Origin of the sequence: Peribacillus simplex, from assembly GCF_900156045.1 — a bacterium.
In the GTDB taxonomy this organism is placed as follows: Bacteria; Bacillota; Bacilli; order Bacillales; family DSM-1321; genus Peribacillus; species Peribacillus simplex_D.
Window position 1 is genome coordinate 173,015 of sequence record NZ_FTMX01000005.1, and the last position, 230,686, is coordinate 403,700.

Consider the following 230,686-nt stretch of genomic DNA (forward strand, 5'->3'; position numbering starts at 1 on the left):
AATCTAGTCCACGTAATGTTTTTTATAATCTGGATGGATAGAAAATTTTTTACGTAAATTGGCGAGGTTTACACCAAAGCTTTCTTCCAATAGTTCTCTATGTTTCCCCATGATTTCCATGAGATATAAATCATGGATCATGACTTCTGTAATGGGCATTACCAAACCTACATGCATGGTCCAAGCTGCACGGCTATCTTTACCAAGTGAGACAATACCTGCTACTACTTCTGAATCATCTCCACTAATAACAAGCCATCGCCCACCATACTCTTCTGTAATTTCATGACCCATATAATGGAGGTAAACATTAGCAAAATCACAGACGATTTCCCCATAGGCAATAATTGTTACATTGACGCCTTTATTTGCAGCCTGTCTTAGTTCAGACTCTAATTCTTCGAATTCGTCTTCCCAAATCTCTAAGAGTATTCTTTTTTTTGCAGATAATATACAAGCTTTTACCTTATCGAGTATTTCATTGCGTCCCATGATATTCCAGATGTTTTCGCGATCATTTGCAGAACGTTCAAACTCCGCTAATGATTTTTCTGCCAGTTCAAAATTTTCTTCTGCTTTCATGCGGCGGTTTTTTATTAGCTCCCTTGCAGGAACGGGAGTATACTGTGGTGTGTTTCCAGGACTAACCAGAATATCTCCTCGCATTGCGAGACTGTCCAGAATTTCATAAATTCTTGAACGTGGTACACCGGAGTTTTTTGCAACTGCATAGCCAGTTAATGGTGATTCTTCCAATAAGGCAAGATATGCTTTCGCTTCATATTCGGTAAAATTTAGATTTTTTAATGTTTCTAAAATGTTTTCTTTCATAAACCCTCCACACAACCATAGTCGCTACCTTTGTAACTAATATTTTAGCAAAATCTGTTGACGATTTCCATTTTCATCTAATATACTTACACAAGTAGTTACTTTAGTAGCCACTATTGAAGGAAAGGGGAAATAGTATGGATAGCTTACTTACATATATATCAATAGTTGCAATGATGGTTATTATACCCGGAGCTGATACAATGCTCTTAGTGAAAAACACGCTAAGCTTTGGTCCTAAAGCTGGACGCTATACCGTTCTCGGAATGGCAACGGGACTTTCTTTTTGGACGCTTATTGCTATTCTTGGACTATCTGTTGTCATTGCAAAGTCCGTGATTCTGTTCAGTACAATCAAATATTTGGGAGCCGCCTACTTAATTTATCTAGGGATAAAAAGTTTTTTTGCTAAAAGCGTTTTTTCCTTAAAAGAAATTCAAGCACAAGCAAATACACCTACAAAGTATTCAAGCCGGCATAATAAAGATTCCTTTATGCAAGCATTACTTAATAATATTCTTAATCCAAAGACCGTTTTAGTTTATATAACAATCATGCCTCAATTTATCAATTTGAACGGAAATGTAAACAAGCAATTGATTATATTAGCCTTCATCTTAACCTTACTCGCTGTATTGTGGTTTCTTTTTCTGGTTTTTCTCATTGATTACGCAAAAAAATGGATGAACAACTCCAAATTCCAGAAAGCATTCCAAAAATCAACTGGCTTAATTTTAATAGGTTTTGGCATAAAAACAGGAATATAAGTTCCTTTACTAACTCATCAATTTTGATTCGTCCGTTCAGAAAATTGAACGGTTTTTTTTCATATGTTTTAACTTACAATTAACATACTGTCCTTGGCATAAACGCCTGTGGGGTCTCACCCTGTCCAGCTGCTCCCGCAGGAGTCTCGAACTTGCGCTCCAATCAACCTTAAATCGTTTCGTTTTAAAAACAACAATCTTTACGAAAAGAGCCAAAATAAAAAACCCGTCAGTATCTTCACATAAATGCGAAAATGCTGACGGGTAATGCTTTATGGAGTTTCAATATCCTTTTTATCAATCCAAGCCGCAAGCCTTGGCAAGTATTTCAACAAGGTGCATACTTTTCATTTCGTTTGCCGCTCCCTCCCTTTGGATGCCAATGCTCATTTGCATTTGGCATCCAGGGTTAACCGTAACTATTGTTGTTGCTTTCGTTTCTTTAAGGTTCTTCATTTTCCCTTCAAGAATTTTCATGGATTCATCAAAGTGGAGAAGATTGTAAATGCCTCCAGATGCGCAACAGCGGTCAAACCCTTCCATTTCAACATATGAAATACCTGGTATGGATTGCAATAATAAACGAGGTTCCATTTGGACCTTTTGAACATTGCGTAAATGACATGAATCTTGATAGGAAACGATGCCTTGCCATTCTTCAGTAAAGGGGAGTGGCCCCAATTGATGAAGAATTTGACTGATATCTTTTGATTTTTCCGAGAAAGCCCTTGCCGCCCCAGCCCATTCGTGATCATCTGCCAATAAATGTCCATATTCAAGAAGCGAAGCGCCGCAGCCTCCTGCGTTATTTACAATTACATCAGCATCTGATTGCATGAAGGCTTGGATATTCCTCTTTGCCAATTCTTTTGCTTGTTTTGTTTCACCTTGATGGGAATGCAGTGCACCGCAGCAATTCTGATTTTCAGGGAGAATGACCTCACAACCTGCTAAGGTGAGCAGCTCAATGGTAAGACGATTTATTCGTGACATCATGGAATCCATGATACACCCAGCAAAAAACGCCACTTTTAATTTCGTTTCCCCTTTTGCCGGCATTATCGTACCTGTCCGGATTCGTTTCGAGGACGACTCGATGGCTGGAAGTGCTTGTTCTAAATGTGCAAGGGCCGGGGAAACCTTTTGCAGTACATTCGATGAACGGATAAGCTTGGACAATCCTGTTTTTTGATAGAATTGCACTGCTCTTCCAATCCTGTTCATCCGTTTTGGATATGGAAAAAGATGAACCAATGCCAGTTTTTTGATCTTGTTCATTTTATTTTTTTGGTTGGATGACGGGGAGTTTTCAATGGCTTCTTTTGCCGCTTCCAGTATATGTCCGTATGGCACACCGACAGGACATGCGGTTTCACAAGCACGGCAGCCTAAACATAGGTCGATCGGTTCAGCTAAATCTTTTTGGAAATCTATTTTCCCTTCGGCTGCCATTTTCACTAGATTGATTCGACCGCGTGGAGAGGCGGATTCCACGCCCAATGATTCATATGTAGGGCATGCTGGTAAACAGTAACCGCATTTTACGCATTGGTTTGTCCAATCATAGGCATCGGAATATAAATTATGGGCCATTGCATTTGTCTCGTTCGGTTTGAGGGGTAGATTCATGTCACCAACACGACCCTAGTCTGGCCTTTATCAGGAAAAATCTTTCCTGGATTCAGGATATTATTGGGGTCCCATGCTTCTTTAATTTTTTTCATCATATTCACCCCTGTTATTCCTAATTCCATTTCCATATATGGTGACTTTAAAGTACCGATACCATGTTCCCCAGAAAGTGTTCCGCCTAGTTCGATTGCGGCTTCAAAAATTTCACTGACTGCAAGCTCCACTTTTTTCATTTCCGTAATATTTCGTTTATCGGTAATGATGTTCGGATGTAAATTGCCATCCCCTGCATGGCCGAATACAACCAAGTTCAACTCGTATTTCTCCCGGATATTGTTTAATCTCTCCATCATCGCCGGTATTTGACTGCGTGGAACGGTCGCGTCTTCAGAAATTTTTGTAGGACCCATTTGTGTAATGGCCGGGGAAACAGATTTACGCGCACTCCAAATAGTTTGGCGTTCTTCCTCGGTCTCCGCTATCTTGACGTAGGAAGCCCCCTCCGCCTTGCATATATCGGCGCATTTATTGATTTCTTCCTCAATCGCCAATGGGTGACCATCTATTTCTATGATCAGAATGGCTTCTGCCTGTAGAGGCAATCCTGAAGGCCGATAGCTTTCGACAGCACGGATACACGCGTTATCCATCAGTTCCAGGGCAGATGGTAGAATCCCTGACGATAAAATACTGGTAATGGCATGGCCAGAATCTATCAAATGATTGAAGTGGGCGACAAAAGTTTGTTTAGATTGAGGTTTTGGTATTAAGCGGATGATTGCCTCAGTAACGATGCCCAGGGTACCTTCCGATCCTACGATCAATCGGGTCAAATCATACCCTGTTACATTTTTTACGGTCTTTCCGCCAGTACGAATGATTTCTCCCGTCGGGGTGACCACCTCCAGGCCTATCACATATTCTTTTGTCGTTCCGTATTTCAATCCCTTTGGGCCGCTGGAGTTTTCTAATAGATTCCCGCCTATAGTGGCAACATTGGAACTGCTTGGATCCGGCGGATAAAACAAGCCGGCTTCTTCAGCCTTTTTATGGATATTTGCCGTAATCACACCTGGAGAGACAATGGCAAGCATATTTTCCCGATCAATGATCAATTTATCCCGTAAAAGGGTCATATCAATAACCATCCCTCCTTTAACAGGTAATGGGCCTCCACTTAGCGAAGTTCCAGATCCCCTTGGGTAAACTGGTATTTTGTGAGTATTGGCCAATTTAATCACTTCACTGATTTCCTCTGCATTTTTTGGCTGTATAACGATTTCAGGTAAATATTCCCCAAAAGAAGCGTCATAGCTATAACAATACCTTTCTGCCAAATCAAGGAACATTCTGTCATCTGGAATTATCTGCCTAAGATCGTCCAGGGCTTCTTTCTCCATGCTTCTCACTTCCTTTCTTAATACTAAATTGGAAAAGAACTATTTGTATGTAATATAATGGTTGTATGTAATATAATGGCATTTTATGATTCTGCTAGATATTGATGAAAGAAAAAGGAGGATTTTTTTGAAAATCGCACTGATTCACGCAACCACAACTGCTCTACAACCAATTGAAGTGGCCTTTCAGACTGTTGCTCCAAATATTGAACTCCTTCATTTCATGGACACAGGTCTTCTCGCCTTGATGGAAAAGAGCGGCAAGTTGACTCCGGAAATCATCCGCCGCTTTTCTGCATTAGTGAATATAGCCTATGATTCTGATGTTTCATGCATCCAACTTACTTGCTCAGCTTTTAATGACATCACTTCAATCCTACAACCTCTATACCCTGTAAAGTTATTTCGTTCAGATGAAGCGATGCTTGATGAAGCGCTTCGCTATGCTAGCATCGGCCTGGTTTCAACCGTAAAAGAAACGCCGATCGCCCTTCAAAATTACTTATTAAATAAGAATCCTGACTGTATGATCGAATCATTGGTGGATCCCGGGATCATCCATTTATTATCAAAAGGAAAAAGAAAGGAACATGACGATCGGGTAAAAAAGATGGTGGAACAATTGGATGGAAAGACAGAAGTGATTTTGCTTTCACAATATAGTATGGAACATATTGCAAAGCAGGTTAACCCCTCTGTCCCTGTCCTGACGGCTCCACTATTGGCTGCTAAAAGGTGTTTGGCTCATTTGAATGAAACGTTTGGATGAGTTTTCTTCGTAAAATCAGAACTTAGCCAGCATGATCGTGTTTAACCGTTAGTATGATGGGAACCACCAAAAACTTTCCCGACACCTTGAATTTTTTCAAGTATAACGATAAGAAGGACTGATATGAATATAACCACGCTTGATACGGATGCGACGATTGGATTGTAGGCATCCTGCATTTGCGAGAATATTTCGATCGGCAGCGTTCGCATTTCCGGTGATACCATAAAGAGAGAGACCGTTACATTATCAAATGATGTCAAAAATGCGAATAATCCCCCTGAGATGGCCGCGGATCCAATTAGCGGCAGTGTCACTTTCATGAATACTGTTAGCGGATTCGCTCCAAGAATGGCCGCGGCCCGTTCGAGATTATAATCAAATCCACTTAAACCGGTTAATACGAGCCGCATAACATATGGTATGCAAATGACGATATGGGCAATTAAAAATCCTGTAGACGTACCGGCAAGCATCATTGGTGTAAAGTACATTAAAAGTGCAATCCCCAAGACTAATTGCGGAACACTTAGTGGTGAAGTTAAAAGGGCCGTAATATACGATTTTCCAGGTATATCATACTTTGCGATGCCAAGGGCACCCAAAGTTCCGAATATGACGGAGAAAAGGGCAGCTAATGCTGCGAACTTCGCACTGTTCAAAAAGGCTTCCAAAAATTCAGGACGCTCCAAGATCTTGGAATACCATTGCAGTGAAAAGCCTTCAGCCGGAAAACTTGGATAATTGGCACTTGTAAAAGAAGCGGGTATAACGACAATGAGCGGTATCAAGATATAGATAATTGCCAACACGGCTACGGCAATCCGAAGGCCGCCAAACGTTTTCATCATCTGAATACCTCCTTGAATTTCCCTTTTTCAAACACCCTGGTAAAGACGGCCACTGATATGACAGTGGTTGCTAATAGAATATAAGAAAGAGCAGATCCGAATGTCCAATGCAGCAAGTTATTAATTTGATCATAGATGACAACAGGCATCACCGGCACATTGGCTCCCCCCATTAGTGCAGGCGTAACATAAGCGCTCATCGATAAACTGAATACAAGAATGCAGCCAGATACGATACCAGGGATACTTAACGGCAATGTAATCGAAAAGAACCTTCTGAATGGGCTTGCCCCAAGTATTGCTCCTGCCTTATCCAGAGAAGGATCAATATTATATAAACTGGCAACGATGGATAAGATCATGAAAGGAAGATATGCATTGGATAGCCCAATCACAACCCCGATTTCCGAAAACAATAGTTTCAATGGTGCATCTATTATGCCAAGGGCCATCAAGGTTTGATTAATCGTTCCGTTAGGCAATAGCAAAAGGTACCAGCCAAAATTACGGACAACTATACTTACCAAGAGCGGTGACACGATCAAGAGAGTGATATACCCTCTAATCCGTGCTGAACTTTTGGCCATCGTCAAAGCTACCGGATATCCAAGAACTAAAGCAACCAAGACCGAATATAAACTGATTTTCACTGTCAGCCATAAAGAAGATAAGTAATAGCTATCGGTAAATAATTGTGTATAGTTTTTTAGGCTATAAACTGCTTCCGCTCCTCCAAGATTATCTGTTGATATGAAGCTTAAATATAAAATGTATAACATCGGTATGACAAAGAAACCAAATATGAAAAGCAGAATCGGCGTTAAAAGGAGTAATCCCGGAACCCAGACTTTCCTCTTCTTGATTTTAGGTTCCTTTTGCGGTTCAATAGGATTCGTCTTCTGTTCTATTTCTTGACTAGCATAACTTCTGATGGGCTCCATCCAATCAACACCTCACTTCCATTTTGCCATGATGCATCGAAGGCGGAAGTCAATACTTGAATACTTTTCCCATGTAATAGAACATTGATTTCCCAAGAGGTACCAAGATAGTTTATTTGGCTGATCTTAGCATGTTGGTAATCCAATGGAGAGGTGGATTTTTCATCAAGTGAAACAATTTGCAGTTTTTCCGGTCTAATATAAAGCTTCACCTCATCACCGGTTTTCAAATCACTATCATTTCCCATGATGTTGTTTGCATCGACATGAGTGATATCAGGCCCTATCTTGACTGAAACTTTCCGCTTATCCACAGCGGACACAGTCCCTTCAAAACAATTCGATTTTCCGATGAATTGAAACACGAATTCAGTCTTGGGATGATTGTAAATCTCAGTCGGAGTACTGATTTGTTCAATTTTCCCTGCATTCATGACCACGACTCGATCAGACATGGAAAGAGCCTCTTCTTGATCATGGGTCACAAAAATGGTCGTTACGCCAATTTCCTTTTGTAAGCGCTTTATCTCGGCCCTGAGTTCATGGCGCAACTTTGCATCTAGGTTTGAAAGAGGTTCGTCAAGCAAAAGGAGCTCCGGTTCAACTACAAGTGCTCTGGAAATCGCAACACGCTGACGCTGACCTCCTGATAATTCCCTTGGGTAACGATTCTCCAATCCTGACATTTTCACTAATTCAAGCGCTTTACTTATCTTCTTTTTTTGCTCAGCTTTACTAACTTTGCGCAGTTTCAAGCCAAAACTGAGATTTTCATAGACTGTCATATGAGGAAAAAGCGAATAAGTTTGAAAAACCATTCCTAAATCTCGTTTATAAGGCGGAACCTTCGTAACATTATTGCCTTTAATATGGACCTCACCCCGGTCAGCATCGAGGAACCCTGCAATTAGGTTCAAGGTTGTGGACTTTCCGCACCCTGAAGGCCCAAGAAGAGTAAGTAACTCTCCTTGTTTCACCTCCAGATCAATGCCATTCAGGACAACATTCGTTCCAAATTGTTTAAACGCGCCTTTTATCTCTACATCATTTTTGTTTGACCCAAACCCCTGAACTGCCTCCAGGTGTTGCCTATTCATTTCCACATCTTTTTTTAATAATTCCATGTGATCAACACGCTCCTTTTTATTTGAGTTTTTTCCCTAATTCAGGAGTAACCTCTTTCGCCCATCTGTCTGACACCTCTGCGCGGATTTCGGCAAACTTGGCGAAATCAGGTTTGAATGTTTTATCACTTGCTTTAAGGCCGATTGACTCTTCATATTTCTCTGGAATTTTCATTCCTTCTACAGTTGGATAAAATCCTTTTTCGGAAATTAAAGCTTGCGCTTCTTCACTGATTACATAGTTGATGAATTCAAGGGCTTCTTTGCTATTTGGCGTATTTTTCACGAGACCAGCACTAAAAGCTTGAAGCGGTACACCTTCTTTAGGTACTGCCATCTTAATGGGAATACCTGAAACGGCTAGTTCACCAATGGAGTAACTTCCCATGACCGTTACGTCAGCAGCTCCTTGTTGGACAGCTGGCATCATTTGCGTTGAGTTTTTATAAAAGGTATTGGAATAAGCTGCAAGATCTTTCGCTTTTTCAAGACCTGGTTCCATATCTTCCGTACTGCCGCCGTTTGAAATCGCCAGACCATTAAGGGTATTGAAACCCCAGTCATTCGTAATATCTGAAAATGCCGTTTTACCTTCGTAATCAGGTGATACAAGATCATTCCAAGATTCAATTGGTTTTAACCCATTCTTTTTAAAGGTTTCCGTATTATAGGCTGGTGCAATGACTAAACCGAATGCTGGCGCGGCAGCCTTTTCAACCGGAATGAAACGTGGATCCACCGATTTCATATTGGGAACATTGGACTCATCAATTGGTACGATCAGTTCCTTCTCCTTAGCGCGAATTACATCAACCGGTACAAAAAGGGCAACATCTATTTGCGGAGCGTTCTTCTGTAATTCCACTTTGGATAGAATTTCACCTGATAAACCGGAAATATAATTAACAGTGATTCCCGTTTCTTCTTTGAACTTTGGTGCGATTACATCCCTGATGGCACTTTCAATGACACCGCCATTACCGGCAATAGTTATTTTTTTCTCTCCTTTTTCACCCGCACTCGTTTGGACGGATTCCCCCGGTTTTTGCGGAGTGGGATTACCACATCCCGCAAGAGCGATCAATACTATTATTGATAAAAGACTCAGCAGTTTTTTCATAGTCATTACCTCCCGTTTTTCAATGATCTCCAATAATTCCTTGTTCGTTAAAATAATTCATGGCCCCTGGATGAAAATCAAGGGGAACTTGTTTAGTTGCTTCATTTATTGAAATATCAGAAGCAGCTGGATGTGTATGCTGTAGTTCAGGCAGATGTTCATATAATGTTTTCACAAGGTTGTATGCATGAGGATCAGACATTTCCTTGTAGGTCACCAGGACATTTTTAATTGAAATCGTTTGGACATTTTTTTTCATTCCCCCGTATGTATCTCTGGGAATTTCATCATGAGTATAAACTCCATATTGTTTTTGAAGACCTTCAATGATGTCTCCCGGAATTGGAATAAAAGATAGTTCGGTCTGCTTGGATATGAAAGCGATTTCATTATTCGGAATTCCCGAAGAAAAGAAAGCTGCATCAATGGTACCATTTCGTAATGCTTCTGCAGATTGAGAAAAAGAAAGATAGGATAAATTCAATTGATCAGTCGGTAAATCAGATTCTAACAGTATCCGCTCTGCAATAAGCCTTGTACCGCTTCCTGCCGTTCCCACACTAATGCGTTTACCAACTAAATCTTCCAAGGAATCAATATCATTTTGTTTAGTAGTAACAATTTGTACATAATTGGAATATAGGGCCGTTAAAGCTCTTAACTTGGATTTATCCGTTTCAGGCAAATCCAGTACATCCACTGTGGTAAAACCAATTTCTGCACGATGGCGGCTAACCAATTCAGTATTTTCGATGGAAGCATGTGTTACCTGGGTACCTGACACAGTCCCATTATATTTTTCATACATATTTGATAATCTTTGTCCTAATGAAAAATAAACACCTGTCATATCTCCAGTTCCAATGATTAGCATCCTATTATTTAAATCCTGTCCTTCAGAAGTTAGTTGACTCTGAATCAAGGTAGTAGCAGGTTTAGATATTTCCTGCTGCTCATTCATAAAAGAACATCCTGTCATGAAACAAAATAACAAAGCGACTTTTATAAAGAGTGCTCCATTCTTCATCGTGGCCCTCCTTTCTTAATGTATTTAGATGCAAATACCATGCCAAGTCGATTTTCTGCTTTAAAACGCAAATCCTGCCGATTTATTGAATGATATAACAGTATAAATCGGCAATTTTTGCCGGTTATCCAGAAAAAAATGCCGATTAACACGATGAGCCTTTTATTCTCCTTTTGAAATGAGCTTGATTTTATCACGAAGGCTTCTTTCAGAAATTTTTAAGATTTGAGCTGTTTTTTGCCGATGGTTTTTACAGTATTGAAGTGTGGCCGTTATGACTTTTTCTTCTATCTCTTTCATGGATATGCCAATAGGGATTTTGAAACTATTAAGATCCTCGTCATTGCCATCCGGCTGGAGAATGAACTTCTGTTCTTGAACATATTGCGGCAAGTCGGTATCCTCCATTTTTTTCGAGTTTGATAGGGCGACAGCATATTCTATGATGTTACCAAGCTCACGGACATTCCCAGGGTAATGATAATCCAGTAATATCCGGCGTGCGGCTGCCGAGAACACCTTATCTTCACGATTCATATCCTTAGCGTGCTTTTTTATAAAATAATCCATAAGGATCGGTAAATCTTCTTTTCTATCTCTTAAAGGCGGCATCGAGATGGGAATGACATTTAGCCTGAAATACAAATCCTCCCTAAAATCCCCTTCCATCACCATTTGTTCCAGGTTTTTATTGGCTGCACTTATAATACGGACATCCAAGGAGATTTTTGCATTGGACCCCAGAGGCGTCACTTCCCGTTCCTGCAACACTCGTAATAATTTGGCCTGAAGAGGAAGGGGCATTTCACTAATCTCATCGAGAAAAAGGATGCCTCCATTAGCAGCAACGAATTTCCCTTCCTTCCTCTGTGTTGCACCGGAAAATGCCCCCTTCTCATAACCGAACAACTCAGATTCCAGTAGCATCTCAGGAATTGCAGCACAATTGACAATCTGCATTGGATTGTTTTTCCTTCTTCCTAGCGTATGGATGTTTCGGGCTACAAGCTCCTTGCCAGTACCACTTTCACCCGTGATAAGAACACTGGAATCAATATCTTTCACTCTTTCGATCATTGAGAAAATACGCTGCATCGCCTTGCTGTTACCAAGGAAGTTACCAAACCCCTTTTGAATCTCCAATTCTTCGTGTAATGTCTCCAATTGATTGGACATCTGTTTGAATTCGGCTGCCCTCATCAAGAGCAAAGAAAGTTCCTCAATATTAATTGGCTTTTCAATATAGTAGTAGGCCCCCTTTTTTATGGCCTCGATGGAAGTTTCAATAGATGAATAGGCAGTCATCATGATGACTGTTACGTTAGGTGCTATTTGTTTGATTTTCTGCAGGACATCAAGTCCACTTTTATTTCCTATTCTCAAATCAAGTAATACAATATCAAAAGGCTGATTGTCGATCTTCCGGAGCCCCTCATCCGGGTCAGTGGTTGTCACGACCTGATAAGAATCTTCCAACGCAAAGCTAAGAGCAGTGCAAATAGCAGGTTCATCATCAATTACCAATACACGCATTTTCATATTACTCCTCCTCTTTCCAGGCTTCTATTCGATATATAATGGTAGTGAAATGGTGAATTTCGTACCTGAATTAGGATAACTTTTCACATGGATATCTCCGTTATTTTCTTTAATTAACCTATACGATAACGTTAGTCCCAAACCGACGCCCTTTTCTTTATTTGTGAAAAAGGGCTCGAAAATATGGTTCAGTTCCCCCTGTTTCATCCCTTTTCCCGTATCGGATATGGTAATCCGCCCTGTCTTTTCGTTCTCTTTATCAATGGTGATTTTAATGGTCTTTTCATTTGTGTCTTCAACGGCATGAATTGAATTCAACACCAAGTTAAGAAGTACTTGCTGAATTTGTTGTAAATCTATATAAAAAATAAGGTCCTCCTCAATCGTCTGCTCGAAATTTATTTGTTTTTTTTCCATTGTCACCTTATGAAAAGCAAGTAATGATATAAGTTCATGAGCGTGGCAATTTGTAATATTTGGCGGACGCGGACGTGCATATTCAATTAAATCGGTAACAATCGCATTCAAACGGTTAACTTCAGTAGGCAAGTGTTCCATTAGAACTTGTCGGAATTGAGGATTATCATATTTACTCGGAAGTAAATCAATGAATGTTTTAATCGCTGTCAAAGGATTCCTTATTTCATGTGCGACACCTGCAACCAGTTGACCAAGAGCGTGCAGCTTCTCTTGTGTGACCAATTTTTTCTCCAATGTTTTCTTTTCCGTCTCATCATTCAGGGAAAGTAGGTATCCAGTTTGTATATTTTCAGAATTGAACATCTTATGCATCGAATATGAAATCACCTTCTGTTCATTTTCATCATCAAATACCAGGATCCGAAAAGAGCCCGTACGATTATTCTCATTTCGTTCTTGATTAAAAGCCCCGAAATTCCTCATTAATTGCGAATGATTCATAAAATTCAGAATCATTTCCTTGGAAATGTTAAGAATGTCTGATGCCTTTGCATTGCAGCTGGTAATCATGAAATCGAGATCGAATGTAATGATTCCATTATTGGTATTGTTTAAGATTTGATCTTTGAACGCTTCAGCATTAACAATGTTTTGCCTTTGTTCCTCTAAATCCTTATTTAATAAATGTAATTTCAACGTCTGGTTATGAACGGATTTTTTTAGCTTTTGATTCCATATGTAAATGATTAGAAGGACAAGGGCCACGGCAGTTAGGATTATGATCAACCAGAATATGAATTGCTCCAGCCTGGCAATTTTTTGATTGGATTGTGGCATGACCCATTTATCGATTATCCCATTGATATTTCGGTTGGCTTTAAGTTCTGTGAGTGTATTATCCATCATGAAAAGAAGCGATTGATTCCCTTTTTTCACTGCAATCGTATAATCCGCTGGCTCAATGACTTCATCGAGAATGATATAATTCTTTTCTTGGCGGAACTTTTTCAAATAGAAATCTGCAGTCCATTTGTTTCCGATGAATACATCTGCACGGTTGTTCAATAATGTTAAAATACCCGAGTATTGATTCGAAACGGTCGTTAAATTTGTATTCCTCATATTTAGAAATGTGCTGATTACTTGAGTGGTTTGGTCAAGGACAACATGTGAATCACGTAGATCCGTTAACGTATGAATATCCTGTTTCCTTTTACTTGGAATGATTATGGATTGGGACATTGTAAAATAGGATTGAGTGAAATCAAGTTGGTTATCTTTTTCGGTATTATAGGTACTTCCAACAATAGCATCAATTGTTCCATTACTTAAAGCTTTTTCGGCTTCTTCCATCCTCATCGGAATATATTTGAAATCCACGCCATTATATTTTGCTATTTCCTCCATTAAATCAATATTGATGCCTGTCAGTTCACCAGCTTCATTTTCAAATGAAAATGGAGGAAGAGCACTTTCCCCAGCAATTATAAATGTTTTTTGTTCAGCAAAAACAGCGGGAGACCAAAACGTTTGAACAACGACTATCAAGCAAAATATACTTATTAAAAACAGCTGCTTTTTAATTAAGAGCCCTCCTTCTGTGTCAAAATCCTTGCAGTCAGTGTTTCTCGGCTAAAAACACCATGATAATATATTTCTCCAGTCAGGACTTGAACCCTTTAAAATGTAAAGAATTCTTATTATAATCTGACACAATCTAACAATAACCTACAAAAAGTGTGTGTGTTTCTGAAAGCATAACCTGTCCTAACCTAGTTAAGGTGCAGGAGCAAAATTAAAGTAGAAGAAGAGCCAATTGATTTCAGAAATCCAATAAGGATTACAGTAAAAAACATGAAGGATAATCTAGTCTTGTTTTTTAGACAAATTCGAAAAAATCGCGTTTGCCTGCAGTTTTTTTCTTAAAAAAGATCCAGTTGATTTCAGAAATCCGCTCCCTTTCCGCCGACTGTCTGCCGAGCCTCCTCGACGCAAGCGTCTGTAGGGTCTCGGCTAGCCAGTTATTCGGCAGGAGTGTCGCAAATTTCTTCAATCCAATAAGGATCACAGTAAAAAAAACATGAAGGATAATTTAGTCTTGTTTTTAGACAAATTCGAAGAAATCGCGTTTGCCTGCAGTTTTTTTCTTAAAAAAGATCCAGTTGATTTCAGAAATCCGCTCCCTTTCCGCCGACTGTCTGCCGAGCCTCCTCGACGCAAGCGTCTGTTGGGTCTCGGCTAGCCAGTTATTCGGCAGGAGTGTCGCAAATTTCTTCAATCCAATAAGGATCACAGTAAAAAAACATGAAGGATAATTTAGTCTTGTTTTTTAGACAAATTCGAAGAAATCGCGTTTGCCTGCAGTTTTTTTCTTAAAAAAATTCCATTTGATTGGAACGGGTACTCGAGAACCCTGCGGGAAAGGCGTGCCCAAGGGGGACAAAAAGGTGCATAGATCGCCCACGGAAAGCAAGTGCCTGGAGAGGAAATCATTTTAAAAATCCTCAATCTGTTTAATTATTTTTCTTTTCAAGGCTTTTTAACATTTGCCGTAACTCTTCATTTTCCTGAATCGAAATTCAAAAAAGCCCAATTTCTCAGTATTAAAATTGAGAAATTGGGCTTTTTGCTGCTCCATAAAAGCGCCCTATTATGAAATAACACATTATTTGTTGAAATCATTACTTAAACCTTTTTCAAGATAAGCACTCGTTAGTTCAAGAAAAGCGTACACTTTGTTGTGCAGTATTTTCTTTTGTTAGCTGCAACGAGTATGCCTGTTACACGGTTGTTTGCTTACACCCTGCGGATCTTTTTTTGTTTTTATTCATTTTTGGTTGAGTAGTTACTTGCAATCCATAAAAGAGGTCGATGAACATAAAGTGAGGTAATATCTTAAATTTGATTAATTTATTTTCTCAACGATATATTAATCTTTTAATCCCTTTCCATTGAGAATTTTCTGCATGCATTTTTCAACTCTTGACTCTCGAGTTTTGGATTGTTTGGGTTGAGAAAAATGAAGAATGTATGCTCTTTGCCGTCCCGGGGTCAATGCTTCGAAAGCAGTTTTCAAGGCAGGGATTTCATCGAATTTGTTATGAAGTTCTTCAGGAATTATGAATTCATCGTTCTTTTTAAAATTGACTTCCAAACCGGCTTTTTCAACTTCAATCGCTTCATGAATATAGGCTTTCAGAATGGCTTCCGTTGCAACAATCTCCTGAACATTGGTGAACCGAATTTGGCGCGCTCCCTGTACATTCTCCGTTTGTTGGATTAGAATCCCGTGGGCATCCTGTAACAAGGCACCTTTGTGAAACAGAAGCGCACAATATTCTTTAAATCCATGTATTAAAACTATGTTTTTTTTCTCAAACGTGTAACAAGGATGCATCCATTTAAATTCTTCGGTAAGGTCACAGTCAAGGACGATATTTCTCAACGTCTCATACTCTTCCTGCCACTTTTTAGCTTTACTTAAAAATTCATCAACCTTAGGATTCATTCTACTATTTGTCATCACGGAACACTCCTCTTTCCGAGCAGTTTGCTTTTTCTTATACATTAGCTAAATACTAAAAAACAGGGTCAGAGGTTTGGTCTTACAATTCCTCTAACAATTTATTAAGTTCATCGCCCATTTTCGGCCAACCATATTTCGCACCATTGAATGCTTGATCTTCTTTTTCAAATCCTGTTTGTTCGAGATTTAAGTAGGTTGTTCCATCCTCGTGCTTTAATGTCCATGTGACTGTAGTGTTTATCCCGCCACCTACCCAAGTGTAAGATAACTTATAAGGCTCCTCCACTTCAAGAACTTCGGAATCAATAATTAAATTCCACTGTTCATTCCGAAACTGAAATTTATGTCCGACGACAGGTTTAATATCATTAGCCATTACCCATCTCGCAAGAGTATTTGCATCCGTTAAGGCAAGCCATACCTTCTCGATCGGGCTCTTAAAATTAAAATCTTGTGATACTGTTAAATTCATTTATTGTTCCTCCTCTAATATTTGGTTTAAAAGTAACATTCTTTCACTCCAGAATCTCCTGTAAAACGATACCCAATCCTCAATTTCTCTCAACGGGGCAGCATTTAGCCGATAACGCGTTTCCCTGCCGACCTTTCTGCTGATTACGAGACCAGCCTCTTTAAGGATTGCCAAATGCTTTGAAACCGCAGTACGGCCCATTTCAAAATGTACGGTCAACTCATTGAGTGGCAATTCTTCCACGTCCGCCAACAAACGTAGCAATTTACGTCTTGTTGGGTCAGCGATGGCTACATAAATATCACGATCTTGACTTTTCTCGTTCAAAATCACCCCCCCCTTTTAATTGGACACCATTTAGTGTCTTTTATTATATGACACCAAATGGTGTCCTGTCAATTTTATTATTGACACACGGTATTTGTTTTATTCTCTTATCATCAAGTATTATGGTTCCTTCAAATTTGTTCACTAGATTATACTTCAAACTTTTTAAATCCCTTTACAACTGAACTGCCCCGTTAGTTAATGCATTTCTTCATAATGGTAGCATTCGATATTGGAAGTACATTACTCAAGCAGATATTGTGGTACTTGCTTTTTTATAGTAGGAAATCCAGAGGAATGGATGTTATTGAAAAATTATTGGAGGACCAAACTCTGCTTTCATATGTGGGTGAGTAAGAACGTAAAAAAAATAAGCAAACGACAGGCTGAAGGAATTGAAGTGGCAAAGAATAACGGCGTGAGATTCGGAAGACGTAAGTATGAATGAATTATGACTTCATTCAAGTATATGTAAATGGAAGTAATCGATAAGTTTTTACAAACCCTCCAAAAAAAGTTCCTGCTTGTTTTCAGAAATCAGCTTCATTTCGCAGACTGTCCCAAGCCTCTTCGTCGTAAACACCTGTAGGGGTCTCGGCTAGCCAGTTATTCGACAGCAGTGTCGCAAATATCTTCAATTCCTAGAAGGATTACAGGATAAGTTATTGAGGGTAACCTGGACTTGTTTTAAAATCATGCTTCGGGATGAGACCATTCCTACCCCCTATTGTCGACTAAAAGGTTTCTATCTAAATTTTTTAAACAAAGTTGATTGAATCGGGTGTACGAGACTCCTGCGGGAAAAGCGTGGCCAAGGGGGAATCTAAGGCGCAAAGAGTTCCGCGGGCGGGCTGCCCGCGGCATATCCTTATGTTAATCTATTTTTGAAATTTCAAGGTTTTTTAACATTTGCCGTAACGCTCCAAGGTGATAAGCCGAGTGGGCAATGGTCGCATTTACATTTGTCAGCCATTTTCCTAAATCGATTGTATCGATTTCTTCGAAAAGAGATTCATATTCATTATGTAATCCCTCCCTGATTTCCCCCCATTTCACCTCATCAACAGTAGCAATGGTCCAGCTTGCGTCCCAATCTTTTTCAAAGTCTGCACCACTGATCATTGTTCGGATCACCCATAAATAATACCGAATGTGGTCTGAGTGAGCAGCAATGGTTGATCCATTTATGGAACGTGAAGCATCTTCAGCGGTTAAACCATCAAGTGTCCCAAAAATCCCTGTATTCGGTCTTGATTCAGTATAATAGCTCCCATCATTTCCCGGTCCTTCAAACGTTTCTTTCAAAAGCGTTTTTATCGAACTTGTCAACGTCTCGCTCATCTCAATTCCCCCATGTGTTTTTATCGACTTCATTACTTAATAATACACTAAGACAAATTAATAATCGTTTATTATTTGTTAAATTAATCCAAAAATATCTCAGGTTTAATGAATTACCCGCTCAACTGGCATAAGATAATGGTTTCTATTACTTTCGAGTACAGTTAACAACCTTATATGGTATTGACGATGCTCTTAACGTGATGAAATAAATAAAAATACATTAAAAAGGCCATTCCTTAAATAAAAATGAATGGCCTTAATTATTTATCTGTCTGAAAATGCGAAGTCTAAAGTTTTAGTAGCTTTTCAAACGATCTTCCAGGGACACAATTCTAAACTTTAACTCTTGATTCGAGTCTAAGCCCCCTATTACAATTTGATTATCTTCCGTAATGGTGACACATCTGAAGGTTTCTTCTCCGTGGATCTTGATTTTTGTCTCCAATGTCGTTTCCATTTTTGCAAAAACTTGATCTGTGTATGTAAGCGGAAGAAGATCATCTAAACCTTCTTCGGGGCTGCCGAGCCACTTAAACATGAAATCTTTCAATGAATATTGTTCAATCATCGATAAATGATCTTTAAAAATTAATTTGTCTACTGTTATCTCTTTCAACTTAACCACTCCTCAATAGTATCTAAAGTTTATACGGATAAACTCCTAACATCAAGGGCATTCCAATGACAAACGATTACAGTTTGATTACTTGCTGACTAAATAAACCCTTTTCTTCCCGAAAATGGAGTTCTTTTACCTAGAAAACGTATTGTAGGATGATTTTTTCTAAAGAATACGGCTTGGATTAACAGATAGAGGTTTTATTTTCTGGGGTTTATAGATGATTATCCATGATACAAGGAATCATTTCAGTCGAAAACAGCCTCCCTTTGCTTAGAAAATGAAGGCTGTTATTCTTATATGGATGTAATACAGCTTTCTGTTAAATGATAGTCCCTTAACTAAAATATTATAAGTCTTGTTTTCCTTTAACCCCATTTATCGAATAGCTGATTTTAATGTTGGCATTTAATGAATGATATACTGAACAATACGTATTTTTGGATAATTGAATTGCACGGACCACTTTATCTTCAGGCAGATCACCCTCCAATAAATAGTGGATATGAAAATCGGTAAACCGCTTAGGGTGATTTTCTGATCGTGCCCCTTCTATTTCTATTTGAAAGGCCTTTGTTTCAAATCGCATTTTTTTTAAAATCATTACAATATCAATGCCTGTGCACCCGGCAAGAGAATGCAAAAGTAACTCAGTGGGTCTTGCTCCGCTATTTTTTCCTCCTACATCTTCGGCAGCATCCATCTTTATTTCATGTCCCGACGGAGTTGTGCCAGAAAAGGCCATTTCCCCTGTCCATGTAATCAATGTCTTCATTTATTTCAATTCCTCCCTATCTTGTTGTTTAGTTCAAAAATAGTCCACTTGTTTATTTAATGTAAGTACAGATCATTTAAGTCTTAAAATAATATTCCACCAAATATTGCGGTCATTACGCAAATCAACAGAAACTTGGTTTCAGGATTTGTAATATGATCCTAACTTGTGATGACTTTCCATTCCTTATATTCTTCCCACAAGTCCTACTTAGTTAGTCATGCTGTAAAATTTGAACTTTGATTACCTCTTCAGGCTTTAAAACCCTCGAAAAAACATTCCAAATGATTTCAGAAATCCGCTCCCATTCCACCGAGTGTCTGCCAATCCTCATCAAAGCAAACGTCTGTGGGGTCTCGGCTAGCCAGTTATTCGGCAGGAGTGTCTCAAATTTCTTAAATAGATTCAGGAATTCATGCATTTAAAGTAATAAAAAAACAGAAGGATATTAAGTTTACTTTTAGAATCATGGTTGTGAGAGCATTCCGAACATCCTATTATCGACAAAAGGGTTCCTATCTTAATTTTAATAAAAAATTGATTGGTACAAGTGTTGAGACACATGAGGGAAAAGAGCGTCCAAGGAGGACCCCGCCAGGCCGAAACGCCGAGGGCGGAAAGCAAGTTTTTGAACGATAATTTACTCATCGCCCTATATATCCATTTACCATGAAGTTTTATAGTTTCCTTCTCCATTTAAAGGAGTTTTATAACTATTATTTTCCCCATCTTGCCAAGTAATATTGCCATTTTCATCTTTCAGGACGAACTTGAATTCATAGAATCGATCTGCGGCTAAACGGAATGTTCCACTCCAGTTGCCTTCTGTGCTTTGAGTGAGTTTATATTCGTAATCTTCAGGATTCCATCTGCCGATTTCGCCTCTATCCCCAATTAAGTAAACTCCATGTGTGGGAGGTACATTTTCAACTGTGAATGTAACTGGAATCGACAAGCCTTCCAATTTATCAGCCATCATCCGGAACTCCTTTGTTGGATTTCCTTCATCGTCGAATAAATAGGACATCCTTAGCAAGGTAAATCCATCAAAATCATGGTTAAAAACCATTTCTGCTATATTGTCAAAGCCCCCTTCACTGTTGATCAGCGGCAGTGCGTTTTCCCCGTTTAATGAAATTCCTTTTTCATTAGCCAATGAGGCAATATGGGTAACCAACGTTTTAGGTGCGCTATAGGATGGTGCAGTATGTGCGTCTTGATCTCCCATTTCCAAACAGGTGAACGTGAGAGCCATATTCGATTTCTTAAACTGATTCAATAATTGGGAGTAGTTATAGTACCCTGCACTGTACTCTGCTGAATGCGGCAGTACTGGATCATTCATTTTCCAATGGACTCCTGAGATTTTAGCTCCAATTGGCACGCCAAATACTTCATCAAAATGTTTATGGGCGAATTTAGAGATTTTTGCAAGATGCTTTTCGAGTGCTCCTTGGTACCACTGCATAAAGTCGTATCCAAATTGTGTATCGATTGCTCCGCCCCTTGTGAAGAATTCATCCCCGTTTGCTGGAGGCTGTATCTCATTCCAGTTTTTATACGCTTTGCCCCAAGCAGCATTTAATTTTTTTATCGTTGAATATTTTTCTCTCATGGTAAGCCTGAAATCCCGTTTTGCTCCTTCTGTATAAGCTTGAAGCTGTCCCCTTTCGGGATAAGCCCAGCCATCAGCATTCTGGTATGAGGGATATCTAAGTTCCCCGGCAGGTCCTGCACTTAAATATATTTTAGCTATTAGCTCCTTTTGATCAGCAAAGTTATCTGCAAATGATTTGTACAATTCGTTGTATTGATCAGCCGTACCTTCCCACCAAGGAGCAAGTACTTCCTTATTCCAGAAACCACTTTCACTCTTGAATGCCATGTTCTCTAGAGTGTCTTTATTCCAGAGCCAACTCGGGATGGAATAGTTACAATCATCCCCCACATTACCGCCGCATTGATGTGTAGACAAAATGGGCACCCATTTTAAACCGGAAGCTTTCACTGTTTCCGCATATTTTTTATAATAGGACCAATCAAACTGATTATCTTTTTTACTCTCGACTAATCCCCACCAAATATCTGTCGTTATTGCATATACTCCATTTTCCTTCAACTGGGTCAGCTCTGCTTCAAATGCCTCCCAATCTGTTATTTCGCCCAATGGGGCCATCACATAAAGCTTGTAATCTGGTTTTACTTCTGCTATACCAGGTGAAGTACTCGATAAAGGAACAAAATACAGCATAAAAGTAAAAACGCCAACAGATAATTTGTTCATAAGAACGCCAACCTTTCCCCAATAACTTTATTCATTTGTTTATCATTGAAGTCGCTTTCATTCTTGTCGTTTTATAAAGGCACACCTTTACTGGAAATTATATTTGCTTTGGAAAAATTTATCAATTATTTCGTCATGGTAATTTAGTTCATATCTCCTAAAAGAAAAAATGGATAGTCCCATAAGAGACTATCCAGAGCAGCGTTTTATCTACATTTCATAAAACAATATAAACATTGCCATCTTCTATTTCGACATTGAATGTCTTTACGCAACCGTTATCAGGTTTTTGGACTTCGCCATTCATGACACTGATTTTCCAGTCATGCATCGGGCAAAAGACGTGATCACCACTCACAATGCCTTCCACCAGAACTCCACCTTTATGCGGGCACCGATTTTCAATAGCTCGGAATTCACCATTCGCTAAATGAAAAAGAGCAATTTCATGAGAGCCTATGGTTACTGTTTTCCCTAGGTTTTTTGGCATCTCATTTACTTTTGAAACCTTTATCTTTTGAAGAGTTTTCCCCATGTTGGCTACCCCCATATTCATTTATTTGATATAGCTGGAATTTTCACTTTTTGAAATAAACCGGTTTGAATCGCATTGCTCTCAATGATTTCTTTCCAAGGTTCTTGCAATACCGATAAGGCCTCATCTAAACGTTGATTAAGCTCAATCCGTTTTTGCTTATCGCCAATAATCGTCTTAATGGTATCGAATCCTACACGCTCAACCCAGACAGACGTTCTTTCTAAGTAATTGGCAGTCTCCCGATAATGTTGAATGTATGCACCTGTAATTTCAATTACCTCATCACTTGTTTTCACTTTGCATAATAATTCAGCAGCTCTTAAATGGGTTCCACCGTTGCCGCCAATATAAATTTCCCATGCACCGTCAACACCGACAACACCAAGATCTTTGATGCCGGATTCTGCACAATTACGAGGACATGCCGACACGGCCATCTTAACCTTATGCGGCGTGCCTACACGTTCAAACTTCTTCTCCAGGGCAATGCCCAGCCCGATTGAATCTTGGGTGCCAAAGCGGCAGAAGTTTTCCCCTACGCATGTTTTCACAGTTCGAAGGGTTTTTCCATAAGCATATCCGGAAGGCATATCCAGGTCGGCCCATACACCTGGAAGGTCTTCTTTTTCAACGCCGAACATATCTATTCTTTGCCCGCCTGTAACCTTAAGTAACTTAACATTATACTTATCGGCAACATTTGCTATTTTCCGTAATTGTTCAGGATTGGTGACGCCCCCATACATTCTTGGCACAACGGAAAATGTACCATCCTTTTGAATATTTGCATGTAGTCTTTCATTGACATAGCGGGATTCTTTTTCGTCCTCATATTCAACAGGATGGATCATGCCTAAGTAATAGTTCAGTGCCGGTTTACACTTCGAGCATCCATCACTTGTATTCCAGCCGAGAACATTCATGACTTCTCGAGTGTGAGTCAGATTTTTTTCACGTATTTCAGCAACAACCTCATCTCTTGATAAAGTGGTGCACGTGCATATGGATTCCTTCTGATTTGACTTACTGAAATCAGCACCCAATGTCAGCTCGAGAATATCACCGACTAACGGCTTACACCCCCCGCATGATCTCGAAGCACTTGTGCAGCCTTTTACTTCCTCAATACTTGTTAACCCTTTAGATTCGATAGCCGTCACAATATCGCCCTTCGTTACACCATTACAACCACAGACGATTTCTTCATGTGACATCGAAGTGACAAGATTGACACTGGGTTCTCCACTGGTTCCAACTTTTAGATATTCGGAAACGTCGGCATTTTTATTGATCATGCTCAATAGGTTATTGCTTTCCTTTGTATCCCCGAATAATACCGCACCAGAAATTTTCCCATTTCGGACCATTACCTTTTTGTAAGTACCATTCCATTCATTAAATTCCTTGATTGATTTAGCTTTTTCATCCTCGAAAATTTCCCCAGCCGAAAATACATCAACACCAGATACTTTTAACTTAGTAGACAGCACTGAACCCTCGTATGCTTTGCTTTCCTGCCCGCAAATCCTTTTGGCTAATACTTTGCCCTGTTCATAAAGGGGAGCGACCAAACCATACACCATCTCTCGGTGCTCCGCACATTCACCAACCGAATAAATATTCGGGATTCCCGTCTCCATATAATCGTCCACGATAATTCCGCGATTTACAGGGATGCCGCAATTTTTGGCCAATTGAACATTTGGCTTAATCCCAACTGCCATGACCACTAAATCGGCGCTGATTTCCTCGCCATCACTAAAGCGTAATCCTTTAACATCAATTTCACCTAAAACCTCCTGAGTCTGTTTCCCAAGATAAAAATTCATTCCCTGGCTTTCAAGTTCCCTTTGCAGCATTTTTCCTGCTGTTGGATCTAATTGCCTATCCATCAAATATTCAGAAAGGTGAATAACATCTACCTGCATACCTAAATTTAAAAGACCCCTTGCCGCTTCAAGACCAAGTAATCCTCCACCAATGACTGCAGCTTTTTTATTATTTTTTGAATATTCAATCATCTTTTCGCAATCTTCAATATTTCGAAAGGCTGTCACTCCTTTTTTATCAGCACCCTTTATCGGTAGAATGAAAGGGATTGACCCGGTAGCTAAAATTAATTGATCATATTCTACTTCACGATTTGTGTCTGAGTATATGATTTGCTTTACGGTGTCGATGTTCGTGACCGTTTCACCGGAAAAAAGTGTAATATTATTCTCTTTGTACCAGTTCCAATCATTTATTGTAATATCATCTATCGTCGTAGCCCCTTGCAATACATTCGATAGTTGGATTCGGTCATAATTCGGATGTGGCTCACTTCCGAAGACAGTCACCTCAAACCTATCTGGTTGAATTTTTAAAATTTCTTCTATACATCTTACTCCAGCCATACCATTTCCGATTAGCGCCAATTTCTGCTTAGCCATGTTTTGTCCTCCAATAAGATTTTTTTGAAAGGATTATGTGTTTGATTATAGGTGAGGTCACTATTTATAACAACAAGTGTGTTATATAATCTTACATGATTTTTGAAAATTAATAATTAATGTTAGTTTTTATTACAAATATTCAGAAAATTAGGATATAATATCCTTATTGATCTTGCATAAATCAAAAATGAGGTGATTTTCATCGTCCAGCAAAAAGAATCTTATATAGACAGAAAAGTAATTTCCATAGGAGTGGTCAGAGAATTAACCGGACTATCCGATAGACAAATTCGGTATTATGAAGAAAGAAAACTCGTCTTCCCCGAAAGGTCTAAGGGGGGTAACCGTAAATACTCATTTTCCGACGTCAAGGCATTGGTGGAAATCGCCGATAAAATAGAGGATGGAGTGCAAACCAATGAAATCAGACAGGAAAAATTAAAAGAGAACAGAAAAATTGAACAGGAAAAAATGCGAAAAAAAATGCTGCAAGGCCAATTAAATGCACATTTTGGCTTACGTAATTGATTTTCGCCAAGCAAACGGAAATATTAACCGATTCAACAAGTACTATAATTTCCATATTTCAGACTTCGATAAAACAGGTCACAATTTCACCTTGCACCTTTAAAAATAGTTATTAACATTGTTAAACTGGACATGATGACTAACATGTCCAGTTTTCCATTTTCGCTACAGTAAAAGTTTTCTAACTTTCATTCCTTTTCTAAGCGAATTCCTTTTCATTTGTCTTCTCTGAAAACCATGATAATTTTGCGGATAAATTCACCACTTCTCCTATTACAATCATGGCAGGATTGGCAACCTGCTCTCTTGTAACAATCGCTACTATTGAATCGATGGTTCCTGTAAAAGTTCGTTGAAAACCTGTCGTTCCTTGTTCGATGACAGCAACAGCAGTTTCAGCTTTCTTCCCGCAGGAACGTAGTTGTTTGCAGATATATGGAAGGTTTTTAATACCCATATAAATAGCAATGGTATCAACACCATGTGCCAAATGATGCCAGTTGATGTTTTCAGGCTTGCCGGTCACGCCGTGTCCTGTGACAATTGCGAAGGAACTCCCCCATTCCCTATGAGTCACGGGAATTCCCGCATAAGCTGGCGCAGCGATTCCGGATGTGATTCCAGGAATTATTTCAAATTGAATTCCGTGCTTTACTAGCACTTCTGCTTCTTCACCCCCTCGTCCAAAGATGAAAGGATCTCCCCCTTTTAGACGAACAATCGTTTTTCCTTCTATTGATTTACTAATTAACATTTGATGAATGTCCTCTTGATGTACACAATGCTTACCAGGCGCTTTACCGCAATAAATGTATTCAGCTTCAGGTTTACCGTATAAAAGCAATTCACGATTTACCAATCGATCATACAAGATGACATCCGCTTCCGCGAGGCATTTGGTTGCCTTAACAGTAATTAAATCTGGATCACCTGGTCCAGCACCAACAATATAGACCTTTCCTTTTTTCATTCTCTTTCCCCTTTTGTTGTTAGTCATGTAAATTCCATTTGATATGGAATGCTGTGTGGTTGGGCTTACCCTTATTGAACCCAAAAAAAGTTATGATGAAAGGGAAGAAAACTTCCCTTTAATTGGACGTTAGCTCTACTAAAGGATGTACTTTTACAGCACTGACTTTAAAGCCAGGCATTTTGCATGCGGGATCTAAATCCTGTGAAACGAGGCGATTGACATTTTGTGAGTCTGCCCAATGGAAAGGAACGAATATAGTATCGTTGCGTATGGTTGCTGACCATTTGCTTCTTACAACAATACTTCCACGCCTTGATTCAATTTTCACCAAAGTATTGTCTGGAATATGAAATTTCTTGGCTGTCTCCGGATGAATTTCCATATATGATTCAAAATTCCTTGCGGATAATGATGAGCTTTTTCTCGTTTGTACTCCTGTTAAATAATGTGACATGATTCTTCCTGTTGTTAAATAAAGTGGGAAATCCGTACATGGCTGTTCTTTTGGAACAAAAGGTACATTATTAACCACAACCATGGCCGCCTTTCCATCCGGGTGGGCAAAAGACGTTTCGAATAACCTTTTTGTCCCTTTATGGTCAATGGTTGGACATGGCCACAAAATGCCTCCTTCTTTTCTTAATCGATCATACGTTATACCATAATAGTCAGCGGTTCCCCCGCGGCTTGCCACTCTCAATTCTTCGAAAATCTCATTTGCAGATTGAAAAGGAAAAAACTCCCCTTTTCCCAGAGCTTTTGCTATATCACAAATGATTTGCCAATCATGCTTCACTTCCCCAGGTGACGAAAAACTTGCTTCCCGCAATGTTACCCGTCCTTCTAAATTTGTCATCGTTCCTTCATCCTCTAAATAAGACGAAGTAGGTAAAATCAAATCAGCTATTCTAGCAGTTTCAGAAACGAACATATCCACTGCGACAAGAAACTTTAATTTTCCTAAAGCCTTTTTGACAAAGTTAGCATTGGGATTTGAAACAATTGGATTGGAACACATTAAAAACATGCCGGTAATTTCACCTTCATTTATCTTCTCTATCATTTCGTATGCTGAGACACCTTTTCGTGGTAAATCGGCCTCATCGATTCCCCATATTCTTGCAATATGTAATCTGTGTTCCTCATTTTCAATCATGCGATAGCCTGGGAGCTGGTCTGCCTTTTGACCATGCTCTCTTGCTCCCTGCCCATTCCCCTGTCCTGTAATAGCTCCATAGCCCGAATTCAACTTTCCGATTTTCCCTGTAATAATAAGAATATTAAGAAAATTACGAACGGCGGCAGAACCATCAGTTTGCTGCTCAACGCCCCTTGCTGTAAAAATCATTCCTGATTCTTCTTTCCCGAACATTACAGCCGCTTTTTGAATTTGGTCGCTAGGAACACCTGTCATTTCTGCAATTTCCTCCAATTGTAATGATGTAACATACTCCTTAACTTCGTTATAGCCATTTGCACGTTCCCGGATAAATGCTTCATCAATAAAATCCTCTTCAATGATCACTTTCAATAATCCGTTTGCCAACGCGGCATCCATCCCTGGTTTTACTTTTAGATGTAAGTCGGCCATTTTCGTTGTAGTTGTTTCTCGTGGATCTATAGCAATAATATATGCACCATTTTGTTTCGCTTTCTCAAAGTACGGCATGATTGTCGGCTGACATTCCGCAATATTCGTGCCTGCCAAGATAATGCACTTTGTGAATGGAACCTCTGATAAGCTGTTGGTTATACCTCTGTCCATACCAAACGTTTGGCTTGCTGCCGAAGCAGCTGCGGACATGCACAAACGGCCATTATAATCTATATACTTTGTTTTCAATGCTACTCTTGCAAATTTCCCAAGCAAATAAGCTTCTTCATTTGTAATGGATGCACTTCCATAAACAGATAATGCATTTACACCATCTTCTGCTTGAATCTTAGTGAAATTCTCCTTAATGTGGTTTAATGCTTCCTCCCATGATATTCGAACAAATTCACCATTTTTTTTAAATAATGGGTATTTAATTCGATCTTTGTGCAAAGCATGTTGGTGTGCATTCATTCCTTTAATGCATAAGCGTCCCTCTGAGGTTGGATTATCTTTTCCAATCGTCATATACTTTTTTCTTGTAACAATTGTTTGTTCCAACAGCTGCATCTTACATTGCATGCTGCAAAATGGACATTGTGTATCATAGCGTTTCTCTGATTGGACCTCTTGTTGCTTCGTGCGGAAATACTTTAATAATAATTCGGTCAAGGCTCCTCACCCTTTACTCATGGATTTCTATAGATAACATTTACCCGATAGTTTAAGACGTGCATCAAAATATACTTTCCATTCCTTCCATTATCTGACGTACGCCATTTCCAATCGTTGAGATAGTTGCTGACTAAGATCATTATCGAACAAAACTTCTCTAACATGAATTAAACCCACTCGTTCAATCCATTCCCAAGTCCGTTCTAAGTAATTGGCTGTTTCCCGATAATATTGAATAAAGCTGATGATGATTTCAATCGCTTCTTCATTTGTCCCAGCTACACATAACAGTTCACCGGCACGTACATTACGCCCGCTGCTTCCGCCCACATATATTTCCCAGCCCCTGTCAATGCCCATAACACCTATATCTTTCGTTGTTGATCCTGCACCGTTATGCATACAAGCAGATATGCCCATCTTTAGACGGTAAGGTGTTGATACATGCTCCAATCTTTTTTCCAAGTCAACAGCAAGTAAAAGGGATTGCTTTTTATCACAAGAACAAACATGTTCACCGATACATGTTTTGACGTTTTGAACGGTGTTACCATATTTCGAACTTAACGGCATGTCTAAATCAGCCCACACACCTGGGAGATCTTCTTTTTTCACACCCATTAAATGAATCCTTTGTTCACTTGTTACCGCCACCTGGGATATATCATATTTATCTGCAACATTTGCAATTTTCCGCAAGTCTTTCGCATTCGTCATCCCGCCGTACATTTGCGGGATAACGGAGTATCGGTCATCACTTTGAACTGTTGCATTCTTTTGTTCGTTTATGAAAAGAGTTTGCTGTCTGATCTCGTACTCCGGATGAATCATCCCTAAATAATAGCTCAGGGCTGGCCGGCACGTTGAACAACCTCCTGTATTTTCCCATCCAAGAACATCCATCACTTCTTGGACGGATGTTAAATCTTGGAGCTGCATTTTATACACGACTTCATCTTCCGTTAATGTTGTACATGAACACAATACAGTTTGTTCATTAGCCTGATCGGAAAGATTACCTAGAATATATGCTAAAAGCTCGGTCACTGCAGGCTTACATCCACCGCAAGAGCCTGAAGCCTTTGTGCATTGTTTAACTTGTTCCACGGTTGTTAATCCCTTATTTCGAACCGCTCCAATGATTGCCCCCTTTGAAACAGCATTACAATTACAAATGATTTCATGATTTGCCATAGAAGCGATTAATCCCTCAGCCGTACTTGGTGATTGGAACAGTACATGCTTTTCCTCTGACGATACAACTTGCCGCTTTAAAATCATATCAAGTAATCGGGAACTGACCTTTGTATCTCCATACAGAACAGCACCTATGATTTTTCTTCCTTGAAAAACCACCTTTTTATAAACACCATCTAATTCATCAAAAGTTGTGATTGATTTCGTTGTTTCATCACCAAGGAAATCTCCAACAGAAAATAACTCAACTCCTGATATTTTTAACTGGGTCGAAAGGACCGAACCTTGGTATCCGTTGCATTTCATCTCACAAATATGCTTTGCCAGCACTTCACCCTGTTCATATAGGGGTTTTACCAGTCCATAAACAATTCCGTGATGCTCAACACATTCACCTACCGCAAAAATATTTGGGATGCTGGTTTCTAAATAGTCGTTTACAATAATGGCACGATTTGTATCAATTCCGCTTTCTTTGGCCAACTGAATATTCGGTCTGACTCCGGCAGCCATAACGACTAAATCTGCTTCCAGCTCCGTTCCATCTTTAAAACGGACGCGCTCTACACGATCGTTACCGATTATCTCCTGAGTTTCCTTTTTTAAAAGAAAGTTCATACCCTGGTTTTCCAACTCTTTTTGCAGCAAAAGTGATGCCGTTGAATCAAGCTGCCTTTCCATTAAATGGTCAGCAATATGAACGACATTCACTTCCATGCCAAGGTTTAAAAGCCCTCTCGCTGCTTCTAAACCTAATAAACCGCCTCCGATGACGACTGCTTTTTTATACTTGCGCGAAGTATCAATCATCTTTTGGCAATCTTCAATCGTCCGAAATGCAATGACTCCTTCTTTATCAACACCGGTAACAGGGAGAATAAATGGGCTGGAACCTGTGGCAATTATCAGTTTATCGTAGTGAACTTCCCGTTCTTTGTCTGTTATTATCTTCTGAGTCTCTTTATCGATTTTTACAACCGTTTCCCCTGTGAACAATTGGATATTATTCTTTGTATACCAGTCCCTGTCATTTATCGCAATATCCTCAAACGAAGTGTTGCCTTGAAGCACAGTCGACAATAAGATTCTGTTATAGTTAACGTGTGGTTCACTACCGAAAATAGTAATCTCAAATGCAGTCGGATCCATACTAATTATTGACTCAACACAGCGTAAACCCGCCATTCCGTTCCCTATTAAAACCAGTTTTTGTTTATACATTTTCTCCCCCCAAACAAGTACTGTAACAAGCAAATATAACCAGTAAACAAAGATCTAGATCTTAACTGAATTTTTTCCGAGTACCCACGTTTTTTTCCACGAAAGCTGAGCAAGGCCCAGGATAAGCAACGCCACGATTCCTACTGCGGAAAATACTAAAAATCCCGTAGCATATGTCCCAGTAATCTGTTTTAACGTACCTAGTATGTTTGGAACCAGGAATCCGCCAACACCTCCGGCAGCTCCTACAATTCCTGTGATAAAACCAATTTCTTTAGAAAATCGCTGTGGAACTAATTGAAAGACAGCTCCATTGCCCATACCGAGAAATAGCATCCCGATGAACAGCAGGATCGTAACCACAGTTAGAGAATAAAGAAAACTAATCCCAAACATACATATTGTGAGTCCGACGAATAAAAACATAAGCAGTTTAACTCCACCTATTTTATCGGCAATAAATCCTCCGACAGGACGAAAGAAACTTCCGGCGATGACACATAATGTAACAAATTCCCCTGCCCTAATCCGTGTTAACCCATACTCATCAACAAAAAAGATGCTTAAAAAGCTAGTAAATCCGACAAAGCCCCCAAATGTCACACTGTAAAGAATACAGAAATACCAAGTGTCCGTTATTTTAAATACGTTGAAATATTCCTTGAGCGGTTTTGCAGGCGGTTGAGATGGTGCGTCTTTTGCGATTAAAATATAAATGACGAACACGATGGTTAAAGGAATCAAAGCTAATCCCATAACATTATGCCAGCCCAGTGATTCTGCAATACGCGGTCCAAACAATGTAGCAAAAAGAGTTCCGCTGTTACCTGCTCCAGCAATGCCCATCGCAAGACCCTGCAAATGCGGGGGATACCAGCGACTAGCCATAGGAAGTGCTGCAGCAAAACTTGCGCCAGCCACTCCGAGTAAAATCCCAATTAAATAGAGCTCGGCTAAACTTCCTCCGAATAACCATCCCCAAAAAAGCGGAATCATCGTAACAAGCATTCCGCCGATTGCTGTTTTCCGCGGACCGATGCGATCAGTCAAATAACCAAGGACGATTCGAAAAAACGAGCCTCCCAAAATCGGAATAGCTACAATCAAGCCTTTTTCGGCCGGGGAAAGTCCGAAATCCTTTGTAATATAGACACCGAGTGCACCTAATAGTACCCAAATCATAAAACTGATATCAAAATAAAGGAATGAGGCTAATAATGACGGAGCATGACCGCTTTTTTTCAATTCAGATATTTTCATTTTTCATCTCTCCAATACTTTATTAATTGAATATTCGTTTATTTTACTCTTATAAAAGGAAGATTTCTTTGTTTATGTAAGAAAACATCACACACTTTTTTTAAAAGGTTATTAAATTTGAATACTTTAAAGGAGTTATTGGTCTAAATTTAATAATTTCATTTCCTTTTTCTTATATTAATTGAATGATATTGTGGTTTACTTAGGTGATGTAAGGTTTAACTTTTCAGTTATGGAAGGGGATATGCCAAAGCAAATAAGCTTTTTCGTAATATTCTCCATACAAAAAAAAGAGAAACCTGATGAAATAGCTTCTCTTCGCTACAAACTCCACATTTTTAAATTTATGGCTTATATAACATGTATACTAGGAATCAATAGGGCACCGAAAATAATTCTTTTATTAATGATGACTGCACCTTCTTTAGCGGGTTCTTCCCACGGCACAAAACAAGGACCCCCTTCATATGATGTGTTATGAGCGGCAAGAGATATTTAATAATCTGATTATATCCGGGGAAAGGTTGGGTGCAATAATATGAAGCAATATCCATTTCAGAACATCCCATTTCAAAATCTTCAGAAAAAAGACATGTCATTTGAAGAGGTATTTGTTCATATTGTTGAGTTCATGGAATTAAATCCTTCCGGTAACTATCAATTAATGGTCGGGACAGATTCGCAAGTACATAAAAAGCATACCGTTTTCATTACAGGCATCGTGATACGGCAGGTCGGAAATGGTGTATGGGGTTGTATAAGAAAAGTGATGATCCCTAGAAGGATGCTGCATTTACATGAGCGCATTTCCCAAGAGTTGTCGTTAACAGAGGAAATCGTATCCATGTTTACGGAAGAAAGAAAAAATCAGTTAATCGATATTGTCCTGCCTGCTGTATATCAAGGGGCAACGTTCACAATGGAAGGGCACATTGATATCGGGATTGGAAAACGGAACAAAACCAGTGAGTTTGTCAAAGAAATGGTGGCCAGGATGGAATCCATGGGCGTGGAACCAAAAATCAAACCCAATGCTTTCGTCGCTTCAAGTTATGCCAACCGGTATACAAAAAAAGAGTGAATGTCTCCAAAACATGTAATTATCAAATGGTTTCAACACTGGATCCTGTTAAGCTGACAGAACAATATGGTTAGGAAATTTCCAGACTGCAATAAGGTACATACATTTTGAAAAACAGCAAAAAACCGGCCTCAGAAAGAGACCGGCTTGAACATTTAAAGATATAAGCCGCCATTGCCGTATTCAGTAAGAAAGTTTTAAACCACCACTCCTCAAAGTGGGTGTTTGCAGAAAAAATCCTGTTGTCCAAGTCAGTGACGAGGCATAACATTCCTGTTTCAATATAAAACTCCCTATTACAGCTTAAAGGTTAAAACTTTATTATCATTACGAACAGTGCAGCTTGTATTGATATAATACCTGAATTCCTCATAAGTTACAATGTTAATAATCACCATATGAATAGCCTATGGCTGTAGAAGGAAAAGACTCCTAAAAGGCATTCGTTAGACTAAAGCTATGGCTGTTTTCGCCTACTTTGTTGCTATTTACCAAGTAAAGCGGTGTGGTTGATTTCCCCTCCAGATGCTCGCTTTCCGCGGGAGTCTCGCACTTGCGCTCCAATCAACCTTAAATCGTTTAGTACTAAAAACAATCTTTACGAAAAGAGCCAAAGCTATTGATCAAAATAACCGATAAAATCCCCTTGGTCTTTATTTTGCAGATATAGTACCGTTTCTTTGTCAGAAATGGTAGGCAGTCCGAAATTTTTCTCATACCTCTCAATTCCTTTTCCTGTAATGATAATCCAATCCCCTTCCTTTCCTGCTTGTAACGCCTCCTGTATAGCAAGTGTCCGATCTGGAATAACCTTCCCATTTCCAGCAAAGTAATCGTTTTGGAGTTTATTTAGGGCCGATTCCATCTCCTCTAATCCCTCCGAATTCAGATCATCCATCGTCAAAATCGAAACATCACTATGTTCCGATGATACTTTAACCATTTCAGCCCTTTTGGTTGTATCTCGTCCACCTCGGAAACCAAAGATATGATAAATTTTTTTGGCCCCGCATTCTTTGGCAGTTTGAAGCATATGTTGAATGGCATCTGCAGTGTGTGCATAATCGATGACTATTGTCGGTCCAAATTCTTTCTTATACATTTCAAATCTTCCTGGCACACCGGAAAATCGTTTCAGTGAAGTGAGGATTTCCTCTTTTGAAATTGGAAACATCTTCGCTACGGAATACGCAGCTGTTGCGTTATATAAATTATGAAGTCCAGGTAAAGGTAACTCAATTTTCACAAAATCATGATTCTCATTCAATAAAATAAAGGGGTTTATGGCAGCATTATAATTGGTGATGGTTAAATCGCAGCGATTGGATTTTCCAAATACAAAGGCACTGACACTCTTCTCACGTAAGTATTCTTGTAGTCTTTCTCCCCAGAAATCATCCCCATTGATAATCGCAAGACCATTTGGTTTCAATTTTTCAAAAAGCAGTAATTTTGCAAGGAAATAATCCTCCATGGTACCGTGGAAGTCGAGATGGTCATGATACAAATTCGTGAAGACACAGAAATCAAATTCAATTCCTTCTAATCGGTATTGGGCTAATCCATGAGAAGACACTTCCATTATGACAACCATGTCCTGACTGGCTGCCAGCAAGGAATTCAGTTCCATGGTACCTGGAGTCGTATTATGGGAATCGACTTTGATTCCGTTGATAATATGCTGTATCGTACCAATGACGGAACAGGTAACCCCATTCTCTTCTAATATTTGCTGAAGCATATAGCTCGTTGTGGTTTTTCCATTTGTGCCCGTAATTCCTATCATTATTTTTTGATTGCTGGGATCTCCATAAAACCTTTTGGCGATTAGCCCTAATGCTTTTCGACTGTTCTCCACTCGTAAATAGGGAACATCCAATCCCTTAATATCGCGATTGCCAATCACAGCCGATGCCCCTAAACGAATTGCATCTTTAATGTAATTATGGCCATCGGACGTATAACCGGTTACGGCAACAAAAAGGAATCCCTTTTTAATTTCTTTAGAATTATCGGTTACACCTGTGATGGATATATGTTCAACGTCCTTCGGCAAATTCCCGTTTATTGCTTCTTTCAATATATCTTTAAGGATCATTAACTTTTCTCCTTTTTCATGTAAGCTATTCACCTGACTTATGAAAATAAAATTCATAAGTAACAATAAGCCCATTTTTAGTATTTACCAGTACTCTAAAAATAATTGTTAATCCAAATTTTGTTAGTTGTAATAAAGGTCAGAAGGAAAAAAGAAAGAAAAGCAGCCAAAATTGGCTGCTTTTCTTATGGATATAGCTGTATTTAGGTGTTGGCACACTGCAAGATAATTACGATTGAATTTCCAGGGGTTTGGTTTCGGCCTTTTGATTGTACAATGGCAAAATGAAAAACATCCCTAGAATAAAAAAGAAAGCGGCTGTTTCAAATATGGCGACGAGTGAAAATTGCTCTTTCAGTACACCTGCTGCACTCATGGTCAACACCATCGATCCAGTGAATAGCGGGCTTAAAATTCCATTGACCCTTCCGATGAACTCGCCTTCGGTCCTCTGTAATATCAATGTATTGATCCCGATTTGAATACAAGGCAGCATTAGCCCATTAAAGAACTCGGCTGTAAGTGTAATCCAAAGATTTGTTGAAAGCCCCATTACCGCTAATCCAATGGCATTCACAAGCATTCCGAAAGCTAATAATCTTTGAGGTGCCACTTTTTTAGCAAAAATCATCACACCGGCACCACCTAAAATCATGCCAAACCCATTCACCATAAATAACCATTGCAGATTTTCCTTAGGCAGTTCCAGTTGTTCCGTAACAAGGAATATAGAGAGCGGCTGAATGAAACCCAGTCCGAGCCCGGCTGCCAGAAAACATAAACCAAGTAAGCTTAGTTCCTTTTTTCGCAACACATACCTCACTCCGCTTTTCATTTCCTGCCATATCGTTGTTTTTGCGGTCTCTTCATTCAGTTTACGATCTTTTGGAAGAAAGGCGAGTGCACCAGCTGAAAGTAAAAACGCCAGGCCAGTAATCGCAATCGATATGTTTATCCCGAATGATTGGAAGGCGAATGTACCGAGAATCGGACCTAAAACCATAAATACTGCAAAGACGGTCTGATAAACAGACATCCCTGTCTGAATTTGGCTTTCTGGCAAATGCATCTTAAAAAGCTTCATGCCTGATGGCTGAGAAAACTGAGAAAGTATCGCCGAAATCAAAGTTGCGAAGAATACCATTTTCCAACTGCCGAAGATAAGCGAGATGAGCACAGCAAATACGGATAGTGCACTTAATATATCACACCAAACCATCGTTTTTTTCGGACTCCAGCGGTCAGCAAACGTCCCTCCAATAAATGAAAAAATAAAAATGGGTGCGAATTCCGCTACTGATATCATGGAAATGGCAAAGGCATCTCCATTTGTCTTTTCCATGACGAATAACAAAACGGCAAAATTCCGTACCCATATCCCTATTTGCAAAAACAAGCCTGATAAGATAATGGCCCGGAATACTCGATTTGTAAAAATGTTAGGTTCCTTATTAATTAACGTTTCAGATGTGTTATTCGCCAATATAAAAACCTCCTGTGAAATATCTGGACAGGAGGCAGTACAATACAAATTCAACAAGGAAAAATATCCCTAATCTAAGGAACACAATGATCTTTGTTTGTATTTTAATGTACAGACTAATCCTATCCAGAAAAAAAGTTCGTTTTAAGCACGCATTTTTTCTTAAAAAATAGGATTAAATGATCATTGTTTAAAGGTCACCCTTCCATTTTATGTTATTTTCATAATAATTTATTTAATCTGATAAATCAAGGGCAAATTAATAAAACTTTTTTTTGATGGGTTTGTTCTATTTTCTTGTATAAAAAAAGGACTTCCTTTAAAAGAAAGTCCTTTAATATCCTTAAGCTTCAAAGGACTTTCACTAGTAAAGCTTCTGCCCTTTGTTACCTTATCCATCATTTTTTCATGACCTTTTCCTGGATTATCTCAAGCTAATGTGTTTCTTCTTTTCAGTTCTCCAATAAACGTTCTTGATTAGGATTGCCCTGAACAAACAAATGGGAAGATGGCATTAGAATTTGATTCTCATGTAAAGCAGTCATCATTTCAAACCTCACGCTTCTCGATGTTTCAAAGTAATCATCAGGTTTCACAAGTCCCACTATACATAGTTCATATCCAACATATTTAAGATTCGGATTTAAATCCGTAATGCCAATGTACCTAAAATCCTCTTCAGGTGTATCATCTTCTAGTCTTAGAAGGCTTTCACCATACTTCTCATTACAGATAATACATATATTCTCCAACAGCCGTTTTACCCTTTCGGGATTTTCTTGATAACTTACTGTGATGCGTTCAATGATTCGCATTCTTCCTTTATTAAAATTTTGAATCGTCCTGATTTCACTGTGTGGGATGGTCAGCAATTTTCCTGACCATTCCCTGATCTGCATGAACCGGATACCGATTTCCTCAATCGTCCCGGAACTTGTCCCATTAAAGGTCACAAAATTCCCTACCCGGAATTCGTTATCTGAAAGCCTTACGAATCCCAATAAGATATCCTTAAGCATTTGCTGAGCCGCAAATCCGATCACGACCCCTACAATCCCAGCTCCAGCCATGATTCCTTTTATGTCTATAAACTGGCCAATCAGATAAATGAGGAAAAGTCCTGCAAGGCCGTACCTTAGAGCAGAACGAGTAACCCCCTGTATCGTTCTTTCGACTTCTTCCACAAAAAAATCAGATCTCTTAAAGAACCATTCAACCATTTTATTCAAAATATAATAAACGGCCAATAACAGTAAAGCTAATATAAAAAGCCTCAATACTAAAAATTCTTCCAAATAATCCATAGCCTGTTCTGTAAATTTCAAGACATTCATGTTTCCACCTCCATTTCCACTTTATTCAGAATCGATTAAAATCCAGTCATCATCCTTGCCTATTATCCCTTTATCAAGGATAAGTCTCGTTTTAAGGCGATAGGAAACCCCCCGCTTATAAGGCTCCTTTAATATAGGCAGACAAAAGTTAAAAGGAATTTCATTGCTTTCCCCTGAATTAATCTCTCTTGAAGACAAAATGGTGCTCGTTTTAAGGATTTCTTCCATTCCCGTAGAATGAGTATCCATGATCAAATCACATTCAATCCTTCTTATTCTTTGCGCAAGGGTACCACCCTTAATCAAGAAATATCCATTTATGCATTCACCAGATTTATACGTATTTTTCGGAAGGATTAAATCTATTTGTGCAGAACCTATCCCTAAAAGTAACAAAGATTTTCTAAGTATCAAAGAATACACTCCATTTATATTTATTTGTTTTTCTATTAAACCCACATGTTTATACATTTCCTTAAGGGCTGCATGATCCGGACTACAAAAAAACCTTTACCATTTTGGTAAAGGTTTTCTAAAAATAAATAGACCTTTACCAATAGGTAAGGTCTGGCTAACAACAATATGCTGCCAACAACACCGAGAGCAAAGAGCTCCGTAATGACGACATTGTTGTAAAAGCTACTCCCCTTTGGAGAATGTATTAAAGTATATAATTTATAATACGGTAGGATTAGAAAGTTTGTCAAACCTTTATATTTTATTATTTTCAAGCTCTTCCCGGAAAATTCGGGTTCTTTGTACATATCTTGATATTAATGAAAAATATAATGAATTAACTTGTCCCTTTATTGCAAAAGTATTAAATGCTGGGTTTTAAATAGACCAGTTGGTGGAATAAGTATGTAACAGCCAAGTCCTTACAAATGGATGAACGCTCCTTTCAAAAAGAATAAAGTGAACAAACTATGTATATATAAAATTTTATTTAAAAATTATCAAAATTTCTCTTTTACTTACGCCAATCATGTTGTAATATAAATGTAACAATTGTAATATTAATTAAACTTTCGTTACATAAGTATCCTATTAGGGATTGGGGAGATAAAATATGAAAAAATTTTCAAGTATGCTATTATCCATTATCATTTTATTTTTCACATTAAGCGGTCAGGTTACCGCAAAAACGACATCACAGAATTTGTCTGACGCAAATGCATTAAAGATAGCCGATAATGCCAGCAAACATTTTTGGAATGCTTTACATGGGTACAAAACCCGTTCATGTTCACAAAAAACTTTCAATTATAAAGGGACAGCGTATTCATACCTTTGCCAAGAGTTTAATACAAAAGATAAATTGACTTCCTACTTAGCAGAGACATTTACTAATAATGCTGTTGAAAAAGGGCTGAACAAATATAGTTACATTACCCATAAAGGGAAATTAGCCCGTCCAATCGGAGACGGCGACAGCATGTTAGAGTGGAGAAAAGCAAAAATTAAACTGGTCTATCAAAAAACTAACGTTAGATCCTACAATTTAACTGTACCTACTGTCGACGGTGACTCAGTAAAAAGAACAGTTACCTTTTATAAGTCCGGATCCACTTGGAAAGTTAATCAGTTCGATGCAGTTCAATAATAAAATGGTTTAAATGTAACGCCTCATGTGCTGTATAGTTAGTTAAAAACTATATTTCATATGAGGTGTTTTTCTGTTTTCCGTTGAAATTCGAGAAATAATCTTACAGACTTGTAACAGCTCACTTTTCACTTCAGGGAACTTTTAATCAAAAAAAACACAGCTAGATGCTGTGCCTTAACGGATTTTTGCCTTACGGAAGCCTTGATAGGAATCGTAGGCGGCAAAAAAGATGGAGATGAGTATGAGCCCCCAGTAAATCGAGGTTTTCCATTCATCGATTGAAAATAGTGTTTTTTGGTAGGCAATGAATTCAGGGTTCAATAAATCAGGATTACTGATGATGATGATGAAAGTCAGAGTGGATAACAGCTGGTATATGGCATGAATTAAGGCTAGTTTCAGGGTCCATCGTCTTAAAAATAATTTATAAATCGCCAAGAGCACCCCGATGATGACGACGCATGATACCAGCAGCCAATAGGAATTCAATACTTCTTGATTGAAAGAAGGTGTCACGAAAATGAGACTGCCATTTCTTTTTTCATAGACTCCTAAGAGGTTTGCTGCATTGAAATAAAGGGCCGCGAAGACAGAAAGACCTAACAAACTCGCAAAAATTTCGATCATAGGAACCGCTTTTTTCTTTGAAATGTTCGGAATATCTTTTAGGTTTTCCGGTGTCCATGGTTTCAAGTCTTTTGTTAAAGGCGACTGGTCTTTTGAAGTATCCACGCGTTCTAAAATGGCAAATGAAATCGTTAACCAGAAAAACACTTGGATACCTGTACTGATCATACCCGAAATCCCTTTCCCGATTATTATCAAAATTGCGTCAACAACCGTATTACCCATATCCCGAAAAGGATTATCCCCTACTAATCCGATTAGTGAAATGACTGCAGCGATTGGTAAAATCATTTTCAACAGACAGATATAAACATCAAAATAACGCGGTCCAATCAGATGCATCGGCCGATCGCGATAACGACTTGCAAGTGTAACCGGATCTCCTAATTTTAAAAGGACGGCTTTCACGTCTTGCTCCGTATGATCCACCGGAAGCATATCTTCGATTGTAGATTGAAGTTCAAGCGCAATATCCTCCCGGCTTTTTTCTGGCAGCCTGCGGGTCACTTCCTGAATATAAAGTTCAATCAGCTCCATCTTCTCCCTCTCCTTTTAATAATATATAAAGCTCTTGAGAAGTTTTTTCCCATTCTTCCTTTAACTGAGTGAATATTTCTCCCCCATAATCGCTTAAAGCATAGTACTTGCGCGGTCTACTTTCAGAAGTATCCCAGCTGCTGGTGACCAATTCTTGTTTTTCCAGGCGGCGAAGCAAAGGATATAAAGTACTTTGATCAATGGTAATTCCCGACTTCTCTAAACGCTGGACAAGCGAGTACCCATACTGAGGGGTTTTGAGCTGACTTAGAACAGCTAACGTCAAAGTGCCTCTGCGCAGCTCAGTGGTTAATGAATTCAGTAAATTGCTCATCCAATCACCTCTTCTCTATACTATGTGACGTACACCATACCTTATACTATGCATCATACACTATTTAAGTTCTTACAACACCATGAAAATGAAAATATATTTTATTTAAAGCATAAAAAAGAGAAGCGTTTCACGCCTCTCCGTTTTGCTTTATTAATATCACACAAGAATGACACATAATATCATCGTCCAGATAATTGGACCACTCCTTGTATTAAGGTTGCCATCTTTTGAGTTTTCTGGGCATCCGTCACTTTCAAATTCTGAAAAACTTACTGAACCTCATTACATAATTGACCGATGTTCTCGACTTCAACTACGACCTCATCCCCCGACTTGATCGGGCAGCTGCCAGATGGTGAACCCGTGGCCAAAATGTCACCGGGCTCCAGTGTCATTACCTGTGAAAGCCAGCTGATTAGAAACGGAATGCTCAGAGACATTTCATTGGTATTTCCGTCTTGGACAACGCGGCCGTTTAAAGTGGTCACAATCCGCAAATTAGTCGGATCTACCCCGGTAACGATGCAAGGTCCCAAAGGTCCGAATGTATCAAATCCTTTGCCCCGCGTAAACTGTGGATCTTTTTTTGTAAGATCTCTTGCTGTGACGTCATTAAATATCGTGCAACCGAACACATAATCAAGCGCATCTTCTTCTTTGATGTTTTTTCCGCGCTTTCCGATCACCAAGGCTACTTCCCCTTCAAGTTCCACTTGGTTGGATAGCTCGTTTGGAGGAAGGATAATTTTCTCCTTGTCTGCAATAAGCGAAGATAATGGCTTTAAGAAAAGAAATGGTTCTACAAGGTTCGCCTCTCCCCCTGTTTCCTTTGCATGACCTGCATATGTCCAGCCGAAATTAACAACTTTCGAAGGTTTTACAGGTTCCAGAATTTTCACGTCACTATATTTCAGCTCTACCCCGTCATACTTTATTTCCTTGTTGACAAGTTCAGCAAAACTGCTGGACAGTTGTAATATCATCTCATCCTCAACAATACCGTAATGTATCTTGCCCTGTTGATTCTGATAGCGAACTATTTTTTGTGTTTTTTGTAGCACATGCATGATGAATAAACTCCTTTGATAAGTAAGGTATACTGACCTTAGAAAATTTAAAAGCCGGGTCTCCACCGAAGTTTCCAACTCTATAACAGATAGCTCAACAATGTGCTCAGAAAGTGCAGCCGTGGTGGTAGATTATTTTATTCGATTTCATAGAAAAGTTCAATAATGAGCAATGAAATGTAGTTGAAGCACTGACACTTACTTTAAAACAATAAGTCAGACGAAACGTATGCAGTGGATCGTTCATATGTCTAAAAATTTTTTTATATGTTTATATGGTCTTTTTTTTAATAAAAGGGACAGTATCTTGAGAGTGTTCCCAACATTCAAGATTTTCAAGCCCTTTAATGCTGTCTTTATAAAAAACAGGATCTTGACCAGCTTTTTTCTGTTTCATATAATCACTTAATGCTGCAAAAGCTACTTTTGATAATAAGAAAACAGCAATTAAGTTTACGATAACCATCAAGCCCATAAATAAATCTGCTAAATCCCATACAAGCTCTACCTTTGCAATCGAACCGAATACAATCATTGCGAACGCGCCTATTCGATAAAGAATCAACCATACTTTACTTGAGTGTAAAAATCGAATATTTGTTTCCCCATAATAATAGTTACCAATTAGCGAACCGAATGCAAATAGGAAAACAAAGATCGCAAGACAACCTGATGCCCAGGAACCGATGTGTTCACTTAATGAAGTTTGTGTAAGTGCAATGCCAGTTAGCCCTGGTTGTTTATAAGCATCCGAAAGTAAAATAATAAATGCTGTGCTTGTACAGATAATCAGTGTATCCGTCAATACGCCAAATGCCTGAATCAGTCCTTGTTTCACCGGATGACTTGTTTTTGCAGTTGCGGCAACGTTTGGCGCACTCCCCATACCAGCCTCATTCGAGAATAAACCACGTTTAACCCCATTCATGAACGCAGCGCCGATTGAACCGCCTGCAAGTTGTTCAAAGCCAAACGCGTTATTAATAATAAGAGAAAGAATTTCCGGCATTTTGGTAATGTTCATTGCTACGACAAATAATGCCATTCCAAGGTATAACACACCAAGAATCATAACCTTATATTCAGAAATTTTTGCAATACGCTTTACACCGCCAAAGATAATCGCAGCGAAAGCAAGTGTCATAAGAATCCCTACAGTTAAACGATCTGCACCAAATGAGTTCTCAAAAGCAATTGTAACGGTATTTGATTGTACAGAATTGAATACAAGACCGAAAGAAAGCGTAATTAAAATGGAGAATAATACTCCCATCCAACGTTTGTTCAATCCTTTTTCCATATAATAGGATGGACCACCTCGGAAACCAGTTTTATCTTTTACTTTATATACTTGTGCTAACGTACTTTCAATAAAGCTGGTTGCCGAGCTAATAATTGCAATAATCCACATCCAGAAAATAGCTCCAGGACCGCCTAATGCAATCGCAATCGCAATTCCTGTGATATTGCCTGTTCCAACTCGAGCGGCCATACCGATACAGAACGCTTGAAAGGGAGAAACGCTGTCTTTAGAACCCTTTCTTCCTTCCATTAATACACGGACCATTTCCTTTAACATTCTAACCTGTACAAATTTCATTTTATATGTGAAATAAATCCCACAAGAAACAAGCATAATAATTAATAATTTTGACCAAAGGAAATCATTCGTTACGCCAACTACATCATGTAATAATTGTTGCATTTAAACACCTCTTATTAAAATTTACTAACTTAGAAGATACATATGGCTTTTTCTCTGTAAAAAAAGATCAACTTCATCAACTGATGAAGTTTGTCCAAAATCAGGAGTTTATAGCCCCCAAATATTTGTGTTAATAGACTAATTAGCATTATTTCAAAAATATAAGGAAATATCTGCTGCAATCGTTGTTTCCATCATTTCTTTTACCTTTTTAGGATCTGTTGTTTTTCCTAGCACCCACATCAATTTCGGCACGATTGCTTCTGTGTTCATATTTTTAGAACGTACTACACGATCATGGTCAATTTTCCGACCAACTTCATATATACCCATGTCTTCTCCTTCTTCTAGACATTGAGTCGTAATGACAACCGATACACCGTGATCTGTCAATTCAATTAATTTAGCTAAAATGTTGCGCACTTGAAAAGGTACACCGCCACTTCCATAGCTCTCCACAACCACTCCTTTATACAAACCTTTTAGGCAGTCAAAAAATTCTGGTTTTATCCCAGGATGTAATTTCACAACCGCCACATCTGTACAAAGTGATGTATCTAATTGAATGTGTTTCCTTTTTTTGAATTGAATGGATTTATTATATTCAATATGGTCATCATGTATCGATGCAACATACGGATAATTAATACTTTCAAAGGCATCATAGCTTTTCGTTCTAAGCTTAATCGCTCTTGTCCCTTGAATGACTTTGCCGTCAAATACAATATATACCCCACCTATTTCTTCACAAGCAAAACGAATGGCATCTGAAATGTTTCGTTTTGCATCTGTTTTACTATACGAAATAGGAATTTGCGAACCTGTAATTACAATCGGTTTTGATGCATCTTGTAACATATAAGAAATTGCAGCTGATGTGTAAGCCATTGTATCGGTACCATGCGTAATAATGAAGCCATCGTACTGATCGTAATGTTCGTAAATAGCATTCGCCAAGTCTATCCAAAACTCTGGTTGCATGTTGGTGCTATCAATGTTCATTAACTCCTTCGTATCAATACGGCAACGTACATTTAATTCAGGTATGTAACTTAATAAATCATCGGCGTGCAGTTCAGGTGCCAGTCCGTTTTCTCCTTCAAGTGAGGCTACTGTTCCACCAGTCGTAATCAACATTAATTTTTTCAATGATAATGTCTCCCCTACTACAATATGTTTTCAAAAAAGTATTCAATTCGCATGCATTTATTCAATTCGCGTACATTCCATGTAATTATATTAACATAAACATAATAATTCAAGATAAAAATTTTCAATTTTTGTACACTACTTTTTTTTGAATCCACAGAATGATTTTTACTTCCTGAATAATCTGAGCTGAGTTCTATTACTATACGTGAACCATTTCGTGAAATGACGTACAATAATATTCTTCTGCACGCAAAAAAAGCGATCCATCATCTAAGAATCGCATTTGTTCTATTTAACTATTTCTGATTCAACTAAACTGCCTTAAAGACAGTTCTGATTTCATGATATCAAAAAAATTTCCCATAACAGCGTTATCGTAACAGAGACATACTCTGTGTAATGCCATGCTCCCAAAGGATTATGGTTTTAAAACGACTTTTATACAATCATCCTCACGATTATTAAAAATTTGATAACCATGACTTGCGTCTTCAAGGGACATTTTGTGTGTGATAATTTCCCTTGGGTCAAATTTTCTTAGTTGTTTAGGATATAAACCCAGAACAATTATAGGTGTAGAAGCAGGATGAGATTAGTCATTTGGACAAATCTTCTCTTCCTCTAAATGACCTGAACGTTTTATCTTTGTCTGGAGATAATTCTCATTAAACTCCGAAATATCTCCCCATAAAGGCTTTCTACCTGCAACCTCCAAACCGGCGTTTTTCAAAGCTTCCAACTTTTTGGGGTTATTGGTCATAAGTGTAACCGGCTTGGATCTTAGTGTTTTCAATACTAATATCGCGTCATTATAGTTTCTGGAATCATCAACAAAACCCAGTTTTTTATTAGCATCAACTGTATCATAGCCATTTTCCTGAAGGATATAAGCCAGTGCCTTACTAAAGAGGCCAATTCCTCTTCCTTCATGATTGGCTAGATAAAACAACGCACCCACACCATGTTCCACTATCATTTTCATGGATTTTTTCAATTGATAACCGCAGTCGCATCGCTTACTGCCAAATATGTCACCTGTATGACAAATGGAATGCATTCTGATAATGGCATCATCACCATTTGAAAAGTCACCATATACTAACACACTTGATTGCTGCAATTCAGCTAAATTAACAGAAGATAATTTCTCAATAATTCTCTCATAGTTTTCTGTTACTTCGTCACAATTTAGCCAACAATACCATTTAAACACTACCGTCTCCCCATATAAGTTAACTGGTAGTCGAATGGGACCAACTAAATAAATTGCCTTTTTATCTATTTTAATTAACCGAATTTTATCTTCTATAACTGAAAGAACTTTCGAATCAAACTTTGTTTGGGTCATGAGTTTCACTCCTTTTTTGAGTTAGTTTAAGCATCGATGCAAAATTTATCCCATTAGAATTTTTCTCAGCTTCTATGAACTATTTTACTTTTCATTCTTCCTTTAACTCTCCATTTATTCTTATGGATACTTCAAGAAAATGATATGGACAGAATAATTGATTATCCCAAATGACTTTAAACGCTGAGATGTTATCATCAACATTCCCACTTGTTTCTTTCTGTCTTCTTTCAAGCTTGTCAATTTGAATAATTAATATACTTGTTCCTTATTTTCATTATGTATACCTATGCTATTGGGGATTGTATGTTTTGTTCGTCAGTAATTAAATAAATTAGGATAAGTACCTGTCTTAAAACAACTACAATGAATTTTGATAAATGGTGTTAAAGATAGGAATTCAAGGAACATTTGATAAGTAAATCGAGTTAATTTACTATACTCATTCACCTTCACCACTTTTCAATTCTTTGAACCAATCTGCCCCGATAGTTGCATAAAGAAAAAGCTGCCTTAAAGACAGCTCCAAATTACAGAATTTTATAAAATGCCCACCGTTAACTAAATAGGAATTCTCATAAACCTTGAGGACTAATCTCTTAGGCTAATCATTTATTTCGAACCCCTTCAAAAAGTATCCAATCGTTTCAAGTCCTTCTTCTATTTAGTTCCCTTTCTTTAATCTTTAAGCTCTTTTAGAAAGGCTGTTTTCGCATACTTTATTGCTATTTACCAAGTAAAGCGGTGTGGTTGATTTCCCCTCCAGATGCTCGCTTTCCGCGGGGCGGGCGGTGAGCCTCCTCGCCGTAAACGCCTGTGGGGTCTCACCTGTCCCGCTGCTCCCGCAGGAGTCTCGCACTTGCGCTCCAATCAACCTTAAATCGTTTCGTTTTAAAAACAACAATCTTTACGAAAAGAGCCTTTAGAAAACAATTAATTACCTCTATTTTTAATCGCTCCCAAAAAAGTCCGCATTACTTGTTCGGCTGAAGCTTCCAACAATTCAGCTCCTCTTTCCATAGCTTCCTTTAACGGCATAGGGGCGCTCACTAAACTATGAACACTAGTTACTCCATGTTGATATAAAACTTCAATACCGGTTCCGATCGATCCAGCTAAAACAAATACTGGAATACCGTGCTTTTTGGCTTCTTGTGCAACTCCCATTGGTGTTTTGCCCGAAGCTGTCTGGTAATCGATTTGGCCCTCACCGGTAAAGACACAATCAGCATCGGGCAATCTTTCACCCATTTTCGTATGCTCCAATACAATATCGATCCCCCTTTTTGTTTCTGCTGGGAAAAAGGCTTGAAATGCACCTCCCATTCCACCTGCAGCACCCGCACCCGCTTTATCATGCAAGTGTATGCCTGTCTTCATTTCCACTAAATCCGCCCATGATGATAATGCTTTATCAAGCAATTCAGCCATGGCAGGAGTGGCACCTTTTTGAGGTCCGAAAACACTTGATGCCCCATTTGGACCGACTAACGGATTCTGGACATCCGAGGCAATCATAAACTCGGAATCTGCAATTCTGGAATCAAGATCTTCGGTATTAATTTCTGATATCCGTGATAATTCGGCACCCCCGAATCCCAGCGGTTTACCATCTTCATCAAACACCCGCATCCCCAAAGCCTGGAGCATCCCAACACCCGCATCATTGGTAGCGCTTCCGCCCACCGCTAAAATGAACTTTCGACAGCCATCATTCAATGCCTTTTGAATAAGCTCCCCTGTTCCGTATGTAGTAGTGATCAATGGGTTCAACTTATCTGGATCGACTAGGCACAGTCCGGATGCACTGGCCATTTCAATCACGCATGTTTCCTGATCACCCAAGATTCCATATGCTGCCTGAACGTCTTCAAGTAAAGGTCCTTTAACAGTCACTTCAACTTTTCGACCATTCGTAGCTGCCACAAGGCTATCCATCGTACCTTCCCCGCCATCCGCTACAGGAACCAATTCTGTCCTCGCATCCGGCAGTGCCTTCCTGATCCCTCGCTCGATTGCTTTGGAAGCTTCTAATGCTGACAGACTTCCCTTATAGGAATCTGGCGCAATAACAATTTTCATGCTCATGCCCCCTTTGAAAATATTTTTAATAATCTTCGGAAATATTTTAATCACCGTTCATTCTATACGAAAATTAGTATGGAGTGCTGTTTGTTTTTTGGGGGCTATTATATAGAAAAATGATCTAAAGTCAGTATTCTGTTTATTTTCCCACCTCCTTAAGTAAAAGAGTGCAAAAGGCTTAAACTATAGACCATCCCCTATTTCATTATAAGTCATCGCTTGTTTGCATGGGGGTGATGGAAATCAAATTAAATACGTTAAATAAAAGTGAGCTGGTCAACACACCCTTGTTGGGTTCCTGATCGGGTTTCATTCTCACTACTGCACTTGCTGAAAATGATATCGACCAAAGACTGGATACAGTCATCAAACAATTAGGCTATTTTCGTAAAGATTGTTGTTTTTAAAACGAAACGATTTAAGGTTGATTGGAGCGCAAGTGCGAGACTCCTGCGGGAGCAGCGGGACAGGTGAGACCCCACAGGCGTTTACGCCGAGAAGGCTCACCGCCCGCCCCGCGGAAAGCGAGCATCTGGAGGGGAAATCAACCACACCGCATTACTTGTTAAATCGCAACAAAGTATGTGAAAACAGCCAACAATTAAAAGCAAAAAGCTTTGTTATTCGAATCGGTTTGGGCTCAATTGTGGAAAAGGTATCATACAAATGCCACTTTTTCCGGGAAGCTGAATCAGCACTTTTACTAGATGAAGCCAATCAAGCTTTAATATACTGATGTGGAAACAAAAGCACTCTTGTAAAGGATAGATGAGCGGGCGAAACGGCAAATTCAGGAAAGAATACTAGGCTGCTTATCTGAAAAGTTGATCAAGACACTGCAACAATTTTTCCTTAGTAACTTAAAGGGTTTATGCAAAAAGAATATATATCCATCGTAATGCCCTTATATACCGATTAAATAAAATCAAGGTAATTACCGGGTAAAATCCACAAGAGCTGCATGATGACATAACTTTGCAGTTAGCCAGTCGGGTAAGACAATCGAAAAGGAGAAATTGAAGATATTTTTAAAACAAGACGGTCTATTTAAATTAACTCATTCTATCCCTATTAAATCCTTGCTTTGGAAATCTGTATAATTGATCGAATTACCGAGTAGATTAACAATACATGATTTTTTTTGCATATCAGGAGGGATTTTGAATGAGTGGCATCGCAAATATTTTAATTATCCTTGGATTTACCGTTATTTTCATCGTTATCATCGTCTTGGTTTTCCTATTACTTTATATGGTTTTCTTTGACCGCACGCAGAAGCACCATGCAATTTTAAGAAATTACCCCGTGCTCGGGAGAATACGTTACTTTCTGGAAAAAATCGGGCCTGAAATGAGGCAATATTGGTTTAACAGTGATAACGAAGGAAAACCCTTTTCCCGGGATGACTATGAACATATGGTGAAAAGTTCAAAATATTTACGGGATGTAATAGGTTTTGGTTCAAAACGGGATTTTGATGAAGAAGGCTTCTTTGTTAAGAATAGCATGTTCCCCAAATTGGCCGAAGAAGAAAAGTACGATCGAGAAACAAAAGTGACGACTAAAAGATACATTCTAGTGAAAGACCCGCTTTTCTCACAACGAGAAGAAAAATGGGGTGATGAAGTGTCCTCTGCATTCTTATTGGATGATGAAGATGCCGTGATCATCGGCCCAAACACTAAGCATCCCTTTCGAGTAAAAGGTCTTATCGGCATGTCAGCCATGAGTTATGGTTCTTTGGGGAAGAACGCAATCACTGCCCTTTCTGAGGGATTGGCTGCAGCAAAAGGCACATGGATGAATACAGGGGAAGGCGGACTTTCTCCTTATCATTTAACCGGCGGTGTCGATATAATCATGCAAATCGGGCCGGCCATGTTTGGGGTTCGTGATAGCAAGGGCGAAATGGATTGGGATGAATTAAAAAGAAAAAGTGAAATACCAGAAATCAAAGCATTTGAAGTCAAATTGGCTCAAGGTGCCAAAACTCGCGGAGGGCATATCGATGCTGAAAAAGTGAATCCGGAAATTGCTGAAATCCGTAAGGTCGTTCCGTACAAAGCGATCGATAGTCCAAATCGGTTTCATCAATTCAATGACGTAAAATCCATGTGCGATTTTATTGAAAGAATCAGGGAACAAACAGGCATCCCGGTCGGCATCAAAATGGTGATCGGCGGCAATGACAGTGTCGAAGAGCTTGCTAGCTATATGAAAGAAACCGGGAAAGGTCCGGATTTCATTTCATTGGATGGCGGTGAAGGCGGCACGGGTGCTTCTTATCAGGAATTGATCGATAGCGTAGGATTGCCGCTAAAATCCGCGTTGCCGATCTTAGTATCGACACTGGAAAAATACGGCGTCCGAGATCGGGTTAAAATCATCGCCTCCGGTAAATTGTTCACGCCTGATAGAATCGCCATTGCCCTAGCCATGGGGGCCGACCTTGTTAACATAGCGCGTGGTTTCATGATTGCGATAGGATGTATCCAGACGATGAAATGTCAATCCAACGCTTGTCCTGTCGGGGTAGCAACCACTGATCCGGAACTGCAAAAGGCACTTGTCATCGATGAAAAGAAATTCCGTGTGGTCAATTTTCTTGTTACCCTTAGAAAAGGATTATACCGAATCTCAGCCGCTGCTGGTTTGGATTCACCTATCCATTTTCAACCTAAGCACATTAGCTATAAGGATGATAAAGGAATTGTCATATCCCTTGAAGATATCATGAAAGAAGTAAAGGGACATATAGGTGCCAGACAATGAAAAACCACCGCCCTCGTTTATGGGCGGTGGTTTTCACTTTATCAATAAGTGAAGTCATTTTAGGCTGCTCCAAAATGTATCAGGCATGTAAACGAATATCCCCTGTCTGCTCTTTTCCTTTACCCATCAGCTTTCCATAGCGATAATAAACATAAACTGCAGCTATAAATCCAGTTACAGACAGGAATGCATCAAATATGAAGATGATTGATATATTCCCGCTTTTCGACATCCAACCCGTTACAAGCGGCATGACTATAGAAGCCAATCCAGCAGCTGTTGCTACGATCCCTGTCACTGTTCCTTTTTTTCTCCAGAAAAATTCCGTCATTATCGTAATGGCTAATTGAAAGATACCCGCAGTGGAAAGTCCGATGAAAAATGCGGTAATGGAAACGATGATCGGTACCTTAACCAAAAGGATCGTAAGGATTGAAATTAAAGTTATGATCGGATAAACCATGATAACCGTTATTGGCCGGACGATCTTTTTTAATAAAATGGATAAAACCAATACAGAAATAAGCGCCCCTAAACTATAATAACTCAGTAATTTGATGGAACTGGCCATCGTCATACCCACAGCTTGCTGCCCATAAGTCGGAAGCCATATCTGTGAAACGGTGAATAATCCTGTTGATGTGAAACCGATTATCACGAGGGCAAGTCCCTCTTTACGTAATACCGGTTCTGAAATGAATTTCATTCTACCGGTACGATCGTCCATATGTTTTTCCTTATACATATTCGTACCAGGAAAAGAAACGGTAAATAAAAAAATCAAATTCAATAGATAAATGGCAGCAGGAATAAAAAAGGCATATCCATAAAACATCTCATGATTCGAGAAAAACAATATCATGAACGGAAGAAGAAATGCTCCAGCAGACATGAATGCTTTCACCAGTACACTTGCAGAACCGGCGGCTCTTGGGAAAAGCTCTGTTAAACCTGGATAAGATCCTGCATCCATTGACGAATTAGCGACACCTGCAAGGATAGCAAAAACAAAAGCCATATGATAATTTGGTGATAATGGAATACCGATCAAGAAAATACCCATTCCCAATGATGAAGCAATAATTAATGGTTTTCGCCCGATTTTATCTGATAAATATCCTGTAAATGCATATGTAAGTAATTTCCCCACCCCTATAGCTGCGATGATATAACTTACCCCGGCATTATCTGTATCCCATTGCTCCGTTAAATACGACATATTCGATGCGAGCATGATATTGACCATACCTAACAGGAAATAATTAATATATACTCCTGATGCTGTTTTCATATACGTGTTCTTCATCTCAAAACTCCCAACCTGTCTTCAGTAAACGTTCTCCGCCGATTCAATATTCATAAGAATCTAAAAATAATCATAACATTTTTTCCTTTTAAGTAAACAAAGCCGTTAAACTTATTCATTAACTAGTATATTTAAGACAGTGTGACTTGCGTTTTGAATGTAAAAAAAGCTCATATACATGAGCTAGAATCAATGTTCAATATATCAATGGATTGATAATACCATTTGCCATCACGTTTAAACTTTCTGCATTGGTCGTTCAAAAGAAGGTATTCAAGGTGAGCCAATGTTTCACCAACAGCAAACCTGGTTTCGTGAATGGGCAGATTTCCAAATAAGATATGGCAAGCCCTTTTTACAGAAATCGGCTCTTTCATGTTTTCATGAATCACATGCAGCCTGTCCTGATGGTGGTCCAACAATTCAACAATTCTTTTATTGGCATTTTGAAACGGTTTCCCATGTGAAGGGATGACATATTCAACGTCCAGCTTTTGTATTTTTTTCAAAGAAGTAAAAAACTCTTCCAATGGGTTGCAGAAACCTTTAAACCAATACGAAATATTTGGAGATACCCTGGGCAATATATGATCTGTAGAGAAAAGGACACTTTTTTCCTTATTGTATAATGATATCAGGCCATCAGAGTGCCCCGGCGTGAAAATTACTTCATACTCATATTTGCCAAAATGCAGATTCATACCTTCTTCAAGATGATGGTTTACGGTAGGATAGGGTTTTACTTGGGGCATGAATCCACTTTCGTCACTGGATAAGGCGACGGCTACCTCGTTTTCCATACCACATGCCTTATAATTTTCTTTAAGCAGGTTCAGCGAATCCGTTTCCCAATACGTAGTTCCCGCATGTTCATCCACTTGTGTCATCCAAACATCCGCCCCGGTTAATTGTTGTAATGCCCCGGCATATCCGAAATGGTCTGGGTGATAATGGGTGATGATAATATCGGTAATATCGTGTTTTTCGATAATTGGGTTCCATAGATCCTTTGTCGTTTTGTTATTTAATCCCGTATCAATGATTGTCCACCCTTTTTTACCTTCTGCTAGGAAACAATGGACATGATCCAACCTAAAAGGCATTGGAATGGTAACTTGAGTAACTTTCAATTCATTCAGCAACTATAACTTCCCCTTCCGATGTAACTTTAATTACATGAACAAAAAACAAAACATTTAAGTTTATTAAATAAAGGTTATCATTAATCAATTCGACGAAATCTTTCAAGTTCCTTTAATCGATATCAAGAGCCATTCGGTTAAAATAGAGAACCCATGGCCTAGGGCATTGTTAACTCAAGAAATAAAAAACTGCCATTAAAATTAATGGCAGTTTTTTTGTGGGTGTAAAAATATGACCGTTTATTTACACTACAGGCACTCGCTTTCCGAGTGAGTCTGCCCGTTCCAATCAACTTCGTTTTAACAATAGGCTGTTTTCGCATACTTTGTTGCTATTTACCAAGTAAAGCGGTGTGGTTGATTTCCCCTCCAGATGCTCGCTTTCCGCGGGGCGGGCGGTGAGCATCTGGAGTCTCGCACTTCAGCTCCAATCAACCTTAAATCGTTTCGTTTTAAAAACAACAATCTTTACGAAAAGAGCCTAACAATAAGAAAGAACGCAAAAAATTTTTAATAATTGTATCTAAATGTATAGGCACAAATAAACTCGACTTGAAAGGATTACTATAGATCAACCGGTGCCATCGAACCATTTGGTTGTAAACTGGAGACGGCCTTTGTTTTATCTTACATGTATGACTTGGTGGAAGATATGTATTCAGAGGTAGGACACCCAGGTATGATCCATTTATATTCTCTATTACTGCTTCAAATCCCAAAAAAACCAAAAGGGTTTCGGAATAAGAGCATTCCGAAACCCTTTTGTCCACAAACTGACGTCATTAAAATTAATGGCGGCACCTCGTTTTACATATCTTCCTCGATTGTTTGAACAAGGATAAAAAGAAAATGATAGATTAAATTAAAAGCTTCTTGTAATGACATGTCTTCTCTAAACCCTTTTAAGTTATCTAAGGCAAAATTCACGTCCCATAGCCCGTCGCCCTGATTAAACATCAAACTGAACGAGCCAATTCCTCCTTGAAGTTCCTTAGTTAAATACGTTTTTAAAACTTCACCCATTTTTTTCTGGAATTTCAATCCGAACATCGCGTTATATGTACCGAAAACATCATCTACTTCTAACGAAAGTGCCTCAACGCCGATTAATTCGAACCATTGTGATTCAAAGTAAAGGAATTCATCTTTGTTTTTTTTCAAATACTCGATAGGTTGTGCTAAAAATGCAGAGTTCTCTTCAGAGATTAATTCTTCGCTCTCTTTGTTACTGCGCTCCATATAAGCATCTGTAAAACGGGATGCATTTTCTTTTTCCACTATTATCATATCGTCGGCAATTAATTTATGCTTTTCTACATAATCCTTTTCTTCTTTAAACAACTCAACCTTTTTTTCGATTACGGATTTTGATATGTATGATTCCATTTGTTTTTTTAACATGAGATGTCCTCCTAGTATCTTTTCAAGCGCTCGCAATTTCAATCATAGCATATTCCCTATAGATAAAATAATTTTGTGAAAGAAATTACAATGTCGATTGTAGCAATCAATTCGTGTCTTCGATATAGTAGTGGTAAGTGTTTATACATATGAGAGAAATGAGATGTTGAATATGCAAAAAATCATTGTAGTTGGTGCAGGAATTTTGGGAGCTTCAACTGCCTATCAGTTGGCTAAAAATGGGGCTGAAGTGATCATTATTGACCGTCAAGATGTCGGTCAGGCAACATCTGCAGCTGCAGGAATCGTTTGCCCGTGGATATCACAAAGGCGCAACCAAGCTTGGTATCTCCTTGCCAAAAATGGTGCGGCTTTTTATCCGGGTTTAATTGAAGAACTTGAACGGGACGGCGAAACAGAGACTGGTTATGCCCAAGTAGGGGCCATAAGTTTACATACAGATGAAGCTAAATTGAATGCCATGAAGAACCGGGCGGCAAAACGGAAAGAAGATGCACCGGAGATTGGGGCGATCACATTACTTTCCGCAGAAGAGACTCGTGCCTTATTCCCGCCTCTTTCCAGTGAATATGCAGCCGTTCACGTGAGTGGTGCCGCGCGGGTCGATGGACGCGCACTTCGTGATTCCTTATTGCGGGCATCACAAAAAAACGGTGCAAAACTTTTGTATGGTGAGGCCATACTTTCACATAACGGTGCACAAGTGACAGGTGTAACACTTGGAAATGAATTCATACCTGCCGATAAAGTGATTGTTTGTGCTGGAGCTTGGGCACCGGAATTACTGAAGCCACTGGGCGTGAATTTTCAAGTCACCTTCCAAAAGGCTCAAATCATTCACCTGGAAACGCCAAATGAAAATACGAATAACTGGCCTGTAGTCATGCCTCCGAGTGATCAATATCTTTTGGCTTTCGATAATAACAAAATCGTTGCTGGGGCGACTCATGAAAATACGGTAGTTTTCGATAACCGAATGACCGCAGGAGGGCTGCAGGAAGTTTTCAACAAAGCCTTGCAAACCGCTCCCGGTTTAACAGATAGTACGTTTGTTGAAGCAAGGGTCGGATTTCGTCCCTTCACGCCGGGATTCCTTCCGGTCATGGGTCCTTTACCTGACTGGGAAGGCATAATCGTAGCAAATGGTCTTGGAGCTTCCGGTTTAACAATGGGCCCATATTTAGGCTCCCTATTGGCAAACCTCGCACTTGATAGAAAAATCGAAATCGATATAGAAAATTATGATGTAAGAGGTGCACTTTTCACATAACTTCCAAATCATTCATTTGATTTGAAAATTCACCACCAGTTTTTTTCAAATGGTCCATATCATAAAAAATCAAGGACCTTTAATGTGTCCTTGATTTTTATTCTTTAATTTTTCCAACAGGACATTTTTGTTGAAATATGACAAATTTAAATATCTATGTACCATGAACAATATTTACATAATCATCAAATAACGCTGTTATCAGTTTTTCTCTAAAGGAAATTGTTGAAGCCACAAATAACCATCATCAACAATACATACCTTTTTTGTCCCATACTTGACTGTTGATGGTTAAGTTCCTTAAATCGTATTCAATAAAGTAATGAATCCATTTACTATTCTGTTCTTTTAAATGAAAAAAAATTTATTGATTAATATCAGGTCCACTCACTTCTTCATAGATAACTTTTAACTCTTCAATGGTAAGTGATTTTAAAAATTCCTCTAGTTCATCCATGTTAATGCCTCCTATAATAAAGAACATTTGTTCTTATTATAATCTCCAAAATATCACTAGTAAATAGTTAATTTTACTTTTAACACTATTAGATGAATTAAAGACCTAATCAAATGTTTACCATCGTTTCAGTGAGCATACAGCCCTCGTCTTTAACCAACGGTCATTTCCTTTGAAAAATAGTGCTGTAACATTATTTTCATTTGCTCTTTATTTGCTGCAAATTGCTTATGACGATGACCATTTCCTCCAGATGGATGAGGAAATCCTAAAAGTATGTTGTTAGCATCCAAATAATCTTGACTCGCTAAATAGTTTAAGACCTTGGAAACATTAACGCCTAAAGGAATAATAAGCGGGCGTTCAATGGTACCTATTTCGGTAGCAAAGCCTTCCATAATATTTTTTTTAAGCAACTCGGTCTTTAGCATATTCGGAGTCGTTCCACTGTAGTTTTTCCCTTTATAAAAGACTGGATAGGTTAAAACAGAGGTAGTATGAACGAGGTGACTAGCTTTGTTAAAAAGATCCAGTGTGGACGATATATTAAAGTATGTGTTTAATCCAAGCTCATCTAACATTTGAACCAAATTTTTTCTCATCGTTCCTTCAAAACTGGAATTCTTTTTTACTTCGTGCAGGATCTCTTCATCGCTATGTAAGTGCCCTCTTGCATTAATTACGGTAGAATACGATTTTTTCATTTGATGTAAACCAGGAGTGATTCCGACAATCACCACTTTGGCCCGTTCATTTACATATTCAAAAGGAGCGTAATAGATTTCAAGCTTTTTCTTTTCATCTCTTTCAAGCAAAAATTGTTCGCTCTGTATCATTTCATCTGTATAGGCAACAGGTAAAGCATTAATTAAGTCCTTAAATTTCGTAAAACTAGAAAAATTAGCGATCCCCATAAAATACTATCCCCTCTTTCTAACTTCCATTTATTTTGGCCATATCAGTATATCAGAAATTCAGATTCCCAACCGAATATAGGCTACATTATGAATCTTTTTGAATCCGTATGTTCATTAACGGAAATTGAGAAAATACTAGTTTTCTTTATAGTGCTGTATTAACTCTCCATAATAATAAAAACGTAATGAAGTATGCTTTATGGTACCTATACAAAAAGGGAAAAAAACGCATATTTACAAGTCAAAATAATTAAAGGGGAAAAAATGAGTTATCTAGGAAAGTACATGAAAATGCCGCCGACATTTGAAAAGCTTCAGAAATTGGAAAAGGTTATTGAAAAAGAAGGATACTCATTAGCTGATTTAAGTCTTTACTTACAAGTAAACTTCCCGCATTATGAAATCACTCCCTGCGATGTCATTCCGTTTGCAAATATAGGTTGTGACGGCATTCATTATGGCTTCCTATCTGATTTTGGAATGGTATCTGACTTGGAGAATGCGTTTATTGTTTGTATCAGTCCAATGGATGATTTTGATGAACACATAAAGATTGTAGCAAGGAATATTAGGGAGTTTGTTAACTTGGTTTGTAAGATGAAAGATGCCACTACAATTTCTAACATAAATTTAATTAAAGAAGAGGAACAGTATATTAGTTTGCTCAAAGAACTGAAAAAAGAAGAAATTGAGGAATATGAAGAACAAGCAAACTATATAGTAGAAAAAATAATATCGACATTTGGATGCGAAATAATAGAGGATGTATATCAATATGTGGAAAAAGATGTAATGACAGCAAGAGAGCAACAAACAATGTTACCAACTCTGGATGGTATTGGTATAGTATCTTTTGACAGTATTAATAGCAACCATAACATATATAAGCTTGAAAAAATTATGGAGATTGACTTGGACGACGTGAAATCCTTTTTCAATTCAGCAAATACAGAAAGTAAACTGGCTTTCATAAGTGGTGCACAATTTACTTACTTAATTTCAGACGAGATAGAGTTAAAAGAATTGGTCATTAATGAATTGATCAAATTAGGTTTAAATGATGAAGCAGGAAGATTAAAAAGAATATAAAATAGAATAATTTTTGCACACTGGTAGGCTAGATCAAGATATCAGGTGCGGACCCAATGTTTAAGGTCCTCCTTTTTCATACCATTAACAACTTTAAACTGAACCCTTTCAAAAAAAAGATAAATTGCTTTCCACCCCTTGGGATGAAAAGAATTTATCTTAAAATGGTATTTGGGGATGAAAAAAATTTGGGTTTACAAAATGAAACTATTGATTGAATCTTCCGCGCTGGCGAAGTAATTCACGGTTCAGGTTCGGATCTTTTTCAAAAGCAGCTCGTCCGTGAAGCCAGAATATATTATTTACGACAACTAAATCTCCAACAGGCAGTTCAAGTTCAAGGACACTTTCATCGCTTTCTAATGAATCGGATAATTCGCGTAAGTATTTGGCTTGTTCGATTGATTCAGGATAAACGAATTGATCGATATAACATATACCAGGTTTGTTATTATGATTGAAGAATGTCAATCTTTCAATCTCCTGATCAATGTTCTTGCTTTTTGGAGCCTTATACGTGAATTTGTGGCTGGATAATGGATGATTCACATACATATCAAGCTCTTTCCAATCATCTAAGTGCAATAAACGTGATTCGCCACCGCGTGCATTTTGTTCGATCATCTTCATCATTAGTAACCAATCCGTCGGTTCGTCTACAAAGGTGCCGTCCGTATGAAGGGTAAATAAACGATAAGCCTGACGCAAATACGAATCACTGCTATCCGTGTCTTGAACACTAAAACGGGCATAATATTTTCCTGACATTGCATCATGGTTTGGAGTTCCCAGCAAGTATGAAATGGCCGTTGCAAAAATGACGTATTCATCCGTATTTTCCGTAACACCCTCCAAGCCTAGGGTGAAGCCGCCGGATTCCCGATCATGAACAATGTTCCGAAGAACTTCACCAAAATCTTCACCCACTTGATCCAATAGATATGAAGCAATGATAAGTCGTGCATATGGTGTATATTCCAGATGCTGAACAGACTGATTATCCTTCGATACGGTTTCTAAAAAAGCGGCAATTGCCTCTTTAGAAATTTCTATATGATATAAACGGCTGGATTGAGGGTGAACTTTCACCTCATATTTTTCTGTTTTCCTTTCGAACTTAGCTCTCTTTTTTTCTGCAATGCTCATGAATAATTCCTCCTGTTATTTGTAATATAGGTGACAAAGTTAACGGGAAATATAAAAAGCCAGTCGCACATGATCCCCAAATAAAATAGGAATCTAACTGTACAACTGGCTTATATTCACTTCACTGCTCTATGCGAATAGAGTCACAGCGAATATGCAGTTTATGTAAGATTTATTTTTCCTGTTTCCAATCATTATGATCTTTACACGATTCTGAAAAGGTATTTTCCAAAAGGTGTTAATGTCATAATATTGGCTTAATTCCATTAAAACGTTTTTTCGTAAAATTGTCAACACTTTTAACATATTATTCTGATAAATCACTTTCCTAACTTGATAGTTTCGATTTATCTCCTGCTTTAATTTGCTGAAAATGGAGATCCAGGTCCTTCAAGGCAGCAATCAATGCATTAGCCGCCTTTCCCCGATAATAAGATTGAATGGATTCTATTGCGTCATCAACACCATCATTTAAACTGATCCCTTTTAATAAACGCCCAATAAATTCCCTGCCATGCTCTGTTGCCAGTGTACAGGAAGCTTCCAGGACAACCCCATATTTAGCATCGACTTCTGCCGTGATGGTCAGTGTTTCAAAGACACTTTTCGCTGCCATCCCTTGAGGTAAACGCGCATGACCTGCAATAAAAATTGTTTTACCATTGAACATAAGGCTTCTTCCTCTCTCTTTAACGAATTTTATTTTGTCAATACTGCTTCCAATAAGTGTGATTGTTCCGGAATGCGGTTAACAACCTCTTTACCAATTTCAATTGAGGCCGTTGCAGCAGGTGACGGTGCATTACATACATGGATGGTCCGTTTCCCCATTATAATATGAAAATCATCCACCATATTACCATCATCCTGTAATGCCTGGGCACGTACTCCAGCAGGTGCAGGGATTAAATCATCTTCTTGAATTTCCGGAATTAACTCCTGCAGGCTTTTTGTAAATTGCTTTTTACTAAAAGAACGGACATATTCATCCATTCCTTCCTTCATGAATTTACTAGCCAGCTTCCAAAAACCTTTATAGCTTAAAACTTCAGTTAAATCTTTCGCATTGAAGTCCGTTTTCTTATAACCTTCCCGTTTGAAACTTAGTACAGCGTTTGGACCGGCATCCACTTCACCGCTAATCATCCGCGTAAAATGGACTCCCAAAAATGGAAACTTCGGGTTCGGTACCGGATAAATTAAATGATTGACAAGGAAGCGCTTTTCGGGCTTCAGTTTAAAATACTCACCGCGAAACGGAACAATTTTCATATCAGTCTTATACCCAGCTGCTGCTGCGATACGGTCACTGTGCAACCCTGCGCAATTAATGACCATTTTTGCCTTAATGGTACCGTTGTTCGTATCGATGATGACATCATCAAAATTCTCGTCAATCTTCTCGACCTTTGTTTTCAGCTTAATTTCACCGCCGTTGCCCCGGATGATATCCGCCATCTTTTCACTTACCTGACGATAATTGACGATGCCGGCTTGCGGGACGCGAATCGCACCAAGCCCATTAACATGTGGTTCGATTTCCTTTAACTCATCCACGCCGATTCTTTGTATAGCCAGTTCATTTTGCAAACCGCGAGAATATAAATCATCTAATAGGGGCAACTCTTCAGGCTTTGTTGCAACAATGACCTTTCCGCAAATATCATGTTCAATTCCATGCATCTGGCAAAATTCCGTCATTGATTTGCTTCCTTGACGGGCAAACCGTGCCTTGAAACTGCCCGGTTTATAATAAATGCCTGAATGAATGACGCCGCTGTTATGTCCCGTTTGATGATCTGCAACAACAGCCTCTTTTTCAATGACTACCACTTTAGCATTAGGAAAACGCTGGTAAAGTGCCATTCCCGTCGATAATCCTACAATTCCTCCACCAACAATTGCGAAATCATACACAATTAACACTCCTTTTATTGATGATTTTTAGTATTCAGCAACTCCATATACGTAATTAAATTGTTCTTAGTCCGTAAGATGTGAAATTCTACTGCTGCCCTTAGTTCTGCAGGATCTCCTCTTAGTGCCGCTTCATATATCATCCGGTGTTCCCGTTGCGTTTCTGGGTAATAATCAATCAGCAAATTCGGCGCAATGGGTGAGATCCCCAGCGTTTCTACCATTTTTTGAACCCTTGGCCATGGGCACCCTTTTCGGAGGGTTTCATGAAAAGCCGCATTCAAAAGGATATAATGCTCATTGGTTTCGTCAGATAACTGAATTCCTTCCATTTCAATCAATATTCCCTTTAGTTTTTCTTTGTCCTCCTTTGTTAAGTAAGGAAGTGATTTTTCTACTGCAAGTCCTTCAAGCAGAGACCTGGTATGATAAATTTCTTCAATATCATCCCGGGTGATCGGTGTGACGATTGCTCCTTTATGGGGAACCATTTCCACCAACCCTTCCAGTTGAAGTTGTGTAAGGGCCTCACGAATGGGCATCCTGCTAACTTCCAGGCGATCGGCCCACTCCTCTTGGATGAGTCGCTCCCCCTTTTTCAACGTCCCATTCAAAATCGCTTGCCTAAGACTTTTCGTTACATTTTTAACGATTGTAGATTTATCTCTTTTAGAATTAGCATTATCCAATTCAGCGTCCACCTTTCGATATTGGATACAATTTAAACTATATCAACTTAATAAAGCGATTACAATACTGAAAATTAAATAAATTGTATCCAATTTAAAAAACACCGGATACAATACATAAGGTAAACATCTCTACTCATATACAAATAATTTATTGCATTCGTTTATAAATAACTAAGGTTATACTTTAGCTATAGCCGCCGAAACCCCTGTCTCGAATGAAAAGTTTATCATACAAATCAAGAATACGCTGTGTTTGAATGTTTACAAGATGAACATTCAATAGGTGAAGCTTGGAAAAAGATATGGCAGCTGGAAGAAGAACAGAAATTGAACAGAAAATATAGTGTGGATTTTGAAATGTACTATCCTGATGGAAAAGTGGAAATACATATGCGGAAAAATAATTAATAATAAGAACCTATTATGTTAAGTGATCCATAAAGGTAGGCTATGCTGGCCATAAGGGCAAGAACCGGTCACCCACCGGGGACTCATTCCTTTTTACTTTGCCTGTGTTCATTAGAGATGTGAAAAATCCCTCCTTTTGCAATATGACTTATCCCGTTCAGTTCATTTTGTAGTAGTTTCTTTGAGATGAACTTATTTTTATTCATTATTTTTTGGTGTCAGGATACATTAATATTTTATCTGAAAGCTACAACCGTGATAAAATCAAACAAATATAGTTATGAAAATTCATCTATAAAATATGAAATTTGGCAAAAAAATCATTAGAATAAAGGGGAAAATTGCATGGCGGTATTAATCGATTGGAAAAATAGTGCTCACGGGCATAAATTCATAGCATCTTTTAGCGGAGGAAAGGATAGTGTCTTAGCCTTATATAAAGCAATGAAGGATGGGGAAGCTGTAGGACTGATTGTCATGCTGGAGGAGGAAGGAAAACGTTCCAGATCCCATGGAATGCCTCCGGAACTTATAAAAGCCCAAGCTGAATCAATAGGTTTGCCTGTATATACAGCAGCTGCCAGTTGGTCTGATTATGAAAAAGTATTTATGCGCCTTTTAGAAAATGCTAAAAATCAAGGAGCAGAAGTGTTGGTAACTGGAGACTTGGATATGCCCGCTCATGGCTGTTGGCATGATAAGGTTACGAAGAATGCCGGGTTGAAACTTGGAATGCCTTTATGGGAAATGAACCATCGTGAAGCTGTCGAAGAGTTCATGAATCTAGGATTCGTAACGATCATTGTAACCGTTAATTTATCATTGGGAATGCGAGAAGATGATTTAGGGCGAACGTTAACCCATGAATACATGAAGGAACTTGAAGCTCGCGGCATTGACCCCTGCGGAGAAGGTGGAGAGTTTCATACAACAGTATTAGATGGGCCTATTTTTAAACAGCCAATACCCGTTCGTAAATGTGAGATTATTAAGGATGGGGAGTATGCTTTTTTACCTTTGGAGTTAGATCATATAACGAATAAGAGTACCTTATAACCGAACTAATAACCCAAATCCCTTGCAAGCATTCTCTACTTCACCCCGATTATTACATGTTCTCTAACAATTGGGGTGAAGTTCATTTGGTGGAATCCTTTTTTGGACAGGAGGATAAACCGCCAATTTTAGTTACCATAATATTATTATAGTAACAACATTGTTTGGCCCCCTTTCATTCTTGATAACTTTTGTAACATTACTTTTTCAAAAAAGTAGAATAACAGATTTTCAGAAGTCTAAATGTTTCTAATATATTGTTTGAAAACAAATTGGAATTTTTTACAGAATCGCTACTGGATGATATCAACAAAAAAAGACTATATTCTAGTCTTTTTTTGTTGATCATTCGATTGTGTTTAGGCCCTGTCCAATTACCAGTAATACCAGTTACCTCTAGCATACAGATATATTTTAATAATGTCCGGATTGGAATAATTATTCATTACAAAACTGTAATATCAATAATTAAATAATGAGTAATACAGGAGTTGTCTTCGTTCTTTCTGTTAATAATAGAAATCCATTAATGTTTCGTCCATTAAATCCTGTGTGAGCCCTATGTAAATCATCGTATCTTTGGGATTGGAATGATTAAGGATTTGTTGCAATAAAGCGATATCCTTGAATTTTTGGTAATGCAAATAGCCGAAAGTTTTTCGAAGGGTATGTGTACCGACATCCGGAATGTCTGCCATTTCAGCCGCCTTGTTCAAGACCCGATAGGCCTGTACCCTAGTGATTGGACCATTGCCTTTTCGACTTGGAAATAAATACTGTTCATTTTTCAGGTTCAATTTTCGGACATACTTCCTAACTTCCTTACGAAGTTGAGGATTGACAAGGAACCGCTTAATTTTCTCTGTTTTTTGCTCCACAATAACTATATGCGTACCCTCAAGAATGTCTTTCACTCGTAATTGTAAAAGATCCCCTATACGTAACCCGATGTTTATCCCGATTGAAAACATCATATAATCCCTGTAGCTGCAATATTTTAATAATGATTTCTTCATCTTTTCTATGTGATCCAACCGGCGTATCGGCTGGACATTCTTTATTTTTTGAGAGGCTGCTTGCATGAATGGCTCATTCCCCTTTCCTCTTCTTTCATTGTACGTGAACAGGTGAAAAGAAGGCAAGTTTTATAAATTTCGATACCCTTATAAACCTTGATTTAATGCGTTTTCGAATGTATCAATAGAGGTCCTTTGTTACATTCGGAATATTCTTATAAAAATGACTGAGAATCATGATAAATCTAGTATTCTTCATTAACGGTATTTACAGCCTCATAGCGCGTTTTTATATCATTCTTGATGAATGACTCTAATGATTTCAAAGAATGCCTTTAAAAGTTAAATATGGAGCTCGTTTTTTATCTTTTCTATATTTTTGTACGAAAAGTATCATATTAAAATTCACTTTTTTAAACATTTTCTAAAATTGTCTATTACCCATTTATATAGAGGCCATACAAACAAAACGCGGAAAACATACGTTAAGGGAATTTATGTTTAAAAAAGCCGGTTTTCCCTGTACTAAGAAATCATCGGCCTTTAATATTATTGAATGTAACTCTAGTACCTTGATCCAACCAATTACACTTTGACCAATCCAAAAAAATTCCAGAACCTGAGCTATAAGTACGCCCATTAACAGACCATTACCGATAAGGGGACGAATATATATATAGGAATCATAGCGAACACTTCCGTAGGAATGTTAATAATAAAGATACAAAAAGTGTCGGAGTAGCAAATCAGTATATCGTTTTAGAATTAAATTGAATATTATGCAGCGGTACCGAATAATTGTATATAGGCCATAAATAAAGCAGCACTTTCTTTCCTAACAGGAATTGTCGAAAATAAGGCTCTTAACGCAGGCACAAATCCAAGTAAAGTGAAAATCGCTCCTCTGATAATTAATGCTACTCGAACTAATATTTTTGTATTTTCTAAAAAACAATAGTCGTAGAATACGATCCATACGGGATTAAACCATGTGCAGCACCTATAATTGAAAACATCCTGTTAGGAGAAGCGTACTTTTATACATCTTGGAAGTTGTGTTTTGATAGAGCTTCTCTTGAGCTAACAGCTGCAATCGTATTGGTCATATTGATCAGGCCATCTAGAAAAACAATGATGGTATTTCCTATTTCCAAGTTAGGTGTCTCCAAGGGAACAATGAAAGAGATGAATCCTCTTTCTTTTTGCACAGTGAATAGGAAGCTATATGCGATCAGGGTAGGGGACGGGCGGACAGTTTAGTTCACTGGATCATGTCCCATGAACCCATACGACCTATCCTGGCTTTTGACATCACAATCAATTCAGCCGTTTCAGATAGTTACGACAGTTATAATAACTGCAATCGCATTAAACACAGCACTTCCTGAATTATGTAAAATATTAGGATGGAATAGGGAAATTGCTATTGATGGTTCGAAAAAAATAAATTATGAAGTTCGTTTATTTGCTAAAGAATGAATTGTTCATTCATAAACTTTCAGGGATAGAGGTTTAATAAAAATGGAGAGTATAATTACGAATAAGTGGACAGTGAAAGGCAAGTACGTCGTGATTACCGGGGCAACTAGCGGCATTGGGCTGGCCACAGCAAAAGAGCTCGCAATTCGAGGCGCAAACCTGGGACTCGTCGCACGTAATCAGACCAAAGCGACTGAAGTAGTGAATCGAATTAATACATTAACTGGAAATAGCACCACAGTGGATGTGTTCCTAGCAGACATGGCTTCTCAGCAGTCCATACGTCAGGTTGCTGCCGAAATTCTGGCTAGGTGCCCGAAAGTGGATGTCTTAATCAACAATGCCGGCGCCTTGTTCGAAACTCGACAGCTAACTGTCGACGGATTGGAGATGACCTGGGCGGTAAACCATCTAGCACCCTACCTGCTTACGACACTGCTCCTTGATCGGTTAAAGGAAAGTGAGCAATCACGAGTAATCACAACCGCATCCCACGGTCACAAGATGGCTAAGAAGGGGATTGATTTTGACGATCTCAGCGCCGAGCATCTCTATAGCTTTCCCAAAAAGTTCTTTGGCGGCCCTACATTTCGCTATGCGGAAACAAAGCTCGCAAACATCTTATTCACCGCTGAATTGGCGGGGCGACTGGAGGGAACCGGAGTCACAGCTCATTGCTTCGATCCTGGGCTAGTTTCCACGAACTTTAACCAGAACAACGGACTATTGGCCCGGTTGACCATGTCCGTGATGAAGATATTCTCCCGAAGCCCTGAGAAAGGCGCCGAAACTTTGATATGGTTGGCAGACTCAGACGAAATTACCATTCACAATGGCAGTTATTACACCGACATGCAAATTACGATCCCATCTGTACCCGCTCAAAACATGGAAGCGGCAAAGCGTTTGTGGGAAGTAAGCAAGGAACAGATCCAGTACTCGGACACAATTAATAAAGAGTAGTCCTATATTACCTGAAAATTGGAGAGTGAACAATCGTTGACGCAATTAGATGAAACTCTACATAATAACATTCATGATGAATGCAGAGAACAGATTAACATTGCAGGCTTAAAGTATTTACACACCGAGGATTCGCAGGAACAAAAATGAGTATGATTGCTGCTGAGGCTGGTATTAGCAAGGTCTATCCTCCTTTTTTGAAATTCACTTGATAAAGCAGAATGTTTTAAAAAAAGCAAATAACGCTTGTATAGATAGTAAATGGCTACTCATCATTACCGTATAGGTCTCATCTCTTAAGAATCAATCAAAAGAGGAGCGACAATAATAGTCGTACTATAATTATTAATTCTCAGAAAGGATATCTTCTGTAATGGACCATTGGGTAACGTAATCGTAATCGCGCAGGATTACCTTAATCTTTATTTCAAGATCCTGCTCCAATAATTCCTTTAAAGATCTAAGACATGCGAAAGTCAACTTCTCGTTTTAGTGAAGGAAGCTCACTTTCTAAAGCAAGAGATTGTGCTGTCCGTCTATGTTTCCGTACGAAAAGTAATAAACCGTTCATTAATCTCTATTTTTAAAAAAGTAGTACCAGCCCCAAACAGACCTTTGCATACCTCTTTGTATAAGTTGGTTAGCTTCTTCTTGCTCTCATTCGTATCAGTAAGGTCAGTAAGGTACATGCTATCACCCAAAAAGAGTATTTTTGTTATAAGCGTTTCACTTGGAACATTATGCCTACAACATGTACTTTTTTGCAATAACTTTTCACGACTTTTTTACCCCTGTTCTTTTTAAACAATTTCTCAATGATAACGAAAAGCCCATTCTGGATAGCGACCAAGCAGCAATTGGGCTTTATTTTATTTAAGGATTTCTAATGTATGCCCCAGAATTACTTTTACTCGTTTACTGTAGGAATCATCCATATTAACAATAATCGCGTTATGTAAACTAATGATATTGGATAGTGAGAATCTTATTTACTTCCCTATGTCAAATATAACCCCAAACAATTAATGAATATAAAAATTGGCATCATCGATGATCTCTATTTCTTTGTATGCTTTCAGCTGATCCATCAATTGGAAAAGTGCTCCATCCTTTTGTTTTGCTTCAATCATGCAATCCAGCTGTGGTAAACTCCCTTTTATTTGTTGCAAAAATTCCATGAACATTCCTGTATCCACAAAGTCAGCGTGTGCTCGAAATTCTTTATCTGACCTTGGACTCGATATATGCATTTTAGGAGGTAGCTTCGAATTACTCCAGGTATTTAATATTCGATCCCAATGATCTTTCCAATCTTCACTTGGTAACTGATGTGCGAGGTAATGATGATAATCAAAAACCATTGGAATCCCTAATTTCTCACATAAATAAAGGGTTTCAGACAAGGTATAAGTAGTATCATCATTCTCAAGAATGACCATTCTTTGAATCGATTCAGGAATCAAACCCCAATTATGGATGAACTGCTCTAATGCCTGTACATGCTCTCCATAACCGCCACCAACATGCAGAACACAGCGATGCTCTGGATCCAATCCCATTTTTTTCAATAACGTATGATGCATCCTTAATGTTTTTAATGATGTCTTCAGAATATCGATATTTGTACTATTCAAGATGACGAAATGATCTGGGTGAAAATCTATCCTTATTTTTGGGTGGTTCGTTATGAATGTTTTTAATTTAGCCAGTTCTTCTGAAATAGGATCAATGTAATCCCATTCTGGAATTTCAGGATGATTGGCTAAAGGGATAAGTTTTGAAGAAAGCCTGAAGAACTGAATATTATTAGCTTCGTTATGAATCAGTAAACGCCAGCAATTATGAAGATTGGATATTGCAATGCGTTCAAGCTTCCTTATCGCTGCAGCCCTTTCCTTAATTTTCGAAAACTGAGCAAAAGTCATCGTTTGGGATGGTGAACAGTTTGGAACATGATTACTCATGGCTACATAACCAAGGCGGATTAATGTCAATGGGATAGCTCCTTTACGGTTTTATGGTTATTGGAAGTATTCCCCTTTGCAATCAATATTATATATGTAAGTAACCATCCCTTCAAAAAATTAAAAAATGGCCTTTTTCCGAATGAATATCGGGCAAAAGCCATTTTTCCAAATATCATTTTCTCGCTAGAATTTCATTCTTTTTCCCTTACACTTCAGGGGTTGGGGTCGGTTTGGCATATCCACTTTTATATTTTTCATCGACTTTATTCCGAATCTCTTTGATGCTCATACCATCATTTAAGTCCAATATGGATTGTGCAGCTATTTCTAAACAAACTCCACATCTCGTCCCGTGGTCATCCCAAACCACTTCACCATTTTTTTTATTCTCATGGATAAAGCAATCATAATTATTTTTATGATTAGCTGATTCCCCGCAACCGCAGTAACAAGGTATTTTTTCTAGTAAATCCTTGTTTTGAGCAACAGCTAAATAGATTGTCTTCATATCCTCAGGTTTATCTGCTAAGAAATCCGGTGCTATTTCCTTGCTGCTGGTCTCCTCCTGAAGATCTCCGGATACCGTATGCTCTGAATGTCCTTCATGACTGCTTTCTTTTTGTACAACACTTTCCTCTTCACTTGAACAACCTGAAAGCATTAAAGAAGTACAGATTCCCAAAGAGATGGTCATTAATTTTAGCTTCATTTATACACTCCTTGATCAATTTGATACTCCCATTTTATGGCACGCAAGGTATTTCCACAAGCATTAGGTTCCATAATTAGTAGGGTTAGAAATGCCAAGTATCCATCCCACGAATAACAAAATCCTTCCTGGTAAAGATTTTGTGCATATATTTAAAGTATTATCCACACTTTAAGAAAAAAAGAATGAGGTGATATTGTCGTGAGAGCGCTACAATCATTGTTAATTTTGTTAGGTACGTATTTACTTATTATCCTCATCGATTACCTACAGGGCTTAAATATATGGCATTCCTTCTATAGCATCAAACAATATTTCACAGTGGCTCGCGGAGAAGATTACTTTCTGCTCATTTCATTCATGTTAATCTTTCTATATTTGATCATATTCTCAGCAATCAAAAACCGACAGCCTCCCTCATCATGAAACTGCTGGTTTTAATTTTTGTTTTATATAGGCGGTAAGCAATAATAGAAAGGGAATGCCTATGAGCAACGGTAGGTGCAAAAGGTAAGGGACGACTTTTAGTCCTTCATCTACATGAGCCTGATAGCTAGGTGCAATCATAAGCGAAGAGAAAAAAATAACACCGCCAATCAGATAAATGAATACAGGGGGAGATTTCATTTGAAATAAGTCCGCTGAGCCAATAATGGCACAAAAGTAAAAGATCGAAATCTTTATGAAGCCTAAAATGATCATTAGAACTAGTATGAACGAGTCCAGTCTTTCAATAAAATCAGCGATATTAATATAACTGACAGCTGTAAGAGCAGGGAAATTAGACCTTAATAATGCCTCTGGTCCCAATACAGACAAAAGAATGATCGAATTAAGTGTTAAAGAAACTCCACCTATTATTATCGCCAAGAGGCCAACCTTCACAGGAGAAGTCTTTTTATTCAAATACGGAAGAATCATCGTAAACGTAATCAATTCTCCAAAAGGCACGGTGATACCAGTAGGAACCAACTCTTTCCATACCTTTCCCCATCCATTGCCTAAGACTGGTTGAAGGTTTTCCAATCTTGTATATCCTCCTAATACAAACATAAGATTCAAGATCAGAAGGCTAATGATAATAATTGCGAAGCATAAACATGTAACACGTGCAAATGCTTCCACCCCTAGGTGAACTCCATAAATCAAAACAAGTATCATGCATATCCCAAGCGTTATAATCGAAGTGTATCTATATGTGGAGCTAATTAATAATTCTTCAAAATCCCGTAACACTCTTGAAGCCAGATAAACAAAATAGATGATATAGCAAAAACTGATTAAACTGCCGAAATATTTACCCCAAATTTTTCGGACATAACCGGTCATCGGTAAGTCAGGGTATTTTTTATATAATGAAATATACACGAAATACAGTACACAACCAAAAATAGTTGATAAGAGATTCACAATCCAAACATCCTGCTTGGCCCCTTTTCCTATATCAAGCAGTAAATTGCTGCCAAACATAAAAATGATCATCATACAAAATAACTGAAATCCATCAATTTTTATTTTAGGCAATGTCTCCTCACCTCCTCCTACATTAATTCGATTTATATGGTTCTATTCGCATTCCGGAATTAATAATGTCAACGTTTACCTTCATAGATATCTCCGCATCTGAAAATAGGTTATCCCAGTTTTTTTTATGCAGACGCCAATAGTCCGGATTTGTTCGGGACAAGGCATCACCAAACCCAAAAATGTCCGACTTTTCTTTTTGAGCGATGCTAATCGTCCTTTTAATTTGCTTTTTTAGTTCATTTTCCATTTTTCTTTCGAACTCTTTTAACAACCTCGGATTGCTCATATCCAGGTCACAAGATGTTTCCATAATTTCTCCCATCACATTCAAACTAGTTTGAATAACAGGTTTTTCATGATGAATTTTGGTTTTCATTTTGCTTTTTACTCTGATTGCCGTGATCGTTACAATTCCCTTCACACTGCAAGGTATCACAACATCTGTCCTATTTATATCCGATGTGACAAACTGAGCAGCTCTGGCCGTTTCTCCATCAAGCCATCTCACCATTTTCCCTTTTCTGAATAGGGCTATTCCTTTTGCCTCTATATATGCTGGGGAAGTCGTCTCAAAATTGCTTATTTGCTTTGCCTTCTTTGAATCATTCCTTATACTGATTCCAGGAAGTAATACATCCTTCCCTTCACTCATAAGTGCTGAAATGGTATCATATACATACACTTCATTTGTGGATCCATAGTCGCTTTGCTCACTTTTAGTTGTGCTAATGATATTTTTACCTGGAGTCATTTCAAGTGGTTCAATTATACCAAGCAAATACTCAGCAGTATTTCCTCGAGCAATATAGACAGGGACACTCACCCTTTGATTTTTGCCTCTTTCGATAGCATCAAATAATAAATCAAGACCATTTCGTGCTAACTCTTCCCCGATAATAATGACTGAAAGGTGTGAAATATTGTTTTCTCTGGGAATAATGGCTGATGCCTTTGCATAAGCGTCAACTAGCGTTTTTGCTGATACGGTATAGTTGATGACGGCAAGACCTTTACCTCCGGAAGTGCTGGTTTGAGCTAACCCGCTTGGATTAATGACTTGATAGGTTACTTTATATGGGTTGTCTGGATCGTCGTTATGGTCGATTCCCATCCCTATAATGACCCCAAGCTCGTTTAATTCCCGATAATTTGAACATCCTGAAATCAATAAGCAAATGGCTGCTATCCTTAAAAGCGAAATACTTATTTTCATTTTTCGTCCCCCGTATTTAGCCGAGTTTTATTTTCTTGATGGTTTTTTCAAAAGTGATGGTAGTGGGAAACGAAAAAAACCATCTTTTTGCTCCTTGAAACGAAATGGAGCAAATGGTGCAAAATATGGTACCCCAAAAGACCTTAGGCTGCTCATATGAAGCCAGATACATAAGGTGAAAAGCAATATGCCATATAAGCCTATAAACGCTGAAATAAAAATCAGCATAAATCGAATTCCACGGGTTACATTGACTAGACTGGTATTCGGAAGTGTAAAACTGCTTATTGCAGAAATGGCCACAATGATGACCACTGCCGCCCCCACAAATCCCGCTTCAACAGCTGCCTGTCCTAAAATGAGTGCTCCTACAATTGATACTGCCGGCCCAATCGCTCTTGGCATCCGAATTCCTGCCTCACGCAAAATCTCAAAGGCCATTTCCATTACCAGTATTTCGACAATTGCTGGAAAAGGAACATTTTCCCTTTGGGCCATTAGACTAACGATTAAAGTTGTAGGGATAAGCCCCTGGTGATGAGTAATCAGTGCCAAATATATAGAGGATGCATACATCGAAAGAAAAAAGGCTCCAAATCTTAACATCCTTAAAAAGGAGCCGATATATTGATTTTGATAATAGTCCTCCGGAGATTGGAAAAATTGAGAAAACACCGCCGGGACGATTAAAACAAAAGGAGTTCCTTGAATAATGATGACGACTCGACCTTCCAATAAATTCCCAACTACTGCATCAGGACGTTCTGTATTCATAAGAAGAGGGAAAATCGTCGCTGAATCATCTCCGATTAATTCCTCAATGTAATTCGACTCAAGCACACCATCAATATCAATGCACTTTACTCGTTCTTTGACTTCCTTCACAATACTCTCATCCGCAATTCCCTTAATGTACATGATTCCAATATCCGTTTGAGTGACGCTTCCGACTTTCAAGCTCTCTAAGCGTACGTCAGGATTTTGAATCCTAGCACGAATTAATGACGTATTGGTTCTTAAATTCTCAGTAAAACTATCTTTTGGTCCTCTAATGACTGTTTGACTTGTCGGCTCGGTTATCGCGCGGGATGGCTGACATTTCGTACTCGCGATGACTGCTTTTGCACTCCCATTCATCAATACAACCGTATCACCTGTCAAAACCGCTGATATGAATTCCTGCCAACTTTCTTTAACGGTTAACTGAGATACCGTTAAAATATGGCTAGCTCGTTTTTCTATCTCTGTTATTATCTGATTATTTTCTTTAAACCACTCTAATAATGGGTCCACTATGTTTTCATTAATAATGTTAGCATCAGCCAAACCGTCAAGGTGGATTACAGCTGCCTGTACCGATTTTTGGTGTGGAGATTCGATCATTCGAATAGATAAATCTGAACTGTGCCCGAGCTCGTTCATTAATCTCTCTACATTTTCATTCACATCGCCCGATAAGATGCTATTGGAAGTAGGTTTTTCTTTAGCTCTTTTAGAAGAACGTCCTATTCTCACTTTTCCGCCCCTTTTTGATTAACAGTGTGTATATGTTCGTTTCACTAATAATTAACTTTATTATTTGTATCCAAAATAAATATATGTAATAAAAGGCTGGTGAGAAAAAATTTGATAGTAATTTTACCGCAGTCCGCAATCGGAAAAAGCCGATGATTCCATACAAGGGAATCATCGGCTTTAATATGTTGGTGAAATTGGTCACCCCTATTCAAGAGAAAGTCAATATTGTTCATCCTAGCGTTTGCAATCAAAATTACGAAAACGATCGAGCTAGGGACTTTACTTCTTACTTTTCGATAAAGTTAGCGGAATAGTTATTAGCGAAACTCCTGCAGCGATCCAAAACCAGCTGGCATTTCGTTTTTTTCCTCTTCCGCCTTCACTGGGTATACTTGATCCGTATGATTTTCTGGTGGTCGGCCGTTCTATGTCTGCTGTTTCATTCGCTTTATGCAATTGCTGATTCTCTGGTAGTTGGGTTGTTCTTTCTAAATCGCTTGTATCTTCTCCCATTCCTTTCAGGAAAGTCATCAGAAAAGTCATGGCTTGTTTTACTTCTTGGTCATTCAAGGAACGCAGCAACGTTAGATAGCTTGGCTTTTCAGGCGTTTTATCAGCTTCGGCCACACGGGCAATCCCTGAATTGACTTTGAGGATAAGCGGTTCAAGCTGCTGAACATTAAGTGTTCCTAAAGTGCCGAGTATGAGAAGGAGATTTTTTAGCGTATTTGCCGTTTCAGGGGTGTCTGCTGTCTTGACCAAAATGTTCAGCACTTTGTCCCCTTCCTTCAATAAACTGTTAACCATTGATAATATCCCACGATCCTGCATGCCTTTCATAACTTCAAACGTTTCTTTAATCACTTCTTTATTTTCCAAAAGGGTACGTTCTATATCCTCGAGTTCAATTCTTTTTCTTTCTTCATCGCTTAAGTTGATTCGATTGATCAATTTTGTCGCTTTAGCCACGGTTCCTCTCCTCCTTTTTGATTTTCAAGAGGTCACCAGGGAATATATAATCTTCACGGGCCCATTTTTTTTGTACTTGAACACCTATCTGTGGTTGTGGATTACCATTACGATGGTTGATGCTCGGCAATGGATTATCTCCTTTGACCCTGAGCACTTCCATTTTTGCCTGAACTTCCTTATAGGCAGGGGTATCAGTATCTTTATCAGAATGACTGCTTGTCAATTGGTTGATTGCCCCGTCACCTGAATCGTTCATTGGCAGATAAACCTCTTTACCTTTTACACGATCTGTAACCAGGCATTGCACTTTTGCATTTCCATATGGTGAAGTAAGCCGAACAAGCGTGCCATCCTCAAGCCCTCTATCTTTTGCCAATTCCCGGGATACCTCAAGGAAAACTTTTGGAGTTTTGGAAGTGATGCCTTTTGATTTATAAGTCATGTTTCCTTCGTGGAAATGCTCCAACAGTCGGCCATTATTCACATGGATATCAAACTCATCCCCAAAGTCAATCGGTTTGGTCCATTCGACTGGAAATAACCTTGCTTTTCCATCAGGGAAAGGAAAAGCTTCCATGAATAAAAGCGGCGTATCTTTACCATCTGGTGCCACTGGCCATTGAAGACTTTTATAACCTTCCAAGCGTTCATAACTTACTCCAGCATATAATGGTGATAGTTTAGCTGCTTCGTCCATGATTTCACTTGGGTGCTCATAATTCCAACCTGCTCCTAACGAATTAGCTACATTCATAATGATTTGCCAATCAGGTTTAGAGTCACCCAATGGTTCAAAGACTTGATAAAGACGTTGAATACGGCGTTCGGTATTCGTGAAAGTACCTTCTTTTTCAAAGCTTGGGCTTGCAGGGAGGACGACATCCGCGAATTCTGCCGTTCTAGATAAGAAGATATCTTGTACCACAAAGAACTCCAGTTTTTCAAATGCTTCATGAACATGATTAATATTGGAATCGACCAGCCCCATATCTTCACCTTTTAAGTACATTGCTTTGATTGTACCTGCATGAATCCCTTCGACCATTTCATGATTATTAAGGCCAGGGTTTTCAGGTATTTTGGCACCCCAGATGTTTTCATATTTTGTGCGTACGTTTTTGTCCGTTACTTTTTCGTAGCCTGGCAAGCGATCCGGCATACTGCCAAAGTCGCTGGCTCCTTGGACATTGTTATGTCCGCGTAAAGGATAAGTACCTGTTCCATGTTTACCGTAGTTGCCTGTTATGAGCAATAAATTGGAAATTGCAGTACTCGTATCGCTTCCTCCGCCATGCTGGGTAATGCCCATGGCCCAAAGAGTTGCGACGCTCCCCGCTTCATGAATGGCCTCTGCAAGCGTAATTAAATCTTCTTTAGCTATCCCTGTTACTTTTTCTGCATATTCCATTGTGTAAGGTTCTAAAGTCTTGATGTATTCCTCCATCCCATTTACACGTTTTTTGATGAAGCCTTTATCTGTCCAACCTTTGTCGACGATATATTTAGTCACGGCCGACAGCCATATGATATCCGTTCCCGGAGCAGGTTGGATGAAGAGGTCGGAACGTTCAGCCATTTCATGCTTTCTGATGTCGGCCACAATCAGCTTCTGTTTCCCCAGTTTTTGGGAACGTTTGATCCTGGTAGCCAAAACCGGGTGGGATTCGGATGTATTCGAGCCTATGATCAATACAAGTTCGGACTTTTCGATATCCTTTATGCCCCCTGTATCCCCGCCATATCCAACCGTTCTGAATAGTCCCAAAGTCGCCGGTGTCTGACAATACCGGGAACAGTTATCCACATTATTGGTGCCAATGATTCCCCTTGCCAGCTTTTGCATTAAATAGGACTCTTCATTGGTGCATTTGGAAGACGTTATGAAAGCCATCGAATCCGGTCCGTGATACTCTTTGATTTCGGTGAATTTACGGGAAATCAATTCAAGGGCTTCATCCCATTCAGCTTCCCTGAACGCATCTCCTTCTCTAATTAAAGGTTTTGTGAGTCTTTCTTCACTATTCACGAAATCCCATCCGAATTTCCCTTTTACACAAGTCGAAATTCCATTTGCAGGTGCCTCCACTTGCGGTTCGATTTTTAGGATTTTACGATCTTTGGTCCAAACGTCAAAGCTGCATCCTACCCCACAGTATGTACAAACCGTTTTCGTCTTCTTGATCCTTGCATCCCTCATGGCTGATTCCATATCTGAAATCGCTAAAATCGAACCATATCCCGTTTCAACATTTTTCGTGATTTCTATCATGGGTCGAAGAGTTTGTTTAGCAATGCCTGTTAAAAATCCAGCTTCCCCTTCCATTCCTTTTTCCATCATTGCATTACACGGACAAACTGTGGAACAGTGTCCACATGACACACATGATGATTCGTTGATTGGAACATTATTATCCCAAATGACACGTGGGCGTTTAGCTTCCCAATCAATTGTCAATGTTTCAGTGACCTGTACATCTTGACAAGCTTCAACACAACGGCCGCAAAGGATGCATTGATCCGGATCATATCGATAAAATGGATTCGACCGATCCACTTCATATGGTTTTTGATCAAAAGGAACACTTTGATGGTTTACCTTCATTTCCTTAACAGTATTGTGTATTTCACAAGTGCCGTTATTATAATCGCATACCGTACAATAAAGCTCATGGTTATACAATATTTTGTCCATCGCTATGACCTGTACTTCTTTTACATCTGGTGCAACTGTATCGATTACATCCCCATCCTTGACTTTGGTGGAACAAGACCTTACAAGTTCTCCATTAACGCTCACTAAACATGTATCACATGTTTCGATAGGACCTAGGCTAGGATGGTAACAAACATTCGGAACTTCAATCGAGCTATCCGTCAGCATTTGTAAAATTGTTTGATTACCTTCCAGGCTGGCCTCGGCACCATTGATTTTTATCTGTACTTTCTCTGGCAAAATAATCGCTCCCCTCTAAAAAAACGATAAAATTCATCATTAAGTATTTTCTACCCCCGCACATTTTTTCTCAAACTTGCGAAAGAAAATAATGGAAGACTTCATTTGAGCAATAATTTCATATCAGAAAATGAAATAAAGTCAAAGTGAGACATAGTTTTCACTCACTTCGACTTTATTATCATTGGTTTGAGTATGTTTTCAGTACAAACGAACTTAAAGGGGCAACGGTAATCTGACTCCCTTTAACCCTTTCTATTTCTTCCAGGCCCGCCCGCTGACCATCCACTAAAACGGACCAATCACCTTCGTGGGGAAGAGAAATGGTTATCCCGTCCCAATTTGCATTATGAATCACGGCAATTTTGTAATCCTTATGTTTTAAAGTAAATGCAACCACATTTGGCGGAGCATCAATGAATTGTAAATGCTCCTCAATTTCTTCGGGTGTGCTTAACCTAAAAACAGAATGATTTTTCCTGAGCGAAATTAGTCCTTTCATATACTCCACTTCCCGATCAAACTCCGCTCTCCTTTTCCAATCCAGCCGGTTAATCCAATCGGAAGATTGATAGCTATTTTCATCCCCATCCTTCGTGCGCATGAACTCTTGTCCAGCATGTATCATTGGAATTCCCTGTGACAGTAAGACGACGGCCGAGGCTAATTTATGCATCTGCTTCCGTACTTGTTTCGTCGCATCTGGATTAGTGATAAGAAGCTTATCCCATAAAGTATAATTATCATGTGCTTCAACATAATTTATCACTTGATCTGGTCTTTGATATGTTGCTATATCTTCATCATATTTCAAACCACCAGCGATGCCCTTTTTTATAATATCTTCCATTCCCGGTTTGCCATTCACGAATCCTTTATCATGTTCATTCATTACAAACCCTTTTAAACCATCACGAATCGCATCGTTAAAGTGAGCGATTCCAGGCATTTTAAAAGCATTCTTTTGATTTGCTTTCAGCTCTTGGGCCAGTGGGGTATCCATATCCCAGCCTTCTCCCAAAACAATGAGGGTCGGATCAATTTCTGCCAGTACCTTTTTCACCTCATTCATCGTTTCCACATCATGAATTCCCATTAAATCGAAACGAAAACCGTCAAGGTTAAATTCCTTCGCCCAATAGGTTACGGATTCAACGATGAATTTTCGCATCATTTTACGTTCAGACGCGGTATCATTTCCTACACCAGTTCCATTAGATAAGGAGCCGTCAGCGTTATAGCGAAAAAAGTAAGTGGGAACGAGTTTATGGAAGTTTGAGTCCTCCACTGTATAAACGTGATTATATACAACATCCATGATTACTCGTAGACCGTGATCGTGTAAACCTTGAATCATTTCCTTTAACTCCCGGATCCTGACTTTTGGTTGATACGGATCAGTCGAATAAGAGCCCTCGGGAGCGTTATAATTCTGTGGATCATATCCCCAGTTATATTGTGGTTCATTCAATTTCGTTTCATTGACTGTAGCAAAATCGAATATCGGGATAAACTGAACATGGGTAACACCTAGATCTTTAATATGATCAAGACCCGTTTTCACTCCTTCTGGACCTTTGGTGCCGGCTTCAATTACTCCTAAGAATTTACCTTTAAGATGGATTCCGCTTTCAGGATGAATCGACAAATCCCGTGTATGCAATTCATAAATGACTATGTCCTCAGCTTTTTCGAGTGGTGGTTTATTCCGAGTCCACCTTTCAGGATCCGTATCATTTAAATCTATCACGACTCCTTTATTACCATTAACGGTAACTGCACGAACATAGGGATCGACGGCTTCACTCCAGGTTTCTCCCACTCTCACTTTATATGTATAAATCAAACCATCCTGATCTCCGTTCAGCTCAATGGTCCAGGTCCCCTTCTCCGAACGAAGCATCGGAATCTCCATTCCATCTGTATCATCCCAATGTTTAAAAGTGACTAGCTTAGCTTCAGATGCAAGTGGTGCCCATAATCGGAATGCTGTTTTATCTTTTAGATAGGAATTTCCTAAATCTTTTCCTTCATAGAAATATAGTTCATCCAATTCCGCCGGGTTTACTGGATTAATATTTGCAATCGGCAGAGATTCCAACTGATTTTCCGCTTCATTATCCATTGGTTTTCGATTATTTTTATTTTCCTCTTCAAAATAAGAAAGTGAATCTTTAATAGGTCATTCCTCCATTGAAATTCCCATTTTAGAACAGGAATTATTAATATTTATAATCATGAGCGAATCTTCCCTCATGTTATGATTCCACAGGCGTTTCCCATCAAAACATTCGATCGGCAAATTATGTCGAAAATTCAGAAATCTATATTTAATAATCGAAAGCTATAGGTCAATTAGCTGAACCTTACCTATCATGTTATAAAAATAAAAGGCTGTTTTCGCATACTTTGTTGCTATTTACCAAGTAAAGCCGTGTGGTTGATTTCCCCTCCAGATGCTCGCTTTCCACGGGGCGGGCGGTGAGCCTCCTCGGCGTGAACGCCTGTGGGGTCTCACCTGTCCCGCTGCTCCCGCAGGAGTCTCGCACTTCCGCTCCAATCAACCTTAAATCGTTTCGTTTTAAAAACAACAATCTTTACGAAAAGAGCCAAATAAAAAAATGCCTCCATAACAGTTTTACGGTCTTGGAGGCATTTCTAGTACTCTTTATGGTGTTTTAATAATTTTCACAGAGGTATCCTCAACAATTGCAGTGAAGTTCTTAACTTCAGGCTGCTCAAAGATAAAGTCAGTGATGCCATCTTCGAGCTGTTCTTGAATAACACGGCGGAGCGGTCTCGCACCGAAAGCTGGGTGATACCCGAGTTCAATTAGCCTTTGTTTCGCTTCATTAGTTACATGTAAAGATAAACCATTGGCAGCAAGTGTTTCGTCTAGCTCGTGAATCATGATATCAACGATTTGCAGAAGGTCTTCCTTCTTCAATGCCGAGAATTCAATGATGCTATCGAATCGGTTCAAGAATTCCGGTTTGAAGAAACTGCCTAAAGATTGTAGGATTGAAGCCTCTTCCACAGCTGAACTTGTACCGAATCCCATTACTTTTTGTTTCTCACCTACACCAGCGTTACTCGTCATGATGATTACGGTATCTTTAAAAGTAACAGTCCGCCCTTGACTATCGGTTAAGCGGCCATCTTCCATGATTTGCAGGAACATATGCAATACATCCGGATGTGCCTTTTCGATTTCATCCAATAAGATGATACTGTAAGGCTTGCGGCGAACTTTTTCCGTCAATTGTCCAGCTTCCTCATGCCCTACATACCCAGGAGGAGAACCGATTAATTTAGAAACACTGTGTTTCTCCATGAATTCACTCATGTCAAGACGAATCATCGCTTCCTTGTCACCGAACAATTCCTCAGCAAGAGTTTTCGCTAATTCGGTTTTACCTACTCCTGTCGGACCAACGAAAAGGAAAGAACCAGTAGGACGATTTTTGGATTTTAACCCGGCACGACTTCTTCGAACGGCCTTGGAAACCTTTTTGACAGCCTCTTCCTGCCCGATTACTTTTTTCATCAGTTCCTCTTGGAGATGAACCATTCTTTCTTGCTCATCTTCTTGGAGCTTACCTACAGGTATACCCGTCTTTTGTTCGATGATATTTTGAATGTCTTCAACGGTAACGGTTGGCTTAATTGCATCTTCCCCATCCTGCAAGGAATTTTCCAGTTTTTCTTCTTCATCACGAAGAAGGGCAGCTTTTTCATATGCTTCTTCTTTTAAGGCCATTTCCTTTTCTTTATAAATTTGTGACAGACGCTCTTTGATGTTTTCCACCTGTACGTCTTCGATGGTCAAATTCAATTTGGAACCAGCTTCATCCATTAAGTCTATTGCCTTATCAGGCAGGAATCGGTCTTGAATGTAGCGGTTCGAGAGTTCAACAGCCGCTTTTAGGGCTTCCTCACTATATGTTACACCATGATAAGATTCATAACTATCTTTTAAACCATGTAAGATGACCAATGCCTCAGCTGTTGTCGGCTCATTAACGTGTACAGGCTGGAAGCGTCTTTCAAGGGCACCGTCTTTTTCAATTTTCCTATATTCGGATAAAGTTGTTGCTCCGACAAGCTGAAGCTCGCCGCGTGCAAGTGCAGGCTTCAAGATATTTCCTGCATCCATTGATCCTTCGGCTGAACCCGCTCCCACAAGTTGATGAATTTCATCGATGAATAAAATGACATTTTTTCTTTCCTGCAATTCGCTGATCAATGACTTCATTCGTTCTTCGAATTGCCCTCTAATTCCAGTATTCGAAACTAGGGACGCTACATCAAGCATATATACAAGCTTATTACGTAATTTAACAGGCACTGAACCTTCAACAATCGCTAAAGCAAGTCCTTCGGCAATAGCTGTTTTACCGACACCAGGTTCACCGATTAAAACGGGATTATTTTTATTGCGTCTATTTAGAACTTCAATGACGCGTTTGATTTCTTCATTTCTTCCGATAACCGGATCGATAAGTCCTGCTTTAGCAGCATCGGTCAAATTGCGGCCATACTCCTCAAGCAATCCTCCGTCCTCGCCATGTTCAGCCGAATCCGGTTTTGGTACATCATTATAATTAAATGGATTGAATGAATTTGGAAATCCATTATATTGGAATTTCCCTGTATCCATTCCTCCCATTGCTGCTCCAAGTTTGTTTCGCTCTTCTTTATAACAAGTGGAGCACAGTTTCACATCATGCTCCTGACCATTCATATTTAGGTGAACTTGAATATTCGCTTGGTTTACATGGCATTTTTCACAAAGCATGTAGTACTCCTCCTTTTAAAAAATGAATTTACAATAAATCTTTGACCTTCTTTGACTTTCTGACTTTATTATACATTGACCTTCTTTGACTTTCAATAAATTTGTCTAGGAATTTTTTTGCAATAAAAAAGAGATTCCTTCGATTTGGTTTGCTAAGCATATTAAACTATCCTTTTTCAGTCAAATAAAAAGATTCTATGTATGCCAAATTGGTACATTCAGATATTATTGATTACCCACTTCAGGATAACCATAACCTAATCTATTAACAAAACATCAACTCTGCCTTTTTCAGGTCTAATCATAGTCTTGTCCATATTCCTCATCCACTCTTATTTTCAAAAATAAGGCTATGTTAAATCCTGATGTGATTTTTACGATAAGAAAACCGCCTCGTTGAAGAGGCGGCTTATTGAGCTATCGTACCCGTTAGTTGAGTCCCTTTAATTTGGTTTTGCATTGATTTCCGTTAAAGTTCATGCATCACGAAGTCCCACCGAGTTAAGGCAGCTTGCTGCCGGCCGCGATGTGGTTAGTCGGTGCGGATGTGTCCCGGCAATTACTTCCTCGTTCCTTGTTTCCGGGACCGAGGGTCGCCTAGACCCGGAGCGTGAATGCGATGTTTATATGATGCACCCAACTTCTTCGAGATACTTTCACACCGCTTTTCTGTTTCTATTTTTACTCTAGTAATGTATATTTCAGTTAAGTCTTCTTTTAAACGTCACTTATTTATTACCGAGTTGTTCCGCCAAACCGATTAGAAGTCCTTCATTTCCACGAATGTAGCAGAGCCGATATGAGTTCTCGTACTGAACCACTTCGCCAACGAGCTGAGCACCATACTTAGTGAGTCTGGATACCATTTCGTCAATGTCTTCAACGGTGAACATGATGCGTAGATAACCGAGGGCATTTACAGGAGCAGTTCGGTGATCTGATATAGTAGGTGGGGTGAGAAATCGCGAAAGTTCAAGTCGGCTGTGGCCATCTGGGGTAACCATCATAGCAATCTCTACACACTGTGAACCCAGCCCGGTTACGCGACCAGCCCATTCACCTTCGACGGTAGCTCGCCCTTCGAGCTTCAAGCCAATCTCCTCGAAAAAAGAGATTGCGTCATCAAGGGATTCTACAACGATGCCAACATTGTCCATTCTAAGTAATTTGTTTTTTGCCATAGTTTTATCTCCTTATGTGTACAAATTTATTACCTGATCATCTTCATATTTATTCTATCAAGAATTACTAATTCCTTCCAAACGATAAACATCTTGTCACAGTTCATGATAACAAAGAATACCTGCTTTAATTACATATAAAATCAAAAAGGTTTCGGAATGAAACCATTCCGAAACCTTTTTGTCTGCAAACTGAAAGAGACTTCATTAAGTCTCTTGGTTTTTTATATTATGGTTGATTTTCTTCTATTATATACGTTTCGCACCAATATACTTTGGTTTCCAATAACTATTATTGGTTTTAGCGTATGAAACTCCTTTAGATGATGATGAGTGTATGAACTCATTATTTCCTATGTATATGGCCACATGTGTAGGTTTTTTCGCTTTATTTGGTGCAAAAAACATTAAGTCACCTTTTTGCAGGCTTTTAACTTTCTTTCCTTTTTTATATATGTCAGCAGCGGTTCTTGGTAAATTCTTACCAGCCTTTTGATATGAATACTTCACTAAACCGGAGCAATCAAAACCTGAAGAAGACATGCCACCCATTTTATATTTTGTACCTAATTCACTTTTAGCCACCTTAATCGCTTTTGTATGATATGAAGCAGCTTCCGCTTGGTCCCCAGCAAAGGATGCGGTAACAAGCATGATAGCCAATGACAATCCGACGACAATTTTCTTAAACAAATTATTTTACCCCCTGATGTGATTTGCTAAACTTAATATACTAGAAAAGGCATATCACTTGCATCACAGGATCTTTACAAATATGTTACTTTTAGTAGATTTAGGAAGAATGACCATATAAAACATAAAAAAAAGTCGAATCGGGTGTCCCTTCTATTTAAAGTTATTTTACCTCATAGAAAAAACAGCGGTAAGAAAACCACTGTCAAAATTCTTTAGAGAAAAATGGAAGGAATAACTTTACCCCACGTTTATTAAAAGGTAAACATTTCAAATCTGCAATTAAATGACTTATGTATCCTAATAAACAAGTAGTGAAAATTCCGTCAATCCCCATAAAGGCTTCGAATTGATGGGCAATGATGCCAAAGAAAGCGATACCTGCAATCGAATGTGTATAACTTCTATGTGGTGTAAAGGATGCTAGGATAATATAAACGCCTAACAGCCACAGCCAGCTTTCCTGCAAAGATAAACCGCCGCCTAAAACCGCTAATCCAGTCAAGGTCAGCATATGCCTTTGTCTGATGAAAGATGAAATGATGATGATTCCGATTCCTGCCCCTACACCGATCCATTTTTCCGTTTCAGAGCTTACCAAAAGACTATAAATGATCATTAGTATTCCAATCGTTTGTGCTATCGTTCGAATAAACTTATGTGAAAAAGTAATCCTATTACTTAACTTCCCATCAATATCCATATCGGGCATAAGGCCTGAAACTCCCCCAATGCCAACCAAGAATAAAGTGGTGGTTGGATCTGTTTGAAGTGTGTTTGCCGTCAAGAATCCAACTGCTGCCCCTAATGCCATGTGTGCTGTACCGTTCACTGTCTCTCTCCTGTCCCACTAAGAAGTAATCTCTGTTCCCAAGAAACGAATGTTTGTTCGAATCCCTGTATTCTAACTATACAATATTTTTGGGGGAATTTCTTTATTTTTTATAAAAAAGCCATAGTAATCAATAATTTGTGCTTATAAATCCCTCATTCTAAATTAAAATCAATTCTTCTAGAAAGTCTTTAATTGCTTTTTTTAGGTAATTTTCACCGCAAAATATTTTTCTGTAAATTGTAGTTTTTCATGAAATTTTATCCAAAATATGAATATACTAATCTATAAGGGGAGTGATTCAGATAGCTTTTTTAAACGCCTTCAATAATTTTAAAAACGGGAAAAAGTCCAAGAAAATAAAAAACATGGATTTTCGGGAACAACACGTAAAGAAATCGTCTGAGCTCATTGGTAATAATGTAATTGTCCAAAATATAATAAACAATCACCTTTCCAAAAAAAATAACCACTTGTAGGGTGGTTTTTTTAATTATTATGGGAAAACGTTTCATTCTTTTCCAGCTTCTCACTTGCATCGTATATATAGTGATACTGTAAATAGTAATCGTATATGACGTTTTGCAGGATCTTAAGCAGTGATTTATCGAATGTATCGAATTCAGTTTGGTAACTATTTAAGACAGTGACAAATTTCCCTTCCATGTTTTCGAAATAATGGATAAGAAAGTTCTTGTAATATTCACTATCACTATTGCTTTTATTCGTAATGCATGGATCGCCGGTTTGAATGGATTTATCAAGCATCGCTTTGATGGATTTAGGCAGCTTTGCTTTTTTGAACTGGTTCAGGGTATAGATATCATAGGTAAATGAAAGTCCTAATTGATCGGAATAAAAATCTACGGCACAATCCAATGTATAGATTAAGGGGGTTTTAAAGTCCTTGCTATTGGCAATTTCCTCTGATATCTCCAATTGATATTCCTCAGATGTTAAATACGCAGCAAATTTCATTTTTGAACTGCTCATGCTGAATACCTCATAAACGGCTGCATCTTGTTTTTCAATTTCAATTTCGATATTAAAAAATTTAAAGTGTTTTAAACGGTAAAAAGCAATCGGTGCTAATAGGAAAAGCAATATCCAAACAAGGTAAAGAAATAAAGTGTTAAAGATGATTTGATAAAATTCAGACGTAACGATCGGTTCGATGATTAACGATATCAATGTATGTTCAAAGCCCTGAGAAATAGGGGAATTTGTGGCAGGATCAATGGCCTCCTCAGGCTTTTTCAAAGTTTGGATACCTAAATGAGCCATTGCAACTAGTGTATAAACAAAAATTAAAATTGTCCCAATCACATAAAATTTTGGCATGAATCCTATAATCCTGTCGAAAACAGAAATTCGCTTATCTTTCTGCTCCTCTATAGCCAATGTGGTTGCTCCTTTTAAGATTATTAATATCAGGAAAAGTCTACAGGGATTAGAACTTCCTGGAGACTGCCTATTTAATTTATATGTTTGCAATTATGTGAAAATACGTAAAATTCGCATAATGATTGACATATTCCAAAATACTTTCGACGTTTTCATTAAAATTAAAAATATTTCGTCGTTAAAAATGCCCAACCTCTTCATTGAAAATGAAAGGATGAGCAAAAGTTTTGGTGATATATTTAGGACGGCCCCTTTATCGCAAATTCTTCGACCTTCCTTAAAAACAACTCCATGGCTTTCGAGGCTTCGAGGTCCAATTTTTTCACGATCGAAAAAGGTCTTATAATGGGTTCATTTTTCAAATGAAAGGTTTTCAATTCATTGGACTTCAGTTCTTTTTGTACAGTCAATCGTGATAACAGGGCAATGCCAAGCCCAGCCATCACCGCTTCTTTCACTCCTTGGATACTTGTGAAAATAAAGGTTTTCTTTATATTTAACTCCAGGCTGCTCAGCAGTTTATCGGAATATGTACGGGTTCCCGATCCTTGCTCCCTAAGCACCCATGTTTGGTTTTGGAGCAATGTGCCCTCGATGAGATCCATCTGTGAAAGTGGATGAACCGGGGGGACGACGACAATCATCTCATCATTCATGAATGGTCTGACATCAATATCTTTATAATCCGTTTCACCTTCAATCAAGCCTATATCAAGCTTATTCGAACGTATTCCTTGTATGACTTCATTAGAATTCGAGATGATGATTTGTATGTCCACCATCGGGTATTGAGCCGCAAATTCCGCTAAAACTTTTGGAAGGTAGTATTCCCCTATCGTGAAGCTTGCACCTATTTTCATCGATCCGCTAACCACGTTATTAAATTCATTAATTTCTCTTATTGCTGTCTCATAATGATCAAGCATTTGCTTAGCATGTCTATACAAAATTTTTCCTGGCTCTGTTATTTGTACTTGTTTGGGAGAACGATAAATTAATTTCGTTCCTAACTCATTTTCCAGATTTCTTATGTGAAGACTGACTCCTGGCTGCGACAAGTTCAGAATGTCCCCTGCTCTTGAAAAGTTTTTCTGTTCGATTACGGTGACGAATACTTTTAACGGATCCATGGTTACCTCCCTTATTTACCTATGTGTTTCATTTTATCATAAGTAAAAGTAATCTTTGAAATAGCAAAAATATATTTCACTTATTTTTAATTTAGATTTAAAGTTAAGGCATCAACAAAGATGGAGTGATCACACTGGAACAAACAAACGTCGAAACTAAAAAACTTGGATTTACAAAAGGAATAGCATTGACTTTGCTAATTGCCATTGCTGCAAAATACTTAGCAGAGCTTCCATTCCTTCATATAATGGGACAGTTAGTCATTGCGATACTGATTGGTGTTGTTTGGAAAGCGATCATTGGCGTCCCAGCTTACACCGTTGCAGGGACAAATTATTCAAGTAAAGTCCTTTTGAGGATGGGCATTATCTTATTGGGAATGCGCCTGAACCTAAAGGATATATTTAATGCCGGTCCGAAAACATTTGCAGTGGGTGCCATTTGTCTTGTATTTGCTATATTGGTAGTTTATGGATTTACCCGTCTTTTTAAAGTTGAGAAAAAGCTAGGCATATTGACAGCTTGCGGAACGGGAATTTGTGGAGCTGCTGCCATCCTGGCAATTTCCTCCCAAATAAAAGCAAAAGAAAAAGATACAGCAATAGCCGTAGCGACGGTTGCTGTTTTGGGTACAACCTTCACTTTCGGTTATACAATCCTATATCCATTATTGGAGTTATCCGATCATGGATATGGTATATTCTCGGGAGCGACACTCCATGAAATCGCTCACGTGATCGCTGCAGCGGCGCCAGGGGGAAATGAGGCAGTCGACTTGGCAGTCGTGGTCAAATTGACCAGGGTGGCCCTGCTCATTCCCGTTGCCATTTTAATCGGTTTCATCATGAATTGGAAAGATCGATCAAGAGATAACGGAAAGAAATTTACCTGGAAGTCCATTCAAATACCTTGGTTTATTTTTGGATTTTTGTTAATGAGTGCCCTCTATTCTACTGGTGCAGTTCCTGAACCCATAGCCGATAAAATTGTTATGCTTTCCTATATCCTCATGGCTATGTCCATGGCAGGACTAGGATTGAATATTGACCTCGTAACCTTTAGAAAATATGGCGGTAAACCTTTTATAGCTGGACTGATCGGCTCTATATTATTGACTTGTCTCGGGTATGTATTAGTTCAGGTTTTCCATTTAAATTAACTTTTCAATTAAAACAAGCATCCCTTAATCGGCATGCTTGTTTTTTTCTATCGGATGTGGAACATTGGCACCGTAAAAAATTTCATCCATCTCCGTTCGAAGCCTTTCTATAATTTCTTGCCTTTCCTCTTTATTCAGCTTTTCCTCTGTATAGCCGAATAGGTAATTATTAATTTCGAATCTTTTCAGCTTACATTTTGTATGGAATATATTTTCCTGGTATACATTCACATCTATCATGTCATATAAACCCTTCACTTCATCAGGAATATAGTTTTGAATGGAATTAATATCGTGATCAATGAACAATTTCCGCCCATCTTTATCTCTTGTAAAGCCTCTTACTCGGTAATCGATCGTGATAATGTCGGTATCGAAGGAATGAATGAGATAATTAAGGGCTTTAAGAGGTGATATTTCCCCACAAGTAGAGACGTCGATATCGGCCCTGAATGTGCTAATGCCTTCATTTGGATGGAATTCAGGGTATGTATGTACGGTAATATGGCTTTTATCGAGTTGCATGACCACATTATCAGGTAAAGGTCCTGGTGATTCTTCATAAGTTCCCGTAGGTACTTCTACGACAGGACCTTCCGAAACAAGAATGGTTACACTTGCGCCTTGAGGGACATAATCCTGTTTGGCCGTATTTAAAACATGTGCTCCAATTAAATCAGAAACATTGTGCAAGATCTTCGAAAGCCGCTCTGCATTATATTGTTCATCGATATAATCCAGGTAGGCCTCTCTCTCTTCCCTCGTTTTTGTGTAACAAATATCATACATATTAAAGCTTAAAGATTTCGTAAGATTATTAAAGCCATGAAGTTCAATACGCTGCTCCGGTGTAAGTTTCATGATTGATTCCCCTTATATTTTTTTACGACTACCCTTATAGTTACCCTTTTTCTGAAATAAAAAACTAAGTCTGCCAGTCTGGGCTTCCGACTTCTCATCGGTAATTGTCATTTCTGGCCATGGAAAAGCCATTGCATTAACATGCAATGGCTTTTTTGGTTTAGGCAGTATGAATTTTTTTCTTTTTTATCGGTGAAAGAATTCGTTCCAGCCAGCCGAGTATAAGATCTGAGAGAATGGCCATCAATGCCGTCGGAATAGCTCCTGCAAGTATGATTGCCGTCCCATTTGAAGCATTCGTTCCCCTGACAATGATATCCCCCAGTCCGCCTGCGCCTACGAATGTACCGACCGCGGTTACTCCAATGGCAACGACAAGCGCTGTACGTAAGCCAGCCATGATGACAGACAGAGATAATGGCAGTTCGACCATTCTTAGTAACTGGAGCTTAGTCATCCCCATTGCCTTGCCAGATTCTAAATAAGCATGATCTATACTTGTAATTCCGACATAAGTGTTCCTCAAGATTGGCAGTAAGGAATATAAAAACAATGATAAGATAACCGTATTTGTTCCTAACCCCATTACTAGCATCAGGAGAGCGAGCATAGCCAATGCTGGTGTGGTTTGTATGACATTCGTTATCGAAAAAACCCAATTGCTCAATTTCTTTTGTTTCGCGATGAAAATGCCTATCGGGATGGCTACAATTGCTGCAAATAAAACTCCATAGGCGGACATTAAAAAGTGACGATAAAATTCAGTTAGTACATACATCCAATTTTGGGAATAATAAGTTCCCAGCTGTTGCAAGGTTTCCATTAGTGTGCACCTCCCATTTATTCAAAGTAATTATGTGCTTTAAGGAATTCAGTTGCTACGACCGATGGCTCCTTCAAGTTCCCATCAACTTCATAGTTCAGTTCCTGCATGGTTTCAGTAGTGATTTCACCAATTAACTTGTTAAGCTCATCTTCAATTTCAGGATAACGTTTCAATAATTCTTCGGTAACGACCGGTGAACAGTCATATGGAGGGAAATATTGTTTATCATCTTCCAAAAGCTTCAAATCATTAACCTTAATCCGTCCATCTGAGGAGTATGCAAGGACAATATCCATCTGACCATTTTTGACTGCATCGTAAACCAAGCCAATCTGCATCGGATAAGTTTCCCCAAATTCCAATCCATATGTATCGACGAACCCTTTATAACCATCCCCTTTTCTTTTCAGCCAAGCACTGTCTACACCTAACCTTAAATTATCTGCATCCTTTTCCAGATCCGATATTTTCTGATACCCCTTTTCCTCTGCCAATTCATTTGAAATCGTAAAAGCATAAGTGTTATCGAATCCGTAAGAATCAAAAAATTTGAACCCATATTGTTCTTTGAATTCCCTTTGAACAAATTTCATCGCCTTTACTGGATCCTTTTCAATTTCCTGTCCCAGGACACTCGTTAAATCAGTCCCTGTATATCGAGTTGCGGCTATGTCTATGTCACCGGTCTCCATCGCCTTTTGCTGAACGAAATTGGAACCTAGATTTTTAATGATTTTCGTATCAACTTCCGTATTCCTTTCAAGGAGTTGAGCGATCATGTTCGCCAAGATTTCAGATTCGGTCATGCTTTGGGCACCGATCTTTACAGTAGTTTCAGAAGATGACCCTAAACCAGGCAAGGAGCAGCCGGTAATCACTAATGAACAAACTAAAAGGGTCATGAAGATTGTACGTCTCATTTTTTTATACATGGTAATCCTCCTCAAGCAACTTCCTTCATACCTTTCAATCCTTTTGGTACGACTTTTCGTTCAATGATCGAGAATACATAATCCACCAGGATAGCCATGATGATTACCGGAACTGCACCTGCGATGATATATTCTGTCTGATATAAATTCAAACCGATAAAAATGTAATCTCCAAGTCCCCCGCCTCCAATAAAGGAAGCTAAGGTGGCCCATCCAATTAAATAGACGGAAGCCGTACGGATGCCAGCCATAATGACGGAAAGTGCAAGCGGGAATTCAACGAGACGAATTCTCTCCCAGCTTGTCATCCCGATTCCGCGTCCAGATTCCAGAAGATTTTCATTTACACCTTTAATGCCTGTGTATGTATTTCTGAGAATGGGTAAAACGGAATAGAAAAATAACGCAATGATTGCGGGTGTTTTCCCAACTCCGAGGAAAGGAATGAAAAAGGCTAGTACCGCTAAGCTCGGCAATGTCTGCATAATGTTTGCCATTCCGATTATTATCGAAGCGCTCCTTTTCATTCGCGTCAATATGATTCCTAGTGGTACGGCAACTATTATTCCAAGGAAAACAGCTATCAAGGATATATATAAGTGCTCCCATGCCTTATAAATCAATTCTTGCCAGTTCGTTTGTAAAAAATCGAGCAAAGTTTCCATCTCATTCACCTCCTAAATCATTTCTGCCATTTCTTCCATTTGATCTTCTTCTTCTCCCCATATGCTGTCATATACGATGTCCACCAATGTAGCCCTAGTTACGATTCCGACCAAATGTTTATTGTGGTCAACTACCGGCACGTATTTGAACCCTCTTTTTAAAATCTTCTGAACGGAATCGCGGATTAAAGTATCCTGTTTCACTGAATAGACTTCAGTATTGATGACTTCACTGATAAATTTAGCCTTTTTTCGATATTCACTGATCGTTTCAACGTCCACGAACCCTTTCAACACATTTTGCTCATCGACCACAAGTAGAGAATCTACCCTTTTCTCGCGCATGATCGTAATAGCATCTGTAAGGGATTTTTCCTCTGTAATGGATATTGGATTTCGACTCATGATTTGTTCAACCAACTCAACATTCGGTCTTGTTTGAAGCAGGCGATCTTTGCCGATGAATTCTTCCACAAACTCATTGGCTGGGTTTCTGAGGATTTCATCCGGTGTTCCCACTTGGACGATTTCACCAGCTTTTAAGATGACGATCCTGTCGGCTAGCTTAATGGCTTCATCCATATCATGGGTAACAAAAACGATTGTTTTATCAAGTGTGCGCTGTAAATTTTTAAATTCCTCCTGAAGGGCATCGCGGGTGATCGGATCTAGTGCGCCAAAAGGTTCATCCATTAAAATGAGTGGAGGATTGGAAGCAAGTGCTCTGAGAACGCCTATCCTTTGTTGCTGCCCGCCGCTCAATTCGTAAGGATACCTTTCCAGGTATTCAGGTCCCATATCGACAAGCTGAAGCAATTCCAATGCGCGTTCCTTTTTCTTCTGTTCACTCCATTTAAGAAGTTTTGGAACGAGGGTGATATTTTCAAGAATCGTCATGTGAGGGAAAAGTCCGATCTGCTGGATAACGTACCCGATCTGTCTTCTTAGCTCGACTGGATCTTTATCCATGATGTTGTCACCATTAATAAGTATCTTGCCTTCCGACGGTTCGATAAGACGGTTAATCATTTTCATAGTCGTTGTCTTACCGCATCCACTCGGACCAATAAAGCAAATGAATTCCCCTTTTTTAATATCCAATGATATATTTTTTACAGCTTTCTTTCCTCCCTTATAGATTTTCGATACATTTTCGATCTTTAACATAACAAGCACCTCCATCATTCGCATACAATTACAAATTTTACAAATATATTAATTTTTCATTTGCACAGTCTTTAGTACCCATAAAGCAAACTGTATAAACCTTTTAGTTCGTTGGAATTATATTGAATAAATGGGATAAAAAAACTACCTCATTTTAAAGTGAGGTAGTTGCATGATTTAAAAAACTAAAGTTGAATTAAAACCCAATATTTTTAGCAATCAGGGTTTTTACGGTTTCGTCTGTCCCTGTAAAGAATTTTGTCAAAGGAATGTCCCGGTGACGCCGGGCAATTTTATCGTCACCCATATTTCCGTAGCCATCATGTAATTGCATGCACTTATCGGATATTCGCTTAGACATCTCCGTTATCCAATATTTAGCCATCGATACTTCAGCTATGATTTTCTCCCCAGTCATATGTTTAAGAATCAACCCATCAACAAACGTTCTTCCCAGATGAATATCTGTCGCTATTTCAGCAATGGTAAACTGTGCATTTTTCAATTTACTTATTTTCTTATCAAATGCTTTTCGTCCTCTTATAAAATTCATCGTTAATTGAAGCATATCTTTCGCTGCCATTAAAGACCCGATTGCACACATTAGTCTTTCCTGCTGCAGTTTTTGCATGATATAAGAAAGACCCTTCCCTTCCTCCCCAATGAGGTTGCCAACAGGAACTGAAGCATCATCGAAAAATAGTTCGGCTGTGTCTGGGCATCCTTGTCCTGTTTTACCAAGCTTTCTTCCCCGTGAAATTCCTGGCGTATCTTTATCAATAATCAGCAAACTGATTCCGTTTTGGGAAGGAACTGTATTAGGATCCGTTTTGCATGCCACTATCATGAAGTCGGCTTTAAAGCCATTTGTGACAAATGTTTTGGCTCCATTGAGTATATAATACCCATCTTTCTTGATCGCTGTGGTTTGAATATCCCCTAATTCCGAACCCATTCCCGGCTCTGTCAATGCAAAGGCTGAAATCAATTCACCTGTAATGAACTTTGGTAAATATCTTTGTTTCTGATCTCTTGTTCCGAATGAGGCAATATAAGGGGCTATAACATCAGAATGAATGGATATTCCTCTTAACACTGATCCAACCAATTCCAATTCCTCTGCCAGCACAACTGAATAGCCAAAATCTGCTCCTATTCCACCGAATTCCACATCAAGCCATGGACATAAAAATCCATTATCTCCAATCTTTTTCCAAAATGAGCGAGGTATCCCCCCCTCCTTGTCCCATTGATCATAAAAGGGGACAGCCTCCTTGGCGAGAAATTCACAAATTGATTGTTTAAATAATAAGTGTTCTTCCTTTAGGAAGGAACGAGAATCATCCTTATTGATTGCCATCGTGCTAACCATATGTTAAACCTCCATTCTCTAACGATTTGGACTTATAATCCACTAACATGATCAAGTTAAATACCTCGATGTAAACGGTTACAAAAACAAATATTATTCTTTTAAAATGACCCACAATATTCTTGTTCAACAAAAGTATTGAATTCCCTTTTAATTATCTATTTTTTACCATTACAAATCTTGGTTACTTATTACTTAACTGCTTTGAATATGGGTTTATCATATATTCTGTCGAGGTTATTTTTGAAATATATTTTGTATTAATTTAACAAAAATTCCTTTTTAATTGCATATTAAAATGGGGCTTTAACAGAGGCTGTTAAAACAATAAACCAACTGAAAGGATGTCAATATCTTTGTTTGTTCTTCTTTGCTTATCAACCAGTTCCCCTGTCCCTTCCGATCGTGTTATACGATATCTAAGTCCCAACCAACCTCCAACATTTTTTTACAAGCAGGGGGCGGACAGTTTCTTCACGAAATCATGTCGCACGCACCCGTACGACCCGTCCTGGCTACTGCTATATATTAGAATTTATTTTTTAAAAAGGCTCTTTTCGTAAAGATTGTTGTTTTTAAAATGAAACGATTTAAGGTTGATTGAAGCGGAAGTGCGAGACTCCTGCGGGAGCAGCGGGACAGGTGAGACCCCACAGGCGTTTACGCCGAGGAGGCTCACCGCCCGCCCCGCGGAAAGCGAGCATCTGGAGGGGAAATCAACCACACCGCTTTACTTGGTAAATAGCAACAAAGTATGCGAAAACAGCCTTTATTTAAGAATCCCACATTATTTCCATTCGTTTATATTGAAGCTTGGAATCTATGTAAAAACAGGAGCGAAAGTATATAACCTACTTTACATAAAGCAAAAAATACTCTGGAGAATATCTCATCCCAGAGTATTTTTTTACGATATAATACTTTTTCATTTAACCGCTTCTTTTCCTTATCCGGTTTAAAAGCAGTAAACTTCGGAAGCAGCAATTAGTTTTTCTTCCCCTGTATGCGGGTTTCTAGTTCGAGCTGCTCGGACGTACACCTCAAATATACCAAATCTAATCAAATTAGAACTCATAAAAGTAATGGACTCGAGATCTTCTACACGATCATTGGCTTCAGAAAGCTTACAAAGTACGTTTTCACCATGAACTTTGTTATGGCCTTGCACAATTTCTGTGGGCCAACCGCTATATACCTTCGCCTTCTATAATGTTTATTCTCTATTCCTTCACAAATTTTAATCTTGGATTTTTCCACTAATGACAACACACTTCCCACTTGAAGGTTTCTTTATCATCCTTCCATTCTTGATGTATACAGTGTAAGTATTATTGACTTTAGCATCTAATCTTGCTAAATCTCCCATTCTTGCTATGATATTTTTGACAGCTTCCCTCTTCAGATTATCCATGACTTTCTTTTTCCATTGTTCCCGATTATTTTTTTGCTTATTTTCATCAACCATCAGGATCCCATCCTTTTTGTTTGATTTATGTCTTCTCCGATATTAGTGTATTATATTTTTATCATCTTGTTACCTTTATGCTTTTCCTAATTGGGTTCTTTTTTTATTTTATAACGTAACAGGTAAGTGAAAAGGATATTAATAAAATGGCTCACGCTAGTGATAGCAAAAAAAGAACGCACATAAAAACAGGATGCAACTGAATGTTGCACCCTGTCTGAAAAAGGGGTTTGCTTCATTTCGAATCAGCATAAATTCTCTGCGATAAACACCTCATCTACATTAGAGTAAATACCGGTATCTGACTAGAGTTTACCATCCAAAGCAACCATCCCCTATATCTTAAAAGTTTTATCAACTTTCAAAGTATAATCGACAATTATTGAATGAGTTTTCTGCTTTTACGTGCAAGCGAACCATCTCCTTGCTCGAAACGATTTTTATGAAGCTTCCAGTAGTTAAGTTAAACGTCTTTAACTGACACCTCATTTACTATATGATATGAACCATACGTAAATCACTAGCCCCTTCTTCTTTATTTATTATGACCATCTGCTGGCAAAATATAATTGGTTGTTTATGGATATCAACAATTGTTTAAATCAAGTTATTCATTGTTGTTTAAGTACAAATCATTTGCAATCTCAACACAGATAAAATCTACACTAAGTTCGACGTTCTCCTTGGAAAGAGCGGAAATGCAAAAATAAAAAGGCCGGCAGTCGTTAGCTTTCACCGACTTTCTGCACCACCTTGCATTCTTACTGCATAATTAATAAAGTAACGACAAAGCATTATGAAGACTTCATTTGAATTATTGCGCATTCAACTCTGAACGATATTCGTCTATAATTGCTTGTATCTCTGAATCGGCTCGGACATTTGTGACGTCGTAGAGGAATCCATCGGATTCGGCCAACGTCATTTTCCCGTCAACAACTTCAAAGGTCAAATCCAGGCGGCCCAAATAATGTTCTTGTTCTCCGCCGGCTTGAGTAATTGGCACCATCACCTCTCCATTGAATTCGTATTCGGGCGTTTCGATGACCTTATGTGTATCTGCGCCGATTACCGCTGAAACTCCTGGAACCTGAGCCAAGTTGTGGTCTTCAGTGTTCCCGGCATGCGAAAGGACAATATTAATGTCGGACTTTTCACTCACTTCAGGAAGCAACTCATTCAACGCTTCTACCGGTTCAATGAAATCGAGGTCAGCAACATCATTCCAACCGCGAATTTCCGGCTTCATCGAAGTAAGGCCGATCATGCCGACTTTAACACCATTGAAAGTAAAACTCTTCCAAGGTTTGACATTCTGAATGTACTTTCCTGTTTCCCTGTCAATGACATTACCAGTAAGGATGGGGAAATTCACGTTGCGGTGGTAATTCTTTAACTGTTCATAACGGCTTTCCTGTGTGCCCTCTCCGGCAGGGTAAACGCGGAAGTCGTTGTTTCCGAGAACCATTGCATCATAGTCCAAAGCTTTCAAAAGAGACGTCTCCAACTCTCCTTGCCCCGCTTGAAACTCGCCTCGCAGGAAGACATCCCCGCCATCGACGAGAAGCAGATTCTCCTCTTCATTGCGCACATTTTCAATGATGGTGGCATACTTCGCAATAGAATTTTGATGAATGGTTCCATCAACCAGCGTGACGATGTCATCCAAATGGCCATGAAAGTCATTCGTCTGGAGAATGGTGAGTTCAAACTTCTCCCCCTCCTTGAGCTTTTCCTCCGCATCTGCTGTTACGGGCATTCCGACAAAAGCAGCAGCCATCGTCAGCGAAAAGCAGCCCGTCAATAACTTCATTCCCATTTTATTCATCCTATTTCCTCCAAGCAATTACTCTATTAAATTGTAAACACAAGTTATTTAGTTTCCAGTCTTTTCGGTTTTATCAAGAGCGACAAGTTTAGTTTTTTCTTCTTTGTCATTGCTGATCAAGTCATTTGTTGCTTTTTTTAATTCATTTAAAGTTTTCCCGAAAGCGCTTCCGATTTCCGGTAATTTAGAAGGACCAAAAATGATTAACGCAATGACTAGAATGAGAATTAGGCCAGGAATGCCGATGCTAGATAACAATCTTCTTACCTCCTAAACCATGATGGTTTGTTCATACTCAAAAAATGAGATGATTACTTATAAAATTGGCATACCATGGCGCTCTAGAGCAGCTGCTTCCAATAAAGGCATACCTTGTTCATCTGCAAATGCAGTAAGTTTATCCGAAACAACAGGGGCAAGACTTGCTGGAGGCAGAGCATGGTTCATAGCTCGTCTGCGGGTAGAATTTCTGCGTGCAAATGGTCCCCAAATCGCAAAGGTGATACCAGGTGTTTGCATATTTACAAAAAAAGTATTTCCATCCGGAGAAAATGTAGGGCCTGCAAATTCAGAACCGTTCATCATATTTTCAGCAAAAGTATAAATATTTCCTTCAGGAGTCAATCCGACAATACGATCATTACCGCCTCCATCTTCGGCGATCCATAGATCTCCCCAAGGAGTGATTGTAATGTTATCTGGAGCTTCTAAATCATTTTTATCCGTAGACTCATAGAATAGTTCTAAGGTGTTTGTCGCTGGCGTGTAGCGATAAACACGGCCAAGGCGTGCTGAACCTGCACTTGTATCATCGAACCATAAAGTACCTTCAGAAAAATAAGCCCCTTCTAAGCGGCTAAACTGAATACAGCCTTTTTCCTTAGCGTCTTGCTGTGCGATTTCAGGATTTAATTTTTTCCAGACGATCCCGAATTTTTGTCTAGTACTAAATTGACTTGCAGCTGCAGCCGGTAATTCATCAATCGCTGCTGCCTCAAGTGTACCGCCATTTTGCAGAGAACCTAGTTTTTGACTACGGTCATGTGGTGTAAAACGATACAAGAAGCTTGGACTTGCATCTTCCGTTAAATACCAAATCCCTGTTGAAGGGTCAACATGCCCAGCTTCATGGGAGAAATAACCCATATCACGGATTGGTGTTCTTGACATTTCGTTTTCAGGATCAAGCGGATTTACTTCAAATACAAAGCCATGTCCCATATCACGAGTTTCCTCCATTGTTAACCAGGTACCCCAAGTCGTAGCTCCACCCGCACAGTTACGGATTGTACCTGAACTTGATACATACTGATCAATGACTTTATTATTTTGTCCCACGATTAATGTGGTTGTGCCGCCCGCAGCACCAGCGCTCCAAGGTTTTTTTCCATTTACAGGGTAATCAGAATTTGTCCCATTTTCATGGTTTCTTACAAGAATGGTTGTACCCTTCTCCCCTTTATAGGCAGCCATTCCATCGTGAGCAGAAGGAACAAGGTCACCATTAGGCATGATATCACCAGTTCTTGAAAGCATTTTGTAATGAAATCCCCTTGGCAGATCCAGAACTCCATTTGGATCCTTTACTAGCGGGCCATATCCACCAAATCCGCTTGTTGGATTGCTAGATTCCACTGCAAATCCTTTTGTAGATCCCGCAAGAGACAATACCCCAGTTGAACCAAGTGTTAATGCTAAAGTGCTCATTCCACCAACTTTTAAGAAATTACGTCTGTTTAAACCGCTATTGCTAGATATCATTAACATTACCTCCAAAATTTTTTTGAGGGATGCTATATTCCTTATAGCAAACTCTACCCTCAAAATTAACAGACCTTTTTAAATGCTCTGTTAATCCCATGTGATTTTATTCCTTCTTATGAAAAATAAGCTAAAAGTCACGGTTTACACAATAAAATGGAGGTTATTACCATATTCGTAACATATATAAGGTGGAAATTGATGGTAGGAGCCCAAAGTGGAGAAAAAAACTAAGGATTTTGTCATAAAAAGATCGATGCCGATTATTAAAGCTTATTAATAGTTTGTAAATAATACACTATGCCAAACCTTGTTAACCCGCTTTTTTTACCCAAATATAGTAAGTTTTTGGAAAAAGGAATCGGTTAATGACATGCTTAATATTAGAACTTTTTTATTTACAATAATTGATTCTTTTCATTTCAATTTTCAAATCCACATTTTGTATGAATATAGTGCTACAGTAGCACGCTACCTCCAGCTCAACATGGAGTTTTTTTCAATGTAAGTTAAGTAAAGTATCGTCATTTCGGATTAATGTCGGGATTGAAAAGCGAACTGTGAAACGATGTTTTAAAACGAAGCGCCAGGCTATAGAAACTAAAGGCAAGGATTATGACTGGAGAATACAGCAAGCCTTCGATTCAATTAAGGATTATATTCATAGTTGGCTGTACGAGATCCATAGGTTTGAGAAGATTACACAGGTAAATCAAAGGAGCCTACTGTAGAGTTTCCGATTCATATGAGCACATATAGTTGATGTATTAAAAAACACCCCTGTCTTAATACGGTTGAATATCCCCCACCTGAGCAATAATTTAATACGAATTTAGCCTAAAAAAAGAGTTGACACGAAACTTGTACCTAACTTAAAGTATAGCTTATACAACAAAAAGTTTCCTTTAGGAAACTTTTTAGAAGGGGGTCAAGTAATGTCGGATGAGAAAAAGGTTTCCCGCAGAGATATTTTAAAGATGGGGACTGCTGGTGCGTTTGGAATAGCTGGATCTTATTACTTAAATAAAATGGCACAATTCCCAACTGTGGCTCAGGCATCGCCTCACAAGAATGGCAAACATTCCAGTCATGCAAATATGAATATGAGTGATCAAACCAAAACCACAGGTTATAAAATGGCAGAACGGCTCCTTACAGAGTTTGATTATGGAAAAGTTACTAAGCTGTCCAACGGACAAATACTCCGGGAATATGAAGTCGTGGCAATTGATAAAGAAATCGAAATTGCCAAAGGAATTAAATTTCCAGGCTGGACGTATAACGGAACAATACCAGGACCAACTTTTCGTTGTACCGAGGGTGACCTTTTGCGGTTTCACTTTATTAATGAGGGCAGCCACCCTCACTCTATCCATTTTCACGGAATCCATCCTCCAGAGATGGACGGTTTAACTTCCATTTATCCTGGACAAAAATTCACGTACGAATTTGAAGCGAAGCCATACGGATTACAAATTTACCATTGCCATGTACTCCCTCTAGCCCGTCATATCCATAAGGGATTATACGGTAATTTTATTATTGATCCAAAGAGGCCAAGAGAGCCGGCATTAGAGTTAAACATGGTTATGAATGGCTTTGATTTGGATTTAGACGGCGAAAACGAGTTTTATACGGTGAATGGCTATGCCTTCGCATTTATGAATCACCCTATTAAAATCAAAAAAGATCAACTCGTAAGGATCTATCTAAGTAATTTAACAGAATTCGACTTATTAAATTCGTTTCATTTGCATGCGAATTACTTTACGTATTATCCAACCGGGAGAAACGATAACCCCTCTCAGTTCACAGATACCATCATGCAATGTCAGGGAGAACGTGGAATTATTGAAGTTCGGTTTCCATACAAGGGAACATATATGTTTCATGCCCATGTAAGTGAATTTGCTGAGTTAGGCTGGATGGGATTCTTTGAGGTCGAGTAAAAAAGGAGGGATAATATGAAGGGCAAATGGTTAATTTCTGTTTTAATACCGTTAGTATTACTTATAGGGGTGCTAGGATGGGTGCTGAAGAATGGAGCAGGTGTAGAAAAAGATCCTGCAGCACCGATTGAAGTCTTGAATATTGAACGCATCAAGGTAACTAAAATCGGTTTCGAATTATTTGTCAGTAATACCGGACCCGAACCCTTAACGATTTCTCAAGTGATGGTTAATGATTCAGTGTGGAATTTCAATGTCGCTCCCCAAGCAAAACTTGAACGATTTGATGAGGGAAAGGTGACCATCTCTTACCCATGGGTGGAAGGTGATCCACATACCATTAAGTTAATCACAGAGAATGGGATTATCTCGGAAGGTGAAGTGGCAGCTGCCACACTCACTCCAGAAACCACCTGGAGCAACTTTCTTAATTACGGCTTAATCGGATTTTACGTTGGTATTGTCCCGATTACATTGGGGCTGTTGTGGTATCCCTTTATGAAACGCTTCTCCCGAAAGTTTATAAATGGGATTCTTGCCCTTACCGTTGGGCTCCTTTTATTCTTATTTGTTGGAACTCTGGCTGATGGGTTTGAAATTGGTGCAGAAGCACCTTCTGTCTTTCAGGGAAATATGGTTGTCATTATTGCGGCTTCCTTAACGTTCTTATTATTGATCGGATTTGACCAATATCAACAAAGAAAACAAGAAAAGAAAGGATATTCTCCTTTTGGTCTGGCTTTGTTGATGGCTACCGGAATAGGGCTTCATAACTTTGGAGAAGGTTTGGCAATTGGTTCTTCCTTTGCACTAGGTGAAGCTGCTTTAGGAACCTTTTTAATTATCGGGTTTACCCTGCACAACATTACGGAAGGGATTGGAATCGCTGCTCCTTTATTAAAGACCACACCTCGATTTAGAGACTTTTTATTACTGGGAGTTATCGCAGGGGCACCCGCCATTGCAGGTACTTGGGTTGGCGGATTCATCTTCTCACCAATTTGGGGGGCTTTGTTCCTTGGTATTGGTGCAGGGGCAATTCTTCAAGTAATTTATGTAATAACGAAAATGCTCATTGAAGATCATAGAAAACATAATGAAGCATCTGTTTCATGGTTAAACCTTTCGGGATTCGCTATTGGACTATTAATCATGTACTTTACTGCATTTTTTGTGAAATTTTAAGACATTCTTTAATCTTGTTGGGACGCATAAACAATTCGAACTTGGAAGAGCTGTGGGTATAATTTTGAAGAGGAAAGAAAGGTAAAGAAAAGTAATAAATTAGAGTTAGAAAGGGCATAAAATATAAGTAGAGCAATCTTAAAATTATGTAGCGAACCGAACTATCGAACAAATATCAACGGTAAACGGTAATTAAAATAAATCCTAACTTGATTAGAAAATGGATTCAAACGACTTTATTTACTGAGGTTATTCTAAAAATGAGCTAAAGGAATTACAAAATTTATTTACTTGGGGGAACATTATGTTTCAAAGTATAGGTATACCAGGTTTAATTTTAATACTTGTCATTGCCTTGATAATTTTTGGACCTAAAAAGCTGCCGGAAATCGGTAGAGCCTTTGGACGTACTTTAACTGAATTCAAGAGTGCTACCAAGGGACTAGTAAATGATGAAGATAAGGCAGAAGGGGAAAATCCTGAGTTAACGACTGAAAAGAAGCAGGATAAATCAACAGTTTCATAAGTATTGGGTAGACGAGGCAACTCGTCTTTTTATTTTTCATTTTAACAGGATACGTCCACCCATGTTATTGAACATTTGGAGGAACTTGGACCACGTTACTTGATTCATAGTATGGATTTGTGGGGTTTGATGCTAGCATTCTTATTTGATTGATAAAGATATAGATCACATAGGACTTCTCAGTATCGTAACCTATTGGTAGAACAATTTAAAAAAGAAAAGCCAGTCTCTAATAAAAGAACTGGCAACTTTCTCTATTACATTCTTTTTGCTCCTAAGTATCTTTTCTTCCAATAACTATTATCCATAGAGGTAATGCTTACACCATTTGATGATGAGCTGTGTATGAATTGATTACCCCCGATATAAATACCAGCATGTGAGGCACCAGATTTATAGGTTTCGTAAAAGACCAAATCTCCAGCTTGTAGTTTGGAAACCTTTGTCCCCTTTTTATAAATTTCAGATACCGTTCTTGGTAAAGTGACATCTGCACCTTTTTCAAAAACGTATTTTAGGAATCCGCTACAATCAAAACCTTTTGGTGTAGTTCCCCCCCATACATACCGTACCCTCAAATGCTTTTTTGCTTCTTTCACTATCGCAGAAGATTTATTGCTTGCTTTATTCACATTAGCTCCGTTGGATGTCTGCTTTTTTACACCCAATGCTTTATATGTATTCGGACCTACAATACCATCAGCTTTTAAGCCTTTATTTTTTTGGAACTTTACAACTGCACTTTTAGTAACCGTCCCAAAATATGTAGTTGTATTCTTACTCTTGAAATATTCTTTTTTCTTTAATACCTCTTGTAATTGTTTTACTTCGGTATGGGTCATTCCACTTTTTAACGTACGATCGCCCAATGCAGCATTACTAACCAACGGATTTGATAGTAACAATCCTGACACTACAAAAGATGCTATAATTTTTTTCATTTTCTCCCCCGATAAAATCCTTTTTATTTGATTTTATCAGCTTTAAGTGACAAACATATTTACCTAATTTTACATTATGATTACAAATTCATGCATAAAGTGTGCAAAAAATACAAAATATCTAAAATAACCCTAATATTCTTTTTTTCTTATTTTGAATTTGATTATTAATTATTCTTTTAAAAGGCCGCCAAATGGCAGCCTTATTATGTCGCAAACGCACCCGTTAGTTGCTTAAAACCTATAAACTATGTAATAAAAAAGGATAACCCTTATGGTCTGTACCCGTATCCAAACCCGAATAAAAAAGTAATAAATAAAAAAATGGCAGTTGATGGAATGAAAATAATAACAACCAATCCTTTAGCTGTTTTGCTTTGTACACTTCTATACCATTTGTAATAAATAAGCAGGAGAATTACTGCCAAAGTCTAGAAAAATATCCAACCATTGTATCAATCCACATCTGGTACATGAAGGATAAAGATATAAGAAATTACAGAATAATAGCTACTATTGTAGTTTTATCCACCAAAATAAAAACCTATTGGAAATTACTATTAAAAAGATAATTGCCAGCATCACGAACAAACCTGTGTATCCCAAAACAAGAATCCATAAAAAAATGTTTAAAGGTGCCCGCTACGGAGACACTATGTTTGTTGATAAAGGTTAAATTTTTAAACTAATTTTAGGTAACGACAAAGAGAGGGTACCCCCAAGGAAGTGACCTCACTATTTTGTAGGGCTCTGACCCTATGGGATAGCCTCTCATTCTTAAGCAGTTTTACTTGGTTTCAGATTCATTTTTGCCCATGCCCTCAGCTAATTGATCAAATGATTTAACCTTACCATGTGGATTCTGCGATTGTTTACGATCTTTCCATTGGCGTTCTTCTTGTCGCTTAGATTGAGTCATCTAAATAAGCTCCTTTATATAAAGTTCAGTAAACCATTAGAAGCATGCCTCCACCCTTTGTACTCGGGGGCAGTCATCACTTATCATGAGTTCGAGTCTGGCAAGTATTAATTAATGCATGCCTTTCCACTCACCTTGATTTTTAGATGCTTTTTCTTTTTTTGCTTTATTTTTATGTGCTTGATTAGCGTTTGCACTGCCAAATTCTTGAGAGAATTCTGAATCCGTTTTGCTTGAATTGAATCCTTGTTTGTTCTTTTGGTCTGCATCATTTTTCTTTGTTCGTTTTGCCATGGATACCCCTCCTTCTTATCTTTAGTATGAGATCAGAAAGAAGAAATATACCCCGAATTAATACCGATAGTAACATGAACCTTTCATGTAATTCGGGTAAAAAACAAAGTGAATAATAAGTACCGGTTCGGTTATTTTATAAGATACATACCTACAATGTTGCCGTTTTTAAATGGTGTTTGAAATTTACTTAACACCAGAATTTCTTGACTTTGATTTTTCCATTATTGACAACACACTTCCCATTTATATGTTGCTTTCCATCCTTCCCTCCTTGATGTTTAAAGTGTAATTATGATTGACTTTAGCATCTAATCTTGCTAAGTCTCCCGTTTTTGCCATGATATTTTTGACAGCTTCCCTCTTTAGATTATCCTTAACTTTTCCCATTGTTCCCGTTTGATTTTTGCTTATTTTCATTGTTTTTCCTTATTTATCCTTTCGGGATTATTTTTGGTTCAATAACAAAAAAGGTTACGATAAAAAAAAATGAATGATTCAGGCACAAGCTATTTAGCAAGAAATAATAAACGATAACTAAGCAAGGGTTTTCCACATAAATATTTTTTTATGATATGATAGTTAAATTGTTTATCTACCATGTGACACATTTACATTCATCTAAGAAAAGAGGTATTTATGCACGACACAGAATTATCCAAGCGACATTGGTTACTCATCTTAACACTTACTTTATTAACATTTGTTCTCGGGACAAGCGAATTTGTTATCATCGGGATCTTAACCGATATTTCCTCGAGTCTCCATATTACAAATGCAAAAGCAGGTACACTCGTTTCTGCGTTTGCGATTACGTTTGCCATTGCGACACCACTCGTGATGTCGGCAACAAGCCATTTTCCAAAACGTAAATGGATGTTGTTTTTGATCGGATCGTTCATCATCCTGAATGCTTTGTGCGTAATTTCGACGAGCTACATCATGCTCCTTGCTCTTCGGATGATGACTGCGATCGTAACAGGCGTTTTAATTTCGCTTGCCATGATTGTTGCAAGCGAAACCATGCCAATCGCAAAACGTGGACTTGCTATATCATTCGTTTTTGGTGGTTTTACTCTTGCAAATGTAATTGGAGTACCAATAGGCACTGTCATCGCTGATTGGTACAACTGGAATGCAACCTTCCTGTTAACGACTTTTCTCGGTGGAATTGCGTTTTTGGCATCTTTCTTCATTTTACCTACTATGCACAGTACATTTCGCAGTTCAATGCGTGAGCAATTTTCTTTGTTAATACATCCACGAATCTTGATGGCTTTTTTCATCCCATCTTTTGGATTTGGAGCAACATATGCCGTTTATACGTATCTTGTTCCGATCCTGAAAGGAATGGAAGCACCAAGTAGTTCAATCAGTTTGATCTTGTTTGGCTACGGATTCATTTCCATTTTCAGCAACATTCTTGCTGGTAAAATTGCCAGCCACAATGCTATCGGACGCCTCCGGTTTGTTTTTCTCGTTCAAGCAATTGTTCTGGTCAGTTTATATTGGACCACAGATAATTTAATCTTTGGATTGGTTAATATTAGTTTAATGTCATTAATGGCTATCCTTTTAACTACATCTACCCAACTTTATTTGATAGATCTTGCCGGCATTTATCAACCAAAAGCTACAGGACTAGCTGCTTCACTGATGCCAGTAGCAAGCAATGTCGGTATCGCCTTTGGTTCCGCATTAGGCGGAGTTGTTTACCATCAGGGAAATTTGATGAATGTTACATTAGTAGGTGGTTTGGTTGCTATCTTTGCAAGTCTTCTAACTTTCCTAAGTCATCGCTTAGACCAAAAACAAAAGAAACTAGCATAAGTGAGAAGCTATGAGCGCCTTGATATGCATCCTCTTGTACCTGCAATTGCAAACGAGAAGTGTTATTGTGGCTTTGAAACAATGTGGTATCAAATTAATACAAGAAATCTTGATAACGGAACAAAAATGGAAAGAGCATGTTTTGAAAAAAGATTGGTCAAAACATGCGCTTAACCATATTCAATTGAATGATACTGTTATAAAAAAGTTTAATCATTTTCCATACTTCTTACAGGACCAACCAGCTAATGGGTTGTCAAAATCTTTCTCTAAAATTTCATTTTCCGTTTGGTCTACTTTTTTGGTCCATGCCCAATAACCCTCCAAAACTTTTTGGCAGGGTTTTTTCGGAACGTTTTTTCTTTTTAATAATACGTAAATCCAATTAGGCAACGATTGAACGTTGGCAGGTTTTCCATCGTTTTTTTCTTATCATATTATTCTATTAGAATTAATTCCCTAATCGCAACCCGCTTAATATTAGATCATCCTCTTATACGCAAGATGTTAAAAACTAAGTAATTATTCACTGTCAACTTTGTCCACAACCGCAATAACCCAGGGTTTTCTGAACACGATTATTGACTATTGAATCTTTCTTGGTTTATATTCATACCTTCATAACATCTTTTTTGATAAGAGCAGCTTTTGCAAACTGTTAAGGAATCCGTTTTCAAATACTTATTGCGTTCTTGTAAAAGTTTCTTGATTATGTTGAGGTATTCCAATCCATCCGAAACATCATTCATGTTCGGAATATACGTTTCCGTTTTACCTTCCATAAGCGAGTATATCTCTATTCTTTCCGGTAGCTGACCAAATGCCTTTTCACAAAATACCGAAATCATATTATTAAATAATAGGTTCATTTCTTCATGTGTATCAACTAAATACTTCTTTATGATGAATGAGTTGCTTGACCATTCTGCAACTTCGAAAGTTAAGGAAAGTTCGGTTCCCAACTCCTCAATATTAATGTTAAACTTTTCATATAAAAATAAAGGTGGATATTCAATTTTTGTAGTAGTTAAAAATTGGAGTAAATGATCTGTTATATTAGCAAGAGCCATATAATAATGATTCTTTGACTCAAACTGACGTACATCAATGGCACTCCAATGATCATCTATGAACTCCATAACTTTCTTTGTCGTCTTATTTATTGGAGGAAGTTTATAATAACGACTTACAACTTGTTTAACCACAAATTGAACCATTTTCCTCCAATCCAATTGAGATGTGATTTTTCCTTCTATATGAAGAAAGTAAAATTGATAAGGACATCTTATAAAATCTTGTAGATGGTAATCAGTTAAAGTAGCAATGGAAATCCGATGTTCCTTACCCATCATTCCCATCACCTCTCTTTCCCCATAAAATTTCTCTAATTCTTAATCGAAGGGACAAAACTTTTCTTTATAAAATCCCCCCCAAAATTTTGGCAGTTTTTGATATCCTCATCATCTGGGGTTAATTCTACTTTTAACCCTTCTAGGACGATAACAGCACCCTTTTCCCTTAATTTTTCGTTCAAAATATCTACGGCTGCACCATATTGTGTGTAAGAAGAATCGCAGGAACCAAACACCGCAGCTTTTTTTCCTGTCAGATCAATATGATCCAATTCCTCATAAAAGTCTAAATAATCATCCGGTAATTCTCCGTCTCCCCACGTATATGCACCTAATAAGATACCATCGTAATCTCCAAGTATAGACGCTTCAGGACCATCCATTATATCTATCTTTTCAATATTCACATCACTGATTTCCGTGATTCCTTCTGCAATGGCATTGGCCATTTCTTCTGTATTTCCACTCATACTGGCAAAAATTATAATGATTTTAGACATGATAAATTCCCTTTCAACAATGATAATTATTATCAATTATTTATAAAAATTTTTTAATTAGTGCGTTATCACCTTTAATTAAAATTTGGTACATCGAATCCCTGAACCTAATGATCTCCTATTTACTTTACCTACATCGAGCATGAGCTCACACCACAGTAGGGCATGACATTTAAAAATCAACTTCTAACACCTGATACAATTATTTCTTGATATAGCAACACGAATCACATTGAAAAAATATTATAGATAGATACTCACCTTCCTTTTTGTTGAAGTGTCCATTTTGAAAGAAACCGCTTCTTGAACGATTCTCTGCTTTTATTTTATATGTTCATGAAAATGCCCTGTTCTTTAAAAAGCATGTACATTTCCAGAATCCATTTTATTCTTTATTTTTTGTACGTTGCTCAGTTCATCAGCAAATGAAAGAAATGACTCCCTATCATGTGCATCGAGTGCTTCGTTTACTTTAAAGCTCAAATGGTTAATTTTTAGGTTCAAATCCAAAATGGAGCAAATGCTACCATTGGTATACAGTTCCTCAATATCTTCTACATGCATAAAAAACTGAAACTCATTGTTGACAACTATTAAAGAGTGCCATCCTAGGCAATCAACGTACTTCCGTTCGTTTGTAATTGTCCAAACATCACCTTGAAGAAACTCAATTATATGTTGGTGCTTTTGCCCAGGACAGCAGCAGCTTACTTGATGCTGAAATGATTCCAATATTACAAAATTTTTATTCATAGGTGTTCCTCCCTCACTCACATTCAGTTTTTAAATTCTTCTTCAATCTTAGCTCTTTGTTTGTCAGAGTTACCGTCAATTCTAATAAGTTTGACTAATTTTTTAATTTTTCTTCCTGGTCCAAAACTGTATATTCAATATTGTCGCATTTTAATATCGAAATTCTTTTTGCAGAACTAATTGAAAATGATTATCAATTTCATTTAGTATTTTATATGATAATGATTATCACTGTCAATCCGTTTTCGCCAACTTTTCATATTTTTGTTTTGATGCCTCGGAAAAATAGATGCCCAATTACTGCTGCCAAGCACATTTTAAGTATTATATAAGTTTTTAACATTCGCCCGATTTGTTAGGAAAGAACTCAATCATGCTTTCTGCTAGTCTACTTTCTCCAGCTATATATCCCCCCTCGAAAATAGGATATTCCTTTAGCAACAATAAAGAAAACTTCCAATTTTCCTCCTCTACTTACTAACCATATACCTCCATGCAGTGTCATAGCTTGCTTGTTATACGAATCTAAGTCCCAGCCAGCCCCAAACAAATTTCGGACGGACAGTTTACTTCACGGGATTAACTCCCACGCACCCGTAAGTGCTACTCTGGCTAATGATAAAAAATTTCTATTAAAAAAGGTCAACCAGTTGTTTTACTGGTCGACCTTAGAAGACGAAAGTACCCGTCAGTTCCATAGCTACTTACAGTGTTTGATATTACTTCTTAATATAGTGGGTCCCAATTTTTTAGTTTTTGAATTAGAAAGACGCACCTGCACTTCTACATTTTCCATTTTCGCTGTAATTTCATCAAATCTTCCAGCCCAAGTTGGACTATCTTTTTCTGGAGAAGGATAAAGCCTGAAACGCCAACTAATTTCGTCTGTTATAAAGCAAAACCTTCATAGCTATCGTAATTCCCATAAGTAGATGGTTCTGGAAGGTGTACACCAAGAATACTTACATTAGTTCGTGCAAAACTTGGTGGGCGTAACTGCACTTTATAAACCAATGCTATTCCCTTTGAATTTGTAAGCTTTTTATCAATTGGTTCCAATACCATACTACAAGGCATAGTTGTTGCATTTGTTTGAATGGGAGAAATGACAAAAGTAAAGATAATAAATATGCCCAAAATAATTTTTTTCATACCAACACCTCTTATAATTATTTTGGTTATTTTACCCTCAATATGATCTAAATATAGATAGTCCTTATTCAAGTAACCTGCCTCTCTAGTTGCATAAGAAAAGGAGCTGCTGAACAGCTCCTGGTAATAAAGTAAAGCACCTTTTTTTGTTACATTAACATAAATATCCACTTGAAACTCACCTAAAAGAATTAAAGGTCAGGTGATATGAATTCAACCAAGCATAACATAATCCCCTACTTTAATTTGATTCTTTTCAAACCATCCAAGATTCACTTCAATTGCATAATGATATGATATTTCTGGATCATAAATAGGGCATATATCTTTTATACAAGGCTCCATATCAAGTATTTTTAGAATTTCCCCAGCTGAGTCAAGAAAAGCAATAGATAAAGGAATTAATGTGTTTTTCATCCAAAAACCACCATATATTTCTTCTGAAAACACAAATAACATCCCTTCATTTTCAGGTAATTTCCTAACAAACATTAAGCCCTTATCTCTTTTTCTTTGAGTATCTGCAACTTGAACGGTTAATCTAGTTTCCTTGTTTCCATTAAGTATTTTTATCATTTTTCTTTTTATTATATTTTTCATGTTCACTCACCTTCGAATATTATTATAAACAGGAAAGAATTTTAGTTCTTTTAAAAAAAGTTCATAAGATTGAAAGTTTCTTTTTTCGAAAAAACGACTATTCCCTAATAATAAAAAGGAAGAAAATTGGAGATAAAACGAATGAACTAAGCACCTTTTCACTTCTTATACTTATTCTATGATTTTATATTTAATACGCTGTTTTCAATAATCACAGCAACAATATAAAAGCACAGGCGTGGTTTTGGAAACCTTTCTTGAACTTAATTAAAGCTTGTGAAATGAAATTTTTAGTTGTTAACGCACAGCATATGAAAGCTGCCCCTGATCGAAATCGACGAGAATTGCATGAGCTTGTGCCATCGCGGAAGTTTGAAGAACGAGCTAAACAACATAATTAAATTAAAAAGGTGCTTGACCAAATATCAAGTTAGGCTCTGTTGAGGGTCAAAAGAGCAATCAGCATCGCCACTAGGTAAGAAACTTTAGTAATTTCGGCAAGTCTCCAGGAAGGAAATAGTTCGGGGTACGCTATAAAGAATATATCTTTATGACATTACTAAGCAATAGTTAAATATGGGGTTGTTCTTTTGTTTGAATGTCGATTTATGTATTATGTTAGATGTTCTAGTTTTATGTTTTATGACTTCTTCTTTAAAGGTTCTTTTTTATTTGACTTTTCTCATCGGGAATGGCCTCTCCAAGAGTGCAAATAAGGTCCCTTTTAAAAACCCTCCCCATTTAGCACCTTTCATAAGGCCCATCCTAGGGCCTGTACAACTGTACTACGTAACGTCATACGGTATCAGCAAGGCTACTATATAGGGGGGGTTGGAGAATTGGATTGGAATAATATATTATATGCTCAATATTCCAATTAGTGTAAAAAGTAATAAATATCAGCATCAGCCCATTAGAACCTACCACGCACACCCTCATACCCATGGTGGAAAAAGGACCCTATTCAACTCCGTAAGTCCTAAGGACGAAAGGCCGTGTGCTAGATTTAGAAAACAGTACTATCTAATGATAGACAAAAAAGGGTCCGCATTCATTATGTAAAGAAATGCGGACCCTAGTTTTTTTAGAAGATCCTCTGAATGAGAGTCCTTCTTTAAATCATTTTATTGATACTTCTCATAAAGTCTTTCATAACGGTGGATAATTTCCCTTTCGCTTCCTTCATCGAGCTTCCTTGAACACCGAAATAAAATTTAATTTTAGGTTCTGTTCCGGAAGGTCGTAAACATACCCAGGTGCCATCTTCAAGAAAATATTTTAATACGTTCGATTTTGGGAGCTTGATGGCCTCTTCCCTATTTGACGCAAACATGTATTTTTTCCTGCTGAGATAATCCTCTTGAACCACTACTTGATGACCAGAGATTTGATCTGGTGGATTTTCACGGAATTCATTGAGAATCGCATCAATTTGTCTGGCACCTTCAATTCCTTTTAAAGTCAGCGATTGCAAATCTTCCAAGTAATATCCATATTTTTCGAAAACTTTCATTAAACCTTCGTACATCGTTTTGCCTTGCTTTTTGTAATAGGCACAGACTTCCACTGCCAGAATGGTAGCCTGTATGGCATCCTTATCTCGAGCAAAATCTTTGATTAGATATCCATAGCTTTCTTCATAGCCAAACAGGAAAGAATGTTCTCCACTTCTGTGGTATTCATTGATTTTTTCAGCAATGAACTTAAATCCAGTTAAAACATCTACGGTCTTTAAACCATTTTGCTCAGAAATCGCCCTTCCTATTTCTGAGGTCACGATGGTTTTTAATACGACTCCATTTTCAGCAAGAGTCCCTTTCTTTTGTTTTTGTGAAATTAAATAATCCAAAAAGAGAGCGCCTGTTTGGTTGCCTGTTAATACGACATAATCTCCAGCATTATTTTTCACGCTAATTCCGAGCCTATCCGAATCCGGATCAGTGGCAATTAACAAATCAGCGTCGACGCGGTTACCAAGCTCAATGGCCAATTCAAAAGCAGCATGTTCCTCTGGATTAGGGACTTTAACGGTAGGAAAGTTAGCATCGGGCTTTTCCTGTTCTTTAACAAAATGGACATTTCGATATCCTAGATCATGCAAAGCACGTTTTACCGATTTATTGGCTGTACCATGAAGCGGTGTAAATACGAGCTTTACATCGATTTCATCTGCTAACTTTGGATTTTCCGGAATAGTGAGCAATTGCTCATTATAAGCAGTATCCAGCTCCTCCCCGATGATTTGAATGAGTCCTCTGTCCTTTAGGATTTCTTCTTCTTCAACTACAAGGGAAAGCTCACTTTCAATCGCGTTCACGTAATTAATGACTTGATCCGCCGCTTCAGGAGGTAGCTGTGCCCCGTCTGATCCGTACACTTTATACCCATTATATTCAGGCGGATTATGGCTTGCTGTAATGACGATACCGGCAAATGCATCCAGCTTACGTACGGAAAAAGAGAGCTGTGGGGTAGGTCGTAATTCATCAAATAGATAAGCTTTAATTCCCTTTGTTGCCAAAGTCTTGGCTGCTTCCAATGCAAATTCGGGAGACTTATGTCTGGAATCGTAAGCAATTACGACTCCTCTGGATTTTGCCTCGTTTCCAAACGATTGAATATACTCAGCAAGTCCTACAGTCGCTTTTCGCACGGTATAAATGTTCATCCTATTCGTACCTGGACCAATTTCCCCTCGCATACCACCCGTCCCAAATTCCAAATTTTTATAAAAGGCGTCTTCAAGTGCTATTTCATCATCCTTCATTTCTTCAAGCAATAAACGCATTTCATGATTTAAATTAGGGTAACTCGTCCAATTATTATACATATATTCCCAACCCAACAGAATACAGCTCCTTCCAGTTTTGCTTTATTTGGCTTTTCTTTACTCTTTGATCTTAGAACGCATTTTAGGCGATCAATTGAGTATGGAATCTAACGTTCCTAAGGCATCCATTACGATATCATTTTTAGCTTCCTTTAGTACTTCTTTGTAACGTGTTGTAGAATCGCCAAATGTCCTCCCTCCAAAGTTTTTGATTACGAATTATCCATATTCCCAACCAATACTTTGGAAAGAGCATCATTTATTCTTCATTACTTCTTTTTTAGAAGAGTGAAAATACGGCTGGTTTTGAAAAAATTCAGTTGCGAAATCTAGAATAATTACAAATCACTTTTATGATATCGGGGTCCATATCTTTAGCTGATTGATTGGAAATAATTGGACGGCACTTTCTTCTATACCATCAGGTTTTATGGTTCCTTCGATAATTTCATTAAAAAGCGTTAACAGAATAGAATTGATCAATAAAATAGTTTAAGCCTTTTAAAACTTTTACAAATTGTAATCCACCAATCGTTAAACCTGTTAATGATTCTCCTTACTCCATAAGTCCCATCTGATTAATTATAAATACTTTTGCCCGTATTTAAATGACTTGCATTTTCCCACAAGCTTCGTAAATTCATCAATATACCCCGTGACACTCCCTATATATAATAACTACTGGGTACCCAGCTTGTTTTTTCGTAACTGTTTTTAAGTTTTCCTTACTTGATTTATTTTTTCTTTTCCTTTTTCTTTTCCTTTTTCTTTTCCTTTTTCGTTTTCTTTTCTTTTTCTGTTTTCGTTTTCTTTTCTTTTTCTGTTTTCGTTTCCGTTTCCGTTTCCGTTTCCGTTTTCGTTTTCGTTTCCTTTTTCTTTTCTTTTACTGTTTTCGTTTTCGTTTCCGTTTCCTTTTTCGTTTTCTTTTCGTTTTCCGTTTCCTTTTTCGTTTTCTTTTCGTTTTCCGCTTTCTTTTCTGTTTCAGTTTCCGTTTCCGTTTCCGCTTTCTTTTCCGTTTTCTTTTCCGTTTTCTTTTTCTTTTTCTTTTTCGTTTCCTTTTCGTTTTCTGCTTTCTTTTCCTTTTCCTTTTCGTTTTCCGCTTTCTTTTCCGTTTTCTTTTCTGTTTCAGTTTCCGTTTTCTTTTCTGTTTCAGTTTCAGTTTCCGTTTCCGTTTTCTTTTCTGTCTCAGTTTCCGTTTCCGTTTTCTTTTCTGTCTCAGTTTCCGTTTCCGTTTCCGCTTTCTTTTCCGTTTTCGTTGTATTAACAAGAGAATATAATCTTTGTTGCTCCATAATTTGTTTATTGATATCAAATTTTTCTTCAATGACTTTCCGTGCTCTTTCCGTAAAGTCGTTCCAAACCTCTGGATGTTCTAAAAAGAATTGTATGCCTTTCGCTAACTCAATATCATTTTTTTCGGGAGCTAGGTATCCTGTTTTCAGGTGTTCAATTAATTCAGGGATTCCCGCATGTTGGGTGGAAACGACAGGTAAACCGCTAGCCATTGCTTCTTTTAAGGCATTAGGAATGCCTTCGATATCACCGCTTTTAGCAGTCTGACTTGCAAGGCAAAAGATATGAGCTTTTTTCAATTCATTTGAAACTTGTTTTGAATTCATAGCTCCTCTAAGAATCACAGCATCTTTAAGATTAAATTCTGTAATGATCGATTTAATTTTATTCTCATCTTCACCTGCTCCAATAATATGCAGTCTAGCATTCGGATATTGTGTATAAATCCTTTTAAATGCTTTTATGAGAGTAACAAATCCTTTTTTGTCTACAAGTCTACCTACAGATAATATTCTTATTTCGCCTTCTTTAGGTAGTGTGGGGGTAGAATAGGCGAAAAGATCTAATTCGATACCACCATATAACACATGAATTTTATCGTCCGGAATTCCTAAACTTCTTAATCCTTGTGCAAGATATTCGCAAACAGGAAAAAATTGTGCACCATGTTTAATTAATGATGAATATCGCTGAGCATTTTTTTTAAAAATTTCTGGTCTGTCAGAACCATCGCGCCCTCTAATGCTAACCATCAATGGGATATTATATTTTTCACATACAGGCAAAATATCTTGTCCGTGTTTTCCATGATGAGCATGAATGGCTATGACCTCTTGTTCTTTGAAGAAATTTTCTAGATCTTTAATCTTGTTTATATTATAGTAGTTTTCAAAGGGGAATTCTGTATGGATGGTATTGTCGAATGGGCCGATTACAATGGAGCGATAGCTACTTATTTTTACGATTTGATTATATATAAAACGTTGGTGTGTTTTAATATTTTCACTTACAAAATAAGCAATGGTTTTCATCCTGCCTCAGTTCCTTTTACAAGAAATTCATATTTACTCTTCTCGCGTTCTTCTAAAACTAATAGTTCTTGATAATTGCCTAATTTTTTAATTTTTCCTTGTTCTCCACTTTGCTTCACTTGCTTGTGATATTCATGAGGGAACATGGAATCTGCTTTATAAATGTCTTTGTATGGTAGTTCTTCAGAACAAACTATAAAATAGTTTTCATATAGGGGATTTAATTTGTATAGAGGATTATTTGTAGCATTACGTGAAAGGGACGTCATGAGAAAATCTGAAAAATTATACTCCTTAACAACTTCCAATTGTGTTTTCATATTTTCAGGGTTCAAATTACTTTCTCCTTTTATTAACTTACAAATTTTTAATTAATCTTTTTGTTTGCACGTAATTTACCCTTCTCTTTTTATTTGATCAAGAATTTTTACTCATTATATTTTTATTTATATTGTACTGTTCTGCCATGCACTCCAAATCTACTAATATCGAATCTGTCTCCATTTATCGTTTTCACATAGACATTTTCTAATTTTCAGCATTTCATTAATGGCATTCGTTAATTGGCCTTTCATATCAACTCCAGGATTATTTTTTGATCTTCCTGTCACTAAAATCCCACTTAGCAAAAATTCACTGCTTCTTTTTTCCTTATTTATTGTATTTATTGTACCAACTTACAAAATGAGTTAAACCTTCTTCTATTGTTGTTGAAGGGTAGAAACCCACATCAGCATGCAAATCGGCAATATCTGCATATGTCTCCTTAACATCTCCAGGTTGCATCGGTAAGAATTCTATTTTGGCCTTTTTTCCAATTAGTTTCTCTAGTGTGTTAATGAAATCCATTAATTTTATGGGCTTATTATTACCGATATTATAAATTTTGTATGGGGCATAGCTTGAACTTGGATCAGGGTTAGCTCGATCCCATCCAGAATGATAGACCGGTGGTTTATCAAGTAATCGGATTATTCCTTCAACAATATCATCAATATAAGTAAAGTCTCTTCTCATATCTCCATTATTGAAAACCTTTATTGTTTTCTCTTCAATAATATTTTTAGTAAAAGAATAATAAGCCATATCTGGTCTCCCCCATGGACCATAAACCGTAAAGAAACGGAGTCCTGTGGTTGGAATATTATATAAATGACTATAAGTATGAGCCATTAATTCATTAGACTTTTTAGTGGCAGCATATAAACTTACTGGATGATCCACTGGGTCTTTGGTTGAGAAGGGGATATTTGTATTTGCTCCATATACAGAACTGGAGGATGCATAAATTAAGTGCTTTACATTATTTTGTCGGCAGACCTCTAAGATATTTAAAAACCCAACCAGGTTGGAATTAACATAAGAATCCGGATTTTCTATGCTATAACGTACTCCAGCCTGGGCTGCTAAGTTGATGACTATATCAATGGATCTGTCTTTAAATAATTGATTTAATTTTTCTTTATTAGTTAAATCCAATTTATGGAATTCGAAATCAGGGTTTTCTTTTAATATCTTGAGTCGATTGTTTTTTAAAAAAACATCATAATATTCATTAATATTGTCTACTCCTATAACATTGATATCTAGGGTTAACAAACGTTTTGTTAAATGGAAACCAATGAATCCTGCAGCACCTGTTACTAATATATTCATAACATTAATTCCAATCCTTTCTATTACATTAGGATTTTGACACCTTTCATGAACACTGTGTAAGCATTATTTATATATTTATACTTTCGACCCTTTACAGCAACAGAACAAAGTTCATTATGACGGATATAAAGAGGAAGCAAACTCAATATCTTCATTGGGGAGAGACTTACGTTTTATTCATAATTCACGAATGACATGATATCCTTTTTCGCTTAAGCCTTATGAGTATTCCACGCTTATACCCGCTGTGAACAAGCATTTACCGATGAAGATTAAGCTAAAACGATTGGTTACTATTGAAAGCAAAATCACCATTGGTTTTGATATGCTCCTTTTTTGTGATAACTAAACCTCAACAAAATAGCAGTAATACCTTTTTTCCCTTTTTTCGCTAGGTTCCAGTTACATGACTATGACTATACAAGCGTATTATCATTTTCAGTTAATGGGATTGGTGTTTTTGTCCATTCAGCATACGTACCAGGATCTAACGCCTTCACTTGTTCCAAAAAAGAATCTAAAAAATTCCTTTCTCGCAGGTCTTTAAATAACTCGAGAGGCCTTTTTTGTTCACGTGAAAACGAGTACACATGGTCGACTAATTTAAAACCATTCCTGGTAATGATAATATGCCGTAATGGGGCATCAATTTGTTTGAAACCTGATTTTTCCATTGTTTTTAATATATAGAGTAATCGTCTTGTTATGTCCTCAGAAAGTACAGATTGTTTTTTTAGAAACGTATTTAAATCTGGTCCTAATAGATATTCCATTAAAATATAATTGGGTCCTGTTTCAAAGACTTTCGGGATAAAAGGCAAGTCTTGACTAGATAAAAGAACCATTTTTTCCTGATTTGCATGTTCAGTTTTCCCGTAAAGTTTAACGCATGCTTCTTCAGACACTCGATAAACAGCACCTTGATGCCCTTTTCCAATGAGTGTTTGTGTTATAGCGCTATCCACTTTTACTCCATTACCTGACCCTCCTGAGAGGACGGGAATGTTTCTAAAATCCAAATTATTTTGATTGAAATAATCCTCCCACTCATTGAAGGTGTCCGGTTCAAGCTTTTTCACTTGGGCTAAGAACGATTCCTTTAAAAGGATTATATTTAAATCCCTTAATAATTTTAATGGTACGGGGTGCATCCTTTTAAAGGAATTTACATGGTCAATCACCTTAAGTTCCTCATTACCAACGACAAAAATATGACGTAGGGGGGCATCTATCATGGTGAATTTTGCTTGTTTTAATTCTTTTAATATATAGAGAAGTTTCTTTACTATGGAATCAGGGATATACGTACAATTTCTCAGATATTCTTTTAAGGTTGGCGCATTAAAATATTCCATGACTATATAGTTTGGTCCTGTTTCATACACCAATGGCATAAAGGGTAGATGTTTTCCAGCTATAAGAGCTTCTTCCTCCATTTCCGCTTGTACGGGGTCTGAATAGATTTTTACACATTTATCTTCTGAAAGTTTAAATACTGCACCTTGAGCCCCCATTCCAATCAGCGAATAGGTAGTGGGATTGTGAATTTCCAAAGATTTTTCACCTTTGGTTACAGTAATGTTTTTAAAATCCTCCATGATCTCCTCCTAACTGCTCATCTATGGACTTATGTTGAAAATGTTGAATTTTATTAAGGACTTTTTTGACTTTTTCTGCTTTTTGAGCCTTTTTGTCATTTTTACGAGATGCAATTTTTTCATCATTACCTTTAGTCTTATGTTGAATTTTAGACTTTTTGTCATTTTTATTAGATGCTACAAGTTCATCTTTGACTTTATCTTTAGTCTGCTGTTGCAGCTGTTGCAGCTGTTGTAGCTGTTGGAGCTGCTGGAGCTGTGGAAGTTCTTGAAGCTGTTGAAGTTGTTGTAGCTGCTGTAACTGTTGTAGCTGTTGCAGCTGTTGCAGCTGTTGTAGCTGCTGGAGTTGCTGTAGTTGCTGTAGCTGCTGTAGCTGTGGAAGCTGTTGCAGCTGTTGCAGCTGTTGCAGCTGTTGCAGCTGTTGCAGCTGTTGCAGTTGTTGCAGCTGTGGAAGCTCTTGAAACTCTGGAAGCTCTTGAAACTCTGGAAGCTCTGGAAACTGCTGTAGCTGTTGCATATAAATAAGGGCTTTTCTGGCTATTTCGACTTTTTTTCTAGGAGCAATTGTTTCGCCATTATTACCTTGCTGTTGAGGCTGTGGAGTCTCCTTAAAGGTTTTTTTATCCATTTGGCGAGGTGTTACTGAATATTGTTTACCTACTTTATAAGGGGCTACAAGTTCATCATAAAATTCAGCTTGTTGTTGAAGCTGATGGATGAGGTTAAAGTTTTGTTCGACTTTTTGACGAGCCGCTATTGTATATGTTTCCCATGTCTCTCTATTAGTTAGCATGATTTCAAGAGCATCTGCCAGTTCATCTACGTTGTTTTCTTGTACTAAAACACCCTCTTTGTTATTGGTTATTAATTCAGGGATGCCGGCATGATTGGTCGAAATCACTGGTACTCCAATCGCCATAGCTTCTTTTAATGTATTAGGTATTCCTTCTACATCTCCATCGGCAGATTCTAAGCTCGCGGCACAGAATATATCCGCATTGGTCAATTGTTCTCGAACTTGATCTTTAGGGAGATGATTCAATAAACGAAAAGAGTCTCCTAAATTAAGTTGATTTGCCAATGATATGAGATATTCTTCAAGTTCCCCCCTTCCGATAATCGTCAGGGTTGCATTTGGAAATTTACCTTTGATTTTTTGAAATGCTTGCATTAAGACATGATGTCCTTTTTTTTCCACCAACCTACCGATGGATAAAATGTTTTGAGAGTCCCCTTTATGTGGAGTCCGGTAATTGAATTCGTTAAGGTCAACGCCCCCATAGAGCACTCTAATTTTTTCTGAAGGACACCCCCAAGCAATTAACCTATCTGCTAAATACTGACAAACTGGAAAAAAACACTCACCTTGATCAAATAGCCTTTTCATGTTATCCAGATAGCCAATGGGCTGATTAGCTAGGGTTGCATCCCTGCCTCTTATACTTGTAACCAACGGAAGGTTTGTTTCCTCTTTAAAAGGAAGCAATAACATCCCTAATTGACCATGGTGAGCATGTAAGAGGGAGATATTATTTTTTTTCACATATTCTTTTGGTGAGAAAATTTCATTGAGATAATGAACTTTCTCATTCAAAAGGGAAAGATCTATCATATACTTTGGTTGTCGTACCATATGGATATAATCATAATTAGGAACTTCTCGAATCTGTGAGATATATTGGGTCGGGTCGACTCTTAAATTCAAATGCATAACTGTGTGCAAATAAATGATCTCCTTTCATGCATAGTAAGCAAATTTCCTGGACCTTTTCAAGTATATTATGCAGGACTCTTTAGGTACGCATGGACTAATAACATACAGTAAAGCTAAATGGCAGAGAGTATGCGTTTGCCTAATACAAAGGGGGGATTGAAGTAAATGCCATGACACAAGATTATTTGCAATCAATGGATCGATGAAGCTCTTTCTTCCATTTAAAGAAATATAAAAAAGCACCCAAGAACTATCAAGGGTGCTGCATTGCCAGTTTGAACCTAATTTATGTCTTTAATGAATCATGTTCGGGTTAATGGAGTGTTAGAAAATGTTTTCGCTTTATGTCATGCCAATAACAATTGCCGGTCTTCCTATTGGATAATATTCAATTTTCTTGCACGCTTTGATTCGATCTTCTTCAAGACAATTTCTGCCATCAAAAACAATCGGTTGTCTCATTGTATTCATCAATGTCTCTAGGTCTAAATGTTTAAACTCATTCCATTCGGTAACAATAAATACAGCATCCGCATCCACTGCCGCTTCGCGAACTGAGCTGGCAAATCTGATTGTATCCCCTAATATCTTCTTCGCATTATCTATTGCCACCGGATCGTAAGCTACCACTTCTGCACCAAGTTTGGTTAATGAACGCGCAATTTTGATGGATGGAGCTTCCCTCATATCGTCTGTCTCTGGCTTGAAAGCAAGACCAAGCATTGCAACCTTTTTCCCTTTTAAATCCCCCATACGATTTATCGCTTTCGTTACAAGGAGTTGCTGCTGAAAATCATTAATCGCTACTGTTTCTTTTAACAGGGAAAAATGTACTCCATGTAACTTGGCAGTATGGAGCAACGCTTTAACATCCTTCGGAAAACAAGATCCACCATAACCAATACCGGGCTGTAAAAAAGCTTCTCCAATCCTTTTATCTTTTCCCATTCCCTTTGCTACATCTTTAACATCTGCACCTACTACTCCGCATAAATTGGCAACTTCATTGATAAAGCTAATCTTAGTCGCCAAAAAGGCATTAGAAGCATACTTAATCATTTCCGCACTTCTAATACTTGTTAGTATAAATGGTACATTTAACGGACGATACATTTCTTGTACATTCTTAGCCGCCTCATTATTTTCAGAACCGATGATGATTCTATCTGCCTTCATCGTATCCATAACGGCTGATCCTTGCCTTAAAAATTCAGGATTTGAAACCATATTAAAGGTGACCCTTTCGTTACAAAGGTCTTCCATGATTTTTTTAATAAAATCATTCGTACCAACTGGCACAGTACTCTTTATAACGACTACTGAACTCTGCACTAGGTTCGCGGCAATATCCTTCGCGGCTTGCACAATATACGATAAATCTGCTTCCCCATCCTCCTTTTGCGGTGTACCTACGGCAATGATGATAATCTCGGCACCATTCAGTGCCTCTCGATGAGATGTTGTAAACAGCAGTCTGCCCGCTGCGGCATTTTGAGCAAGCAAATTCTCCAGACCCGGTTCATATATTGGAGAAATCCCTTGACGTAAACTTTTTATTTTCTGTTCATCTGTATCAATACAAATGACACTATGCCCTATTTCGGACAAACAAACACCAGTGGACAGCCCGACATAACCTGTACCCAAAACGGCTATTTTCATATTATTCATGCTCTCTCTTTATAATCTGAAGGTTTTCTTTCTTATTTACATCCCTTAAATAGGAAAGTACCTCGTCTCTTATATCATCCCTGCGCAAAGCAAAGTCTATTGTTGCCTTAATGAATCCAACTTTATCACCAATATCATATCGGTTTCCCTCAAAGTTATATGCTAATACTGCCTGCTGCTTATTTAGCTCATTTATGGCATCAGTAAGTTGTAATTCATTACCATGTCCAACCGGAAGCTTTGATAATGTTTCAAAAATCTCGGGTCTAAAAACATAACGTCCCATTATCGCGTATCTGGAAGGAGCCTCTTCCCTTTTCGGTTTTTCCACCAAAGAATCGATATGAAAAAGGTTAGGCTCAATCATTGTCCCTTTTGGCTTAATAATTCCATATTTACTGACATCATTTTCCGGTACATTCTGAACTGCTACGACGGAACTGTTACAATACTCAAAAACACTGATGATTTGTCTCAGACAGGGTGTTTTAGACATAACGATGTCATCCCCTAACAAAACAGCAAAAGGTTCATTTCCAATGAAGCTTTTAGCACAGAGAATTGCGTGTCCTAGCCCCATCGGTTCCTTTTGGCGGACATAATAGATATTTGCCAAACTTGATATTTTCTGAACTTCCTCTAAAATATCCAGCTGATTTTTTCTTAAAAGTGCATCTTCCAACTCATAGGATTTATCAAAATGATCCTCTATTGATCTTTTGCCTCTACCGATTATGATAATAATTTCCTCTATACCAGAAGCTACTGCTTCTTCAACAATATACTGAATCGTTGGTTTATCAACAATCGGCAGCATTTCTTTAGCCTGAGCTTTTGTTGCAGGCAAAAATCGGGTCCCAAGGCCTGCGGCCGGAATAATGGCCTTTCGGATTTTCATAAGCTGCCTCCCTTTGTCATTCATTAATCCTTTATATGCATTAGGACAACTTCCGGTCTAGTTAGTAGCCCAATTAGTCCTTTTTTATTTAACGGGGGCCAGTGGCTATACATACAAGAATCACAAACTGGATGTGGCTGGGCGTCGCAACCTGCAGGTTTGTGCCAAATTAAAAACTCCATTACACTTTTTATGCAATGGAGTTACCATGGTTTTGGTGTAATGGTCGATAATACGGTGTGGATAAACCACTGTGCGAGCTTTTTTGCGGCTTTGTAGCCAGTCGGTATCCTTTATTCTTTCTTTGAAAAACTCTAGCCGTCAGAAATGAGGGCAACAATTTCTTTGATTAATATAATGGGGATTGCAAGTCCCTTTATTATGACTAATTTATAATGGGTTTTTATACCTTTATATCAAAATATATGATGGAATGCATTCATGATTTTGAGGGGGGGATTTTCACTGATAAATTCTTAATCTAATAGAAGACAATAAAAAGGGGAGGTTTATTCCCACCTCCATTTTTAATTGAATTGTTAACAGGCTTGATAACTAAGAGTACGAAATATGATGAAATGGATATAGTTTAGGCATTTTATTAGCTTTCTCCTAAAGCAACAACTTTTATCATCCTTGGTAAGGGTTAAGGCAACAATACTGATTCTCCGTACGTGAAGAGAAAAACTTGGCATATTGGATTCATTTCCAATGAATCAATCCGCAACATTTGCAATCCTCGGCAGGTCCAAATGGGCGCCATCGACGCGAAGGTTTCGAATTCTGCAGGAAAACACCCAACATCAACTACTTCGATATATTAAAGTTGGTTACTATACCCTTTTGAAGAGGCTCAAATAATTGGGGATGTACATTTGTCGGACAGGAGTGGGCAATACTGTGAATCCTGACATTGCTCCGACTAACCACACATTCGATCCTGCATCATACCCGACCTTTTGTCACTCTACGCTACATAGATATTACCGAAGAAGAAACAAGCAATACACTAAAAACATTGGCGTTCTCATTAAAAAATGACGTATTCAAAACGTTCGTAAATGTTAAAGTAAGTTCTTAAAACTAGTTTATACTTTTACGAACAATAAAAATGGCTGTTCAGGAGAAAACGCCTCCGTTCCCAAACGTCTACTTTCATGAACAAAGATGCTTGAAAGATTACGTAAAGAAACCGTACCTTTTACAGTAGTATTGGGTGGCAAATATACTAGTTTTCAAATAAAAAAGAAGAGGCTTTCTCAGCCTCTTCTTCTTTATTCAGTTTCATCTTCATTTTTATTACTGCCACTGCTAGTTGCTATATACATTGCAATCTGCGCCTTTTTTTCTAAATCTAAATCAAGTGTATCGATTATGCTAAAAGGCGATTTTAATTGGAGGGGTTGTGGCTGTGAAATCTTCGTTATTTCATGTAAGATTTGATTCAAGGTTTGTTCCTGTTCTTTAATTAACTGATTCTGAAGTTGAATCTGAAGTTCCTTCTGTTGTTGTTCTTGGCTTTGGAGTTGGGCTTGAATATTCTCTAGTGGTTGTGAAATCTTCGTTATTTCGCGTAATATTTTATTTAAAGTCTCATCTTGTTGTTTAATTAATTGATTCTGAAGCTGAACCTGAAATTCCTTTTGTTGTTGTTCTTGGATTTGGAGTTGGGCTTGAATATTTTCTAATATATGGTTAAAGTCATCATGCTTTTTATCATCTTTCTGACCCTTCTTATATTTTTTCATTTCGTCTTTCTTGTATTTATCTTTTCGATCATTTTTACCCATTAGGTTCCCACCTTTTTCACTATTTATTGGTTATGGAAGCGCACTTGAATTTCATATTGTGTAAAGTAAAATTAAAACAAATTGAAGCTTCCCTGCCTCAGCATTGTTGCTGGGAGCTAAGTCTAATTCTACAAGAATAATGGAAGCCAAAAAGAACGGTACAGTCTTAGCAGTATGAATGGGAAACGGTTGGTTGAATATTAGTGGCTTTTGGAAAAAATGACCTCTCCTTTTTATTTAGGAATCCATTCATGAGTACTTTGTTATTTTTCTTGACAGTGATCTTAAATAGGTAAACAACTATCACCATTCTTTCTATAGATATTCAACACACCTTTGAATGACTGAGCGTTTGTCATGTATGGACGTTAAACTTATACCACCTTGCAAAAATAAATAAAAAAAAACTTAATAAAAGAAGCAATCGTTATCTGTTTGTAAAAATATAATTTTACGAATATTGTAATTTGTTCTTAAACTGCAGTTTTATACGTCCGATAAAGGATATGGGACTTGACTACGGGTTGGGGACCTTCTTCTACTGACCACACCAAAGATCCCAAACCTTAAAGTAAAAATAATTCTCCGCGAATGCAAAATGGAAGCTATTCGCGACATGTATATCGCGAATAGCTTCCATGAGTTCCATGACTATATGAAAAACGTCTATAATCCTAACTTATTCCCATTTAAGAAAGGGACACCCCATTTTATCCTGCTCAGGCCTATCAGCAGTTAAATAAGGCCGTAGAGTTCGTTGGCGCGGAACATGTCGGCAACCATACCTTTCGGAAAAACGTTTGGCTATTGGTTTTACAAAGCCGCTAAGGATATTGTACCGCTGCCACAGATCCTGCATCATTCCCATCCATTTGTCACTCTACGCTACATGGATATTATCGAAGAAGAAACAAGCAATATACTAAACATTTTAGCGTTTTCATTTTTAAAAAATAAAAATGCAGTATTCAAAACGTTCGTACTTTTTCGAACGTTAACAATGGCTGTTCAGGAGAAACGCCTCCGTTCTCGACTTTGTACATTACGAACGGGAGTAACAAGGATATACTGCGCAAATCGCAAATTTTAAAGTCTAAGAGAGTTTTATCCTAAAAGACAAACTCCTTTACGTTAAAGAATCGACTTTAATCTTTTAACTTTTCCTGCTTGTACAACTTAAATGGTTTTGTGATGAATTCATCATGAGTTTTTTTACCTATGCCATACTTGCACAGGTTAAAGCCTTTGCGGTAGGCACTTCCCCATATTGTCCTACTATCGGATAGGTCTCCTATATCGCATTGAAATCGATATTTTTCTGCCAGTCTTCATATGATTCAGGATCGATTTTCTTTGCTTGTTCCAGGAATATATCCAATAACCCCAATTTCTTTAAATCACGAAACATCTTCGGATTATATGGATCATTCATTGTGAGGCCATCTGAATGATCGATTGCTTTCAGCACATTTCCCTTTGTTACAACAAAATGTCCGATTGAGGTCTTGATTCTACTAAATCCAACTCTCTTTAGTTCCTTTCGAATCATTATGATTTGTTCTGTAAACGATTCGGGAATATCCTGCTTTCCTTTCAAATGATCTTTTAGATTGGGACCTTTTAAATACTCCATAATTACATAGTTTGGTCCGACTTCATATAACTTCGGAACAATATGAGTTTCCTTTGCTGCTTCAAGTGCTTTCCCCTCTTTAGTTGCTGCGTTGGGATTGACATAAATTTTCACGCAACGATCTTCATCAAGCTGAAAAACTGCACCTTGACTTCCTTCCCCAATTAGTTTTAATGTGGTTGGATTATGAATAATAAGTCCCTTTTTACCGTTCTTTTCTATTCTCTCAACCTTTATTGTTTTAAAATCATTCATCCAATCTTCACCTCTTTTCATCTTTTTTATAACCATAATTATGATATGTAATCATCGATTAGTTGCTTTAGGTTAATAACACTTTTTCACAAAATTAAGACATACCCTCCCTAAAGGAAAGCTTTTCCCAGCATTTCTTCAGTGTCTTATGCTCATATACCTACAATAAAAAACTTCACAAAAAACATACAAATATATGTACTTGTCCGTTTCAAGTACTTTCCACTTTGCATTTAATAAAAAAGAGGAATTACCAGAAAGAAAATGATCAGAAAGGAGACCTGGTATGGGATACATTGAAGATTTACGTGCTCTCGTTGGGACCAGAGTTTTGATACTTACTGGTGTTACCGTTTTGGTTATCGATCAGAACAGCCGTTTTCTGATGGTACAATCCGATAAAATATGGAAATTGCCGGGCGGCTTTATCGAATTAGGAGAATCTGCGGAAGAGGCATGCAGACGTGAAATTTTGGAGGAAACCGGAATTAACATCGGTAACCTTCAATTAATTGGCGTCTTTTCAGGGAAGGACTATTTTACGAAGCTGCCTAATGGTGATCAATACTTTCCAGTCAATATTGCTTACGTGACCGAAGATATACTCAGCGGAGATTTAAAACCTGATGATATAGAAATACAAAAGGTTCAATTTTTTAAATGGTCCTCCTTTCCGAAAGAATTAACTGAACGAGATCGACAAATATTTCAAAGTTTTATCGAAAACTTGATTTCAGAGGGAAGGAAGGGATAGAAGAAGTGAAGACAATCGCTTTTTACATTAGGGAACCTATTAAAATAAATCAAGGATTTATGTACAATCAGATCATTATGTTGGATCAATATCGGCCTATTGTAATAGGCCCTTACCCAAGTAGCGACAATGTTCAATATCAGTTTGAACATTATTTTAATTTGAATGAAATTCAAGACCTTGGAACCTTCCTTAAGGAGCAAAATGTCGTGGCGATTCACGCTCATCAAGGGAAACACTCCATTGATATTTTACCAACAGCTATAGAGTTTGATATTCCTTTGATTGTGCATTTTCGGGGACGTGATTCATCCACTCAAACATATAAGAGATTTCGCGAAAATGTCCTCCGATATCAAAATTTAGTAAAACATGGAGCTGGCTGTTTTGCCGTTTGCCATTTTCTTGCAGATGAGCTAAAAAAATTAGGATTTAAAGACGATAAAATACATGTATTATATGGCGGTCTAGATTTAGATTTATACCCATATGTCCAACGTTCCCTACCTAAAGAAGGTGAAATCCGAATTTTGTCTGTAGCCAGGCTTGTCGAGAAAAAAGGATTTTTTACGCTTTTGAAGGCTTTTCAACGGATTCATCAGGAATACTCAAGAACGACACTGCACATCATTGGGACAGGCAAAGATGAAGAGAAGCTAAGAGTTTTCATTGATGAAAACCAATTAAACGAACACGTTTTTCTTAGGGGACCAATGGATTCTAACCAAATTTCTAAGGAATTAAGAGATTCCCATCTCTTTTGCCTTGCCAGTGAAACTGGCGAAGATGGCGATGTAGAAGGAATCCCAAATGCATTAAAAGAAGCCATGGCAAGCGGTTTGCCAGTCATCTCCACCTTTCATGGAGGGATCCCGGAATTGATTGAGCATAAAAAAACAGGATACCTTGTTCCTGAGAAAGATGATATAAAATTGGCTCAAGGTATAAAATATTTCCTGAGTCATCCAAGAGTATGGAAGAGATATACCAGAAGTGCAAGACAGGTTATTGATGAAAATTTTGATTTAAAAAAACAAATCATCGAACAACAAAGGCTATACAGCTTAATGGAAAAAAATAACGGAGCTAATTGACATTGTCAAAGTAAATGATAATTTGGTCAGTAAATTAGCAATGTTACTTCCCTCCTTTTGTCCCCCTCGAACTTGTATATATCCCAGATGAATTCATAAAAAGCACTCCTAAATCACATTCCAAAAAAGACAGATTCAGTTCAGAATGCCAATACACGAGATTGGACCATATGCATTTTCATTGTAGTTCATGACGGCGGCTATTTTGTCCATTTGATTACATGGAACATGTTTGGGTGGATATCATTGGCCTGAAAAAACGCTTACCCAGAATCTAAAATATGATATCCCTTACCAAGAAACTAACCGATGGGGTTTCGCTATGCTAAATGTAGAAGATTTTACATCATTTGTAGAAAAAATTGTGTCCCTTCCAAGCGAATTAACCATGAAGTTACGCAAACCATCCCTGTTGAGGGCGGGTTCCCGAAGGAGTAAAGTGAAGCGCTGTACAAATTTCTTTTAGAACAAAAGTTCATTTACCGAATCTAATAACCAATTTCATCGAACAATTCAAAAGCAATATGGTTAATAAAAAAGACAAGGTAAAAAAGAAATTGAGCTAGACAAATATTTTTAAAGGAGACAAAGTGATATGACTAAATATCCAGTTCGATATGTACAAACATTAAGGGGCGGAACCGCACATGTCATTCTTTTCAGCGATGGTAAAGAATATGTCGTGAAGTGGTTCGATACTACGAAAGATAGAGAAAAAGAAGTGGTCAATGAATATCTGGTCGGCAAATTGGCAGAGCTCCTTTCACTTCCCGTTATCCCGTTTGACCTTGTATATATACCGGAAGAATTCATCAAGAAAACACCTGAATTACAATCCACTAAACACAACTATAATTCTGGATACCAATATGGCTGTGTTTATATTAAAAACAGTACAGTTTTCGAAAATGTTAGAGAGAATCTTCCCACTAAGACGGATGTTAAAAATCGAGATATGCTAGCCGGTATAACGGTATTCGACCAATGGGTAAATAACTCTGATCGAGGTACGATGAATGTCATTTTGGAAAATCTCAGTGATGGTGGCTATTATGTCCATATGATTGATCATGGGAGAGTTTTTCCGGGACGTTACAAATGGTCAGCTCAAACGCTAAGTGAAACACCGGTATATAACTACCATTGGCCTTTTTATAAATGGGCCTTCTCTCTTCTCGATGATCACACAGAGCTAACATCATATATAGAAAAAATAGTGAAATTGCCGGACGAATCGATCTATCAAGTGATTGAATCAATCCCTAAAGAGTGGAATGTGAGCACGAAGGATAGAGATGCGCTCTACAAGTTTCTTTTAGAACAGAAAATAAAATTGCCAGATATCGTTGATCGCATCATCCAACATCATAGCAAACCAAAATAACGCTGGTTTTATCCACAGAAAAAAGTAACTCCTTATTAGCTTTAAAGGAGTTACTTTTTTTATCTATAAATCTTTCGATTCATACTTTTTTTCCTTTTTTTAAGTTTCTTGAACAGCTCATCTCGAAAGGAAATATCCTCCTTTTTTGCAAAGTCCTACTTTAATTGAAAAGAATGATAAAACTTGCACAAAAATATGTGTAAGTATGGTCATTTCATCTTTTTTACAAAAGGAAATAAATTCACATATGGCTTTTGGTGAAAATACATACATGAATATCTATACAAAGATACTTGTGCATATTGTGAGTTTGCTATAGTAAAGCGCCAGGTCACCAGTAATTTTTACTGGTCCACCTCATAATCGCAGCACTATTAATAAGAAATAAGAAACAGTTATATAACGAGGTTCATGGTATAATTAACATAGTAAAACGCTTACAGTAGCAGTTTAAACTAATTGTTCGGAAAATTCATTCTATTGGGAGTCGATGAAAGTTGACAGTGGAAACTAAAATAAGTAAAGAACAAACTATTTTTAATCATATTGGAAATAAAATCAAAACGGAAGACCGAGAAATTAATGTAATTGCTAGATTAGATGAACCACTAATTGTAATATTAGGGAATGTTTTAAGTGACGAAGAATGTGACGGACTTATCAAATTGTCAAAAGACAGAATGAATCGTTCCAAAATTGGAGTTATGCACGAAGTAAATGAGATAAGAACGAGCAGTAGTATGTTTTTTCAAGAAAATGAAAATGACATCATTACCAAAATTGAAAAAAGGATTTCAACAATCATGAATATACCCATTGAGCATGGAGATGGTATTCAAATTCTTAAATATACTCCTGGGCAAGAGTATAAAGCTCATTTTGATTTTTTTACATCCTCAAGTATAGCAGCAAAAAATAATAGAATTAGCACAATCATCATGTACTTAAATGATGTGGAGCATGGGGGGGAAACTTTTTTTCCTAAACTGAATTTTTCAGTGTCTCCGCGAAAGGGAATGGCTGTGTATTTCGAATATTTCTATAACGACAAAAATCTAAACGAACTAACTTTACACGGTGGAGCGCCCGTTATCACTGGGGAAAAATGGGTTGCAACGCAATGGATGAGGAGACAAAAATAGTCTGCAGCTTGATATTGTGTAAACCTTAGACTCTAAAGGCCTCAATTTTAGGTGCCTTAGTTCATTAGGCACCTATTTGTTATCAGGATTCTGTTTATTAAAAAAGTCCAAACGAAATTTGATAAAAAAAGGATGATCACTAGTCTAAATTAACACTGGTCGGTCTTTTTGAACTCCAATATTTAGAGCACACTATTCATTTACCCTTAGTACTTTTTCTAAAATTATCGTAATCGGTCTTAATGTAATGAAATACCTTTGCGTTGCCATTATGGTCTGGATGAGTTATTTTTAATAGCCCTTTATATTCTGCCAATACTTCTTTATTGCTCGCCGTTTTAGAAAGCCCTAATTTTTCACTATAATCATTTGATTGAGTGGTGGACTCAATATTGTAATTGTTTCTGATATTTTCTTTTAATTTTATCAATTCATTACGTAATTCAATATTTTCTTTTAATAAATCCTTTGTTTCATTTTGTAATTCACTTTTCTCATTCTTTAGAATGGCAACTTCCTTTTTGAACATATCCCTCTGCTGAATCAATATTCTTTTTGCAGTCTCATGAAGTTCTTCAATACCTTCTATATGCTTATCTTGAGCTTGTATTTTTAATTTTAATCGGTGTATGATTTCGTCCTTATTTTGATCTATGATATCATTTATAGCCAGCTTTGAAGCTGGGTCATCGTTTATGTATCCATTGTTCCTCTTTCCGTTTCCAGAATATTTAATCTTACCTTCGCGAAGCCAGCGACTAACAGTTTGTACACTATTACTTTCTGTTACTCCTGCATCTTTTAACATTTCAAATGCTTGATCTGTACCATCCATTATGTATCCAGTTTTTCTATTCTTGTTTCCTCCCTCATATTTAATCCTACCTTCACGAAGCCAGCGTCTAACAGTTTGTATACTGCTACTTTCTGATACTCCTGCATCCTTTAACAGGTCGAAAGCTTGATCTGTGTTCACATTGTTCCCCCTTTCCCCTTATTCCGCAATGTAATATTACCCGAATGATATTAGCCTATTAAAAGGAATATATTTTACAACGAATGCGACTAATTTGTATGTCAATGTTTTAAATAATAGCATAGCCATTTTCTAAACAAAGAACAAATAGATGAAGAATATATGACGAATATCACAGAAAGATAACGATAAGGTATCAAAATTAAAAGTGTGAAACCAGAAATACATTATCGGTAACTACTAAAATCATGATATCAATGGTGGAGTTCGGTTATTAAGAGCAATATATACTTTCTGATTGAATCCAGGATCATGGGAACTGAGAATGAACGCTACAATATACATAAACAGATGATATCACTGGCTATGCTACCGTGCGGGATGATCTTTGGCTGAATATGAACAGAAATAAGAATCATACCAATAATCTTATAAAGAGTACCGCAAGCAAAACGGGGATTTACAGCGTATAGGAAATTCCGATATTAAAAATCCCAATCTCTCATGGATATAAATGAGAAATTGGGATTTATTTATTCATCAATTACGATTTAAGTTGCAACTAAAAGACTCTAAAACAGCCGCTTTTCCATGTTGATATTATTTATCTTAAGAAAATTATTGTTGACCCTCTGTATAAACTTGGAAGGTTACTCCGAATTTATCTGTTACAATCCCATAAGCAGGGCTGAAAAAAGCTTCCTGCAGTGGCATTTTCACTTCTCCACCTTGAGATAAAGTTTCAAAGATTCGTTTTGATTTTTCAATATCATTAATTGAAATACAGATCGTTACTTGATCTCCAGATTGACTGGTTTGACCTGGAAACGTATCGGAAAACATGAGGTCCGTTTCCCCAACCTTTAACATTGCATGTGACACAAGATCCTTTGCTTCTTCTGGCAGAGGAAATTCTGGGTTTTCGGGCATTTCCCCAAAAGTTTGATTAAAAACGACTTTTGCATCCAATGCTTTTTCGTAAAATTGGATCGCTTCCTTTGCATTTCCGTTCATCATTAAATATGGAGATAATCGCATTGTCATAATTAAATAGCTCCTTTTGCTTTGAGTTTTTTACAAACCTTGAGAAATTTCCAAGCTTCCTATTGAACCGGTCAGTGGCATTAACCACTATACCATTATTACCCATGATTGTATTTTATAACAGGGAACGTGTGTTCGTCAACGGAATTTTACTGAAAACTATCATTTTTTTTGTGTTAACGGTTGAATTTTTCCAAAATGTTTGGTCCAGACTTGCAGTATGGTCATTTCGCAAAGTATTTTCGGATAATGCAGTCATGGAAAACTACTTTTGATTACCAAAATCTGAATCGATTTATTATCGATTTTTCACCATGAAGGATTTCAACCAAGAACAAGGTGAAAAGAAAAAGGCATGACTCCAGTAGATTGCCGGTTTCATGCCTCAAGGCTGTTTAATTTTTTGGGATATCGTTTATTATAATTAACTTGCTATCATTTCTGAATCTTGTCTTTTTTTATGGGTTGGCAATTTAGAGTCTATAGATAGGAAACGGCTTCCATTCATTACTAGGTGAAGTGCAATCATCATAAGAACGAGATCCAGTTCGTACCCAGTACCTTCTCCATTCCCCATAAAACCTGCTGGAAATTTCACATAAACAATTGCTCCAGCCATGATGAAAACAAGGAGGGCAGAAATTATTCTTGTTCCAAGACCTATAATTAAGGCAATTCCTCCAACCAATTCAATAATACCTACTACATAGGCCATAAATCCTGGAATCCCTATACTTTGAAACCATCCTGCAGTGTTTTCCAATCCGCCTTTGAATTTTGACAAACCATGCATGAAAAATGAAATTCCCAACATAACTCTTAATAAAAAGGTACCGATTTCTTGTTTATTCATGACACATCTCCTTTTTTTATTTTACACTACAAAGTGTAGTGTAATGTGGTAAAAAAATCAAGTGAAAGTCATCCGACAATCACTATAGTCATTCCCAGAAGTAAAACCAAAACATAAATAGAAACGAAAATCGTGGCAGTTTCAGCCCTCAAAGGAATTGATTTATGGGGCTCAATTAATTGCTGAAGTCTATAGTTAACTGATTCATTGGAGAAGTGGACAAGGACTGGAGGGGATTTATCAGTGCAACCATGTTTAATTAACTTCAATAAAGCGGCACTTATGCCTAATTCAGTCCCCATTTTATTAATCGCATTTTCGTCGGCTGATAATTCACTAATTATTTTGTAATTTTTATGACACCATTTTGTCAGTGGGACAAACCATAACCCATCTGAGATCAGCTGTAAAATAAAGATTACAAGCGGATCATATTTTTTTTGGTGAAAGGCTTCATGCTCCACTACCGCTTCTAGTTCATCAAAGTCCAATAATCGAATTAAACCAGTACTGAACACAATGAAAGGCCGCCTGAAACCAAGCGTAAACGCAAGAGGCCGTTCAGCGTTCACAACTAAGATATCATTGTTTACCCGATTGAATGTTTCATTTATGGATCTTGTCATATCAACGTTTTTTGAAAGAAAAAGCTTTTGTTTAAATCTTCTGGATAAGTAATATTGCTCTGCAATTTTGAATAATGTGCTCAATATACTATAGGATAATATTATACTGAGCAGGGTGACGACCACAAAGTAGTATACTGAATCTTCCTTGAATAAACTAAAACAAAATTTAAAAAAGTTGGCCTTAATATTCACACCAAAGAAGATATGTACTAAAAACGCCCCCATTTGGCACCATACTACACAGGCAATTAATAGACTCAGGCTCATAACAAAATAAGACTTTCTCTTCCACATTATAATTTATCCTTTTTTAACGATTGGATTTTTTGTTCCAATTTTTCAATTAAACCTTGGTCAGCGTCTTTCATGGCATCCAGCATATGGCTTATGACCGCCCCGCCAAATTCATCCAGCAAATTCTCAGTCAGTTTCTTTGACTGCTCTTCCAAAAACTCCGCTTTGGACTGCACCGGGCGAAATAATGAAAGTCTCCCTTCAGACCTCTTTTCAAGAATTCCTTTTTCTACTAAACGATTCATGACGGTCATTACTGTGTTGAAATTGATAGGTTTATCTAGCTCCAATGATTGCTGAACCGATTTAATGCTCTGTTCATCTTTATCCCATAAATATTCCATGATATTAGCTTCCAATGGACCAAAGAAACGATTCAGTCCAACTTCATCATATTTAAAATTTTTAATATTCATCTTTTACCACCTCCCACTACAAATTGTAGTGGAAATTCTTGTTACAATCAAGTTTCACCCGGAAGATTAGTTTCACGGATTTCTATAGATTGACTTTTCAGGACCCTATGTCCTTGCTTTACCAAGTTCCTCTGGTTCTCCACCTCTATTACACTGCACTCCTTTTTTCAGTAGCAAATGTTCATCCGTTCCTTTTTCCTTATAAGCAGTGATCAAAATTTGTTGATAAAATAAAAAAACGAGCCTATTGGAGGCTCGTTTCACAGATAAATAGTTTCTCTTTGTGCAAGTTTCTCTATTTCATCCGAATTATAAAAATGATATCCTTTTGCCGTCTTTTGGGCCGCAGCGTACATTGCAGCAGCTACTTTGTTTGCTTCTATTGCACGATAAGGGCGTAAAGGGCCAACGAAGATATATTTAGCAAAAGTACTTATCAGCCCAGAAATCTTTTCACCTGCCCTGAATTCCTTGCGTTCTCCAAGAAGTAAGGACGGGCGGAATATATGTACAGTATTCAATTCCAAGTGTTGTAGTGTTACTTCTACATCGCCCTTAACACGACTGTAGAAAAACCTTGATTTGGAATTGGCTCCCATAGCTGTTATGACGAGTAATTTTTCAACATTCGCTGTCTTTGCCATTTTAGTTGCTTCGATAACATAGTCATAATCCACTTTGCGAAAAGCATCCTTCGATTTAGCCTTTTTGATCGTAGTACCCAAACAAATGAAAACATCGCTGACTTTGAACAAATCGGCATACTTGGATAATTTATCGAAATCCACTACATGGCCTATGCACTTGGGATCAGTGAATTTCATTTCGCTTCTTGTCAGAAAATGGATTTCACTATAGATTTTGCTGTTGCTTAGCTCTTTAATCAACTTGGTGCCGACCAAACCTGTAGCCCCTAAAATCAATGCCGTCTTATTAGTCATGATTCCCTTCTTTCTATAATTAGCAACTAAATATCAATCATATCCATTTTAACTATAACCAAGCTTAATAGGACTAAGATAAATGATTTACTTGATTGAAATCATCAATTATCCAAGAGTCGACTTCAAATCTAATCGTACTCAAACATGCATTAAACAATCGCATTTCGTTGGATACGATTGACTCGTTTGACATCAAGCGTAAAATAAAATGAATGACGGCTCCATGTGCAACTAGTATAACTTTCTTATCGGGATACTCCTTCTGAATTTCCTGGAGTCCATTCATCAGCCTGTTTCGTAAAGATTCTTGATTTTCTTGACCAGGATATTCTTTATTCACGAATGCTGACTCCCTTTCAGCTGCTGTCATTCCTTCAGCGACGCCAAAATTCTTTTCAATGAATTCCATTTTTTCAATAACCGGGACTTCAATATAATGCGAAATGATATCTGCCGTTTCCCTTGCCCTTTTAAGAGGGCTTGAAATAATTACATCCCAATCATTTTTTGACAAAAATTCACCACATTGCCGTGCCTGAATCTTTCCGAGTTCATTTAAAGGAATATCAGTCTGCCCCTGCAGTTTCCCTAGTGCATTCCAATCTGTTTGACCATGCCGCACTAAACAAATAGTAGTAATTGTCCTCAAACCCCTCTAAGTAAATTATTATTTTTTCACTTCTTCAATGATGGAATGTCCTTCAGTCTGTTCGAGATCTGACCATTTCCATTTTTCATGCAAACGTATCCTTCCATCAGGCAACATTTCAGGGGTGGAAAGACAGCTTCCTCCTCTAATTTCCCCTTTTTCATTGATATGATTATACCTGAATTCCAGAGTTCCATCGAGATTGACAAGCCCTATTAATGTCCCTTTAACAATCTCTCCGCCCTGATAGCTTGCTGAAAGAATTGAGCCTTCTTGTGAATAGTGGAAGGAAGTATTTCCTGACACTTCTCCATTTTCAGAATTGACTTTAGCTTTGAACATCCGACCATCATAATTAAACATCATCATTCCCCCATATGAATTAATAAGGATAATGATACCAAATTAATTAAAAAAAGAATATTGAAAAATCTTATTGGATTTTAATTCTATGTTGATGGAAATGACACAAAAAATACATAATATTCCCCATTGAATTCCACTATTATAGTGTGGTTAGATTATGGAAGATGATACTTATGGAATGAACAATCCCCAAGTTGAAACGTCTAATTAAACTGGAAGATGTTGGTGAGGTGCTCAAGTGAAAGAAATACTTCTGATTCTACTATTACAACTTATTTATGTTCCGATTTACACGTTGCGAACCATTTTCTTAGTAAAAAATATTACCATACTTGCCTCGATACTTGGTATAGCAGAAATGTTAATATACGTTTTTGGTTTATCCCTAGTATTTGGCGGTGACCAAAGCATACTCGCCATGGTTGTATATGCAGTCGGTTTTGGAATCGGAATAATTTTTGGTACGAAAATTGAGCAAAAACTTGCCATCGGTTTTATTAATGTAACCGTTAATACTCAAACCAAAAATGAACATTTAGTAGATACACTGAGAAACAACGGATTTGGTGTAACTCTTTATACGGGCGAGGGCAGGGATAGCAACCGTTATCGTATGGAAATTTTGACAAAACGCAATCGTGAACAAGAATTGATAGCAACCGTTGAAAAGTTTGAACCTAAGGCTTTCATCATTTCATATGAACCACGTTATTTTAAAGGTGGGTTTTTATTGGACCGGTTGAAAAATAAAGCAAGCTGAATGAAATGCAAAAGCCCATCACTTCAAGATGGGCTTTTGCATTATTTCGTTTTTGATTTTCTGATTTTCACTGCCCTCGTTACCGGTTGTTTTTTAATCCACTTTAAGTATTTTTTTAATGCTTCATCATCTTTCAGCAATAGCACGGTATATAGGCGGATAGCCAGCTCTCGGTTTGAATACAGGGCGTGAATCTGTTTATGACATGATTTACAGAGATAGGCAATTGGTAAGTGGCTGCCGCCTGATTCTCTAGGTGTTAAATGATGGATTGTCAGTTCTATCCCGTTCCTGTCACAAAGCTCACAAGTACCTTCCTTCTCATTACCCGTCCATTATGGCTTTACGGATTTTCCTTCTTCTACAATATGAAACATCAAATGGGCAAGATGGTGGATAGGTCCATACTCTTCATTGTCATCATCTTCTTCATCCTCCACTTCCGCTTCATCCATCCCTTGTAAATAAAGTGCCATGAACTCATAAAAATCATTTTTAGTAAAGGAGTAACAATCACTTGGATCCTGATTATCTTCTTCATACTGTAAAACTAGATGAGATAAATCTCCCTCATCATCTTCAGCATCAAAAAAAACGAAATACCCAATATTTGTATCCAGTTCAAATAATCTGCGAAAGCCGCGTGATGTTGATTTTTCAAATTCAGCCGACGTCAATTTTTGCACTTGCATGCTGTCTACATTATCTTCCTGATGAAAGCCCACGATAAATGTGTTCATAATCTAACCTCCTGTTGAATATGGATAACCATTAGTATCCCCACTTAACAGAATTTATTCGATTTAGAGGTTTGTTTCCAAGACAACCGGACAATGATCGCTTCCCATGACATCGCAGTGAATGTTAGCCTCTATTAAAGAATCCGCCATACGTTTTGAAACAATGAAATAATCGATTCTCCACCCGATATTCCGCTCTCTCACTTTAGCCATATATGACCACCAACTATAGGCATCTTCCCGGTCCGGATAAAAATGGCGAAAAGTATCGATAAACCCTGCATCAAGTAGTTCAGTCATCTTTCCACGCTCTTCATTAGTGAAACCGGAATTCCCAATATTGGTTTTTGGGTTTTTTAAATCGATTTCAGAATGTGCGACATTAAGGTCCCCACAATAGACAACCGGCTTCACCAAGTCCAGTTCCTTAAGATAATTTAACATCTCATCTTCCCATTCGAGACGGTAATTCAGCCTGGATAAATCCCTTTTTGCATTGGGGGTATATACATTCACCATATAAAATTTCTCGAATTCCAGTGTTATGATCCTGCCTTCCGGCTCCTCGTCCAGCTCACCTACACCATATTTCACATTAAGCGGTTTTTCCTTCGTGAAAATGGCTGTACCGGAATATCCTTTTTTCAATGCATAATTCCAATATTGATGGTACCCTTCCAACTCAAGTGAAATCTGCCCTTCTTGTAGCTTAGTTTCTTGAAGGCAAAAAATATCTGCATCCACATCTTTAAAGTAATCTAAAAATCCTTTTTTTACACAAGCCCTTATTCCATTCACATTCCAGGATACCAATTTCATATTTTCTTTAATTCTCCTTATGGCCAATTAATTTCTTTACATTTCAACTATACTATTTATCTGCTTTTTTTCCCATTAGAGTACATTCGAAAACAATCTGGCAAATGATTCTTTTGAACGTTCCATCAAACCACGCTTGTTATACCCGATAGAATCTAGTTTGTCACTATCCATCATATCCTCTTTGTAATGAATGATGAGATCTTCAATGGAACGGCTGCCCATAAGAAAGACATTGACTTCAAAATTTAGATGAAAACTTCTCATATCCATATTTGCCGTTCCTATGGAAGCCATATCACCATCAACGATAATCAGTTTCTGATGTAGAAAACCCTTTTTATACAAGTATACCTCTACACCGAATTGTAGCAGCTCCCCGAAATAAGAGCGACTGCCATATTGGGTTAAAAACCCATCATTTACTGCCGGAACCATAAGCCTAACTTGTATCCCCTTAATTGCGGCATGTTTAATGGCTGCTCTAATCGCTTGATTGGGTACGAAGTATGGACTTGCAATCCAGATTGATTCAGTCGCGTTTGTGATAAGTGAATAGTAAAAATCACTCATGATTCCCTGCTGTGTATCAGGTCCGCTTGCTACCACCTGAACAGCACCATCTCCTTGTTCCACTTTATTCTTGAATTCTGGACGTTCTTGCAATACATCTTCCCCACTGACATATTCCCAATCCAAAAGGAAAACAGTATGAAGCATAAATACCGCTTCACCTTTAAGTACCATATGTGTATCTCTCCAAAAACCAATGTTTTTATTTCGGCCTAAATATTCCTCTCCTACGTTTAAACCTCCAACAAAACCAACTTCCCCATCTATGATGATGATTTTCCGGTGATTCCTAAAATTAAACTTTTGATTGAAAAATCCGTGTTTCAAAGGGGAAAATGGATATGCTTTTATCCCGGCATGTTTCATCCGTTTAACTTCATTATTTGAAAGGCTTAAACTTCCGGCCGCATCAAAAATGAATAAAACTTCCACACCATTTTTTGCTTTTTCAATAAGGATATCTATAATTTCAGTGCCAAGCCTGTCGGAACGAAAAATATAATATTCAATATGAATGAATTTCTCAGCTTTTTTTAACTGTTTTATGATTTCTGAAAACGTTTCGTTACCATTTTTCAATACTTCCGTATGCGATGATGTACTAATGATGGTCTCAGAAGCATTTTTGGCAAAAGCTGCGAATGATTGCTGATGATTATTCAAGAACGATAAATCTGGAGATGAGACCTGTGTGACAAGACTCTTCCATTCTTCACGATCTTTTTTCCTTTTACTTCGAAATAAATACCCCTTTAAATAGAGCTGACCTGAGAATAGATAAAATACATATCCAAATACCGGGAAAAACAAAAGCACATACATCCATAAAAGGGTCTCATGGGCAAATCTATTTTCAAGCATAAGTGAAAATATGGTAATAAACATGACCAAAATATATAATCCAATAAAAAATAGCTTCACGTCGAAGCCAACTTGAGTGAACAGGATCATATAGACTGAAGCGATTAAAATAAATAAAAATACAAATTCCATTCTTCTTCTTTTCATCTTTTCATTCTCCTACACAGCAATATTATATATATATCTATACATATACCCATATTTGATGGTAAAAGAAACAAAACACTTACGAAAACAATATTCGCAAGTGCTTTGTGTATTACCTATCCAATTATCACTTCATGACAGGAATCAAACTTTCATACAGCTTAATATACTTTAAGGAAGATGATGTCCAACTGAAGTCTAACTTCATTGCACTTTCGGCCATTTTCCGCCATCTTTTCGGCTGGAATTTGTACAGACCAACAGATTGCTCAATTGTATGAAGCATATCGTGTGCATTATAATTCGTAAAACTGAAGCCATTGCCTTCACCAGTAAATTGATTATACGGTATCACCGTATCCCGAAGTCCGCCAGTTTCCCTCACTAAAGGCAGAGTGCCATAACGCAACGCCAAAAGCTGGCCGATACCGCATGGTTCGAATTGTGATGGCATCAGGAATAAATCAGAACCTGCATATATCCGCCTTGCTAAACCCTCATCAAAATATGTATTGACTGAAACCTGATTTGGATATTGGTCAGCTAAATGGCGAAATGCCGATTCATATTGCTCATCACCCGTACCTAAAAGAATGAATTGAACTCCTTGGTTCATCATTTCATGAAAAACATGGAGAATAAGATCAATTCCTTTTTGATCAACAAGCCTGGTTACCATGGATAGAACCGGGACCCGATCATTTACAGGAAGATCCAGCGATTCCTGTAGCTGACGTTTATTCTCCATTTTACCCTCATAGGAATCGAATGGAACAGCAAGATGTTCATCTGCAGCCGGATTATATTCCTCATAATCAATTCCGTTGATAATCCCTTTAAGGTCATCATTTCTCTTGCGTAAAAACCCATCCAGATTTTCCCCGAAATAAGGACTTTGAATTTCTTCCGCATAACTTGGGCTTACAGTTGTGACAATGTTAGAAAAAGCTAGGCCGGCTTTCAAATAACTTACATTTCCATGAAATTCAAGTCCATCGATATTAAAATATAACTCACTCAAATCGAGTAATTCAGCTAAAACAGCTTTAGGATAAACTCCTTGATAGCGTAAATTATGTATAGTAAATATCGTTTTAATATCCTGATAGAATGGATGGTTACTATAATGAGCTTTCAGCAAAACGCTGACAAGGCCCGTTTGCCAATCATGACAGTGTATGACATCCGGCTTTTCTTCTAAATAGGGTAAAGCCTCTAAAATTGCACGGGAAAAGAAGGCGAACCTTTCGCCATCGTCAAAGAAACCATAACTACCATGTCTTTTGAAATAATATTCATTATCCAGAAAATAATATGTAATTCCATTAGCAACAAGTTTTTCGATGCCACAGAATTGCTGGCGCCAACCAACAGGAACTTCAATACTCGTCATATGTTCCAATTCCTGTTTGAATTGGTTAGGAAGATCCCCATATTTAGGAAGGATGACACTTACATGGACTCCTTGTTTTTTCAGCGCTTTCGGGAGCGCGCCTATAACGTCTCCGAGCCCTCCCGTTTTTATAAAAGGGGCGCATTCTGAAGCAGCAAATACAACATTCATTGCCGCACCTCCTCTATTAAATTACTTCCGCTTTTTTTATTACAGTAGGCTGTTTTAAACCAATAACTGATTTTTCACTAGTAATTCTCACTTCTTTATCAGTTATGACATTTTCAACGATGGCTCCTTCTTCAATCACGCCTTTTTGCATGATGATGCTATTTTTTATAATCGCACCTTTTTTCACCTTTACCCCACGGAATAGTATACTGTTTTCGACAGTCCCTTCAATATCACAACCATTGGCTATCAATGAATTGGTAACCTTCGAAGAACTTGAATATTTGGTTGGTGCCTCATGTTTGATTTTTGTATAAACATCCCAAGTATCCCCGAAGAAAGAACGGATTACCGAAGGGTTCAGGAAATTCATATTACTGGAATGAAAGCTTTCAATTGAATGGATGAATGGCATATCTCCAGTAAAATTATACCCTTTGACTGTAAAACGATGGAGATTTGCCTTTACAGCGTCTTTCAAAAAGTCATATTCCCCACTGGCAACACAGCTTTTGATCAAGTTCACCAATAGCGTTTTACTTATGATGAAGGTTTCTAGACAAACATGGTCACCAGGTCTAGGGATTGTATAAAAGCTAATGTCAGTAATGTCTTCATCCGAATCTACCGAGCAAGTGTGATAGATTGGTTTTTCAATCATTTCCCCCACATAATCCTTATATACGACCGTGATATCCGCTTTTTGCTTTTTGTGATAATCAAGCACTTCATTAAAATCCAATTTGCATACATGGCTTCCAGGGGAAATGATGACAGTATCTGCCTCTGCACGTTCGAAAAATTTAAGATGATCATAAAATTGTTTCATATCACCTGTTACCGTTTCATCCGGATGGATAGGGGGCAAAATGTATAAGCCTCCTGAACGCCGAGCCAAGTTCCATTCTTTACCTGAGCCAAGATGATCCATAACAGAAAGATACTTTTCTTTTGGAAAAACGGCTACTTTTGATACGTCTGCATTAATGAGATTCGACATCGTAAAGTCAATCAAACGGTAGCGTCCACCAAATGGCACAGATGCTACATTTCGGTGAGCAGTCAGATCTTTTAAATGTTGTCTTTCATTGATTAAGTTAATAATACCCAACACATTTTCCATAGCATCTTCCCCTTTTTCTAGTTAAGAGTGAGTGATCTTTTTTTTGTTTGGATTGATAATGGTCTGATTTTCACCAATTAAGGTAATATCGGATGTAATCGCTGAATTGCCAACTATGGCACCATCTTCTATAACACAATTGCTTGCTATGATGCTTCTTTCTATATGGACGTTTTCTCCAATCGTGACATTCGGCATGATGACTGAATCTTTTATGGTTGACCCATAGCCCACCTGTACATTATAGGATAAAACCGAATGTTCAATTTTCCCATGTATCATGCACCCTTCATTGATAAGCGACTGACTGACCTCGGCATCCGGCGATATATATTGCGGCGGATGATTTGCATTGCGGGCAAAAATTTTCCATTGCTGGTCATCCAACTGGAAATTTGGCGTATCTTCCAATAAGTCCATATGTGCCTGCCAAAGGCTTTCGACCGTTCCGACATCTTTCCAATAATCATTAAAACGATAGGCATATAGCTTTTTTCGGTCTTCAAGCATTTTTGGAATGATGTTGCTTCCGAAATCATTGGAAGAATTTTCATCCTTTTCATCATTTATTAAATACCGTCTTAAGGTTTTCCACTTGAAAAGATAAACTCCCATTGAAGCAAGATTACTCTTTGGATACTTTGGTTTTTCATCAAATTGAGTGATTTTATCATCATCATTGGTATTCATGATCCCGAAACGACTTGCTTCCTGCCACGGCACTTGAATGACGGCTATGGTTGCCTCTGCATTTTTTTCGATGTGATAATCCAGCATCTTACTGTAATCCATCTTATAAATATGGTCACCAGAGAGAATCAGTACATGTTCCGGATCATAGTTATCAATGTATTGGATATTTTGATAAACAGCGTTTGCCGTCCCTTTATACCATTCACCGCCTTCTTTCCCTTGGTAAGGGGGAAGTACGGAAACTCCGCCTACATCCAGATCTAGGTCCCAAGCTTTGCCATTACCAACATAATCATTTAGAATCAATGGCTGGTATTGGGTCAGTACCCCAACCGTATCAATACCAGAATGAGTGCAGTTACTTAATGGAAAATCGATGATTCTATATTTACCGCCAAAGGGTACAGCTGGTTTTGCCAAACCGATTGTCAATTCACCTAACCTTGAACCCTGGCCTCCTGCCAATAACATTGCTATCCATTTTTTCGCTCCCATTATTCGTTCACTCTCCCCCGTCTTTTTTTTGTTTGCTTCATAAAAATAGAAATGCCTAATGGAGGTACTGTTATTTCCATGCTGAATGGTTGATTATGATATGGTTCCTTTTTGACATTAATGGGTTTTTCATTGATCTGACCTGATCCTCCGAAAGCAGCTGAATCACTGCTGAAGACCTCTATATATTTACCTTGGGATGGTACGCCTATTTGATATTGAGCATGTGTCTGCGCAGAAAAATTACAGACAACAATGCAATAATCGCCTTTGCGTTTACCTTTTCTCATAAAGGTAATGATACTCTGTTTACTATTGTTCGGATCTATCCACTCAAATCCCTCCTGGACATGATCCAGTCTCCAAAGGGAGGATGATTGCCTATAAAAATCCTGAAGGGTACGGAAGTAATAGGCCAGCTTTTCATGGGATTCATATTCCAAAAGAAGCCAATCCAATTGTTCCTCATCTTTCCATTCTATGAACTGGCCAAATTCACCGCCCATAAATAGAAGCTTCTTTCCTGGATGTGTCATGAAATACCCAAATAGTAACCTTAAATTAGCGAATTTCTGCCAATAATCACCTGGCATCTTATTCAATAAAGACTTCTTGCCATGAACCACTTCATCATGTGAAAAGGGCAAGACGAAATTTTCTGAAAAAGCATAGAAAAATGAAAATGTTAAGAGACTATGATGATTTGGCCTTTCCCCCGTTTCAAGTTTCATATAACGAAGGATATCGTTAGTCCATCCCATATTCCATTTGTAATTAAAGCCCAGGCCGCCTATATCGGTAGGAGAAGTTATAAGTGGCCGGTCTGTTGCTTCTTCAGCCATCATTAATGCATTGGGATATTTCTTGAAAACCACTTCGTTAAGTTTTTGCAAAAATTGTATGGCTTCCAGGTTTTCCTCACCGCCAAACTGGTTTTTCAGCTTGACCGGCAATGGATTATCATGATTTAAGTAAACCATTGATGATACCGCATCGACTCGGATCCCATCAATATGGTATACATCCATCCAAAACAATACATTTGATATAAGGAAACTAATTACTTCCGGTTTGGTAAAATCAAAGTTGTATGTCCCCCATAACGGGCGATCTGCCCTAGTATAATCAATTGGTTCATAGAGGGGCGTACCATCGAAACGGGAAAGTCCATGCGCGTCTTTACAAAAATGGGCGGGAACCCAGTCAAGAATTACACCTATGCCCTTTTGGTGGCAAAGGTTTATTAAATATTTAAAATCTTCCGGCGAGCCGTAACGACTAGTTACAGAATAATAGCCCGTGACCTGGTATCCCCACGATTTATCAAATGGGTGTTCCATTATGGCCATGATTTCAATATGTGTAAAACTATTATCAATCACATAATCAACCAATCTATCAGCCAATTCACGGTACGAATAAAATTCGCCATCTTCTTTCTGTTTCCATGTACCGGGGTGCACTTCATAAATGGACATGGGTTTATGATAAATATTTTCCTTTTTCCTATCGGCTATCCACTTCGAATCTTGCCATTCAAAATTATCCAGACTTTTAATGACCGAGGCTGTATTGGGTCTGACTTCCGAATAAAAGGCATATGGATCGGCTTTTAGGATTCGTTTATTTCCAGGTGTATGTATTTCGTATTTATAGAGTTCCCCTTCTTGTAGTCCTGGTACGAATAACACCCAGATACCTGATCGCTCGATCCGTTTCATCGCATGATCTTTTCCGTTCCAATTATTAAAATTACCGACTACTGAAACTTGCTTGGCATGGGGGGCCCAAACGGCGAAGCGTACTCCTTCTTTACCTAATGATGTTACAATGTGTGCCCCAAGCATTTTATAGCTTTCATAAAGGGTGCCTTCATGAAACAAATATAAATCGAAATCGCTTGGATAAATCTCTTGTAGCTGGTCCATAATTGTACTCAATAAAACCCCTCCATCAGTATTAACTCGATAGTATTTTACCTATCTTTCCCCAGTTATTATATATATTCGATGAAAATGATATTAATCCTTCAAATGGAGGTGAAGTTATTGTTATAAATAGCCGTTTTTTTGTAAATTAAAACATTTTTTTGAGGAAAATAGACATTTATTGTAAAAATATTATTATACCAATAAAAGCTCCCCCCATTTTTTTGGAAAGAGCTTTAAGGTATCGTGTATGAATGCTTCATGTTATATGTTCAGTTCGAATCACGGAAGTCTTCGTCAAAAATAAATAGGATAATGAGACTGACCATGCCAAAGGAGTATTCTTGTTTGGAATATTACTGCCTCCTATATATAATTCGGGTACTTCCCAACTTTCCGGTATGATCATTTTCGTTTTATCCATATATTCCTTAACTTTGTTCATCATTCCAAGTTCAAGGTAGCATAAGCCTAACCATGGAAGCCCGAAACACCATTCCGCTTCTTGACCGTCATTATAATAAAGGTCCTTTTCATATCTTATACAACCATTTGTTCTTTCTAGGCGCTCTGTGACATTCTTCAATATTTTAAGTGCTATTTCACGGTCTACCAGCCGATAAGGATAAATTAAGGACAAAAGGGCTAAATCCGTCTCTTTTGAATAACTTTCCCTTGGAAGCAAGAAACGAAGAGTTTCTTCCCCCTTTTTAATCAGTTCTTCCTTGACATTGACCAGCATTTTGACTGAATTCAAACCAGCAACACATGCACCTATGCTTGAAGCGTGGATTTCTATATTTTCTTCCCACATCCCGTTATCTTCCGACTGCCAATATTGCAGGCATTCCAAGTAATTGACCAACTTTTGAACAATTTGTAAATCACGTTGATTTCTCATCACCTTTTTACCATGCCTATATCCTTCACCGACACCCCATAAAAAGGCACCTATCGCATCATTTTGGGCATGGCCCCACTCATCGGGCAGTTCTTTAAGCTCAGTGGAATACCTTGCATGAATATGTTCATATAGAAACTGGGGTTTCTGTTCCGTATGAATATCTATCTTCCACTCATAGGATTGAAATAAGTCGAATAAAGCATGATATGCTTTCTCGTAACGATTGGATGGATCATTTATAAAAGGTAATACTGTATAAACGACATCCCTTATCCATACATAATTATAATCATCGGAAACGCTTGCAGTATATGCGCCATTAGGAAGCCGCATGCGATCCAGAACCTCTAGTGCACCATTTACATTCATTAATTGAGCACCTCCATAATAATTTGCTTATTCCCATTGTTGACAGACTCCCATTTTCTAAACGTTTGTTGTTTCATTTTCAATTAGAAGCGCTTTCAATTCAGCTAACCAAAACAATTTTTCAGAAGTACATTCACCTTAGTTTATGTACTCACTGCCCTTTTTGATAATCAAGCTTCCAATGTTCATTAAAAAGCGTCATTTGCCTAACCGAAATGAACGATCTCAAAAAGCTGCCGGTTGGGAAATATGTTCTTTGGGAAATAAAAACCCAGTAATGGCAATCCATTACTGGTTATATCGGCCTAGCATTTAAATGTTTAGTACTTATTAAAAGAAAAATCGTAATATCATCAAGGAAAGCACGCCAATCAAAACCGTACCCAATAGACTTCTCGTAAAAATGGCAACCATGAAAGCTGGTAAAGCTGCGGTCAAATTCAACGCATTATCTTTAATTGAAAAGACCTGTTCCGATAATAGAAGTTCTTGAGCCAACAACGCCGCCATTACAGCCACTGGCACATGCTTTAACCAATCAATGCCCCACTTTGGAATCTCCATTTTACTAAGCAATACTAAAGGAACGACTCTAGGTATGAAAGTTACAATCGAAATTCCTACAATGACAGCAAGGATATATCCGCTTATTTCCACCTGCCAATCACCATCCCTATCGTTGAAGCTACAACAGTTGCCACTATGACTCCAGTACTGCCAGGAAAGAAGAAACTTGCTGCAACAACGATTAATATGCTGCTAAAAGCGACTGCAAGATCTATAAAAATGTCCTTTTTACTTAATATTTGCAAAACTAAAAGGCCGATAAACATCGCTGGCAGGGCGAAGTCCATTCCATATTTTTCGGGATCTGGAATCCATTGGCCAAAGAAACCGCCAGCCATATTTGCAATGAACCAATTTAAATAGGCTGCAAGATTCAGACCAAGCATCCATTTATAATCAAGTTGTTTCCTCTTCTGTGCCATCGTGACGGCCACTCCAAACGTTTCATCAGTTAATAAGGATCCGGTTATCAGGTTTTGTTTCAAACTTTGCTGCCTGAAATATGGAGCCAATGCAGCACTAAGTAATAGATGGCGACTGTTAACAAAAAAAATCGTAAAAATAATGGCCGATACTGGATGACTTGCAGCTATCATCCCCGCAGCTATGAATTGACCAGACCCTGCATAGAGTAAAAGCGACATTAGTGCCACTTCAATCATACTTAATCCTGACGTTTTTTCGACGACCCCTGCAGCAAAACCGATACTTAGGTATCCCAATAATGTAGGAATGCAATCTTTTACTCCTTCCCAAAAGCCTTCCCCATCATTGACCTCGGAAAATCCATCGCTTTTCCATTCAGCACTATCCTGACTCATATAATTCCACCCTTGTTTTAATCAATTGCTTTTCAGCTTGCCAAGCAGAATTGGCAACTCACTATATATTTTGATGATCTCTTCCATCGGCATTCTAACTAAACCGCTTGAGGAAGGGGCAACGAATTCAATGGTCTCATTCAATGAAGGTTCTTCTTGCAGTCCCCAAGAGATTTTTCGTAATTGACGATATTCCTGATAGACACCCTTGCCTACAAAACAGACGAGTTTAGGTTTATACTTTGCAATTTTCCTTTTTAATTGCTTCCTTCCTTTTATGTACTCTTCTTTAGTGATTTCGTCCGCACCTTTTGTAGGCCTTGAAACGATATTGGTAAAACCATAACCTAGTTCCAGTAAAGACGAGTCTTCGGTTGGTTCATATTTCCTTGGCGTCAACCCGGACTCGAAGAGGATTTTCCAAAAGCGATTGTTTGGATTCGCATAATGATGGCCAGTCTGGCCTGAACGAATGCTTGGATTGAAACCTACGAACAAAATATCCAAATCTTCCTTTAAATGATCAGAGATGCCTTCCATATTAAAACTCCTTTTAAAATTTGCTATTTAATCATTGTACAAAACTGAAAAATATTTAACTACCTTTTCCGCCATTTTCATAACTTATATCCAAAAACTAAAAACGTTTTGAAAAGAATGAACGATCTTAGCTAAATAGGTGAAAACATGACAAATTGAATATTAAGGCTCTTTTCGTAAAGATTGTCTTTTTTAAAACGAAACGATTTAAGGTTGATTGGAGCGCAAGTGCGAGACTCCTGCGGGAGCAGCGGGACAGGTGAGACCCCACAGGCGTTTACCCCGAGGAGGCTCACCGCCCGCCCCGCGGAAAGCGAGCATCGGGAGGGGAAATCAACCACACCGCTTTACTTGGTAAATAGCAACAAAGTATGCGAAAACAGCCAATATTAAAAACCCACCGCTCCTAAAAAATTCCGTTCATGACTTCTTCAAGGGAAACACTTCCAAAAATAAAGTTATAAAAGGTTTTTAACAGTTTACAAATGCCGCGGTTCCAGTTAGTGAACCGGTAAAACATATACAGCCAATTTTCCCAAAGAACATTTCAGTAAATGCAATGGAATTGATAACCGGTCTCTCCCATTCCCCTTCAGTGAAATTATGAAGAAAAATGAATATCCTCTGAATGCCAAAATCTATACTGCATCAGGACAACCAACCCTGCATAAAGCAAACGCCTGAATGCTTTTAATCAAAGCTTGAAATTCGATAGAAAAAAATATAACAAACATTATATTAAATGAAAGTACAATTTAATCATTTGAACTAAAAGCAGGACATAAATTAATGGTTCTGCTGCTATTCTAAAATCAGGAAATCTTTCACGATGGCTGACTTTATTAAAGGGGATACTATTGATTCTTTTGTTAGGAGAATAGATTGGGGGCTTAAGTCTCTCGATAATTAAGACAATTAGAAAAATGGGGCCAGAAAATAAATGAATCTATTACATGGGATCAAGAACCTTTATTAAAACAGCAACAGCTTTAAAAGGGGAATCCAATTTGGCAAATGACTTTACTCGTAGGCATTTATGTACCTACGAGTTATTATGTTACGTTTCAGAATATGCTTTTGTGTATTCGCTTCTTTCAAACTCGGGAATCAGGAAACATTCTGACGTTGTTCGATATGATCATGTTTTCTTGCATTGGACATCTTATTGATGGTAAGAAGTATTCCAGAAAGCCATATAATCACGATGCCTGTATAGATATATATATGGGCTTCAATCGGAATCCATGTAGCTAATAATGTTCTTACATTGATTAAGATAATGAAACCACCCACTAAAACACCCATTAATTGAGCAGGTAGCATCCTGACGAGCCAGGCTGCAATCGGTGCGGCAATCACTCCACCCATTATCAACGCTACGACCCAAAGCCAATTGACAGCTTCCCATCCAAGCGAAATGATAAAACCAAGACTTCCGAAGAAAGCAATTGCAAATTCACTCGTATCTACAGTCCCTACGGCTTTTCTCGCCGTCATGCCTTTTTTTGACAATAAAACGGGCGTTGCAATCGGCCCCCATCCGCCTCCGCCTGTTGCATCACAAAAGCCTGCAAAAAGGCCTAACGGAATGGATTGTTTTGCGGTCAATGGCTTTACGATTTCATTTTCCTTCGATGGTTTAAAAATAAATAAAAAGCGGAATAAAACGTAAACACCAAGGCCAAATAAAAATATGGCAATATACGGTTTTGCTAATTCGGCAGGCAGGTTGCTCAGGAAACATGCACCTACAAATGCACCAACAGAACCTGGAATGATCAAACGATAGACCATATTTCTATCCACGTTCCCAAACTTTATATGCGAAGCTCCTGATACTGCTGTGGTCACTACTTCCGATAAATGAACGGATGCGGATGCTACTGCAGGGGCAATCCCGAATGTCAACAATAAGGAAGTGGAACTCACTCCATACCCCATTCCAAGCGAACCATCGATTAATTGGGCTAAAAACCCGATAAAGGCTAAAACGATTAACTTTTTCATGACATTCCCCTTTTTTTACTAAAATAGAACCTAACTAACATCGACCCTACGGTACCGTTTGCCTGATTTCCGTTAAGACACAAAGAGGCACCTAACCAAAATGAAATGACATGTTGGTTAGGTGCCTTCAGTTTTTCTGATCAGCCCAATGATATATTTTCTTCAGCCTCTACTGGTAAAAGCCTAGCTAAAAACCGATATCTTTCTTTTAGGGAATATTTATAAATATCCTCTATTGAATCTTTCAATAACTTGGATTTTTCCTCTTTTGTAAATGAACCATTCTTAATTATCATCCTTGCTTCAAAAAGAAATTCAAGATATTCTTCATATGATTCATCATATACTTTACCTAAGTCATTCCGAATTTTTTTTGCGAGCGTTGGACTTGCTCCATTGGTAGAAACACTTATAGAAAGCATACCTCTCTTCAATGTCGCCGGTATATGAAAATTACCCAGCTCATGATCACTGATTACGTTCACCAACTGACTTTGGGATGCATTCTCGTAAACTCGTTCATTAACTTCAGTAGAGTTTGTTGCAACAATGATTAAAAACGCATCTTTATAGTCTGTTTCTTCCACTTCTTTAAGTAAAACTCGAATCTTACCTTCTTTCTCCAACAGTTGAAAACCTGTGCATATCTCGGGGCTTACGACTGTCACTTCAGCACCAGCTTCCAATAATGGACCCGCTTTAAAGAACCCTATTTTACCACCGCCGATGATGACACACTTTCTTTTCTCAATGTTAAGCGTAATTGGATACATAAGCTCCCTCCCCACTCACTTCATGAATTCGTTCCGATATGGCTTTTTCAATCTTTGGATGATAACCTAGGTATCGGCAAAGTATGAATTTCTGCTTCCCCTTTTTTTGGATCATTTTTATACTATTTTCGATGGACTGCATTAAGAGACCGGTAAACAATAGGTAAGGAATGATAAATACTTGGTTCGATCGAGATTCCTGTGCAAATTCCAATGCTTCTCCAAAGCTTGGTGTAGCAGCTGTCAAATAACACTCTTGCACACAGATTTTTGGAAACCTATTTCTTAGCAAATCGGCCAATCGAGACAAATCCCTTTTCACGTCGGGATCACTGCTTCCCCTTCCAACCAATAAAACCAAGGAATCCTCCGTAACCTTTACATTTGTTTCCTCTAACCGTTCCACTAAAATGTCAACCATTTTATCACTGACACCAATCGGCCTTCCGTATTTCAAGTCCACCGCAGGGTATCGCTCTTTCATTTTGTTCAATATGACTGGAATATCATGTTTTGCATGTACAGCTGTTAGCAATAGAACTGGAATGGCAATGATTCTCGTCGCACCCTTTTGTACGCATCGTTCGTAGGCTTCTTCAATCGTTGGAGTTTCCAATTCCAAGAAGCAATACTCTTGAATGGAATTGGGCTGTGCTTGCATACAAACTTTAATAAAATCAATGGCTTGGGCTGAAGCTTCTTTAACACGGCTGCCATGGCAAATATATAAAATGGCTTCCATTAAAAGGCCTCATTCGCCAACAAATTTTCGGTTTGTTTTCCTTCAAACCATTTGATTTTTTCTCGTAAATTAACGACATCACCCACGACTATCATGCAAGGATTCGAAATTTGTTCATTATTGGCGGTTTCCACTACATTAGCCAACGTACTGACAGCTGTTTTTTGCGTTTTTAATGTCCCCCAATGAATAAGGGCTACCGGAGTCTCAGGACTTTTTCCATGCTCCAATAGTTTTCCTTGAATATATGGCAAGTTTTTAACGCCCATATAGATGGCTAATGTATCGATTCCTTTTGCAAGGGATTCCCACTTGATATTATCCTCTTCATCCTTTTTTCGATGACCAGTAACAATTGCAAATGATGAAGCGTGGTCCCTATGTGTAACTGGAATTCCCGCATAAGCTGTAGCGGCGATTCCAGCTGTAATTCCTGGAACGATTTCAAAGCTCACGCCACTTTTGGCAAGGGCTTCCGCTTCCTCCCCGCCTCTCCCAAAGACGAATGGATCGCCGCCTTTCAAACGGGTTACTATTTTTCCCTTTTTTGCATATTTGACCAGGAACCGATTGATGGTATCCTGCTGCAATAAATGATAATCCGGCAGTTTACCGCAATTAATCAGCTCTACACCGTCTTTTGCATGATTCAAAAGTTCTTTATTGACAAGTCGATCATATAAAATGACATCAGCTTCTTGAATGCATTTTAATCCTTTTAATGTAATTAAATCTGGATCTCCGGGACCGGCTCCTACTAGATATACTTTCCCCATTTATGCAACCTGCCTTCCCTTAGAGAATCGTTTCGAATTCCGATAAAACGAAACCTGCTCCATTTTTAATTTTCTTTTTTTCATATAATGAGATGTCATCCACTTCAGGCATTTTCAAAAAATGTTTTTCCAGCTCAATATCAACAAGTTCAAACGCCTTTTCATCTGAATCGGCAACAATGATGACATGGATTGGTTTTTCCTTGATAGTGACTTCGAAACGGTATAGATTCATGGATTGCTTACCTTCCCCTATTAAACGGCCACTTCCGTTAATATATCATCAAGCTTACTTTGTAACTTGGATACCCCTACCCTTTCCACAAAATCAAGAAAGGTTTCTGATAGAAGTTTTGTTTCTTTGAAAAATAGGATCAGTTCTTTCAGAACATGATAGAGCTGTTCAGCTTCCACTTTTCCTTTAAGTTTTTCATTGAACTTACCACCTTCATTCAGCGTTCCACCGACGTATATCTCAAAAGCTTCAACCATCTTTTTGTCCTGGTTTTTCATTTTTATGCCTTGAAGCCCTATTTCAGCGATGGCTCTTTGACCGCAATTGTTCGGACAACCGACCATATGCATCCTTACAGGTACATCGAGATCTATTTCCTTGTCCAGTGATTCAGAAATGGTCCTCATTCGGTTTTTTGTTTCAACAAGCGCCAGGTTGCAATACTCGATACCTGTACAAGAAACGGAATAACCAATGAATTTCTTTGGTTGATATGGAAATCTTTCAAAGATGGATTCCAGCTTTAATTTCTCAAGTTTTGCATCCGGCACATTGGGAATGATTAGATTTTGGGAATTACAGTTGCGGATTTCACCATTTCCATATTTTTTCGCAAGTTCGGCAAACTCGATCACTTCGTCTGGATTTAGTCGACCAACTGGTATATTGACTCCAACATAGTTCAGACCATCTTGCTTTTGTTTATGGATGCCGTAGAAATAACCTGCATTCCATCCCTTCACCGCGCTTTCTCCCTTTTCAGGAAGCGGACCGGTGTATTCCAGCAATTTTTCCTTGAATTGTTCAGGACCCCAGTCAGCAACAAGGAATTTCAAACGCGAGCGATGACGCTTTTCACGATACCCAAAGTCACGGAATATCGTCGTGATGGCGGCCGCTACTTCCACTGTTTTTTCAGGTAAAATGAATAAATCAAGTTCTTCTGCCAGCATCGGAACGGAGGAAAGCCCCCCGCCCACTTTCACGTGAAAACCAACTTCCGTTACCCCATCGATTTCTTTAGTGGCTGGATTGAATGAAACACAGTTGATTTCAGCATTTGAAGCATTATGGATATTAGCACTGATGGACATTTTATATTTCCTCGGAAGGTTCGAATAGTCTTCGTTAAGGCGGAAATACTCAAATACATCATAAAGGATCTCGCGTGTATCAAAAAGTTCATCGGGATCGATGCCTGCCAATGCATTCCCGATTATATTACGTGTGATATCACCACAAGCACCAGCCGTAGTCATTCCAACCTTTTCCAATCGATTTAAGATATCCGGGACTTGTTCGATAGTCAGCCAGTGGAATTGAATGGCTTGACGGGTTGTAATATCATATACATCCCTTCCGTAATCTTTAGCGATGTTAGCTAGAGTTATTTGTTGATCATACGTCAGGATACCTCCTGGAATAACGACACGCATCATCCAGTAACCAGCTTCTTTTGGCCGTTGCAGGTATAGACCTGCCCACTTGAACATATCCCAATTCTCTTTAGGGATGGAATCAAAACCATTTGCAGCGTAATTTGGAATATCATCGAATATCTTCAATCCGTCTTTTTCCAATTTCCAGATTTCCGTTTTATTTTTAGCGATTAGTGGATTTTCCGACCAAAATTTCTCGTAAACCATTACATTTCCTCCTTGATTAGATCGCTTTCTTTGCTGTCAAATAGCCGATTACCTGTTCAACGCACTCTTCAATGCTGTATTGGTCGGATTCTAAAATGATTTCCGGTTGTTCTGGTTCTTCGTATGGAGAGTCGATTCCGGTAAAATCTTTAATGATTCCTTTACGCGCCTTGTCATATAGACCTTTTGGATCACGCACTTCACACTCTTCGATCGGACACTTTATGTATACTTCAATAAACTCCCCTTCTTCGAGTAAATCACGTACAATCTGCCGATCTGCCCTGAATGGAGATATGAAGGCAGTCAATACGAACTGCCCACTATCCACGAATAATTTGGAAACCTCACCGATCCGCCTAATATTCTCGGTTCGATCCTCTTCAGAGAAACCTAAATCTTTATTTAAACCGTGGCGAATATTATCACCATCCAAAACATAACTTCGAATATTCCGACTATATAATTCTTTTGCAACCGCGTTTGCAATCGTTGATTTTCCGGAACCCGAGAGTCCTGTAAACCATAGAACTGTGCTTTCATGTCCGTTTTGCTTCCGGCGGAGCTCCTTGGTCAATGACGTTTCATGCCAAGTGACATTCGTACTTTTACTCATATAATAATCCCCCTCTTCATGTGATCATTCAATTTATGTCCTATCAGTTATAAACTTCATTCTTTTTTAGCCCTTCGATCAACACCTCGATGACCTCTTTACGGCTAAAGGTAGCTGGAGGAATTTCTCCATTGCGCAACATTTCCCTTACCTTCGTTCCAGACAGGATGACATGATCTTCCTTGCCGTGCGGGCAAGTTTTAGCCGAAGCCATATTGCCGCATGCTTTACAGTAAAAACTATGTTCAAAGAATAATAATGTGATCCCTAACTCATCGGCGTTAAAATTCCCAAAGATTTTTTGGGCATCATATGTGCCATAATAATCGCCGACACCCGCATGATCACGTCCGACGATAAAATGGGTGCAACCATAATTTTTACGGACCATTGCATGGAAAATGGCTTCCCTAGGTCCTGCATAACGCATGGCAGCAGGGAAAACTGCAAGGGAGACGCGATTCTTGGGATAATATTTCTCAAGCAGCACTTTATAACTTTCCATTCTTACATCTGCCGGAATGTCATCGGATTTAGTGGCACCAACAAGAGGATTTAAGAATAAGCCGTCGACAATCTCCAATGCTGTCTTTTGAATGTATTCATGTGCACGGTGAACAGGGTTCCTCGTTTGGAAACCGACAACCGTTTCCCATCCTTTTTCAGCAAAAGCTTTCCTTGTCTCGACAGGGTCCAGATAATTAGCTTGAAATTGCGGACGCTCTATTCTCTTAATCAACTTTATTTCCCCACCGACATATACATCACCGCGGTTATATACATTTTTCACTCCGGGATGCTTCTCATCATCCGTTTGATATACTAATGTCGCTTCCAATTGCTTATCAGGAGTGTAAATATCGGAAACGGAGATCACTCCGTATGTTTCACCTTCATGAGTCAATTTTACTTCTTCACCTATAGTAAGGGTTTCTGCAGTTTCTTCGGTCAAAGGCAGTGTAATCGGGATGCTCCATACATGCCCGCTGCTAAGCCTCATATCCTTGACCACTGCCTCATAGTCACTTTTCGTAAAGAATCCTTTTATCGGGCTGTAGGCACCAGTGCCTATCAATTCAAGATCACTTAAAGCAATTTCATCGATTTCGATTGACTTTGTTATTTTACTAAAATCATATTTTGGTTCCCAAAGATCGATTAATGTTCCTCCGTGCGGTAAACTGATTGTCATGCTAATTTCCCCCTATGGTTTCTATTTATTTAAGATAAATGCAATCCGCATTCCGTTTTTTGGGCTCCTTGCCAACGGCCTGAGCGTAAATCATCTGCATTGAATGCAGGCGCTGTACACGTTTTACATCCAATGCTCGGATATCCATTATCATGCAGGATATTATATGGAAGTCCGTTTTTGTGGGCGTAGCGCCAAATATCTTTCCATGTCCAATGTATGAGTGGACATATTTTAACTGACTTGAACTTATTATCCTTATTGATATACTCGGTTAAAGCCCTTGTTTCTGATTGCTCCCTCCGCAGTCCCGAAAGCCAGGCTGTTGCCGTTGAAAGCACATCGGTTAGCGGAATGATTTTACGGATGTTACAGCACTTATTAGAATCACTAAGCCATAATTCATCCCCATATTCCGCCGCTTGTTCCTCAAGCGTCAAAGCAGGTTTCTTCATTTCGATCAAAAGCTTTGGATAGCGCTTTTTCACTTGCTCGATCAATTGGTAAGTCTCCTCAAAATGAACATCTGTATCAAGGAAAACAATTTTTGCCGAAGGGTTGACCTTCGCCAATAAATCCGTAAGCACGATGCCTTCAATACCAAAACTGCAAGCATAAATCAGTTTGTTTCCATAATGTTCATTCGCCCATTGCAGAACTTCCAAAGCACCTTTTGTGTCACTGTCTTCAGGAAATACAGGGAATTCCCCTGTATTGAAATTTTCATAGTTTATTAATCCAGCCAACTTTGTAGCCCCCTCTAAAAACTTGCTGTACCAGGTTGTAACTGTTGATCAATACCCGTTTTAATCTCCCCAGCTCATTTGATTCTAGGAAAAAGAGACGAGCCTAACCAATACTCTCTTTATATCAGTTAAACCCGCCTCTAGTTTTTCTAGTCAGCAGATACCTTATTTAATTCTTAATTTTTCATTTCTTTCCATTTGAATGATTTTACCATCCTGGACAATAAGTGTAATGGATCCATATTTCATTGAATTAAGCATTTCTTGAAGTCGTTCAAATATTTCTTCAAGCTGATTCTCTTTATCCAAACCAGTTCCTCCTTTAAGAAAATCCGCGAATATTTTATTTTCAACGCTGATTAAATGAATTTCTTAGTTTTATATAATTCCATACAACCTAACATTGTTATGGTTTGCCTGCAATTTTTCCAAAAACAAAAATCTTTCCATGATGGAAAGATCCCAAGGTAAATACCATTACCTTATCTTCCAAAATGATCAACATTTTGTTGGAGGTAGCACCTTGCATCCATCATGCAGGTTGCTGGACTTCAAAGGGCCAATTCCCTCCGTCGCTCTGGATAAGTTTTATTATTTTAAATATTAACATATATTTAATCCTTGTCAATGGAGTTTTCTTATAAAATAACTTGGTTTAATATTATGGATGAACTGTTATTTTTATACACACTATTCAATTTATGATTTTATGTTCATTTAAATACGAAAATAGACTCGTCTTTTTAGATAAAGTCTCCAAAAAAATGAGTCTATTTTCATTGATAACCCTATTATTGACGCCTGTTACTACTTAAAAAAATAATTTCTCGAATTCCGGTTTCCTACTTGAAGTCATTAATTTCTTAACTGTATCGCTTCTATAAATTCTTGAACTTGACTCTGGACGCGATCAATTAAATGCGAATCATTGATCGGGTTTTCTGAATTCTGTTTATCTATTTCCTTATCAACAAAATAAATGCCCTGCAGCGGCTCGCCTTTTAATATTGAAATTAATGGTTTAAGCGCATAATCAATCGCCAACAGATGCCTGTTACTTCCTCCAATCATGATTGGCAGCACTGGCTTACCCTTAAATGCACCTTCTGGCAGCAAATCAATCAAAGCTTTCAATACACCTGTATAAGAAGCCTTATAAACCGGTGAACCAATAATGATTCCCCTAGCTGCTTGAATTCTCTCTGAAAGCTTTAAGATATCTTCACTATTATATTTCCCTTGGAATAAATCATCTGCTGAGAAATCCGTAATTGAGAAATAAGCTGTGGTAAATCCTTCTTTTTCGACTAAAGATTGAATATGTTTTAGTGAAATGTCCGTTCTTGATGGAATAGCCGGACTTCCTGATAAAATTACGATATCGCTCATCTAATACCCCTCCATTGTTACATGATTTCCAGATAAAATCTTCGTAAAGCATTTCGTGCAGCATGTATTTATCGTAATAGTCTGAAAAATATAAGTCAAATCTTACACTCTGGTTTAATGAAATCACAAGTTGACTACATCGACCCTGAATGAAAATAAAACGGTCATATTTGCGGCGTGATGCACATGCCCTTCAATATGACCGTTTCATTATGTATGATTTTGTTTACCATGAATTCCATATACCAAAAGTTGAGCAATGCTCTTAATTCGTTCAGAATTGAAATACGGCTCCTTTTTTTGTTGATGGATCTCATAATGTGTAGATAATGCCAATGTAAAAGAAATGATCCCTACATTAAATAGAATAATGTCAGAGATATATTGTATCTCTCCGCTATCTATTCTCTTTTGTATTTCAATATGCTTGGCATTTGGCTTGAAAATCTGATCTATATATTGCTTTGAAATATCTTGATCGAATTGTGTTTCCCTAAATAATATCGAAAACTGTTCTTTATTTTCAAGAATTTTTTTTATCATGGTGCAAACATGATTCTCCACTAGTTCATCAGTAGATAGATGGCTGGCACCATCTTCGGATTCCTCTTTTTCATTAGGTGTGATTGTAGCCAAAAGCAAATCTTTTTTACTGTCAAAGTATTTGTAAATAGTAGCTTCGGAAACATTGCATGCAGAGGCAATTTCATTCGTTCTTGTCATGTCAAAACCTTTAGTGGCAAAAAGAGTCCGGGCTACATTTATGATTCGTTCTTTGGTTTGCTGCCCTTTTTTCAAAAATATCAACCTTCTTTTATAAAGATAAGACCGGCTTCACCAATCTATTTTCCATGATATCTCGATGGTATCAATCGGTCAACATATTACCTTTGATCTATTAGAATTCAATATTCCCATATATCATAAATAGAAAACATCGTCTGATTGGGACGATGTTTTCTTTTCAGAAAATCACTTAAAAGATGCATAGCCATCATCGACCATGACTACACTTCCATTAATAGCATCCGCTTCCTCTAACGATAATAGATAGACGGCATTCGCAACGGCTTCTGGCTTAAGTAATTTACCGCGCATTTGACTTGCATTCAATTTATCGATGATTCCCATATCTTTATAGCCTTGTATGATAGGAGTGTCAACCCCGCCTGGCGCAATGCCCACTACGCGTATGCCATAAGCACCCAATTCCAAAGCTGCTGTCTGTGTCATCATTCTTACAGCGCCTTTAGTTGCCTGATAGGCAAAAGTCCCATGGGAAGCTAAGTAGCCAAACACGGAAGCGGTATTTATAATGACTCCCTTGTTACCTAGCTCCTTCATTTTCCGTCCTGCTGCCATGATTCCAAAGGCAACCCCGTGCTGGTTCACTCCAATCGTTTTGAAGTAACCCTCCATATCTTGATCTAGGATCATACCGCCTGCACCAATGCCGGCATTATTAAACATGATATCTATCCTTCCGTATGTTTGCACTGCTTTATTGATTAACACTTCAACATCTTCCTGCTTAGAAACATCCGTTTTAACAAAGATGGCCTCTCCACCATCCGCTTTTATCTGTTCAACAGTTTCCTGTCCCATTTCTTCATTAAAATCCGCAACGACGACCTTGTCTCCTTTTGCTGCGAATTTATAGCATGTTGCTCTTCCAATTCCGCTTGCTCCTCCTGTAATAACTGCAACTCTTGCTGTCATTTCCATTCTCCTCTCAACACTAAAAAAGTATGTAAGTAATCACTTACTTTTTCATTATAAAAGTAAAGAATATTGAATTCAAGCAATATGTATTTTATAGTGTTATGAGCATTCAAAAGTGAAGCTGTCCTATTAATAGGACAGCTTCATTTGTTTAGCAGGTTTTTAATTCGGCCTTACTTATGGATGTCTTCACCATTTCAATGAAAAGTTGCAGAAAACGATCATCACCTGTTAATTCTGGATGAAACGCACTGACAAGGACATGGTCTTGTCTTGCAGCCACTACATTCTCTTCATAAACAGCCAATACTTCTACACCTTCTCCAATTCCATCAGCAAATGGCGCCCGGATGAATACTGCCTTATAAGGGTCTTCCATTCCTTTGATTGAAAGCTCAGCCTCGAAACTATCCCGTTGACGTCCAAATCCGTTCCTTTTCACGGAAATGTCCATCAGTCCAAGATAGGCCTTCTCATCGCCAGTCAATTCATTGGCCGTCAATACCATTCCTGCACATGTACCCAAAATAGGTTTTTTATCTTCGAAGAAAGTTTTGATCGGTTCCATAAATCCATAACGATCCATTAGCTTCCGCATCGTAGTGCTTTCTCCGCCTGGAATGATCAAACCATCGATTTCCAGCAACTGTTCAGGTTTTTTTACTATGATTGCTTGTTCGCCGGCAGCTTTGATTTGGTTCAAGTGTTCTTCAACTGCTCCCTGTAATCCCAAAACACCGATAGTTATCATATTACCATCCACGTTCCTGCATCCGTTCTGCCGGAGCTAGTTTGGAAATATCAATTCCTTTCATTGCACTGCCCAACTCTTTTGATAACCGGCCAATCAATTCATAATCGGTGAAATATGTAGTAGCTTGAACGATTGCCGATGCGAATTTTTCTGGATTTTCAGATTTAAAAATACCAGAACCAACGAAAACGCCATCTGCTCCCAATTCCATCATCAGTGCTGCGTCTGCTGGAGTGGCAATTCCGCCAGCCGCAAAGTTAACTACAGGCAATTTACCTGTGCGTTTGATTTCTCTTAAAATTTCATAAGGGGCCCCAATATTTTTTGCCTCTGTCATTAATTCATCATCACTCATGATGCTCACTTTACGAATTTGTGACTGTACCTTTCTCATATGACGCACAGCTTCCACAATATTACCAGTACCTGGTTCTCCTTTTGTACGAAGCATGGATGCTCCTTCACCAATACGGCGTGCAGCTTCGCCTAAATCACGGCATCCACAAACGAATGGTACGGTGAAATCACTTTTTAGAATATGGTATTCTTCATCAGCAGGAGTCAGCACTTCACTTTCATCGATATAATCCACACCCATGGATTCAAGGACCCTTGATTCAACAATATGGCCAATCCTTGCTTTAGCCATGACTGGGATGGACACTGCATTCATTACTTCCTCGACAATTCGCGGATCTGCCATTCTAGCTACCCCGCCAGCCGCACGGATGTCGGAAGGAACCCTTTCCAATGCCATGACAGCTACAGCACCGGATGCTTCTGCGATTTTTGCTTGTTCAGCGTTAATGACGTCCATAATTACGCCACCCTTTTGCATTTGTGCCATTCCTCTTTTTACTGTGTCAGTTCCTAATAATTTTTCCATTTCTCTTCCCCCTAATATTTGCATTTTTTAGATTTGTTAGATTTAGTATAAAAAATAGTTGACCGTATTGAAAGTGTCAGTTTTAATAAAATTAATGGGTTCAACGTTAAATTTTTTATAAAAGGTGGAAACAAAATGAATATGCTTTCTTGTGATTTAAATCGGTTAAGTGAAATACCTTTGTACGAACAATTATATTCACATATTAAAAAAGAAATCATTGATGGCCGTCTACTTTACGGCACAAAGTTGCCTTCCAAACGGAAATTGGCAGAGTTCCTTCAAATAAGTCAAAATACTGTAGAGACTGCATATGAACAATTGACTGCTGAAGGATACGTTGAAGTCATACCAAGAAAAGGGTACTATATTCAAACATTCGAGGATTTAGAGTATACACAAACTAACCAAGTATCCTTGGAAAAAAACAATCATAAAGAAGGAGAATTGCTGTATCATTTTCATCCCAGCCAAATTGACACGGAACACTTTCCATTTGAAAAATGGAGGAAATACACGAAAAGCAAAATCGATGAATCACATCAAGATCTTCTTCTATTGGGGGATTCGCAAGGGGAGTATGAATTAAGATGTGAAATTGCCCATTATTTGTATCATGCACGTGGTGTACAATGTGTTCCCGAACAGATCATCATTGGTGCAGGAATGGAAATTTTATTGCAGCAGCTTGTCCTTCTATTCGATAAAAATGCCATCTATGGTGTTGAAGATCCTGGGTATCATTTGATTCACCGTATTTTACGCAGCTACCCAAATGAAGTCCATCCCTTGCAAATTGATGAAGAAGGCGTAAAGGTGAACCAAATTGAAGATTCAAAGATCGACGTCGTGTATGTCACTCCCTCACATCACTTCCCCAATGGGACGATCCTATCCGTTAACAGGCGGACGCGATTGTTGAACTGGTCCCAAGGGGCAACAAACCGCTATATTATCGAAGACGATTATGATAGTGAATTTCGTTATAGTGGAAAAACAATTCCATCCTTACAAAGTATGGATGCTGGTGATAAGGTAATTTATTTAGGGTCGTTTTCCAAATCATTGATGCCATCGATTCGGATCAGTTATATGGTTCTTCCCGCTCCGTTGTTACAAATGCATCAACAGGAATTATCTTTTTACCATTCCACCGTTTCTCGGATTGATCAGCATGTGTTGACACAGTTCATGAAGGAAGGGGATTTCGAAAAGCATTTGAATCGAATGAGGAAAGTTTACCGTCGCAAGTTGGATAAAGTGATCGATCTGTTTAAACCACATAAACAAATAAAGATCATTGGTGAACGGTCAGGATTGCATATCGTCCTCATCGTTAAGAACGGCATGGATGAAGAGACACTTATTCAAAAGGCAAACGAAAATCATATTAAAATTTATGGACTATCGACATATTCTATTGAAAAAATTGATGAAAACCCTCCAAAAATCATATTAGGCTTTGCTGGGATCCCGGAATCCGAATTGGAAAAGGCCATTCACCTTTTATTGACCTCATGGGGTTTATAAACAAAAAAGAAGTTCACTGTCGTGAACTTCTTTTTTGTTTGTCGTACTAAATGGGCTTCTGAATTGTCTCAACCCTATTCCCTTTCATGGTTTTAATACAAGACTTTTATTTGTGATGAAAGAGAAATTTGCGACCCACCTGCCGAATGTCATTTCAATATTCATTCCTAAATTGCCGGTTGAATCGTCAGCAATCAAATATTTTTTTAAAATAGCTCCTTGTATTCATCACTCTCAAGCATTCCATAAACCGCAATAAAGATTTCACTTTTTACGAATAATCAGCTTAGAAAGTTAAATTGACTTTTAATTTCCCTCGCACGCTATTAATGAACCAAATTTCCTCAGCGTTATTCAGGTCATCCTTTGAAATGGGTTTTTCTTTGATTTCCTTCTTCCTGATCAAGTCTTGACGGTATGTTCCAGCAAGGAGACCTGAGTCCACAGGAGGGGTATAGAGGTCACCATTTATCTTCACCACTACATTTCCGTTCGTGAATTCGGTGATGAATCCTTCTTCATTCCAAAGCAGTACATCCTGGAAGTCGGGATTATTAATCTGAAAGCCTTCATATACATCACGATTGGTGGTCTTATGAAATAGAAATGGATTTGCACTTGATATGGGAGCTTCAGCCAAGATAGCCTTAAATTCTGAATCAAGGGGCTTGATTGCTTGTCCGGAGACTTCAATTTCACCATTTTCATTAAGTAGTACCCTTACCTTTTGCAACGTCCCATGGTTTAATTCCGCATACTTTTGGAGCCGATCTCTTAAATACGATTCAGAGAATCGGTAATCGAAGTAATCAGCAGATTGTTTCATCCGATCGATATGATCATTCAACAAATAGTATTCGCCATCTTTGAGTTTCATCGATTCCAAAAGTTTGTAAGCAGGCCTTTCCACCGTCAATAATTTGGCTTTTAAAAAGGCCTCGTCATATTCTTCCGTTAACTCGGAATCCCAAGTGATTCCCCCTCCTACCCCATACTCAGCTTTCCCTGTTGCCTTATCGATCACGACTGTACGAATCGGCACATTAAAAACCGCTTCGGATTCAGGGGTGATAAACCCGATTGCACCGCAATAAACTTCACGTGGTGAATTCTCGATATCAGCGATGATTTCCATCGTTTTTATTTTAGGTGCACCTGTTATCGATCCACATGGAAAAAGGGCCTTGAATATATCAATGATTGTTGTTTCGGGATTCGTATCGGCTGTAATCGTGGATGTCATTTGCCAAACGGTCGGATATTTTTCAATTGCCTTAAGCTGTGGAACCTTGACACTTCCAGGTTCTGCAATCATTCCCAAATCATTTCTGAGCAAATCCACAATCATGTAATTTTCAGCTTGATTCTTTTCCGAGGCTGCTAACCAGTCTGCATTGAGCTGATCCATTTTCAGTGTCGTTCCCCGTTTTACCGTTCCTTTCATGGGGCGAGTAATCAGCTGACCATCTTCCCAACGGAAAAACAACTCGGGTGAAGCCGATAGGATTCGATGTGTCCCCACATTCAAATAAGCACTATAGTTCGAGCGTTGGGCTCTCTTCAAGCGATCAAAGAAAGCGAAGTCATCTCCTTCGAACTGGGATTGCAAACGCATCGTATAATTGACTTGATACGTATTGCCTTTCTCGATTTCGGATTTTATTCTTTGAAACCCAGAATGATAGGTATTTGAATCCGTTTCTGATTGCCAGTCAGCTAAATTAAAAGCCCCGGTCATTTTTTCAGGTAATTCTTCTTCCGGTTTATCAAAAATCCCGAACCATAATAATGGCATTTTGGCACCATCTTTTACTTTAAAAGATTTTTCAAAAGCAGGTGCAGCTTCATAGGAAACATATCCCGCCGCGTAATGCCCCTGTTGAATCGCTTCCTGTACTTTTTGGAATTGGGGAAGGACATCCCCAATTGAATGGGCGGTGAACACTTTTTTCGGGTTCGTAAAATAAAGGGGCCGGCTGTCACCTTGTTTATCTGTGAAGTGAAATATTAAGGATATAGGATCTTCTCGTTTCATTCTTCTCTCCTGACTTTGTTTATGAAGACAATCGGTATGTATTTTATAAAAAAGCTTGCAGACACGTAATCTGCAAGCTCATTCCTTGACACTTATTTCATTCCAGTAACTTCTGCAATGATTTCATAAGAACGAAGGCGTGCATCCTGATCATAAATGGCAGAGTTTATAATCATTTCATCCGCCTGTGTTTCATTTAAAAATGCCTGCAACTGCTCTTTAACCTCGTTTGGATTTCCTATAATGGAAGCGTTCAGCTGTTTCATGACAATGGCCTTTTCATATTCTGTCCAAAGGCCTTCCATCGTATCAACTGGAGGAGCAAGTTGACCAGGCGTGTTCCGTATCAAATTCAAGAACTGCTGTTGATAAGATGTAGCAATCCTTTGCGCTTCTTCCGTAGTATCAGCTGCAAATACATTGATACCAACCATGACATAAGGTTTATCGAGAACGTCGGATGGTTGGAAATTATTGCGGTAACGAGCTAATGCTGGTTGAGTATTTTCAGGGGAAAAATGACTTGCAAATGAAAATGGCAATCCCAGTTGTGCTGATAATGCTGCACTGAAGCCGCTTGAACCAAGCAGCCAAATCGGAATATCCTGTCCTTCACCAGGGATGGCGCGAACACGATTATGTTTAGAATCCGCATCTAAATAGCTACGGAGCTGTGCCAATTGTTCAGGAAAATCCTGGCCGTTATTACGCACATCACCCCGGAGTGCCATGGCTGTAAATTGGTCGCTTCCCGGAGCACGCCCCAGTCCTAAATCTATTCTACCAGGATACATTGCTTCCAATGTTCCAAATTGTTCTGCGATAACGAGCGGTGCATGATTCGGTAGCATTATGCCTCCAGAACCCACACGAATTCTTTCCGTCCTACCTGCAACATAGCCTATAAGCACGGACGTTGCAGAGCTTGCAATCCCAGGCATGCTATGGTGTTCTGCAACCCAGAAACGGTTGTAATTCCATTGCTCCGCATGTTTAGCTAATTCTACTGTATTTTTAAAAGCTCCCGAAACTGTACCACCCTCAACGATAGAAGCCAGATCCAGTACGGAAAAAGAAATGTCGCTAAGTTTTTTTGCATGTTGATCAGCATTCATATCTTCATCTTCTTTCTTTCAATTATGATTAATTGGACGCAAAGCCATCATATAGAAAATGCACACAAAATGCACATAAAATGCTCGAAGGGATTAGCTGTTAAGAATTTCCCTGGCAATCAAACGAAACGAATTAAGCCGATCCTCCAACTTATGAGTGATGGTCATCAGCATGATTTCATCTGCTTGATATTTCTCCTGAATCTCAAAAAGCCGATACTTCACTTGTGAAGGCGTACCAAAAATCAGTTTTTTATTCATGGTTTCCATCAGTGCTTTTTCTTTTTCAGTCCAAACATGATTCATTACCTCTTCTATACTTGGAACCTGCTTTCTTTCCCCTTGTCCACTTTGAATTTTCCATAGAATGTTGCTAAGAGCGATTTCTTTCGCACGTTCCTCCGTTTCAGCACATATGGCCGAAACCGTAACGATCGTTTTAGGTGCTTTAAGTAGCCCTTTTGTTTGAAAGTCCTCACGGTACTGGTGAAAACTCTGTACGCCATCACTTTCACTCATGAATTCACCAAACGCGTATGCAGTGCCATTCTCAGCGGCAAGTTTTGCACTTTTCCCGCTTGTTCCCAATATCCATGGTTCAGGCGGTACCATTGGGATAGGTGCAGCAGAGACATTTGTAAAAGGATGTTCTTTCGGAAATTCATCTCTTAGAAAATACAAAAGTTCTTGAACGAGTTCTGGCATTTTGTAAACATTTTGAAGAAAATTATCGGATAATGCCATCGTTGCTTCGGCAGATCCACCGGGAGCACGCCCCAGTCCCATATCAATCCGTCCTGGAAAAAGTGTGGCTAGCATATTATAAGTCTCTGCTATCCTATATGGCTTATAATGCGGAAGCAGCACTGCCCCTGATCCAATCCGGATATTTTTTGTTTGTGCACCAATGTAGCTTATCAAAACCTCTGGAACGGAACAGGCCAATCCCGGCAGATCATGATGTTCAGTTAACCAGATTCTGCTATAACCAAGTCTATCCCCTTCTTGTGCTAGTTGTAGTGATGCCTGCAATGCTTCTTGTGCTGACTGTCCGGATGCAATTGGGGATTGATCCAAAATGCTCAGTTTCATTTTGTTACCGCCTTTCTTGGCTTTCGTAACTTAATGGTAAATCATAACTAGTCGAAAGTCGCATGAAACGCTTGCTTTGTTATTTTAGTTTGCAGCCTTTAACGGAAATTATAAGGAGTTATAACTAAATTGGAGAGTAGAAGTGAATAATATATTCTAGCGAGGTGTTTGGTTTAATATATAAATTGCGCAAGTGACTTAAGGAGTCATCTCCTCACTTATTCTAACGAGGTTTTTTTTGGGATAAATGCAAATGAAGAAAAGCCCTTTTTAAGGGCCTTCCCGAAGCTATTCACTTTTTTTGAATTGAGATAGTAATTCATCTGCCATTATTTGCGAATCCAAACGAGCCGCTATAAATGGGGGCTGGACCCGATTATTGGACTCTACGGGCAAACCTAGCCAGACAACTCTTTTATCAAAGATGATAAAGGAAAAGGAAACAGGTGAATAAATAAAATGATCAGAGCTGATATCAGGGTTTCTTTTTGCTGAAATGATTGTCAATTTCACTGCAGGGTTTCGTTTCATTAAATAATGCTGCCATTCTTCAGACAAACTGTTCAAATCCGGAACAGCGATAACCATCTCTTGTTTTGTCGATTCAATATCCTTCTGAAAGTCCCCCAATTTACGTGCATGCATCCATTGCAATCTCGGGTGCTGGTGTTTAACCCATTTTCCAATGTCTTTCTTTGATACAATCTGATCATTTTGAGTTTGATGATCGACAAGCTGACGAAGTGTTTTGCTGCGGTAAACGTGTTTGTTAACAAATGAAGTGTCGCATACATGTACGAACTTACCCTTAGTCCTTGTTATGGCCACGTTAATGAGCCTTTCACTTTCTCTCCCTGTCAATAACATTCCAGCCCTGTTTTGCGGATAACTATCAACAGTGTCAAAGATCATCATCTCACGTTCACTTCCCTGGAAACGATGTACAGTTGCAGCGATAATATCCGCCGTTTGCCGTTCTTTCTCATATAAGTCATCCAATAGTTTTTCCATCAAGTCTGCCTGAGCACGGTAAGGGGCAACATAACCAATGGATCTTGATCCGCCAACATAAGCTTCATGAATCAGTTGAAAAGATAAAAGCAATTGCCATAAATTCATTCTCGAGTGGGATGTCCGTTCAGTGATGCAATATTCCCCTGCTAAGCTAGTATCGAGAAGTGCTGCTGCCTTATTGGCAAAGGGTTCGGACTGCATTATGCCCTCCCTGCTAGTCGCAACACTTTTATGATCGCCAACAAAATTGTTATAGACGACACGATTAGTGAATGCTGAAATATCCGGATGCATGCGGCGCTGTTCCTTTAATAGGAATAAATGAGGATGAAGTTCTCCTTCTTCAACAGACTGGGCGACACCGGACCTATGAAATATGTCTTCCTTCAGCCAAAGTTTCACGAGGGAATCACGAGCCGAAGCTATAGGTGGCAATTGTTTGAAATCACCACAAACGATAATATGCTTGGCTAACGCTGCAGCAAAAGCTACCTGAGGTACGTAAGCCATACTCGCTTCGTCCAAAATAACCAGATCATACTCTTTTTGATAAACCGTTTCATCATTTGCGGCTTTAGCCAAGGTAGTCCCGATTACTTTTGCTTCTTTTACGATTTGAATCTCTTTTTGGCGGATTTTCTCCAAGACTTTGGCCAGCTTTTTTTCTATATCAATTAATTGATCTGTATCCCTTTTACTGAAGGACCCAGCCAAGTCATACTTTAATAGACGTTTCTCTTCGCCAAGCTCTTCTTTTTCTTTAACTAATGTCGGTTCATGTTTACCTAATAATTGCCCTGTCACAATATCATCATGGATGGCAAGTGATTCACCGATTTGAGATCCATAGCGAAGCACATCGCCTTCATTGAAACGATCTTTCTTTTTAATGAATGACGAAATTTCTGCCATCAAAACATCGACAGCCTGGTTGCTATGGGACAAAACCAGAACTTTTTTATCTTGAAAATAATGATTGGCTACTGTACGAGCCAAAGTATAGGTTTTTCCTGTACCAGGGGGTCCCCAAACAAAAGTGACAGGATTGAACTTCGAGCGCGCATATAATTCTTTCACACTGCTTTGTTTTTCATTTAAAGGATGTTTTTGGGGCATGGACGGATCCATCAGGCGTTTGATCCGAAGTCTTTTCCTTTTACTTCTCTTGATTTCATCCAAGCGGCCAATCAATTGTTCCAGTAATTCCCAGGGATCATGATATAAAAAGGCTTCACCGATCATATCGCCTAACGAACGATCAAATACAATGATTATACTTTTCCCCTCTGATGAGAGGATTCTTCCATCCTGTTTAATCCCTCCCCATTCCAGTCGAACCAGGGAACCGACAGGGATTTTTACCGATGAACCTGTTTCAAAATAATAATTGAAAGAACCATCACTTGTAAGCAGATGGCCGTTTGAAACCAGGTATTTTGTGCTGCCATACTTTTTCAAATGCAGGATCTCAAGTTGAAGCGCCTGCTGCCATTCTTTTATATAATTTACTGTCGAATTCATTTTTCACTTTCCTCACAAAATATGCCATTGAAGTACAAAGAAACTGGCCCATTGGCTAGGCTCCGATGTTTAAAATAACGCTGTCACCATGACTTTTTTCGCGAATTACCTGTTTCTTCAGCATATAAAATAAGGCCCAATCTATTGATTGGGCCTTTCCTACGCCAATGTTTTAACTATAGCATTTTTTATAACATCATACCATGGGCTCTTTTGGAAGAAATGGTTTAGATTAGCCTTCTGTCAAATCAGTGAATTGGTCGACCAGATCGCTGAAAATCTTCATTGCATTTTCGATTGGATCAGGTTTAGTTAAATCTACGCCTGTTTTCTTAAGCAGCTCCAATGGGAAATCAGAACTCCCGCTTTTCAAGAAAGTCAAATAACTTTCAAGTATTTTTTGGTCCCCAGAAAGGATCTTATCAGCGATTGTAATGGCTGAAACGTACCCAGTAGCATATTTATAGACATAAAACGGTCGATAAAAGTGTGGGATGCGTGACCAGCCAAACTTCACTTCTTCATCGAAAATTAATTCATCTCCATTATAAGCACGAAATATCGATTCATAGGCTGTATTAAAAACCTCGGCATTAAGAGGCTCATCATTTTCAGCTTTTTCATGTACGATCTTTTCGAACTCCGCAAACATAACCTGTGTGAAGAATGTTCCTTTAAAACTATCTATGAAATGGTTAAGTAAGTGTTTTTTCCTCTGTACATCTTTTGTAGTCTTAATTAAATGGCGAATCAAAAGGATTTCATTCACAGTGGAAGCAACTTCAGCGACAAAAATGGAATACCCAGCACTTATTTGCGGTTGGTATTTTGAGCTATAGTATGAATGCATGCCATGTCCAGATTCATGTGCAAGTGTAAATACACTGTCTAAGTCATCACGGTGGTTTAATAAGATGAATGGGTGAACACCATAAAGTCCTAAATTGTAAGCACCTGAACGTTTTCCAGGTGTTTCCCTGACGTCGATATATCTTTTTTCCTTAAAGGTTTTCAGGATTGTGATATACTCTTCGCCAAGAGGTTTCAGCGCCTCCACCATCAAAGAAAAACCATCATCGTAAGAAATCTCCTCTTTAGCGCCTTCAACTAAAGGTACACTTAAATCATAGGCACGCAATTCTTCTACCCCAAGCAGTTTTTTTCTTAAATGAATGTATTTATGCATAGGTCCGATATTCTGCTTAGTAGACATAATCAAATTATCATAAACCTCTTTTGGAACTTGATCTCCAAATAATGATTTTTCCAAGGCAGATGGATAATTTCTTAGTTTTGACAGATTTACATTATTCTTGATTGCCGTGGAAAGTGTGGAAGCGATTGTATTCTTCAATTGTACATATGGCTGATAATAGGCGAAATAGGCCTCTTTTCTTTTGTCGCGATCATCGTCTTCAATCAATTTGGAATACATTCCTCGCGTCAGCTCTACCCTCTCGCCGTCTTCATTCGTAACTTCCCCAAATTTAATATCAGCATTGTTAATCATCCCGAACGTTTTTTGTGGTGCTGAAAAGGCTTCACCTATTTGGGAAAGCACCTCTTCTTGTTCTTTCGATAACACATGGGCTTTATAGCGGAAGGAATCAAGTAGATCCTCTTCAAAATATTTCAAACCCTCTATTTCTTTTATGTACCCTTTTAATGTGTTTTCTTCCAGGCTCAAAAGAAACGGCATGAAAAATGCAGAAGCATTACTTATTTTCTGGCCTAACTTACCAGCCCGATCCAGCAATGCTTGTGATGATGTTACCCGTGTATCCAAATCCGCTTGCAGCATGGCAAAAACATATAGCTTGTTATAAATGTACCCAAGTTCCTCACTTAATCGTAAATAATCGAACAAATCTTGAGCCGACTGAATATGTCCATCGTAAGTTTTTAATTTTTCTGTCATCTTCAGGACTTCTTGATAATCTTTTTCCCAATTAGACTGATCATCGTAAATATCCTTTAAGTTCCATGTTTCTTCTATTTTTATTTCGTCACGTGATTTAAACGTTTGCATATTGTCTGCACTTCCTTTCATGCTTTTGGGCTTACCCTTTATTATAATCGACTTTCAGAAAAATCTGCATAGAAAAACCAGTATGCTAAAAATACATACTGGTTTCCCCTTTTATTATTAGAATTTTGCTGCAGTTTCAGCAACTTTCGCCAATCCTTCTGCAACGATATCCTGGGAGCGATCTGGGTATTGATTATGTCCCTCGATTACAACTGTTTCTGGGTTTGTTATGCCCCATAAGTTTAAATTCATCTTAACGAATTTCTCTGCCATTTCGCCAGCATCCATTCCAGGCAATGCATAATCGGATCCGCGCGCATTAAGTAATGCCACTTTTTTACTTCCAGCTAAGCCGACTGGGCCTTCAGCTGTATATTTGAACGTTGTTCCCGCTTGAGCAAGATAAGAAATATAAGTTACCAATGGTGCCGGAACCGTTGCGTTCCATAGCGGGAAGGCAAAAACTACTTTATCGGCAGCAAGGAATTGATTCAAGTATTGTTGCACGATATCGGCAATCTCCACTTCTTCTTCAGTCAATTCCATGCCTTGGTTGCGTTTATATAGGGCAGTGATTGCTGTATTTCCGTAGTAAGGTAAGTTCAGTTTAAATAAATCCAATTCAGTTATTTCATCGTTAGTATTTGCTTCCTTATATGTGTTCAAAAACGTTTCATACATTTTGACACTAATAGCTTGATCCGCTGGGCGGTCATTTGATTTAACAAATAATACTTTAGACATTGTTCTTCCCCCAATTGTTAATTATTGTATGTTATTAAAAAATAGCATTTAATCCATATATCTCGAATTAACTGCAATTGCTACTTTCACATTATAAAACTGAAAATCCAATAAGGCAAGAAATATGTTTCTTATTTTCAAAGGTCCATTTCATGAATTTTTCACGCCTTGATTTTTTATCCCCGATGCCTTCTAAGTAAGATGCGAAAAAACCGAGAGCAATTTGCTCTCGGTTAAGTTAACTCTTTATGGTGGAAGGGGCACTTTCCTTTTATCGGTTCTATATCATCCCCTATGAAAAATTGTTTCCATTCATTATGATTTACATCTCCAAAGTGACTGATATCAGGATGTTTAGGAAGGTTATCCCATTTCTCCACTCGTTCCCGAACCTTTTCACGCGACATGATTCCGCCTTTTTCCGTTCCTTCCAAGCCTTCAAAGATCATCCGGGGTTGGAATCCAAGTACAAGGCTATTCCCTAAATCCCGGGTTTTTCGCTGTTTATAAGCAGGTGCATTACCAAAGACAAAAATTGGTTCCCCTGCAAAATGATAGTCCCATAAATAATGCTCCGGATCTTTCGGCTTCTCAATTGGCCAAGGTTTTTTATCCGCTTTATGCAGGTATTGCAGGATATCCCAAAACCTTTTACGGTAAAATTCTATATCACCCTCTATTGATTCAGGCTCCATAAAGACAAAAAGGCCATGCCTGATATATGGTGGTTCCTGAAATAAATCAAGAAAGCTTTCCACTGCTTTTGGGAGATTGGTCCAATCTTCCTGTGTGATATAAGCATAGCGAAGTTCCCCTTTATTTTCAGCTTTCATACCAAAATAACAAGGAAAGGTTTTATCGGTCACTGTATTATGGAATGTTTGATATTCCTTAATTAGCCATTGCGGCACTCGATCTGGATTTGTCATATCTTCTTTTGTTAACAAGCTTGAATTAGCAGTCAGCATCATTTTTCTCCTTAAATCATTTTATTATATGTTACCCGCTTTAAATAAACTAAAACTTCTTCGGACTGCAAATAAACTCAATCGCTCCTATATCATTACTTCATTATTTAAGAGATTATGACTGCCACCCGATTAATCGGGATTCCAATTAAAAACTTTCGATCTGCTTATTAATCATTTACTTTACATTAGGATAACCTAAGAAAAAAATAGGAGTGATCATATTGGCAAGGAGAAGGAAAATTCTAGTATCTGAAGCTCGAAAAGGACTCGATGATTTAAAAGCCAAAGTTGCTGGTACAAAGAATCCCGAAGAAGCAAAGTTTGAAGTAGCAAAAGAAATGGGCGTACCGCTGAAAAAAGATTATAACGGTGAACTGACATCCAAGCAGAATGGAAAAATAGGCGGAAAGTTAGGCGGAGGCATGGTCAAGGAACTTATAAAGATGGCACAGGAGAACTTAGGAAAAAAACATTAACAAACAGTCGATCCCGGTTGGGGTTGCCCCATCAAAAGATCATATATCGAAACGAAAAATTTTGGGACTTAACAAGTTGAATGGCAATTATTACAACGCTAAAAAAGCCAACCTTATGGGCTGGCTTTTTTAGTATTAATTAATTCTCACGGGTGAAACTCTTGAAACTACTGACATTATTAATTCCTCCGACATCGGGTAATTAGTGGCAGCTGGATCCGTCATTACTGCTTTAAGAATTCTTCCCATATCTGACTGGTTAATTCCATAGTCGCCGAAGTCGGACGGCAGCCCAAGATCAAATAGGAAAGCACGGAGCGTTTCTACCACTTTCGCTAAGATCCCTTCTGAATCTTCATCATGTATTTTCACGCTAAAGGCTTCGGCTATCAAATGGGCCTTTGGAAGATATAAATCCGGAGTTGATTCCATGACGACCGGTAATAATACGGCATTGGCCAATCCGTGCGGAATACGGAATAACGCCCCATATGCGTGGGCAAAGTTATGAACCGGAATCGCATTCAGTGCACTGCAAAATGCAGTGATTCCCATCATGCTGCCATGCAGCATTTCCTTCCTTGCCTCAATATTCGTTCCGTCCTTTACCGCCCTCGGTAAGTTTCTTTCAATAACTCGAATGGCCTGATAAGCATATGCATCCGTTATTGATGTCGCTGCAGGTGAAACGATCGCTTCAATTGCATGAGTCAATGCATCTGCACCAATAAACGCCGTAATGTCAGACGGCAGTCCGACTGTTAATTCGGGATCTAGAATGGCAACATCCGAACTTAAAAAAACATTGTATATATTCATTTTGACTTTTTTATGTTCATTATATATGACTGCGATCGGGGATACTTCAGAACCGGTCCCTGCTGTTGTGGCTACGGAAATATGCGGGATATTCATGGATTGGGCTTTTGGAAAACCCTCATACAGATAACCGCTTGGTATCGAATCATTTATATCCGTAATTCCTTTATATAATCCGAATTTCAATGCCTTTGCTGTATCAATGACACTCCCTCCACCAATGGCAAGTATGGCATCGGCATTCACTTCGCGTGCATATTCCAATGCTTTGTTTACACATTCACTAGCTGCGTCCTGTGTAACATCCAGAAACTGTCCAACTATTTCAGCTCTGGCACCTAATTTCTGTTGCTCAAAAGTTTCGGCAACTTTTTTAACGACACCTGCATTTACCAAGCCTGCATCACTCACGACTAGAATCCTTTTAGCCCCGAGACCATTGAATAGGTCCGGAATGAGTGAACGAGTGTTAGTGCCACTGTAAACTGAAGACCTTAACCAAAAATTCGAATGAACGTTTACCTTCATAAAATTTCACCTCAAATATATTAGTTTTATTCTCAATTAAGAATTGTTCATGCCCTGCTTCCAAGTTTCTGATGGTCAGTCATTAGCAAATGTATATGGGACACTAAGCTTGTATCTTTTATCTGCTTTACAAAACCCCATATTCCTTTTCGTTACTGTGATAGATCTCTTCAATCCCCTTTCCTTTTGCCCTGGCTAAAATCTCCATCCGCACTGTTAATTGTTTCATGGTAAAATTCAATACAGCTTGTTGGTCATTACCAAATGGATTACCCAACCGATCATATCCCTCCGTATTTAATGCGATGGCCAGTGGCGAAAGTTCCACCATTCTCTTTTCAACCTGTTTAAAGATATGTGGATGTTCACTGATGATTCTCTGCAGCAGGAAGGTCCCATAAGCAATATGGCGTGATTCATCCTTCTTCAAAAGACCCACACCTTTTAATAAACCAGGCATCATTTTATTAGCTTCGAGAGTCTGATAAAACCCGAAATATCCTGTTTCTGCAAGTACACCCTCGGTAAACATATTATAAACAGTGGCTGCTTCTGCCAATGCTTCAGGGGATTGATCGGATAAAAGTTTCTCCATGGCTTCAGGCAATATTTCATAAAAAATCGATTTATAAGTGTCTGAGTGATAAACCGTCAAATCACCCGTTTCACCTATTTGATCTAATGTATAACGAAAGAACTCCATATGCTTCGCTTCCTCGAACAGAAATGTCGTTAAATACATTTCTTCTTCAATCCTGCCTTCCTTGGCAATCGTCATTATTAGGGGAAGCAAATCCAAAGTCACCGCTTCTTCTCCGCCCTGAAAAAGGGAAATAATCCTTAATAACACTTGCCTTTCAATATCAGTAAAAGACTTCCAATCTTCTTTATCCTGACTGAAATCAATGTCACGAGGATTCCATATACCGAATTTCTTTGCCTTTTGATAAAGTTTAAATGGTAGGGTATCTTCTCTAAAACTTCGGCTGGTGGTCGTTAAATTCATTCTTTTCATGATAAAGCCTCCTTGAAATTATGAACTTTTGAATCCCTAAGGATTTTTTAGAATTGTAAGAGTTTTCATTATATTGTAAGATATTAGTAGCATTTATCCTAGCACTGAAAATGTAGGGAGGAATAAAGTCGAATGCTAGAGGAAACTCTGTTGAATCATGTAAAAAAGATTTCCCAACAAAAAGATATGGCAAATAAATCACAAATGATCGTAAAGGGCTGTGTGGATTTTTTTTCATTTCAACGAGCATCTTTATTCAGTTACTCATGTTTAACAGGAATGGGTGAAGGAATATGTGCATGTACAAGTGAAGATACCTTTTCATTACATAATGTTAGAGAAAATATTCATGATATATACCCCATCCACCAAGCAGTCATCCATAACAAACCCATATACTTAACCATTCAGCATGCTAAATCCTCCATCCCTGCAAAATACGTTAAAAGATTTTCCATCTCATCATTGGCAATCATTCCGATAATTATGAATGACTTGGCCATCGGTTTAGTTTTGGTTGACCCCATTCACGCCAACGAGCCAGTTACCAAGAATGATTTAATGAAGCTTTCCCATTATTTAAAACTGGCTGTCGGTTCAACATTGGATTCCGCCCCTCCCACTTACCTTCTAAGCAAACGTGAAGTGGAGGTTCTTCAATATTTAGCCAATGGAATGGGATTAAAGCAAATGGCACCAAAAATGAGCGTTAGTGAATTTACCGTCAGAGATCATATTTCATCTGCAATCAGGAAATTGGGAGTGAATCATCGAACAGAGGCCGTCGCGGTTGCCATAAGACACAAAATGATTATGTGAAAACAAAAAAAAACCTTCAAAGAAGGTTTTTTTGTTTAAGTATCATTGAGTCACTTTTTCTTCAACTTTCGTAATCCAGTTCAACTCGTCTGCGACTTTACCTGTTTGGACACCTGTCAGTGTATCATAAAGCTTTTTAGAAAGTTCGCCAGTTTCCCCGTTTTGAACAATCATTTCTTCACCATTCCACAAAAATTCACCAATTGGTGATATGACCGCGGCTGTACCTGTTCCAAAGGCCTCTTCCAATTGGCCTAATTTATAGGCTTCATGGACTTCCTCCATCGAAATGCGTCTTTCCGACACGGGAAGACCCCAATGTTTCAGCAATTCGATAATGGAATCACGAGTAATACCCGGAAGGATACTTCCATTTAAAGCAGGAGTGATAATTTCACCATTAATTTTGAAGAAAACATTCATGCTTCCAACTTCTTCGATATACTTTTTCTCTACTCCGTCTAACCAAAGAACTTGGGCATAACCCATCTTTTCGGATACTTCCTGGGCTTTTAGGCTCGATGCATAATTACCGCCCGTTTTGGCTTCACCTGTACCTCCATTAACTGCACGTGTGAAAGCTGACTCCACTGCAATTTTAACTGGATGAATGCCTTCTTTATAATACGAGCCCACTGGTGACATGATGATGATGAACTGATATTTATCCGATGGAGAAACTCCCAGATATGGCTCAGTAGCTATAATGAATGGCCTAATATATAAGGATGTCCCTTCTGCCTGGGGAATCCAATCCTTATCAACGCTTATTAAAGTCTTTAAGGCCTTCAACGCAAAATCAACGTCGATATCCGGTATGCATAATCGGCTATTTGAACTATTTAAGCGTTGGAAATTCTTTTCCGGACGGAATAGGATAATTTCATCTTCTGATGTTGCATATGCCTTCAATCCTTCAAAAACGGATTGACCATAGTGGAAAATCATAGCTGACGGCTCTAATGAGAGCGGTTGATAAGGAACAATTCTTGGATCATGCCACCCTTGCCCTTGTGTGTAATCCATAATAAACATATGATCGGTAAACTGCTTACCGAACTCAAGCTGGTCCGCCTGTGGTTTTTCTTTCTTTGTTGTACTAAGCGTGATTTGCATGTCATGTTCCTTCATTACCAAAACCCCTTGTTGATTAAATTTACAAGATTTCACTTCCATAAAATCTATCTTTAATTAGTTTACTCCTATCAGGAATCATAGTTCAAGCCTTTAAGACGAAATTTTCGGAATTTTTTTAAAATAAATGGAATTTTTTTGATTTCCAGACTATGATTTCTGATAAAAAGAATAAACTTTCCCGAAACCCTTCAAAAAATCCATTCCGTTTGTTCGCTAGGGAACTTGAACTCGTAAATATTAGTTTATTTTAACAAAATAATTACAATAAAGCCAATGAGAATATTTCTAGTTCATCGCACCTAAAGTAAATTCAATCATTTCCCTTTTATAACCAATAAAATTGATAAAAATGATGTGCAGGGATTCGTGATTTCAGGTTCTCTTTAAACACTAAGAGCCGATACCTAAACTTATAAAGATAAAAAAACCAAAAGATTATATCATTTTTTTATCCTGACCCATAAAGTTGGCTTTTTTATGCCATTCCTAATTTTCACCCAATGGAATATAGAGGAAATTTTTTCATGAAATTCAATTAAGTAGTTTACTACTAAATAATAATCTTATATACTTATCCCACAAGATAGATAAAACGCATGCAAAACAATATATTATAGATAAAACGCATGCAACTTTCTTATTTTTGACGAAATGGGGTAACAACATGACAAAAAACAGGTGGTTAATCGCATTATCCGCTATCGCCATTCACCTTTCCATTGGTGGTGCATACGCCTATAGCGTATACAAAAAACCATTAGTTGAGACTATGGGGTGGTCAGAAACTGAAGTAACCTTAGCATTCACAATAATGATGGCGCTTGCAGGAACTTCTGCAGCCTTCTTTGGTAAATTCGTGGAAAAAAATGGTCCAAGAAAGTCAGCTATGGTCGCAGCTGTATTATTCGGTTTAGGACAAGCCGGTTCCGGTTTGGCAGTAATGGTCGATTCACTTCCGCTTTACCTGATGACCTATGGGGTTTTAAGTGGACTTGGCATGGGGATCGGGTACATTTCACCAGTATCCACTTTGGTCAAATGGTTCCCAGACCGCAGGGGATTGGCAACAGGAATGGCAGTATTAGGATTCGGTGCCGGAGCTCTCATTACAGCCCCAGTAGCTGCAAGCCTTATGGAATCCGTTGGCATTTATACTACTTATTATATTTTAGGCGCAGGCTATTTCATACTGATGTTCTTAGGTGCATCCTATATTGCACCTCCAAAGGCCAACTGGCTACCTGAAGGAATGAAAAAAGATATTGAGTCCGGTAAGAAAGAACTGAAGAAAGACCTAAGGCAATTAACTGCAAAAGAAGCGGTTAAAACTAAACACTTCTGGATGTTATGGTCCATGAAATTGATAAATACAAGTGCAGGGATCATGATGATCTCGGTAGCTTCACCGATGGCTCAAGACGTTGTTGGTCTGTCTGTAGCAGGTGCAGCAACATTAGTCGGCATAATGGGAATCTTTAATGGCGGAGGAAGACTTGGCTGGGCAGCAGCATCCGATTATATTGGACGTCCAAATGTTTTTGTCATTTTCTTCATCATTCAAATCGGAGCATTCCTTTTACTTCCAACGACTACAAATACACTATTGTTCCAAGGTCTCATCTTGCTGGTCGTAAGTTGTTATGGAGGAGGATTTTCAAATCTCCCTGCCTTTGCCGGGGATTTATTTGGAACTAAGGAAATTGGGGCCATCCACGGTTATCTTTTAACTACGTGGTCTCTAGGCGGGGTTTGCGGACCAATGTTGGTTACTGCAATCAGGGAAAGTACGAACAGTTACATTCCGGTATTCTACGTTTTCGCAGCATTAATTGCGATAGCATTCGCCATCTCCATTTGGTTGCGTCTCGACATTAAAAAAATGCAAAGACAACAGAAACAAGGAGTAACGAACACGTTAAGTAAAATATCCTAATTTAAAACCTTGCAAAAAGGCATTATCAAGTAACTTCCCTAAACGGAATTTACCTTTGATGATGCCTTTTTTAGATTGTTTATGGCCATAACGGTGTATCTTTTGGACCTGTAGCACATCCGAATATTTTTTTGGATTATGTCATCCCCGCCGAATTCTTTTCTCGTGCAGTTGTGAGCATTTCTCGCATTAAGTCTTGGGAAATGCAGTTAGCGGTGTGATTCTTGTAGGCGGACTTTATTATGGACTTAGCACGTAAAGACAGGTAAGCCTCAATGTGAATTAAGATGACCTTCATTTTACAGTGAAAGTCTTGTTTTCGTTTCCATATAACAACTTCATTTGGTTGCTGCTATACCTATAGGAATTCGAAAAAGTATTACGAATTCCAGCTTTATAAACAAAAATTGAAAAAGCATATTCGAATTAAAGTTAAATGATAAACATTTATCAATATAACATGTTTTGCACCAAACATTTGAACAAGTTATATAGTTTAACATTAAGCTAATTCAGGGAATCAAGTAAGAGATGGAATTAGGGGGGATTGTCTTGTGGATCAATAAAGCGTTTTTCAAATATGCATGCGCGACCATTTTGATCATTTTAATTATTTTTTTACTAGGTAAGATTGATTACGTTCTGCTGCCGTTACAAAAAATCATTGCTGCCATGTTTTTCCCTATTATTGTGGCTGGGCTTTTATACTATATATTACGGCCGGTCGTTAACCTGTTAACTGAATTTATCCCTAAATCAGCAAGCATCTTCACCGTTTTTTTGATTATCTTTAGCATGATTGGGATGGTAAGTTACTTTGGAAGTCCTGTAATCGTGGACCAATTTCAAAAATTATCTGAAAACCTCCCCAGCAAAGTCAAGGAATTCTCTAAAGAATCTGAAGTGATGATTGAAAAAAATGATTTTGGTATGGTTAATATGGAAGATATAAAAGAAAAAGCGGTCACGCATTTGAAAGATTACTCGGAAAAACTAATAGTGAATGTCAATACCATTTTTTCCACGATCACCAGTATATTAACTGTATTGGTCATAACTCCATTCATTTTATTCTATTTCTTGAAGGATGGAGATAAATTAAGGCCGTTTCTATTAAAATATATACCGAACGATGTAGAATCTGAGGGGAATACGATTTTAAAAGACGTTGATAAAGCCCTTTCAACTTATATTATCGGTCAATTCATCATATCAATCGTCATTGGTACTTTGATGTATTTCGGCTACCTGATTATCGGTCTCGATTATGCACTCGTATTAGCTCTATTCGCCATGATTTTTACCGTTGTACCATTCCTTGGTCCATTAATAAGCATTATCCCTGCCCTTTTCATTGCCTTACAGCAAGACATTGGGTTGGCAGTGAAAGTACTCATTGTCCTTACCGTTGTTCAACAGGTCGAAGGGCACTTGGTTACACCGAATATTATGGGAAAACGACTTAACATTCACCCACTTACCATTATCTTATTGCTGCTTGCTGCAGGATCAATATACGGTTTTATTGGCATTTTAATCGCTATCCCCGCTTATTCCGTAGTAAAAACGATTATAGGTAATTTCAGGAAATTTTATAGATTACGGAAAAGGGTTGCATAAACAAGAAGCGTTGTCTACATATTTTAAATTTTTCTTTTAAAAAAGTTCCAATTGATCTCAGAAATCCGCTCCTTTTTCGCCGACAGTCTAGCTAGCCACTAACTCGACAGAAATGTCACAAATCCCTTTAATTTAAGGAGGTTTATCGATATAAAACTGTAAAAAACATGAAGGATTGTCTAATTCAGTTGATTGAACGGAAGGCGCGAGACTCCTGCGGGCGCAAAGAGCGCCGAGGAGACTCCCGGACCGCCCGCCAGAAAGCCCACAAAAAAAGTTCCAGTTGATTTCATAAAACCGTAACAAGAAGGATAACCTATTTTCGTTAAAAAATGATGTTCGGGGTGAGACCATTCCCTCCCTTTTGTAGACAAACTAAAAACGTTGATAATTCTATCAACGTTTGTTTAATAATTTTTTAACAATGCGTTTAAAAAAAGCTTTAAAGCTTTTCTTTTTGATAACTTGCTGTGCATGATATTGCTTCTCGATATAAATTTCTTCTTTGTTTATGGCATTAATTTCTGCTAATACCAGACCCAAACCGGAGTTATGATCTTTGTTTAGCACAATTTTGTAAGGAATATTATGACTCATTGCCAATTTTATATATTTCCCTAAATATTGATAGTCCATCTGACCATTTAAAAACAAATTTGAACGGGGATGCTGCTTCATCAATTGCTCTATCTCCGGATATACATTCGTTTCAAAGACTTGGCTTTTTTTTAGGACGATGACGACGCGCTCCCGTAATGTGCCCAGAAATTCCCTACGTTCACCAGGCTTGATTTCTTTTGGACCATGGATGCCTTGTTCTAGATAGTCCTCCACCTTTAGGCGTGACAATTCTTTCCCACCTCCGCTTTCACTTCAATAATGTATGTAATATGGCCAAAAATAGTGCCCATGATTTCTAGGTATGCCAAAAAGCAGAAAGTTGCTCTGGATTTAATATTACACATTTTTAGTCTACCCCCACTTTAAAAAATTGTCACTCTAGCTTCACTTCATGCATAGGATAGTATATGTGTAAATGTAGGTTGCTTAAATGAGGGACGGGGAAAACATGAAAAAATTAATTGTATTTATATTAATATTCGCTTTTAGTTTTGTTGGGTTCAGTAAAACTTCAGATGCGGCAGCTCGACAACTGATTATCATCAATAAAGCCAATAATCAGCTTGCCTATTACGAAAATGATAAATTGGTGAGGGTATTCAGCGTGGCGACAGGAAAAAAAGCCTCTTACACTCCTGAAGGAAAGTTCAAGGTAGTGACAAAGATTGTGAATCGTCCCTATTATAAAGGCAACATTAGAGGCGGAGACCCAAAAAACCCACTAGGTAAAAGATGGCTGGGGATCAATGCAAGGAATACACCAGGAAATACGTACGCAATACACGGCAATAATGATCCTACTACTATTGGGAAATATATAAGTGCCGGTTGTATTCGTATGTATAACAATGATGTTCAATGGCTGTACGATCGGGTGAAAATGAACACTGTAGTATTGATCGCCAGTTCGAATAAATCATTTGCCACCATTGCTGCCACTAATGGATATAAAGTGAGCGGATCTGTGAGCCTACCTGTAAATACCAGCGCTTCCCTGAAGAAAGGAAGCAGTGGCCCCCAAGTAATTGAACTGCAAAAAAGATTAACTAAACTTGGATACAGTACAAAAGGAGTAGATGGGGCATTTGGAAAAAACACCGAATCTGCTGTGAAGAAATTTCAAAAATCCAAAAAACTCACTTCTGACGGGGTCGTTGGACCAAAAACGAAAAAAGCGCTTGGACTTAAATAATTTATATTACCGATATCCACTGTTTAGAGGATATCTTTTTTTATGTTTTAATTGTACAACCTATACATTATTACCCATATCGACTTTAATTTTCCACCATCAGTTATTGACTTTATGTTATAATTTATACATCAACAGCTAATCATAATCGCACTGTCATTACATACAAGGAGGTAATACAAATGTACGATGAAATTCTTTTAACATCCATTAAAGCAATTTTTGTAATTGGCACCATCGCAATGTTTGTGATTTTAGGATTCGTAAAAGGACGCCGTTTTTAACTTTATCTAAAATATCCTCACTTGCCGGATTTCATGTATAATTTTATACCGGTAATCAGGTTATTTTTCACTCAGAAAAAAAGCATATCCTCTCTGGGTATGCTTTTCCTCACCAATTCCAATAATCCGTTTTATCTAAAAGTTGATCAATGTCAAATGTATCAAGATGGAATGGAACTGACTCTTCTGCAATCGCTTCAGTGGCTAACAATAATTGGTCGATATCAATAATGGCCAAAACAGTCCTCTCCCTTTTTTTTAAATGGTCTTTACCCTCATTTTCAATACATTAAACACTTCGTTCAAAAGAAATTTTATTAGAGGGTATCCTTTAAATTTTACATTTGTCATTCATTTTAGATGCAGTGAGTCTTTTTCAGATCCTTCCGGAGAAAGTGTATGTATCAATTTAACCAGCTTATAAAAGGTCCCGCTGCAGATTGTTACCTCGGGCAAATTATGAAATATTGATTTTTTATTAATATGATAATTGTCTTTCTCGGGTGAATACACAATAATTTTCTTATTTAAAGATAAGGCATATCCAAGCTCATATAGATTACCTTTTCCTGCTGTTAGGAAGATCAGCATGAAATCGGCTTCCTCTATCCCCTTTTTTTCAAATTCTCCAATCCCGTCCGCTATTTGGTTTTTCTCATCATCCGTAATCAAATTAAAGTCATTCACACAAGTAAACCCTTTTGAAGTCAATTTCTTGATCAATGATCTTACTTGCTTCAAATTTTTTTCGTCAGATGCTATATAATATTTCACAGATACACCTCCAAAATATATAACTATTGATACTTTTTACCTATGTTACCTATACTATACATATTCGTTATAAAGAACGCAATATCCTTTCCTCAAAAATAAAAAATAATTAAAGGATACAAGCAAAACAAAAAACCATCATTCCTTTTACAGGTAATGATGGTTTTTCAAATATGCAGAGGTATCATTCCGGGTTACAAAATGTTCATTGAATATAAAGAAAAACAAAATAAAAACCTTGTCCCCTAATCGGCAAGGTTTTCTTATTTTTCATATGTGATATTTTCTATTTCAATCCTGAAGGGTGCAGCCTCACAAATATTAATTCCCCTATCCAGATTCACCTTTTCCATTTCACTTGCATCCGGGATTGTTTTTTTATCGTGAATAAAATGTTCGACCATGGCTTCCAACAGCTCTTGAGCACAAGCTAAGGCATCTACCCGATTCCTACCGCTAACAGAAGAAATAATTCCTTCTCGCCTAAAATCCGGGAAACAAACTTGAACGGAAAAAGAATCGATAATCAACGGGTGCTTTTCATAATAGAATACGGCTGGATACTCAAAGATTTGAATGGTCAAATTATCATCCCTTTATATAATATTTAGGCTTTTATATTAATTATAACATGAATTTCCATTTTTTATAGGTTTAATTTACTTTTCTTTGTTTGTCAAGTTAATAATTACATTCAATAGGTTGTTATGTCCGTACTTACTGCGAAATAAAAAAACACCAGGAAGATCAGGATCACGAGAACATTCAAGATTATTCCAATAATGCTGCACACTTTTCCAGCTGTCACTAATCCATTTCCAGATTCACCAGTAAGCTTAATTTCTTTTTTACTCTTCGATGCAAATATTAAACCTAAAATACCTAATATGATGCCTATGAATGGAATTAACAGGGATAATACCCCCATGATCAATGCAACAATCGCTTTGCTATTGCTTTGTTTGATTTCCGACATATAATCCACCTTCTTTCTTCCATTATATATACGGTCAGTAAAAGGAAAAGATTCGTTTTTTTGTTCTTATACTTCTCTAATATTCCGATGATTTCAGAAATCCACTCCCTTCTCGCCGCAAGCAATTAGCGGTGTCTCAGCTAGCCGGTTATTCGGCAGTTGGGTCGCAAATTCTTCAAGCTAGTAAGGTTTTCATCCCTAATAAAAACAGTAAAATACATGAGGATATCCAAGTTTTCTTTCCGAACCTCCTTTTTGTAGACAAGTAGAAAACGACTCATTTCTGAGTCGTTTTTTTTAGGTTCGTTTCAATTCAAGTCTCTGGGCGATCAAAGAAAGACAATAGTTAACAATGAAATACATAAGAGCCACCAGGACCAAAATAGGTATTAAGAACTTTTGACTTTGTCCATATATGATTTGACCATGATGAGTCAGCTCCGGTAAAGAGATGACAACAGCTAAAGAGGTATCCTTTAATAATGAAATGAATTGGCTGACAATAGGAGGAACCATGCGGCGCAGCGCTTGGGGCAGAATAATATGTATCAATGCCTGTGTATAGCTCAAGCCTGATGAACGGGCAGCTTCCATTTGGCCTTTATCAATCGATTTAAGCCCACTTCGAATGACTTCAGAAAGCATGGCAGACTCGAAAATTGTCAAGGCAACAATCGCTGCTGGAATGATTTCCAGTTTAATTCTCACCTCTGGCAAAGCAAAATACGTAAAAAATATTATTAATAACAGCGGTAAATTACGTACCGTTTCTACAATCAGAGCTAATATTTGTGATAACACCGGCACCTTTGCGTAACGGATTATACCTACAAGCCCGCCAATAATGAAACTTAGAATAATGGATATAAAAGCTACCTGGAGCGTTACCCAAAATCCTTCTAATAAAAACTTTAGATTATCTGGTGTATAGGCACCTGCAAAATCCATATCATACACCTCCCTCAATTACTCTTAGCCAGACGTTTTTCCAAATAACCAACGCCAAAACTTAAAGGAATGGTAAGTATTAAGTAAAACGCTGCAACGAAAATGTACACATCAAACACGACAAATGTCCTTGAAGAAATCAAATCCCCGTGGTACATAAGATCAAGTCCTGCAACAACGGCTAAAATGGAAGAATTCTTAACTAGATTGATAAATTGGTTCCCTAAAGGAGGTATGACTATTTTAACGGCCTGTGGCAATATGACGAGCCTCATCGCCTGCCCATATGTCAGACCTGATGAACGGGCAGCTTCCATTTGACCCTTTGGCACGGAAAGTATGCCCGCTCGAATTGCCTCAGCTATGAAAGATGAAGTGTAAATGGTCAAGGCCAATGTCCCTGCGTATAGACCGCTTAGTTTAAGACCGAGAAAGAAGAAAAAGGTAATGATCAATAACGGTATATTCCGAATGAACTCGACATAGGCGGTACCCAGCCAGTTTAGTGGCTTTATCGGCGCAATCCGCATGATAGCAATAAGCACACCAAGAATCAAACTCGCCACCAACGCGATCAAACTCGACATGATCGTATTTCTAAAGCCTAATAAATACATATCCAGGTTCTCTGTTAAAATGGAGAAATCAAGCACGGCGTACACTCCTTTAACTAGTAAGGATGAGCAAAACGCTCATCCTCACAGACAAATGTTCAAATGTTATTTAAGGTCAGCTTCCCTTATACATTTGCTTAAAATGTTTAATGTTTAATCCATTTATCATGGATCTCATCGTACTTGCCTGAATCTTTAAGTGACTTAAGGGCTTTATTCAACTCGTCAACAAAGTCAGTATTTCCTTTTTTCACGGCAATTCCATAAGGCTCTTCCGTAAATGTACCGCCAACAAGTTCATAACTTGGATCTTCATCCGCCATTCCATAAAGGATGGAATCATCCGTGGTCAAGGCATCCCCTTGTCCGGATTTAAGTGCAGCGAACGCTTCGGAATAGTTTTCAAATTCAAGCACTTGTGCTTCAGGAGCCTTTTCACGAATATTTATGGAAGAGGTAGAGCCCTTGACGGCCAATACCTTTTTCCCTTTTAAGCTATCAATTCCCTTAATATCGCTGCCCTTTTTGACTAACAAAGATTGTCCGGCATCGAAGTAAACATCAGTGAAGTCAACTTCTTTTTTACGATCTTCCGTGATCGTCATGGTCGCTACAATCGCATCGATATCACCATTATTCAATAATGCCATCCTTGTCTTAGAAGTCACTTCTTTGAATTCAACTTTATTCTCATCACCAAGGATTTCTGCTGCAAGAGCTTTGGCAATATCAATATCAAAGCCTTCTACTTCTCCAGTACTAGGATTTTTCAGTCCGAATAGCCTTGTATCATTTTTCACCCCAAAAACGATCTTATCCTTTTCCTTCACTTGTGCGAGAACATCTTTTTCTTTGTCTTTACCTCCGCCCTCTTCAGCTTTGTCTGAATCATTCCCCCCGCCGCATCCAGCTAATAAGATGACAGCCAGTAATGATAGCAAAGATAATTTTAACCATTTCTTTTTCTTCAACATGCAATTCACCCCTGTTTTTTATTTAATGATTTAATATACGGCTAAGGAATAAACGAGCCCTCTCTTCACGAGGATTGGCGTAAAACTCAGCCGGTGATGCCTCTTCCAAGACCCTGCCTTCGTCCATGAATACGATTCGATCCGCTACTTCACGGGCAAATCCCATTTCGTGCGTAACCACCACCATCGTCATTCCTTCATGGGCAAGGGCTTTCATCACATCCAGTACCTCGCCGATCATTTCTGGATCCAAGGCTGAGGTAGGTTCATCGAATAGCATGATTTCGGGCCCCATTGCCAAACCTCTGGCAATCGCTACCCGTTGTTGCTGTCCACCTGAAAGCTGGGAAGGAAATGAATTCGCTTTATCTCCAATCCCCACTTTGTCCAAATACTTTAGTGCAATCTTTTTCGCTTCCTCTTCGGATTGGCCTAAGACCTTCCTGGGGGCAAGCATGATATTCTCGAGCACGGTTTTATGAGGATACAAGTGAAAATGCTGGAAAACCATACCGATGTTCCGACGGAGTTTGTTTATGTCCGTTTTTTTATCCGCTACATTTGAACCATTTATGGAAAGGGAACCTTCCGAAATGGTCTCTAGACGATTAATGCATCGAAGCAGTGTACTTTTCCCTGATCCGGACGGTCCGATGACCACTACCACTTCCCCCTTCTTGATTGTAAGATTAATTTCTTTCAATACATGGAAATCGCCATAAAACTTATTCACTCGGTCAAAAACTATCATAATTAGCCCCCTGCCCATAATCATTCTTCCAAAACTGAAAATTTATAATAATCAGAATTATAAAAGCGTAATATAGCATACTCCTAACTCGAATCAAATTTTATGTATTATCCTTTCTTCCACTATTATTTCCCAATATTTCGAGAGTGATAGTAAAACGACCATTTTTATTGTTATTTTAAACTAGTAATTTAAATAATATATTCAATATTCACACTTTTTATTATATAAAATCTTTCTTAAAATTACCATATAAACTTTAATTTGTTAAAAATGATATCATATTCCATGATATTATTGCTATATTTCATAAAACTGAACAAGTAATAACTGTTTCCTCCCAACCCATTCCCTCTTTTTGTAAAAAATCATTTATTTCCCGTAAGCACAACGAGCTTTTGTAAATCAGCACGAAAAAAAGACAGCAATTGCTGTCTTTTTCATCATTCCTTTATCGCATCTTCAAATGGCGCTGAATATAAACCTCTTGGCGCCAGCATATCCGTATCCGATTCACGGATTTCCCCACCGTGAGTATATGGACCTGCTGGAAAATAATCAAACATTTCACTTTCCTTATGTATGATCAAGAAATAATCGAATAAATCATCCATAAGTTCCTGATGTTCATCTATTTTCATGATTTCGCCACATTCATCAATTTCAAAGTTTTCATTAATCGCATCTTGAAGTTCCTCGTTATTAGAATACGCGATATAAAAATCTACATCCCCGCACTCCATGCATAGCAAGAGCTTTTCTTCTAGTGCTTCTTCATAGGTTTTCAGAACGATTTCCTTTAAAATGGCATCAATCTTCCCAGTATTAATCAGTTTAATTTTAGTCTGGAACACAAAACCCCTCCAATCAAATACAGCATTTAAAAAAGTAAACGACAGTTAAACGAGCTCACCCTTTAATATAAATGAATTATTAAAGATCTTTTCCCAATCAACATATAAATCCAAGTCCCTAAGTTCGTTTACTATCCGCTATGGGAACCTAGCCCAAATTTTGATCATCAAGGGCAATACATGCAATCTGTCCGGATCCCGTTTTTTAATCAGCTAGGAATCCTCTGCTTCGTGCATATAATAAGTTTGCCCATATAATTAGAATCATAATCTTCTATAATACAAAGAAAAAGATGATCGGAAGCGTAATCAGGCTTAATGATGTACTTATGAAAGTAGCACTTGATACGAATTCAGGCTCCGTATTGAATTGGAGCGCATACATCGTAGTGTTGGCCGCCGTTGGCATAGCAGCTACGATGATCATGATATGCCTGACCATGTCACCAACTGGTAAGGCAAGTGATAACAGGAAGGCAATGGCTGGTGAAACGGCAAGTTTAAGTAGCAGCGAAACTGATAGCTTTCGATAGGCAATCTTCTTCAGGGAAATGTTGGCCAGCTGCATTCCCAGTGTAATCATGATTGTTGGGATTGCTGCATTTGCAACAAGGTTAATAGCTTCCATAACCGAATTGCTTAAAGGTATGTTCACGAACTGAAATACTGTACCCGCAATGGCTCCATAAACAATTGGCATCCGACATACTGCTTTAATCGCTGTTTGGACTCCGTTACCTTCCGGGCTGCCCTTTGCTGCGAAATAAATGCCTATCGTGCACATCACTAACTGCTGTCCTACCATAAGGATGATTGCATAATCGAGTCCTGCGGCTCCGAATAACAGGAAAATGACGGGTGTTCCGTAATTCCCGTTATTCATGAAAGCCGATGCCAATATCATGCCGCTTGTTTCAGTGACTGTATAATTGCGGAAAAAAGATATGATGTAGACTACCAGAATGAGAGATAGACAGAGTACTATCGTGAATAAGAATAGATAAAAATAATTAATCGTAAATTCTGCGGAATAAAAAGTTCGAAATACAAGAAAAGGTGACATTAAATATAATGCCATCGTGGAAATCGATTTTGTATCAAGCTTAAACTTTTTCTGACCGATGAAACCTAAAACAAATATACCGAATATCGGTAAAAGAACTCCCAAAAACCCCATGCATATCACCTTCATAATTCTAATGATTTTCTTCTAACAATATCAGTTTTATAATTATTTGTAAAAATTCTTTTAAACCACTTTTGATTGCACGTCATATATTCTAACGAAAAATGAATTTTCTCTATTTCCAGAAAACAATACTCCATTTCCCAATGCATATGGTATATTGTGTATTATATTTACGTTAATAAACGTAACATTAACACTTTTTGGTTATTAATATATGAAGGGGTGTTTTTTAGTGGATGTAAAATTCATGGAGATGGCTGTTCGGCTTGCATATGAAAATGTTGTGGCAAAGAACGGGGGACCTTTTGGTGCTATAATCGTTAAAGATGGCAAAGTCGTAGGCAGAGGATGTAATAATGTAACAACGGCCAACGATCCTACAGCACACGCCGAAGTGCAGGCGATTCGTGATGCATGCAGGAATCTCGACAGCTTCCAGCTTACAGATTGTGAAATTTACACTAGCTGCGAACCTTGCCCCATGTGCATCGGTGCTATTTATTGGGCACGTCCAAAAGCCATTTATTACGCATGTACTAAAGAAGATGCTGCATTTATTGGCTTTGATGATCACTTTATATACCAGGAACTTGCCCTGCCAATGGAAAAACGCACGATAAAAATGGAACAACTGACTTTTAATGACCACGAATTACCATTCCGAACATGGGAAACCATTACTGAAAAAGTGAAATATTAACCGGTTATATTTTTGCCAAAGGGGTTACGCATATGAAAAAAAACTTGCTTAAAAGGAGAATAGACGTTGCAGCTGGGAGAACACCTGCGGATTGCGTCATTAAGAACGGGCAAATCATTGATGTTTTCAATGGTGATATCTATACAGGCGACATTGCTATCGTCGATGGTTTTTTTGCTGGAATCGGGTGTTATGAGGGTATTTCAGAAATCGATGCAGCAGGAAAATTCGTATGCCCTGCATTCATTGATGGCCATGTCCATATTGAATCTTCGATGGTAAGGCCATCGGAACTCGCTAAAATCCTCCTTTTACATGGTGTGACCAGCATCATTGCAGACCCACATGAAATTGCCAATGTTTCTGGCAAAATGGGCATGAAATATATGATTGATCAATCCGATCAACTTCCTTTTGACTTTTACTTCATGATGCCTTCTTGTGTACCTGCTACGGAGTTTGAACATTCTGGTGCTGTCTTGAAAAGTGAAGATTTAATTCCGTTTTATCAAAACCCGAGAGTGCTCGGTTTAGCCGAAGTCATGAATTTCCCAGCCGTTTCACATACGGAGGAAGATATGCTGCAAAAAATATACGATGCTAATAGACTAGGCAAAAGCATCGATGGCCATGCGGCAGGATTATCCGAACAACAGCTCGATGTTTATATGTGCGCAGGCATTAAAACGGATCATGAATGCACTACAGCGGAAGAAGCAAAAGAAAGACTGCGTAAAGGAATGTATCTTATGATCAGGGAAGGCACTGTTGCCAAAGACTTAAAAAACCTGATTCCAGTAATTAATGAGAAGAACTCCCGCCGTTGTCTATTCGTCACCGATGACCGGCACCTTGACGATATTGTATCTGAGGGTAGTATCGATCACAACGTTCGACTTTCCATAAAAACAGGTGTCCCGCCAATTACCGCCATTCAAATGGCGACCATTAATGCAGCAGAATGTTTTGGTTTAAAGGAAACTGGTGCCATAGCACCTGGATACAAGGCAGACTTCCTTATATTGGATGAACTTGATTCAGTCATCATCCACTCGGTCTTTAAAGAGGGAAAGCTTATCGTTCAAAATAATCGTTTACTTAACTTTCCACCTGAAAAGGAACAGGTCATTGACGACGGGTTGAAGCACTCCGTTCAATTTCATGAAATTACGGAAGGTGATTTGGCGATACATTTTAAAAATAAGTTCGCAAATATTATTGAGATAACTCCAAACAGCTTGATTACAAAGCATTCGATTGAACCGGTTACACTTAATCAGGATGGGCTATTCCGGTTCTCCGAACATGTTGATCATATAAAACTAGCTGTAATTGAACGGCATCACATGACCAAACAAGTAGGACTAGGAATCGTCAAAGGGCTCGGCTTGAATTCAGGCGCAATTGCCACGACAGTAGCCCATGATTCACATAATTTGATCATTGCCGGGACTAATGATCTAGATATGCTTATGGCAGCAAACGAAATCAAAAAAATGCAGGGTGGATTGGCCGTAATCCAAAATGGGGAAATACTCGCTTCCCTTCCCCTTCCGATAGCTGGATTGATGAGCGAGTGGAATTATATGGATGTAGTCCGTTCATTGAAAAAAATCGATGGAGCCCTATTGAAACTGGGTGCAAACAGGCATTTCAACCCTTTCCTTACACTTGCATTCTTGGCGTTACCTGTCATCCCTGAAATTAAACTGACGGATCAGGGTTTATTTTCAGTTTCTGAGTTTAGGCATATTCCTATCGAAGCATCAAAGCCAGTCGATAAACTTTGACCCCCTAGTCGGGGGTTTTTTTCTACTCACCCCAGTAATTTCTATATGAATCAGGTTCCAACTCGACTTAAACCGGGAAAAGGATATAATGGGTATCATCTATGATAAAATAAAATTAAACACAAATCTTTCTTGGAGGAGATAAATATGGCAAAACATGATCATCAAACCCTAATTGGATACATAGGCACTTACACGAAAGGAAACAGCAAAGGTATTTACCGCTTCACTTTAGATACAGCAGAAGAAAAACTCAGTACACCGGTTCTTGCAGCAGAATTAACCGATCCGACTTATGTCGCCATCAGCCAGGACAAAAAGAATCTCTACGCCATTTTGAAAGAAGCGGGCAGCGGTGGAGTTTCAGCCTATGCGATCAATGAAGAATCAGGTGAGCTTACCTTATTGGGCAAACAACTGACACCAAATGGCTCTTCCTGCCATATAAGTGTCGACAGCAAGAAACAGGTCTTGGTCACTTCCAGTTATGGAGAAGGCGTGATTGAAACTTATCCGCTTCATGACGATGCGACCCCTTTGCCCGTATCATCCACTGTTCAGCATGAGGGTCAAGGACCGAACGAAGAACGTCAGGAAAAAGCCCACACTCACTTCGCCGGGTTCACACCGGATGAAAGGTTCATTGCTGTAGTAGACCTCGGAATGGATAAAGTAATAACCTATAAAATAGATAATGGGGTTTTGGAAGAAGTAAACAGCTTATCTGTTGCCCCCGGCAGCGGACCACGGCACTTGACCTTCCACCCAAACGGAAAATTTGCTTATGTTATGGCAGAACTTGTACCAGAAGTCATTGTTTTGAGCTTCGATAGTCAAACAGGAAGCTTTTCTGAATTACAAACGGTTCGATCCGTCCCGGAAGATTTCAAGGAAAATAACCAAGGAAGCGCCATTCATATTTCTGATGACGGGCAATTCATATATGCTGCAAACCGCGGACATGATAGTATTGCCGTATATCAAATCAATCAAGAAACAGGCAAACTGGCATTCGTGGAACTGGTTTCTACTGAAGGACATTGGCCACGTGATTTTTCATTGGATCCTAGCGGAAAATTCCTGATCGCTTCTAATGAACAATCAGGGAACCTGACCCTATATGCCCGAAATGGACATGACGGAAAGTTAACATTACTGCAAAAAGATGTTCAAGTACCCTTCCCTGTTTGCGTAAAATTCTTATAATCGATAATAAAAAAGGATTGAAGCTTGTATCACAGCTTCAATCCTTTTTTATTATCCTTCTTTAATTCCATTTCTCCGCCATTTCGGGAAAATCTATATATGGATTACGATTACCCTGCATTTCATGTATAGCCTGGTTTCTATGTTTTTCATAAGTGCTGACCGGAAAAAGCCGATGCCATTCCAAAAGCAGCTCCAGGTCAATATTGCCGCAATCGATGATTCCCTCATATCTGAGTAAAAAGTATAGAGTAGCCCTCGCCACGATGCCTTTTCCGTATTCAGGTTCGAATTTATCCTCCTCTGATTTCCCGCAACCCGCTTTTATACCGGCAGCTGATTTTTCAGGGATATAATCCTTAAAATCATGGTATGGATAGTTACTCCGGCTACTGTTACATGTTGGTTCACAGGCGAACAGATGATGTAAATCCCCCCTCATCGGTTCTTTTTTATCGAACCATGATTGAGGTACGACATGCTCACAATTAACGAGAATGTCCTCCGTATTTGTTGATTCAATACCTCTTGACACCACTTCCAGTATACGGATATCTTCCTCAATTACTCGTACAGGGTCCATCCCTTTACCTGAATACAGGCTTTTCAACTGGCCATTTTCCTGTAAATCCACCCAAGGGTAAACATGACGATGTGGTGAGTAGTTCAGCTGGTTTTTATGGGTTGCCACAAGTAGGTCCTTCAATCCTTCCCGGTCCAATGGACCATCTTTATAGTATGCCAGCTTAAGTTCCTGATCCTTGGTTTCATCATAGTATTCGCGGTTTTCATTGAAGTTCACAAGTGCAGCCATTGCCATTTCCCGTTCTTTTTCAAGTACTTCAAAACTATATTTCATCCACTCATCCCCCCGCTTCTATTAAAACCTATCTTTTCCATAATTTAAGTTTAATAGAAATCATTTGAGAAAAAAAGGTGCTTTAGAAGGGTCTAACGAAGAATTTCAATAAAATGGGTAAGGATTTTCGCCGTCATTCCCCAGATTACCCGTTCATTATATATGTAAAAATATTCTTCCATCTGTTTTGGCTGCCATTTATAATTCTCCCCGCCAACTACTAAATCATGAGGGAAGTTGTCATGCGGTTCCACCTTATATTTGACATGATAAATCTCTGGCGGTTTTTCCATGAAAAAGGATAGTGGGACCGTAAAAACGGTTTCTACCTCAGCTGGATTAGGTATTATCCGTTGATGGTTACGAACAAATCCTGCATATGGATAGACAATCATCCCAAATGGAGATACCAAATAATCGATCGGAAAGACATTTTCGATATCTTCTTTTCTCAAATTAAGTTCCTCATATGTTTCCCTTAGGGCAGCCGCCTGTTCATCATGGTCCAGCTTGTCTATTTTCCCGCCCGGAAAACATATATCCCCCGGCTGCCTTCTCAGTTTGTGTGAACGCTCTTCGAAAAGAACATGAATTCCATCTTCTTTCTCTATAAGCGGTACCAATACAGCATACTTTGAAAAATTCCCACTCCCTAAAATTTCAGGGATATGTAATGTCAGTTTTTTTGTTATATCTTCATTATTCATGTCCCTCACCTCTTCTGCCTGATAGTATTGATTTTCTGCCACTCCTTATCATTCCATTTTCGAACATCCGCTATAACTAAGCAAGGAAAACGATTCCAAAATGTCCCCTAAGTTCGCAATATAATTCTTTTCCGCTTATTCTTCCTAAATCATTGCCAAAAGCACCGTTCAAATTTCTGAACGGTGCTAAAATTAAATGCAGCAGTCTCGTTTAAAAAGCAAAGTATCGATGCGATCTTTCTTAAATAAAGGCTGTTTTCGCATACTTTGTTGCTATTTACCAAGTAAAGCGGTGTGGTTGATTTCCCCTCCAGATGCTCGCTTTCCCCGGGCGGGCGGTGCTCCCGCAGGAGTCTCGCACTTGCACTTCAATCAACCTTAAATCGTTTTGTGTTAAAAACAACAATCTTTACGAAAAGAGCCTAAATAAAAAAAAGGTATCAACAAGTACATACAGAAACTTGAACAAATGCTGAATTTTCAGTTTTTTGCCATCACCTTATTTTCATAGTTCAGCTAGCGTTCGTTTTACAGTCGTTATGATGAATGAAAAATCCTCTTCAGTTATACTAAGTGGGGGAGAAAGGGTCAGGACATTATTGTAACCTGCTACTGTATCACCATTTTTACCTATGATCAGACCCTTTTCTTTACATGATGCAATTACTTTATTGATTTTGGAAAGTTCAATCGGTTGCTTTGTCAGTTTATCTTCCACTAGCTCAATGCCTACCAACAAACCTTTCCCACGTACATCCCCAACATTGGGATGAGATTTGATTTCTTCAAACTCTTGCAGAAAGCGTAGACCTAACTCCTTAGACCGTTCTATAAGTTTTTCATTTTCATATATTTCAATATTCTTCAAAGCAAGAGCACAGGCAGCCGGATTGCCGCCAAATGTATTGACATGTCGAAAGCGGTCATAAACGTCCGAGCCAATATACGCTTCATAAATTTCACGTTTGACTGCCGTAGCGGATAATGGCAGGTAAGCGCTTGTGATTCCTTTAGCCATTGTTACAATGTCTGGTTTTACATCATAGTTCATAAATCCGAACTTCTTACCAGTACGTCCAAACCCGCAAATGACCTCATCCGAAATGAGAAGGACACCATTTTTCTCACAAATTTCCTTGACACGTTTCATATATCCATCAGGCGGCATCAAAATTCCGCCCCCAGTGATGATTGGTTCCATGATGACCGCAGCCACCGTTTCGCTCAACTCCCATGTAATGGTCCGTTCAATTTCCGCTGCACTTTTTTCACCGCTTTCATCCTCTGGATTTCGGTAGGAATCTGGCGGTGATACATGAAGAAATCCTGGGGCGAGTGGTTCATATTTATATTTTCGCTGTGCCTGCCCGGTGGCTGATAGGGCGCCCATTGAATTACCATGATAGCCACGATAACGGGAAATGAATTTATAACGTCCATGTTCACCTTTTTGCTGATGATACTGCCGAGCAATTTTAAAAGCAGTCTCATTCGCTTCTGAACCGCTGTTAGAGAAGAAAATCACATAATCCCCACCAAGCCATTCATTTAATTTCTCTGCTAGCTTAATGGCCGGGACGTGGCTATTCGTTAAAGGGGCATAAGGAAGTTCCTTCAGCTGTTCGTAAGCCGCTTCAGCCAGTTCCGTGCGGCCATACCCAACGTTTACACACCATAAACCTGACATCCCATCCAGGAAACGATTCCCATCAACATCCGTTATCCATGCTCCTTGCCCGTTTTTGATCACCATTGCTCCAGGGCTGGATTCAGCCCCTTTCATATGATGCCATACATATTTACCATCCATCGCTTTAAGATCCTGACCTTGTTTTTCAACTTGCATAGTTACACTCCTCCTAAAATAATTTATAAATGAAGGCCGACCACAATTTGTGTCGACCCCTACTTTCCTATCAGTATCTTGCTGTTAACATTTTCTTTCTAGTGTAAAATTCAACGCCATCTTTCCCATTGGCATGAAGGTCTCCATAAAATGAACTTTTATAGCCGGAAAATGGAAAGAATGCCATTGGCGCGGGTACCCCAAGGTTAATACCAAGCATCCCTGCATCAATTTCTTCGCGAAATTCCCGGATGGCTTTTGCACTATCCGTATAGAGGCAGGCACCATTGGCAAATTCGGATTGATTGGTCAATTCGATTGCTTCTTCAAGGGTATTAACCCGTACTATGGATAAGACAGGGGCAAAAATTTCATCCTTCCATATTTTCATATTTGTTTTCACATGATCAAATAAAGTCGGTCCAACGTAATAGCCATTTTCCTGATCGCCTTCATTCCTGCCATCACGAAGGAGGACAGCTCCTTCTTTTTCCCCGATTTCAATATATTGTTCAGTTCTCTTTTTATGAGTATCACGGATCACTGGTCCCAGGAAAACGTCCTTATCCATTCCATTTCCAATCTTGATATTATCCGCTGCAGCCTTTAATCTCTCAACGAGTGAATCTCCAACTTCTCCCACCGCTACAACCACTGACGCAGCCATGCAGCGCTCGCCTGCAGATCCGAAAGCGGCATTCGTTATGTTCGTTACCGCATTATCCAAGTCTGCATCAGGCATGACGATAGAATGATTTTTCGCACCTGATAAAGCCTGGACACGTTTTTTATTTGCAGCTGCCGTTTTGTATACATACTCTGCGACAGGCTGGGATCCCACAAATGATACCGCTTTAATGTCTTCATGTTCCAAAATCCCATTCACGACATCGTGGGCACCATGGACGATATTGACAACACCATCCGGAACACCGGCTTCTGTCAATAACTCCACAAGACGGTTGGCTAAGAGCGGTGTCCGTTCTGAAGGTTTTAAGATAAACGTATTTCCACAAGCAATTGCCAGCGGGAACATCCAACATGGTACCATCATCGGAAAATTAAATGGCGTAATCCCGGCAACGACACCCATTGGATAACGATACATGCCAGATTCAATGCCTGGTGAAATATCCGGTAGCTGACTGCCCATCATCAAGGTAGGCGCACCTGCTGCGAACTCCACGCATTCAATCCCACGCTGAACCTCACCATATGCTTCTGTATAACTTTTTCCGTTTTCGATAGTGACCAGTTTTGCAAGCTCCTCCCAATGTTCTATCAATAATTGCTGGTAACGGAATAAGAAGCGGGCTCTTTTTGGAACGGCCACCTTTTTCCATTCTTTATAAGCCTCTTTAGCTACCTGCACCGCCTGGTTTACATCTTCCTTTGTTGAAAGGGGTACGTTTGCCAATGCTTCCCCAGTTGCCGGATTAGGCACTTGTTCATGTTTCGAAGTTGTGGAATCCACCCATTTGCCACCGATATAATTTTTCAACGTTTCTACATCATTGATAACTGCCATTAAATAAACCCTCCATTTCAACACGATTTAATAGTTTCATTATATTTTTCGAATCGACTTTTTACATTAGACGTTTTGTATAGTTTTTGATTCAATATTTGCACATATTGTTTGTTTTTGATTTTCCATATTCATATAATCTTGAACAGAAATTCAGGCTTTCAAAACCGATGATTATTTTCTGATTACTTTAACTTTAATCCGCAAACTTCACAGTCATCATTTTATAATGGAATATAGCTTTATGTCTTGATGCTTTCCCTTAACAAACATTCCTTTTCTTATGATTCCCTCAAAAGACATACCAGCCTTTTGCATGACTCGCTCTGAACCCAAATTTTCAACGAAACACCGTGCTTGTATTCGAACTAGGTTCATATTTTCGAAGCCAAAGGCGATTATCTTTTGGGTTGCCTCCGTCATTAAGCCACTCCCCCAATATTCGGGAGCAAGCACATACCCGATTTCTGCACTACGATGATCAACCTGCCATGAAACAAAATCAATAGTACCAATCAACTTACCACTTTCCTTGTGTTCTATGCCCCATGGAGCAATTTTCTTATCCTCATAATTTTGTAGGATATATCGGATAAAATCTTTTGTATCACTTAGGGAACGATGAGCATCCCATGTCACGAAACGGGAAACTTCACTATTGGATGCATAAGCGTACATGTCTGCGGCATCATTCATGGTGACTTTCCTCATAACCAAGCGTTTTGATTCCATAGTAGGCAGCTGTCCATATATATCTTTCACGTTCATGAAAACACCCCGTTCCATTGATTAATAGTATTATAGCAAGATTGTTAAGCAATCGCTTTCCCGATTGAAATATTATCGAAACTTACTAAAAATTCAGAAAAGATGATCCAGGAGGAGATAACTCATGATAAGCAAAAATTTGAATGAGTTCTTTTCCGGAAATATGGAAGGATCATATAACCGCTGCAGCAGTGATCGCAGGCTATAAAGCGGAAATGATTGTCGTGACATTACCATTGACCCCAGAAACACGGAATATGTTCATGAAAAAAGAATTCAAGTTAATGATGCTCACCGCTTTTTTCATTAATAGGAATGGGTAATCCTATCATTCAAAACGAATTGGTTCACGCGCAAATGGACAAAGATATTGCGGGTGCCGGACTTGATGTGAGCCACTTCCTGAGGTTAGTCCATTATGGAGGCTCAACACTGTAATCATCACGCTGCACACACCCGGAAATACGGAATTTTACGACCAAAGGCTTATTCAGGATATTTGATGCCTAATTTAATGAACTATCTAAATGGGAACATTCAACAACTTTGCTTGATTACAAAAAAAGGTATCCAGAATTGTTCAATGTCTGTGTACTTAAATAATCTTCCTTTGTTAGCTTGCAGATTCCGACATAATCTGTTATATTTAAAAAGAATTATTTTTGTTCGGGAAGATTGATAAGTGAAAAACTTTTCGTCTAATGATTGAGCAAGGGTAGTAACACAATGTGTGGATACACACTAGGAGGCAACAACAATGGAACAAGGTAAAGTAAAATGGTTTAACGCAGAAAAAGGATTTGGCTTCATCGAACGCGAAAACGGAGACGATGTATTCGTACATTTCTCAGCTATCCAAAGCGAAGGATTCAAATCATTAGACGAAGGTCAAGAAGTTACTTTTGAAGTTGAGCAAGGTCAACGTGGACCCCAAGCTACTAACGTTCAAAAAGCGTAATTTTAAATACAATATATAACAGATCCTACTTGTAGGGTCTGTTTTTTTTGATTGAAAAAGCAATCATAAAAAAACCCTATTCACATGGAATAGGGAACATGAAACAAGTTTAGTAAATGGTAAACTCAGTATAACACACTAGGAATAGAAACCCTAATTTATCCGAAAAGTAAAAATTATCAAGCACTTTCGATGCCCTGGATTCCCTGATATTACCCCATTCATTTCTTTTCTACTTCATAAGTTCGATCTGTTCCCCATGGATAAAACGGTGGCATATCCGTGCTGCTTTTCATTTTGAATTCGGCTTTCCTTTTTTCGAGGAAAGCTTCAATCCCTTCTAGTGCATCCGCTTGTTTTCCGGTCCAATGAATCATTTTCGATTCTATTTTATGTGATTCAACAGGATGGTTTGCACCGAGCATCGTCCACATTAACTGCCGTGATAGCGTCACAGAGACGGAAGATGTATTTTCCGCAATGTCAGTTGCAATTTCCATTGCAGCTGACATCAATTCGTCTGGCTCGACGATCTTGTTTACCAATCTTCCCTCATATGCTTCACTGGCCGAAATCATCCTGCCGGTAAAAATCCATTCGGAAGCTTTACCCATTCCGACAAGCCTAGGTAAGAACCAGCCGCTGCATGCCTCCATCGTTATCCCCCGCCTCGCAAATACAAAACCCATTTTTGCATTTGATGAAGCGATTCTAATATCCATGGGTAAAGTCATAGTTATCCCTATCCCGACTGCCGCTCCATTAATGGCCGCTATCATAGGTTTCTTCATCTCAAAAATCCGTAATGACAACATTCCCCCTGCATCGCGATATTCAACCAAAGGAGTGTGATCCATAAAGGTTTCTGCACCTTTTTCCAAATCCATTCCAGCACAAAAAGCATCCCCAGCGCCAGTTAAAATAACGGCTCGTACGTCATCATTTTCATCCGCTTCATTAAAAGCGTGAATCATCTCCTCACACATCTTTTCATTGAAAGCATTCATTTTCTCAGGACGATTAAGAGTAACAATCATGACACGGTCGACGATTTCACTAGTTATCGTGGAATACAATAACAGTCCCTCCTTCTCTCACAAATTGAAAAAATTCTACATTAGTTAATTTTTACATATAATTACATATTATATGTTTTATTTTCAGATTCCTAGTAATTTATTTTAACATACTGATAAATAATTTAATTCTGCTGGAAAACTGCTCCGATTCCAAGAATATTTAACGTGAATGTGTAAAAAAGACCAGTTGCAAATGCAACTGGTTTTTTGTTTACCAATATAAATGACAAGCAACGAAATGCCCTGGTTTTTGTTCTTTCCATTCAGGTACAGCACTGGAGCATATCTCCATCGCTTTAGGGCAGCGAGTTCGGAATACACAGCCGCTCGGCGGATTGATGGGACTTGGTACATCGCCTTTAAGTACGATCCTTTCCCGTTTAATAGTCGGGTCTGGTATCGGCACTGCTGAAAGCAAGGCCTGTGTGTAAGGGTGAAGCGGATCTTTCGTTAATGAATCACTATCCGAAAGTTCCATCATTCTTCCAAGGTACATGACTAAAATGCGATCTGAAATATACTTGACCATTGATAAATCATGCGCGATGAATAAATAAGTCAATCCCATTTCTTTTTGAAGCTCTTTTAATAAGTTTACCACTTGAGCCTGTATCGAAACGTCCAAGGCAGAAATTGGTTCATCACAAACGATGAATTTAGGATTTAAAGCCAAAGCCCTTGCGATTCCAATCCGCTGGCGTTGTCCACCACTGAATTCATGGGGAAAACGAGTGATATGTTCCGGACTTAAACCAACCAGCTTTAACAGGTCTTCCACCCGTTTTCTTCGCTCTTTACCTTTTGATATCCCATGAATGGCAAGTGGCTCCCCAATCAATTCCTCTACCTTCATCCTTGGGTTCAAGGATGCATAGGGATCTTGGAAAATCATTTGTATTTCACGGCGGATATGTGACATTTCCCCAGGTTTGTAATCGAAAATATTTTTCCCCTGAAAAAGAACTTCTCCATCTGTCGGTTCATAAAGCCGAGTGATTGTACGACCTGCAGTCGACTTACCGCAACCACTTTCCCCTACAAGACCGACCGTTTCCCCTGGATAGATTTTGAGATCCAAACCATCTACCGCTTTCAGCGATTGAGAACCGATAGGAAAATGCTTCTTCAGATTCTTTATTTCAACAAGAGGAGAATTTTCGTTGTCTGTCTTTTCTTTTACGGCCTTATTTTTCAGTGAAACCATTGGTTCTCCTCCTTTATACATTGGTCGGTGCTTGTACCTGTGCTGCCTTGGCCATCGGGTGGTGCAACCAGCATGCGGCTGTCTGACCTTCTTCCACTGCTTCAAGCTCCGGATCATGGTCTTTGCAAACTTTCATTGCTGATTCACATCTTGGGTAAAATGGGCATCCTTTTGGCGGATCCAATAAATCCGGTGGTGATCCGATAATCGGAACCAACGGAGCCGTTTTTTCCATATCCAGCCTTGGCACCGTTTTAAGCAGACCTTTTGTATATGGATGCTGCGGGTTTGAAAATATAGCCTCTACCGTACCCGTCTCAACAACCTTGCCTGCATACATGACGACTACCCGTTCACAAGTTTCCGCAACCACACCTAAATCATGAGTGATTAAAATGATGGAAGTATCCATTCTTCGTTGGATATCTTTCATCAGTTCCAAAATTTGCGCTTGTATCGTTACATCCAATGCAGTTGTAGGTTCATCGGCAATCAGTAATTTCGGTTCGCAAGCAAGGGCCATCGCTATCATTGCCCTTTGGCGCATACCACCTGAAAACTCATGCGGATATTGCTGCATCCTTTTTTCCGGCTGTGGAATACCTACTAGTTTCAGTGTTTCCAACGCCCGTTCGTATGCATCATTTCGGGACATGTTTTTATTATGCTTTAAAATGCCTTCCATGATCTGGCTGCCGATTTTTGTCGTTGGATTGAGCGAAGTCATCGGATCCTGGAAAATCATGCTGATTTCATTTCCGCGAATCCTCTGCATTTCCTTTTCACTCATTTTAAGAAGGTCCTTACCGCCAAAGTTTATCGACCCTTTTCCATACTCGGCTGGGGGTGTTTCCAATAATCTCATGATAGATTTCGCTGTAACACTTTTGCCGCATCCGGACTCCCCAACAATCGCAACGGCTTCCCCTTTTTTCACGTCAAAATTCACACCGCGAACCGCTTGCACTTTTCCTGCATAAGTATGGAAGGTGATTTGTAAATCGTTGACTTCTAATAGGTTCTCCATCATCGTCCCTCCTATTCTAGTAATATCACATCATTATGTTAGGACTCATTTATTTCCGTAGTTTTGGATCTAAGGCATCCTGCAATCCGTCACCAGCCACATTGAACGCGAACATCGTTAAGGAAATCAATATTGCCGGGATTAAAAGTTGATAGAAATTCCCTACCAGAATGCTTCCCAGTGCATCACTTGTCAATGTTCCCCAGCTTGCCTGAGGTGCCGGAACTCCCAGTCCCAAAAAGCTAAGTGTCGCTTCGGCAAAAATGGCAGTAGGTACAGTCAACGTTAAATTGACAAGGATCGGTCCCATTGTATTTGGAATCATGTGTTTTCTTAAAGTCCAGCTCGTATTGGCTCCAGAGATTGTTGCAGCATGGATATATTCATTCTCTTTCAGTTGTAACACCTGTCCCCGTACCAGTCGCGCCATTGGAATCCACCCCGTAATCGACATTGCAATGATGATTGGCAGAATACCAGGTTTTAATACGACCATCATTAAAATAACCATCAATAGGTAGGGAATCGCATAGATCACCTCAGCGAAACGCATCATGATATTATCCGTGCGTCCACCGCGAATGGCTGAAATCCCGCCATAAAGGACACCAATTAAAAAGTCAATCAACGCGGCCATCAATCCAATGAACAAGGATATCCTCGCACCATACCAAGCTCGCGTAAATAGATCCCTTCCTGATGAATCCGTTCCAAACCAATGCTCGCTATTTGGGCTAAGATTCTTTTTCTCGAAATCTTGTCCATAATAAGTATATCCGTTAATATACGGACCAAAAATCGCCATCAAGACCAAGAGAATTATAAGAATAAATCCAGTCATGGCCAGCTTATTTTCTTTAAATCGACGCCAGACGTCAGACCAATATGAAACTGTAGGTCTTGCTATTTTTTCGGCTTCCTTAAAGTTGCCTTCGGCGGGTTGGAACATATCTTCGGTTAAATGCACTTTATCTGCCATTATTTCTTCTCCCCCGTCACTTTAATTCTAGGATCAATCAACGTATAGGCTATGTCAACGATGAATATCAACAGAATAAGCACCGCACTATACACAATTGTGGAACCAAGAATCACCGGGTAGTCCCTGTTGGATATTCCCTTTACGAACATATCTCCCATGCCAGGAATACCAAAAATACGTTCAATGATGAAGCTTCCTGTCACGATATTAGCCGTAAGGATGCCCAGAACCGTGATAATCGGCAATAACGCATTCCGAATCGCATGTTTGATTATGACACCGCTCCGTTTCAATCCTTTGGCTTTTGCTGTCAAAATGTAATCCTGCCCCATTACCTCAAGCATGCTTGTCCGCATCAGTCTCGCGATGAAAGCAAGCGGCATCATCGAAAGGGCAATGGATGGTAAAATGGTATGCTGCCATGTCGCCCATGTAGCAACAGGGAATATATTCCATTTAATCGCAAAATAATTGATTAAAATAGTCGCCAGGATAAAGTTAGGAACGGAAATCCCTACGATGGCAATGATCATTGATAAATAGTCGGGCCATTTATTTCTTTTCAGTGATGCCACGACGCCCAAAATGAGCCCAAAGAAGATGGCAATCACCAAAGCTTGTGCCCCTAAGTGCAAGGACACCGGAAACCCCTTCAAAATGTAATCATTCACAGAAATGGATGAAGATTTCAATGAAGGACCAAAATCAAATTGAACGACTTCCAATAAATAATTCCCATATTGGGTCAACAACGGCTTGTCCAATCCATAGTGGACTTGAAGGTTTTCATAAACAGCAGGAGGCATAGCTCCTTCTTTCGCAAATGGATTTCCCGGAATCGTATGCATTATGATGAACGTTAATGTAATAACAGCCCACAAAGTAATAATCGCCCATTTAAAACGGTTTAATGTATATCTCAACATGGTAATCACCCCAATCATCGATTTTCTAAGGAGTTGAAAACGGAAATGAATTCATGAAATATTCAAATTCGCAATTGAAAAATGGGGTATGTCCTTAATCGGACATACCTCCCATTTCACTTTTATCACTCTCTTACTTTTTATCCGCATAAATGAAGTTCGGATAAGCGTTAATCGGAGCATAAACTCCAGTAACATTCGATTTAACCATATATGGTTTTGTATAGAAGTAAACCGGAAGGATCGGCATTTCGTCAATCATGACTTTCTCTGCTTTATGCAAAGCATCCATGCGTTCTTTTGGATCCATTGTAGATTTTGCTTCTTTTAATAAATTATCATATTCTTTGTTTGACCAACCTGCATCATTATAGGCGCCGTCCGTTTCCCAAAGCATGAATGTCATCGGGTCAACATAGTCACCAACCCATCCTGCACGGGAAATTTCAAAGTCACCAGCTTTTTCACGGTCAAGCTTAACTTGGAATTCTGCATTCTCAAGTGTCACTTCAACACCCAAGTTATCGCGCCACATTCCTTGAACCGCTTCAGCAATTTTCTTGTGTGAATCTAAAGTGTTATACAAAATTGAAAACTCTGGTAATTCTTTCATGCCTTCTTCAGCAAGTCCTTCTTTTAACAATTTCTTAGCTTCGGTAACATCTTCCTTAAATAGGTTACCTGTATTTTCCTGGAAATCTCCAGATGCATCAGGAATACCCGGAGGGACTACGCCGAAAGCAGGCTTTTGTCCGCCTTGAGCAACATTTTCGGTGATTTTTTGACGCTCGATAGCCATTGAAAGCGCTTTCCTGACCTTTGCATTATTGAAAGGTTTCACTTCTGTATTAAAGTTGTAGTAGTAAACAGCAAGTTCTTTGCCCATTTTGAATTCTTTATCATCAGAATTGACCATTTGACCTTGAATATCCACTGGCAGTGGATAAGCGAGGTCCAATTCGCCACTCTGATACATTTGCCATGCTGTATTTTCATCTTCAATTAGAGCAAAGTTAACTGCATCCAATTTGATTTTATCTTTATCGTAGTAATTTTCATTCTTTTCGATTTTCAGGCTTTCTTTATGTTTCCATTCCGTTAATTTGAACGGCCCGTTTGAAACGTGAGTTTTTGCATCCAAAGCCCATTTTGGATTTTCTTCCTGTACCTTTTTATTGATTGGATAGAAAGTATAGAAAGAAGTCAAGTCAAGGAAATACGGTGTAGGCTGTTCCAAAGTAACGACTAATGTATGTTCGTCTGTCGCTTTAACCCCTACGTCCTCTTCCTTCCCTTTCTTACTGTTGTATGCTTCCCCGCCTTTTAGATAATAAAGTTGGTAAGCATAATCAGCAGCCGTTTCCGGTTTCAAAGCATATTTCCAAGCATATTCGAAGTCATTGGCTGTAAGCGGATCTCCATTTGACCATTTCAAACCATCTTTCAATTTGAATGTCCAAGTTAATCCATCTTCACTTATTTCCCATGATTCTGCAGAACCAGGTACGATTTTGCCTTCTTCCGTTTTCTTTGTCAGTCCCTCAAATGTATGTTCAAGGATCCATGATTCATGAGTACCTTGTGCATTTGCAGGGTGAAGCGAACCAGGTTCACTCGAATTGTTTACGTTTAATACTTTTGATCCGGATGAGTCACCCGAGCCTCCTTCTTTTTCATTCGAAGTTTCCTTCGAACCGCCGTTGCATGCCGCAAGCGTAAGCATGATGGCCATAAGAAGAGCAAGCACTGAAAATTTAGACTTTTTCAAAAAATATTCCCCCTCATCTTTAATCTTTCTTAGAATAATCCCATTTAAGAGATTATCCTTCTAACACCTATTAATCTTCCGTATAGTACAAATAATGTCAGCGAGGAAAGTTAGAAGCATTCATTGCAGGAATTCACAAAAAAACAACTAGCGAACCGTTTGCATAAATCCGTATTTCTACCTATAAAAGCAATTAATGCAGTTTACTAGTTAAAAATCACCCTCTTTTCAACCTCGCTAAGGAAACTATACCTCGAATTAAAGATGTTGAATTTTAAGTATATTACGAATAAATCAAAAAATCAATAAACCGATGAGTACTTTTTCACAATATAGTAATTAATTGCTAATCAATTCGATCTAGATACTAGGTAAATAGAAATGATCACCTAATTGTCGTAAAAAGGACTTCCGGCTTCCAGGTGTTTTTCCAAACACTTCTAAATCAGTATTCATATAGGTTCTCTCGTCTATTTATTTCTAAATATTCTAATAATTTATAGTAGATTGGTTACTAAGACCACTTTCCTAGCAACCTATCCCCTCTCATATAATATATTTTAGTAGGATAATGCATTACTTCATTAAAATATTGAGTTCTTTTTAATCAATCACCAAATAATGGGTAATAACTATAGGAGAATAGAAATATCGCTTCATTCTCCCCTATATGTACCCGTCGTTTCAATCAAAAATGACACTTACTCATTTATGATTAAATAAATATAATGACACGAAAAGTAAACATATGCCTGCCACCTTTTTCGCGTCCAAAGGGATGCGTACCCCTCCAAATAAACCGAAATGGTCAATGACAGCCCCAATCAGTATTTGGCCTGCGATAACCCCGACCAATGCAGGTGCCACTCCAATCTGAGGGACGACCAATACTATCACAATGACATAAATGGCCCCTAACAGTCCGCCTATCAATTGCCATTTTGGTACAGACGCGATGGCAGAAATGTTTCCATTTCCAGCGAACAAAACAATAAATAATAAAGCGAGTGTACCGATTCCAAACGAAATGAAAGAAGCTTCAATAACCCCCACTTTTTTCCCTAATCCACCATTGATTTGGCCTTGTATGGCAATGGTGATGCCGCCCAGGACCGCAAGCAACGGAAATAATATCTTCACAATGATTTTGCTCCTTTTAATGTCCTTCCGGACTGATTAATGAATCCGCACTCCATTTTAACATGAAAAATATGTATATTGTCCTTTAGAGATTTAAAATCATCAGTAAAGGAAGGGCTATTCTACAAATAAAAAACTGGCACTATTGGCCAGCTGCAATGTTCTAATACTAAACTATAATCTATTTGATCCCTGAATACTTTGTTGTCTTAACTGGCAATACTCTGTACTTAACAAGGAAAATACAAGGGCGTCATGCGATTGATCCCGAAGAAAAAGATAACTTCGAAGGCTGCCTTCCTCTTTAAATCCAAATTTCTTCAAGAGGTTTCTGGATGCAATATTATCCTTGAAAGTTAATGCAGCGATTCGGTTTAGTCCCAATTCTTCAAAGCAATAGCGCAATACTTCGTTGACAGCTTCTGACGTAAAGTGATTCCTCCAATATTCAGGATGGATTTCATATCCTATTTCGGCCCGTTTGTTCGCAAGGCTCAATTGATTCAGGCCAACAGTACCGACGAACTTGCCTGAATCCTTTAAAGTGACCCCCCACCGCATCCCACGTTTGTTTATATAAGCACTTTTAAACGAGTCGATTAAGCGGCGGGCATCTTCAACTCGGATTAAACTTTCTATTCCATCATATTTGGTCACTTCATCTTTAGAGAGAATTTCAAACAGACTCTCAGCATGATGGTGACCTATTTCGATTAAACGCAGCCTTTCTGTTTCCAATTCCTTAAACCACATCGAAGCATCCCCCCGGTATATTCAGTTGTCTACTTTATTCTATTCTTGAAGAAGAGATACCTCTCTTAGTGGACAATACTTTTTGAAAAATTCCTTTCCTTAACATACAATGCCGAGTCCTCATTCCCTCCCTTTGTAATCATATCCCTGATGATTTTGGAAAGGATGACACTGTAAACCGTCCCATTACCGCCATAGCCTAATAAGAAATAACAATTAGGATGGTTAGGATATATTCCTATTGTCGGTAAACCATCATGGGTCTCACCAAAAAAAGCTCCCCAATAATAATCAGCCCCGACCCGATTCTCTAATTCTGGAAACAAATTGATAAGCTGCTTCAATAATTTATCTCTTTTGTTCAAAATCATTGAATCCCTCTTCTCCAGATAATCGATGGATTCATCAAGACCACCAATGATAATTCGGTTGTCAGGAGTTTTTCTTGCATATAAATAAGGCCGTGCCGTTTCCCAGATCATCATATTATCATGCCATTTAGCTTGATCGGCTATTTGATTTGTTGCGATGGCATATGAACTGAGGATCACTGCATTTTTATCCTTCACTTCTTCTTGGGCTTCATACCCAGTTGCGAAGATGACCGCCTGTGCATGTATCGTATGTCCGGTTTCGGTAAATAACTGGGTTTGATTCTCTTTTAATATCTTTCCATTGATTTTCGTTTTTGAATAGACACGTACGCCTTTCGAAAATGCCTTTTCAATCAATAAATGTGCATGTTTATAAGGATTTATTTCAGCATCATTACCTGTAACCAGCGCTCCTTCTTTTGAAAACGAAAATTTTCGGTCAAGCTCTTTTTCAGTATAATATTCAACAGGAAAATTGCGGGATTTAAGATTACTATATTCTTTCTTAAGCTTGGAAACATCCTCGGGATTGGATGCATAGTACAAGCTTTTTCTAATTTTAAAATCCGGGTTTTCGTTTAAACTTGGAACAACCTCCTTCTCAAGTGTCCGAATGGCGTCCAAACAAAGCTGAACATGTCGTGTCCCAGCTTCTTCTCCAAAACTATGGATGAGGGAAGTTAATGTTTTATCATTTGAATACTGTAAAAGTCCAGTATTCGCAACCGTACTTCCTTCACTTATATCCCGTTTGTCGATCAGGACGACATTCAGACCCGTCTCTGCCAAAAAATAGGCACAGTGTGCCCCCGATGAACCACTCCCTACTATACAAACATCACATGAAAGATCCTCTTCCAACATTGGATATTTTCTAGCTTCAAATGTATCTTTCCAAAACATTTTCCCTGCCTTTAAATTCATACAAGCTCCACCCTTAGGATAATTTATTAGTTCCATCATTTTTAGTTCCATATAACTATATCGTTTTGATGTTCTTATTATTTACCCTGACAAACATGGCCTGCAAACGTAAAATGATTCTTTTTCTATATGAAATAATTCTTCCAATCTATCAAAAAGCCCTATGATTTTGGTTACCCTTAACACTTCCGGGTTATATGGACCCTTAACATTCATCTTCCCATTCGATACCTTTTTCCCATTTCAATAAAGAATGTTAATGAGCTAATTTTACACAAAACTATTTTTATAGCATACTATACTTCCAATCCAGATATTCTACTAGGAGGAATCAAAATGAAGAAAATCATCCTTTTATCAGCACTGTCGCTATCCCTATTATCTCCAAAAGCTGCTCTGGGAGCCAATACTTACGAGGTGGCAAAAGGAGATACCTTAACGAAAATTGCCACTGAATATGATGTAAGCATTGACGAATTACTTAAAACGAACTCTTCTATAAACGATGCAAATCAAATTCGAATCGGACAAATCATAAATCTTCCCACGGCCAACACCACAGTTAATCGCGAAGAAAGTCAATCAGTTGAACAGCAGGTCCTTAGATTAGTGAACGAAGAACGGTCAAAATCGGGCCTCCCTTCCCTTAAAATGGATACAGCCATTTCCAACGTAGCAATTCTGAAATCAGAAGATATGCGAGATAGTAATTATTTCAATCATACAAGCCCCCGTTATGGATCGCCTTTCGAAATGATGAAATCCTTTGGGATCAGTTATAAGTACGCAGGGGAAAATATCGCAGCAGGTCAACCTAGTGCGGATGCTGTCATGAAATCATGGATGAACAGCCCTGGACATAAGGCCAATATCCTGAACAAGAACTATACACATATTGGAATTGGGCATGTGACAGGTGGGAAATACTCCCACTATTGGACCCAGCAGTTCATTGGAAATTAAAAACGTTAGAGGCGGCAGATTGCCGCCTCCTTTTTTTATCCTTATATTCCAAATCTAAAGCTTGCTGTTATCCGGGATTAGAGACTCCAAGCAAAATATGCGGGGACCTTTCACTTTATTTAGAAAGGCTGTTTTCGCATACTTTGTTGCTATTTACCAAGTAAAGCGGTATGGTTGATTTCCCCTCTAGTTGCTCGCTTTCCGCGGGGCGGGCGGTGCTCCCGCAGGAGTCTCGCACTTGCGCTCCAATCAACCTTAAATCGTTTCGTTTTTAAAAACAACAATCTTTACGAAAGAGCCTTTAGAAAAGAAGTCTTGCAGTTTCCACTTCAAAAAAATGTCATTCCAGAACACACGTAAAGTAGTTATATCATACTATCTTTCAATTATCGTTCTTATAAAAATAAAAAAATTATGTTAAAATAGAATTCTAGATATAGGTATAAAGGAGCAATTGTAATGAAAATAGAGGTTGGCTCTGTTATCAATGAATTACGAATAAAACAAAATCTTACAAGAGAAGAACTGGCTAAGGATATATGTGAAACTAATGCCCTGTCAGATTATGAAAGAAGCATCTCTTCTCCAACCATTGATGAATTGGCACTTTTTGCGGATAAACTTAAAGTTGACCTGCATTATTTCTTCACGACTAAAAATGAACCGATTTATAATTACATAGAAACCATTAAACTTTTGATTAACAAATACAAACGCACACGAAATTATGAAGCAATTTATGAAATCGTCCAAAAAGAAATGGCAACTGCACCGGAAAAATCGATATCGTTTTATCAGTTCTTGAAATGGCATGAAGGTATCTCTTTATTTTATTTGTTCAATGACAAACAAAGGGCTATAGAATTATTGAATGAGGCCATTCAGATTACCATGGGTAAACGTGTCATTCTTCATCAACAGGAGATAGAAGTTTTAAATAGCATCGGAATTATCCATTTTAAAACGAAGAATTATGAAGAGGCCATCATCATCTTCAATGAAGCACTGGAATTTATCGAGAATATTCCCCATGCGAATCAAGAAGGCACCATTATCGTGAAGATCATCCATGGATTGGCACAAACATTGACTGAACTTCATTATTATCAGGAATCATTAAATTATACACTTAAAGGGATCAACATTTGTAATTCGATAGAATCATTATATTTATATGCGGAACTCCATCTATTAACTGGTAAAAATCTGGTTCAACTTCAACAGCCTGAAAAAGGACTGCACTATATAAAACAATCCAAGAACATTTTCAGTCTTCAAAAAAACGAAGAATTCATACGAATGGCCGAACATGAATTGGAAAGCATTTTACAATGCTTATGAACTTCAATGGATAAAAAAAGATAGAGATTGCTTTGAACAAAGCAATACTCTATCTTTTTTTTAGGCTGTTTTCGCATACTTTGTTGCTAATTACCAAGTATAGCGGTTTGGTTGATTTCCCCTCCAGATGCTCACCTGTCCAGCTGTTCCCTCAGGAGTCTCGCACTTGCGCTCCAATCAACGTTAAATTGTTTCGTTTTAAAAACAAATCTTTACGAAAAGAGCCTTTTTTTATCATAGCTGGTTCCCACTTGCACTTAACAAGCATTTTTCAGGAATGACTAACCTTTTTCAAGTTAAAAATGCTACTTTAAAACAATCATTACACTTTCAATAGCTATCCTATGTCAGCTATAATAGAAGAATGTAACCCAACTGGAGGAAAAAAAATTGTCTAATAGATTAGGTTTAGTGCTTGACGTAGAAACAACTGGTTTACGTCCCTCTTCAGATGAAATTATCGAGCTTGCTCTTATACTCTTTACATACAGCAGTGAAACAGGGGAAATTATTAATCTTGTTGATCAGGAATCATTTTTAAGGGAGCCTCTCTCCTATGGAGCAAGGAGGAATTATGATCAAGCGTACAGAATTCATGGAATTCCATACAGCTCCGTAGAAGGAAAAAGTTTTCACGATGAAAAAATTAAATCCTTCATTGCCCGTACCGATTCGATTTTCGCACATAATGCTTCTTTCGATAGAAGTTTTCTTTACCAAATGTATCCGGAAATCAATGATCAAAAGTGGTTCTGTACGATGCGGAATGTACCTTGGAAGCAATACGGATTTGAGAATAGTAAACTCTTAACATTACTGCAGGGACATAATATCACAAATTTCCAAACACACAGGGCCATGGACGATATATCTTACCTATTGGAACTCATGAGAAAACCAGGACCTTCTGGCCATCCTTATTTAAAGGAAGTCATTGCAAAAAATCCAATGAAGAAATATGCACCTGCTTCTCAAAAGACAAGGGTATAGCGATTGCATAATTACTTCATTGTACAGGCTGCACCAAAGTTTTTTCAAAGACAAACCGTTGTATTGCAAATTGCTCATTCCATGAGAACAGGAATACATATCTTAATGATGGGTGTTATTTTAGGGGCGCTTTTATTTCCCTGCATTTCACTTATTACCTGATATTCCTCAAAAAACAGCGACCCATGACGAGTCGCTGTTTTTTTGATCATTATACAGTTGCTTCTTCCTGTTTTTCATTTAATGCGCCGTTCAATTTCTTATACCTATAAATAAAGTAAAGAAGTGATAATATTAATGCCACAACGAGGAATATGGCCAATATGCCAAGATTATGCCACATGAAGCTATAATCTCCTGTTGAGATGACTGCACGGAAAGCATTAATAGAATATGTCATCGGTAGGAACGGTGTGAATCCTTGCAGGAAGCCAGGAACTAATTCATTTGGGAATGTTCCGCCACTACTGGTCAGTTGAAGAATCAAAATCAATAATGCTATGAACCGGCCAGGATTGTCAAAGGCCGAACCCAGGAACTGAATGATTGCCATGAATGTACAGCTAGCAAGAATGCTTACTGCAAAAAATAGCGGCAGGCTCGTAACATTGATTCCAAGACCTAAAATTAAAATCGAGTCCACCAATATGGCTTGACAGGTTCCTATGAGTGCCATGACGCTGTATTTACTGATAAACCAGCTAAATCCACTAGCAGGTTTAACTGCAGGATCTTTTAACGGGAAGATGATCGTCAGAACGATAGCCCCGATAAATAAACTTAATGAAATTAAATATGGTGCAAAACTAGTGCCATAGTTCGGGACATTATTAATTGGTAATTTATCCACTTTAACTGGGCTTGCAAACATGTCATATACTTCTTCATTGGACTTTATCTTGCCTGCTTCGTCTGCCCCATCACTTAATTCGTCATGTAATTCTGCAGATCCATCTGAAAGTTTGGCGATTCCATCTTGTAGCTTAATGGCTCCATTCGCCAGTTCTCCCATTCCGCTACTAAGGCTGGATGAACCTTCCTTCAACTTATCCGTTCCTGTAACCAGACCTTTCGAACCTTCGGATAGCTGTGAGGTTCCACTTGATAATTGCTTGGAGCCATCTTCAAGCTGATCAAGCCCGCTTACCAAGTTATTGCTGCCTTCGGTTAACTGTCCAAGCCCACTTTGTGCAGAATCTATACTATCGCCAAATGTTGTCAAGCCAGATACCAATTGACCTTGACCATTTTTCAGTTCATTCGCTCCATTGGCGAGTTTTTCCTGAGCTTGCTTCAATTGAGTGAAACCACCGCTTATTGCAGTTGTGCCTTCACCTAACTGATTAGCTCCAGCACTAAGACTATTTGAGCCTTTAGCAATTTCAGTTGCACTTGCCGATAGTTTCCCTACTCCTGCAGATACTCCTTTACTACCTTCACTGATACGGGTAAGAGAAGTAATCACTCCCTCCAAACGCGCTTTCTCTTCAGGATCATCCGTAGCTTCAGATTGTTGTTTCAATCCGGAAATTACTTCATCCAAACCTGCCGAAACTTCAGTTGCCCCAGCTTTTGCTTCGTTCGATGCTGCACTCCATTCAGACAATGAACCTGAAAGTTGGGAAGCTCCAGCAGCTACACCATTTGCTCCCTCTGTTAAAGCGGGCAGCTTTTCTTCGACTTGATTGAAGCCATCTAATGACTGTTGCAGTCCAGAGGCCAATTCACCAGTACCCGCTTCAGATTTCTTGGCTCCTTGCAAAAGCTCGGATTGCCCATCTTTCATTTGTCCAACGCCAGAACTAAACTGTTGTAACCCTTGATTGAGTTCTTTTGATCCTGCAGCTGCCGAACCGACCCCATTCGAAAAGGTCAATGATTTTTCAGCTAATTTTTCCAGGTTTTCATGGATTTCGACAGAACCTGAATGAAGGGAATCAATTCCTTCATCAACTTTCTTGGAGCCTTCTTTAGCTGAGTTAATCCCTTCACCAAGTTCACTTGATCCATTCTTCACTGTATCTGTTCCATCTTTCAATTCTCCAGCTCCGTCACTGGCACTTTTGAGTCCGTCAGCCATTTCGTTCAAATTATCGAACATTGACTCCGCATAGGTTTTCGTAACGGCTGACGAAACCTCCCCTTTAATTCTCTCCGAAGCTGCGTCACCTATTTTAGTGGATATATAGTTGAACCCTTCATTGGACGTATAAATTAAATCAAGTTTTTCCGGATTGTCCTCCTGTAAGGTCGTTGCATTTTGGGAGAAGTTTTTCGGAATTTCTATCTTCATGTAATATTCTTGTTTTTCCAGGCCTTCATTTGCTTCTTTTTGACTGACGAAATGCCAATCGAAGTCTTTCTTTTCCTTTAACTCCTTGACTAAATCTTTTCCTATCGTAAGTTCCGATTCATTGAACTCCGCACCCTCATCCATATTGACAATGGCAACAGGCAATTGGTCCACCTTACCATATGGATCCCAAAATGCCCACAGGAAAGTGCCGCTGTATAATAATGGAACCAGTATGATCCCTATTATGGAAATGAGTATCATAGGATGTTTTATTATGGCTAAAAATTCACCCTTTAAAGATTTTAACACGCCTACCAAGCCCTCCTATACGACGAATATGCCGTTTATTTAATCTATTTCGGTGAAAAACGGATTGAAGAATACATATTTATCCCATTTGCTTCTGCAATATATATTTTTAAAATTCACTATCTTAATCTTTAATATATATTACTTTTCATGCAAACAGTAACTAATGACTATATTGTTCATTTGGTCATTATCACGAAAAATAATATAACATTTATCCATTCTTTTATCAATATTTTTTCATTGTCTTACATCCTATATTTACTATTTATCTCTTTATACCCTGCTTAGATTGCCTTTTTACTGATTAAGACCTTATCATCGGCTGATAAAATTTTCTCTTTTTTTCATAGGAAAAAAAGGGTATCCATAATGGATACCCTTTTTAATTAGATATATTAGCATAATTAAATGAAGCGCTTACATATCATTTTGATATAATGCCTTTTAATTTTTCCGCCTGCCCGGTCAGTTTCTTTAAGGATTGCTGATATTCTTTTTCTAATTGTTTTATGATGCCGGCAGCGGTATCTATTTTTTTAATCGCCCCTACGCCATGACCCGCTGACCAAATATCACGCCACGCTTTAGATTCAGATGATTTGGACATACTGTCAAAATCGACTTTTTCTTTTTTGGCTAATTGTTCTGGGTCCAAACCTTCCTTTCTGATGCTCGGTTTCAGCATATTACAATTAACGCCTGAAAATGCATCAGTCAAGATGATGTCATCATGATCAGAATCGACAAGCATTTCACGATATTCATCATTTGCCCTGCTCTCTTTTGCCACGATAAAACGTGTTCCCATATATGCAAGATCCGCTCCTGCAGCCTGAGCTGCCAAGATACTGTGACCAGTACTGATGGATCCGGCAAGCAAAATGATTCCGTCCCAGAATGTCCTTACGCTGTCCACGAAAGCAAAGCTATTTATCTCACCAGCATGACCACCTGCTCCCGCAGCAACCAAGATCAATCCGTCCACACCTGACTCCGCAGCTTTTTTTGCAAAATCAATGGAGCTGACATCCGAAAAGACCAACCCGCCATAGCTATGTACGACATCCACCACATGTTTTGGTGAACCTAATGATGTAATGACGATGGGAGGCTGATGCTTTTTGACCAATTCCAACTCTTCTTCAAGACGGCTATATGTACGGTGGACAACCATATTCATTGCCCATGGGGCAATCTTTGAACCAGGTTCTTTACCCTTTGCTGTAATCAATGTGTCGTTTATATCACTCATCCATTGATCCAGTACCTCAATCGGCCGCGCGTTCGGTGCTGGAAAAGAGCCGATCACCCCATTCAAGCAGCATTCTTTCACTAACTCAGGACCGGATATTAAAAACATAGGTGCTGAGATAACTGGTAAAGATAATTGATTCCACCACTGTTCAGGCAAACTTCTTGTCATCTATGAAACCTCCCATTTTAATATATTACCAAAATATAACACTACAAGATTATCATACTTCTAAAATACACAATTTTCAAGAAATTAATTCAACAGCTGAATTAACTTGTCATTCAGCGCCATTTCAATAAAAAACTGTATATGGAATACATCCCATATACAGTTTCGATTCAATTTGAAAGCACCCATTTGCGTATGGCCTTAGCCACACCATCTTCTTCGTTTGTTGCTGTAACCCAATCTGCTTTTTCTTTCACAATTTCCTGGGCGTTTCCCATCGCCACACCCACTTTTGCATCAGAAATCATTGCAAGGTCGTTAAGACTGTCACCTACTGCCATAACATTATCCATCGTAATATCGAGCAATGAACATACAAGCTTTATCGCTTTCGCTTTATTGACGCCCATGGCATTCACTTCAATATTCGTTGGACTCGAATTGCTTATTTCGAAGTTTCCTTTCGATACCAATTCATCCATGATGATTTGGCGGACGTCATCATCAGCTGTATCAAAACCGAATTTAAGCCATTGCGAATCATGGATTTTTTCAGGCATTTCAGCCCTGTAAATATTATCGCAACTAATTGCCCAAAAATGTGTACCATGTTTTTGGCTTAATTCCCACATCCATTGTATGGACTCACTATCGACGATATTCCTTTCCACCAGTTTTCCTTGATTATCATATATTTCGCTTCCGTTTACGGTAATGAGGTATGATTGGAGTTCCATTGACTTTGCAAAATCACTGCATGTCGCATAGGATCTTCCTGTGCTCAATATAACAAAAATCCCTTGATTTTCTGCTTCTTTTATCGCTCTCCGATTTTCTTGGGATATCTCTCCAGCCTTATTGAGGAGCGTGCCATCCATATCAAGTGCAACCAGCTTAATATCTTGTTCCTTCATTCTTATTCACCCTTCCATAATCCTTCTTTATGTAACTAAGTCCATGATAGCTTATAATGCATATACAAGGAAAGTACGTGAATAATTGAACAGGCATTTCCCTTCGTTTCATGATTTTTATAATCAACCTAATATCCTTATCCGGCCACTTTGTATTCTGCCAGTCTAAACATCCTCTACTCCCTTTCTTCTTTCATTTCATTCAATTCTTTTTTTATCTGACCTTCCCATTTTGGGATACCGTCATTTTCATCAAATTCTATAATGACATCCGTTACTCCTCTTTCCTTGAATATCTCATTAAACAGCCGATCTTTAATGTCATCCGCCTGGGCGATCGAAATATGGGGATCAAGTTCCACTTCAAGTTCAACATGAAAGTCTTCCCCTTCTTTTATTACGGCCAGTTTTTGTATATCCCTTACGTCTGGATCATCCATGACCATAGCTCCAATTTTTTGTCGCATTTCAATATCGGCTTCCCCAAGAGCACCTGCAGCGTTATCAAGAAAAACCCTGCCAACCACATAGAACATACCGAGCCCGATCATGACGGAAGCAACCCCTTCCGCTTGGATGAAGGGTGTGAAGTTTGCTAATAGAATGGCAATTATCGCAAGTACCCCACCACCGGTTGCTACCATATCTTCCATGAATACTAATTTCGTCGCTGGTTTTGCTCTTTTTAAACCAGCAAAGCTCTTAAATATGACGGCTGCTCCTTTAGCCTCGATTCCAGTCTCATGCACCACTTCTTTCATCGCTTTAAATAATACATATGATTCCAACACGACCGCTAACGAAAGGACGGACAAATTAATAAGGATACCCGTTGATTCTGCAGGGTGCAAAATGTGATGGAACCCTTCTTTAACCGTTTCATATGACATGATCCCGACAACCAATACTGCCCCTAGTAATACGAGGTTAACCAAACGTCCAAAACCATCAGGGAATCGATCAGTTGGTGACTTTTTGCTTAGTGCGGAACCAATGAAGACGAAAAACTGATTCGCAGCATCGCCCAATGTATGTAAAGTTTCAGCAAACATGGCGACATTCCCTGTCATGAAATAAGCAAAACCCTTTAGTACAGCGATGATACTATTCACACAGGCAGCAATGAACGCCGATTTATTACCTTGTTTTAATAGCCGAAATAACTCTTTCATATAAAAATCCCCCTAATCTTTTTATAAATCCATTATCATAATGTATTATCCCCAACACTGGAATATATGAAACCACATAAGCGAAACCCTTAACTATACGATTGGTGAATGGTCATAAGTTGTAACTCCCACAAACGAATATATTCCAGGAATGTACTCATCTATTCTAATAAGTTCACATGAACGCATTCATTCCTTTTGAAAACTGATTAATACAACTAAAAAGGGAGTAAGCGGCGGCTTACTCCCTTTCATTTCAAGAACTCCTGCGTTAAAGCTTACATCTCCTTTTTCACTAACTTAGATGGATTATTAACTTTATAACGTATTTCTTTATTGTATTTTTTGTCGACCACTTTTCCATCAAATTCGATTGCGTCCCCTTCTTCGAGCTCAGCTTTTTTTAATGTCTTGCTATATCCACACCAAGCATCACCGATAGTCAATTCAGGCTCCGTTGTCACTTTGACATTCTCCAAGAGTATGACTTCATCTTCTTCACCAGTGAAATGGTTCATTTTCGCCGTGAACTCCTTGACCGTTGCGGTGAAATGCACTTTTTCCCCAGGTAAGTCCAATTTAGGTTTTGCAGTCGTCTTTTTAGTTTTGGTTTTTGCCTTTTTAGGTTCTGCACTTTGCAGCTCGGAGTTTTCCGTAATTGGAGCTTCCATCACCTGCTCAGTTTCATTTGAATCTGCGGATGTTTCGGAAACCGGTCCACTCAACAATTCTTTTCCGAAACTTGTGCTTTGCATTTCCTTTAAATAGGAAGGGTGAATGCAACTAAGCTTACCATTTTCAAATTCAACAACTACGGTGTCAAGGCCATTTCCGTATTGCTCATAACCTGCCAATTTGACTTTAGCTTGAATACTGCCGCTTTTATATAATAGTTCTTTTTTTACCGAACGGGCAGTGAATAATTTCCATTCCAATCCTTTAGCGATATAGTCCGTATCATCTAAAAAAGGGATATACTCTCCTTTTGGTGCAATATAATGAATCAAATCTTCAGCTGGAGTTTCAGCCACAGTCACCACTCCTAATCTTTTCTATAGATTATATTCTAGCAAAGGATTTCAAAGTTGCAAATGAATGAGTATCATTAGGGGATTGATAGCAGTCACAATTCCGAATACGCTTAATTCCCCCGTGGAACCAGAAAAAAAGCTGCCCACTTAGAGCAGCCTTTTTATTTGAATAGTCAATCATTTCTTTCAATAATCGGACAAAAAGGACTACATCCCTTACCCTTCTTTAACGTGAACTTTTTTTAGTTTTCCTTCTTGTTCAGGAGTAATAACGTTTTTCTTATGATAAAACAGAAAGTATGACCCAATAACTAGAATGGTGAGAAGTGTTGTAAGAAAGAATTGCAATCTCATGGAATCAATAAATGCCTGAGCAACGAAAATAATAAATAATACGGCAATAGTCGCGTAGGTTAAATAAGGGAATAGCCACATTTTCACTTTGAGTGTCCCTGGATTTTCTTTTTCCGTCTTTTTCCGCAAATACAGATGAGAAAAAGCGATAAAGATATACATGATCATGGTGACTCCTCCCGAGCTGTTTGCGAGAAAAGCAAACAATTTATCAGGGGAAACAAATTTAAATGTCGTACACACATAAGCAAAGAAAACACTTGCCATTAACGCCCAAATCGGGATTCCCCTCTTATTCACACGGGAAAGGATTTTCGGTGCATCACCTTTTATTGATAACGAATATAACATACGTGAGCTTGTATACAGCCCTGAATTCAAAACAGAAAGCAATGAAGTGAAGATTACGATATTCATGACTTGACCCGCTGCCGGGAGGCCTGCCATATCAAATACGCTGGCATAGGGGGTTTTCAGTAAATCTTCAGCCCCCTGGGGGATTACGATAACCAAGACAGTAACTGAACCAACAAAGAAAAGAAGGAGACGCCATACAACACTGTTTATGGCTCTAATAATATTTTTTTCAGGGTTTTCAGACTCCCCTGCAGCAATGGCAGCTACTTCACTTCCTGATAAAGAGAAGGTAATGAATATCACACTAAGGAGGACCGGCAGAAAACCATTTGGAAAAAACCTCCCACCCCCTGTTATGTTTGAAAGGCCTGGTGAATCGAATCCTGGAACAAATCCAAAAATCATGGCGGCACCTAGGAAGAGGAATATTACAATGGCAGCCACTTTCATGAAAGCTAACCAGTATTCAAATTCCCCATAAGCTTTGACGGAATAGATATTCGTAATCGTCATTAAAATAGGGAAAGATAGACTGGCAGCCCACATGGGTATACCAGGAAACCAATCATGAATCATAGTACCCAATAACGTAGTTTCGATGGCAATGATGATAACCCAGTTGAACCAGTATAACCAGCCGATCGTGTATCCGGCCCAGGGACCAAATGCTTGATGTGCATATGTTGAAAAGGATCCGCTGTCAGGATTCACCACAGCCATTTCACCCAGCATACGCATGATAAGCACTATCATCAACCCTGCTATTATATACGATAAAATAGCACCAGGTCCTGCTGAATCAATTATTGTTCCGCTTCCGATAAATAGTCCTGCCCCAATTACCCCGCCAATAGAAATCATTGTAACATGCCTGGTCTTGAGACCATGCTTCAATTCATTTGTTTGATGTGCCACTATTGTCACCATCCTTTAAAACTGTCAATTTGCCGTTTTACAAGCAGTAAACCTCTGCCCATGGGTACCCTAGTAGAAATCTTGCATTCAAAAACAATGTTTACAGTCCTATCCCCGTTTTATCATTCATTTTAATGAGACCAAATTCATCACAATCGGTATATGTATATTGCACTGCAAAAACTCTATTAACCGTAACCGCTTTTCTATTTATTCTGCCTCTTTCCTACCTCAGCCCCTCAATGAAATACACGGAAAGTACCAATGATCTTTGTTGATCTTGCACTTTTTGCATTTTGTTGGATGAAGTCCCATTATGTAGTTCCCCAGCTCTATTATTTTTTTCCTCGCTCTTCACCCTCTATCATTAAAATTTTATACATATATAAATAAAAGCAATATCCATGCCAAAAAAAGGATAGTTATTTTATTAGGGTTTAATGCTTTTATGAGTTTAAAATGATTCATTATTAAATCATTAATCCGATTTGTGATTCATATATTAATTATTGACCCTTTTTGATCCACAATCGAATTAAAAATGACAATTTAATTGTTTTCTTTTAAAATTTCGACACACATATATACTTAAAAATAACAGGTAAAAAAAAAAGATGCTAAAATCCAAATTATGATTTCTTGGCATCTTCCAAATAGATTTATATTCACTGAGAATGATTTTGTAAAATACCGGCAGACCCAGGATTCCCTTCCACTATTAATCAAAGATCTAGGTAAAGCTTCGAAAAATATCGATAAGTATATAATGCTTTATGTAATGTCACAATATGATATGTATTAAACCCTTATAAATTCGTTCTGAACTGTGGGGAAATGGATACTGAATGTGGTTAAATTTTCATTTGAGACACAATTCATATATCCAGCATTATTTTCAATGATCTTTTTACATACGTATAATCCTATTCCCGTTCCTAGCTCTTTCGTTGTGACAAAGGGCTCAAAAATGGATTCGATCAATTCACTGGCAATGGCCGGTCCATTATTTGAAATTCTAACTATTCTTTCATTCGCCTCAATTAAAGAGTTTACCCTCAAAATTCTTGGATGTTCCTTGTCCTTTAAGGCATCAATGGAATTAATAAACAGATTCAAGAACACTTGTTTTAACCCATCCTTGCTCGCTGTCATGACGAAGTTTGGATAAATATCTATTTCCACATTAACACTGGCATCCACAATATTGGCATAAGTCAGTTCTTGAATTTCTTCAATTAACTTCAACACAGAAATTTCCTCTCTTTGTTCCTCATTAAAATCTGATTTAGAGGTATGAAGGAATTGGGTTATCCTGAAATTCAACTGGTTTAACTCATAATCAATGATATCTAAATATTTCAAGCCTGGGTTCTCCCTTTTCAATAATTTATTGAACCCCATGATAGCTGTAAGAGGATTTCGGAACTCATGTACAAAGCTTGATGATATCTGACCCAGTACCGCTAATTTATCTTTGTGGTTTTCACTAATATAAGACTTTTTCTCCTCAAGCACTTCATTTGTAAGATTCGTATATCTCGTTACTGCATGGTAGCTGAACGTATCAAAGTGCAAGTTGATGTCATTAATGAATATCTGCATATAATTAATTGGGATATCGGCCCCAAAAAGATTTCTGATTATGATATTTCTCCCCAAATTGATATTATATAGAAAATCCCCAATGTTGATATTTGCTTCAAGTCGCTCTTTTGCAACCTGGTATGCCAATTTTATCAGCACATCTTCAGACAATACCTCCTTGAACGTTTGGATGACCAGTGAGTACATCCCATAACCATTTTCTTTAATCTTATCTTTGTAGGGGTCTATTTCATTGATCTTAATAGTCTTGTTCCATTCATTTAAAAACACAGATTCATTTTCTTCCAAATATTGAATCAATACATTTTTATACTTCTTATGTTCAGATGACAACACCATACTATTGACCACACATCCCCTTACGGAATTTTAAATACTATATCAATAACATCATTTTATATGAGATTTTGATTTCCTGCACTTCATTATTTATTGTTTTTAAGGTGAAATGTAGCTTAGTAGCTTATAAGAAGACAAGGTATGCTGGTCCGCATATGTTTACTTGCGCTACCAAAGAACCGACCAAATCAGGTCGGGAATCTAAGGTTTCCATAAAACGGGAACTCATCATTCATGTTTTTATATATACTAAAAAACTTTTACTTTTGAAATTTGATTCCATATTTTTTCATTTTTCTATAAAGCGTATTTCGGCCGATATCGAGTTGTTTCGCGGCGTTACTGATATTTCCATTTGTTCGTTCCAACGCATTTCTGATCAGTAGGGTTTCTTGTTCTTGAAAGTTTCTTGGTTCATGATCGGCGTTTGCCCCTTCCTCATGTATAATGGAAGAAACAGGACAAAGTGCCACAAGCAAGTCCCTTGTAATCGGGCCATTATCAGCAAGGAATGCAGCCTGTCCCAGTACGTTTTGCAATTCACGGAAGTTTCCTGGCCATGAATATTCCGAAATGAATGTTTTAGCTTCGTCAGTTAGCTCGGTATGTTCGTTCTTAT

General features: G+C 38.4%; 199 protein-coding genes, 1 other RNA gene, 7 pseudogenes and 1 riboswitch (1 of these 208 only partly in view). Of the genes and pseudogenes, 39 read left to right on the forward strand and 168 right to left on the reverse strand.

The annotated features are described in order from the left end of the window. Positions 1-3 precede the first annotated feature (3 nt). Positions 4-831, reverse strand: coding sequence for a TrmB family transcriptional regulator (locus BW986_RS17860; RefSeq protein WP_076369277.1), 828 nt, complete (start codon positions 829-831; stop codon positions 4-6). 137 nt (positions 832-968) lie between these two features. On the opposite strand from BW986_RS17860, the gene BW986_RS17865 reads away from it, so the two are divergent. After that, complete coding sequence (locus tag BW986_RS17865; protein WP_076369279.1) at positions 969-1,598, forward strand: homoserine/threonine efflux transporter; 630 nt, start codon at positions 969-971, stop codon at positions 1,596-1,598. Positions 1,599-1,895: 297 nt separating this feature from the next. Here BW986_RS17865 and BW986_RS17870 read toward each other — a convergent pair whose 3' ends face one another. After that, the gene (locus BW986_RS17870; RefSeq protein WP_076369900.1) at positions 1,896-3,191 is read right to left on the reverse strand and encodes a (Fe-S)-binding protein; all 1,296 of its coding nucleotides are present in this window, start codon (positions 3,189-3,191) and stop codon (positions 1,896-1,898) included. 32 nt (positions 3,192-3,223) lie between these two features. Continuing rightward, a complete protein-coding gene (locus BW986_RS17875; RefSeq protein ID WP_076369281.1) occupies positions 3,224-4,630 on the reverse strand; it encodes an FAD-binding oxidoreductase in 1,407 nt (468 codons plus the stop codon). Positions 4,631-4,757: 127 nt separating this feature from the next. Here BW986_RS17875 and BW986_RS17880 point away from each other — a divergent pair, with 127 nt between their 5' ends. Beyond that, a complete protein-coding gene (locus tag BW986_RS17880; protein WP_076369283.1) occupies positions 4,758-5,399 on the forward strand; it encodes a hypothetical protein in 642 nt (213 codons plus the stop codon). A 41-nt stretch (positions 5,400-5,440) separates the two neighbouring features. Here BW986_RS17880 and BW986_RS17885 read toward each other — a convergent pair whose 3' ends face one another. The 16 genes from BW986_RS17885 to nirB (BW986_RS17960) all read right to left on the reverse strand — a co-directional run bounded on the left by BW986_RS17885 (position 5,441) and on the right by nirB (BW986_RS17960) (position 24,738). Next, positions 5,441-6,247 (reverse strand): ABC transporter permease, encoded by an 807-nt coding sequence (locus BW986_RS17885; protein ID WP_142244692.1) that lies wholly within the window; start codon positions 6,245-6,247, stop codon positions 5,441-5,443. Next, positions 6,247-7,191 carry an ABC transporter permease gene (locus BW986_RS17890; RefSeq protein WP_076369287.1) on the reverse strand — a complete coding sequence of 315 codons (945 nt, stop codon included), beginning with the start codon at positions 7,189-7,191 and terminating at the stop codon, positions 6,247-6,249. Before BW986_RS17890 ends, BW986_RS17885 begins: the two co-directional genes overlap by 1 nt. Continuing rightward, positions 7,155-8,288, reverse strand: coding sequence for an ABC transporter ATP-binding protein (locus BW986_RS17895; protein ID WP_076369902.1), 1,134 nt, complete (start codon positions 8,286-8,288; stop codon positions 7,155-7,157). Before BW986_RS17895 ends, BW986_RS17890 begins: the two co-directional genes overlap by 37 nt. Positions 8,289-8,334: 46 nt before the next feature. Next, a complete protein-coding gene (locus BW986_RS17900) occupies positions 8,335-9,435 on the reverse strand; it encodes an ABC transporter substrate-binding protein (protein ID WP_076369289.1) in 1,101 nt (366 codons plus the stop codon). A 19-nt stretch (positions 9,436-9,454) separates the two neighbouring features. Further along, the gene (locus BW986_RS17905; protein ID WP_076369291.1) at positions 9,455-10,462 is read right to left on the reverse strand and encodes a TAXI family TRAP transporter solute-binding subunit; all 1,008 of its coding nucleotides are present in this window, start codon (positions 10,460-10,462) and stop codon (positions 9,455-9,457) included. A gap of 162 nt (positions 10,463-10,624) precedes the next feature. Beyond that, on the reverse strand, positions 10,625-12,001 hold the full coding sequence (locus tag BW986_RS17910) for a sigma-54-dependent transcriptional regulator (protein WP_179086108.1): 1,377 nt from the start codon (positions 11,999-12,001) through the stop codon (positions 10,625-10,627). 24 nt (positions 12,002-12,025) lie between these two features. Then, a complete protein-coding gene (locus BW986_RS17915; protein ID WP_076369293.1) occupies positions 12,026-13,969 on the reverse strand; it encodes a transporter substrate-binding domain-containing protein in 1,944 nt (647 codons plus the stop codon). Positions 13,970-15,350: 1,381 nt separating this feature from the next. Beyond that, positions 15,351-15,944 (reverse strand): YdeI/OmpD-associated family protein, encoded by a 594-nt coding sequence (locus BW986_RS17925; RefSeq protein ID WP_076369297.1) that lies wholly within the window; start codon positions 15,942-15,944, stop codon positions 15,351-15,353. 82 nt (positions 15,945-16,026) lie between these two features. After that, complete coding sequence (locus BW986_RS30790) at positions 16,027-16,419, reverse strand: SRPBCC family protein (RefSeq protein WP_260320891.1); 393 nt, start codon at positions 16,417-16,419, stop codon at positions 16,027-16,029. After that, on the reverse strand, positions 16,420-16,746 hold the full coding sequence (locus BW986_RS30795; RefSeq protein WP_260320892.1) for an ArsR/SmtB family transcription factor: 327 nt from the start codon (positions 16,744-16,746) through the stop codon (positions 16,420-16,422). 873 nt (positions 16,747-17,619) lie between these two features. After that, complete coding sequence (locus BW986_RS17935) at positions 17,620-18,087, reverse strand: hypothetical protein (RefSeq protein WP_076369299.1); 468 nt, start codon at positions 18,085-18,087, stop codon at positions 17,620-17,622. A gap of 298 nt (positions 18,088-18,385) precedes the next feature. Next, positions 18,386-18,706, reverse strand: coding sequence for a hypothetical protein (locus BW986_RS17940; RefSeq protein ID WP_076369301.1), 321 nt, complete (start codon positions 18,704-18,706; stop codon positions 18,386-18,388). A gap of 352 nt (positions 18,707-19,058) precedes the next feature. Continuing rightward, complete coding sequence (locus BW986_RS17945) at positions 19,059-19,484, reverse strand: OsmC family protein (RefSeq protein ID WP_076369303.1); 426 nt, start codon at positions 19,482-19,484, stop codon at positions 19,059-19,061. A 664-nt stretch (positions 19,485-20,148) separates the two neighbouring features. Beyond that, positions 20,149-21,768: a family 14 glycosylhydrolase gene (locus BW986_RS17950; protein WP_076369305.1), complete on the reverse strand. Its 1,620-nt coding sequence runs from the start codon at positions 21,766-21,768 to the stop codon at positions 20,149-20,151. A 217-nt stretch (positions 21,769-21,985) separates the two neighbouring features. Next, positions 21,986-22,303, reverse strand: a complete 318-nt coding sequence (gene nirD / locus BW986_RS17955) for a nitrite reductase small subunit NirD (RefSeq protein WP_076369307.1) — start codon at positions 22,301-22,303, stop codon at positions 21,986-21,988. A 17-nt stretch (positions 22,304-22,320) separates the two neighbouring features. Beyond that, positions 22,321-24,738 carry a nitrite reductase large subunit NirB gene (gene nirB, locus BW986_RS17960; RefSeq protein WP_076369309.1) on the reverse strand — a complete coding sequence of 806 codons (2,418 nt, stop codon included), beginning with the start codon at positions 24,736-24,738 and terminating at the stop codon, positions 22,321-22,323. A gap of 204 nt (positions 24,739-24,942) precedes the next feature. Between nirB (BW986_RS17960) and BW986_RS17965 the strand changes: the two genes are divergently transcribed. After that, positions 24,943-25,269 carry a MerR family transcriptional regulator gene (locus BW986_RS17965; protein ID WP_063233904.1) on the forward strand — a complete coding sequence of 109 codons (327 nt, stop codon included), beginning with the start codon at positions 24,943-24,945 and terminating at the stop codon, positions 25,267-25,269. Between the two features lie 199 nt (positions 25,270-25,468). Here BW986_RS17965 and cobA (BW986_RS17970) read toward each other — a convergent pair whose 3' ends face one another. The 4 genes from cobA (BW986_RS17970) to BW986_RS17985 form a co-directional block, all read right to left on the reverse strand. Then, positions 25,469-26,239, reverse strand: coding sequence for a uroporphyrinogen-III C-methyltransferase (gene cobA, locus BW986_RS17970; RefSeq protein ID WP_076369311.1), 771 nt, complete (start codon positions 26,237-26,239; stop codon positions 25,469-25,471). A 118-nt stretch (positions 26,240-26,357) separates the two neighbouring features. Next, the gene (gene nasC, locus BW986_RS17975) at positions 26,358-28,508 is read right to left on the reverse strand and encodes an assimilatory nitrate reductase catalytic subunit NasC (RefSeq protein WP_076369313.1); all 2,151 of its coding nucleotides are present in this window, start codon (positions 28,506-28,508) and stop codon (positions 26,358-26,360) included. A 90-nt stretch (positions 28,509-28,598) separates the two neighbouring features. Then, entirely contained in the window at positions 28,599-30,929 is a 2,331-nt protein-coding gene (gene nirB / locus BW986_RS17980; RefSeq protein ID WP_076369315.1) for a nitrite reductase large subunit NirB, read from the reverse strand. A gap of 54 nt (positions 30,930-30,983) precedes the next feature. Continuing rightward, positions 30,984-32,189 carry a nitrate/nitrite transporter gene (locus BW986_RS17985; protein WP_076369317.1) on the reverse strand — a complete coding sequence of 402 codons (1,206 nt, stop codon included), beginning with the start codon at positions 32,187-32,189 and terminating at the stop codon, positions 30,984-30,986. 538 nt (positions 32,190-32,727) lie between these two features. Here BW986_RS17985 and BW986_RS17995 point away from each other — a divergent pair. Beyond that, a complete protein-coding gene (locus tag BW986_RS17995) occupies positions 32,728-33,270 on the forward strand; it encodes a ribonuclease H-like YkuK family protein (RefSeq protein ID WP_076369321.1) in 543 nt (180 codons plus the stop codon). Positions 33,271-33,431: 161 nt separating this feature from the next. Here BW986_RS17995 and ssrS read toward each other — a convergent pair. From ssrS to BW986_RS18020, 6 genes are all read right to left on the reverse strand, one after another. Next, positions 33,432-33,618: non-coding RNA, 6S RNA (ssrS, locus tag BW986_RS18000), on the reverse strand. A gap of 268 nt (positions 33,619-33,886) precedes the next feature. Then, positions 33,887-35,368 carry a UDP-N-acetylmuramoyl-L-alanyl-D-glutamate--2,6-diaminopimelate ligase gene (locus BW986_RS18005; RefSeq protein WP_076369323.1) on the reverse strand — a complete coding sequence of 494 codons (1,482 nt, stop codon included), beginning with the start codon at positions 35,366-35,368 and terminating at the stop codon, positions 33,887-33,889. Positions 35,369-35,597: 229 nt separating this feature from the next. After that, positions 35,598-36,824 carry an MFS transporter gene (locus tag BW986_RS18010; RefSeq protein ID WP_260320905.1) on the reverse strand — a complete coding sequence of 409 codons (1,227 nt, stop codon included), beginning with the start codon at positions 36,822-36,824 and terminating at the stop codon, positions 35,598-35,600. Positions 36,825-37,082: 258 nt separating this feature from the next. Then, entirely contained in the window at positions 37,083-37,253 is a 171-nt protein-coding gene (locus BW986_RS30295; protein WP_179086109.1) for a hypothetical protein, read from the reverse strand. A gap of 50 nt (positions 37,254-37,303) precedes the next feature. Further along, positions 37,304-38,185: a mechanosensitive ion channel family protein gene (locus tag BW986_RS18015; protein ID WP_076369327.1), complete on the reverse strand. Its 882-nt coding sequence runs from the start codon at positions 38,183-38,185 to the stop codon at positions 37,304-37,306. A gap of 21 nt (positions 38,186-38,206) precedes the next feature. After that, positions 38,207-38,599: a sporulation protein gene (locus tag BW986_RS18020; RefSeq protein WP_076369329.1), complete on the reverse strand. Its 393-nt coding sequence runs from the start codon at positions 38,597-38,599 to the stop codon at positions 38,207-38,209. A 655-nt stretch (positions 38,600-39,254) separates the two neighbouring features. On the opposite strand from BW986_RS18020, the gene BW986_RS18025 reads away from it, so the two are divergent. Continuing rightward, entirely contained in the window at positions 39,255-39,788 is a 534-nt protein-coding gene (locus BW986_RS18025; protein WP_076369331.1) for a DL-endopeptidase inhibitor IseA, read from the forward strand. 177 nt (positions 39,789-39,965) lie between these two features. Here BW986_RS18025 and BW986_RS18030 read toward each other — a convergent pair whose 3' ends face one another. The 8 genes and pseudogenes from BW986_RS18030 to BW986_RS18065 all read right to left on the reverse strand — a co-directional run bounded on the left by BW986_RS18030 (position 39,966) and on the right by BW986_RS18065 (position 48,646). Further along, positions 39,966-40,955 carry an HAAS signaling domain-containing protein gene (locus tag BW986_RS18030; RefSeq protein ID WP_076369333.1) on the reverse strand — a complete coding sequence of 330 codons (990 nt, stop codon included), beginning with the start codon at positions 40,953-40,955 and terminating at the stop codon, positions 39,966-39,968. Next, positions 40,942-41,289, reverse strand: a complete 348-nt coding sequence (locus BW986_RS18035; RefSeq protein ID WP_076369335.1) for a PadR family transcriptional regulator — start codon at positions 41,287-41,289, stop codon at positions 40,942-40,944. Before BW986_RS18035 ends, BW986_RS18030 begins: the two co-directional genes overlap by 14 nt. A gap of 272 nt (positions 41,290-41,561) precedes the next feature. Next, positions 41,562-42,359, reverse strand: coding sequence for a fumarylacetoacetate hydrolase family protein (locus tag BW986_RS18040; protein ID WP_076369337.1), 798 nt, complete (start codon positions 42,357-42,359; stop codon positions 41,562-41,564). Between the two features lie 271 nt (positions 42,360-42,630). Continuing rightward, a complete protein-coding gene (locus BW986_RS18045; protein ID WP_076369339.1) occupies positions 42,631-44,064 on the reverse strand; it encodes an alanine/glycine:cation symporter family protein in 1,434 nt (477 codons plus the stop codon). A 153-nt stretch (positions 44,065-44,217) separates the two neighbouring features. Then, positions 44,218-45,213, reverse strand: a complete 996-nt coding sequence (locus BW986_RS18050) for an asparaginase (protein WP_076369341.1) — start codon at positions 45,211-45,213, stop codon at positions 44,218-44,220. A 421-nt stretch (positions 45,214-45,634) separates the two neighbouring features. Then, a pseudogene (locus BW986_RS29700) lies at positions 45,635-45,754 on the reverse strand (glutathione-dependent formaldehyde dehydrogenase); the annotation flags it as partial. Between the two features lie 54 nt (positions 45,755-45,808). After that, positions 45,809-46,564 (reverse strand): GTP cyclohydrolase II, encoded by a 756-nt coding sequence (locus BW986_RS18055; RefSeq protein ID WP_076369343.1) that lies wholly within the window; start codon positions 46,562-46,564, stop codon positions 45,809-45,811. Positions 46,565-47,497: 933 nt separating this feature from the next. Beyond that, positions 47,498-48,646: a glycerate kinase gene (locus BW986_RS18065; protein ID WP_076369347.1), complete on the reverse strand. Its 1,149-nt coding sequence runs from the start codon at positions 48,644-48,646 to the stop codon at positions 47,498-47,500. A gap of 882 nt (positions 48,647-49,528) precedes the next feature. On the opposite strand from BW986_RS18065, the pseudogene BW986_RS31255 reads away from it, so the two are divergent. Next, positions 49,529-49,594 (forward strand): annotated as a pseudogene (locus BW986_RS31255) (hypothetical protein); the annotation flags it as partial. A gap of 219 nt (positions 49,595-49,813) precedes the next feature. Next, on the forward strand, positions 49,814-51,421 hold the full coding sequence (locus tag BW986_RS18075; protein WP_076369349.1) for an FMN-binding glutamate synthase family protein: 1,608 nt from the start codon (positions 49,814-49,816) through the stop codon (positions 51,419-51,421). Between the two features lie 79 nt (positions 51,422-51,500). On the opposite strand, the gene BW986_RS18080 is transcribed toward BW986_RS18075, so the two are convergent. The 3 genes from BW986_RS18080 to BW986_RS18090 all read right to left on the reverse strand — a co-directional run bounded on the left by BW986_RS18080 (position 51,501) and on the right by BW986_RS18090 (position 55,270). Continuing rightward, entirely contained in the window at positions 51,501-52,727 is a 1,227-nt protein-coding gene (locus BW986_RS18080) for an MFS transporter (protein WP_076369351.1), read from the reverse strand. A 170-nt stretch (positions 52,728-52,897) separates the two neighbouring features. Beyond that, entirely contained in the window at positions 52,898-53,869 is a 972-nt protein-coding gene (locus tag BW986_RS18085) for an MBL fold metallo-hydrolase (protein ID WP_076369353.1), read from the reverse strand. 807 nt (positions 53,870-54,676) lie between these two features. Then, a complete protein-coding gene (locus BW986_RS18090) occupies positions 54,677-55,270 on the reverse strand; it encodes a branched-chain amino acid aminotransferase (protein ID WP_076369355.1) in 594 nt (197 codons plus the stop codon). Positions 55,271-55,442: 172 nt separating this feature from the next. Between BW986_RS18090 and BW986_RS18095 the strand changes: the two genes are divergently transcribed. Further along, positions 55,443-56,561, forward strand: coding sequence for an NAD(P)/FAD-dependent oxidoreductase (locus BW986_RS18095; RefSeq protein ID WP_076369908.1), 1,119 nt, complete (start codon positions 55,443-55,445; stop codon positions 56,559-56,561). A 609-nt stretch (positions 56,562-57,170) separates the two neighbouring features. Here the strand turns inward: BW986_RS18095 and BW986_RS18100 are convergent. Next, positions 57,171-57,932, reverse strand: coding sequence for a uracil-DNA glycosylase family protein (locus BW986_RS18100; protein ID WP_076369357.1), 762 nt, complete (start codon positions 57,930-57,932; stop codon positions 57,171-57,173). Positions 57,933-58,199: 267 nt separating this feature from the next. Between BW986_RS18100 and BW986_RS18105 the strand changes: the two genes are divergently transcribed. After that, positions 58,200-59,024 carry a hypothetical protein gene (locus tag BW986_RS18105; protein ID WP_142244678.1) on the forward strand — a complete coding sequence of 275 codons (825 nt, stop codon included), beginning with the start codon at positions 58,200-58,202 and terminating at the stop codon, positions 59,022-59,024. Between the two features lie 207 nt (positions 59,025-59,231). On the opposite strand, the gene glaH is transcribed toward BW986_RS18105, so the two are convergent. The 4 genes from glaH to BW986_RS18125 form a co-directional block, all read right to left on the reverse strand. Continuing rightward, entirely contained in the window at positions 59,232-60,170 is a 939-nt protein-coding gene (gene glaH, locus BW986_RS18110) for a glutarate dioxygenase GlaH (RefSeq protein WP_076369361.1), read from the reverse strand. A gap of 328 nt (positions 60,171-60,498) precedes the next feature. Beyond that, on the reverse strand, positions 60,499-60,840 hold the full coding sequence (locus BW986_RS18115; protein ID WP_076369363.1) for a DUF3870 domain-containing protein: 342 nt from the start codon (positions 60,838-60,840) through the stop codon (positions 60,499-60,501). A gap of 29 nt (positions 60,841-60,869) precedes the next feature. Continuing rightward, on the reverse strand, positions 60,870-62,087 hold the full coding sequence (gene lhgO, locus BW986_RS18120) for an L-2-hydroxyglutarate oxidase (RefSeq protein WP_076369365.1): 1,218 nt from the start codon (positions 62,085-62,087) through the stop codon (positions 60,870-60,872). Positions 62,088-62,101: 14 nt separating this feature from the next. Beyond that, positions 62,102-62,776, reverse strand: a complete 675-nt coding sequence (locus tag BW986_RS18125; protein WP_076369367.1) for a GntR family transcriptional regulator — start codon at positions 62,774-62,776, stop codon at positions 62,102-62,104. 252 nt (positions 62,777-63,028) lie between these two features. Between BW986_RS18125 and BW986_RS30540 the strand changes: the two genes are divergently transcribed. Together BW986_RS30540 and BW986_RS18130 are read left to right on the forward strand one after the other, a co-directional pair. Further along, positions 63,029-63,187, forward strand: a complete 159-nt coding sequence (locus BW986_RS30540) for a hypothetical protein (RefSeq protein WP_221408329.1) — start codon at positions 63,029-63,031, stop codon at positions 63,185-63,187. Positions 63,188-63,532: 345 nt separating this feature from the next. Then, positions 63,533-64,243, forward strand: coding sequence for a Dph6-related ATP pyrophosphatase (locus BW986_RS18130; protein ID WP_076369369.1), 711 nt, complete (start codon positions 63,533-63,535; stop codon positions 64,241-64,243). Between the two features lie 509 nt (positions 64,244-64,752). On the opposite strand, the gene BW986_RS18135 is transcribed toward BW986_RS18130, so the two are convergent. After that, entirely contained in the window at positions 64,753-65,325 is a 573-nt protein-coding gene (locus BW986_RS18135) for a site-specific integrase (protein ID WP_260320893.1), read from the reverse strand. 1,455 nt (positions 65,326-66,780) lie between these two features. Between BW986_RS18135 and BW986_RS18150 the strand changes: the two genes are divergently transcribed. Further along, entirely contained in the window at positions 66,781-67,701 is a 921-nt protein-coding gene (locus BW986_RS18150; RefSeq protein WP_076369375.1) for an SDR family oxidoreductase, read from the forward strand. Between the two features lie 143 nt (positions 67,702-67,844). After that, positions 67,845-67,913: pseudogene (locus tag BW986_RS31110) on the forward strand (hypothetical protein); the annotation flags it as partial. A gap of 810 nt (positions 67,914-68,723) precedes the next feature. On the opposite strand, the gene uvsE reads toward BW986_RS31110, so the two are convergent. Next, complete coding sequence (uvsE, locus tag BW986_RS18165) at positions 68,724-69,695, reverse strand: UV DNA damage repair endonuclease UvsE (protein WP_076369377.1); 972 nt, start codon at positions 69,693-69,695, stop codon at positions 68,724-68,726. A 178-nt stretch (positions 69,696-69,873) separates the two neighbouring features. Then, the gene (locus BW986_RS18170; protein ID WP_076369379.1) at positions 69,874-70,377 is read right to left on the reverse strand and encodes a PCYCGC motif-containing (lipo)protein; all 504 of its coding nucleotides are present in this window, start codon (positions 70,375-70,377) and stop codon (positions 69,874-69,876) included. A gap of 201 nt (positions 70,378-70,578) precedes the next feature. On the opposite strand from BW986_RS18170, the gene BW986_RS31415 reads away from it, so the two are divergent. Further along, a complete protein-coding gene (locus BW986_RS31415; RefSeq protein WP_464683523.1) occupies positions 70,579-70,803 on the forward strand; it encodes a YczF family membrane protein in 225 nt (74 codons plus the stop codon). On the opposite strand, the gene BW986_RS18175 is transcribed toward BW986_RS31415, so the two are convergent. From BW986_RS18175 to BW986_RS18240, 12 genes and pseudogenes are all read right to left on the reverse strand, one after another. Then, on the reverse strand, positions 70,798-71,901 hold the full coding sequence (locus tag BW986_RS18175; RefSeq protein WP_076369381.1) for a GerAB/ArcD/ProY family transporter: 1,104 nt from the start codon (positions 71,899-71,901) through the stop codon (positions 70,798-70,800). The genes BW986_RS31415 and BW986_RS18175 overlap by 6 nt on opposite strands. 22 nt (positions 71,902-71,923) lie before the next feature. Beyond that, positions 71,924-73,117, reverse strand: a complete 1,194-nt coding sequence (locus BW986_RS18180; protein WP_076369383.1) for a Ger(x)C family spore germination protein — start codon at positions 73,115-73,117, stop codon at positions 71,924-71,926. Between the two features lie 27 nt (positions 73,118-73,144). Further along, a complete protein-coding gene (locus BW986_RS18185; RefSeq protein WP_076369385.1) occupies positions 73,145-74,632 on the reverse strand; it encodes a spore germination protein in 1,488 nt (495 codons plus the stop codon). 450 nt (positions 74,633-75,082) lie between these two features. Then, a pseudogene (locus BW986_RS18190) lies at positions 75,083-75,604 on the reverse strand (helical membrane plugin domain-containing protein); the annotation flags it as partial. Beyond that, positions 75,597-78,560 carry a formate dehydrogenase subunit alpha gene (fdhF, locus tag BW986_RS18195; protein WP_076369389.1) on the reverse strand — a complete coding sequence of 988 codons (2,964 nt, stop codon included), beginning with the start codon at positions 78,558-78,560 and terminating at the stop codon, positions 75,597-75,599. The gene fdhF and the pseudogene BW986_RS18190, both read right to left, overlap by 8 nt. A 181-nt stretch (positions 78,561-78,741) precedes the next feature. Continuing rightward, positions 78,742-80,628: pseudogene (gene pulA, locus BW986_RS18200) on the reverse strand (type I pullulanase); the annotation flags it as partial. A 600-nt stretch (positions 80,629-81,228) separates the two neighbouring features. Then, complete coding sequence (locus tag BW986_RS18210; RefSeq protein ID WP_076369395.1) at positions 81,229-83,358, reverse strand: ATP-dependent Clp protease ATP-binding subunit; 2,130 nt, start codon at positions 83,356-83,358, stop codon at positions 81,229-81,231. A 728-nt stretch (positions 83,359-84,086) separates the two neighbouring features. Next, complete coding sequence (locus BW986_RS18215) at positions 84,087-84,539, reverse strand: VOC family protein (protein WP_076369397.1); 453 nt, start codon at positions 84,537-84,539, stop codon at positions 84,087-84,089. Between the two features lie 249 nt (positions 84,540-84,788). After that, the gene (locus BW986_RS18220) at positions 84,789-85,232 is read right to left on the reverse strand and encodes a C40 family peptidase (RefSeq protein WP_260320894.1); all 444 of its coding nucleotides are present in this window, start codon (positions 85,230-85,232) and stop codon (positions 84,789-84,791) included. Positions 85,233-85,437: 205 nt separating this feature from the next. Beyond that, positions 85,438-86,064, reverse strand: coding sequence for a metal-dependent hydrolase (locus BW986_RS18225; protein ID WP_076369399.1), 627 nt, complete (start codon positions 86,062-86,064; stop codon positions 85,438-85,440). Between the two features lie 489 nt (positions 86,065-86,553). After that, positions 86,554-87,465, reverse strand: coding sequence for a hypothetical protein (locus BW986_RS18235; protein WP_076369403.1), 912 nt, complete (start codon positions 87,463-87,465; stop codon positions 86,554-86,556). Positions 87,466-87,707: 242 nt separating this feature from the next. Beyond that, positions 87,708-88,598, reverse strand: a complete 891-nt coding sequence (locus BW986_RS18240; RefSeq protein WP_076369405.1) for a selenium metabolism-associated LysR family transcriptional regulator — start codon at positions 88,596-88,598, stop codon at positions 87,708-87,710. A gap of 134 nt (positions 88,599-88,732) precedes the next feature. Here BW986_RS18240 and BW986_RS18245 point away from each other — a divergent pair, with 134 nt between their 5' ends. Continuing rightward, positions 88,733-89,758 carry a YeiH family protein gene (locus BW986_RS18245; protein WP_076369914.1) on the forward strand — a complete coding sequence of 342 codons (1,026 nt, stop codon included), beginning with the start codon at positions 88,733-88,735 and terminating at the stop codon, positions 89,756-89,758. Positions 89,759-89,782: 24 nt separating this feature from the next. On the opposite strand, the gene speD is transcribed toward BW986_RS18245, so the two are convergent. From speD to BW986_RS18305, 11 genes are all read right to left on the reverse strand, one after another. Then, the gene (gene speD / locus BW986_RS18250; RefSeq protein WP_076369407.1) at positions 89,783-90,619 is read right to left on the reverse strand and encodes an adenosylmethionine decarboxylase; all 837 of its coding nucleotides are present in this window, start codon (positions 90,617-90,619) and stop codon (positions 89,783-89,785) included. Positions 90,620-90,779: 160 nt separating this feature from the next. Beyond that, on the reverse strand, positions 90,780-91,442 hold the full coding sequence (locus BW986_RS18255; RefSeq protein WP_076369409.1) for an ABC transporter permease: 663 nt from the start codon (positions 91,440-91,442) through the stop codon (positions 90,780-90,782). A gap of 17 nt (positions 91,443-91,459) precedes the next feature. Then, the gene (locus tag BW986_RS18260) at positions 91,460-92,377 is read right to left on the reverse strand and encodes an osmoprotectant ABC transporter substrate-binding protein (RefSeq protein WP_076369411.1); all 918 of its coding nucleotides are present in this window, start codon (positions 92,375-92,377) and stop codon (positions 91,460-91,462) included. Positions 92,378-92,388: 11 nt separating this feature from the next. Then, entirely contained in the window at positions 92,389-93,042 is a 654-nt protein-coding gene (locus BW986_RS18265) for an ABC transporter permease (RefSeq protein WP_076369413.1), read from the reverse strand. A 12-nt stretch (positions 93,043-93,054) separates the two neighbouring features. Beyond that, positions 93,055-94,209, reverse strand: coding sequence for a betaine/proline/choline family ABC transporter ATP-binding protein (locus BW986_RS18270; protein ID WP_076369415.1), 1,155 nt, complete (start codon positions 94,207-94,209; stop codon positions 93,055-93,057). A 196-nt stretch (positions 94,210-94,405) separates the two neighbouring features. Continuing rightward, on the reverse strand, positions 94,406-95,581 hold the full coding sequence (locus BW986_RS18275; RefSeq protein ID WP_076369417.1) for an acyl-CoA dehydrogenase family protein: 1,176 nt from the start codon (positions 95,579-95,581) through the stop codon (positions 94,406-94,408). Positions 95,582-96,536: 955 nt separating this feature from the next. Next, the gene (locus BW986_RS31260) at positions 96,537-96,656 is read right to left on the reverse strand and encodes an HU family DNA-binding protein (RefSeq protein WP_397222578.1); all 120 of its coding nucleotides are present in this window, start codon (positions 96,654-96,656) and stop codon (positions 96,537-96,539) included. 162 nt (positions 96,657-96,818) lie between these two features. Next, positions 96,819-97,046 carry a hypothetical protein gene (locus BW986_RS18290; RefSeq protein ID WP_076369423.1) on the reverse strand — a complete coding sequence of 76 codons (228 nt, stop codon included), beginning with the start codon at positions 97,044-97,046 and terminating at the stop codon, positions 96,819-96,821. 814 nt (positions 97,047-97,860) lie between these two features. Beyond that, entirely contained in the window at positions 97,861-98,874 is a 1,014-nt protein-coding gene (locus BW986_RS18295) for a bifunctional metallophosphatase/5'-nucleotidase (protein WP_076369425.1), read from the reverse strand. A gap of 48 nt (positions 98,875-98,922) precedes the next feature. After that, positions 98,923-99,132: a twin-arginine translocase TatA/TatE family subunit gene (gene tatA / locus BW986_RS18300; protein ID WP_076369427.1), complete on the reverse strand. Its 210-nt coding sequence runs from the start codon at positions 99,130-99,132 to the stop codon at positions 98,923-98,925. Between the two features lie 57 nt (positions 99,133-99,189). Continuing rightward, positions 99,190-100,635, reverse strand: coding sequence for an alkaline phosphatase PhoX (locus BW986_RS18305; RefSeq protein WP_076369429.1), 1,446 nt, complete (start codon positions 100,633-100,635; stop codon positions 99,190-99,192). 935 nt (positions 100,636-101,570) lie between these two features. Here BW986_RS18305 and BW986_RS18310 point away from each other — a divergent pair. From BW986_RS18310 to BW986_RS18320, 3 genes are all read left to right on the forward strand, one after another. Continuing rightward, positions 101,571-102,584, forward strand: coding sequence for a multicopper oxidase domain-containing protein (locus BW986_RS18310; RefSeq protein ID WP_076369431.1), 1,014 nt, complete (start codon positions 101,571-101,573; stop codon positions 102,582-102,584). A 15-nt stretch (positions 102,585-102,599) separates the two neighbouring features. Further along, positions 102,600-103,769 carry a ZIP family metal transporter gene (locus tag BW986_RS18315; protein ID WP_076369433.1) on the forward strand — a complete coding sequence of 390 codons (1,170 nt, stop codon included), beginning with the start codon at positions 102,600-102,602 and terminating at the stop codon, positions 103,767-103,769. A gap of 304 nt (positions 103,770-104,073) precedes the next feature. After that, positions 104,074-104,295: a twin-arginine translocase TatA/TatE family subunit gene (locus tag BW986_RS18320; protein WP_076369435.1), complete on the forward strand. Its 222-nt coding sequence runs from the start codon at positions 104,074-104,076 to the stop codon at positions 104,293-104,295. Between the two features lie 257 nt (positions 104,296-104,552). On the opposite strand, the gene BW986_RS18325 is transcribed toward BW986_RS18320, so the two are convergent. From BW986_RS18325 to BW986_RS30300, 4 genes are all read right to left on the reverse strand, one after another. Continuing rightward, positions 104,553-105,236 carry a C40 family peptidase gene (locus BW986_RS18325; protein ID WP_076369437.1) on the reverse strand — a complete coding sequence of 228 codons (684 nt, stop codon included), beginning with the start codon at positions 105,234-105,236 and terminating at the stop codon, positions 104,553-104,555. A 787-nt stretch (positions 105,237-106,023) separates the two neighbouring features. After that, positions 106,024-106,155 (reverse strand): DUF6254 family protein, encoded by a 132-nt coding sequence (locus BW986_RS30545; protein WP_221408324.1) that lies wholly within the window; start codon positions 106,153-106,155, stop codon positions 106,024-106,026. A 111-nt stretch (positions 106,156-106,266) separates the two neighbouring features. After that, positions 106,267-106,449, reverse strand: coding sequence for a hypothetical protein (locus tag BW986_RS18330; protein WP_076369439.1), 183 nt, complete (start codon positions 106,447-106,449; stop codon positions 106,267-106,269). A gap of 246 nt (positions 106,450-106,695) precedes the next feature. Further along, positions 106,696-106,869: a hypothetical protein gene (locus tag BW986_RS30300; protein WP_179086110.1), complete on the reverse strand. Its 174-nt coding sequence runs from the start codon at positions 106,867-106,869 to the stop codon at positions 106,696-106,698. Positions 106,870-107,088: 219 nt separating this feature from the next. On the opposite strand from BW986_RS30300, the gene BW986_RS18335 reads away from it, so the two are divergent. Continuing rightward, the gene (locus BW986_RS18335; protein WP_076369441.1) at positions 107,089-108,279 is read left to right on the forward strand and encodes an MFS transporter; all 1,191 of its coding nucleotides are present in this window, start codon (positions 107,089-107,091) and stop codon (positions 108,277-108,279) included. 578 nt (positions 108,280-108,857) lie between these two features. Here BW986_RS18335 and BW986_RS18345 read toward each other — a convergent pair. The 14 genes and pseudogenes from BW986_RS18345 to BW986_RS18420 form a co-directional block, all read right to left on the reverse strand. Continuing rightward, positions 108,858-109,631 (reverse strand): hypothetical protein, encoded by a 774-nt coding sequence (locus BW986_RS18345; RefSeq protein WP_142244679.1) that lies wholly within the window; start codon positions 109,629-109,631, stop codon positions 108,858-108,860. Between the two features lie 32 nt (positions 109,632-109,663). Beyond that, complete coding sequence (locus BW986_RS18350; RefSeq protein WP_076369445.1) at positions 109,664-110,131, reverse strand: flavodoxin; 468 nt, start codon at positions 110,129-110,131, stop codon at positions 109,664-109,666. A 354-nt stretch (positions 110,132-110,485) separates the two neighbouring features. Beyond that, positions 110,486-110,884, reverse strand: coding sequence for a hypothetical protein (locus BW986_RS18355; RefSeq protein WP_076369447.1), 399 nt, complete (start codon positions 110,882-110,884; stop codon positions 110,486-110,488). 700 nt (positions 110,885-111,584) lie between these two features. Next, positions 111,585-112,036: pseudogene (locus BW986_RS18360) on the reverse strand (hypothetical protein). Positions 112,037-112,249: 213 nt separating this feature from the next. Beyond that, positions 112,250-112,636, reverse strand: coding sequence for a DUF192 domain-containing protein (locus tag BW986_RS18365; RefSeq protein WP_076369449.1), 387 nt, complete (start codon positions 112,634-112,636; stop codon positions 112,250-112,252). A gap of 1,114 nt (positions 112,637-113,750) precedes the next feature. Beyond that, positions 113,751-115,481: a phospho-sugar mutase gene (locus BW986_RS18375; protein WP_397222585.1), complete on the reverse strand. Its 1,731-nt coding sequence runs from the start codon at positions 115,479-115,481 to the stop codon at positions 113,751-113,753. Between the two features lie 719 nt (positions 115,482-116,200). Beyond that, entirely contained in the window at positions 116,201-117,790 is a 1,590-nt protein-coding gene (locus BW986_RS29340) for a glycosyltransferase (RefSeq protein ID WP_179086111.1), read from the reverse strand. Continuing rightward, positions 117,787-118,125: a hypothetical protein gene (locus BW986_RS18390; RefSeq protein WP_076369453.1), complete on the reverse strand. Its 339-nt coding sequence runs from the start codon at positions 118,123-118,125 to the stop codon at positions 117,787-117,789. Before BW986_RS18390 ends, BW986_RS29340 begins: the two co-directional genes overlap by 4 nt. Before the next feature lie 316 nt (positions 118,126-118,441). After that, a complete protein-coding gene (locus BW986_RS18395) occupies positions 118,442-119,446 on the reverse strand; it encodes an NAD-dependent epimerase (RefSeq protein ID WP_076369455.1) in 1,005 nt (334 codons plus the stop codon). Between the two features lie 419 nt (positions 119,447-119,865). Further along, positions 119,866-121,047: a hypothetical protein gene (locus BW986_RS18400; RefSeq protein WP_076369457.1), complete on the reverse strand. Its 1,182-nt coding sequence runs from the start codon at positions 121,045-121,047 to the stop codon at positions 119,866-119,868. After that, positions 121,034-122,770: a glycosyltransferase gene (locus BW986_RS29345; RefSeq protein ID WP_081395686.1), complete on the reverse strand. Its 1,737-nt coding sequence runs from the start codon at positions 122,768-122,770 to the stop codon at positions 121,034-121,036. Before BW986_RS29345 ends, BW986_RS18400 begins: the two co-directional genes overlap by 14 nt. A 333-nt stretch (positions 122,771-123,103) precedes the next feature. Next, positions 123,104-124,423 carry a UDP-glucose dehydrogenase family protein gene (locus tag BW986_RS18410; protein ID WP_076369922.1) on the reverse strand — a complete coding sequence of 440 codons (1,320 nt, stop codon included), beginning with the start codon at positions 124,421-124,423 and terminating at the stop codon, positions 123,104-123,106. Between the two features lies 1 nt (position 124,424). Further along, the gene (gene galU / locus BW986_RS18415; protein WP_076369459.1) at positions 124,425-125,330 is read right to left on the reverse strand and encodes a UTP--glucose-1-phosphate uridylyltransferase GalU; all 906 of its coding nucleotides are present in this window, start codon (positions 125,328-125,330) and stop codon (positions 124,425-124,427) included. Between the two features lie 1,274 nt (positions 125,331-126,604). After that, a complete protein-coding gene (locus tag BW986_RS18420) occupies positions 126,605-127,120 on the reverse strand; it encodes a hypothetical protein (RefSeq protein ID WP_076369461.1) in 516 nt (171 codons plus the stop codon). Positions 127,121-127,889: 769 nt separating this feature from the next. Here BW986_RS18420 and BW986_RS29710 point away from each other — a divergent pair. Next, positions 127,890-128,210 carry a site-specific integrase gene (locus BW986_RS29710; protein WP_142244680.1) on the forward strand — a complete coding sequence of 107 codons (321 nt, stop codon included), beginning with the start codon at positions 127,890-127,892 and terminating at the stop codon, positions 128,208-128,210. Positions 128,211-128,411: 201 nt separating this feature from the next. Here the strand turns inward: BW986_RS29710 and BW986_RS18425 are convergent, their stop codons facing one another. After that, entirely contained in the window at positions 128,412-129,008 is a 597-nt protein-coding gene (locus BW986_RS18425; RefSeq protein ID WP_076369463.1) for an RIO2 family protein, read from the reverse strand. Positions 129,009-129,294: 286 nt separating this feature from the next. Between BW986_RS18425 and BW986_RS18430 the strand changes: the two genes are divergently transcribed. The 4 genes from BW986_RS18430 (at position 129,295) to BW986_RS18445 (ending at position 133,382) form a co-directional block, all read left to right on the forward strand. Next, positions 129,295-129,762: an NUDIX hydrolase gene (locus BW986_RS18430; RefSeq protein WP_076369465.1), complete on the forward strand. Its 468-nt coding sequence runs from the start codon at positions 129,295-129,297 to the stop codon at positions 129,760-129,762. Positions 129,763-129,767: 5 nt separating this feature from the next. Then, positions 129,768-130,856, forward strand: a complete 1,089-nt coding sequence (locus BW986_RS18435) for a glycosyltransferase (protein ID WP_260320895.1) — start codon at positions 129,768-129,770, stop codon at positions 130,854-130,856. Between the two features lie 595 nt (positions 130,857-131,451). After that, on the forward strand, positions 131,452-132,240 hold the full coding sequence (locus tag BW986_RS18440) for a HipA family kinase (protein ID WP_076369467.1): 789 nt from the start codon (positions 131,452-131,454) through the stop codon (positions 132,238-132,240). Positions 132,241-132,737: 497 nt separating this feature from the next. Beyond that, the gene (locus BW986_RS18445; RefSeq protein ID WP_076369469.1) at positions 132,738-133,382 is read left to right on the forward strand and encodes a 2OG-Fe(II) oxygenase; all 645 of its coding nucleotides are present in this window, start codon (positions 132,738-132,740) and stop codon (positions 133,380-133,382) included. 196 nt (positions 133,383-133,578) lie between these two features. On the opposite strand, the gene BW986_RS18450 is transcribed toward BW986_RS18445, so the two are convergent. From BW986_RS18450 to BW986_RS18485, 8 genes are all read right to left on the reverse strand, one after another. After that, entirely contained in the window at positions 133,579-134,358 is a 780-nt protein-coding gene (locus BW986_RS18450; protein ID WP_076369471.1) for a hypothetical protein, read from the reverse strand. Positions 134,359-134,976: 618 nt separating this feature from the next. Then, positions 134,977-135,402 (reverse strand): VOC family protein, encoded by a 426-nt coding sequence (locus tag BW986_RS18455; protein ID WP_076369473.1) that lies wholly within the window; start codon positions 135,400-135,402, stop codon positions 134,977-134,979. 424 nt (positions 135,403-135,826) lie between these two features. Next, on the reverse strand, positions 135,827-136,255 hold the full coding sequence (locus BW986_RS18460; protein ID WP_076369475.1) for a DoxX family protein: 429 nt from the start codon (positions 136,253-136,255) through the stop codon (positions 135,827-135,829). A gap of 68 nt (positions 136,256-136,323) precedes the next feature. Further along, positions 136,324-137,178, reverse strand: a complete 855-nt coding sequence (locus BW986_RS18465) for a M56 family metallopeptidase (RefSeq protein WP_076369477.1) — start codon at positions 137,176-137,178, stop codon at positions 136,324-136,326. Then, positions 137,178-137,594, reverse strand: a complete 417-nt coding sequence (locus BW986_RS18470) for a BlaI/MecI/CopY family transcriptional regulator (RefSeq protein WP_063233685.1) — start codon at positions 137,592-137,594, stop codon at positions 137,178-137,180. Before BW986_RS18470 ends, BW986_RS18465 begins: the two co-directional genes overlap by 1 nt. Before the next feature lie 260 nt (positions 137,595-137,854). Then, entirely contained in the window at positions 137,855-138,535 is a 681-nt protein-coding gene (locus tag BW986_RS18475) for an NAD(P)H-binding protein (RefSeq protein WP_076369479.1), read from the reverse strand. A gap of 73 nt (positions 138,536-138,608) precedes the next feature. Further along, a complete protein-coding gene (locus BW986_RS18480; RefSeq protein WP_076369926.1) occupies positions 138,609-139,178 on the reverse strand; it encodes a histidine phosphatase family protein in 570 nt (189 codons plus the stop codon). Positions 139,179-139,205: 27 nt separating this feature from the next. Then, positions 139,206-139,556: an avidin-fold protein gene (locus tag BW986_RS18485; RefSeq protein WP_397222595.1), complete on the reverse strand. Its 351-nt coding sequence runs from the start codon at positions 139,554-139,556 to the stop codon at positions 139,206-139,208. A gap of 235 nt (positions 139,557-139,791) precedes the next feature. Here BW986_RS18485 and BW986_RS18490 point away from each other — a divergent pair, with 235 nt between their 5' ends. After that, positions 139,792-140,313, forward strand: a complete 522-nt coding sequence (locus tag BW986_RS18490; RefSeq protein WP_034306915.1) for a DUF2179 domain-containing protein — start codon at positions 139,792-139,794, stop codon at positions 140,311-140,313. Positions 140,314-140,354: 41 nt separating this feature from the next. On the opposite strand, the pseudogene BW986_RS18495 reads toward BW986_RS18490, so the two are convergent. The 27 genes and pseudogenes from BW986_RS18495 to pdxS form a co-directional block, all read right to left on the reverse strand. Then, positions 140,355-140,627: pseudogene (locus BW986_RS18495) on the reverse strand (HNH endonuclease); the annotation flags it as partial. 21 nt (positions 140,628-140,648) lie between these two features. Further along, positions 140,649-141,053, reverse strand: coding sequence for a cytosolic protein (locus tag BW986_RS18500; protein WP_076369485.1), 405 nt, complete (start codon positions 141,051-141,053; stop codon positions 140,649-140,651). 63 nt (positions 141,054-141,116) lie between these two features. Next, complete coding sequence (locus BW986_RS18505) at positions 141,117-141,872, reverse strand: exodeoxyribonuclease III (RefSeq protein ID WP_076369487.1); 756 nt, start codon at positions 141,870-141,872, stop codon at positions 141,117-141,119. A gap of 75 nt (positions 141,873-141,947) precedes the next feature. Further along, entirely contained in the window at positions 141,948-143,453 is a 1,506-nt protein-coding gene (gene cls / locus BW986_RS18510; protein ID WP_076369489.1) for a cardiolipin synthase, read from the reverse strand. A 127-nt stretch (positions 143,454-143,580) separates the two neighbouring features. Then, positions 143,581-145,017 carry a glycogen synthase GlgA gene (glgA, locus tag BW986_RS18515; RefSeq protein WP_076369491.1) on the reverse strand — a complete coding sequence of 479 codons (1,437 nt, stop codon included), beginning with the start codon at positions 145,015-145,017 and terminating at the stop codon, positions 143,581-143,583. A gap of 16 nt (positions 145,018-145,033) precedes the next feature. Continuing rightward, positions 145,034-146,140, reverse strand: a complete 1,107-nt coding sequence (glgD, locus tag BW986_RS18520) for a glucose-1-phosphate adenylyltransferase subunit GlgD (RefSeq protein WP_076369493.1) — start codon at positions 146,138-146,140, stop codon at positions 145,034-145,036. A 21-nt stretch (positions 146,141-146,161) separates the two neighbouring features. Beyond that, positions 146,162-147,328, reverse strand: coding sequence for a glucose-1-phosphate adenylyltransferase (locus BW986_RS18525; protein WP_076369495.1), 1,167 nt, complete (start codon positions 147,326-147,328; stop codon positions 146,162-146,164). Beyond that, the gene (gene glgB, locus BW986_RS18530; RefSeq protein ID WP_179086119.1) at positions 147,328-149,256 is read right to left on the reverse strand and encodes a 1,4-alpha-glucan branching protein GlgB; all 1,929 of its coding nucleotides are present in this window, start codon (positions 149,254-149,256) and stop codon (positions 147,328-147,330) included. The genes BW986_RS18525 and glgB overlap by 1 nt, the downstream gene beginning before the upstream one ends. Positions 149,257-149,515: 259 nt before the next feature. Then, entirely contained in the window at positions 149,516-150,529 is a 1,014-nt protein-coding gene (locus tag BW986_RS18535) for a glycoside hydrolase family 15 protein (RefSeq protein ID WP_076369499.1), read from the reverse strand. Between the two features lie 330 nt (positions 150,530-150,859). Further along, the gene (locus BW986_RS18540; protein WP_076369501.1) at positions 150,860-151,186 is read right to left on the reverse strand and encodes an AzlD domain-containing protein; all 327 of its coding nucleotides are present in this window, start codon (positions 151,184-151,186) and stop codon (positions 150,860-150,862) included. Beyond that, on the reverse strand, positions 151,177-151,917 hold the full coding sequence (locus BW986_RS18545; RefSeq protein WP_076369503.1) for an AzlC family ABC transporter permease: 741 nt from the start codon (positions 151,915-151,917) through the stop codon (positions 151,177-151,179). The genes BW986_RS18540 and BW986_RS18545 overlap by 10 nt, the downstream gene beginning before the upstream one ends. Before the next feature lie 21 nt (positions 151,918-151,938). Further along, the gene (locus BW986_RS18550; RefSeq protein ID WP_076369505.1) at positions 151,939-152,457 is read right to left on the reverse strand and encodes a mismatch-specific DNA-glycosylase; all 519 of its coding nucleotides are present in this window, start codon (positions 152,455-152,457) and stop codon (positions 151,939-151,941) included. Between the two features lie 1,107 nt (positions 152,458-153,564). Continuing rightward, positions 153,565-154,464: a sulfite exporter TauE/SafE family protein gene (locus tag BW986_RS18555; RefSeq protein WP_076369507.1), complete on the reverse strand. Its 900-nt coding sequence runs from the start codon at positions 154,462-154,464 to the stop codon at positions 153,565-153,567. Between the two features lie 140 nt (positions 154,465-154,604). Further along, on the reverse strand, positions 154,605-155,237 hold the full coding sequence (locus BW986_RS18560) for an NAD(P)-binding protein (protein WP_076369509.1): 633 nt from the start codon (positions 155,235-155,237) through the stop codon (positions 154,605-154,607). Beyond that, the gene (locus BW986_RS18565) at positions 155,218-155,979 is read right to left on the reverse strand and encodes a sirohydrochlorin chelatase (RefSeq protein WP_076369511.1); all 762 of its coding nucleotides are present in this window, start codon (positions 155,977-155,979) and stop codon (positions 155,218-155,220) included. The genes BW986_RS18560 and BW986_RS18565 overlap by 20 nt, the downstream gene beginning before the upstream one ends. Then, positions 155,979-156,755: a uroporphyrinogen-III C-methyltransferase gene (gene cobA, locus BW986_RS18570; protein WP_063233667.1), complete on the reverse strand. Its 777-nt coding sequence runs from the start codon at positions 156,753-156,755 to the stop codon at positions 155,979-155,981. The genes BW986_RS18565 and cobA (BW986_RS18570) overlap by 1 nt, the downstream gene beginning before the upstream one ends. A gap of 19 nt (positions 156,756-156,774) precedes the next feature. Beyond that, on the reverse strand, positions 156,775-156,990 hold the full coding sequence (locus BW986_RS18575) for a DUF3906 family protein (protein ID WP_076369513.1): 216 nt from the start codon (positions 156,988-156,990) through the stop codon (positions 156,775-156,777). A 20-nt stretch (positions 156,991-157,010) separates the two neighbouring features. Next, a complete protein-coding gene (locus BW986_RS18580) occupies positions 157,011-158,636 on the reverse strand; it encodes a nitrite/sulfite reductase (protein WP_076369515.1) in 1,626 nt (541 codons plus the stop codon). Between the two features lie 16 nt (positions 158,637-158,652). Continuing rightward, entirely contained in the window at positions 158,653-159,252 is a 600-nt protein-coding gene (gene cysC, locus BW986_RS18585; protein WP_076369517.1) for an adenylyl-sulfate kinase, read from the reverse strand. Positions 159,253-159,295: 43 nt separating this feature from the next. Beyond that, positions 159,296-160,444, reverse strand: coding sequence for a sulfate adenylyltransferase (gene sat, locus BW986_RS18590; protein WP_076369519.1), 1,149 nt, complete (start codon positions 160,442-160,444; stop codon positions 159,296-159,298). Between the two features lie 29 nt (positions 160,445-160,473). After that, a complete protein-coding gene (locus tag BW986_RS18595) occupies positions 160,474-161,178 on the reverse strand; it encodes a phosphoadenylyl-sulfate reductase (protein ID WP_076369928.1) in 705 nt (234 codons plus the stop codon). A 177-nt stretch (positions 161,179-161,355) separates the two neighbouring features. Next, positions 161,356-161,499 (reverse strand): YezD family protein, encoded by a 144-nt coding sequence (locus BW986_RS18600; RefSeq protein WP_072273036.1) that lies wholly within the window; start codon positions 161,497-161,499, stop codon positions 161,356-161,358. Between the two features lie 170 nt (positions 161,500-161,669). Beyond that, positions 161,670-161,778, reverse strand: a riboswitch (SAM riboswitch). Between the two features lie 267 nt (positions 161,779-162,045). After that, the gene (gene ssuE, locus BW986_RS18605) at positions 162,046-162,579 is read right to left on the reverse strand and encodes an NADPH-dependent FMN reductase (RefSeq protein ID WP_076369521.1); all 534 of its coding nucleotides are present in this window, start codon (positions 162,577-162,579) and stop codon (positions 162,046-162,048) included. 210 nt (positions 162,580-162,789) lie between these two features. Continuing rightward, complete coding sequence (locus tag BW986_RS18610; RefSeq protein WP_076369523.1) at positions 162,790-163,377, reverse strand: TetR/AcrR family transcriptional regulator; 588 nt, start codon at positions 163,375-163,377, stop codon at positions 162,790-162,792. Positions 163,378-163,551: 174 nt separating this feature from the next. After that, positions 163,552-164,298, reverse strand: coding sequence for an SDR family NAD(P)-dependent oxidoreductase (locus BW986_RS18615; protein ID WP_179086112.1), 747 nt, complete (start codon positions 164,296-164,298; stop codon positions 163,552-163,554). 154 nt (positions 164,299-164,452) lie between these two features. Continuing rightward, the gene (gene pdxT, locus BW986_RS18620; protein WP_076369527.1) at positions 164,453-165,052 is read right to left on the reverse strand and encodes a pyridoxal 5'-phosphate synthase glutaminase subunit PdxT; all 600 of its coding nucleotides are present in this window, start codon (positions 165,050-165,052) and stop codon (positions 164,453-164,455) included. 1 nt (position 165,053) lies between these two features. Further along, on the reverse strand, positions 165,054-165,941 hold the full coding sequence (gene pdxS, locus BW986_RS18625) for a pyridoxal 5'-phosphate synthase lyase subunit PdxS (RefSeq protein WP_076369529.1): 888 nt from the start codon (positions 165,939-165,941) through the stop codon (positions 165,054-165,056). Between the two features lie 135 nt (positions 165,942-166,076). Here pdxS and pdxR point away from each other — a divergent pair, with 135 nt between their 5' ends. After that, positions 166,077-167,471, forward strand: coding sequence for a MocR-like pyridoxine biosynthesis transcription factor PdxR (pdxR, locus tag BW986_RS18630; protein WP_076369530.1), 1,395 nt, complete (start codon positions 166,077-166,079; stop codon positions 167,469-167,471). Between the two features lie 286 nt (positions 167,472-167,757). On the opposite strand, the gene pabB is transcribed toward pdxR, so the two are convergent. From pabB to BW986_RS18665, 7 genes are all read right to left on the reverse strand, one after another. After that, a complete protein-coding gene (gene pabB, locus BW986_RS18635) occupies positions 167,758-169,506 on the reverse strand; it encodes an aminodeoxychorismate synthase component I (RefSeq protein WP_076369532.1) in 1,749 nt (582 codons plus the stop codon). 92 nt (positions 169,507-169,598) lie between these two features. Beyond that, a complete protein-coding gene (locus tag BW986_RS18640; RefSeq protein WP_076369534.1) occupies positions 169,599-170,621 on the reverse strand; it encodes an LLM class flavin-dependent oxidoreductase in 1,023 nt (340 codons plus the stop codon). A gap of 93 nt (positions 170,622-170,714) precedes the next feature. Beyond that, entirely contained in the window at positions 170,715-171,713 is a 999-nt protein-coding gene (locus BW986_RS18645) for an LLM class flavin-dependent oxidoreductase (protein WP_076369536.1), read from the reverse strand. A gap of 288 nt (positions 171,714-172,001) precedes the next feature. Continuing rightward, positions 172,002-174,248 (reverse strand): AAA domain-containing protein, encoded by a 2,247-nt coding sequence (locus BW986_RS18650; RefSeq protein ID WP_076369538.1) that lies wholly within the window; start codon positions 174,246-174,248, stop codon positions 172,002-172,004. 232 nt (positions 174,249-174,480) lie between these two features. Beyond that, the gene (gene pepF / locus BW986_RS18655) at positions 174,481-176,277 is read right to left on the reverse strand and encodes an oligoendopeptidase F (RefSeq protein ID WP_076369540.1); all 1,797 of its coding nucleotides are present in this window, start codon (positions 176,275-176,277) and stop codon (positions 174,481-174,483) included. Between the two features lie 117 nt (positions 176,278-176,394). Beyond that, complete coding sequence (locus BW986_RS18660; protein ID WP_311316563.1) at positions 176,395-177,036, reverse strand: FMN-dependent NADH-azoreductase; 642 nt, start codon at positions 177,034-177,036, stop codon at positions 176,395-176,397. Positions 177,037-177,254: 218 nt separating this feature from the next. Further along, positions 177,255-177,989: a YqcI/YcgG family protein gene (locus tag BW986_RS18665; RefSeq protein ID WP_076369544.1), complete on the reverse strand. Its 735-nt coding sequence runs from the start codon at positions 177,987-177,989 to the stop codon at positions 177,255-177,257. A gap of 224 nt (positions 177,990-178,213) precedes the next feature. Between BW986_RS18665 and BW986_RS18670 the strand changes: the two genes are divergently transcribed. Then, positions 178,214-178,468: an alpha/beta-type small acid-soluble spore protein gene (locus tag BW986_RS18670; RefSeq protein WP_076369546.1), complete on the forward strand. Its 255-nt coding sequence runs from the start codon at positions 178,214-178,216 to the stop codon at positions 178,466-178,468. A gap of 135 nt (positions 178,469-178,603) precedes the next feature. Here the strand turns inward: BW986_RS18670 and BW986_RS18675 are convergent, their stop codons facing one another. Then, positions 178,604-179,815, reverse strand: a complete 1,212-nt coding sequence (locus tag BW986_RS18675) for an iron-containing alcohol dehydrogenase (protein ID WP_076369548.1) — start codon at positions 179,813-179,815, stop codon at positions 178,604-178,606. A 127-nt stretch (positions 179,816-179,942) separates the two neighbouring features. Further along, on the reverse strand, positions 179,943-180,830 hold the full coding sequence (locus BW986_RS18680; protein ID WP_081395688.1) for a R2-like ligand-binding oxidase: 888 nt from the start codon (positions 180,828-180,830) through the stop codon (positions 179,943-179,945). Between the two features lie 132 nt (positions 180,831-180,962). On the opposite strand from BW986_RS18680, the gene BW986_RS18685 reads away from it, so the two are divergent. Beyond that, the gene (locus tag BW986_RS18685; RefSeq protein WP_076369550.1) at positions 180,963-181,649 is read left to right on the forward strand and encodes a helix-turn-helix transcriptional regulator; all 687 of its coding nucleotides are present in this window, start codon (positions 180,963-180,965) and stop codon (positions 181,647-181,649) included. A gap of 42 nt (positions 181,650-181,691) precedes the next feature. Here BW986_RS18685 and BW986_RS18690 read toward each other — a convergent pair whose 3' ends face one another. Next, positions 181,692-182,780 (reverse strand): branched-chain amino acid aminotransferase, encoded by a 1,089-nt coding sequence (locus BW986_RS18690; RefSeq protein WP_076369552.1) that lies wholly within the window; start codon positions 182,778-182,780, stop codon positions 181,692-181,694. 670 nt (positions 182,781-183,450) lie between these two features. Here BW986_RS18690 and BW986_RS18695 point away from each other — a divergent pair. Together BW986_RS18695 and BW986_RS18700 are read left to right on the forward strand one after the other, a co-directional pair. Further along, on the forward strand, positions 183,451-184,719 hold the full coding sequence (locus BW986_RS18695) for an L-lactate MFS transporter (protein ID WP_076369554.1): 1,269 nt from the start codon (positions 183,451-183,453) through the stop codon (positions 184,717-184,719). Positions 184,720-185,271: 552 nt separating this feature from the next. Continuing rightward, entirely contained in the window at positions 185,272-186,339 is a 1,068-nt protein-coding gene (locus BW986_RS18700) for an AI-2E family transporter (protein ID WP_076369556.1), read from the forward strand. A gap of 396 nt (positions 186,340-186,735) precedes the next feature. Here BW986_RS18700 and BW986_RS18705 read toward each other — a convergent pair whose 3' ends face one another. Further along, positions 186,736-187,188: a YueI family protein gene (locus tag BW986_RS18705; protein ID WP_076369558.1), complete on the reverse strand. Its 453-nt coding sequence runs from the start codon at positions 187,186-187,188 to the stop codon at positions 186,736-186,738. 220 nt (positions 187,189-187,408) lie between these two features. Here BW986_RS18705 and BW986_RS18710 point away from each other — a divergent pair, with 220 nt between their 5' ends. After that, positions 187,409-188,152, forward strand: coding sequence for a L,D-transpeptidase family protein (locus tag BW986_RS18710; protein ID WP_076369932.1), 744 nt, complete (start codon positions 187,409-187,411; stop codon positions 188,150-188,152). 393 nt (positions 188,153-188,545) lie between these two features. Here the strand turns inward: BW986_RS18710 and BW986_RS30805 are convergent, their stop codons facing one another. From BW986_RS30805 to BW986_RS18755, 10 genes are all read right to left on the reverse strand, one after another. Then, positions 188,546-188,674 (reverse strand): hypothetical protein, encoded by a 129-nt coding sequence (locus BW986_RS30805; RefSeq protein ID WP_260288268.1) that lies wholly within the window; start codon positions 188,672-188,674, stop codon positions 188,546-188,548. Between the two features lie 113 nt (positions 188,675-188,787). Next, a complete protein-coding gene (locus BW986_RS18715; RefSeq protein WP_076369560.1) occupies positions 188,788-189,210 on the reverse strand; it encodes a nucleoside 2-deoxyribosyltransferase in 423 nt (140 codons plus the stop codon). Between the two features lie 263 nt (positions 189,211-189,473). Beyond that, the gene (locus BW986_RS18720; RefSeq protein WP_076369562.1) at positions 189,474-189,794 is read right to left on the reverse strand and encodes a type II toxin-antitoxin system HicB family antitoxin; all 321 of its coding nucleotides are present in this window, start codon (positions 189,792-189,794) and stop codon (positions 189,474-189,476) included. A 110-nt stretch (positions 189,795-189,904) separates the two neighbouring features. After that, positions 189,905-190,186, reverse strand: a complete 282-nt coding sequence (locus tag BW986_RS18725) for a DUF4190 domain-containing protein (protein WP_076369564.1) — start codon at positions 190,184-190,186, stop codon at positions 189,905-189,907. A gap of 297 nt (positions 190,187-190,483) precedes the next feature. Then, a complete protein-coding gene (locus tag BW986_RS18730; protein WP_076369566.1) occupies positions 190,484-191,134 on the reverse strand; it encodes an amino acid ABC transporter permease in 651 nt (216 codons plus the stop codon). Positions 191,135-191,148: 14 nt separating this feature from the next. Further along, the gene (locus BW986_RS18735; RefSeq protein WP_076369568.1) at positions 191,149-191,787 is read right to left on the reverse strand and encodes an amino acid ABC transporter permease; all 639 of its coding nucleotides are present in this window, start codon (positions 191,785-191,787) and stop codon (positions 191,149-191,151) included. 107 nt (positions 191,788-191,894) lie between these two features. Next, the gene (locus BW986_RS18740; protein WP_076369570.1) at positions 191,895-192,722 is read right to left on the reverse strand and encodes a transporter substrate-binding domain-containing protein; all 828 of its coding nucleotides are present in this window, start codon (positions 192,720-192,722) and stop codon (positions 191,895-191,897) included. Positions 192,723-192,744: 22 nt separating this feature from the next. Continuing rightward, on the reverse strand, positions 192,745-193,473 hold the full coding sequence (locus tag BW986_RS18745; RefSeq protein ID WP_076369572.1) for an amino acid ABC transporter ATP-binding protein: 729 nt from the start codon (positions 193,471-193,473) through the stop codon (positions 192,745-192,747). Positions 193,474-193,916: 443 nt separating this feature from the next. Then, on the reverse strand, positions 193,917-194,327 hold the full coding sequence (locus BW986_RS18750; protein WP_076369574.1) for a hypothetical protein: 411 nt from the start codon (positions 194,325-194,327) through the stop codon (positions 193,917-193,919). Between the two features lie 274 nt (positions 194,328-194,601). Further along, positions 194,602-195,504 carry an AEC family transporter gene (locus tag BW986_RS18755; RefSeq protein WP_076369576.1) on the reverse strand — a complete coding sequence of 301 codons (903 nt, stop codon included), beginning with the start codon at positions 195,502-195,504 and terminating at the stop codon, positions 194,602-194,604. Between the two features lie 226 nt (positions 195,505-195,730). Between BW986_RS18755 and BW986_RS18760 the strand changes: the two genes are divergently transcribed. From BW986_RS18760 to BW986_RS18770, 3 genes are all read left to right on the forward strand, one after another. Next, a complete protein-coding gene (locus BW986_RS18760; protein ID WP_076369578.1) occupies positions 195,731-196,216 on the forward strand; it encodes a nucleoside deaminase in 486 nt (161 codons plus the stop codon). Between the two features lie 32 nt (positions 196,217-196,248). Continuing rightward, positions 196,249-198,006, forward strand: a complete 1,758-nt coding sequence (gene ade, locus BW986_RS18765) for an adenine deaminase (RefSeq protein WP_076369580.1) — start codon at positions 196,249-196,251, stop codon at positions 198,004-198,006. Positions 198,007-198,153: 147 nt separating this feature from the next. Continuing rightward, positions 198,154-199,212 carry a lactonase family protein gene (locus BW986_RS18770; protein ID WP_076369582.1) on the forward strand — a complete coding sequence of 353 codons (1,059 nt, stop codon included), beginning with the start codon at positions 198,154-198,156 and terminating at the stop codon, positions 199,210-199,212. Between the two features lie 61 nt (positions 199,213-199,273). On the opposite strand, the gene BW986_RS18775 is transcribed toward BW986_RS18770, so the two are convergent. The 5 genes from BW986_RS18775 to BW986_RS18795 all read right to left on the reverse strand — a co-directional run bounded on the left by BW986_RS18775 (position 199,274) and on the right by BW986_RS18795 (position 204,920). Further along, positions 199,274-200,071 carry an endonuclease I family protein gene (locus BW986_RS18775; protein WP_076369584.1) on the reverse strand — a complete coding sequence of 266 codons (798 nt, stop codon included), beginning with the start codon at positions 200,069-200,071 and terminating at the stop codon, positions 199,274-199,276. Between the two features lie 92 nt (positions 200,072-200,163). After that, a complete protein-coding gene (locus BW986_RS18780) occupies positions 200,164-200,778 on the reverse strand; it encodes an NUDIX hydrolase (RefSeq protein WP_076369586.1) in 615 nt (204 codons plus the stop codon). A 505-nt stretch (positions 200,779-201,283) separates the two neighbouring features. Continuing rightward, positions 201,284-202,624, reverse strand: a complete 1,341-nt coding sequence (locus BW986_RS18785; RefSeq protein ID WP_076369588.1) for an aspartate aminotransferase family protein — start codon at positions 202,622-202,624, stop codon at positions 201,284-201,286. Positions 202,625-202,694: 70 nt separating this feature from the next. Further along, positions 202,695-204,152: a CoA-acylating methylmalonate-semialdehyde dehydrogenase gene (locus BW986_RS18790; protein WP_076369590.1), complete on the reverse strand. Its 1,458-nt coding sequence runs from the start codon at positions 204,150-204,152 to the stop codon at positions 202,695-202,697. 219 nt (positions 204,153-204,371) lie between these two features. After that, positions 204,372-204,920, reverse strand: a complete 549-nt coding sequence (locus BW986_RS18795) for a GNAT family N-acetyltransferase (protein WP_076369592.1) — start codon at positions 204,918-204,920, stop codon at positions 204,372-204,374. A 143-nt stretch (positions 204,921-205,063) separates the two neighbouring features. Between BW986_RS18795 and BW986_RS18800 the strand changes: the two genes are divergently transcribed. Together BW986_RS18800 and BW986_RS18805 are read left to right on the forward strand one after the other, a co-directional pair. Then, entirely contained in the window at positions 205,064-205,243 is a 180-nt protein-coding gene (locus tag BW986_RS18800; protein ID WP_076369594.1) for an NAD(P)-dependent oxidoreductase, read from the forward strand. 434 nt (positions 205,244-205,677) lie between these two features. Next, positions 205,678-205,878: a cold-shock protein gene (locus BW986_RS18805; protein ID WP_029714163.1), complete on the forward strand. Its 201-nt coding sequence runs from the start codon at positions 205,678-205,680 to the stop codon at positions 205,876-205,878. 221 nt (positions 205,879-206,099) lie between these two features. On the opposite strand, the gene BW986_RS18810 is transcribed toward BW986_RS18805, so the two are convergent. The 9 genes from BW986_RS18810 to BW986_RS18850 form a co-directional block, all read right to left on the reverse strand. Next, complete coding sequence (locus BW986_RS18810) at positions 206,100-206,954, reverse strand: crotonase/enoyl-CoA hydratase family protein (protein ID WP_221408330.1); 855 nt, start codon at positions 206,952-206,954, stop codon at positions 206,100-206,102. 214 nt (positions 206,955-207,168) lie between these two features. Then, on the reverse strand, positions 207,169-208,161 hold the full coding sequence (locus BW986_RS18815; protein ID WP_076369598.1) for an ABC transporter ATP-binding protein: 993 nt from the start codon (positions 208,159-208,161) through the stop codon (positions 207,169-207,171). Between the two features lie 13 nt (positions 208,162-208,174). Beyond that, complete coding sequence (locus tag BW986_RS18820) at positions 208,175-209,188, reverse strand: ABC transporter ATP-binding protein (protein ID WP_076369600.1); 1,014 nt, start codon at positions 209,186-209,188, stop codon at positions 208,175-208,177. Positions 209,189-209,237: 49 nt separating this feature from the next. Then, positions 209,238-210,167, reverse strand: a complete 930-nt coding sequence (locus tag BW986_RS18825; RefSeq protein WP_076369602.1) for an ABC transporter permease — start codon at positions 210,165-210,167, stop codon at positions 209,238-209,240. Further along, positions 210,167-211,096 (reverse strand): ABC transporter permease, encoded by a 930-nt coding sequence (locus tag BW986_RS18830; RefSeq protein ID WP_034311122.1) that lies wholly within the window; start codon positions 211,094-211,096, stop codon positions 210,167-210,169. The genes BW986_RS18825 and BW986_RS18830 overlap by 1 nt, the downstream gene beginning before the upstream one ends. A gap of 133 nt (positions 211,097-211,229) precedes the next feature. Continuing rightward, positions 211,230-212,864, reverse strand: coding sequence for a peptide ABC transporter substrate-binding protein (locus BW986_RS18835; protein ID WP_260320896.1), 1,635 nt, complete (start codon positions 212,862-212,864; stop codon positions 211,230-211,232). Between the two features lie 705 nt (positions 212,865-213,569). After that, entirely contained in the window at positions 213,570-214,004 is a 435-nt protein-coding gene (locus BW986_RS18840) for a DMT family transporter (protein WP_076369604.1), read from the reverse strand. Positions 214,005-214,178: 174 nt separating this feature from the next. After that, positions 214,179-214,757, reverse strand: coding sequence for a GNAT family N-acetyltransferase (locus BW986_RS18845; RefSeq protein WP_076369606.1), 579 nt, complete (start codon positions 214,755-214,757; stop codon positions 214,179-214,181). Between the two features lie 65 nt (positions 214,758-214,822). After that, positions 214,823-216,055, reverse strand: coding sequence for an NAD(P)/FAD-dependent oxidoreductase (locus BW986_RS18850; protein ID WP_076369608.1), 1,233 nt, complete (start codon positions 216,053-216,055; stop codon positions 214,823-214,825). Positions 216,056-216,391: 336 nt separating this feature from the next. Between BW986_RS18850 and BW986_RS18855 the strand changes: the two genes are divergently transcribed. The 3 genes from BW986_RS18855 (at position 216,392) to BW986_RS18865 (ending at position 219,349) form a co-directional block, all read left to right on the forward strand. Continuing rightward, positions 216,392-217,018, forward strand: coding sequence for a CAP domain-containing protein (locus BW986_RS18855; RefSeq protein ID WP_076369610.1), 627 nt, complete (start codon positions 216,392-216,394; stop codon positions 217,016-217,018). Between the two features lie 459 nt (positions 217,019-217,477). Then, positions 217,478-218,359, forward strand: a complete 882-nt coding sequence (locus BW986_RS18860; protein ID WP_076369612.1) for a helix-turn-helix domain-containing protein — start codon at positions 217,478-217,480, stop codon at positions 218,357-218,359. A gap of 390 nt (positions 218,360-218,749) precedes the next feature. Then, positions 218,750-219,349 (forward strand): exonuclease domain-containing protein, encoded by a 600-nt coding sequence (locus tag BW986_RS18865; RefSeq protein WP_076369614.1) that lies wholly within the window; start codon positions 218,750-218,752, stop codon positions 219,347-219,349. A 211-nt stretch (positions 219,350-219,560) separates the two neighbouring features. Here BW986_RS18865 and BW986_RS18870 read toward each other — a convergent pair whose 3' ends face one another. The 8 genes from BW986_RS18870 to BW986_RS18905 all read right to left on the reverse strand — a co-directional run. After that, entirely contained in the window at positions 219,561-221,954 is a 2,394-nt protein-coding gene (locus tag BW986_RS18870) for a YhgE/Pip domain-containing protein (RefSeq protein ID WP_076369616.1), read from the reverse strand. A 427-nt stretch (positions 221,955-222,381) separates the two neighbouring features. Next, on the reverse strand, positions 222,382-223,380 hold the full coding sequence (locus BW986_RS18875) for an NAD(P)H-dependent flavin oxidoreductase (protein ID WP_076369618.1): 999 nt from the start codon (positions 223,378-223,380) through the stop codon (positions 222,382-222,384). A 170-nt stretch (positions 223,381-223,550) separates the two neighbouring features. Next, on the reverse strand, positions 223,551-224,294 hold the full coding sequence (locus BW986_RS18880; RefSeq protein WP_142244682.1) for a Cof-type HAD-IIB family hydrolase: 744 nt from the start codon (positions 224,292-224,294) through the stop codon (positions 223,551-223,553). Positions 224,295-224,470: 176 nt separating this feature from the next. Beyond that, a complete protein-coding gene (locus BW986_RS18885) occupies positions 224,471-225,466 on the reverse strand; it encodes a cation diffusion facilitator family transporter (RefSeq protein ID WP_076369622.1) in 996 nt (331 codons plus the stop codon). Between the two features lie 278 nt (positions 225,467-225,744). Continuing rightward, entirely contained in the window at positions 225,745-226,497 is a 753-nt protein-coding gene (locus BW986_RS18890; protein ID WP_260320897.1) for a hypothetical protein, read from the reverse strand. Positions 226,498-226,713: 216 nt separating this feature from the next. Beyond that, positions 226,714-228,132: an amino acid permease gene (locus BW986_RS18895; protein WP_260320906.1), complete on the reverse strand. Its 1,419-nt coding sequence runs from the start codon at positions 228,130-228,132 to the stop codon at positions 226,714-226,716. 789 nt (positions 228,133-228,921) lie between these two features. After that, positions 228,922-230,079 (reverse strand): histidine kinase N-terminal domain-containing protein, encoded by a 1,158-nt coding sequence (locus tag BW986_RS18900; RefSeq protein WP_221408331.1) that lies wholly within the window; start codon positions 230,077-230,079, stop codon positions 228,922-228,924. Between the two features lie 248 nt (positions 230,080-230,327). Beyond that, positions 230,328-230,686: the final stretch of a sigma-54-dependent Fis family transcriptional regulator gene (locus BW986_RS18905; protein WP_076369628.1), read on the reverse strand. Its footprint extends 1,474 nt past the window's final position; 359 of the gene's 1,833 nt are visible here — the last part of the coding sequence; its start codon lies beyond the right edge, outside the window; it ends in the stop codon at positions 230,328-230,330.

Excerpts from the sequence above, each read along its gene's own strand:
- BW986_RS18420 (WP_076369461.1), bottom strand. The coding sequence starts at position 127,120 with ATGGGTAAAAATGATCGAAAAGATAAATACAAGAAAGACGAAATGAAA.
- ssuE (WP_076369521.1), bottom strand. The coding sequence starts at position 162,579 with ATGAGCGATATCGTAATTTTATCAGGAAGTCCGGCTATTCCATCAAGA.
- BW986_RS18135 (WP_260320893.1), bottom strand. The coding sequence starts at position 65,325 with ATGCAAGCAGCCTCTCAAAAAATAAAGAATGTCCAGCCGATACGCCGG.
- BW986_RS18470 (WP_063233685.1), bottom strand. The coding sequence starts at position 137,594 with ATGAATATTAAAAATTTTAAATATGATGAAGTTGGACTGAATCGTTTC.
- BW986_RS18800 (WP_076369594.1), top strand. The coding sequence starts at position 205,064 with ATGAGTTCTTTTCCGGAAATATGGAAGGATCATATAACCGCTGCAGCA.
- glgB (WP_179086119.1), bottom strand. The coding sequence starts at position 149,256 with ATGGACCAGCTACAAGAGATTTATCCAAGCGATTTCGATTTATATTTG.
- BW986_RS18475 (WP_076369479.1), bottom strand. The coding sequence starts at position 138,535 with ATGACTAATAAGACGGCATTGATTTTAGGGGCTACAGGTTTGGTCGGC.
- BW986_RS18115 (WP_076369363.1), bottom strand. The coding sequence starts at position 60,840 with ATGTTCAATGGTAAAACAATTTTTATTGCAGGTCATGCGCGTTTACCT.
- BW986_RS18685 (WP_076369550.1), top strand. The coding sequence starts at position 180,963 with ATGCTAGAGGAAACTCTGTTGAATCATGTAAAAAAGATTTCCCAACAA.
- BW986_RS18880 (WP_142244682.1), bottom strand. The coding sequence starts at position 224,294 with ATGAAGGAACAAGATATTAAGCTGGTTGCACTTGATATGGATGGCACG.
- BW986_RS18805 (WP_029714163.1), top strand. The coding sequence starts at position 205,678 with ATGGAACAAGGTAAAGTAAAATGGTTTAACGCAGAAAAAGGATTTGGC.
- BW986_RS18080 (WP_076369351.1), bottom strand. The coding sequence starts at position 52,727 with ATGAAGAACACGTATATGAAAACAGCATCAGGAGTATATATTAATTAT.
- BW986_RS18460 (WP_076369475.1), bottom strand. The coding sequence starts at position 136,255 with ATGAATAAACAAGAAATCGGTACCTTTTTATTAAGAGTTATGTTGGGA.
- BW986_RS18170 (WP_076369379.1), bottom strand. The coding sequence starts at position 70,377 with ATGAAGCTAAAATTAATGACCATCTCTTTGGGAATCTGTACTTCTTTA.
- BW986_RS30300 (WP_179086110.1), bottom strand. The coding sequence starts at position 106,869 with ATGAAAATAAGCAAAAATCAAACGGGAACAATGGGAAAAGTTAAGGAT.
- BW986_RS18180 (WP_076369383.1), bottom strand. The coding sequence starts at position 73,117 with ATGAAAATAAGTATTTCGCTTTTAAGGATAGCAGCCATTTGCTTATTG.
- BW986_RS18315 (WP_076369433.1), top strand. The coding sequence starts at position 102,600 with ATGAAGGGCAAATGGTTAATTTCTGTTTTAATACCGTTAGTATTACTT.
- BW986_RS18640 (WP_076369534.1), bottom strand. The coding sequence starts at position 170,621 with ATGAATGCTGATCAACATGCAAAAAAACTTAGCGACATTTCTTTTTCC.
- BW986_RS18790 (WP_076369590.1), bottom strand. The coding sequence starts at position 204,152 with ATGGCAGTTATCAATGATGTAGAAACGTTGAAAAATTATATCGGTGGC.
- BW986_RS17870 (WP_076369900.1), bottom strand. The coding sequence starts at position 3,191 with ATGGCCCATAATTTATATTCCGATGCCTATGATTGGACAAACCAATGC.
- BW986_RS18565 (WP_076369511.1), bottom strand. The coding sequence starts at position 155,979 with ATGGAAGCCATTTTATATATTTGCCATGGCAGCCGTGTTAAAGAAGCT.
- cobA (WP_063233667.1), bottom strand. The coding sequence starts at position 156,755 with ATGGGGAAAGTATATCTAGTAGGAGCCGGTCCCGGAGATCCAGATTTA.
- BW986_RS18105 (WP_142244678.1), top strand. The coding sequence starts at position 58,200 with ATGAGTTATCTAGGAAAGTACATGAAAATGCCGCCGACATTTGAAAAG.
- BW986_RS18065 (WP_076369347.1), bottom strand. The coding sequence starts at position 48,646 with ATGAAAATTGTTATTGCGCCAGATTCCTATAAGGGAAGTCTGTCAGCA.
- BW986_RS18330 (WP_076369439.1), bottom strand. The coding sequence starts at position 106,449 with ATGGCAAAACGAACAAAGAAAAATGATGCAGACCAAAAGAACAAACAA.
- BW986_RS18260 (WP_076369411.1), bottom strand. The coding sequence starts at position 92,377 with ATGTATAAAAAAATGAGACGTACAATCTTCATGACCCTTTTAGTTTGT.
- BW986_RS18500 (WP_076369485.1), bottom strand. The coding sequence starts at position 141,053 with ATGAACACATTTATCGTGGGCTTTCATCAGGAAGATAATGTAGACAGC.
- pdxR (WP_076369530.1), top strand. The coding sequence starts at position 166,077 with ATGAATATGCTTTCTTGTGATTTAAATCGGTTAAGTGAAATACCTTTG.
- pabB (WP_076369532.1), bottom strand. The coding sequence starts at position 169,506 with ATGAAACGAGAAGATCCTATATCCTTAATATTTCACTTCACAGATAAA.
- BW986_RS18645 (WP_076369536.1), bottom strand. The coding sequence starts at position 171,713 with ATGAAACTGAGCATTTTGGATCAATCCCCAATTGCATCCGGACAGTCA.
- glaH (WP_076369361.1), bottom strand. The coding sequence starts at position 60,170 with ATGAGCATTGCAGAAAAAAAGAGAGCTAAGTTCGAAAGGAAAACAGAA.
- BW986_RS18440 (WP_076369467.1), top strand. The coding sequence starts at position 131,452 with ATGACTAAATATCCAGTTCGATATGTACAAACATTAAGGGGCGGAACC.
- BW986_RS18095 (WP_076369908.1), top strand. The coding sequence starts at position 55,443 with ATGCAAAAAATCATTGTAGTTGGTGCAGGAATTTTGGGAGCTTCAACT.
- pepF (WP_076369540.1), bottom strand. The coding sequence starts at position 176,277 with ATGCAAACGTTTAAATCACGTGACGAAATAAAAATAGAAGAAACATGG.
- BW986_RS18395 (WP_076369455.1), bottom strand. The coding sequence starts at position 119,446 with ATGAATATATTAGTAACAGGTGCTGCAGGATTCATTGGTTTCCATTTA.
- BW986_RS18740 (WP_076369570.1), bottom strand. The coding sequence starts at position 192,722 with ATGTTGAAGAAAAAGAAATGGTTAAAATTATCTTTGCTATCATTACTG.
- BW986_RS18465 (WP_076369477.1), bottom strand. The coding sequence starts at position 137,178 with ATGTGGAAGAGAAAGTCTTATTTTGTTATGAGCCTGAGTCTATTAATT.
- BW986_RS17905 (WP_076369291.1), bottom strand. The coding sequence starts at position 10,462 with ATGAAGAATGGAGCACTCTTTATAAAAGTCGCTTTGTTATTTTGTTTC.
- BW986_RS18355 (WP_076369447.1), bottom strand. The coding sequence starts at position 110,884 with ATGAATAAAAATTTTGTAATATTGGAATCATTTCAGCATCAAGTAAGC.
- BW986_RS18745 (WP_076369572.1), bottom strand. The coding sequence starts at position 193,473 with ATGATAGTTTTTGACCGAGTGAATAAGTTTTATGGCGATTTCCATGTA.
- BW986_RS18290 (WP_076369423.1), bottom strand. The coding sequence starts at position 97,046 with ATGGTTGATGAAAATAAGCAAAAAAATAATCGGGAACAATGGAAAAAG.
- BW986_RS18795 (WP_076369592.1), bottom strand. The coding sequence starts at position 204,920 with ATGAACGTGAAAGATATATATGGACAGCTGCCTACTATGGAATCAAAA.
- BW986_RS18310 (WP_076369431.1), top strand. The coding sequence starts at position 101,571 with ATGTCGGATGAGAAAAAGGTTTCCCGCAGAGATATTTTAAAGATGGGG.
- BW986_RS18030 (WP_076369333.1), bottom strand. The coding sequence starts at position 40,955 with ATGGAGCTGATTGAACTTTATATTCAGGAAGTGACCCGCAGGCTGCCA.
- BW986_RS18665 (WP_076369544.1), bottom strand. The coding sequence starts at position 177,989 with ATGCTGACTGCTAATTCAAGCTTGTTAACAAAAGAAGATATGACAAAT.
- BW986_RS18430 (WP_076369465.1), top strand. The coding sequence starts at position 129,295 with ATGGGATACATTGAAGATTTACGTGCTCTCGTTGGGACCAGAGTTTTG.
- cysC (WP_076369517.1), bottom strand. The coding sequence starts at position 159,252 with ATGAGTAAAAGTACGAATGTCACTTGGCATGAAACGTCATTGACCAAG.
- BW986_RS18075 (WP_076369349.1), top strand. The coding sequence starts at position 49,814 with ATGAGTGGCATCGCAAATATTTTAATTATCCTTGGATTTACCGTTATT.
- BW986_RS17865 (WP_076369279.1), top strand. The coding sequence starts at position 969 with ATGGATAGCTTACTTACATATATATCAATAGTTGCAATGATGGTTATT.
- BW986_RS18885 (WP_076369622.1), bottom strand. The coding sequence starts at position 225,466 with ATGAAAGAGTTATTTCGGCTATTAAAACAAGGTAATAAATCGGCGTTC.
- nirD (WP_076369307.1), bottom strand. The coding sequence starts at position 22,303 with ATGGGGAAAACTCTTCAAAAGATAAAGGTTTCAAAAGTAAATGAGATG.
- BW986_RS18040 (WP_076369337.1), bottom strand. The coding sequence starts at position 42,359 with ATGCATGTGCTACAAAAAACACAAAAAATAGTTCGCTATCAGAATCAA.
- BW986_RS18815 (WP_076369598.1), bottom strand. The coding sequence starts at position 208,161 with ATGGTTTCACTGAAAAATAAGGCCGTAAAAGAAAAGACAGACAACGAA.
- BW986_RS18860 (WP_076369612.1), top strand. The coding sequence starts at position 217,478 with ATGAAAATAGAGGTTGGCTCTGTTATCAATGAATTACGAATAAAACAA.
- BW986_RS18755 (WP_076369576.1), bottom strand. The coding sequence starts at position 195,504 with ATGGGGTTTTTGGGAGTTCTTTTACCGATATTCGGTATATTTGTTTTA.
- BW986_RS18335 (WP_076369441.1), top strand. The coding sequence starts at position 107,089 with ATGCACGACACAGAATTATCCAAGCGACATTGGTTACTCATCTTAACA.
- BW986_RS18035 (WP_076369335.1), bottom strand. The coding sequence starts at position 41,289 with ATGAGCAATTTACTGAATTCATTAACCACTGAGCTGCGCAGAGGCACT.
- BW986_RS18425 (WP_076369463.1), bottom strand. The coding sequence starts at position 129,008 with ATGAATGATTTTAAAACAATAAAGGTTGAGAGAATAGAAAAGAACGGT.
- BW986_RS30790 (WP_260320891.1), bottom strand. The coding sequence starts at position 16,419 with ATGAATTTAACAGTATCACAAGATTTTAATTTTAAGAGCCCGATCGAG.
- BW986_RS18650 (WP_076369538.1), bottom strand. The coding sequence starts at position 174,248 with ATGAATTCGACAGTAAATTATATAAAAGAATGGCAGCAGGCGCTTCAA.
- BW986_RS17935 (WP_076369299.1), bottom strand. The coding sequence starts at position 18,087 with ATGAGCGAGACGTTGACAAGTTCGATAAAAACGCTTTTGAAAGAAACG.
- BW986_RS18295 (WP_076369425.1), bottom strand. The coding sequence starts at position 98,874 with ATGAATAAAATGGGAATGAAGTTATTGACGGGCTGCTTTTCGCTGACG.
- BW986_RS18830 (WP_034311122.1), bottom strand. The coding sequence starts at position 211,096 with ATGTTGAGATATACATTAAACCGTTTTAAATGGGCGATTATTACTTTG.
- BW986_RS30545 (WP_221408324.1), bottom strand. The coding sequence starts at position 106,155 with ATGACTCAATCTAAGCGACAAGAAGAACGCCAATGGAAAGATCGTAAA.
- BW986_RS18780 (WP_076369586.1), bottom strand. The coding sequence starts at position 200,778 with ATGAATAATGAAGATATAACAAAAAAACTGACATTACATATCCCTGAA.
- BW986_RS18270 (WP_076369415.1), bottom strand. The coding sequence starts at position 94,209 with ATGTTAAAGATCGAAAATGTATCGAAAATCTATAAGGGAGGAAAGAAA.
- BW986_RS18325 (WP_076369437.1), bottom strand. The coding sequence starts at position 105,236 with ATGAAAAAAATTATAGCATCTTTTGTAGTGTCAGGATTGTTACTATCA.
- BW986_RS18505 (WP_076369487.1), bottom strand. The coding sequence starts at position 141,872 with ATGAAATTGGTATCCTGGAATGTGAATGGAATAAGGGCTTGTGTAAAA.
- BW986_RS18090 (WP_076369355.1), bottom strand. The coding sequence starts at position 55,270 with ATGTTAAAAAAACAAATGGAATCATACATATCAAAATCCGTAATCGAA.
- BW986_RS18675 (WP_076369548.1), bottom strand. The coding sequence starts at position 179,815 with ATGAAGGTAAACGTTCATTCGAATTTTTGGTTAAGGTCTTCAGTTTAC.
- nirB (WP_076369309.1), bottom strand. The coding sequence starts at position 24,738 with ATGGCTAAGCAGAAATTGGCGCTAATCGGAAATGGTATGGCTGGAGTA.
- BW986_RS17985 (WP_076369317.1), bottom strand. The coding sequence starts at position 32,189 with ATGAAAATATCTGAATTGAAAAAAAGCGGTCATGCTCCGTCATTATTA.
- BW986_RS17950 (WP_076369305.1), bottom strand. The coding sequence starts at position 21,768 with ATGAACAAATTATCTGTTGGCGTTTTTACTTTTATGCTGTATTTTGTT.
- BW986_RS18045 (WP_076369339.1), bottom strand. The coding sequence starts at position 44,064 with ATGCAACAATTATTACATGATGTAGTTGGCGTAACGAATGATTTCCTT.
- BW986_RS18345 (WP_142244679.1), bottom strand. The coding sequence starts at position 109,631 with ATGATGGGTAAGGAACATCGGATTTCCATTGCTACTTTAACTGATTAC.
- BW986_RS18305 (WP_076369429.1), bottom strand. The coding sequence starts at position 100,635 with ATGATATCTAGCAATAGCGGTTTAAACAGACGTAATTTCTTAAAAGTT.
- BW986_RS30295 (WP_179086109.1), bottom strand. The coding sequence starts at position 37,253 with ATGATGGATAAGGTAACAAAGGGCAGAAGCTTTACTAGTGAAAGTCCT.
- BW986_RS18535 (WP_076369499.1), bottom strand. The coding sequence starts at position 150,529 with ATGAATGTAAATGGTGCACTAGAGGTTCTGGATCGCATGCGGCTTCCT.
- BW986_RS29710 (WP_142244680.1), top strand. The coding sequence starts at position 127,890 with ATGTCGGCAACCATACCTTTCGGAAAAACGTTTGGCTATTGGTTTTAC.
- BW986_RS18150 (WP_076369375.1), top strand. The coding sequence starts at position 66,781 with ATGGAGAGTATAATTACGAATAAGTGGACAGTGAAAGGCAAGTACGTC.
- glgA (WP_076369491.1), bottom strand. The coding sequence starts at position 145,017 with ATGAATGTTGTATTTGCTGCTTCAGAATGCGCCCCTTTTATAAAAACG.
- BW986_RS18785 (WP_076369588.1), bottom strand. The coding sequence starts at position 202,624 with ATGCAAGTTGAAAAACAAGGTCAGGATCTTAAAGCGATGGATGGTAAA.
- BW986_RS17860 (WP_076369277.1), bottom strand. The coding sequence starts at position 831 with ATGAAAGAAAACATTTTAGAAACATTAAAAAATCTAAATTTTACCGAA.
- nirB (WP_076369315.1), bottom strand. The coding sequence starts at position 30,929 with ATGTATAAACAAAAACTGGTTTTAATAGGGAACGGAATGGCGGGTTTA.
- BW986_RS18760 (WP_076369578.1), top strand. The coding sequence starts at position 195,731 with ATGAAGGGGTGTTTTTTAGTGGATGTAAAATTCATGGAGATGGCTGTT.
- ade (WP_076369580.1), top strand. The coding sequence starts at position 196,249 with ATGAAAAAAAACTTGCTTAAAAGGAGAATAGACGTTGCAGCTGGGAGA.
- BW986_RS18560 (WP_076369509.1), bottom strand. The coding sequence starts at position 155,237 with ATGTATCCAATTACGCTTAACATTGAGAAAAGAAAGTGTGTCATCATC.
- BW986_RS18015 (WP_076369327.1), bottom strand. The coding sequence starts at position 38,185 with ATGAATGTCTTGAAATTTACAGAACAGGCTATGGATTATTTGGAAGAA.
- sat (WP_076369519.1), bottom strand. The coding sequence starts at position 160,444 with ATGACAATCAGTTTACCGCACGGAGGAACATTAATCGATCTTTGGGAA.
- BW986_RS18210 (WP_076369395.1), bottom strand. The coding sequence starts at position 83,358 with ATGCTTTGTGAAAAATGCCATGTAAACCAAGCGAATATTCAAGTTCAC.
- BW986_RS18770 (WP_076369582.1), top strand. The coding sequence starts at position 198,154 with ATGGCAAAACATGATCATCAAACCCTAATTGGATACATAGGCACTTAC.
- BW986_RS18710 (WP_076369932.1), top strand. The coding sequence starts at position 187,409 with ATGAAAAAATTAATTGTATTTATATTAATATTCGCTTTTAGTTTTGTT.
- BW986_RS18580 (WP_076369515.1), bottom strand. The coding sequence starts at position 158,636 with ATGGTTTACGAGAAATTTTGGTCGGAAAATCCACTAATCGCTAAAAAT.
- BW986_RS18265 (WP_076369413.1), bottom strand. The coding sequence starts at position 93,042 with ATGGAAACTTTGCTCGATTTTTTACAAACGAACTGGCAAGAATTGATT.
- BW986_RS18825 (WP_076369602.1), bottom strand. The coding sequence starts at position 210,167 with ATGGCAGATAAAGTGCATTTAACCGAAGATATGTTCCAACCCGCCGAA.
- BW986_RS18525 (WP_076369495.1), bottom strand. The coding sequence starts at position 147,328 with ATGGGAGCGAAAAAATGGATAGCAATGTTATTGGCAGGAGGCCAGGGT.
- BW986_RS18550 (WP_076369505.1), bottom strand. The coding sequence starts at position 152,457 with ATGGAAGGCATCTCTGATCATTTAAAGGAAGATTTGGATATTTTGTTC.
- BW986_RS18275 (WP_076369417.1), bottom strand. The coding sequence starts at position 95,581 with ATGGTTAGCACGATGGCAATCAATAAGGATGATTCTCGTTCCTTCCTA.
- speD (WP_076369407.1), bottom strand. The coding sequence starts at position 90,619 with ATGAAACTTACACCGGAGCAGCGTATTGAACTTCATGGCTTTAATAAT.
- BW986_RS18215 (WP_076369397.1), bottom strand. The coding sequence starts at position 84,539 with ATGGCAAAAAACAAATTACTTAGAATGGACAATGTTGGCATCGTTGTA.
- BW986_RS17925 (WP_076369297.1), bottom strand. The coding sequence starts at position 15,944 with ATGACAAATAGTAGAATGAATCCTAAGGTTGATGAATTTTTAAGTAAA.
- BW986_RS17900 (WP_076369289.1), bottom strand. The coding sequence starts at position 9,435 with ATGAAAAAACTGCTGAGTCTTTTATCAATAATAGTATTGATCGCTCTT.
- BW986_RS17945 (WP_076369303.1), bottom strand. The coding sequence starts at position 19,484 with ATGAAGACATTGATTACATGGACAGGGGAAATGGCCTTTTCTGGCACA.
- glgD (WP_076369493.1), bottom strand. The coding sequence starts at position 146,140 with ATGGAAAATGTGTTGGGTATTATTAACTTAATCAATGAAAGACAACAT.
- BW986_RS18350 (WP_076369445.1), bottom strand. The coding sequence starts at position 110,131 with ATGTCTAAAATCATTATAATTTTTGCCAGTATGAGTGGAAATACAGAA.
- BW986_RS18485 (WP_397222595.1), bottom strand. The coding sequence starts at position 139,556 with ATGATGATGTTTAATTATGATGGTCGGATGTTCAAAGCTAAAGTCAAT.
- BW986_RS18730 (WP_076369566.1), bottom strand. The coding sequence starts at position 191,134 with ATGGATTTTGCAGGTGCCTATACACCAGATAATCTAAAGTTTTTATTA.
- BW986_RS17910 (WP_179086108.1), bottom strand. The coding sequence starts at position 12,001 with ATGAAAATGCGTGTATTGGTAATTGATGATGAACCTGCTATTTGCACT.
- BW986_RS18410 (WP_076369922.1), bottom strand. The coding sequence starts at position 124,423 with ATGAAAATAGCCGTTTTGGGTACAGGTTATGTCGGGCTGTCCACTGGT.
- BW986_RS18005 (WP_076369323.1), bottom strand. The coding sequence starts at position 35,368 with ATGATCCTTAAAGATATATTGAAAGAAGCAATAAACGGGAATTTGCCG.
- BW986_RS18695 (WP_076369554.1), top strand. The coding sequence starts at position 183,451 with ATGACAAAAAACAGGTGGTTAATCGCATTATCCGCTATCGCCATTCAC.
- BW986_RS18615 (WP_179086112.1), bottom strand. The coding sequence starts at position 164,298 with ATGACAGCAAGAGTTGCAGTTATTACAGGAGGAGCAAGCGGAATTGGA.
- BW986_RS18400 (WP_076369457.1), bottom strand. The coding sequence starts at position 121,047 with ATGGAGGATTTTAAAAACATTACTGTAACCAAAGGTGAAAAATCTTTG.
- BW986_RS18545 (WP_076369503.1), bottom strand. The coding sequence starts at position 151,917 with ATGAGTCAGGATAGTGCTGAATGGAAAAGCGATGGATTTTCCGAGGTC.
- BW986_RS17890 (WP_076369287.1), bottom strand. The coding sequence starts at position 7,191 with ATGGAGCCCATCAGAAGTTATGCTAGTCAAGAAATAGAACAGAAGACG.
- BW986_RS18255 (WP_076369409.1), bottom strand. The coding sequence starts at position 91,442 with ATGGAAACCTTGCAACAGCTGGGAACTTATTATTCCCAAAATTGGATG.
- cobA (WP_076369311.1), bottom strand. The coding sequence starts at position 26,239 with ATGAAAAAAGGAAAGGTCTATATTGTTGGTGCTGGACCAGGTGATCCA.
- BW986_RS18320 (WP_076369435.1), top strand. The coding sequence starts at position 104,074 with ATGTTTCAAAGTATAGGTATACCAGGTTTAATTTTAATACTTGTCATT.
- BW986_RS18240 (WP_076369405.1), bottom strand. The coding sequence starts at position 88,598 with ATGGATCCGTTAAAAGTATTCGTCACCGTAATCGAACAGAAAAACTTT.
- BW986_RS17995 (WP_076369321.1), top strand. The coding sequence starts at position 32,728 with ATGAAGCAATATCCATTTCAGAACATCCCATTTCAAAATCTTCAGAAA.
- BW986_RS31260 (WP_397222578.1), bottom strand. The coding sequence starts at position 96,656 with ATGAGTTCTAATTTGATTAGATTTGGTATATTTGAGGTGTACGTCCGA.
- cls (WP_076369489.1), bottom strand. The coding sequence starts at position 143,453 with ATGAAAAGAAGAAGAATGGAATTTGTATTTTTATTTATTTTAATCGCT.
- BW986_RS18680 (WP_081395688.1), bottom strand. The coding sequence starts at position 180,830 with ATGAAAAGAATGAATTTAACGACCACCAGCCGAAGTTTTAGAGAAGAT.
- BW986_RS17875 (WP_076369281.1), bottom strand. The coding sequence starts at position 4,630 with ATGGAGAAAGAAGCCCTGGACGATCTTAGGCAGATAATTCCAGATGAC.
- BW986_RS18575 (WP_076369513.1), bottom strand. The coding sequence starts at position 156,990 with ATGAATCTATACCGTTTCGAAGTCACTATCAAGGAAAAACCAATCCAT.
- BW986_RS18100 (WP_076369357.1), bottom strand. The coding sequence starts at position 57,932 with ATGGGGATCGCTAATTTTTCTAGTTTTACGAAATTTAAGGACTTAATT.
- pdxT (WP_076369527.1), bottom strand. The coding sequence starts at position 165,052 with ATGATAACTATCGGTGTTTTGGGATTACAGGGAGCAGTTGAAGAACAC.
- BW986_RS17885 (WP_142244692.1), bottom strand. The coding sequence starts at position 6,247 with ATGAAAACGTTTGGCGGCCTTCGGATTGCCGTAGCCGTGTTGGCAATT.
- BW986_RS18725 (WP_076369564.1), bottom strand. The coding sequence starts at position 190,186 with ATGTCGGAAATCAAACAAAGCAATAGCAAAGCGATTGTTGCATTGATC.
- BW986_RS18820 (WP_076369600.1), bottom strand. The coding sequence starts at position 209,188 with ATGGAGAACCTATTAGAAGTCAACGATTTACAAATCACCTTCCATACT.
- BW986_RS18365 (WP_076369449.1), bottom strand. The coding sequence starts at position 112,636 with ATGAAAAATATAATAAAAAGAAAAATGATAAAAATACTTAATGGAAAC.
- pdxS (WP_076369529.1), bottom strand. The coding sequence starts at position 165,941 with ATGGAAAAATTATTAGGAACTGACACAGTAAAAAGAGGAATGGCACAA.
- BW986_RS18455 (WP_076369473.1), bottom strand. The coding sequence starts at position 135,402 with ATGACAATGCGATTATCTCCATATTTAATGATGAACGGAAATGCAAAG.
- BW986_RS18875 (WP_076369618.1), bottom strand. The coding sequence starts at position 223,380 with ATGACAAGAAGTTTGCCTGAACAGTGGTGGAATCAATTATCTTTACCA.
- BW986_RS18055 (WP_076369343.1), bottom strand. The coding sequence starts at position 46,564 with ATGACCCAAACAAAGTTTGATTCGAAAGTTCTTTCAGTTATAGAAGAT.
- BW986_RS18850 (WP_076369608.1), bottom strand. The coding sequence starts at position 216,055 with ATGAATTTAAAGGCAGGGAAAATGTTTTGGAAAGATACATTTGAAGCT.
- BW986_RS18555 (WP_076369507.1), bottom strand. The coding sequence starts at position 154,464 with ATGAAAAAGTTAATCGTTTTAGCCTTTATCGGGTTTTTAGCCCAATTA.
- BW986_RS29340 (WP_179086111.1), bottom strand. The coding sequence starts at position 117,790 with ATGAAAACCATTGCTTATTTTGTAAGTGAAAATATTAAAACACACCAA.
- BW986_RS18845 (WP_076369606.1), bottom strand. The coding sequence starts at position 214,757 with ATGTGGTTTAAGGAATTGGAAACAGAAAGGCTGCGTTTAATCGAAATA.
- galU (WP_076369459.1), bottom strand. The coding sequence starts at position 125,330 with ATGAAAATCCGAAAGGCCATTATTCCGGCCGCAGGCCTTGGGACCCGA.
- BW986_RS18025 (WP_076369331.1), top strand. The coding sequence starts at position 39,255 with ATGAAAAAATTTTCAAGTATGCTATTATCCATTATCATTTTATTTTTC.
- BW986_RS18130 (WP_076369369.1), top strand. The coding sequence starts at position 63,533 with ATGGCGGTATTAATCGATTGGAAAAATAGTGCTCACGGGCATAAATTC.
- BW986_RS18855 (WP_076369610.1), top strand. The coding sequence starts at position 216,392 with ATGAAGAAAATCATCCTTTTATCAGCACTGTCGCTATCCCTATTATCT.
- BW986_RS18690 (WP_076369552.1), bottom strand. The coding sequence starts at position 182,780 with ATGAAGGAACATGACATGCAAATCACGCTTAGTACAACAAAGAAAGAA.
- BW986_RS18775 (WP_076369584.1), bottom strand. The coding sequence starts at position 200,071 with ATGAAATATAGTTTTGAAGTACTTGAAAAAGAACGGGAAATGGCAATG.
- BW986_RS17895 (WP_076369902.1), bottom strand. The coding sequence starts at position 8,288 with ATGAATAGGCAACACCTGGAGGCAGTTCAGGGGTTTGGGTCAAACAAA.